The following is a 180,438-nucleotide window of genomic DNA, read 5'->3' as shown; positions in this document are numbered from 1 at the left end:
CAGCGTCATCGCCAGCGGCACGATCATCCAGATCAGAAGCAGGAAAACCGAGGGCGCCATCATCACACGCGCCAGGCTCCTGGTGTTTTGCGTTGCCATTCGCTGTCCTCCCAGTATCGCGCGCAGCGTCAAGACCGCATGCAGTGCATTTTTTTTTGATTATAAAGACGATTAAGAATGCCCGCCGCCCGGCTTTTGCCGAACGGCGGGCTTTGGGAGGATTACTTGATGTAACCGGCGCGGGTCATTTCGCGTGTCGCGGTGGACTGGGCACCCGAAAGCGCATCATCAACCGAAGACTGACCTGCAACAACCGCAGAGAAAAGCTGACCGACAGTGGTGCCGAGCGACTGGAACTCAGGGATCGCCACGAACTGACCGCCCGTATAAGGCACAGGCTTGACGGTCGGCTTGGTGATATCGGCTGCGTTCATGGCCGCAAGCGTCGTCTTGGCGAAAGGTGCCGCCTTCTCGTAATCAGCATTCTTGTAGAGCGAGGTGCGCGTGCCCGGAGGAACGTTGGCCCAGCCTTCCTTGGAAGCGACGAGATCGGAGTAGTCCTTGCTGGTTGCCCAGGCGATGAACTTCTCTGCTGATTCAGCCTTTTGCGAGCTCTTCGGGATGGCAAGGTTCCAAGACCACAGCCAGTTGCCATGGTTCTTCAACTCGCCATGCGTCGGAAACAACGCATAGCCAACCTTGTCCGCAACCGTTGAGTCCTTCGGATTCGACACGAAGGATGCAGCAACGGTAGCGTCGATCCACATGCCGCACTTGCCCTGCTGGAAGAGCGTCAGGTTTTCGTTGAAGCCGTTCGAGGCTGCACCCGACGGGCCGGCATCCTTCATCAGATCGACGTAAAACTGCAGCGAATTCTTCCACTCGGGCTGATCGAATTGTGGCTTCCAGTTTTCATCGAACCAGCGGCCACCGAAAGAGTTGGTGAGCGCGGTGATGAAGGCCATGTTCTCGCCCCAACCGGCCTTGCCACGCAGGCAGATGCCGTTGACGTCAGCCTTGCGGTCGGTGATCTTGCGGGCCGCGTCACCGATGAATTCCCAGGTCGGGTTTTCCGGCATCTTCAGACCGGCTTTTTCGAACAGGTCCTTGCGGTACATGATCATGGCGGATTCGCCATAGAAGGGCGCCGCGTAAAGCTTGCCTTCGACCGTGAGACCGCCACGGATGGAGGGCAGCATGTCGTTGACGTCATACTTGTCGCCAAGCTTTTCGAGCGGCAGAAGCCAGCCCTGCTTTGCCCAGATCGGAACCTCGTAGTTACCGATCGTCATGATGTCATACTGGCCACCATTGGTGGCGATATCCGTCGTTACGCGTTCGCGCAGGACGTTTTCTTCCAGCGTGACCCATTCGATCTGAATGTCCGGGTTCTTGTCGGTGAATTCCTTTGTCAGCCCCTGCATGCGGATCATGTCACCGTTGTTGACGGTGGCAATGGTCAGTGTTTCTGCAGACGCGAGGCCGGAAAAGGCGAGAGCCGAGCATGCGCCCAGCAGAAGTGTCTTCAATGTCATGATCTTCCTCCCAGAAGAAAAATGAGCATTCGCTTTGCTCGAGGGCAATTACTCACTTTGAAGCATAGAATGTCAAGCACCATCCTGCGCTGCAGCGCACAAGTGACGGCTAATATGCTGATTTGAAAATAATATTTCTGCTCAGTGTGTGAGCATATATTCGGCAGATTGCTCGTCCGTGATGATCCCGTTCAACAAACCCCCTCGTAAGGCGGCCAGCATGGCGGGGGATTTTTTCCGGCCCTGAGCAATGCCGATGACCGTGCAAGTCTCGCGTGACGGAACGGGGACAGATGCCACACGGTCATTGATGGGATTGGTTATGATCTTTCCATCGCCGTCAAAGAACCAGCCGCAGATTTCCCCCGCAGCCCCTTCGGCGATCAGACGCTTCATGTCTTCGACAGCCAGAAATCCATCGACGCACAGCGGTGCGTTCTCCCCGAGTTCACCCACTCCCACGAAGGTTACGTTCGCGGCGGCTCCAAGCGACAGAGTAGAGCGCACCATCGCCTGGTCGTGCAGAAGTTCTCGCTCTTCGGCAGATGAGCAGAGAACTGGCAAAGGCATCGGAAAATGCCGTGCCTTGATTGCATCTGCCATGGAGAAAATGACGTTGTAATAGGCCGCCGAACCGTCCGGCCCGATGTTGCCGGTTAGCGAGACGATGCGATGCTGCGGACACTCCATCGGCGGCAGCTGATCAACCGCCGCTTTGAGTGTCCGTCCTGTTCCGATCGCAAGGACGATCGGGTCCGGCTGACGCAGCCAACGTTCGATTTCCGCAGCACCGGCCTCGGCAATCCCAACCGTCGACGACGTTCCTGCCGGATCGCTCGGAACGACTTCGACATGCTTCAGAAAAAAGCGCTCGCGCAGAGCTTCGGCCTTTTCCAGGCAGGCAGCAATTGGATGATCGAGCCTGACCTTGATCAGGCGTTCGGCCACCGCCAGCGAGACCAGCCTTTGCGCCGACTGGCGTGAAATTCCCATGGCGGCGGCGATCTCATCCTGGGTACGGCCAGCCACATAATAGAGCCAGCCGGCACGTGCCGCATCGTCTAACCGCCCACCGCTATCGGATCGTCTGGCCATGTCTTTGCCCTAAGCTCTTCGTCACCAAGTGCTGACATTTTTTGCGGCGAAATGTCAAATTCTGAGACACGGCAGGCGAAATACGATCCGTAGTCCCTAAACTTTTCAGCTTGCTTCCTGCACGAGATGACCAGCGGAAACCTCTCGATATTGACGTGGCGGCGGCACATAACCTGCGGGGCGGATTGGGCTTTTGATTTCGTCGGTCGCCATGTTGCGCCGGATATGCCGTCGCGAGGGGTCCGGCACCGGAACGGCAGACATCAGCTTTTTCGTATAAGGATGCTGGGGATTATCGAAAACGGTCGCGCGCGGGCCAATCTCCACGATCTCACCGAGATACATCACCGCTACACGATGACTGACCCGCTCCACCACGGCCATATCGTGTGAGATGAACAGGAAAGCCAGATTGAGGCTCTGTTGCAGATCAAGCAGAAGGTTGCACACCTGCGCCTTGATCGAGACATCAAGCGCCGAGACCGCCTCGTCGGCGACGATGACCTTGGGGTCGAGCATCAAAGAGCGGGCAATGGCGACGCGCTGACGCTGACCGCCTGAAAATTCATGCGGGAAACGCCCCATCATATCCGCGTGAAGGCCAACTTTCTCCAACAGATCCGCAGCCTTTTCACGCGCCTGCTGCTTGTTGCCGAGGCGATGCTCGAGGAAGGGCTCTATGATTGCGGCACCCACGCTCATGCGCGGGTCAAGGCTTGCGAAAGGGTCCTGGAAAATCATCTGCACACTGCGCCGCATGGCGCGCAACGTGACCTTGTCGAGTTGCATCACCTCATAGCCATCGAGCATCACATTGCCGGACGTCGGCTCGATCAGCCGCGTAATCGAGCGACCGGTGGTGGATTTACCGCAACCCGACTCGCCAACGAGCGAAAGCGTTTCTCCTTCGGAAAGATCGAAGGAGACCTTTTCCACCGCGTAGACGGCACCAGATTTACGACCAAGAAGACCGGAGCGGATATCGAAGCGGGTCGTCAGATCTTTGACCGACAGAATGGGCGTCTTGCTACCCGAAACCGTGTCCTTCACCTCCGCTGCGGGCTGGCTTTCTCCCGTCTTGATATCGACGATCGGGAAGCGGGCGGGAAGCACGCGCTCCTTCATCGAACCAAGCTTGGGCACCGCAGAAAGAAGCGCACGCGTATAGGGGTGCTGGCCACGGTGGAAGATATCATCCGTGGTGCCGGTCTCCACCACATCACCGCGAAACATGACGATGGTGCGGTCCGCGACTTCAGCCACGACACCCATATCATGGGTGATGAAGAGGACGGACATGCCCTCCTCTTCCTGCAGCTGCTTGATGAGGTCGAGTATCTGGCCCTGGATCGTCACATCGAGCGCCGTTGTCGGCTCATCGGCGATCAGGAGCTTCGGTCTGGACGCAAGGGCCATGGCGATCATCACGCGCTGGCGCATACCTCCGGAAAACTGATGCGGATAATCGTTAAAGCGGCTCGTCGCATTGGGAATGCGCACCTTTTCCAGAAGCCGGATGACTTCAGCCTTCGCAGCTGACGAAGACATAGGCTGATGGACGGTGAGCGCTTCGGCGATCTGCTTGCCGATCGGAAAGATCGGATTGAGGCTCGTCATCGGCTCCTGGAAGATCATCGAGATCTCCTTGCCACGAACCTTTTGCATTTCCTCTTCCGGCAAGCTCAAAAGATTGCGCCCGCCGAGCATGACTTCCCCTTCGATGCGGCTCATCCTCTTATCGAGAAGACGCATGATGGAAAGCGACGTGACACTCTTGCCCGAACCACTTTCCCCAACGATTGCCACCGTTTCGCGCGGCGCGATCTGGAAACTCATATTTCGAACCACGGACTTCCATCCGTCAGGAGTGCGAAAGGACGTGGTGAGATTTTGAACCGACAGGACGGGGGTCACAGACCCGCCGGTTGCTTCCATGGACGTTCCGGCCAAAAGCATGCTGATCTCCTTAAAGTTCGACCGCACAATCGCATGTCGGCATCATGGTATTTCTCGTTTCGGGTGCCACGGCTCGGCTTGAAGCATCGCCCAGTGCGCTAACGCTTGCAACCTCGGCACACGCGTGATCAGCCTTGCGCTTGTGGCTTCGGCCACTGTTTCACACCCCCGCCCCAGTCCTCGAACGCCTTGGATAACTTCAAGACAAAGAGATCCTCGTATCGCGGGCCGACGATCTGCAGGCCAATAGGCATGCCGGATTTCGAGAAGCCGCAATTGATCGAGGAGGCCGGTTGCTCGGACATGTTCCAGGGGACAGTAAAGCCAATGTGTTCGAAGGGCAGCTGTGGGTCATTGGTAGGAGAGGCCCAGTCTGCCGGATAGGACACGATCGGATTGGTCGGCGAAATGACGGCATCCACCTTCTGCATCAGCCGCCCGCAGCTTTTGCGCATCTCCATGGTCTGGTTGAAGCCGAAGACTGCGCGCGACCCTGACACCTCGGCACCCTTGCTCGCCCAGTCCAGAATATAGGGCAAAATGGTTGCGCGGCGTTCGTCGCTCAAGGCCACCATATCGCCCCAGAATCTGGCCCGCCAGAAATCGTCCAGACCGTCCAGCATGTTGCGCGTCAGCACTGGCTCGACTGGAACGATGATGGCGCCCGCGGCCTCGAAAAGTCTTGCAGCAGACGTGACGGCATCACGGACCTCGTCATCCAGAGGCAGGCCGCAGCCCGCATCCAGCATCAGGCCGATCTTCAGGCCCCTTACGTCGATCTCCAGATCCAGCCAATCGATGGTGTTGGGTGGCAGCGACGTGCCATCGCGCCAATCCGGACGGCTCAATGTCGACATGGCGTAAGCAGCATCGGTGACGGTGCGCGTCATCGGCCCGGCGCAGCGACCGGTGTAAAAGGGATCGACCGGAATACGGCCTTGGCTCGGCTTAAAACCAAAAAGCCCGGTCCATCCGGCGGGAAGACGCACGGAGCCGCCGATATCCGTGCCGACATGGAGCGTGCCATAGCCCGCAGCCCCTGCCGACGCTGCTCCTGCACTAGAGCCACCAGGGTTTCGCGTCGGGTCCCACGGGTTGCGGCTCAGCTTGTGAAAACTGGACAGGCCCGACGAAAGCATGCCGTAATCAGGGCAGGTCGTCTTGGCATAGAGGATCGCCCCATCTTCACGGCAACGGGCCGCCACCGGTGCATCCTCCATGGCCGGAACAAGCTCGACCGCCCTCGTGCCGAGCGGTACAGGCTGTCCCTTCGTGGCGATGAGTTCCTTGAGCGAGACCGGAAGGCCATCGAGGGGCCCGAGCGTTTCTCCCCTGAGCCAGCGCTGCGTCGAGGCTGCCGCCTGCCTGCGTGCATCTTCGGGATCATAGGCGTAAAGCGCGTTCACGATTGGCTCGAATGCCTCGATGCGTGCCTCTACTGCCTGCCAATATTCTGACGGGGACAGCGCCTTGTCGCGGTAAAGCGCCAGAATTTCGAGCGTGTTGAGGTCTATGAGATCGGTCATGGAATCGTCTCGTCAAAATTTCAGGATCTAAGGGTGATATCGGCTTCAGGCGATCATGTCGTATCGCGCGGATCGAGGAGATCGCGAAGGCCATCACCGAGCAGATTGAGACCGAAGACAGCAAGCGCGATGGCAAGCCCCGGCATGATAGCGAGCCATGGAGCGACGCCGAGATAGGTTTGGGCATCGGCGAGCATCCGTCCCCAGGTGGCGGCAGGCGGAGGCATGCCGAGACCAAGGAAGGAGAGGCCGGCTTCCGTAAGGATGGCAAGGCCAAGCTGGATCGTCACCTGCACGATGATCTGGTTGGAGATATTAGGGACGATGTGAAAGAACGTGATCTTGGCGCGGTTCTGACCGATGCTGGTCGCTGCGGTAATATACTCTCTTGCCCATATCTGCAGTGCTGCACCTAGCGTCAGCCGGGCAAAGACAGGCACCATGAAGGTGGCGATAGCGATGATGGCAGTAAAGCGACCGGTACCGATGAACGCACCGAGCATCATCGCCGACAGAATGGGTGGCACGGCGAAGATGATATCGCAGATACGCATCACCACGGTCTCGGTAAATCCGCGCAGAGCGGCGACCGTAACCCCGATTGCAGTGCCGATGAAGGCACCGATGGCGACGGCAGCGATCGCCGTCGACAGCGAGTTCCAGGCTCCCGCCATCAGCATGGAAAGGACATCGCGACCGAAGTGATCGGTGCCGAGCCCACCATAGACGAAGGGCGACTTCAGCTTTTGAACGATCTGCATTTTTGTGGGAGACAGCGGCGTCCAGACCAGGGACAACAATGCGACCGCAATCAGAAAGCTTGTGACGGCAATGCCGATGACGAATGCCGGGCGGCGCCGGAGCAAGTGAATCATAGCGCACCTGTCCGCAATCTTGGATCGATGAAGAGATAGGCAATATCGACCAGGAAATTCATGGTGATGACGAGTGCGGAGAAGAACAGCACGACAGACTGCATGACGACGATATCCCGCTGGGTCAGCGCTTGATAGGCAAGCCGTCCGAGGCCTGGCAAGTTGAACACATTCTCCACCAGCACCGCGCCGGCAATCAGAAAGGTGAATTGCAAACCAATCATGGTAACGACCGGGATCATCGCATTTGGCACCGCGTGCCGCCACAATGCGACACGCTCGCTCAGGCCCTTTGCCCGGGCGGTGCGAACGAAATCCTCATTCATTACTTCGAGTACAGCGGAGCGGCAGACGCGGGTCAGAACACCCGCTTGCGAAAGGGCAAGCGCTATGGCCGGCAGAAGGAGCGAAAGAAGACCGGCGAAAAGGCTCGGCGTCCAGCCGGGAAAACCGCCAGCAGGCATCCAGCCGAGCGTGGTGGAAAAAAGAATGATGAGCAGCAACCCGACCCAGAAGCCAGGCACGGCGATACCCACATGGGAAAACAGACCCGCCGCGAAATCGAGTGCGCCATTGCGGTTTCGTGCCGCCGCCACACCGAGCGGGATGGCGATGGCAACGGACAGGCAGACAGCGAGAAAAGCAAGCGGTAGGGTAACGGCCAACCGCTCGACAATCAGACCTGCCACCGGCACACCGTAAGTATAGGACTGCCCGAGATCGCCATGCAGAACGGCCGTCAGCCAGTGAACATAACGAAGCGGCAGCGGCTGATCGAGGCCCATTTGTTTCTGCAGTGCGGCGAGCGTATCGGGACTGGCAGAGGTGCCGAGCATGATGGCCGCCGGATCTCCCGGCAGCAGGCCCATGACAAAATAGATGATGAGCGACACCGCAAACAAGGTGACGACGAGGCTTACGAGACGCCGGATGAGGACGGCTAACATCTGGCACCTACTCCTTGTGCACCAAGATCGGTTGATTGCAATCGCTCCGTCTCACCGGATCATGCCCGGCGAGACGGAACGTGCTGTCCCTGCGAAGACTTACTCTTCCCAGCGAACGTCCGTCAGCACGTTCGACGGTATAGGTTCATCCTGCCAAAGTCCCTTGACCTTCTTGTCCCAGACACCAAGCTTGGGCATCACAAAGAGAAAGAGCGCCGGCACGTCCTCAGCGAGGATCTTCTGCGCCTCTCCATAAAGCTTTTCCTGCTCACCGGCGTCGGCGGTCTTCTCGACATTGGCAATGATCTCGTTGAAGGCCGGGTTCTTGTAATTGAAGTAGTAGGGGTTACGGGAATAAATATCGATGTCCATCGGCTCGGCATGGGCGACGATGGTCATGTCGTAATTACTACCCTTGAACACATCCGCGACCCACTTGGCCGGAAACTCGGTCGTCTCGATCGTCATCGTCACGCCGATTTCGGCGAGCATGGCCTGGAGAACCTGCGATGTGCGCTGCGCATAGGCCATCTGAGGGGCCTTGATGGTGAAGCTGAAGCCATTCGGGAACCCGGCTTCGGCGAGCAAGGCCTTGGCCTTCTCGACATCATATGGGTAGACGCCCGTTGTATCGATGTAACCGCGGTCATTAGGGGTGTAGTGACTACCGATGGCGGTGCCGAGACCGGACCACGCGCCTTCGATAACGGTCGGACGGTCGACCGCCATCATCAGCGCCTGGCGCACACGCTTGTCGTCGAAGGGCTTGCGGGCATTGTTCATGCCCGCCACGACCTTGAGTTCGGTATTGCCAACGAAGGTACCGAGGCGTGAGTCGCCATCAAAGGAGGACATCAGCTCCGGCGCGCCAAATTCCGGGAATGCGTCGATATCGCCGGCTTTCAGAGCCGCCGCCTGAGCCTGCGCATCGGAGACGAAGCGGAAGGTGGCTTTCTCCAGCTTTACCCCGACGTTCTTGTCCCAATAGGACGGGTTCTTTTCAAGCTCGACCTTGTCACCCTTTGCCCAGCTCACGAATTTGAATGGGCCGGTGCCGATCGGCGTCGTGCGGTTGTTTTCCGCAGTCTTCGGCGCGACCATGACCGAGGCTGGCCAGCCCAACCAATAAATGAGGCTGCCAGCGGGCTGCTTCAGTTTCAACACCAGCGTTTCAGGGCCCGGCGTCTCGATGGTATCGATGGAAGCAAAGAAGCGTTTCTGCGGATTGACCGAGCTCTCGCCACGGGCACGATCCAGCGAAAACTTAGCAACGGAAGAATCAAAGGCCTCACCGTCATGGAAGGTCACGCCCCTGCGCAGCTTGAACGTATAGGTCTTGCCGTCCGGAGAAATCTGCCAGCTCTCGGCGAGCTGCGGCTTGACTTGCCCCTTGCTGTCAATGGTGACAAGGCCTTCGAAAATGTTCTGCCACGTGACCTGACCGATGGCGACAGGGGCTGCGATCGTCGGGTCCAGGCCGGTCGGCTCGATCGCCATACCAAGCGTCAGCGCCGTCTTGGGTGCGGCCTCAGCTTCGACAGCCGAGAACGGCAGCCAGAGTGCCGTCCCCAAGGCAAGGGTCAGGGCGGTACGGCGAGAAAGCTTCGCCGCCTGCGAAAAATAAGTGCGTGGCATCGTTATCCCCTGTCGGACGGCCCGGGCTTTTTGCCCTTTGAAAGACCATCTGTTGCAAAAAGAGTGGCACGGAGACGGCGCACACACAATCTGCATTTTTGTGTGCTCCGCGTAGCGGAAAACGCTACACGGTCTTGGGGAGGAAAATCAACCGACAGACGGTGATCGAATGGACAAAGTTCGATAGAGGAAAAACGTAAAGCATCGAGAACGAACTTGAAGAATCGCGATGCTCCTTACGGAGACGTTGTTGCCTCACGCATGAAACGTTCGATGAAGTCGGCGAGTTTGGAGGCTGCAAAGGAGAGTTGCCGGTCCGGCGCGACGCAGAGGTCGATCTGTGTGTGGATGCCCTTTTTGGCAGCCAGAGGGACGGCAACCATCTGGCCGCTGCGCAACTCGCGCGCCACCGAAAGAGCGGGCAAAAGCGTCGCCGCAGCGTGACCCTGCACCAGTTCCTTTAGCATTTCCAGCGAGCTGGTGATAAAGACCGGATCGAGTTCGATCCCGGCCTCCGCAAAGAGGGCGTCAAACGCCTGTCGTGCGGCAAAGGTTTTGTCCGGCAAAGCAAGCGGAAGCCCGGCAAGTTCCTTCAACGTCACTTCGGGCTGGCCGGCAAGCGCATGCCCCGCCGGGAAGATCGCATCATAGCTGATGCGCCTGCGTGAGCGCACCTTAACGCCGGAAAGCTTCGGCGCAAAGAGGCTGACGACGAGGTCGGCTTCCGCCGTTCCCAACGCCTCTATGGCTTGGCGCGCGCTGGTGATATTGACCTCAAAACGCAGCTTTGGATATTTCAGGCTGAACTGTGCAAGGACGGGGGCCAGCAGATTGGCGACGGTCGCACCATTGGCATAGATCGTGACGCGGCCGCGTTGCAGCCCTTTCAGGTCATCGATCAGCTGGTTGACATGGTCCAGTTCCCGCAGCGTCTTTCCGGCGCGTGCGGCAAGGAGTTCGCCTGCCGCTGTCAGCTTCACCCCACGGCTGGAGCGCTCGACCAGCGGTGTGCCAAAATAATATTCGAGATTTTCGATCTGACGGCTGACCGCGGTGGGTGCAACATTCAGGTTCTCGGCCGCCGCGCGCATGGAATTGGTGCGGACCAGTTCATCGAAATACATCAATGCGCGCAATTGCATGGAGCGATCATCCCCAGTGTTCGATCAAGGCTGCTGGACAGACTTAACCAGCGTCCTCCGCTGTTGCGGTCATACTCCAGGCGTGAGCCGGTCTCAATCTCGCCGGAAACCTTCGCTCGCCACCATCAGCTGACGGGTATAATCGGCGGAAAACTCTCTGGTCTCCAGCTGATGCACCTCCATCGACTCGACGATCTTGCCGCTTTTCATCACCGCCAGCCTGTCGCACATGTGGCTGATGACGCCGAGATCGTGGCTGACCATGACGAAGGTGAGGTTTCTGTCCTTGCGCGCCTGTTCAAGAAGATTGAGAATTTCCGCCTGGATCGACGCATCGAGCGCAGACGTCGGTTCATCGAGAAGGAGGATTTTCGGCTCCAGGATCAGAGCGCGAGCAATCGCGATGCGCTGGCGCTGGCCACCCGAAAGCTGGTGCGAATAGCGGAACCGGAAGCCGGTGCCGAGCCCCACCTCGTCCAGAGCGCGAGTGATGCGCACTTCTTTATCGTCCATGCCATGAATGGCGAGCGGCTCCAGCAGAATGGCATCCACCGTCTGGCGCGGATGGAGCGAACCATAGGGGTCCTGGAATACCATCTGGACATCGCGGTAGAAGCTCTTGTCGCGCGACTTCTTGTTATAGGTCCGTCCGTCCACAGTGAGGGTACCTTCCTCAAAATGGTTGAGACCGGCAATGGCGCGCAGGAGTGTGGACTTACCGGAACCGGATTCGCCAACGAGCCCAAAGGATTCACCTTTGGCGACCTCGATGCTGACCCGATCGAGCGCTAGATAACCGTCGAAGTCCACGACGATATCCTTGGCAGACAGCGCGACCGTCATAGGCGCCACTCCGCTTGACGTTGAAGGACCGGCAGCGGATGCCGGTGCTCGCCGATCTTCGGCAGACAGTTCAGGAGCCCCTGCGTATAGGGGTGTTGCGCATTCTGCAGATTGGCAGATGGCAGCTCTTCCACCACGCGGCCCGCATACATAACGAGCACACGGTCGCAGAAGGATGAGACGAGCCTGAGATCATGTGAGACGAAAATCAGGCCCATGCCGCGCTCACGGACCAGCTTGTCGAGAATATCGAGCACTTCCAGCTGCACCGTCACGTCGAGCGCCGATGTCGGCTCGTCCGCGATCAGAAGCTCAGGCCCGCAGACGAGCATCATGGCAATCATGACGCGCTGCCCCATGCCGCCGGACACTTCGTGCGGATAGAGGCCAAAGACGCGTTCGGGATCACGGATCTGCACCGCCTCAAGCATATCGAGCGCGCGCTTCTTCGCCTCGGCAAAGCCGATTCTCTCGTGCGTCTTCAGCGTCTCGACGATCTGGCGACCGATAGTCATGACCGGGTTCAGCGAATATTTCGGGTCCTGCAAGATCATCGCAATCTGCTTGCCGCGAATGGCGCGGCGCTGCTTAGCAGGCGCTCTCAAAAGATCGATATCGCCGAAGCGAAGTGCATCGGCTTCAATTTTTGCATGACCAGGGGTCAGCCCCATGATGGCGCGACCGGTCTGTGATTTGCCTGAACCGGATTCGCCGACGATGCCGAGACGTTCCCTGCCGAGCGAAAAGGAAACGCCCCGCACGGCTTCAACCAGGCCTGTTCTGGTCGGAAAGCTGACCCGCAGATTGTCGACCGTCAAAAGAGGTGTCGTCGCAGATGTAGTCACTGGCCAGCCTCCTTCGGATCGAGCGCATCGCGAAGCCCGTCGCCCAACAGGTTAAAGCCAAGGCTGACGATGAGGATGGCGGCGCCTGGCATCGCGGCAACCCACCACTGGTCGAGAATGAACCGACGGCCGGATGCAATCATCGCACCCCATTCGGGAAGCGGGGGCTGAGCGCCGAGGCCGAGGAAGCCGAGACCGGCGGCAGTCAAGATTATACCTGCCATATCCAGCGTCACGCGCACGATGAGCGAAGAGAAACACAGCGGGATGACATGTTTCAGCACGATGCGCCAGGGAGATGCCCCCATCAGCTTCACCGCAGCGATGAAATCGGAATTGCGAAACGTCATGGTCTCGGCACGCGCAATACGGGCGTAAGGCGGCCATGAGGTAATGGCGATCGCCAGCACAGCGTTCTCGATGCCGGGACCGAGAGCCGCGACAAGCGCAAGCGCAAGAACGAGCTTCGGGAAAGCTAGGAAGATATCGGTGATGCGCATCAGCACCGCGTCGATCCATCCACCGGCATAGCCTGCGACGGTGCCGACGATCAGCCCGATCGGTGCGGCGATGATTGCCACCAGCACGACGACGAAGAGTGTTAGACGCGAGCCGTGGATTAAACGAGACAGGATATCGCGCCCCTGATCGTCTGTGCCAAGCCAATATCCATCGGTTCCTGGAGGAAGAAGGCGGGCGTTGCGCAAATCCCCCTGGACTGCGGAATGCGGTGCGAGCACATCTGCGAAGATCGCCACCAGGATCAGCGCCAGAATGATGCCGAGGCCAGCGAGCGCCAGACGGTTTTCCGAAAAGCGCCGCCAGATGACGTAGGCCCGTCCGAGCCGCGCCTGCTTTCGCGAGGTCGGGCGGTCGGAGAGAAGCCATTCGCGGCTATAGGGTTTCACGATGGTCATTGTATCCGTCATCGGCTGCGCGTCCTTGGATCGAGCGTCCGGTAGAGCAGATCGGACAGGAGATTGATGCCGATGAAGACGGCGCCGATCACGATCGTGCCGCCGAGCACGGCATTCATATCCGCATTCTGCAGGGAATTGGTGATGTAAAGGCCGAGCCCCGGCCACGAAAAGATCGTTTCTGTCAGAACCGAGCCTTCGAGTAGACCGGCGTAGGACAACACGATGACCGTCAGCAGGGGTACCGCGGCATTGCGCAGCGCATGGAACCAGATGATGCGTGTTTCTGACAGTCCCTTGGCGCGAGCAGCGACGATATATTCCTGAGCCAGTTCATTGAGCATGAAAGAGCGAGTCATGCGGCTGATATAGGCGAGCGAGAAATAACCGAGCAGTCCAGCGGGGAGAATGATGTGGCGGAACAGATCCCAGAACACGTCCCATTGGCCCTGCCACAGCGCGTCGAACAGATAAAATCCGGTCGTAGGCGTGAAGGTGAACTCGTAGACAATATCGATACGACCCGGATAGGCGACCCAGTTCAACTTGGCGTAAAACAAGAGAAGCGCCAGAAGGCCGAGCCAGAAGATTGGCACGGAATAGCCGATAAGCCCAATGACACGCACGATCTGGTCAATGATGCTGCCGCGCTTGACCGCCGCCAGCACGCCAAGCGGAACGCCGAACATAGCACCGATCAACGTACCGAGCGTGGCAAGCTCAATGGTTGCCGGGAAGACGCGCTTGATGTCGTCCATCACCGGATTGGTTGTCAGCACCGACGTGCCGAAATTGCCCGTCAGAGCTTGCTTCAGGTAGATGAAGAACTGCTGCCAAAGCGGCAGGTTAAGACCGAGCTCTTCTCGAACGCGCTCCACCACATGCGCAGGCGCGCGATCGCCGACGATTGCCAGCGCCGGGTCGATCGGGATGACGCGGCCGATAAAGAAAGTTACCGCCAGCAGCCCCAAAAAGGTGGTAACGACGGTAACGACGAAGCCAAGAACGGCGATGAGGCGCCTGTTGGCACGACGTTTGCCGTGCCTCAGGCTTGCGGGGGTTTCAACGATACTCAATGGACCAATCCTGCCGGATCATTCCTTGGAGATCGTGTAGACATAGTTGGTATCGAAGCTTGGGCCGAGCTTCAGGCCCTTGAGCTTGTTGGAGTAACCGGCCACCTCGGTCTGCTGGAATACGATGACGAAAGGTCCGGTTTCCAGAACCTTCTTCTGCAGATCCTCATAGATCTTGGCGCGCTTGGCGCTGTCTTTTTCCAAAAGCGCCGACTGCGTTTCCTTCGTCAGCTCCGGAACGTCCCAGGCATTGCGCCAGGCAAGCGTCTTGTTCTTGCCTTCGTCGGAGTTGTCGTAGTTGATGGTAAACGTTTCGGCATTCGAGTTCGGGTCGAAATAGTCCGAACCCCACTGACCGATATAGATGTCATGCGTGCGCGCACGATACTTGGTCAGCGTCTGCTTGCCATCGCCCGGAATGATTTCCAGCTTGATGCCGGCCTGTGCCAACGTCTGCTGAACATTCTCGGCAATGCCGGTGACAGGCTGCGTGTTGCGCACGTCCATAGTGACTGTAAAGCCGTCCTTCAGACCAGCCTTGGCCAGCAATTCCTTCGCCTTGGCAACATCCAGCTTGTAGGGGTTCTCATCCAGCGCACCCAACTGCCCCTTCGGCAGGAAGGTCTGGTGGATTTCGCCGATGCCCTTGATGAGCGTCGCGCCAATCGCGTCATAATCGACGAGATATTTGAAAGCTTCCACGACTTCAGGCTTCTTCAGGTTCTCATTCTTCTGATTGAGGCTGAAGTAATAGACTGTGCCTTTGGGTGCGGAAGTGATGGAGAGACCTTCCTTTTTGGAAACGGCCTCCATATCGCCGGGCTCAAGGTTACGCGCCACGTCAATATCGCCGTTTTCAAGCGCCAGTCGCTGACCGGAGCTTTCCTTCATGTGGCGATACACGACGCGCTTAAGCTTCGGCTTTTCACCATAATAATTTGGGTTGGCTTCCATGATGACGGCTTCATTGGCCTTCCAGCCAAGGATCTTGTACGGGCCGGAGCCCGCATAGCCGGTCTTCAGGAATTCATTGCCAAAATCGGTGTCGTATTTGTAATCAGCGGTCGGCGTCATCGCCTTGGCCTTTTCCATGACAAGCTTCTTGTCGACGACCGAGGCAACAGTCGCGGTCAGAACGTTCAGGACGAAGCTTGGCGCATAGGGCTTATCGACTGTCAGCGTGAAAGTATCAGGTGCCGTGGCCTTGGCCTTCTCCGTGACGTTGTCGCCCTTCAGGCCGAACTGCGTGAGCAGGAAGGCAGGGGACTTGTCGAGCTTGATGGCGCGCTCGAAGGAGAACGCCACATCGTCTGCCGTGACCGGATTGCCGGAGGCGAATTTGAGGCCGGGCTTCAGCTTGAAGGTATAGGTCATGCCGTCTTCCGACGTCGTCCAGCTCTCGGCCAGATCGCCGATAACCTTGGAGGTGTCGTTGAGGTCGATGGAAACCAGCTTGGAATAGGTGTTGCCGGTGACTTCCGCGGCCGACAGCTCGAATGCCTCACCCGGATCGAGCGTGATGATGTCATCGATGGCGAAGCCTTCCACCAGCGTATCAGCCGGTGTGGCGGCAAAAGCCTGGGGCGCGGACAGCGCAATAAGCGACAGCGCGGCGCTGGTTGCCAGAATGCGGGCCATTTTGTTGAGCGACTTCGTCATTGTTCTCCCCTTTATAGGTTTCATATCACTCTTGTTCAGGTCGGCTCATGCCAGGCTTGAGCCAGTACGCGTAGCCAGTTTTCCCGGCACATTTTAGCAAGTTCTTCTTCAGAGTAGCCAGCAGCTTTGAGCGCAGCAACCAGATTCTGATTGCCTGCAGCATCGGCGATTTCCGCCGGTACTGTTGCGCCATCGAAGTCGGAGCCAAGCGCGACGCAATCGATGCCCATGCGCTCCACCATGTAATCGATGTGGCGGACCATATCGGAGAGCGGTGTGTCGGCATCGTCGCGCGCGTCGGGGCGAAGCATGGTTACGGCGTAATTCAGGCCAGCAAGCCCGCGGCTTTCCTTTATCGCGTCCATCTGTCTGTCGGTCAGGTTACGCGCCACACCCGTCAGTGCGTGAGCATTGGAATGACTGGCGATCAGCGGCTGATCGCTTGTCTTTGCCACATCCCAGAAGCCCTTCTCAGTGATGTGCGCGAGGTCGATCAAAATGCCGAGTTCGTTGCAGCGCTTGACCAGTTCGAAACCGGCATCGGTCAGGCCCGGTGCGGTATCCGGCGACATCGGATAGGCGAAGGGAACGCCATGGCCGAAGGCATTGTGGCGGCTCCAGACGGGCCCGAGCGAGCGCAGACCAGCAGCGTAGAATACTTCAAGCGCGTCGAGATCTTCATCGATCGCCTCACAGCCTTCCATATGAAGGACTGCGGCAAAGATGTTGTCGTATATCGCCTTGCGGATATCGGCCGTGGAGCGGCAGATTTTCCAGCCTCCCGCACGCTCCAGGCGATATGCGATGGCCATTTTTTCCATGGCAATATCGAGTGAGGGCTGGCGCTGAAGGGGGGCCGCCAAGGGCGTGACATAGTGGCCATTTGCGTCCGGCTCCTGCAAAATCAAATCGCCAGAGGGGATATAAATGGCGCAAAAACCACCGGCCAGTCCACCGGCCTTGGCACGCCGCGCATCGATGTGGCCTTGCGAGGTTCCGCCGATGAATTCCTGGACTGGGTCCTGTCCCTTCTTGTCATTGTGCCACAAGCGCAAAAGCACATCATTATGACCGTCGAAAACCAATTGCATTTCAAGTTATTCCAGGATTGAAGCAGAACTTTATCGTTTTAAAACAAAGTCTTATAGATGGATTGAGTGGTCATGACGCAAGAAGACAAAACGCTGTGCCGCAATTCAGCAGATTGTCGTCGCACGCGATCTAGGACCATATTCCGGGTCTTCGCAAGCTTAAAATTGGTGCAAGATGAAATTATCGCCACAGCCCGAGTGGGATTCTCAAAACTATACAAACTGAGCGCGAACTAGTGCGTATTTTGCTCGCGAAAGATTTCACTTTCACCAAGCAGCCAGCGCCGGAACAGCACCACGGGGCCATGATTGATGCGAGAGAGTGGAGCGACCGCATAATAAGAGCTCGGGCTTTTGATCGGATGATCGAAGGCCTGAACCAGTTGTCCCGATTTCAGCTCGCTTTCGATGAGAAAAAGCGGCATCAAGGCAATGCCGAGGCCCGCAATGCAAGCTTGGGCGACACTGGAGAATTGCTCGAAGCGCATGGCCGGCGCCTGATGCGCAACAATGCCGGCGCTCTTGAACCAGTGGTCCCATGCGCCCGGCCTGGAGGCCATGTGTAGTAAAGGGAGCCCGACGATATCTTCGCCATTTCTGATTGGATGGCTCGTCAAAAATGCCGAGCTACAGACTGGCGCCACCATCTCGTTCATGAGAAAAACACTTTCTGCCGCAGGCCAATCCGGCTGGCCGATGTGAATGGCCATATCGAGACCTTCCTTCTCGAAATCGAACTGCCCGATGCGCGTGGCAAAATTCAGGGTGATTTCCGGGTGGGCCGCAACGAATTTCGGGATGCGCGGCAACAGCCAGCGTGTGCCGAAGGTTGGCAGCATGGCAAGGTTCAGCGCATTGGCATGCGTTTTGGTCATGACCTGCAGCGAGGCGGAGCGAATATCGCCAAGGGCGATACCGATGGCTTTCGCGTAAGTCTCTCCCTCCCGCGTTAGCGAAACGCCCCGCGCCCCACGCTCGAACAGCTTCACCCCAAGCTGCTCTTCAAGTGACATGACCTGCCTGCTGATCGCGCCTTGCGTCAGAGAAAGCTCGTCTGCCGCCAGCGAAAAACTGCCCAGCCGCGCGACGGAATCGAAGGCAGCGAGCGCGCTGGTGGACGGCAGCAATTTACGGCTGAGTGAGGTCATGGTGCATTCCTATCGGTAATAGCTGAATGAGTAAACATGGCTTGCCCAGCAATGATGGATTGCCAATAATCGCGGCAACAAAAGTGGAGATTTCATCGTGAGCGACCGCGCATCATTCAACTGGCAGGATCCGTTTCTGCTTGAGGATCAACTGAACGACGACGAGCGGATGATCCGCGATTCTGCCGCCTCCTTCGCCAAAGCTGAGCTTCTCCCCCGCGTCCAGGAAGCCTATCTCTCCGAAACGTCCGAACCGGAACTGTTCCGCCTGATGGGTCAGGCGGGCCTTCTTGGCGTTACGCTGCCGGAAAAATACGGCGCAGCCGATGCCAGCTATGTCGCCTACGGTCTCGTGGCACGTGAAGTTGAGCGCATTGATAGCGGCTATCGCTCGATGATGAGCGTCCAGTCCTCGCTCGTTATTTACCCGATCTTTGCCTATGGCTCGGAAGAGCAAAAGGATAAGTATCTGCCGGGGCTCGTTTCCGGCGAACTGATCGGTTGCTTTGGCCTGACAGAACCCGATGCCGGTTCCGATCCGGGCGGCATGAAGACGCGCGCTGAAAAGATCGAAGGCGGATACCGCCTTCGCGGCTCCAAAATGTGGATTTCCAATGCGCCGATCGCCGATGTCTTCGTCGTCTGGGCGAAGTCGGAAGCGCACAACAACGAAATTCGCGGCTTCGTTTTGGAGAAGGGCATGAAAGGCCTCTCGGCACCGAAGATCGGCGGGAAGTTGTCGCTGCGCGCTTCGATTACTGGCGAGATCGTCATGGATGGCGTGGAAGTGGGCGAAGACGCGCTGCTGCCAAACGTCTCCGGGCTCAAGGGCCCGTTTGGCTGCCTCAATCGGGCGCGTTACGGCATCTCCTGGGGTGTCATGGGTGCGGCGGAAGATTGCTGGTTCCGTGCGCTGCAATATGGTCTCGATCGCAAACAATTTGGCAAGCCTCTCGCCGGCATGCAGCTCTATCAAAAGAAGCTCGCCGACATGCAGACTGAAATCGCGCTTGGCCTCCAGGCATCGCTGCGTGTTGGTCGTCTGTTCGACGAGCACCGCATGGCGCCGGAAATGATTTCGATCATCAAGCGCAACAATTGCGGCAAGGCACTGGAGATTGCGCGCCAGGCGCGGGATATGCATGGCGGCAACGGCATCCAGATCGAATATCACGTGATGCGCCACGCCCAGAACCTGGAGACGGTCAACACCTACGAGGGCACGCATGATGTTCATGCGCTGATCCTTGGGCGGGCCCAGACCGGGATTCAGGCATTCTTCTAAGCCACATCAAGAAACATCCGGACCCGGCCACTGGCCGGGTCTTTTGCATTGCGAAATAAGTCATACTTTTAGATATTGCTGGTTGAAACATGCGACCGGAGAAATAATATAAGAAGCTCACCGCCGTCTTTGGTTTCACCGAAGACATCCCGTTCCGCTTCATGCTGCAATCGACTTGCTGCTTGAACGAAATGCACCGGTGTCCTGCCGGTCGGTAAAAAAACGCGAAGGTCTTTACATGCATAGCTATCCCGACGTTAAACTCTTCATCAATGGCGAGTGGCGCGACGCGCTCTCCGGCAACACCATTGCCGTCTCCGACCCGGCGACCGATGAAATCATTGGCTCGCTTGCACATGCGGAGAAGGAAGATCTGGATCTTGCACTTTCCGCCGCCGACAAGGGCTTTAAGGTCTGGCGCGAAACATCCGCCTTTGAGCGTTCCAAAATCATGCGCAAGGCCGCCGATCTTCTGCGCGAGCGCATCGATTACATCGCCTGGCTGATGACCCGCGAACAGGGCAAACCGATCGCCCAGTCCAAAGGCGAAATCAATAATGCTGCCGACACCATCGACTGGTTCGCCGAAGAGGCGCGCCGCACATATGGCCAAGTCATTCCGGCTCGCTTCGGCGGCGTCTCCAATCTGGCCATCAAGTTCCCGGTTGGCCCGGTCGCGGCTTTCACGCCCTGGAATTTCCCGATCAACCAAGTGGTGCGCAAGCTTTCGGCTGCAGTCGCAACCGGCTGTTCGATCATCGTAAAGGCACCGGAAGAGACACCAGCATCGCCGGCAGAGCTTATTCGCGCGTTTGCCGATGCGGGCATTCCAGCTGGCGTCGTCAACCTCGTCTATGGCGTCCCGGCCGAGATCTCGGAATATCTCATTCCGCATCCAGTCATCCGTAAAATCTCGTTCACCGGCTCTACTCCCGTCGGCAAGCATCTCGCCGCACTTGCTGGCAAGCACATGAAGCGCGCAACGATGGAGCTCGGCGGTCATGCACCGGTCCTGGTTTTCGGCGATGCCGATCTCGACAAAGCAATCGAAGTTTCCGCTGCCGCCAAGTTCCGCAACGCCGGTCAGGTCTGTGTCGCGCCGACGCGCTTTCTCATTCAGGACAGTGTCGCCGATGAATTCATCGACGGCATTGTGAAATATGCCGAAGGCCTGAAGATCGGCAACGGTCTTGATGCAGACACCGGCATGGGACCTTTGGCCAATGAACGCCGCATTCCTGCGATGGAAGCCCTTATCCAGGACGCCGTTTCCCATGGCGCCACCTTGAAGACTGGTGGCAAGCGCATCGGCAACAAGGGCAACTTCTTCGAGCCCACCGTTCTGACCGACGTGCCGACCAGCGCCAAGATCATGAACGAAGAGCCCTTTGGACCGGTGGCCATCGTCAATCGCTTTTCCACCATGGAAGACGCCATCGAAGAGGCAAACCGCCTGCCCTTCGGCCTGGCATCCTACGCGTTTACCGGTTCGGTGAAGACGGCGCACGCGCTTGGCCAGCGCGTCGAGGCCGGCATGTTGACGATCAACCATAACGGTCTTGCGATCCCGGAGGTGCCCTTCGGCGGCGTCAAGGATTCCGGCTACGGCACGGAAGGCGGTTCGGAAGCGGTCGAGGCCTATCTCGAAACCCGCTTTGTCAGCCAGATGAACTAATCGCTATCGACACAACAGGCCCGGATTGAAACCGGGCCTGTTTCATTTTCCGCCGTGCCATTCCGCCAGTTCGCGCTCGGCTCTTTCCAGCGCACTGTAATTCAAAAGCTTGCGCAGATAGGCGATGGTGATGGCGCGGGTGCGCAGGTTGTATCGTCCTTCCGCGTCGTCCTCGCCCGTCGATTGATGGACGTTCAGCTTCTCATAGAGGCTCTGAAGCCTGTTCTGCACGCTGCGCAGCGAGAGATTTCGGCGTTTTGCGATGGCCTTGTCAGTCAGACCCAGCGCCATGTCGATCAGAATTTCGTACTCCGTGTCGGAGAAGCCATGGGCTTTGCCAAGGCTCTTTTCCTGCAGGCCACGCACTTCGCGGTCAATCACGCATTGTGCTTCAATGAAAATGCTACGCAGCGCCAGTCGTAGGCGATCATCCGAGGCGGATTTCAGCACGTAGCCATAGGCAGCCCCTTCCGGCACGATGCGGGACACGCCGCGCACATAGGCCTCGTCTGAGTAGTTGGACCAGAAGAGAATTCGGGTATCCGGCCTTTCTTTCCAGATGGTGCGGGCGGCTTCGATGCCGTTCCGCTCGTTCATTTGCAGGTCCATGACGATATGAGCGGCACGATTCTCTCGTGCGAGCTTTTCACCCGCGCGACCATTTTCGGCCTCCAGCACGGTGCCGCATTCCGGCAACGCCGCCCTCACCGCTTCATTGAGATAGGCGCGATGCAGAACATCGTCCTCGATGATCAAAACATCCATGTCATGCCTCCTCGGGCTTGTCGGTGATCGCGGCAGGCAGCGTCAGAGTGATGCAGGTGCCTTTGCCCCGCGGGTTGGGGCCGAGATGAAAGCGAGCCGAGATTAGGCGCGCGCGTGTCTTCATGTTGCCGATGCCAAGGCCGCCGCCGGTCGTCTTTTCACCACAACCACAGCCATCGTCTGACACCTTGACCAGCAATGCACCCTGGGCCTCTGACAGCACGACGTCGATCATCGAAGGCTGGGCATGGCGAATGGCATTGTTGACCGCTTCCTGCACGATACGCAAAAGCGACACCGCGACCGAATTATCCAGTTTCTCGACAAGCCCGTTGGTCATATCGGAGACGGACCAATCGATCGGCAGGCCGCTATCGCGCACCGACCGGTCGAGATAGGTTTCAATCGCCTGCACAAGGCCGAAGAGCTGCAGGATGGAGGGCTTGGCCTCTTCGATGATGCCGCGCAGATCCTGCATGCATTGTTGCAGGCTTCGCATCACCGGCTCCAGCATTTCTCCTGACACTTCCGTCGCGTGGCTCATGCGCTCGATCCGTCGCACCAGCCGTGTCAGATCCGCCAAGGTCTGGTCGTGTAGATCCATGCCGATCCGCTGACGCTCGGCTTCCAACGCCTCTGTGAGTTGGAGCGCCCCAAGACGCAAGCCTTCCTCACGGGCGTTGGCCCGTGCCTCTTCGATGGCGGAACGCTTTGCCTGCTCCGCTGCGCGGATCGCATAGAAATAGGGAGCCAGAAGGTCGGCGACAGCGCGGGCATTCGCCACATCGTCCATCGTATAGGCGTTGGACTGATGCGACGAACAGCTGAGCGCGCCGATAATATCGCCATGCACCTTCATTGGCACGTGCAGACGGCTATGCAGATCAAGCTCATGGATCGGGCTGGAAAAAGCGCCCTCGAAATGGAAGCGTGGATCGGCGCAGGCGTCACCGCTCAAGAGATAATCGACATTGCCTGAAAGGACGGCGCGAATGGGGCTACCGGTCAGAAGCGCCGGCGGCTGACGGCTCCAGGCGCTGGCAAGACCGCTTTCGTAGGCGATGTGATATTTGTCATCCAGTTGCTTGATGCAGACATCCATATGGTCATGCGGAATGATGTGGCTGATCTCGGTCGCCACCGCCTGGATGATGGCGTTGAACTCGAGTTGCCCCGCCAAGAGCCGCGAGATGCCCATGTAATGGTGAAACAGCGCGCTTTTTGGTGTATCCAGCATGTGCCGACGCCCTCCCAAGCATCTCCCGTTGCAGGCGACGAGACGTCGGTAGCCTGCGACGGTCCATTCTGCGCCCAGCCGAGCCGTTCGTCTTGCGGGAACCCGCAAGCTTTGTGCGTTGATCCGCACGAAGATTGCCGTGATGCGCCTGTACAAGCCGGCTCTTCTTGGTCATTTTGGTTCTTACTGGGGAAAGGAGCTCCAGTGCAACGGAATTGCGTTTCCGCCGTGGGGAAGGTTTGCGGCGAAACATATTCCAGGCTCCGAAAGAGCAAGCCACAGGGAGGAAAATCAATGGCTTTTAGAAAGATGCTTCTCGCGTCGGCGGCTGTCCTATGCGCCGCGATGCCAATCACCGCTCACGCCGATACCTCGGCGAAGAAAATCGCGCTCTCCAACAATTATGCCGGCAACTCCTGGCGTCAGGCGATGCTGACGAGCTGGGACAAGATCACCAAGCAGGCCGTTGCCGACAAGCAGGTCGCTGCAGCCGACGCCTTCACTACTGCCGAAAACCAGGCAACGGAACAGGCAGCGCAAATCCAGAACCTCATCCTCCAGGGTTATGATGCGATCGTCATCAACGCCGCTTCTCCGACTGCACTAAACGGCGCGATCAAGGAAGCCTGTGATGCCGGCATCATCGTCGTGTCTTTCGATGGCATCGTGACCGAGCCTTGCGCCTGGCGCATCGCCGTGGATTTCAAGGCCATGGGTGAGAGCCAGATCGACTATCTGGCAAAGGCCATGCCGAAGGGCGGCAACCTTCTCGAAATCCGCGGTCTCGCCGGTGTGTCCGTCGATGACGAAATCCATGCAGGCATCGCAGCAGGCGTTGCCAAGAACCCACAATTCAAGATCGTCGGTTCCGTCAATGGTGATTGGGCGCAGGACGTCGCACAGCGCGCCGTCGCGGGTATTTTGCCAAGCCTCCCGGAAATCGCCGCTGTCGTAACGCAGGGCGGTGACGGTTACGGTGCGGCTCAGGCGTTTGCCGCCGCTAAGCGTCCGACCCCGACCATCATCATGGGCAACCGTGAAGATGAGTTGCAGTGGTGGAAGCAGCAGAAGGATGCCAGCGGCTACAAGACCATGTCGGTTTCGATTGCGCCCGGCGTATCGACACTCGCCTTCTGGGTGGCCCAGCAGATTCTCGACGGCAAGGATGTGAAGAAGGACTTGACCGTTCCCTTCCTTCGCATCGATCAGGATAATCTCGAAGAGAACCTGAAAAGCACCCAGAAGGGTGGCGTTGCCAATGTGGATTACTCCCAGGCTGATGCGCAGAAGGTGATTGCCGCCAAGTAAGGCCGGCCTCACCTCCCATCCGCTGCGGTCGACTTGGTCGCCGCAGCGGCCATCTCTTATTTCCATCATTTTCAGATCGTTGGCGTTTTGCTCATGAATGACATCATCGAGACGGAAGAAGTCGTCGCCGCACGCGGCGTCAAGGTCGTCTTCGGCGCTGTAAAGGCGCTTGACGGTGCCGATCTCATCATCCGCGCAGGGGAATGTCTGGGCCTTGTCGGCCATAACGGCGCGGGTAAATCCACCATCGTCAATGTGATCAATGGTGGTCTATCCCCGCATGACGGCACGATTTCCTATGGCGGTGCGCCCGGTCGCCAGGGCATTGCGGCAGCGCGGGCCGGTGGCGTACGTTGCGTTTTCCAAGAATTGTCGCTCTGCCCTAATCTCACAATCGTCGAGAACGTGCGAATCATGCATCCCACGATGAAGGGCCACAATTGGCGCGGTCGTGCTTTGTCAGCCATTCAGAAGACCATCGACGATATCTTTCCGGGCCACGGCATCGATTGCGAAGCGACGATTTCAGAACTCTCCATCGCCGAACGCCAGATGGTCGAAATCGCCATCAATTTTTGCCGCACGCCGGAAGCGCCTCGGCTCGTCATTCTCGATGAACCGACCTCCTCGCTCGACGCGGGTCTTGCCGAACAACTCATGGCTTATGTACGCCGTTTCGTGCGCGAGGGCGGCTCGGTCTTGCTGATCTCCCATATTCTCGGCGAGATCCTCTCGACCGCGACCCGCATCGTGGTCATGAAGGATGGACGCGTCGTGGCAAACCGCGCGGCAAGCGACTTTACCACGCGGACGCTGGTCGAAGCCATGGGCAGCGTCGTGAAGGATCAGGATACGCACAGGAGTGCCCGCGCTCGGTCCAGTGAAAAAGTTCTCTCCATGGCGCCGCGCCGCGGCTCAGAGATCGCATTCGAGGCCTACCGCGGAGAAATCATCGGCCTTGCCGGTCTTGGCGGTCACGGCCAGACGGAAGCACTGCTTGATCTTTATCTGGCGAAAAACAGTAGCTGGCTACCAAGTCGCAAGGCAGACCTGGCCTTCGTGGCGGGAGACAGAAGCCTGAACGGCACCTTCTCGCTCTGGAGCATCCTCAAGAACCTTTCGATCGCATCGCTTCGGGATATCTCATCTGCCGGACTGGTCGATAGATCCAAGGAAAGCGAACTCGGTGCCAATTGGAAGAAACGGATTGAAATCCGCACACCCGACATGGGCAACAAGATCCTCTCCCTGTCCGGCGGCAACCAGCAGAAGGTACTCTTTGCCCGCGCATTGGCGACGACCGCCAGCACCGTGCTGATGGACGATCCGATGCGCGGCGTCGATATCGGCACCAAACAGGAGGTTTACGACATCTTGAGAACCGAAGCGGCACACGGCCGAACCTTTATTTGGTATTCGACGGAAATGGACGAAATTCGCTTGTGCGACCGTGTCTATGTCTTCCGCGATGGCGCCATCCAGGCAGAGCTGGTCGGCGAAGAGATTACCGAACAGAATGTCCTGGCCGCATCCTTCTCAGGCGAGGCGCACGCATGAAGATTTCCGCCAACACACTTCGCCTCGTCATTCCCGCCGCGTCGCTCGCCTTCCTGCTGATAGCCGTCTTCTACATGCAGCCGCGAGCCATGAGCTATACAGGCATGAACCTGTTGTTCAATCTGGCGGTACCGATCGCGCTGGCAACCATTGCGCAGATGCTGATCATGTCCGTCAACGATCTCGACCTGTCGATGGGCACCTTCGTCAGTTTTTGTGCCTGCGTGACCGCAACGTTTCTTCAGGATTCCCCGATCATCGGCGTCGCAATCTTTGCCGCGGCGATTGCCGTCTACGCCGTGCTCGGGGCAATCATTCATCTGCGCGCCCTCCCCTCCATCGTCGTGACACTTGGAATGAGCTTTGTCTGGGGCGGCCTTGCGGTTCTGATCCTGCCCTCCCCCGGCGGACAGGCGCCTGCCTTCGTGCGCGCCTTGATGACCGCCAAGCCTCCCTTCGTCCCGATCGCCATCATCGCCAGCATAGTGATTGCGGTCGTCGCCCATTACATCGTCATGCGATCCTCCTTCGGTGTGCTGATGCGCGGCGTTGGCGGCAATCTGCGCTCCGTCGAGCGGTCCGGCTGGTCGGTGGTCGGCATTCGTGCCGCAACCTTTGCCCTGGCGGGTTTCTTTGCCGTGCTGTCAGGCATTGCGCTCGTCGGGCTGACAACCTCGGCCGATGCCAATATCGCGCTTCGCTACACGCTTCTATCGATTGCAGGCGTCATTCTTGGCGGCGGCGAATTCGTCGGCGGGCGTGTGTCTCCCATCGGCGCGGTGATCGGTGCCTTGACGCTGACACTTGCGGGCTCATTCCTGTCCTTCATGCGTATTTCGCCGGACTGGCAGATCGGTGCGCAGGGCGCGATCCTCATCATCGTGCTCGCCTTGCGTCTTTTGCTCAACCGTCTTGAAAAGCGGGAGAAAATCCAATGAGCCGCCTCGCTGCCTTAGCCAAAAGACCTTGGATCTGGTCCTTCGCCGCAACCGTTGCGGTTTGGATCATCACTGTGATGTTCACTGGCGGCGCAAGCTCGTTCGGGCTGTCACACGCCGCTCTTACCTTCGCCGCTTTTTCGGTCATCGTCGGCATTGGACAGATGTTTGTCATCACGCTCGGTCCCGGCAATATCGATCTTTGCGTCCCGGCCACGATGACGCTATCCGGCACGCTTGCGCTGAAGTTCATGGATGTCTCCGACAGTCTCGTCCTGCCGGGTCTGCTGGTGGCCGTCCTGATCGGAATCGCGATAGGCATCGGTAACTACACATTGATCAAACTCCTGCGCATCCCGCCAATCATCGCGACGCTGTCCATGAGCTTCATCGTCCAATCGATCGCGATCTGGTCCAATCGCGGGCTGCGAATCAAGCCGCCCGAAACGCTGGCGAATTTCGCGATATCAAGCTCGTTCGGCATACCGAATGTCGCGCTCGTTGCGCTTCTCCTTTCGGTCGTCGCATGGGTACTGCTCGACAGGTCGTTCTACGGACGCTGGATATCGGCCATCGGCCAGAGCACTTTCGCTGCCCGCATGACCGGCATTCCCGTCGATGGCGCGCGCTGCATAACCTACATCTTCTGTTCCGTTCTGGCAGCGATCGCCGGATACCTTCTGGCGAGCTTTTCGGGCGGTGCGGCTCTTAATATGGGGTCGGAGTATCTTTTGATGTCGATCGCCGTCGTCGTCATCGGCGGCACGGCAGTTGCTGGAGGTGACTCCAACGTGCCGGGAATCTGGGGCGCATCGCTCTTCATGTTTCTCGTGGTGTCGATGCTGAACACCTATGGCTTCGGTGCCGGTGCGCGACTGATCCTCACTGGCCTCATTATCATCTCCGTGATTTTCCTGGCGAGCGGCCCAAAGGCCACGCGCTGAACGAAACCAACACCTCTCAGGCCGATTGACGCTCATGACCAAAGATCAAAGCTCCGTTTATGACATTCGCGACGAACGCTTCCGTCACCTGATCGTCGGCAACGCCGAACTTGAAGAACTCTATTCCGGCTGCCGCTGGAGCGAAGGCCCAGTCTGGTTTGCGGATCTCAATTGCCTGCTGTTCAGCGACATCCCCAACCAGCGCATTCTTCGCTGGGTGCCGGACGGCGGAATTTCCGTTTTTCGCCAGCCCTCCAATTTCGCCAATGGCAACACTCGCGACCGCCAGGGCCGGCTAATCTCCTGCGAACACGGGGGTCGCCGCGTGACCAGAACCGAAGTCGACGGCTCGATTACAGTGCTGGCCGACAGCTATAACGGCAAGCGATTGAACTCACCCAATGATGTGGTGGTCAAATCCGATGGCAGCATCTGGTTTACCGATCCCACCTACGGAATTCTCTCCGATTACGAGGGCTACAAGTCTGAACCTGAGCAGAAGACCCGGAATGTCTACCGGATTGATCCCACGTCCGGACAGGTCGAGATCGCCGTCGACGACTTCATGCAGCCGAATGGCCTGGCATTCTCCCCTGACGAAACGAAGCTCTATGTCGCCGACAGCTCCTATAGTCACGACGTTTCGCGCCCGCGCCATATCAGAGTGTTTGACGTGATTGATGGCGTAAGGCTGGCAAATGGACGAGAGTTCTGCAATCTTGACAGTGGCCTACCCGACGGCTTCCGCCTCGACACGGCTGGCAACCTCTGGACCAGTGCCGGTGACGGTGTCCATTGTTTTTCGCCTGAAGGCAAGTTGCTGGGCAAGATCAAGGTGCCGCAGACGGTGGCCAACGTGACATTTGGCGGTCCAAAGAAGAACCGGCTCTTCATCACGGCGACCAAATCGCTGTACTCCGTCTATCTCGCAACGACGGGTGCGCAAACGCCGTAACGCCGGAGAGCAGCTTCGGGCTCTGAAAGACGGAATTCGTCGGAAAAATCATCGCTCCCAAACTCGAGGAGCGATCCTGAGACTCATGTCAACGATCGTTATCCGCCAAAAGTAGTAACGTTATTTTTACCATAGACCGATAGATTGATGCCAGACAAGCGCTACCCTTGAATTTCTTCAGGGGTTGTCTTTCTCGCCCGCATGATGCGCCCGGGTCTCGTCTAAAGATGCCGTCTGATACGATAGCGCGGACCATAAAGAATGGTCGATGCGGAGTTTCCAAGTCTCATGCGATGAGAAAATCAACCTGACCGACGCCGGCAGACTCACACGTGTGCGCCTGTTGCTTATGCTGCCAACATGCCAATCAAGCGGCCATTCAGGGCTGTTTTGTAAGTACCCCCACTCCACTTCGATTGACCTGTCCCTCTGGCCTTAGCCGCTGGATGCAGGTTGACGAGCGCGGAGCCCACAACGACCCGCCCCCAAAGCGGTTATCAATAACCCACTCTTTATGCCAATCCTCACCATTTTAGTTTTCATCATCCTCTGTCCAAGCAATGGCTTGGCATTGATGTCTTCTCGACAATTACTACCTCGCGTTCAGGGACGTTTGATATGCGGTTCACCATCAAAGCAAAGCTGGCTCTCACCTTCGGTCTTCTCATTTTTATGTTAGCCGGCACTTCTGGATACGGCATCTATAGCCTCGGCATCGCCAGGGACGCGATGAACGAAGTGGTTGAAGGCACTGTTCCACGTCTCGACAAGGTGCATCAGATTAATGCCTTGTCGCTCGTGACAATCCGGGCGCAAAAAAACATGATCCTGGCGAAGTCGCCTGCCGAAGTGCTTCAGCACAAGAAAGTGGGAGATGAAAGCAAAGCGCATCTCACGGAGCTGTTGAATGAGATGGCTGCCACGGCGAGTCCTGAGACGCGTTCCTATTGGGCGGACTTGCAGTCGATCACCACAGCCTTCGACGCCAGCGACAATCGCGTGCGCGCGCTACTCGACGAAGGAAACACCGCTGCGGCCGAGGCTTACTCCGCCGGAGAAGGACGTAACGCCGCGAATGCCCTTACGAAGAAGCTCGATGAAGGTGTCCAGATGAATAGGACACGACTGCAGGAGTCCAAACAGGTAGCGTCAGACGACTATGATCAGACGCGATTTATGCTGATTTCGTGCTCTGTCGCAGCGATTCTCATCGCCGCCTTCACTGCCTTTTGGATTGCGATGGGTATCAGTTCGGGGTTACGCAAGGTTATGACCGTGGCAGAAGCGATTGCTGTGGGCGACCTTGAGCGGGATGTCCAAATCCGTAGCAACGACGAGATCAAAGACCTTGTCGATCGGGTCAACACAATGACACGTAATCTGCGCGCGACAGCCGATGTTGCTGGCACGATTGCCGCTGGCGATCTTTCAAAGGACGTGAAGCCTCTTTCGGAAAAGGACACGCTTGGCATCGCAATGCTCGAAATGGTGACCAATCTGCGCGAGACAGCGAGCGTCGCGGACAAAATTTCGAACGGCGATCTGACGGTGACACCAAAGCCTCTGTCAGAACGGGACACGCTCGGGATCGCCTTGCAGTCTATGGTTGAACGTCTGCGTGGCGTGGTGGGCGATGCGCTCGCTGCAGCTGACAACGTCTCATCGGGTAGCCAGGAACTGTCCTCGTCTTCCGAGCAGCTGTCGCAGGGCGCGACCGAACAGGCATCCTCTGCCGAAGAAGCCTCCGCCTCGATGGAAGAGATGGCAGCAAACATCAAGCAGAACGCAGATAACGCTGCACAGACCGAGAAGATCGCGCGTCAGTCGTCCAAGGATGCCGAAGCCAGTGGCGAAGCTGTGGGCCGTGCCGTCGTTGCAATGCGCACGATTGCGCAAAAGATATCCATCGTTCAGGAAATCGCCCGTCAGACCGATCTTCTGGCACTCAATGCCGCCGTCGAAGCCGCTCGTGCCGGTGAACACGGCAAGGGCTTTGCCGTCGTCGCCTCCGAAGTCCGAAAGCTTGCAGAACGCAGCCAGGCAGCAGCAGCCGAAATCTCCTCCCTCTCCGGTGAAACCGTTCAGGTCGCAACCGACGCAGGCGAGATGCTGAACCGTCTGGTTCCTGATATCCGCAAGACCGCCGAACTGGTCGCGGAAATCTCTGCTGCCTGCCGTGAGCAGGACATCGGTGCAAGTCAGATCAACGAAGCGATCCAGCAGCTGGACAAGGTAACGCAGCAGAACTCCGGCGCGTCCGAGGAAATGTCTGCCACTTCCGAAGAGCTGGCTGCGCAGGCCGAGGAGCTCCAGGCAAGCATTGCCTTCTTCAAGGTCGAGCGTGCGGATAGCTACTCTCGACAAGTAGCGGTTCGTCAGCCAGCCGCAGCGAAACGTCCTACGGCTAAGCCCGCAGTCCCTGCGCGCCAGTCTTCTGCAAACGGCAGCATCCAAGCTCAACAGGCTCGCGCCAAGGGTTTCGCCATTGACATGTCGATGGGAGGACCGGACGGAGAGGATGAGGAATTCCGGCAGGCCGTCTAATCGAAACCGATCGAGACATCGGCGATCTTTGCGGGAAATACGTGTCTTGATATAGACCGACACTATTGTGCCCGCATCCGACAGTTCCGGATGCGGGCACAATAATTTCCGACCAGAACCAAGTTCGCGAACAGTAGGTCACGACGCGACAGAGCCTCATCTGACACAAAAGCGTGTCGCGATCTTTCAAGCCCGTTCGGCACACTTTAGATCGGTGTTCTGCTGAATGTCGTTTTTTGAAAAACCGCTGCACGCACTTGCTTGAAAAATGCTTTAATCCTGCGCGGTTGGGCGAACGACGATACTGCCGATTTCGACATCCTCAGGCTGGTCGATGGCGAAGGCAATGGCCCGCGCGATAGCATCCGGTGAGATCGCCAACCGTTTCTTCTGTTGGTTGATCATCGCTTTCACGTCCGGATCGGTAATCGATGAATCGGTGAAGCTCGTATCGATGAACCCAGGAGATACTTCTGTAACCCTCAGTCTAGCGCCGGACTCTTGCCTTAGCGCTTCGGTCGCGGTGCGCAGTGCGTTTTTCGTCGCGGCATAAACGCCCATGGTCGGCACGATCTTCAGGCCTGCGGTGGATACCACGTTGATCACATGGCCTGTTCCTTGCTGTGCGAACACCGGAAGCGCAGCAGCAATGCCATAGAGAGCACCTCTGAGATTTACGTCGATCATCGCGTCCCAATCCTCCACGCGCAATGCATCGAAGCGCGAGATCGGGCCAATACCGGCATTGTTGACGAGTACGTCGACCCTGTCGAAACGCTTGCAACCGAGACTGATGAGTGACTGAAGATCAGACCGCCTCGTCACATCTGTGACGCACAGGGCCACTTCACCCCCACCTTTTTCGATCTCCTGAGCAACCTGCACCAGTTCTGTCTCATTGCGCGCCCCAATCACCACGCGGGCGCCGCATAAAGCAAGATGAAGCGCCGTTGCACGTCCTATGCCGCGTCCAGCGCCGGTAATGGCGACGACTTTGCCTTGGATAGTCATAAGGTTCTCCTCTGGTTTCAATACCGCGAGAATAAAGTGGCACTTACGGTCTATCTATGCTTGATAGGCCTGTACTTTGTCGCAATCGGCCAAAATCGAAATGCAAGATCCTTTTTCTGAAGTCCTGTCGGTTTTGGAAACGCAGAGCGTGCGCGGCACCAGTCTAGAGGCAGGTGGCACTTGGTCCTTATCGTTTGATGGAAGGCTGCGCTTAAAATTCATCGCCGTCCTGACCGGGCAATGCTGGCTCATCTTGGCTGATCGTGATCCTGAACCTCTGATTGAAGGAGATGTGATCCTGCTCAGCAACACCTCCTACACGGTGGCAAGCCATCCCAATATTGAACCTTGCGATGGCATGACGCTCTATGCTCCTCCCGGCCACAACACGGTGCGTTTGGGAGATCGTATTGAGACAATGCTGATGGGTGGCGGCAGCGGGTTTGCCAGTGTTAACGCTTCATTCCTCCTCGATGCGCTGCCAACGTTTCTGCGGGTCGATCCGCGTTCAGCGAGCGCTCACTCGATCGCGCGGACCCTCTCCGCTCTCAAAGAGGAATCGGATGCTGACAGAGTTGGGGGAAGCTTGATAGCGGAGAGATTGGCGGAAATCCTCATCGTGGAGGCCATCCGTTCCTACATTTCCACCGACCCCGATGAGAATATCGGTTGGATCGCGGCGCTCGCCGATGCCCGAGTAGCAAAGGCGATGAGGCTCATGCATAATGATGTGGCCCGCCGATGGACAATCGACTCCCTAGCAAAAGAAATCGGCATGTCTCGCTCGTCTCTCACGCTTCGCTTCTCACAGCGCGTCGGCCGCGCTCCGATGGACTATCTGACACGATGGCGGATGATCTTGGCAGAGCGACAACTGGCGAGCGGAAGCAGCATTTCAGATGTCGCACTTTCCGTTGGCTATATGTCGCAAAGCGCTTTCGCCCACGCGTTCAAGCGCGTAACGGGACGCACGCCAAGAGGGCGATAAAGACTGCAGCCCCATAGACTTACGGCGGCGTTACGTGAATGAGGCGATCAGTCTAACGGCGGCTCGTTTATTTGCATGTTAAAGCGTGTCGCGTAAAACCGTACAGAGGTTCTGCAATAACCACGTGCAACAAAACAACAGAAAGAGCGTGAGGGGCCGATCCGGATGATCGAGATGCGCTGGCGGTCTTTCATCGAGGCAGTGACAATGCCGATCAGACCTTTAGCGCGGAAGGCAGGGGGTTTCGTTTTGGCAGGCGAAGTCACTCATGACGGAGGTTAAGTTGAAGACAATCTTGCTGATCGCGGGGGCGCTGCTTTTGTGCCTGACCTTCGTCTGGTTCTTCTTTTTTGTCCCGCTTGGGTGCGGTATGAACCCGACAGGTTGTAAAGAACAGTTTCCCGTCTTCAGCGCAATCGGCCTCCTGCACCTATGGCTGCCGCTCGCGGTCGCGTCCCTTCCCATCATTGTGGGACTTCGCCGCTGAAATTGGGCGTTACAGCCTGATGCGATGACGTCAAGGCGAAGACGGTCGCAACGGGTGTATCATCCCTGAGCGTCGCGCTTGCGCTCGATTGCGTCCCACAGCAAGCTCGCGACATCGGCGCCGCCGAACTTCTTGACTTCGCGAATCCCGGTGGGAGACGTGACGTTGATTTCCGTCATGTAAGTGCCGATGACATCGATGCCAACGAAGAGGAAGCCGCGTTCGCGCAGCGCTGGGCCAATACGCTCGCAGATTTCCTTTTCGCGGGTTGTCAGTTCCGTCGGCTCCGGGCGTCCGCCGGCATGCATGTTGGAGCGTGCGTCGTTTTCCGCGGGCACTCGATTGATCGCCCCCACCGGTTCGCCATCCACCAGCAGAATGCGCTTGTCGCCCTTGCGCACATCCGGCAGATATTGCTGGGCGATATAGGGCTCACGGAACATCTGGCCAAACATTTCCAGAAGCGATGAGAAGTTGCGGTCGTCACGGGTGGAATGAAACACCCCTGCCCCACCGTTTCCATACAGAGGCTTGAGGATGATATCGCCCATTTCCTGACGGAAGCGAGCAATTTCGCCAATGTCCTTGGTGATCAGCGTTGCCGGCATCAGATCCGCAAATTCCGTCACGAAGATCTTTTCAGGCGAATTGCGCACCCAGGCCGGATCGTTCACCACCAGCGTCTTGGGGTGGATGCGCTCCAAGAGATGCGTGGAGGTAATATAGGCCATGTCGAATGGCGGGTCCTGGCGCAGGTGAATGACATCCATGGTCGACAGATCCACCCGCTCTGGCTCGGAGAGCGAATAGTGGTCGCCGTTGATGTCACGCAGCTCCATCTGCTCGACTGTCGCGTAGATCTTTCCATCCCGCATTAAGAGGCGATCAGGCGTATAATGGAACAGACGATATCCACGGGCTTGGGCTTCAAGGCTGATCGCGAAAGTCGAATCCCCAGCAATATTGATGCCGGAAACATGATCCATCTGGATCGCAACATTCTTGATCTTCGCCATAAACCGTTCCTTTTCAAAAGCCAGTCTGATGTAGGACAGAGCTCCTTCAAAGGCAACCAGCGCGTTGAGAGCGATCTGCGAGTTTTATTCACAAGCCTCAGCGGGCAAGGAGAGGCTAACATAGCCTGCTCGCCTCAAGTATCAGTCCATCATCTGTCGGGCGTAATTATGGACCGCGACAAACGCAGCCTCAGCGCCAGACATGACGCGACGTTCCTCATCTCCCGTCAACGAGATATCATCGAGCGCTGCGGTGAATGTGCGCCAGTGGAGCCCTCTGCCTTCGGGGGCACCGGCAAGATGGCGCGCGCCGAACGCCTCGCCAAGACCAAGCTTGGCCGCATCCTTCAACAGGAAAGCGGCACCGAGATTGGATCCCTCGACCACATACAGCCATCCCATCGCTTCCGGCAGATCAAACATATCGTCATCGAGACGAAAACGGTCGCTGCCTTTGCCAGGAACCTCAAGCCCCAGATCCTGCAAGTCCTGCTCGATCAGTCCGATGCGGCGGCGACCCCTCAGGTCCGGCAACAGTTCATCAAGCGCCCGATTGAAGAACAGCGCATCGAGATCCTTGTGAAAGAGATACTGCGCCTTGACGAATTTTCCAAAATTTTCACGGCTCTCGAATGGCTTTGCCGTCATGATGAAGCTGTCCAGCGCGCCATGTGCATCCCGGGTTGCAGCCTTCAAACGCTTCGTACGGCTGGCTTCGATCTCAGTGCCATGCATGGCGGGGCTCGCGCTATTCATTGTCTCAGGTCGTCCTGTCTATCAGCTTGTGCGTTCATCAGTGCGCCATCACATAAAAATCTTTCCTCTCAAGGTCAAATTTAAATGTCGTAGATTCATGGGCAAAAATGCTTTGGATCTCAGCTTGTTGAAGAGATCAGGAACGCCAGCTCGCGCAAAGTCAAGTTGAAGGCTCACCATAGCGAGCCGAACAGGTGTGGAATCGTCCGTCTACAGGCTTACGCTCCACTGGGATGGCCTCTTTCCGACACTGCAACCGGACACCTTCCAAGAAGATGCTTCTTCAGCAAAAGACCACCAGAATACGGGCTTTTACCGCATCATGGTGGTCGAGAGCATCCAAAGGTGCAATATCAGAATTCGGTCCATTCAGCTTTCAGTGCGGCGTTGCCTTGCGGGGCGAACTTCGGCGCCGTGCGGGCCGCAGATGGCTTTGATGCGGCGGACCTTGAATAGGAGTGACCTGCAGCCGGGCGGTAGTCGAAACGAAACTGCCCGAGCAATGCGAAGAGTGCCTTCGCCTCTTCAGCCAGTCCGTGGCTGGCGGCTGTCTGCTCTTCCACCATGGCGGCATTCTGCTGCGTGCTTTGGTCAACGAGATTGATGGCGCGGTTTATATCATTGAGTGCCGTCGACTGCTCGCGGGCGGACTCGATAATGGCGCCGATATCCTCGTTGATGTGCTGAACATCACCCGCAATATGCTGAAGCGCTTCGCCCGCCTTGCTGACCAGGGTCACGCCATTGGCAACCTGTCCTCCGGACGCGGTGATCAGCGTCTTGATTTCTTTTGCCGCAGAGGCCGAACGTTGGGCCAGTTCTCTGACTTCCTGGGCGACGACGGCAAAGCCTTTTCCGGCTTCGCCAGCACGTGCCGCTTCCACACCCGCATTCAGCGCCAGCAAATTGGTCTGGAAGGCGATCTCATCGATCACCCCGATTATGTTGGAGATTTCACTCGAGGACTGATTGATCTTGTCCATCGCCACGATGGCCTCGTTTACGATCTCGCCCGAACGGTCGGCCTGGTTTTTCGCGCGTCCGACCAATTGACCGGATTCTTCGGCTCTATGGCTGGAATCCTTCACCGTCGTTGTAATCTCTTCAAGCGCAGCCGCGGTCTCCTCGACGGAAGCCGCCTGCTGCTCTGTGCGTTTCGCCAGTTCGTCGGCGGATGTACGTATCTGATGGGCTCCCGCAGCGATAGTCTCGGCATTGTTGCGCACGGTTGCCATGGCATCGCGCAGCTTTGCCGAAGCAGCATTGAAGTCGCAGCGCAGCCTATCGAGCGCTGTGATGAAGGGTTTGTCGATGGTCTGGGACAGATCGCCTTCTGCGAGGCTTGTCAGCGAATTGGCCAGTCGTTCAACGTTTTCGACGCGATCGGTCACATCCGTTGCAAATTTGACGACCTTGAGAACCCGGCCCTTAAAATCGAAGACAGGATTGTAGGAGGCCTGGATATGGACAGGACGACCGCCTTTGCCCACTCTCATGAACTCGCCGGCGACAAATTCTCCCGCGTTCAGCTTGCGCCACATATCGGCATATTCCGGGGTCGCGGCAAAAGCAGCGTCGACGAACATACTGTGTTTTCTGCCGATGATTTCCGAAGCTGTGTAGCCCAACGCCTGCAGAAAATTCTGGTTGGCAGCAAGGATCGTACCATCCGTGTCAAACTCGATGACCGCCTGGGCTCTGGATATGGCGTCGATCTTTGCTCCGGTATCGATCGCCTGCATCTTGGTTTGAGTGATATCATTCGCGAATTTGATGATTTTCAATACCTTACCCGCGCTGTTCTTGACCGGGTTGTAGTTGCCGCGAATAAAGATTTCGGCGCCATTCTTAGCGAGCCGGGTGAATTCGCTGCACACGAATTCTCCGCCTTTGAGTTTATTCCAGAACTCGGCGTAATCTGCGGACCGTGCATAATCCTCGTCGAGAAACAATCGGTGGTGCTTTCCGCGAAGTTCTGCCTCGGAGTATCCCATCAAGTCGCAGAAATTCTTGTTGGCCTTGAGAATATTTCCTTCTACGTCAAACTCGATGACCGCAAAGGAGAGATCCAGCGCATCCATGACTTTGGCAGCATAAGAATTGAAGAAGAGTGACATGAGGTGATTTCCCAAAATGCGGTTTGGGTCATCCTCTCATGTCGAAGTTAATAAAGTAGGAAAGACAATAGATTAAGAAGTTAATCTGGTTTCGCCTCTAAGTCGAAATATATGTTTCGTTAGCTTCGATCCCCGGTTGCAGTAACCCCCAAAGAAGGCGCAGATCGACCATCGATTTAAGCGGTTTTTTGTGGTTGTCGCAGACCGTATTTTCACAACCCGATTGATGGTTTCGTGTAAGACGCTTGCAAGTTTGCTCCTACCACCTTTTGTCAGACATCGATTAGCGCAATACCGAGATCTGGCTTCTTCCGTCGGCGCAGCGCCACCGCGCTTTCTCGGATTATGATCTCCATCGTGGGATGAACGATGCCGCTGACGAAATGGCCGCCTTTGGTTGAACCATCTGAGAAGCCGAGAACCGCGTGCATATGAACACTTGCTTGCCCTTCATCATCAATGGCTACATCTCCGATAGCGCTCAAAACTTCCGACTGTGTCTCAACTGGAATGTCGATGTAACTTTTTCGACTGAAATCGAAAAAGCCGAGATTTGCCTGCCGAAATGCGCCGATGGCGGTGAGCGACGCACCTGTGATGTTGTTCTCCTCGCAGAACCGCGTGATCGATGCGAAAGCCTCCTCTCCGTCATCTAGGACCAGAACGAAGTTTCGCTCGCTCCAGGGATCGCTCCTGCCAAGTTCCTTGCTTCGCATCGAACATACCTCGTTGACTTATACCATTCGTCAGCAGAACAAATGATCCGCTTTGGGGTTCCCGTGTGAGGAACGATGTCTCGCTCAAGCTCGTTGTTGGATCATCGATTAGAGGAGGGCCGAATGGCACATATCGAAGACGACACCACCAAGGTTTGGGATCTGGCCGAGAAAATTGGCTTTTGCATGCTGACCACCCAGACAGGTTCAGATCTGCGCGCCCGCCCAATGGCGGCTCAGGCCGAGCGCCTGGAAAACGCATTTTATTTCCTCACCGATGTCGCAAGTCACAAGGATGAAGAGATCGCGCGTTACCCGAACGTGTGCCTTGCCTTTGCCGACTCGAAGGGTCAAAAATACGTTTCAGTATCCGGCACCGCAGAGGTTCAGAACGACCGAGAACGTATTCGAGACCTGTTTTCCACACCGGCCAAAGCCTGGTGGGACAGCGCCGAAGACCCGTCGATCCGAATCTTGAAGGTCTCTCCCTCCGCTGCCGAATACTGGGATAGCCCAGGTACAGTAATCAGCTACATCAAGATGGCCGCGGCGGCGGTCAGCAACACTCGGCCTGATATGGGCGAGAACGCCAAGGTCGAAATGTAACAGATACTGTGGCCAGCTCAACGGCTGGCCATTTTCGTATTCAGGTCTGAATACACTCTCACGCTGGCACGACCTGCATTTGAAGACTGGTTCGCGGTCGTAGCGTCACTCGCATGATCGGTTGCGGCGTCTTGTCTACGGTCCGAAACCGCAGCCTCTGGAGGATGACAGCGAGTATGATGACGGCTTCCGTCATGGCGAAGGCGTTACCAATACAAACTCGTGGACCTGCGCCAAAAGGCATATAAGCATAACGGTGGCGGCTCTTGGCTGCTTCCGGCAAAAACCGGTCGGGATCGAATGTCTCGGGCTCGTTCCAGATCGAGGCGTGATGATGCACGGCGTATATTGGAACGAATATGACAGTTCCCTCGGGTACCAAGAAATCACCCATCGTGAAGTCCTTCAGCGCGGTTCTTGTGATGACGGGAGCTGGCGGATACAACCTCATGGCCTCGGAAAACACCTGTTTTGTGTAGTGAAGGTCTGGAACATGATGTGCCATAACGTCACTGCCCTGCGTGACCTCTTCAATTTCGTCGATGACGCGGGCTTCACATTCCGGGTGTCTAGCCAGCAGATCGAAAGTCCAGGCAAGGCCGAGGGCAGTCGTTTCGTGCCCTGCCGTGATGAAGGTCATAAGATTGTCGATGATTTCGACGTCTGTCATCTCTCGCCCCGTCTCCGGGTCAGCTGCGGAGATCAGCATTGAGACAAGATCCTCTGATCCGGAATTGTTGCGCCTGCGTTTCTCCAGAACTGTCGTCAGGCTCGAACGCAGAAACTCGACAGCCTTCATAGCGCGCCGTCGGCCTGGATAAGGCGTCCATTGAGGAGCGCCGACAACACTTAGGGCAAAGTTCCATCCGCTTGGGCTAAGATAGTCGGTGATGCTACGCTCCACGCGGCCCACATCGATGCCATGTCCCCCGGACATCATCGTCTCTACAATGATGTCGAAGGTAGTTTTCATCATCTCATGCCCGATATCCACCGGCTGATGTGTGTGTTCGAGTAGACGATCGCGCGCGTTGCGTGCGGCACCAAGCATGGCAGGCTGAAGTTCCTTCAATGAGGAAGGTCGGAAAGCGCTCGCGACCGATTGGCGCTGCCATTTCCAGTGTGCGCCATCTGCCGTCAGCAGGCCCGTGCCGAGTGCAGGACCCAAAGCGCGGCGCACTTGATCGCCTTTCCCCAGCGCATCGGCATTCGTTACCAGTGTCTCATGGATCAACGCGGGATCAGATAGATAAATCTTAATGCTTCCAGCCGTTTTCGAAAACACAAAAGGCTCCGAAAAGATCGAGGGAGGCAGTGCATCCAATGGATTGCGGATCAGTGCCAACAAGGCTTTTGCCGTTGGTGTTATGGTCACCGGTGCCATTGGCTTCATGGAAAGGCTCCGTTCGCTCATCGAACTACTCCCGCTGCATGGTTTGCTTAATCCTCCATATAGGAACCAGCCATCGTCTTTCGAACACCAAGCCATAAGGTTAGGCCACCTGGTGCTTGAAGTTGGCTGTCTGTTCTTCCTCGCGAGAGACGTCCTCGATCATGATAATCCTCAGCACAGGAATGGCACGGTTGAGGATTTTCCAGCCATTCTTGATCGCAGAAGAGCCATCAGCATCGGTCGGACTGAGAAATTGCCGTTATTCTTCTTTTTGATCAGGCTTCGCAGATATCCGCCCGCCGAACTGATATGCTCCGATCTTTCCAGTATGCACGCTATGATTGTATAGGTAGCCTGTGGCCCAATCTCTTTCTCCGCTTCCTCATAGGCAGATTTGCTAATGGAAAGCATGGTTTTTACCACATTCGCTGCAGTTTTGAGGTCGATCCAGCTCCTCACTGCACCATTGGGGCCGTAGAGGGCTATCTCCGGGCATGCCTTCAGTACCGTCTGGAGATCATATCGGTCTTCGGCAGGGTTTGCTGTTGTGAAAGTTGGGGATGATGCCTGCCTTTGCTCCCTGCTTGGCGAAACGGCTAGGGTTTGAGCGTTGTGTTTTTCCACAGCGTCATCGTTTTCAAAATAGGATTCGGATTCTGAACTCTGTATAAGCCGCTCATTTTGATAGGCATTGACGCTTATTTTTTCGATTTCTAGCTGGTTTTCCAAAAGCTTAGCGATATCAGAGCGTATTTCGCTCAAATTCTCGAGAATAAGGGAGAGTTGTGGCGCCTTCGTTTTCCGGTCGATGGTTGATGTGATGACACGGTAGCGGCCTTGAAGGATTTCGAGCCGTTCAAAATCCACATTTTCGGACAGAAGTTCGATAAGTTTTACGATGTCTCGCCGGCATAGGCTGACCTTCTCACGAAGGCGCTGTAGTTGCAGACGCTCTTCGGCAAGAGTTTCGGCGATTTGCTCGAATTCGTCGGCACGGGTGATGAGAGGAGATAGCGAGAATCCGAAGGCATCGCTGATGCTGCCGGAGCGGCTCTTTCGAGCGTAGCGTTTTCCGTTTGGACTGTCCTTGCGCAGAATAAGTCCTGCGTCGACTAAAGCGGCAAGATGCCGTCTTAAGGTCTGTTCCGACATTCCATGTGCGCGCAAAGACAGCTGCTCATTGGAAGGAAAGACGATTAGACCGTTTTCTTCGCAGAGCTCGGTTTTTGGATAGAAGCTCAGCAATGCATTGAGGACAGCCAGCGACCGGTCCGAGATACCCAAAACTGTTCGTGCTTCACAGATTCGACGAAACAGCTTCCACTTGTCGATGGACTGCTCCGTATTGATGTTTTCAGACGCAAACTGACGTGCGAGTTGGGCATAAGTCACCCCTCGCCGCCCGAAAGGCGTCGCTATATTAGCGCTATTCATGTCTTTCACCTTCAAAAAGGCAAAAGAAAATCGCTCACCGAAAAGATTTCGATGCCAAGACTCTTGACTATGATTCGCGGAAATGAGATTCTTCGGGTGCTTAAATCAAAGAAAGGCTTCCGCGCGGCAACGTTCGGGGGCTTTTTTCTTTTGGGCCAGATGCTCCTGTTCGTGTTTCGGTTGTTTGGTTTCGTTGAAGCGCAGCGGAATCCTTTAAGATTGCCTCCACGCCTTAGTTAGTGGTTTCACAGGCCGTGCCGCAGAGCCTTCACTAGACCCTGCGATAAGGCTGGTGTCACTGCTTGGAGCGATACTCCTCATACAGAGACTGCAAATGCTCTAGAACGAAGGACGCGAATTCAGGCGCTTCCCTCCGGTCAATCGAAATATCGATCTTTCGGTCCGTTTCGACGATCTTGGCAAGCTTTTGTCCGCTTCTCGATGCCATGACGCCGCTACGCTTGGGTTCGACCTTTGGTTTGAGATGCTCCAACAGAGCTTTGAAACGTTCTTCCGAAGCGAGATTTTCGACGCGACTGTCATCAAGGAACGACCGTGCGGTCTCATTCACGTGCGAGGACGTCAACTGATCGGCAAGATCCATCCAGTTTCTCCGGCCGACACCGGGGGCTGGGCCGATCTTGTCGACAATGTCATCGGGGATCCGTCCAACGACGGACAACATGTTGGAAAGGTCGCTCTTGTAAAGAGACATCGCCGCCATGATCGTATCGCGCGAAAATCGCAGCTGCAGTTTTTGTGCGAAACGCGCTTTTTCGATGTAGCTTAGATCGCGCCGTTCGTTGTTTTCCTGACCCTGCGCGACGACGAGTTGTTCATCTGTCAACTCACGCACGACAGCGCGAACCGGAATGCCGATCTCGGCGACGGCGCGAAGACGGCGGTGTCCGAAAGCAACTTGGTAGCGACCAGGCGTTTCAGGGTGGGGACGAACGAGGATAGGAACCTGTTGCCCCTGCTCTCGGATCGCCTCGACTAACCCCACATCGGCTTCCCGAGAGGCAGGCATGCGATCCGGTATGAAGGAAGGATCGATATCGGCTGGATCGAGCGCTACGATTGCCAGGCCTTCAGCCAGCTTCTTTTCAATTTCTTCGGCACGCTTGCTGCGTTCGGAAACCTCGCTCAGAGACTGCCCGATCATTCCCACCGGAGAATTGACGGTGTCCTTTACGAGGTCAGGTGAACCGAGAATAGGCCGAATGCGCGGACGCGGACGTTCTGCGGCGGGTTCGTTATTATCGGCATTATTGCCGCCGAGATTGGCGAAGATTTGCTTTCTGCTCATGCGGTTCTACCCCACGCTTTTTTTATCAGGCCTTCAATTTCAGCGTTCACGTTGGTCATTGCTTCCAGTGCCCGATCGTAGGTTGATCGGGTGAAAAGGGTACGCTCAACTTCGAACAGGGTTTGATTGGTCAAACCGGCGTCGGAGATGGCCGTACTCTTGAGCATCGGGTGGTTCAGAACGTTTTCACCGAATATGGAACGGAGAAACGCTACCATCTGGTTTTGTGGTCCGTCGCTCGGTTCGAACCGTGTCACGAGATAACGCATCCAATGATAATCGGAGCTCGCGCCGGCACGACCGATTTCGGACAGGAGATCGCCGGTCATGGCAAGGAACTGATTCATGGACATGACGTCCAGCATCTGAGGATGAACCGTCACCAGCACGGATGTTGCAGCAGTAAGCGCCGACAAAGTGAGATAGCCGAGCTGCGGCGGGCAGTCGATCACCACGACGTCATAGAAGTTCTGCACCTGCGCGATTGCTTGACCGATACGGGCGAAAAACAAGGTGTCGCCTGGCGCACGACGCATCAAGGCGCGCGGCGTATCGTGCTCGAACTCCATCAGTTCCAGATTGCCGGGAATGATATGCAGATCCGGAATATAGGTTCCTCTGACGATCTCTGCGACAGGGCGCTGCTCGTCATCATAGCGGATAGCACCGTATAGAGTTTCGTTAGGACCGACATCCAGTTCCGGCTGGTGACCGAACAGAGCAGACAGACTTGCTTGCGGATCGAGGTCGATTGCCAGAACGCGGTAACCGCGCAGCGCCAGGTACTGAGCCAGATGCGCCGATGTCGTGGTCTTGCCGGAGCCGCCTTTGAAATTCATGACGGCGACGACTTGCAGCGCCTCATTGTCACGACGGTGCGGGAGATAGCGTCGCGTGCCGCGCGCGCCCTGATCGAGATGTTTGCGGATTGCATGAATGTCATCGACCGAGTAGCTGCGACGACCGCCGCTCTGTGAAGCGCTGAGGTCAGGCATCTCTGCGGCGATCTGACGAAGATAGGCTTCGCCGATGCCGATGAGCTTGGCGGTTTCGGAGGGAGAAAAGGTGCGCATCGTCTTTTCAGACAGCGGCGCGAAAGTGTGAGCATTATGCGCCTGAAGCTGAGCAGACAAAGCTGCCGAATGCTGTAAGATGAGGCTCGTGAGATCGGGCGCTCTTTCAGCAGTATTTGGGTCGGCACCAGGTGTCATTTCTCTCTTTTCCGCTCGTTTGTTCAGTTGCGGTTTTTTCCGTTGAAATCGAATTTTTCCGCAACTGGGATATAAGCGCCGATTCTCTTTTGGACGCAATAGGCTTTTGTCTCGTCAAACATGAATCTTTTCAGCGGGGTAGGCGGGTCTTTTGAATCAAAAAACCAATGTTTCTTCCCCTGCGGCCGGTGATTGGGAGTGACTTCGCAACGGTCCTCCATCTACGTATGGGTATCAGGTCGCAAAGCGCGGCGCTTATTCCGTGCCAGTCTGCATGTTTGCGTGTGCTCGCCGCTGCCGTTCTGCGGGATACCTTGGGTCGTTAGCCGCGGCTAACTCCAATCTGTAGAAGGAGGGAGCAGTCCTTCACTCAGAATGGATCTGGGTCTTAATTTGATTTCTGAAGTCGTATAGGCTCTTCTGTCTTAGGTAAGCAGAGGAGTCCATTATGATCTATGATGTAGCGGTTGTTGGTTCCGGGTTTTCAGCGATCAGCCTCGTGACTAATCTGTTGCAAGCTTTGCCGGATGGCGCGTCTGTTGCTGTCATTGGCGAGGATTCCAGTTTCGGTCGCGGGACCGCATATCGAACTGAGTTGCATCTCCATCGACTGAATGTGCCTGCGGCGCGCATGAGTGCATTTCCCGACCGGCCAGACGACTTCCTGGCTTGGCTGAAGAGTCGAGGACGGGATGTCGACAATCTTACCTTCGCAAGCCGTAACGATTATGGGCTTTACCTGCGAGATACGCTGGCGGCTCTCTTGCGCGATCATCGCCAGCGCGTGCGCATAGATTTCATCAAGGCAAAGGCGATGTCCTGCGTTGGGCTGAACGGCGACGAGATCACATTCCATCTCAATGACGGCAAAGTGCTTCCCGCATCAAGCGCGGTTCTGTGTCTTGGTGTGGGCACAGCCAGTTTACCGCGGCTAACAAAAGAGGCCGATATGGCGCTCCTGCGACGAGTGGTCAGAAATCCCTGGCGTCTCAACTGGCTTTCCAAGGTTGGAGTCGATGATACGGTTTGCATCCTTGGCTCCGGGCTCACCATGATCGACCAGGTCTTATCCTTGCGCAATAAAGGACACAGAGGGAAAATCCATGTCGTTTCTCGCCGAGGCCTGGTTCCTCATGGCCACAGCATTTCCCCGGTTGCACCGATTGAGCCGGAATTGGATTCGGACGGCGAAATCAGCCAGGTGCTTGCCGGCCTGCGCCGACAGATAAGGGCAGGTGCCAATTGGCGTGGCGTTATGGATGGCTTGCGACCGCATACACAAAAGCTGTGGCAGTCCATGGATGAAGAGAAAAGATCACGCTTTCTAAGGCATGCGCTGGCTTGGTGGAATGTCCATCGCCACCGCGTCGCGCCTCAGGTTCATGAGGTTTTTGCAGGCCTGCTGTCTGAAGGTGTCGTCGAGGTTCACGCGGGGTTCGTTCGAACGATAGCCAGAACCGACGATGGTACTTCGCTGACCTACCGCATGCGAGGACATAGCAAAGAGGTTTTGCTGCCATTCGACTGGCTGGTTAACTGCACCGGAATGGAGCGCGCCGGTATCGCTCATTCTCCACTGCTGCAGAGAATGCTCGAACTGGATATGATTGAAAAAGACCCGCTCGGGCTGGGAATTAAGGTTGATACCGATTCCGTTGTGCTGACGCCTACCAAGCAGGAACGGCGCGGCCTCTTTGCCGTCGGTGCCTTGACAGCGGGGCAGTTTTGGGAAATTACTGCTGTGCCTGACATACGAGTGCAGACCCTCAAGGTGTCTGAGAAGATCGTAGGTATTGTTCAGGATAAGCGGCGAAATAGCGCTGCATACTCATCCAACCCGGCTATACGAAGTGTGGAAAGCAAAGCGTGATTTAGCTTTGGTATCGAGATTTTTCTCGTTAAAAAACAACGGGATGAGTTTATTAAAATTTAGATAAAAAAATGGATCTTTTGACCATCCGGGACGCGATGTCGCCCCGGATGGCAGCCATAGCTTATGTTATGCAGCGCGCTGCAATGCGTCGGAGATTGTCGAGACGATTGTGTCGATCTGTTCTTCCTCGATGATCAAAGGCGGAGATAGTGCGATGATATCTCCCGTGACACGAACGAGGAGGCCTTTCTTGAAGCAGTCGACGAAGACGTCGTAGGCGCGGGTTCCAGGAGCGCCAACGCGCGGGGTAAGCTCGATTGCTCCGACCAGACCGAGGTTGCGGATATCCATGACATGCCGCGTGCCCTTCAATCCATGCAGTGCGTCTTCCCATTTCTGAGCCAGGGATGCCGCGCGAGTGAGAAGACCTTCCTCCTCGTAAATTTCGAGCGTCGCAATGCCCGCAGCGCAAGCGACAGGATGGCCCGAATAGGTATAGCCGTGGAAAAGTTCGATCTGGTTTTCGGGGCCATGCATCAGCGCGTCATAGACATAACGCTTGGCAAAGACCGCACCCATGGGGATCGAGCCGTTGGTAATGCCCTTGGCAGTCGTTACCAGGTCAGGGACGACGCCGAAGTAATCCGTGGCAAATGGCTGCCCGAGACGGCCAAATCCGGTAATAACTTCGTCAAAGATCACCAGTATGCCATGCTTGTCGGCAATGGCGCGCAATCGCTCGAGATATCCCTTCGGGGGAAGGACCACACCCGCCGAACCGGACATAGGTTCGACGATCACTGCGGCAATGGTTTCGGCCCCATGCAGAGCGACAAGACGCTCCAGATCTTCGGCAAGTTCCAGGCCGTGCTGGGGAAGTCCCTTGCTGAAGGCGTTGCGCTCGACATCGAGCGTATGACGCATATGATCTGCCGGAATTTGCGGAAAGACCCGGCGGTTGTTGACAAGACCGCCCACGGAAATACCGCCGAAGCCCACGCCGTGATAGCCCTTTTCGCGACCGATGATCCGTGTCCGAGTACCCTGTCCGATGGCACGCTGATAGGCGATGGCAATTTTCAGCGCTGTATCGACGGATTCCGATCCGGAACCGGTGAAGAAAACGCGATCCAGTTCCGCTGCGGCACCGCCTGGCGCATGGGCTGCGAGTTTTTCTGCGAACTCAAAGGCAATCGGATGACCCATCTGGAAGGTGGGCGCAAAGTCCATCGTTGAGAGCTGACGTTCGACGGCTGTTGAAATCCGCTTGCGTCCGTGTCCTGCATTGACGCACCACAAACCTGCGGTTCCATCGAGAATCCGATTGCCGTCAATATCGGTGTAGTACATGCCTTCAGCGCTTGCCAGCAGACGAGGTGACGCCTTGAACTGGCGGTTCGCCGTGAATGGCATCCAGAAATTGGAAAGGTTTGGCATGTTGGATTTGCTTTGATGGTCCATAAGGGTCCCCTTGACTTGGATGATGCATCCATCCGCGACTTTATGGCTGCAAACAAGTCCTTTTCTGTTTGTCTCTAAACTATTGTTTTCGCAGGCAGGAAGGAACTATGTTTGCGCTATACCGAACATGTGAAACGCGGAGATTTCAATGAGCGTCGATATTGGCAACAGATTGCGTCATCTTCGGTCAATGCACAAGTTGTCGCAGCGGGAATTGGCGCGACGAGCAGGGGTGACGAACTCGACGATTTCTCTCATCGAGTCCAATTCGGCCAACCCGTCGGTGGGCGCCTTGAAACGGATACTGGACGGTATCCCGATCGGTCTGGCGGAGTTCTTCGCCTTCGAGCCAGACAAGCCCCGGAAGGCCTTTTATGCTGCCGAGGAACTAGTTGAGATTGGCAAAGGTCCGATTTCCTATCGGCAGATTGGCGACAACCTGTTTGGAAGGAGCCTGCAGATACTCAAAGAGTGCTACCAGCCTGGCGCCAGTACCGGCCGTGTGCCTCTGGTGCATGATGGGGAGGAGGGTGGCATCGTGCTTTCAGGCCGACTCGAGGTCACTGTGGATGACGAGCGTCGTATTCTTGGGCCGGGTGATGCCTATTATTTCGAGAGTAGACGGCCGCATATTTTCCGGTGCGTCGGGCCTGTGCCATGTGAGGTGATCAGTGCGTGTACGCCACCAAGCTTCTGACACCTTTTCCGTAACAGTTCCATAATGGCATACAGCAATTGCTTGGCCTGGATCTCTGAGTTTCAGGTTATTTTTTTGTCAGACCGTCATGGTAAGACGCTCTGGGCATTTATCCGCGATACATGATTTAGCCGGCTAATTTACCATTGTGTCTGGCGCCTTGCGACACCGTCGCGAGGCGCCAAAACTGCGATCATTTCGACTGTGGAACGATGTTGATCATCTCGTCTTCCGATGGCTGTTCAGCAGGAGCGAGATGAAGAGCTTGGTCTGCTGCGACGCGTCGCGATCGTGAAGCGGCGGGCAAGGTTATCGTCTCGCCAGTTTCGAGCGATTTCTCGACAGCGGCCAGAACACGCATATCCATCAGACCTTCTTCACCGTCGGCTTCAGGGTTTGTGTCGTTGAGGATGCAATTGGAGAAATACTGCGTCTCATTACCGAATTGGTCTACGGGCTCGAAAGTGTGTTCCTGCTCGCCATCCTCGGTGATTTCCCGATAGGCGATTCCAATAGAAGGACCGAACATATAGCAGGGTGAGGCTTCTATGGTAGATTTCGTTCCTACCAGGGTAAAGTTCTCGGCCGAAGCAGTGGCATAGCTCACGGTAAACTGGGCAGTGCGCTCCTGCGGAAAGAGCAATGTGACTGCGACAGTATCATGGAAGTTGAAGCCGCGATCGCGAGTCTTTGTCCCGACCGCGTGAACTGCGATTGGTTCGTCACCAAAAAGGTTGCGCACGGCATTAAGCGGATAGGCGCCCATATCCGGCACCGGCCCACACCAGTAACCATTGTGACCACGGGAATTCTCTTCGGCAACATTCTGCGCGAAGGTCGAGGAAAAGCTGCGCAGCTCACCGAAATCGCCCCGACCGGCCCGTGTGAAGAGCTCGACGTTTCCGGGTTCATGATGAAGACGGTATGCGATCATGAGCTTGGCGCCACTTTTCTTCTGTGCCGCCAGAATTTGCTCTGCCTCTTCTATGCTCGACGCCATCGGCTTTTCCAGCAGGACGTGAATGCCGGCCTCAAGAGCGGCAACGGCGAATGGGGCGTGGAGGAAGTTCGGGGTTGCCACGTAAACCGCGTCGATATCTCCGGATCTCAACAATTCGTCATATTGCTCATAGGACCAGGCCTTTATGCCGTAGAGCCCGGCAAGCTTGTCTGCTTTCACCGGATCGCCGGTGACGAGCGCTACGAGCTCTGAATTATCGGTCTGCTTGATGCCGGGCATGAATGCTTGTTGCGATATCTGGCCTCCGGCGACCACTGCGTAACGGATTTTCTGTTCTGATGTCGGCATTGCACTCTCGGAATTTTATGATGGAGACTCAACACAGCTGAATGCGGCATTGCTTAACAGGGAATGCCGGACAGTGAGCAATGTTCCGACCGATCGTCATTGGTGCTACGCTGGGCTCGCCTTCACGGGACATCGTTGGCCTAACCCGGATGCTCGACTTAAAATCGCGGGGCATGTCGATGGTCGCTCAGCCGGCGTGATGTTTCCGTTGCCGATTGCGGATCCGTTGTCATTTCAAAAGGTCATGAAAGTGGATGCCGTGTTACGACAGGCATTGAACAAGCCCGCTCCTGACTGAGCGAAAACCACATTTAGAATTATTCTAAAACCCCTTGAAGAAAGTTTTCAATCGCAGTAATTAGAACCATTCTAAAAGGATGGTCCCATGTTTCGTAGCCTCTTCTCCTCCTCCAAGCGCCCTTTTTCATCCCTCAACGAGCAGGAAATCCTAGCACTCGCTATTTCTTCCGAGGAGGACGATTCAAGAATCTACCGCTCTTATGCGGACCATCTGCGGGCGCAATATCCGCAATCCGCCAAGATTTTCGACGATATGGCCGAGGTGGAGCATGCGCATCGCAATGTCCTGATCGACATGCACAAGCAACGCTTTGGCGATGTCATTCCGCTGATCCGGCGTGAACATGTCCGTGGTTTTTACGAACGTAAACCGGACTGGCTGGTGAAGACTTTGACGGTTGAGCATGTCCGCGAGCAGGCCGAAGAGATGGAGCAGCAGGCTATCCGTTTCTACGACGAGGCTATCCGTCACGTCACGGACGCGCAGACGCGAAAGCTCCTTGGCGATCTGGCCGAGGCTGAGCGGGGGCATGAGGACATTGCCAGTATGCTCGGAGAAAAGCATCTGCCGGAAGATGCACGTGCGGACGAAGAGGAAACCGCCAAGCGACAGTTCCTGCTGACCTATGTGCAACCGGGTCTTGCGGGCCTGATGGACGGTTCGGTTTCGACGCTTGCGCCAATCTTCGCCGCAGCTTTTGCCACGCAGGATACATGGCAGACGTTTCTGATCGGCCTGTCCGCGTCCGTCGGTGCTGGCATCTCCATGGGCTTTACGGAGGCGGCGCATGATGATGGCAAGCTTTCGGGGCGCGGATCGCCGTTAAAGCGCGGCCTCGCATCCGGCATCATGACCGCTGTCGGCGGTCTCGGGCACGCGCTTCCCTACCTCATTCCGCATTTTTGGACCGCAACCGCGATTGCCGCCATCGTTGTGTTCATTGAATTGTGGGCAATCGCCTTCATCCAGAACAGGTTCATGGAAACCCCGTTCTTGCGCGCCGTGTTTCAGGTGGTGCTTGGTGGCTCTCTGGTCTTGGCGGCCGGCATTATCATCGGTCACGGGTGACGTTCATCCGAGAGGAAGCAGCCGGCGTTTGACCGGCTGCAACTTTACGATCGACGTGTTGGTCTCCGCCTTATCGGCGATCCGGTCGAGGATCGTGTCCAACTCTTCGATAGACCGGACGTGCAGACGCGCAATAAAGCAATCGTCTCCCGTCACCTTGTCACATTCGGAAATCTCAGGGATTTGCTCGATGAGTTGCTGAACAACATGCAGCTTGCCGGGTAAAGGGCGGACACGAATGATGGCTTGAAGCGTGAACCCGATACTCTCCGGGTCGACTTCCACGGTAAAGCCCCGAATAACGCCCCGCTCTTCCAGGCGTCTGATCCGGTCGGACGTGCTCGGCGCAGATAGCCCCACATTCTGCGCGAGATCCTTGACCGACATTCTCCCGTCGCGTGACAGAAGCTCAAGAATGCGCTTATCGACATTGTCGAGCACTGGATTTTCCTTTCAAAGCACGGGTCGCCAAAAACCTTCTTTTGATAGGACATATCCAGGTTTTGCCTCTTAAGAATAGAGGCAATATCCGATCGGGTCCATTAAAATCCTCGCATTGGCAATGAGGGGCTCACAATGACTGAAAAGATGCGCGGCGTTCTTGAGATGGCAAGCGCTATGGTGATTTCGGGAACGATCGGGTTATTCGTGGTCTTGTCCGGTCAGCCCGTTACAAGCGTCGTGTTTTGGCGCTGCGTGTTCGGCGCGGCGGTCCTGCTGCCGATTTGTGCGGGGATGGGATTTCTTCGGCTTGGCCTCATATCACGTCGGCAAGCTGGTCTGGCAGTGCTCGGTGGTGTCGCGATTGTCACGAACTGGCTGCTTTTGTTCGCCGCCTATCCACGCGCATCGATTTCGATCGCGACCGCGGTCTACAACACTCAGCCCTTTATGCTGGTTGCCTTGGGCGCACTCGTTCTCTCTGAGAAGCTGACGCTCAATAAACTGCTGTGGCTCGTCATTTCGTTTCTCGGCACACTTGCGATTATCTATGCGAAGCCCGGTGCGGGATATTCCGGCGAAAACTATGTCGCGGGAATTGTACTTGCCCTTGCAGCGGCGTTCTTCTACGCCGTGGCCGCCATCATCGCCAAGACGCTGAAAGGCGTTCCGCCGCAATTGATCGCGCTCATTCAGGTGGCAACCGGTATTTTTCTCCTCCTGCCATTTTCGGCACATGGGCCTCGCATCGAGGCGCAAGCATGGACAATTTTGCTGACGCTGGGCGTCGTTCATACCGGGCTGATGTATATTCTGCTCTACGGCGCAATCCAGAAATTGCCGACCAACCTGACCGGCTCCCTGTCCTTCATATACCCGGTGGCGGCGATCATCATCGATCGTATCGCCTTTGGGCATCATCTTCAGCCACTACAGATCGCCGGTGTGGTCGCCATTCTTGTGGCCGCTGCTGGTTCGACATTGGGCTGGTCAGCCGTGCCGCATCTCAAAGCAAAACGCGACGCCTCAGAGAGGACATCGCGTTCTATGCGTCGATGATCGTGCTTTCAGGTTTTTGTCGATGCGATCTCTTTAGCGCAGTGCGCCGACCAGAACATCGCGCCCATCTTCGATCGAAACCCAGCGACCCGTGTTGAAGGAGGCCTGGCGCTTCAGATAGGTGTAATTGGTGTCCGTCCAAAGCTTCACCTCATTCGACAGATTGTCGAGAATGAAGTCGCCATTGTTGGTTCGAACGGTCAACACCGCATGACCTTCACCATCCGGCTTGCGAACCACGGTGATCAGAAGGTCGGAAACGGCAAAGCCCTTTTCGATCAGCTTCTTGCGCTTGAGAAGTACGAAATCTTCGCAGTCGCCCGCGGTCTTGGGATATTCCCAGTACTCGTCCTTGCCATAGACTTCCTGGTCGGTCATGGCGACGATGGTGGTGTTCACCTCGGTATTGATATCACGAATGACGGTCCAGCCATATTCAGTGACGCGCGGTGGCGGTGTGAGTTTGCTGCGAATGTCGCACTCCGCTGCGTATCTCTGGCAGAACTCATAATGACCAATGGGCTGGGACGTAATGCCACCCGTTACCATGGCAGGGCTGCCCTTGTTCTCGGCCTGCACCGAGGCAGCAGAAAGTAGTCCGGCCGCAACTGCAAAAAGCAGCGCCCGTGCCTGCGATGCATTCATCATCAAACCCGTCCCTTGAAGTCTTAATAAAGTGTTAAGAGAGATCAGGGGTGAGTGTCAATCGGGAGCAGGGCTTCCATGAATGCAAGATGAATAATATGGTTAAGAGCGTTGCCAAAATGCTCAATGTTCAATGCTCACGGCGCAGTCCCGAAAACCGACATCGATCTTTGGAGAACGGGCGTCGGTCCAAACCCGTGCAGCGGCTGTGGCCTTTGGGGCGCTCGGCGCCCTAGGCTACAAGGCTTTTGACCGCCGCGAGCATCCGCTCGATATCCTGAGGCCGGGACAGCCTGTGGTCGCCGTCGCGGATGAGGCTGAGCACAACATCATCTGCGGGAAGGTGCTCCATCAGCCGCAGCGCATGTTGATACGGCACGTCTTCATCGCGCATACCTTGAAGAATGTGGACTGGGCAACCCGTATCGATCACGCCCTTTAAAACCAGATTTTTGCGACCATCCGTCATCAGATCGCGCGTGAAGATGTTGGGTTCGGGGCTGTATTCCGATGGCTCCTCGAAGTAACCGTTTTCGATAAGCGATGCCTTTTCAGCCTCGGTCAAGTTTGGCTCTATCAGTTCAGCGGTGAAATCCGGTGCGGGAGCGATGAGGACGAGGCCTGCGACCTTCGGTCCATCCTGGCGCTTGCGGAACTCTTCGATCAGACGCAGCGCAATCCATCCGCCCATGGACGAGCCGATGAGAATGACGCTTTCGGGTGTCTTATCATTGAGAACGGCAAGCGATTCCTCCAGCCATCGGGAAATAGTGCCCTTTTTGAAGTCGCCCTTCGAAACACCGTGGCCCGAATAATCGAAGCGGATGCAGGCAAGCTGCTCCTGCTCGGCAAAGCGATCGAGCTCGACGGCTTTTGTACCGGTCATGTCGGAGCGATAGCCACCCAGCCAGACGAGGGCAGGGCGGTGATCCGACGTTGACGCCGACCGGGACACGATCGCAATTTCGCGTGCGGCGTCGCCATGGCCAACGACAATATAGTGTGGGGCTTGGTGTGCGTCGCTCATCTCAATCTCCTGTCGTTTCTTTCTCCCCTGTAGAACAGATTCGTAAAAACCACGAGAGGAGGTGATTTTTTTGCAAAGGCATGCTATTGACTTCGCGGCGGCATTCACGACATTTCCGCCATTTGCACCGACAAGCTGTTTTTGCCGACGCGATCCCGAAACAGATCAGGAGAATACGACCATTCGCAGACCGTTCAAAGCCGATGCCCCCGTCAAGGAAGGCCCGCGCTCAAACAGGGAAATTCGAATTCCCAAAATTCAGCTGATTGATGAAGAAGGCCAGAATCTCGGCGTGATGCCGACGGATCAGGCGTTGAAGATGGCGGAAGAGGCCGGTCTTGATCTTGTCGAGATTTCGCCGAACGCCGAACCGCCTGTATGCAAGATTCTCGATCTCGGTAAGCTGAAATATTCGACCCAGAAGAAAGCGGCCGAAGCGCGTAAGAAGCAAAAGATCGTCGAGGTCAAGGAAATCAAGATGCGTCCGAACATCGACACCCATGACTATGAGGTGAAGATGAAGGCGATCAGCCGTTTCTTTGAAGAAGGCGACAAGGTTAAGGTAACGCTGAAATTCCGTGGCCGCGAAATGGCCCACCAGGAGCTCGGCATGAAGCTGCTTCAGCAGGTCAAGGAAGACACCGTGGCAATTGCCAAGGTGGAAGCTGAGCCGAAGCTCGAAGGCCGCCAGATGATGATGGTGCTTGCACCGAAGTAATGCCTGGGCGCGCTGGTATCGAAGCTGGCGTTTTCCACCCTCGCAGGGGAAGTTCTGCTTCCCCGTTGCGCTTTTTCATAACTGCGGTTATAAGCGCGCGTCCGAACGGTCCGGCAGGGCATGCCGTGGCCGTTCCTGAATAGCTTGAAGCGGGCTTCGTCTGCCTGTTTCGATACAAAATAACGGAGTAGCAAAATGCCCAAGATGAAGACGAAATCCGCTGCTAAGAAGCGGTTCAAGATCACTGGCACCGGCAAGGTTCTCGCAGCCGCCGCCGGTAAGCGCCACGGCATGATCAAGCGTTCCAACAAGTTCATTCGCGACGCGCGCGGAACCATGGTTCTGGCCGAAGCTGACGGCAAAAAGGTCGTCAAGAACTACCTGCCGAACGGTCTCTAAGACTTTTCCGCATTTTTGGACACTTTAAGGAGATCATGACATGGCACGCGTAAAACGTGGCGTAACTTCCCGCGCCAAGCACACCAAGACACTCAAGGCTGCGAAGGGCTTCTACGGCCGTCGCAAGAACACCATCCGCGCAGCAAAGGCGGCGGTTGATCGTTCCAAGCAGTACGCTTACCGCGACCGCAAGGTCAACAAGCGCAACTTCCGCGCTCTGTGGATCCAGCGTATCAATGCTGCTGTTCGCGAATTCGGCCTGACCTACGGCCGCTTCATCGACGGCCTGAACAAGGCTGGCATCGAAGTCGACCGTAAGGTTCTGTCCGACATGGCTATCCATGAGCCGGCCGCTTTCGGCGCGCTCGTCGACGCTGCGAAGAAGGCTCTTGAGTACCTCAAGGATGCCGGTACGGCCAACGAGTTTGAATCCGCTGTAAAGTAATTACGGCGCGGACAAATTGTTGTTCATTCGAAACCCGCGCCGGGCAACCGGGGCGGGTTTTACTTTTGGACTGGCTTCCGTCCATAGGGAGCGCTCTGGGGCGCCGCGATGCGCCAACGGGAACATTATGCTTCAGGCTGCCACTGCCAGCGAGAGAGAACAGGGCTTCCACGTTCACCTGGAGGACGCCGACATTGCTGCGCTCATGCAGGCCCTGTTGATGAGCGAAAGACGCATCCAGAGACTGGAGCTGAGTTCTGGCGCCGTCTGGATCAAGCGCCAAGGCACGGAAGAACCGCGATGGTGGGGCAAGTTACAGGGTTTGGCCGGTCGCCTTCTGCCCTATGCTTTCCTGAGGCCGTCGCCGATCCTGTCACCCGTCGAGATGATGGGGCGCGAGAAGCGCCGGATGATCGAGTTCCGCGACGCAGGCTTTACCGTTCCTGCCATCATCTACTCCTCCGACACGGCAATCGTTCTGGAAGATGTGGGAGAGACGATACAGGGCATCATCGCGCACAAGGCAGTAGCGGGCGATCCCGACCAGCTTCTGGTTCAATCGGCCAAGACGCTCGGACAACTCCATGCTGCCGGCCTGTGTCATGGGCGGCCGCATATTCGTGACTTTTTCCTTAAAGAGGGCCGTATCGGCTTTATGGATTTCGAAGAAGAGCCGCAGGCCGTCATGCCACTTGCCAGCGCCCAGGCACGCGATCTCTGGCTGTTGTTTTTGCCGCTTAGCGCCTTTGCCGAAAAGCGCGAAGAAACGCTTGGTGCAGCCTATCGCGGATGGGCAGCCAATGCGCCGCAGGCCACGATCGATGAATTGCGCCGTCTGGTGCGTGTGCTCAGCCGATTTTTGCCTCTCGCCCGGTTGATCGGGCGCGTCCAGATGGGTAGTGATCTGCGACGCTTTATCGTGGCGACCGACTTTCTAAAGAATGCTGTTGAAACCGATGCCGAGGCTAAGACCTTTGGCAAGGCAGGAAAAGATGACTGAACTGGACACTTTGAAATCGCAACTGATGTCGGACATCGCCTCGGCCGCAGACGAGGCGGCCATCGAGGCTGTGCGCCTGTCGGCGCTTGGCAAGAAAGGTTCGGTTTCCGAGCTGCTGAAGACGCTGGGCACCATGACGCCGGAGGAACGCCAGACGCGTGGTGCCGCCATCAATCAGTTGAAGACGGAAGTGACGGATTTCCTGAGCGCCCGCAAGAGCGAGTTGAAGGACGCAGCGATCGAAGCGCGGTTGAAAGCCGAAACGCTCGACGTGAGCTTGCCAGTCCGTCAGTCTCCGGCCGAGCGCGGTCGCATCCATCCGATCAGCCAGATCGTCGATGAGATTACCGCAATCTTTGCAGATATGGGATTTTCCATTGCCGAAGGTCCGGATATCGAAACCGACTATTATAACTTCACGGCCCTGAATTTCCCGGAAGGCCATCCGGCGCGCGAAATGCACGACACGTTCTTCTTCCAACCGGATGAAAAGGGTGAACGCAAGGTGCTGCGCACGCACACCTCGCCGGTGCAGGTGCGCACCATGGAAGCGCAGAAGCCGCCGATCCGCATCGTCATTCCCGGCAAGACCTACCGCCAGGATTCGGACGCGACCCACTCGCCGATGTTCCATCAGGTCGAAGGCCTGGTGGTCGACAAGAAGGCGCATGTCGGAAACCTGCGTTGGATCCTCGAGGAGTTCTGCAAGACCTTCTTCGAGGTCGACAGTGTCGTCATGCGCTTCCGCCCGTCCTTCTTCCCCTTCACCGAGCCGAGCTTCGAGGTCGATATCCAGTGCGACCGTTCCGGGCCGATCGTCAAGTTCGGCGAAGGCAAGGACTGGATGGAAATCCTTGGCTGCGGCATGGTGCACCCGAATGTGCTGCGCGCCGGCGGTCTCGATCCGGATGAGTATCAGGGCTTTGCCTGGGGCATGGGTCTCGATCGCATCGCCATGCTGAAATACGGCATGCCGGACCTGCGCGATTTCTTCAACGCCGATGTTCGCTGGATGAACCATTACGGCTTCCGCCCGCTCGACATGCCGACGCTGTTCGGCGGTCTGAGCGTCTGATCGGCCAAGTCGAGGAGTAATAGATTATGAAATTCACACTCTCCTGGCTGAAAGAGCATCTCGATACCGATGCCTCTCTGGAGCAGATCTGCGAACGCCTGACGGCCATCGGTCTTGAAGTCGAAGACGTTGACGACAAGGCCGCTTACAAGCCTTTTGTCATCGCCAAGATCCTGTCGGCGGAAAAGCATCCCGAGGCAGATCGCCTGAAGGTGTTGTCGGTGGATGCCGGTGACGGCAAGCCTGTGCAGATCGTCTGCGGCGCGCCGAATGCGCGGGCCGGTCTCGTCGGCGCTCTGGCGCGTCCTGGCACCTATGTTCCGGGAATCGATGTAACGTTGTCTGTCGGAAAGATCCGTGGTGTCGAAAGTCACGGCATGATGTGCTCCGAGAAGGAGCTCAACATGTCCGACAATCACGACGGCATTATCGACCTGCCGGACGATGCGCCGGTCGGCACATCCTTCGCCTCCTATGCGGGGCTGGATGATCCGGTCATCGAGATCAATCTCACGCCGAACCGCCCGGACTGCACCTCGATTTACGGCATCGCCCGCGATCTGGCGGCATCCGGTCTCGGCACGCTGAAGACACGGCCTGCGCCGAGCTTCAAGGTCGAGGGTTCGACGCCGGTCGACGTCAAACTCGAGCTGGATGATGCAGCACTTTGCCCTGGCTTTTCGCTTCGTATCGTGCGCGGCGTGAAGAATGGTCCGAGCCCAAAATGGATGCAGCAGCGTTTGCTTGCCATCGGTCTTCGCCCCATCAATGCGCTGGTGGATATCACCAACTACATGACTTTCGATCAGGGCCGTCCGATGCATGTCTTCGACGCCGCCAAGGTGAAGGGTGATCTGGTCGTGCGTCGCGCAAAGGAAGGCGAAACCATTCTCGCTCTCGACCAGCGCGAATATAAGCTTGGTCCGAACAATGTGGTGATTGCTGACGACAATGGGCTTGAATCCATCGGTGGCATCATGGGCGGCGAGCATTCCGGCTGCGACGAGAACACTGTGGACGTGCTGATCGAGTCGGCGCTCTGGGATCCGATCAATATTGCCAAGACGGGCCGTTCTCTCGGCATCATCACCGATGCGCGCTATCGTTTCGAACGCGGCGTCGATCCGGAATATATGGTGCCGGGCCTCGAGCGCACGACGGAGCTGGTGCTCGAGCTTTGCGGTGGTTCGGCTGGAGAAGCAAAGGTCGTCGGCTACAAGGGCTTCGAGCCGAAGTGGATTGATTTCCCACTCTCCGAGGTAAAGCGCCTGACGGGTCTCGAGGTTTCGGCGGAAGAAAGTCTTGCTATCCTCAAAGGTCTCGGTTTCGGCATCGAAGGCTCCGGCGAGCGTGTTTCCGTGTCGGTGCCATCATGGCGTCCGGACGTCGATGGCAAGGCGGATCTGGTGGAAGAGGTCATGCGTATCCATGGCGTGGATAACATCAAGCCGGAACCGCTTGAGAACCTTGGTGCCGTCAACGGTCGCATTCTAACGACGTTGCAAAACCGCACGCGCACCGCACGCCGCGCGCTTGCCAGCCGCGGTATGCTGGAGGCTGTCACATGGTCCTTCATTCCGGAAGCGCAGGCCAAGCTCTTCGGTGGCGGTTCGCCCGCGTTGAAGCTTGCCAACCCGATCGCGGCCGACATGTCGGACATGCGGCCATCTTTGCTTCCCGGTCTTTTGACTGCTGCACAGCGTAATTCCGACAAGGGATATGGCGATGTCGCCATCTTCGAAGTGTCAGGCACCTATGAAAGCGATACGCCGGAAGGACAGCGTCGCGTTGCTGGCGGTGTTCGCCGCGGTACGGCCTCGCTTGCCGGTGCAGGCCGTATGTGGTCGAACGCTACAAGGGGCGGCGGCAAGGCTGTCGACGTCTATGATGCCAAGGCAGATGCGCTGGCAGTGATCGAGGCGTGCGGTCTGCCGATGGCCAATGTTCAGACAGAGGCTGGTGCCCCTTCCTGGTATCACCCCGGCCGTTCCGGCACGATCAAGATGGGCCCGAAGGTCGTTCTTGGTTACTTCGGCGAGTTCCATCCGAAGACGCTCGGCGCTCTTGATGTCTCCGGTGCCTATTGCGGCTTCGAGATTTATCTCGACGCCATGGCCGAACCGAAGAAGAAGGCGACACGTACCAAGCCAGCCTTGGATCTTTCACCGTTCCAGGTCGTGAAGCGCGATTTCGCCTTCGTGGTCGACAAGTCTGTCGAAGCGGGCGCCATCATCAAGGCAGCTACCAGCGCTGATCGCAAGCTCGTCACCGGAGTCAATGTCTTTGACGTCTTCGAAGGCGCGTCGCTTGGTGATAACAAGAAGTCGATCGCGATCGAAGTTCAGATCCAGCCGGTGGACAAGACATTGACCGACGAAGACTTCGAGGCCTTGACCGCGAAGATCGTCGGAAATGTCGAAAAGACAACGGGCGGCGTGCTTCGCGCATAACTCGCCCTCAATACTGTGGCACTGAAAACCCGCTTCACGGCGGGTTTTTTGTTTCCGGGCACGGTCACTCAAGACTTCAAAGACGCGCAGTGCGTGTATTCTGTTGCAATTTGAAGCGAGACTCTTCGCCCAACGCATGTACAGGTTGATGCGGACGTTGCTTTCAGTACTATGCGTGCCAGGCCAGTGGGCCGTGTGGAGGAGATTTTATGGCAATTGGATTTTTGAAACGGCGTGCAGCTTTGATGCTTGCTGCATCTGCGGCAGCTTTGTTGACGTTTAACACGGCTGTTTATGCTGAAGGCTTTCCTGAGCGCGCGATCACGCTCGTCGTGCCTTTTGCGGCAGGCGGCTCGACCGATGTCGTTGCACGTGTGATTGCGCAGAAAATGGGCGATGCTCTTGGTCAGCAGATCGTCGTGGAAAATGTCGGCGGGGCAGGTGGAAATCTCGGTGCCGACCGCGTCGCACGTGCCGAGCCGGATGGCTATACGATCCTGATGGGCACGGTTGCGACACATGCGCTCAACCCGTTGATCCTCAAGACAAAGCCATATGATCCTGAAAAAGATTTCGCGCCGATTTCTCTTCTGGTTGTCGTGCCTAACGTGCTCGTGGTCAATCCGCAGCTGCCCGTCAACAACGTGGCCGAACTGATCGCGCTTCTGAAAAAGGAACCAGATAAACACGCTTATGCCTCTTCCGGCAACGGCACGCCGCTTCACCTTTCCGGCGAACTGTTCAAGAGCATGGCCGGTGTTGAGATGCAGCACGTGCCTTACAAGGGTTCCGGTCCGGCCTTGAATGACCTTCTCGGTAACCAGATCTCGATCATGTTCGACAATTTACCGTCCTCTTCCGCCCATATCAAATCTGGAACTTTGAAGGCTCTGGGTGTGACGACGGCGGAGCGAGCTTCCTCCTTCCCAGACGTGCCGACAATTGCCGAAACCGTGCCGGGTTACGAAACCTACAGTTGGAACGCGCTTTTCGCACCGGCGGGGACGCCGCCTGATGCAATCGCCAAGCTGAATGAGGCTGCCAAAACGGCACTGTCCGATCCGGATGTGGCAAAGCGCATGGCGGATTTCAGCGCCAAGATCGTGGGTTCGTCACCGGAGGAGCTGAAGACCCACGTTTCAGAAGAGATTGCCAAATGGGGTCCGGTGGTGAAGGAAGCCAACGTCCAGATGGACTAAGGCCAGTGCAGCCTCGCGATGGATCGTCTTCCCCAGTATCTCCGCAGGGGAAGACACCTTCAATCCTTACCTGTTGGTTAAGCCATGAAAAATGTGATCAACTGCTGTTACACCTGATCATCATTTAGGCAATTAAACTCATAATAAATTATTTTATCCTATTACCTTCATCCATGACAAAAGTCGTCGCAGGCGTTCAAGCGCCGTCGAAGAGTCTTCAGATGAATCGAGGCAAAAGTGAATTTTTTCAGGAACTTGAAAATCAGCACCCGCATCGTCGTGGTTGCCGCTATCCCAACAATCGCCCTCCTAGGCGCTGTGGTCCAAGATAATTTCCGAAGGCTAGACGTTGCCTCTCAAGCCAGTTCCGTCTCTGAGATCTCAGCCATGGCACCTCTGATCGGTAGTATGGTCCACGAAATTCAGAAGGAGCGCGGTGCCTCTGCCGGCTTTGTGGGTGCGAAGGGGCAGGGCGAGTTCGGACCTCTTCTCGAAAAACAGCGCCTCGTCACCGATGCCGCGATTGCGAGATTTCGAAAGCTTAATCTGACGACTGAAGAAGCCGCCGGCTCTCCTGCTTTCATGCAGCTCGCCATTACCGCGCAAGCAAAGCTCGACAAGCTTGACGCCATGCGGCAGGACATTACCTCGCTAAAGGCATCTGTTGCCGATATCGGTGCTTATTTCGCCGATACGATCGGCAGCCAGATCAAGCTCATCGAATCGATGAGTTCTCTGACGTCGGACAGCCGCATTTCCAATCGGATCATCGCTTATTCTGCCCTCCTGCAAGGGAAGGAACGGGCGGGCCAGGAACGAACCGTCGGAACCGCGGCCTTTACCACCGGAAGCATCAATCCTGAAAGCTATCAGAAATTCGTTCGCCTCGGTGCCATGCAGGGCGTCTATTTCTCGATCTTCGATTCCTATGCGGGTGCTGCTGAAAAATCAGCGCTGGAGGCTGCACTTGGCAGCGATGCCGCCAAGCTTGTCGATACGCAGCGCTCTGTCCTTCTCCAGGCGCCGTTTGGTGGCCAGTTGAGTGGCATCAGCGGAGAGGCTTGGTACAAAGCGACCACGGACCGCATCAACGTTCTCAAGACGGTCGAAGACAAAGTCGGTGCGGAACTGAGTGACTATGCCACTGGCGTTGCGACGTCTGAACAACGTGGCCTTACTGTATCAATTCTAACATCCTTAGGTGTCCTTGCCGTCGTGGCTGTTCTTGCCGCAATCATTACCCGCTCGATCACGGGCCCTATCGGCAGCGTGGTTGGCACCATGCGTGAACTCGCAGCAGGTCGCGCCGATGCGGCATTGGATGTTGAACCGGACCGCAGCGAGATCGGCGAAATGGTTCGCTCCGTTGCAGTCTTCAAAACCAACGCCCAGGAGCGTCTCAAGCTCGAGGCCGAAGCCGAGGCCAACCGATCGCTCACAGAACGTGAACGGCTGGAGCGCGAAGCGCGGCAGGCCCAGGACGCAGCGGAAGTGCAGCACGTGGTCGATACGCTCGGTGCGGGTCTCGGCGCTCTTGCAAATGGCAAGCTGAACTACCGCATCCAAGACAGCTTCGCCGACCGTCTCGACAAGATCCGCGTGGACTTCAATGGTGCTATAGAGCGGCTTGAGGATACGATCATAAAGGTCAGCGGAAACGCGCAAGGGATCGCGGCGGGTTCCAACCAGATCAGAGCATCTGCCGACGATTTGGCACGACGCACAGAACAGCAGGCAGCGTCGGTCGAAGAAACCGCCGCGGCGCTGGAGCAGATCACGACCACGGTGGCGGATACGACGCGCCGGGCAGAGGAAGCCGGCCGCCTTGTGAGCGAAACGCGTGAAAACGCAGAACGCTCAGGCGTTGTCGTGACAAAGGCCATCGGCGCCATGAACGAGATCGAAGCGTCTTCAAGAGAGATTTCCAATATCATCGGAGTCATCGACGAGATTGCGTTTCAGACCAATCTGCTAGCACTCAATGCTGGCGTCGAAGCCGCACGGGCCGGCGAGGCCGGTAAGGGGTTCGCTGTCGTCGCCCAGGAAGTGCGCGAGCTTGCCCAACGATCGGCCAGTGCTGCAAAGGACATCAAGGTACTGATTGCCAAATCAGGCGATCATGTCAAAAACGGTGTTGGTCTGGTCGGTGAGACGGGTGAGGCTCTCACCCACATCGTCGCGCAGGTGAAGGACATCAGCGTCAACGTGCTGTCAATCGTTGAGGCATCGCGTGAGCAGTCCACCGGTATCAAGGAAATCAATAACGCGGTTTCCCAAATGGACCAGGGCACGCAGCAGAACGCTGCCATGGTGGAAGAGTCGACGGCAGCCAGCCACTCGCTCGCCAGAGAGGCGGATTCGCTGTTTTCCCTCGTGGGCGCGTTCGAAACGGGTTCGCAGCGCAGCGCTCAAACCGCGGCCTCGGCACGTACCGTCGTTCCATCTGCGGCAACTCAGCGTTCTCCAGTCCGTAGCCTCGTCAATCGCGTTGCGTCTTCCTTCAACGGGAACGCGGCGCTGAAGGCAAACAGCTGGGAAGAGTTCTGAAACTGCGCGATCAGCATCGCTGATGAAAGGCTCCGGACGTCGTCCGGGGCTTTTTTCCGTCACCAATAGCGGTGCAAAAATCAGGCTTGAAATTTCGCAATAATCACGATGCGCGTCTTCAAGAAGGTAAGGCTTTGTTTGTGCATCCAACAAGACGACGTAAGGCGCTCTGGGGGATAGCGAATTGAGGCCGGTCCGCATTTATTCGCTGCGGGGAGAATTTTCGATTCCCTTGCGGCCTCGAGACGTTAATGTGGAGCGGAACAGACGTCCGGTATCTGACGACTTTTTTGGAACAGTCGCTTGAGATGCTTATGTCAGATGGTGAGAAGGAAGCCGCAATGGGGATTAAGACTGCGGAAGAGCGCAGCCTGGACTACAGAGACGCGATGGCGCAGCTTGCCGGCGCAGTCAATATCGTCACGACGGATGGGCCTGCGGGCAGGGCGGGTTTTTCCGCCACCGCTGTCTGCAGCGTCTCCGACAATCCCCCGACCCTCCTTGTCTGCATCAATCGCAGCTCGTCCGCTCACAGGATGTTGTTTGAAAATGCCGTGGTCTGCGTCAACACGCTTTCTGCCGATCAGGAACATTTGAGCCGTCTCTTCGGCGGCAAGACCCCGAGCGAACAACGATTTGCAGGCGGTGAGTGGACTTTTCTTCAAACCGGCGCGCCGGTTCTGAAGGGCGCGCTTGCGTCCTTCGATTGTCGCGTCCGCGCCATCCACGATGGCAGCACGCACGACATCATCATTTGCGATGTCGTCGATACTGCCATTGGTGACGGCGAAGAGGCGTTGATCTACTTCAAGCGCGGGTATCGCTCGCTCTGATCCCGCGCAACGCGGCTCACCCTATGCTTTTGCCAAAGCGGGCGAAGCTTTCTTCCAGCACGGTCGTACCCGCACCGGGGCGCTGCGGCAGATTGTAGATTCCGCCCTGAACATCTGCCGGCTCCTCAAAATGGTCCTTGATCCATGGGATATATTCGAGGATCGTCGAGGCGGGATGCCAGTAGCTCAAGTGAACATGCACTTGGCTCATTTCGCCGGCATGCGGCACCACCGGCAGTCGGTAGGCAAGTGCCAGATCAGCCACCTGAATATATTCGGTAATGCCGCCGAGGCGGGTTACGTCGGGCTGAACATAGGCAACCGCACCTGCCGCTATGAAGGAACGGAAGGCATCGACGGTGTAAAGCTGTTCACCGAGTGCGATCGGAATTGCGGTGTTACGAGCAAGTGTGGCATGACTGCCGACATCGTCATACCAGAGCGGTTCTTCAAACCAGTATATGTCAAGATCACGGGCGAGAGCACAGAAGCGCTGGCATGTAGGCAGATCCCATTTGCCGTTTCCATCAATGGCAATTCTCACCGAACCGCCCAGACGCGCGCGAACTGCCGTCAGCCTTTCGATATCCACATTCGGATCGTCGTGGCCAACCTTGATCTTTAGCCGGGTAAATCCATCCTGCTCCACAGCTCGTGTAGATCCTTCCAGAAGAGCGTCCTTGGAGAAAGACAGCCATCCAATGTCGGTATTATAGGCTTCGAGCTTGTCGGTGCGCGCGCCACCGAGATAGCTCCAGAGCGGTACACCTGCCTTCTTCGCCTTCAAATCCCAGAGTGCGACATCGACGGCGGCGAGCGCCAGATGGGTGATCCCGGCGCGACCGACCCATTGAAGAGACGGATAACGTGCAAGTTTGGTCCACAGCCTTGAATGGTCGTTGGCATCCTCGCCGATCAGCAGCGGCGCGTAGCAATCACGAATGCAAGATGTGATCAGTCGATCCGATGCGAGGTGGGCATGCGTGCCTGTGAAGCCGTAGCCTTCCAGTCCGTCCGTTGTCACGATCTTGGCGCCAACGACGCCCCAGTGGGTGATGGAATGGGTCGAGTCCGAAATGGAATCTGAGGTGAGTGGCAGGTGCAGAATGAACGGGTGGACAGATGCTATTTTCATGATGGATAACCCTCCTCCGGTTATCGGGTAGTATGTGTTTTGTCGAAATGCCCTGCCCTCAATCGCTCTCCAGCTTTTCGAGATACGGCAATTCGTCGGGTGATATGACTTCAGCGACAGCCTTGATGCGCATCATCGCGCGGCTTCTGGAAATTTGCAGATGGCGCACCAGCCCGGATTTCGCACCGTCGATATCGCCTGCCAGAAGGCTATCGAAAATCGCCAGGTGTTCGGGCAAGAAAGGTTCGCTATCGAATAGCCCCATTGTCCAGTGATAGAGGAAATGATGTGCGACAAGCAGCGCCTGCGGCAGACTGATCGCGCGCATCAGCGACGTATTTCCACAGTAGCCCAGAAGCTCGACATGGAGTTGCTGTTCCAGCGCGTCCAGCGTTTCGCCATCGATCTTGTCCGCCGACTGGATAGTGTCCGCGACGTTCTTGCGCAGTGAAAGCAACAGCCCGTTGGGGAGATTTGCCGCTGCCTTTTCCAATGCGATCGGTTCGAGAAGCCAGCGCAGCTCATAAAGCTCGCCGATATGTTTTGCGGTCAGTGCCGGGGCATACCATCGCCCACTGTCATCCTTGCGGACGATGCCGCGTTCTTGCAGGCGAGCGACCACATCGCGTGCCACCGTCCGGCTGACGCCATAATGTTTAGCCAGAACCGCCTCGTTGATCCGCCAGTCGGCAAGCGATGTGCGCGACACGATTTCAATTTCGATATTATCGTAGATGAGTTCCCAGCTGGATCGCGCCTGAATGCGCGTCGTATCGGCAAGAATTGGGGAATCACCATCCGTTGCCCCCATTGCGACTGAGACTCGGCTTTTTGCCACGACATCATAGCCGCGGCTCTCCGATTTTCGCACAAGATGCAGTCGCTCAAGTTCTGCAAGCGCCTGGCGTGCGGGAGCGCGGCTAATACCAAAGCGATTGGCGACCATGGTTTCCGTCAAGCGGGAGCCGTGCGATATGACGCCGTTGGCAATATCGGCTGCCATAATCTCGCAGGCCCGCCGGTAAAGGCGGGGCGCAATGCCGGTCGTCACACGTTTCATTTGATTAATGCCATCCCTTAGCTTGTCCTGATCGACAGTCAGGATTTTGCCGTCACAGGGATTGCATGTCTCTTATTTGATGTCTAGTGTATGCATAAGACATTTTTAGAAAGGGAACCGCAATGCTGCAGGATGAGGCGCAGGCTCATGTTCCTTTGACACTGCTCGACCAGTTTTGTCGGGCCGTCTTTGGCGCCTGTGGCGCCGATGTGGCAACTGCGGATGCCGCTACCCGCGCCATGATGCACGGTACGCGATACGGCGTGGACAGCCATGGCGTCCGTCTGCTTGATCATTATGTTACGGCTCTTCAGGGAGGACGCATCAACCGCGCTCCGCAGTTGAAGACGGCGACGAGTTTTGGTGCGGTGGAGACGCTGGATGCGGACGACGCGCACGGTGCGCTAGCCGCATACACTGCGATGAACCGCGCTATCGAGCTGGCGTCGAGGTTCGGGATTGGCGCTGTGGCCATTCGCAATACCTCGCACTTCGGTCCAGCTGGAGCCTATTCGTTAGAGGCGGCGCGGCAAGGGTTTATCGGAATAACGTTCTGCAATTCCGATAGCTTCGTTCGCCTGCACGATGGCGCCCAGCGCTTCCACGGCACCAATCCAATAGCAGTGGGGGTTCCGTCTGGTGGATCTGATCCCTGGCTGCTCGACATGGCAACGAGTTCCATCCCCTATAATCGCGTGCTCCTGTACCGAAGCCTCGGCCAGCCTTTGCCGCATGCGACAGCATCGGACGAAAAGGGTCTCGATACCAGCGATGCCGATGCGGCGGCGATGCTTGCGCCGCTCGGCGGCGAGTTCGGATTCAAAGGAGCAGCGCTTGCCGGCGTCGCGGAAATATTCAGTGCTGTTTTGACCGGCATGAAACTGAGTTTCGATATCGCGTCCATGGGAGGACCGGATTTCTCCACGCCGCGCGGCATGGGAGCTTTCGTTCTGGCGCTGAAGCCCGAGGCATTTCTGGAGCGCGCCAACTTTGATGATGCGATGAGGCGTTACGTCGATACGTTGCGGGGATCGGCTGCCCGCGCTGGTGCGCGTGTGATGGCGCCGGGAGATCGCGAATGGCAGGTGGCAGCACAAAGAGTGCGCGATGGCGTTGCTCTCGATCCTGCGACCCGCAAGTCCTTCGCTGAGTTGTCCAATCGCTTCGGTGTCGAGTGGTCCTTTGCCTAAGGCGCCATGTTCGGACGGCTTCGGGCAAAGCTTTGCCTGTTGACTTTTGTAATGGTTCCACCTTAATGAAGATGATTGGTAAGACCACTTGACCAATATTGATCCTTGGTGGAGGAGACAGCATGTTTGTGGCGCTGGAGCCGCGTCGCCTCTACAGGCAGGTGGCAGATCAGATCAGGACATTGATCGAGACGGGTGAAATTTCCGAGGGCGCCAAGCTTCCGGCAGAGCGCGATCTCGCCGAACGCTTTTCCGTTTCGCGACCCACCGTTCGAGAGGCGCTGATCGTTCTCGAGGTGGAGGGCTATATTCAGATCAGAATGGGCTCCGGGGTCTATGTCAGCCAGCGCCCGAAATCGACTTCAGCTCTCCCCGCGGATGAAGGCGATGGTCCTTTCGAGATCCTTCAGGCACGCAGCATCATCGAAGGCGCTATCGCCGAAGAGGCGGCGAGGCAGGCGACGCCATCGCACGTCGCGCTTCTCGACGACAATCTGCGGCGCATGGAAGACGCCATTGGCGATGCCGTAAAGATGCTGGTCAATGACCGGGCATTTCATCTCGCTATTGCCGACATAATCGGGAATGGAACACTGCATCGCTTCACCGGCCACATTTTCGATCGAAGGATGACGCCCTATTTTGAGCGTCTTGCCAGCCATTTCGAGGGACCGCGCACATGGCGCCTGGCGCTTGAAGAGCATGTCGTGATCCGCGATGCGATTGCAGCCAATGATCCGGACGCTGCCAAGGCTGCAATGCAGCGCCATCTCAGCCAATCGCAAAAGAGATTTTCTCAAAGCTTCGGAGAGGAGGCTTGAGGGAGGGACGATGCCGCTTGGTTTATCCGCGCGGTAGAGAATGAAACATCTGACACTGTTTCGGGAGGAGACAAGAAATGACGTTCAGATTGAAAACCTTGCTGGGTGCCACAGCGATCATCATGGCTTCCGCACTATCTGCGCAGGCGCAGACCGTGCTGAAATGGGCCCACGTCTATGAAACGACGGAGCCATTCCACACTGAATCTGTCTGGGCTGCCAAGGAAATCGAAAAGCGCACCGAAGGTCGATACAAGATCGACGTATTCCCAGCCTCGCAGCTCGGCAAAGAGGCCGACATCAACCAGGGCCTGAAACTCGGCACCGTCGATATCATCATTTCCGGCTCAAGCTTTGCCGCACGCGATTCCAAGCCGATCGGCGTCACCTATTTCCCTTACATTTTTCGCAATCCAGAACACCTGATCGCATACACCAAGAGCGACGTCTTCAAGCGCCTGGCCAAGGGCTATGAGGACAAGACTGGCAACGTTATTGCGGCGGTCAGCTATTACGGAACGCGTCACACGACCTCCAATAAGCCGATTGAAAAGTGCAGCGACCTGAACGGGGTTAAGATGCGCGTTCCCGACGTGCCTGCCTATCTCGCCATGCCACGCGCATGCGGCGCCAACACCACGCCAATTGCTTTCGCCGAGGTCTACCTCGCGCTGCAGAACGGCACCGTCGATGCGCAGGAAAACCCGCTGACGACCATCGAGGCGAAGAAGTTCTTTGAAGTGCAGAAGAACATCGTTCTGACCGGCCACATTGTTGACCACCTCAACACGGTCATCTCCAAGTCGCGCTGGGCAAGTCTCTCTGACGAAGACAAGAAAATCTTCGTCGACGTGATGCAGGAAGCCGCCACCAAGACGACGAAAATCATCGAGGAAAGGGAAGTGGCGCTTGTTGACGACTTCAAGAAGCGTGGCTTGACCGTGACGGAAGTCGACAAGGCCGACTTCGAAAAGAACGTGCTCGACAAGGTGAAGTTCGAAGACTTCGGATACAACAAGGCCGATTGGGAAGCGATCCGCGCCATCCAGTAAATCGCGCATGGCGCGGGGCTTGCTCCGCGCCATCCTTCTCGTTTTCAGCACCGGCAGATGAGCGCATCTTGAACCTGCTGCTTGCGCCGATGCTCCAACCGGATCATTTCAATGACGCAGGAAATTCATACTCAGGTCACGCCCGAGGAACTTGCCCATACGTTCGACGAGGCCCCGCCGGATGCCGACCTTTCCGTTTACGCCTTTGAAGACTGGCTGACGCTCGCCCTTTTCTGGATGATGACGGGTTGCGTGTTCCTCCAGTTCTTCACGCGCTATGTTCTCAACGACAGCTATGCGTGGACGGAAGAAATCGCCGTCAACTGCCTGATCGGCGTCGTCTTCCTCGGCTCGGTCATGTGCGTTCGCATGTCGCGCCACATCCAGGTCGACGTGCTTTATCACTACCTGCCGCCAAATCTGACGCGCATCATGGCGATCCTCGTCGATGTCATCCGCATCGGTTTTTTCGCCTACGGCTCTTGGCTGATGTGGCGTTATCTGGAGATCGTAGCGGACGAGGAAATGGTCACGGTGGCGCTGCCGCGCAACATTGTCTTCTACACCGTCTTCGGCGCATTCGTGCTGATGTTCGTGCGCTCGGTCCAGGTTTTCGTGGCCAATCAGCGTCGCGGCTACTCCGTTCTGGAGCGGCCGGAAGAATTCCAGACGAGCGAGGAGATTTGAGATGCTGCTGCTGATCGGTTCTTTCCTCGTTTTGATGGTCGTCGGCCTTCCTGTCGCCATCTCCATGGCAGTGTCGTCACTGCTCTATATTGTCTCTTACAATGTCGCGCCGGATATCATCGCAGCCCAACGCATGATCGCGGGCGTCGAAAGCTTTCCGCTTCTTGCGGTGCCCTTCTTCATTCTGGCTGGCAACCTGATGAACTCGGCTGGTGTTACGGGCCGCATCTATTCCTTTGCCGTGGCGCTTGTCGGCTGGATGAAGGGTGGTCTCGCTCAGGTCAACATCATTGGCTCGGTGATCTTCTCCGGCATGTCCGGCACAGCCCTGGCAGACGCAGCCGGCATCGGCACAATCGAAATCAAGGCCATGAAGGATCACGGCTACCCGGTAGAAGCTGCGGTCGGGGTCACCGCCGCTTCGGCAACGCTTGGTCCTATCTTTCCGCCGTCCCTGCCTTTTGTCATCTATGGCATGATGGCCAACGTCTCGATCGGCGCGCTGTTCATGGCGGGCATCCTTCCGGGCGTCGTCATGACGCTATTGATGATGATCACGGTTGCTGTCTTCGCCTATGTCAAACAGTGGGGGTCGGACACGCCCTTTAGCCTGCGCACCATCTTCGGCGCGTCTTTCGAAGTCTTCATCGTCATGCTCGTGCCGGTCAGCATCTATGTCATGACGATGTTCGGCCTGTCTCTGAACCTTGCCATTCTGATTGCTCTCGTGGTGCTGATCTTTTGCGACTGGTACTTCGATTTCTCCGCCGTGATGGCGCTGATGACGCCTGTCATTCTGATCGGTGGCATGACGATGGGCTGGTTTACGCCCACGGAAGCGGCAGTTGCAGCGGTTCTCTGGTCGCTCTTCCTCGGTCTCGTTCGTTACCGCACGATGACCCTCAAGACACTGGCGAAGGCAACCTTCGACACGATCGAAACCACGGCATCGGTTCTGTTTATCGTGGCGGCAGCTTCGGTCTTCGCATGGCTTCTGACTGTCAGCCAGGCAGCGCAGGTGCTGTCGTCGGCAATTTTGACGCTAACGGACAGCAAGTGGATTTTCCTCGTGCTGGTCAACCTGCTTATGCTGTTTGTCGGCTGCTTCCTCGATACGATTGCCGCTATCACCATTCTGGTGCCGATCCTGTTGCCGCTGGTCTTGCAGTTTCACATCGATCCGGTGCATTTCGGGATCATCATGACGCTGAACCTTATGATCGGCCTGCTTCATCCGCCGCTTGGCATGGTGCTCTTCGTTCTCTCACGCGTTGCGAAGCTCTCGGTGGAGCGAACGACCATAGCAATCCTGCCGTGGCTGGTTCCGCTTTTTGTGGCGCTGATACTGATCACCTTCATTCCGGCGATCACACTTTGGTTGCCGCAGGAAATGGGGCTGATCCGATAGGTCACACTCTTCGGTCCGCGCGGCACTTGCCGCGCGGACCTCGTCTAACACCACAAAGAAAGTCGACAGGAAATGCTGACACGCGTGGCGCGTCTTTACGGCAAAAGAGACCTCAAGGTCGAAACGCAGGACTATTCGCAGCCAAGGAAAGGCGAAGTCCTTCTTCGCATGGCATCCGGCGGTATCTGTGGATCGGACCTCCATTATTATCAGGATGGCGGTTTTGGGCCGGTACAGGTGTGCGAGCCGATCATTTCCGGACATGAAGCTTCGGGCTATGTCGAGCAACTCGGTGCCGGTGTCAGTCATCTTGCGATCGGCGCGCTGGTCGCGGTCAATCCATCGCAGCCCTGCGGTGCTTGCGATTATTGCCTCAAGGGTATGCCTATTCATTGCCTCGACATGCGTTTCATGGGAAGCGCCATGCGGCTGCCGCACGAACAGGGCATGTTTCGCGACCATCTTGTCGTACCCGCCAAACAGTGCTTCGCCTTTACCGAAGGCGTAACCCCGCATGAGGCAGCTTGCGCCGAACCGCTTGCCGTTTGCCTGCACGCCGTCGCACAGGCCGGTGATCTTTCCGGCAAGAGCGTGCTCGTCACCGGAGCAGGGCCGATCGGGCTCTTGACGGTTGCCGCCGCAAGACATGCCGGCGCGGCCGAGATTATTGTGACGGACCTCACGGACGCGGCGGTCGCCCGCGCACCCGCAATGGGCGCAACAGGAACGATCAACGTCGCCACCAACCCGCAGGCGCTTGCGCCTTATCAGGAGAACAAGGGAAGCTTCGACGTCGTTTTCGATTGTTCGGCGGCGGCACCTGCGCTTCGCTCAGCCTTCAGCGCCATCAAGCCGCGCGGCACGCTGGTACAGGTCGGGGTCACGGGAGACATCGCGATCCCGCTCAACCTCTTGGTAGGCAAGGAGATCGTCTGGCGTGGGTCACAACGTTTCCACGCGGAATTTGCCGAGGCCGTCTCGCTGATCTCCTCTCGCGCCATCGATGTGCGGCCGATCATTTCGCATCATTTTCCGCTTGAACGGGCGGTCGAGGCCTTTGAACAGGCCGGTGACCGCCAGGTGGCCTGCAAGGTGCAGATCACCTTCAGCGACCAGCACTAAATTCAGAGGATAATATCATGAGACATACATGGCGCTGGTTCGGACCAGTGGACAGGGTAACGGTTCAGGATGCCGCACAGGCCGGTGCTGTCGGCATTGTCAGCGCGTTGCACCACATTCCGACCGGCGACGTCTGGCCCGTCGAGGAAATCGAGAAGCGTCATGCCGAAATCAAGGCGGGCGGACTTTACTGGGACGTGGTGGAAAGTGTGTGGATGTCGGAAGACATCAAGACACAGACCGGCGACTGGAAGCAGCATATTACCAACTGGCAGGAAACACTTCGCCGGCTCTCCGCCAGCGGTATTCGCACGGTCTGCTATAACTTCATGCCGGTGCTGGATTGGACCCGGACGGATCTCAGATGGGAGACCCGTCATGGTGCAAAGGCAATGCGCTTTGACCTGACCGATTTTGCGGCCTTCGATGTTCATATTCTCAAGCGCCCGAATGCCGCTGCCGATTATCCCGATTGGCTGGTGGACGAGGCAGCACGCCGCTTCGCTGAGATGGCGGACGCGAAGATTGCCGCGCTTGGCAGAAATATCGGCGCAGGGCTTCCCGGCTCAGCCGACGGCTACACGCTCGATCAACTTCTGGAAAAGCTGCGCAGCTATCACGGGATCGACCGGGCAAGGTTGCAGCAAAACCTCGTCGATTTCCTCTCCGAGGTCGTGCCGGTGGCCGAAGATGTCGGCATCAATCTTTGCGCTCATGGCGACGATCCGCCGTGGCCGCTGCTCGGTCTGCCGCGTATCCTTTCGACGCAAGACGATTACGCGCATATGCTGAAGGCGGTCGATAGCCGTGCCAATGGTGTGACCCTCTGCACCGGCTCATTGGGAGCGCGACAGGATAACGATCTTCCTTTCATCGCCAAGCGCTTTGCCGATCGCATCCACTTTGTTCATCTGCGCAATGTCACGCGTGATACGGACACTGTGCCGTGCTCCTTCTTCGAGGACGAGCATCTCGAAGGTGGCACGGATATGGTTGCCGTCATCGCTGCCCTCCTCGCCGAAGAAAAGCGTCGCCTCGATGCCGGTCTCTCCGACCATCAAATCCCCATGCGACCGGATCACGGACAGGAAATTCTGGATGACGCGACGCGTGGCGCACAGCCCGGTTATCCGGCTATCGGCCGCCTTAAGGGCCTTGCAGAGCTGCGTGGCATCGAGCGTACTCTTTCTCATCCCATTCACGGAATTATTTGATCATGAGCAGATTGTCTTCTTCAACGATATTGCCTGACGGTGTTGCTTTGCCTTCCTATGACAGAGCAGATCTGCAGCCCGGCATCATACACATGGGTCTTGGCGCCTTCCACCGCGCCCACCAGGCCGTCTATACGCAACGCGCTCTGTCAGAGCAGTTCGGCCCCTGGGGCATCGTTGCCGTCAACCTTCGTTCACCCGATCCGGTGGAGGCGCTTGCCGAACAGGATGGTCTCTACTCCGTCATCGTGCGCAATGCCGAGGGCGATACGGCGGAAGTCATTGGTGCGACGGTGGATTGGCTTTGTGCCGCAGAACGCGGCGCGGATGTGCTCGATTATCTCGCCAGCGAAACCATTAAAATTGTTACCCTGACGGTCAGTGAGAAGGCCTACGGTCTTGATCCTGTGTCAGGAGGCCTTGATCTGAAACATCCGTCCGTTGCCGCCGATCTAGCCAATCCGCATGAACCGATCGGTGCGATCGGTTTCCTCGTCGAAGGTCTCGCCAAGCGCCGCGAAAAGGGGATCGCTCCTTACACGGTGCTTTGCTGTGATAACCTGCCCTCCAACGGCCATGTGGTTCGCCGCCTCGTGCTGGAAATGGCAGAGCGACGCGACCCCGAATTGGCGCGTTGGATTGCTGAGAACGGTGCGTTCCCCTGCAGCATGGTCGATCGTATCGTGCCTGCGGCGACGGGCGAGAGCCGTGCGCGTGCGCAAGCTCTTCTCGGTGTTGAAGACAAGCTTTCGATCGAGACCGAGCCATTCATGCAATGGGTCATCGAAGAGAATTTCGTTTCAGGTCGCCCCGCCTGGGAGGCGGGCGGCGCCGTCTTCGCAAAGGCCGTCGAGCCCTATGAGAAGATGAAGCTTCGTCTTCTCAACGGCCCGCACACCATGATTGCTCATCTCGGCATCCTGAATGATCTGGAGTTCGTGCGTGACGTGATGGCCGTTCCTGAATTCGTCGAGAAGGTCAGACGGCACATGCAGGCAGCGGTCAAGACGCTTGATCCAGTGCCGGGCATCGATCTTCCGGCCTATATGGACGAGCTTATCGAGCGTTTCGCCAATCCGACCATTGCGCACAAGAATGTCCAGATTGCCATGGACACCAGCCAGAAGCTGCCACAGCGCGCTCTCGCAGCAACGGTGGAGACGCTGGAGGCGGGCCGTGATGCGGCAGAATTTGCCTATGTGATCGCGCTCTGGATTGCTTCGATCCACAAGCGCGGAACTCTCGACGATCCGCGTCGAGAGGAAATCCTTGCCGCGGCCCGCGCCGTCGATCCGAGCGATCCCTCGGCCTCCTTCTTCGCTATCGACGGACTGTTTCCGCCGGCATTGGTCCAGAACCGGGCCTGGCGCGATCGCGTCAACGCAGAACTGAAGGACCTCAAGGCCTGAGTTCCCAAAGTTTTCCCAACAAAAAACCCGGCGGTCGTCTCGCCGGGTTTTCTTTTGAATATGAGGGGGATGCTTAATCCATCTTATGGATGTCGCGATCCTTTGTTTCCGGCAGAAAGAGCAGGCCGATCACGAGCGTGATGCCGGCAAAGACGATCGGGTACCAGAGACCATAGTAGATATCGCCCTTGGCCGCACTCATCGCAAAAGCCGTTGCCGGGAGAAGACCGCCGAACCAGCCGTTACCGATATGGTAGGGCAGGGACATGCCAGAGTAGCGGATGCGGGTGGGGAAGAGTTCGACCAGCAAAGCTGCAATCGGGCCGTAGACCATCGTCACATAGATGACGAGGACGGTCAGGACCGCGATAATCACCACCCAGTTCACCGCAGCCGGATCGGCAACCATGGTGAATGCGCCGCCGCCTGGAACCGTATAGACGGCCATCTCGGTTGCACCATTGGCTTCAGCCGGTGTCAGCAGCTTGTCGGCAACCAGCTTGTCGACTGGAACGGTTTTGGCAGGTGTGGCGCGCACTGCATCTGCGTTGAGCGCCAGTTCCGGATTTGCAGCGACGAATGCATCGAGCTTTGCTGCAGGAACTTGAGCGGCACCACGGACCAGCGGATAACCCCCGTCATGCAGAGCAATGTTGATCTGCTTCTGGAAAGCGCGATCCTTCGCGGCTGCATCGGCACCCGCGGAGACGGCGTCATAGCTGGTGACGGTAGCGTCAGCGATTTTCACCACTGCTGGCTGTCCGGCTGGACCTTCGACCACATCATAAGGCACTGAGTTGCGGGTGAGGAACGCGGTTGCGATATCGCAGGATGTCGTAAACTTCGCGGTACCCGTGGGGTTGAACTGGAATTTGCAGTCACCGGGTGCTGCGGTCACCGTTGCGCGAACCGAAGCCTGGGCCTGTGCAAGCGCAGGGTTGCCTGCCCAAGTCAGCGCTTTAAACAGCGGGAAATAGGTAAGCATCGCCAGAACGAGGCCTGCCATGATGATCGGTTTGCGACCGACCTTGTCGGAAAGCCAACCGAAGAGAACGAAGAAGCCGGTGCCGAGTAGCAGGGCGCAGGCGACCATGATGTTTGCCGATTGGCCATCAACCTTCAGAATGCTCTGGAGGAAGAAGAGCGCGTAGAACTGACCCGTGTACCACACGACGGCCTGGCCAACGACAGCGCCGAGGAGCGCAATGATGGCGATCTTGGCGTTTTTCCATTGGCCGAAGGCTTCGCTCAGCGGCGCCTTGGAGGTCTTGCCTTCTGCCTTCATCTTCTTGAAAGCGGGAGATTCGTTCATTTTCAGACGAATCCAGACCGAGACACCAAGAAGGATAACGGACAGCATGAAGGGAATGCGCCAGCCCCAGGCAGCAAATGCTTCCTTGCCGACGCTAAACTGAACACCGAGAATGACGACCAGCGACAGGAAAAGTCCGAGCGTCGCCGTGGTCTGAATCCATGACGTATAATAGCCGCGACGGCCGTTGGGTGCATGTTCAGCCACATAGGTTGCCGCCCCGCCATACTCGCCACCGAGTGCCAGACCCTGAAGCATGCGCAGGAGGATAAGGATGATGGGAGCCGCAATGCCGATCTGCGCGGCACCTGGCAGAATGCCGACCACGAAGGTCGAGAAACCCATGATCAGAATGGTCACGAGGAAGGTGTATTTACGTCCGACGATATCGCCAAGACGGCCGAAGACCAGAGCGCCGAATGGCCGAACGAGGAAGCCTGCCGCAAAGGCCAGGAGCGCGAAGATGTTGCGCGTCGTTTCCGGATACTGGCTGAAGAAGTTCGCGCCGATATAGATGGCGAGCGAACCATAGAGATAAAAGTCGTACCACTCGAACACCGTGCCGAGAGAAGAGGCGAAAATGACCTTCTTCTCCTCCGCTGTCATGGGGCGCGCTTTTTCTGCGCCCGTCGCTGCTACATGTGCCATTGTCTGTCCTCCACAGAAATCAAGAAGACGCATCGCACCAGTTCGACTCCCCTCGAACTTCCCTTTTGGGGCGCGATGCACCTGACTGCAAAGTGACAGAATTTTAACGAAAGGAAGAGCGATCCTTTCGACTTATGACTTTAGTCTAAGAAGCGGCTCTTCTTTGACGAGCATAGGTTCTTAGATGACAGACATTGCGAAAAAATGCCGGCCCCTTCGCAGGAGCCGGCGGACTTTGCCGGGGTTCTCTCGCGGGTTCACGCGAAGGCCTGAAGAATTCCTAAGCCCATTCACCTTTGCGCATGACTGGCACGACGGAGCCATCCGGTTTGATGCCGTCGATATCGACCTTGTCGGAGCCGATCATCCAGTCGATATGGATGAGGCTCGAATTGCCGCCCTGAGACTTGATCTGATCCTGGCTGAGCGAGGCGCCATCGATAAAGCACTTGGAGTAGCACTGGCCGAGCGCGATATGGCAGGAGGCGTTTTCGTCGAAGAGTGTGTTGTAGAAGAGGATGCCGCTTGCCGAGATCGGCGAGGAATGCGGCACAAGCGCCACTTCGCCGAGACGGCGCGCGCCCTCGTCGGTATCGAGCACCTTGTTCAGGACGGATTCACCCTTCGAAGCCTTGGCCTCGACAATGCGGCCTGCCTCAAACTTCACCTGTATGTCGTCGATCAGCGTGCCCTGGTGCGACAAGGGCTTGGTGCTGGAGACATAGCCATCGACACGCAGCGCATGCGGAGTGGTGAAGACTTCCTCGGTGGGGATATTCGGATTGCAGGTCACGCCATTCTTTGCCATCGACGCACCGCCGTGCCATTCATGGCCGTCGGCTAGACCGATTGTAACGTCGGTGCCTGGACCTTTGAAGTGCAGCGACGCGAAGCGCTCGCCATTCAACCACTTGGACCGCTTGGCGAGATTGGCATTGTGCTCCGCCCAGGCAGCCACCGGATCGGCGACATCGACACGCGAGGCGGCGAAGATCGCGTCGGCCAGCTTGCGGACTGCCTCTTCCTCGCTCACACCCGGGAAAACCTGTTTTGCCCAGGATGGGTTTGGATAGGAGATGATATTCCAGTTGATATCGAAGTTGGAAATCTTCTCAAGCGCTGGCTTGTAGGCCGTGGAGTTGGCTTTGTTGGCGCGTGCCACTTTTGACGGATCTTGCTCGGACAGCAGCATGGGGTTGTCCCCGGAAATGGCCAGTCGTGCTGCGCCATTCGCGTATGCCTTGGCCATGCCTTCATAAAGCCAGCTGGACGCCTTGTCGAAATTGGCGTCGCTTGCATGGCGGTAACGCGCCAGCGTCGTCTCTTCATCGGAATAGAAGGTCGTCACCAGACCGCTGCCTGCCATGTAGGCGTGCTTGGTCAACTGGCGCACCAGCGGCAAGGCCGCAAGCGGCGCCGTGATCACCAGATCCTGATCCTTCTGAAGCTGAAGTCCGACCTTGACGGCGACTTCGGCCAGTTTCTCGAGTTTGACGGGATCGATAGGGGAAACGCTCATGATCTGCCTTCACATGTCTGCTTGAACGGGTGGACAATAGACCATCCATGGGGAAAGCCAACCACCTTCCGGCTGGCGTGGCTCACTCGGCGATGAGCGGCACAGCTGAGGCCTTTAAAGCTGTCAGCGCATCTTTTGGCGAAAGGCGGATTTGAAGTCCGCGTTGCCCGCCATTCATGTAAACATAGGCGTGGTCCATGGACTGGACCTCGATGGCTGTTGGCACCAGCTTTTTCTGCCCGAAAGGACTGATGCCGCCGACATGGAAGCCCGTCGCTCGCTCGGCATCGGCAGGTTTCATCATATTGGCGGATTTGCCGCCAAAGGCTGCCGCCAGCTTCTTCATGCTGACTTCGCGGTCCGACGGTACGACGACGCACACAGCTCTGCCATCCACTTCGGCCATCAGTGTCTTCAACACCAGATGCGGCGGCTCGCCAATGGATTCGGCTGCCTGAAGACCGATACGCTCGGCATAGGGGTCGTATTCGTAGGATACGGTGGTGAAAGCCACGCCCGCTTTCGTCAGCATCTGGGTTGCACGCGTTGTCTTGGACATGGATTACTGGCCGAAGAGGTTGGCATAGATGTCGGGCTTGAAACCGACGACGATCTTATCTTCTGCTTCCAGCACCGGCCGCTTGATCATCGAAGGCTGTTGCAACATCAGCGCTATGGCCTTTTCACGTGTCAGGTCAGCTTTCTGTTCGTCATCGAGCTTCTTGAAAGTCGTGCCAGCGCGGTTCAGCACCGTCTCCCATCCCGCCGCATCGCACCATGCCTCCAGATGCTCGCGATCGATGCCCTTCACCTTGTAATCGTGAAATGCAGTTTCGATACCGTTCTCGTCCAGCCAACTACGCGCCTTCTTCATCGTGTCGCAGTTCTTGATGCCGTAAATCGCGGTCGCCATGGTGTCCGTCTCCCTTGTGATGTCTGACTTAACAAAAATTGGAGAGTAGGCAAAGCATCGTGTCTTGGCGCGCTGTGCCATCCTTTAGGACCCAAAACGGACGTTCTAACGTCTTGAACTTACGCATCACGCTCTGCGAAAATTGATTCCGATTTTCGGGCCATTGATGTAGCCATGCAAATTTGCTTTGGCTGACATCCAAAGGAGTTCGAGCTCCGTCGCATGGCTCCCTCTCTATATCATGAGTTGTAGATCCGCGTGGTTTTGCCCATATTCTGGGCAGTTCAAAAGGAGAAAGAAATGCGTTCGGTTGCAAAGACATCGCGTAAGTTTTTCAGTGAAACCCTTGCCGTTTTCGGCGCCGCCGTTTCGGTCTCCGCCGCTGTGCGTGCCCACCGCAAGCCTGCCGGTTCCGATCTCGATGCGCTTGGTATCGATCCCAAGGCTTTCGATAAGGTTCAGCTGTAACAGCTGGCTGCGCGCCTCGCTGGTCTGCGCAAAGTGTAATGTCAAAGAGCCGGGCGCTGTTGCAGCGCCCGGCTTTTGCTTGTGACCGTTGTCGCGGGCAATTATCTCCGCTGATAGAGTGGCTCAGCCATAATATTCTGGAGCTTTCTTGAAAGTCGACCAAGCGTCGGGATCATGTCCTGTCACCACGATCGCATCTGCCTTCTCTGCAATGGTTCTGAGCTTTTGCACGGAGCGCACTGTATCCACCGTGGAAGCGAGGAAGCCTGGCAGCGCCTTTTCTTCCCAGTGATCCAGTGTGTAGGCGGCGTCGATGGTGAGCAGTAGCGGCTTGCTGTCCGGCACTCGCACCAGGAAGGACTGGTGGCCCGGCGCGTGACCAGGAGTGAAGATCGTCGTCAGAGTGCCATCGCCGTAGATGTCATAGAGATCGTCGTCCGCTCCGTTGAGGAACTGCCATTTCAAGCCCGGCTTGTCGAAATCCTTGCGGATGTAACCGCCTGCCGCAAACCAGTCCGGCGTAAAGGCGTACTCATATTCCCGGCGCTGGACGATGTGGGTCGCATTCGGGAAACGTCCGATGGCGCCGGTGTGGTCGAGATGCAAGTGGGACTGGACCACGTATTTGACATCCGCGGGGTCAAAGCCAAGCGCCTTGATCTGGTCGACGCAGCCCTGATCTTTATCTAGAACCGGCCAGTAGACATCGCAGACGCCACCCCAATGGCCGCGTGGATCGGTGGCCACTTCGATTGCATTACCGCCGTCGATGACGGTATGCCCGTCCGGGTGGGTAATCAGGAAGAATGGAACGGGGATTTCGTAATCTGCGCCGTCTCCCTGGTTCATCTTGATGTTGTGGACCTTGCATTTCAAGGTTCCGGATTGAAGCATATACAGCCTGATATCAGTCATAAAGGTTTCCTCCCTGAGAATAGATTTCTGAATGGGTTCGGTAGTCAGAATGCTTCCCGATAAAGCGCCAGCGCATCTTCTTCGCGGACCTCGACGGGGTTGTTGACGAGCAGACGCGTCTGCTTCATTGCGTCGGACGCCAGCATCGTGAGGCTGTTGTCGGTCACGCCTACATCGCGCAGGCGCCGAGGCGCCCCGCTCTCATCCATCAGCTTTTCCATGTGCTGAACGAAGGCTGCCGAGCGCGTGGCGGCGTCACCGGTTCCCGGAACCTTCAAGACGTCGGCAAGCTCGGCGTAAAGCGGCGCGGCAGCGGCGGCGTTGAAACGGAGGATCGGGCCGAGCATCAGCGCGTTGGAAAGCCCGTGCGGAATGTGGTAATGGCCTCCGAGCGGGTAGGCGAGGGCATGCACTGCCGCAACCGGCGAGTTGGCAAAGGCCTGGCCTGCCAGCGTGGCGCCCAGTAGCATGGCCTCTCGCGCCTGCCGGTTCGTCCCATCCTTACAGGCGGCCACCAGATTGTCTCCGAGAAGACGCAAGGCTTCGCGTGCCAGGCAGTCGGAGAGCGGGTTCTTCTTGTGCTTGCTGGTATAGGCTTCGATCGCGTGAACCATCGCATCGATCCCGGTGGCAGCGGTGTGGACCTGCGGCAGGCCGACAGTCAACTCAGCGTCGAGGAGCACGAAGTCCGCGTAAAGCTGGGGCGAAACGACGCCCATTTTCGTGGTTTCGCCGGTCGTGATGATCGAGATGTTGGTGACTTCCGAGCCCGTGCCGGCAGTCGTCGGTATCAGCACCAAAGGTGCGCGTGATCCCTTGACGTTGCCTATGCCGTACATCTCGGCAAGCGACTGATCGGAGACGAGGAGCACGGCCACGAGCTTGGCGATGTCGAGCGACGATCCGCCGCCCAGACCGATCACGATATCCGCACCAAAGGCTTTTGCGGATGTGACGCATTCAGCCACTACATGTTCCGGCGGATCGGCGACCACCTTGTCGAATATCTCGACGGAAAAGCCGCTGGAAGACAGCGTGTCGGCGATCGGTTGAATAAGCCCTGCTTTCACGAGGCCGCTGTCGGTAATCAGGAGCGCCTTGCGCTGCGCGAACCGGCCAGCCAGTATTTCACCAAGCTTTGCAGCTCCGCCCCACGCGATTTGCATGGAGGGAACGGTTCGAAACTCGAAGGGATTGATCGTCATAGTGTCCTCCCGATCATGTCTCAGCTGAGAGCCGAGCAGAGATATTTGATTTCAAGATATTCATCGATGCCGAAGTGGGAGCCCTCGCGGCCAAGACCGGATTGCTTGACGCCACCGAATGGGGCAACCTCATTGGAGATCATGCCGGTGTTGTGGCCGACCATGCCATATTCCAGAGCCTCCGCGACGCGCCATGTGCGGCTGAAGTTCTCGGTGTAAAAATAAGCAGCCAAGCCGAACTCTGTGTCGTTGGCCATGGCAATCACCTCATCTTCCGTCTCGAAACGAAAGAGAGGGGCGACGGGCCCAAAAGTTTCCTCGCGCGCCACCTTCATCGTCTGTGTCGCACCGGTAATGACAGTCGGCTCGAAAAAGGTACCGCCAAGTGCGTGTCGTCCACCGCCGGTAAGGATGCTGGCGCCTTTCGCCACAGCGTCGGCGACGTGCTCCTCGACCTTCTTGACGGCGTCCTCATCGATCAATGGACCGATGGTGACGCCCTCCTCGACGCCGGCTCCGACCTTCATCGCCTTCACCTTCGCGGCAAGTTTCTCCGCAAAGGCATCAAAAATTCCAGCCTGAACGTAAATTCGATTGCTGCAGACACATGTCTGTCCGGCATTGCGATACTTCGATGCGACAGCGCCCTCGACTGCGGCGTCGATATTGGCATCGTCAAAGACGATGAAGGGTGCATTGCCGCCGAGTTCAAGCGAAAGCTTCTTTATTGTCGGGGCTGATTGCGCCATCAGCACGCGCCCGACTTCTGTCGACCCGGTGAAGGAAATCTTGCGCACCGTGTCACGCTCGGTGAACACCTTGCCGATCTCCCGTGCCTTGCCGATCACCACCTGCAGCACGCCAGCGGGAATGCCAGCCTCTTCGGCAAGCACGCCGAGAGCGAGCGCTGTAAGCGGTGTTTGCTCGGCAGGTTTGACGATCATCGTGCAGCCTGCGGCAAGTGCCGGCGCGGCCTTGCGAGTGATCATCGCAGCCGGGAAATTCCACGGCGTGATGGCTGCGCAGACACCGATCGGCTGCTTCAAAATGGTGATGCGTTTGTCGGTCGTCGGTGCGGGGATAGTGTCGCCATAGACCCGCTTCGCCTCCTCGGAAAACCACTCCACGAAGGAAGCAGCATAGAGCGCTTCACCCTTGGCTTCGGCGAGCGGCTTACCCTGTTCTGCCGTCATCAACGCAGCGAGATCGTCGGCATGTGCGACCATCAGCTCGAACCAGCGTCTCAAGACAGACGCGCGCTCCTTTGCAGAACGGCTTCGCCAGCCCACTAAGGCTTTCTCCGCTGCTTCGACCGCATGCTCCACCTGAATTGGCGTCAGCGAGGGGACTTCAGTGATAACCTCACCGGTTGCCGGATTTTCAACCTTGATCGTTTCAGAACTATCCGATTGAATCCACTTTCCGTTGATCAGACATGCATCTGTAAGAAGGCGAGGATTCCTCAACTTGAGCACCGTACGATCTCCTATTAAGTTCAGCTAATTGAACCGCGATCCATGTATTGAACTATGCCGACTGCCGCCGACCCTGTCAAGGAGATGATATGCAAAATGACGAGCCCGACTCATCGTCCGCTCAAACCGTGCCGGCGCTACGTCGAGCGGTCGCAATTCTCGATATTCTCGCATCGGGTAAAAATCTGACAGCCGCTGAAATTGCGCGCACTCTCAGCCTTCCGAAGAGCACGGCACATGGGCTGCTGGCGGTGATGGGCGAGTTGGACCTGGTAGGCAAGTCGCCCGATGGCACGTTGAAGATCGGGCCTCACCCGCTTCGATGGGCCAACGCCTTTCTGTCGCAGCTCGATATCGTCACCACATTTCAGGAAGTGCTTGCGCGGGACCGTAAGCTCGACCCTTATACCGTAACGCTCACAGTTCGCGAGGGAGCGGAAGTGGTCTATGTCGGCTGTCGCAATTCGGATCAGCCGCTGGGGCAGACCTTCCGTATCGGCATGAGATTGCCAGCGCCGTTTACGGCAACGGGCAAGATACTTCTATCGGATCTCAAGCCTGCTGAACTCGATCGTCTGCTGACCGATTTTCCCAAGCCGCTGACACCGCGCAGTGTAGGCAGCGTTGAGGAGCTTAAGCGTGAGCTCGAGGTCACACGAAAACGAGGCTTTTCCATTGATGACGGGCAGATCCGCGAAGGAATGATTTGTATCGGGGCCCCACTTCGTGACCATTCCGGCGCGGCCGTTGCCGGGATCGCGATCAGTATTTTACGCAGCGAAGGGAGCGATGATAAAATAGCGGAACTGGGAGCGCAGTTGCAGGCGATCGCACAAGGCATGTCGGAGGGATTGGGGGGAGGCTGATGCCCGTCCATACCTGCACGGGCGGGGAGTGTTCAGGTAACATCTGCAATCCGCTCTCCGCCCCCACCATATCACTTACAACTCGATTGCTCCGTTCTCCTCACCGTCCCAATATTGCACGCGCACGCCGCGCACCCTAATCAGGACCAAGCCAGGGGTATCGACGCCTTCGGTGAACCAACGATCTAGATCTGAAACCCAATGGCGTTCGAAAGCGGACTTATCCTCGATGAGTTCTGCTGCGCCTTCGATCGAGATGAACATGCCGGGCTTGCCAAGCAGGCTTGGCGGCTCAGTGAAGGAAAGAGTCACCTGGGGATTGCGATTGATATGGGAGACCTTGTGCGTGTCCTTCAGCGAGAAGAACCAGGAATCGCCATCATAGTCTACGTCGCCATTGTTGCTCATGGGGCGGTTGGTGATTGCACCGGAGGAGCCGTGTGTCGCCATCATGCAGAAGTCGATCTTCTTCATCGTTGAGGCGATGTCTTCGATTGTTTTACTTGTCATGGAGGGCTTCCTTTTTAAACGTTGAACCGCCGGAAAGTGGTACGTCTCTTGTTACCGGCCAGGGAGCGCAGATCGTACTGACCGAGTGACCGCGCTCAAGGACGGGCTTGGGATCGTGCGGTAGCGGGCTTCGATGAGATTGTAGATGCCAAAGGCCGCGAGCCCCGCGGCTACGCAGATGTAGAGTGCGCTGCCGAACGGCATCTGTCTTAGCCATTGCATCGCGTCGCCCATGCTGCCGGCCTCCTGTGGATCGACCTTCATTCCGGCCGTGATGAAAAGGATGCCGATGATCGCAAACACCAGACCGCGTGCTACGAGCCCGTAGATGCAAATCCAGGTAGCGACCGCATTCTTGTCCGGGATGCGCAGATAGCGCTCGAACTTTCGCGTCAGTCCCTTGGCTGCAGTGACACCGCCGCCGATGACGAATCCAGCGCCGACCGCAATCAGAAGATAGGATCCGAAGGGCTGCGACATGATCCATTGGGCGAGATCTTTCTCACCCGAGCCTTCATCGCCGCCACCGGCAAGGAAGCTGTGGCCGAGCGCGAAGCCGGCAAGACCAAAATATGTGACAGCACTTCCCACTAGCGCCGCTCGAATGACCAGGCCTTTGGCACTGGTGCCATGATCGTCCGTATCGGCAATAGCTTGCGCCAGACGCCAGCAGACGAAGCCGAGAAGGCTGATGCCGATCGCGCCCACCCAGATGCGTCCGAACGGCTGGCTCAACAGCGTCGAGATCGCCGATTTCGTTTCGGCTTTCTCGCCTGCCACGCCGGACAGGAGTGCCAGCCCGCCAACGAGCATGAAGACGATGCCGCGTGCGGCGTAACCGCTCTTGGCGAGTAGATCGAATCGGAAGGTTGAAGGCATGGCGGGTCCGCGGTGCTGGGAACTTTGGGTCCCTAACGCGCCGTGCGATTGAAAGGTTGAGCTGTGGGTGAGAAAAAGTGTCCACGGCATCGTTGCCACTTCGCGTCGATGCACGCTTCGCGACTGGTTTCAACAAGGATCGACGGCTAACCGCTCGAGCGCTGTGCTAGTCGTCCTGCCGCGTAGTCTCGTGCCAGTGCGATGAAGGCTTGGAAGGCTGCTGAGGAATTGCGCCGATTATAATAATAAAGGCAGAGCGGCACGAGCGGTGGGGTCCAGTCTTCGAGGATGCGAACGAGCCGTCCTGCGGTTATGTCTTCGCGGACATCGGCCTCCATAAAATAGCCGATCCCAACACTGTTGATTGCCGCGATCCGGGCCAATGAGGCTTCATCCAGCGTGATTGGTCCTTCGACATCAAGATGCAGCTCTTCTCCGCCCTTCTCAAATCGCCATCGCAGCAGGGCTCCATCTGGGAGGCGTCCGCGAATGCATGGGTAGGCCAGCAGATCCTGCGGCACTCGGGGAACATTTCGTTCTTCGAAAAAGGCGGGGGACGCAACGACCGCCATGCGTTGCATTTTCCCCAGCGGTATGGCGATCGCGTCATTGGGCACAAGGTCCGCGCTGCGCAATCCTAGATCGAAGCCCGCCGCCACGACGTCGACAAGCCGACCCTCGGTGACAAGGTCGATGTGGACTTGGGGAAAGCGCTGAAGATAGCTCAACACCAGCGGCACCATGATCTCGCGCGCCGCGGTGGCGAACGCATTGATACGCAAGGTGCCTGACGGCGTTTCCTGTTGAGCCCGTGCCGTGTTCATCGCATTTTGAATATTTTCCAGCGCGGGCTTGATTTGCGCGACAAAGATGCGCCCCGCATAGGTGAGCGAGACACTGCGCGTGGTGCGATTGAAGAGACGCACGGCGAGCTCCCGCTCAAGCTTGCCCACGGCGCTGCTGATAGCAGTGTTCGACATGCCGAGCTCCAAGGCCGCGGCTCGGAACGAGCCGCACCGGACGATGGCTAAGACTGCCTCGAGTTCAATGAGAGAGTGTCGCGTCATTGTCCCGATTTTCGTTACGCCCGATGCCGATCTATCTCGCTTATCGGGAGAAAAGTCCATGGCTAAATTAGCGTCATCATCAACAAGGAGATGGCCATGTCACTGAACATACCCAAACCAATCGCCGAGTATATCAAGGCAAATGCCCGCCTCGATCTTGAGGGCATGATGAAGCATTTCGCCAAAGATGCCGTCTTCATCGATAACGGCAAACACTATGTCGGGCTTTCCAAAATCCGCCAGCTCCTTGAGGAAGAAGCGATCGCGGTGAAGGCGATCTTCGAGCCCGATACCGCTCGGGAAGAAAATGGCGAATTCATCCTAGAAGGCCCCGCTCACGGTGACTTCCCCGGCAGCCCGCTTCGCTTCACCTATCGTTTCACCATGGCGCAGGATGTCATCAAGACGTTGGAGACCAGGATATGATCATCCAGGCAAACCCCGATGAATTTGCGGGCAAGCGCGTGCTCGTCAGCGGCGGTACGAAGGGTCTCGGCCGCGCCACGGTAAAACGCTTTCTCGCCGGCGGCGCTCGCGTTGTCACAACCGCGCGCACAATCCAGGATCCCATTGAGGGTGTGGACTATGTTCAGGCAGACCTGACGACCGCCAAAGGCAGCGAAACGGTCGCCAAGGCGGCAATCGAGCGGCTTGGCGGTATCGACATTCTTGCTCATGTCATCGGCGGTTCCAATTCACCGGCAGGCGGCTTTGTGGCCTTGACGGACGAGCACTGGCTTGCCGAGCTGAACCTCAACCTGTTGGCAACGGTCCGGCTTGACCGGCTGTTGATTCCGCAGATGCTCGAGCGCAGTCAAGGCATCGTCGTGCATGTCACGTCCATTCAGTCGGTGTTGCCGCTGCCGGAATCCACGACAGGCTATGCCGCCGCGAAAGCTGCGCTGAGGACCTACAGCAAGTCGATCTCGAAGGAGCTTGGTCCCAAAGGCGTGCGGGTTAATTCCGTTTCTCCAGGCTGGATCATGACGCAGGGCGCCGGAGACTTTCTCGATATGCTGCGGAACGCCAATGGCGGTACGATCGAGGATGCGCGCCAGTTCGTTCTCGACGCCTTGGGCGGGATATCGATCGGCCGCGGAGCCGAGCCGGAAGAGGTCGCGGATCTCATCGCCTACCTCGCCTCCGACCGCGCTGGCGCAATCCACGGGGCCGAGTTCGTCATCGATGGCGGTACGATCAAGACAGTCTGAGGCGGATCGCCAACCTGTCTACGACTGGACTGTGGTCATAACGATGGTCGACTGCAAGGCAATGATCATGAGCGCAAAGAGAGCGCAGGATATCCGCTATATCCCACCATGTCTCCCTCAATCGGCCAGATCTGCAAAGACAAAAGCCCGCAATATGCGGGCTTTTGGTATTCATTCAAGCTTGCTCCAGTCTAAAACCGGATGCGAGATCATTCCCACTCGATGGTGCCTGGCGGCTTCGACGTCACGTCGTAGACCACCCGGTTGATGCCCTTGACCTCATTGATGATGCGGGTGGCCGCACGACCGAGGAAGTTCATGTCGTAGGGGTAGAAGTCCGCCGTCATGCCATCCACCGAAGTGACCGCACGCAGTGCGCAGACGAAATCATAGGTGCGATAGTCGCCCATGACGCCGACGGTCTGAACCGGAAGCAGCACTGCAAAGGCCTGCCAGATGGTGTCGTAGAGGCCAGCCTTGCGGATTTCGTCGAGATAGATCGCATCTGCCTTGCGCAGAATATCCAGCTTCTCGCGGGTGACGACGCCGGGGCAACGGATCGCAAGGCCGGGACCGGGGAAGGGGTGACGGCCGATGAAGCTTTCCGGCAGGCCGAGTTCGCGGCCAAGAGCGCGGACTTCGTCCTTGAAGAGTTCACGAAGCGGTTCGACCAGCTTCATGTTCATGCGTTCAGGTAGACCGCCAACATTGTGGTGGCTCTTGATCGTGACGGACGGGCCGCCCGAGAAGGATACGCTTTCGATGACGTCCGGATAGAGCGTACCCTGTGCCAGGAAAGCTGGCGCACCCTTGCCATCCGCTGCAATCTTGGCAGCTTCGGCTTCAAAGGTCTCGATGAAAAGACGGCCGATAGTCTTCCGCTTGACCTCAGGATCGGAAACACCGGCCAGTTCCGTCAGGAACAAGTCGGAGGCATCTACGTGGACGAGCGGAATGTTGTAATGGTCGCGGAACATGCCGACGACCTGCTCGCTTTCGGCAAGGCGCATCAGACCGTGGTCGACATAGACGCAGGTCAGCTGGTCGCCGATCGCTTCATGGATGAGGATCGCCGCAACCGAGGAATCGACGCCGCCTGAGAGCGCACAGAGCACACGGCCATCGCCGACCTGCTCGCGGATCTTGCGGATCATCTCAGCGCGATAGGCCGCCATCGTCCAATCGGATTTCAGGCCGACGATCTTGTGGACGAAGTTGGAAAGCAGCTTCGCGCCGTCGGGCGTGTGGACAACTTCCGGGTGGAACATCGTGGTGTAGTAGCGGCGCTCTTCATTGACTGCGATGGCGAAAGGTGCGTTCTCCGACGTCGCTGCCACTTCGAAACCGGCCGGCAATTGCGTGACGCGGTCGCCATGGCTCATCCAGACCGGATAACGGCCACCAAGTTCCCAGAAGCCATCAAAGAGCGGGCTCGCCTTTTTGATTTCGATATCGGCTCTGCCAAATTCCGCTGCATGGCCGCCTTCTACGGTACCGCCGAGCTGGGTGCAGAGCGTCTGCTGGCCATAGCAAATGCCGAGGATCGGGATACCTGCATCAAACACTGCCTGTGGTGCGCGCGGGCTTCCCTCGGCCGTGACAGATGCCGGGCCACCGGAGAAGATGACGCCCTTCGGCTGCAGTTTCTCAAACGCCTCTGCAGCGCTCTGGAACGGGTGGATTTCGCAATAAACCCCGGCTTCGCGGATGCGGCGCGCAATCAGCTGCGTCACCTGGCTGCCGAAATCGATGATGAGGATGCTGTCGGGATGGGCTATCTGGGTCATGGCGAGCCTTTAAAGAATTGCCGGGCGTAAGGCAACCCGGCGCATGCCCTGAAAAGCCAGAAAATGTGCCGCCTTGCAAGCATCAGAGCGTAATCGCCCCGACCTTTATCGCGTCTTTCAGCCTGTCGACGGCCTCTGCCAGTTTCTCGTCGATAATGTGGAGATAGTCCGTCCAGTCATCGATATGGTGAACATCCGCCTTACCATCGGAAATGCCACGCAAGGCGATCAGCGGAATGCCGAAGCGATGGCAGGCGCGCAGGATTGCGAATGTCTCCATCTCCACCATGTCTGCGTCGATACTGTCATAGGCGCTGCCGGACACCACATTGGCGCCGGTGGAAAGACGCGCGGTCGCAACGCCTGGTATGGAATATGGAAGCGGAACCTCTGCGGGCAAATCCAGAAATGGCGTGCGTCCTTTTTCAAAGCCGAAGGCTGAGGCATCCATATCCCGGTAGGATACACTGACAGCCTGATAGACTTTGGTCGGTTCCAACAGGCGCGAGCCGGCGGACCCTAGCGAAACCACGAGATGGGGCAGGCGCGCCTGAGCGTTCAGATCGCTCAATGTGGCAGTCAAGGAAATGGCAGCTTCAACAGGACCGACGCCCGTCATCAGCGGTCGAAAACGAGCTTTCAGATGCGGACCGTATTCCGCCTCGGCTGCCATGACGAAGAGAAGGCGCTTGCCGTTGATCTCGACCAGCTCATAGCTCATTTTCGCTGAACCCTTCGCGTCCTTTCAGAACCATCATCGTTCCCGTCATCGAAGCGATCAGCTTCGCAGGGCCGTCGGAAATGGCATAGGCGCGACCGTCGGCCACGATGATGTTGCTGCCGGGTTTGGTGATCTCGCCACGAAACAAAAAGCGCTCGCCTCGCCCGGGCGACATGAGGTTGACCTTGAACTCGATTGTCAGCAGAGACGCTTCCGGCTCGACGATCGTATAGGCTGCATAGGTGCAGGCGGTGTCGAGCGCGGCGGCTATGACGCCGGCATGAAGAATGCCATGCTGCTGCGTCAGCTTGGGATGAAAAGGCAGCTCTATTTCGACCAGCCGGTGCTCGATACGCGTCAGCTCCGCCTTGATTGCCTGGACCACACCCTGGCGCGCGAAGCTCTTTTCAATACGCTGGCGAAAATCGCCAGGATCGGTGAATGTCATTCCCCTGCCTTTCATTTTTATTGAAAAATGACATGGCCTCGGTCCAGGCGCAAGACAAGGGTGGTTGATCCGCCGGTTCTGTCCAACCGGCGGATCAATGTCATTTTCGCCTCATGCGAGATGATGCGGCTTTTGGAGACCATAGACCGGTGTTTCCAGTCCGACCTGCCGCGCTTTTAATTGCAGCGAGAGATATTGCGAGTAATGACGGGATTGATGCAGATTGCCGCCATGGAACCAGAGGGCTTGCTGCTGCGTCGGTTTCCACATGTTGCGTTGTTCTCCCTCCCAAGGACCCGGGTCCTTGGTCGTATTGGAGCCTAGTCCCCAGCATTTGCCGACCTTGTCCGCCACCTCGCGCGAGATCAGATCCGCTGCCCAGCCGTTCATCGAACCATAGCCGGTCGCATAGACCACCAGATCGGCGGGTAACTGTGTGCCATCTTTCAGCACAACGGCATCCTCTGTCAGGTGAGACACATCCACCCCGGATTTCAGCCTGATCGAGCCGTCAATCACTAGATCGCAGGCGCCGACGTCGATGTAGTAACCGGAGCCGCGACGCAGATACTTCATGAAGAGACCGGACTCGTCATCGCCGAAGTCCAGCATGAAGCCGGCTTTCTTAAGGGCTGCGTAGAAGTCAGCATCTTTCTCCCGGATACGGTTGTAAATCGGAACCTGGAATTCATGCATGATCCTGTAGGGGAGCGAGGCGAAGATGAGATCGGCTTTTCGCGTGGTCATCCCACTGGCGACGGCGCGTTCCGAATAGAGATCGCCCAGCCCGATTTCCATCAAGGAATCCGACTTGACGATATGGGTCGAGGAACGCTGCAGCATGGTCACATCGGCACCTGCCTCCCACAGCGCAGCGCAAATATCATGGGCCGAATTGTTTGAGCCGACGACGACGACCTTTTTTCCGGAATAGGCGTCCGGGCCCGGATGCTGTGAGGAGTGCTGCTGCTCTCCCTTGAAGATATTCTGGCCTGGGAATTTCGGAATGTTGGGTTTGCCTGACATGCCGGTTGCTAACACCAGTTGCTTGGGCCGCAAGACGACCTCTTTCCCGGCGCGGTCGACAATTACGGTCCACTCTCCGGAAGTCTCGTCATATTGGGCCGATTTACAGGTGGTGGAACCCCAGTAGTTCAGCTCCATGACCTTGGTGTACATCTCCAGCCAGTCGCCCACCTTGTCTTTGGGGGTAAAGACCGGCCAGTTTTCCGGGAAGGGAATGTAGGGCAGATGATCGTACCAGACGGGGTCGTGCAGGCAGAGCGATTTGTAGCGCTTGCGCCAACTGTCGCCCGGCCGCTCGTTCTTTTCGATGATGATTGTCGGAACTCCGAGCTGGCGCAGTCTTGCACCAAGCGCAATGCCACCCTGTCCACCGCCGATGATGACGACATAGGGTTGCTCCGTGTAGCCGAGCTCGACGGCCTCTGCTTCACGTTTTTCCTTCCAGGTTCTGCGGTTGCGGTCGTGCCCATGTTCGGCTCCCATTGGGCGTTTTGCACCTTTAGGCTCCTCATGTCCTTTCAGTTCACTCATGGTGGTGAGGAGCGTCCAGATCAGGCCATCCTTCAGCCGGACGTGACCATAGCCGCGGGCGGTAGCGGTCTCGAATTCGAACCAGCCCTCGGTTACGCCGCCACTTTCAGAGGCCTGCTCGTTCACATCCTGCCTGAAGCCGGACGGCTTGATGGCCGAGAGCTGGTTCGTCAACATGTCGCGGATGGCGTGATGGCCCTCCATGGTGTTGAGGTTCCAGGTGAAGGTTACGAGATCTCGCCAGTAGCAATCTGCCTGGAACAGGTTGACGGCGGCATCTATGTCTTGGGCTGCGAGCGCCTTGCCGAATTTGGCTAGGACCGTGTCGATTTTGGTTTTCGGACTGACATCAAGCATATTCATCTCCTCCATGGTTTTGCTTGGGTCTAATGACGAAGCAGCGGCCCGCTGCTTCGTGGAGTTCATTCGCATTCGCGTATCGGGCTCCTCTCCCTCACGCGGATGCGGGCATTTACCGGGAAAGATCGATCAGGATTTTCAGATGTGTGCCGGCAGGATCGAGCAGAGTATCGAAACCCTCCGACACGGCCTCATCCAGCGCGATGCGCTTCGTGACAATCTTCGTTGCCGGCAATTGGCCCGACGCAATGAGCCGTATGACCCGAGGCCAATAATGCGTCGGATATGCCCATGAGCCCTTGATCTCCAGGTCCTTGAAGGTGACCTGGAACCAGTCGATCGGATTTTCATGCGGGTGCAGCCCGGTCTGGACGACGACGCCTTGTTTGCGCACCGCATCGACGCAGGCCTTGAGGGCGTGTTCGTTGCCAACGCACTCGATTGCAACATCGCATCCGACCTGGCCCTCGGTGGCCGAACGAACGACATCGCCCGGATGGTCACGCTTCGGGTTGATGGTGATCACATCTGGAATAACATTTCGGGCAAGCTCAAGACGGGCATCATTGAGGTCTGACACGAAGAGCTGCGCGGCACCTGCTGCGCGCGCCGCCAGGAGCGTCAACATGCCGATCGGTCCGGCCCCTGTCACCAGGACGCTGTTGCCTGCGGTCACGCCGCCGCGATCGCAGGCATAGACGGCAACTGCCGATGGTTCGACCAGAGCCGCCTCCTCGTCGGTCATCTCGTCCGGAATTTTCTGCACGTTGTATTCATTGACAAGCGCTGCTTCCGCCATGCCGCCGCCTTCCCAGCTCAAACCGACAAGTGCCAGCTGGGTGCTGAGATGGAAAAGGCCTCGATCCGAAAAATAATCGCCTGACCGTGGCATGACGAGCGGTTGAATCGACACCCGGTCGCCGACACTGACCGAGGTCACACCTTGTCCGATGGCTTCAACCATACCGCCGAACTCGTGTCCCAGAATTTGCGGTCCGTGAGCGCCAGTAAATGGGTGGGGCTCGGTGGGAATAAAGATCGGGCCGTAGCTGTACTCGTGCAGGTCGGTGCCGCAAATGCCGACAAAGCGGTTCCGCACGAGAACCTGTCCGGGTCCCGGTTGCCTTGGCTCTGGAACAGTATCGATCCGCAAATCCTTGGCTGCATGAAATCTGAGCGCGCGCATATTTTGTCCTCAGTGGCTTGTGATGCCAGACGAGGTGCAATGAGCGTGCCAGTCGATCTTGTTTGCTCAATGCCTGAAAATGCGGGAGTCGCTTGAAGCAGGACTGTCGCAATCGCAACAGGTGTGGCGCAACAGCTGTGGCACGTCCTCACACTCAGTGCGGTTTCCGTGCGCCAAGGCGGCGTAAGCGGCGGTGGAGCGTGGTGCGATCGACGCCCAGCTTGCGAGCCGCTTCGGATATATTGCCGTTGCATGCTGCGAGGATGGCGTGAAGATCGCCGTCGCGGCCGTCTGTCGCTGTCGTGGCTGTGGTGCCGAGGAGCTCTGGAAGGTCGTCGAGCATAATCGTTCCACCGTCGCACAGCGCGGTAGCATAGGCGATGGTGTTGTCTAGCTCCCGGATATTGCCCGGCCATGTGTGGCGCAGAAGTGCCAGACGCGCCGCGTCGGACAGTATGAGAGGCCGACCGGCTACCGCGTGTCTTTCGAGAATCCTGTCGAGAAGCCAGATAAAATCATCGCGGTCCTTCAATGCGGGCAGGGTGAGCACAGCAGCGTTCAGCCGGTAGTACAGATCCTCCCGGAATGCCCCGCTACGCACCATCTCACCCAGCGGACGATGAGATGCAGAGATTACTCTGAAACTGACCTTTTGCGGTGTGGAGCCACCAACGGGGAGAACTTCTCCTTCCGCCAGGACGCGCAGGAGCCGGCTTTGCGCTGCAAACGGCATGTCGCCAATTTCATCGAGGAAAAGCGTACCTTCATGCGCCTCCTCGACCAGCCCTTTGCGTCCTTTCGGCAAGGCGCCAGTAAAGGCTCCCGGCAAATGCCCAAACAATTCGCTTTCGATCAGCTGCTCCGGAATGGCCGCGCAGTTGACGGGAACGAAGCGACCGGGAACGCCGCTAGTCTCGTGAATGATGCGAGCGAGATGCTCCTTGCCGGTCCCTGTCTGGCCCTGCAGCAAGATCGGCAATCTGGCGGGTGCCAGTTTTTCGATTTTGCGCCGAAGATTGAGGACGGATGGATTATCGCCGCCGATCCCGTCGATTGCTCGCTGGTGTTTCAAACGTCCTTTCAAGCCAGACAAGCGACGCTGTTGTGGTTCGATTGCGTGGCCGTAAAGGACTGAGCCGTTTTTTGAAACAATCCGCCGATCCTGCGGGAGACTGGAGCGTGTGAGGGAGGAAAGCTCGTCAAAATCGGCCTCGAAGAATTCTTCCAGGCGCTGTCCGAGGAGCTCTTCGGGGGCGTGCCAATCCAACCCACGCGACGCCGCGAGAATGCGCGCGGCACCATGGGTCATTCCCGTGATCCGGCCAGCCCCATCGACGGAAAGCGCAGCTTCGGGATCGACATCCAGAAATTCCGGTGCAGCCGCAAACCGTAGCACAAGATCATGACGGCTGCTGGCCATCAGATTTGCCAGTTCGATCCGGCGCACGGTTGAGGACACCAGATGCCGTGCCATGTTCTGGCTGGCCTTCAGGATGGGCGAGCTTAATAGTGATATATCCAGAACAGCAGCCAACGATCCCTGCGTGTCGTAGATCGGCGCTGCGGTGCAGGAAAGCGGGGTATGGGTGACATCGAAATGGTCTGTCTGGTGAATGGTCAGCGCTTCACCGGTCGCTATACAGGCACCCACCGCACAAGTGCCCGCGCGGGGTTCTGACCATTCCGAACCGAGATAGAGCCCCGCCTTTCGAAGATTGTTGTTAAATGAAGGATCACCCAGAAAATCCACCGTAACGCCCTGCCGGTCGGACAGCAGAAGCACATAGTTCTGCTCGGCTACTTGGCGATAAAGATTCTCCAGTGCAGAACGGGCAATGTGGATCAAATCTTCAGCCCGCTGGCGATGCTCACGCAGGCGACTTTCGGATACGATGACAGCCTCGCGGGCCTTGGTCGGATCCATTTGGTAGGTGTCGAGGCAGCGCCGCCAGGACGCTACCACCACGGCATCTCGCCCGGTATTGCGACCGACGCCGACATGTTCAATTTCCTGGATATGATCCGAAATGTTCATGGTCCACCGGCCGTGGATCGCCGCCTCCCGCAATTTTGCAGCGATCATATCCGGTTTTGCGCGGCGTTATCTACTTATGATTTCCAGAGCCGCGCGAAGTCTGAAGCGCTTTTGCGACTAATTCAGATAAAGAAGGCTCGCATTTAGCAGAGTCGCAAAGCTTACCCACGCTGCATAAGGCACGAAAAGCCACATGGACAGGCGGTCACGGCTGAACGTCATGAAGATGAATGCGATGATGCAGATTAGCATCGGCACGATGACGATTAGACCAGCTGCGAGGCTCTCCATGCCGAAGAACATTGGCGACCAGAGGAAGTTGAGCAGCATCTGGCTGCCCCAGAGCTGCATCCGACCACCCATGCGACTTTGCAACCAGGTACGGGCTCCGGCGATGGCGATCATGACATAAAGTGTGGTCCAGACCGGGCCGAAAATCCAGTTTGGCGGATTGAATGGCGGCTTGGTGAGCGACTGGTACCATTCACCGGGCACATTGTTGATTCCGATCAACGCGCCACAGGTTACCACGACAGCAATAAAGATGAGATAGATCAGCGCGTTCTTCATGCCCGAAAGAATGACGGCACGATGCTTTGGTTCCTCCATCTTTTTCACAAAAGACAGCATTGGCACGCAAATCGAAATCGATATTTGCGAAATCGCGATGCGTGAGCGCAAAGAGGTAAGGCGTTCAATGGAAGAAGAGCGCTTTAGCGCAAAATCCGAACGATGTGCTGGTCCCAGGCGACGTCGGAAACCTTCCCTGCAAAGTGACCGTCATAGGAGGATGCAATAGTGCCGTTCGTCGATGCGGCAACTCCTGCTGCCTCTCGCACGGTCGTTTCGCTCAGCACCGCGCCACTCCTTTCATCCAGCGTGACGAAGGCGTTGCCATTGGGGGACGTCAACCCTACAACGCCCGCCTTCCGGTTGACGGCAATCGCTCCGACGTAATTTGCCAATCTGCTGGTCGTTTCATCGGGTAGCGCGATAAAACGAACATCGTCCCCTTTGGAGAAATAGCCGGCAAGCGGGGGAAGGTCGTTACGCGGGCCTTCATATTGACAGGCAAACCAGATACGCCCGTCATTTCCCAGGTCGACATGGCGGGTAGAAAGCTGTCTCAGCCGTTCCGGCACACTGTGCTTCTGGATAAGGTCTCCTGTGGTGGCATCCAGAAGGACGAGCGATGGCTCCATCCGGTCTATGTTGAGCTTGGTCCGGCCGAAATCCGGATGGGTTTCGATGCCCCCATTGGCGATCACGATCATCGTGCCATCGGGGCTCACGGTCATGTCGTGGGTGCCGATGCCGTGCGCGTCATATTCGCCGAGGCGGCGAAATCCGTTGCGCGCATCGTAGAGACCGATCACGCCGCGATTTCCGTCGAAATCGTTCTCGCTGGCGTAGAGGATCGTGCCATCCGGAGAAAATTGTCCGTGCCCGTAAAAGTGTCGGCCTTCCGGCGTGCTAATGACGGCGGGCGCTTTGTGGCCTTGAGGGTCGAAGGCGACGAAGAATGTGCCGGGCCTGCGAGCGAAAGCGACGGTCACTCCGGTTGCTGGACTGGAGGCCATGCCGTGTGCCCTTGCGGGCAAGGCCACCCTGTCGATGATCTCGCCCGCCTCGCTCAATGTCGCAACACCGTAGGCACCATCGCGACTACGAAAAGCGGATGCAAAGACAGCGTCGGTTCGCTGCAGGGCAAAAAGGGACCGTGGCGCAAGTGAGGCCAGAAACGGAGCGCCCGCAGCCTTGATGAAGCTGCGCCGGTCGATCAGAAGCCGCCGATCTGTCGCCACGTCAGTCTCCGTCCGAGAAGGAGAAGCCGGAGCTTAAGCCAATGGCGCCGCCATATTGATCGTTGATGCGGTAGATCAGGTCCTTACCGTTCAACAGCAGGTAATCGACCTTGGCGCGTTCCTTCTCGTCGGCAAGGGCTTTTTCGATATCAGGACCGATGGTACCGGTGACGCGCACCATGGATTTAGCGATGAAATCTATAGAGCCGATGATCGAACGCTGATCGGGCGGCAGGAGGTCGCCCATATGCGCTGTGTGGAGCAGATCTTGAATGGCGGCGATATTGTCGCCAATGCTCTTCCAGGTAAGATCGGAGCGCCAATAGATGGCTGTGCGCGGAAATTTGGCATTGTCCGGCCCCTTGTAGAAGGTCTCTACTCGCTGATCGCGGACCGCTTCGGAGGCGTGGACGAGAATGCCGAGCAGCGCTACCAATGCCTCTCGTTCATCGCGAAAGACGGGATTGTCCGCCGCGGGCTCTTTCCAGTTTTTCGCCGTTCCATTCGGTTCGGTCCAGCTCGTCACCAACTCGTCTCCGATTTTGGCGAGATTGCCGGCGATTGCCGCTCCGTAGCGGCAGCGGAAATCTTTCTTCTGCGACGTCAGCGTCTCGGCACCCGTGCCATAAAGAACGAACTCCAGAGCACCGAGGCCCTGCGCGGCAACACTTTTACCTTTCAGACCCTCCGCCGTCGTTACGCTTTCGTCCTTTTCTGCAAGGTAGCGCTGGACCTGCTTCAAGCCCAACCCCTTCTTGTCAGGATAATAGAGAATGCGCTCGAACCGGTTCTGCTCGATGACCGGCCCGACGCGAACGATTTCGATATGGGACCATGCATCGACCGTGGCGGCAAAGCCCTCTTTGGCATCTTGCATTTTCCGGTCTGAAGGCTCGGTACAAAGCGCCTGCATGCGGCTTTCCAGCATGCGGGCCTTGTCGCGAAAATTCTCGTAGCCGGGGCGAATGAAACCATCCACGGCCTTCTCCATCGTCGCGCGCACCTTGACTGGGTCAAGCGGTGGCGGAGGCATCAGTTCGACGTCCTGAGCCTTGGCCACGTTTAACCCGAGAAAGATTGTCAGCGGCAGGATGGCGAGAAGTTTGCGCATCGAAATGTCCATCAAAGAGACTCCAGAAATGTCAGCAATGCCTGCCTGTCGGATTTTTGCAAGGCGGCAAAAGCGTCACGCGCTTTTTGCGCTTCGCCTCCGTGCCAGAGAACGGCTTCGGTCAGGCTGCGCGCCCGCCCGTCATGCATGTAGAATTCGTTGCCATTGACGGCGCCTGTCAGGCCGATACCCCAGAGCGGCGGCGTGCGCCATTCCTTGCCAGTCGCACCCCCCACCTGCTGCCCGTCCGCCAGAACATCGCCCATGTCGTGCAGCAGAAAATCCGAATAGGGCCATATCAGCTGAAAGGAATGAAGCGGATCGCCCGCATTTCGTGTCGTGACGAATTTCGGCGTATGACAGGTGGTACAGCCGCTTTCATAAAACATTCGTTTGCCGCGCAAGACACTAGGAGCATCGACATTGCGTCTAGCGGGAACGCCTAAGTTTTCGGTGTAGAAGGTCACGAGATCGAGAACCGGCGAGGGTGCTTCGGTGTTGCCTAGCCGTGTTTGCACGCCCGTCGGCATGGCTAGACAGTCCGTCTGTCTCTCTGTGCAGTCCCCATAAGCATTAGGGGCATCAGGTGTCGATATGCCGAGATCATGAGAGAACGCCATGGCGGCCTGATCCCGCACGGTGGCATTCTGTGCTTTCCAGCCGAAACGACCGAGAGAGATTTTACCTGTCCGATGGTCGCGTACCCAGGCGGCTTTGCCGGAAATACCATCGCCGTTTTTATCATCGGGATCGGCATTGGCCAGAATGTCTTCCGCGGCAATAGCCTCGATCAGGCCAAGCCCGAGCGTCGGCTGCGCGATCCGTGGTGAAACGGTGGTTGCCGTTTCAAGTGGTCCTTCGGTCAGCCCGTTTATGCTGTAGCTAGGCCTGCGCAATGACACGACCTCGCCGTCACTCAGTGTGACGTGATTGTCCTCATAGGAAACCGCCAGCTTGCCTTCGGCCTTAAGGCCCGGTACGGCGAGATTTTGCAATTGAGCCCCATAGGTCACATCCGGGAAGTTCAAGGCCTGATGATCTTGGACCAGGTTCTCTTCCGCAGGTGTGCGTGCCGATCGGGCAAGACGCGCAATCATCGAGACGGCATCCTCCCCATTGCGCGGCGGGCGGCCGCGCCCGTCATTGATATGGCAAGTCTGACAGGAGCGGGCATTGTAAAGCGGGCCCAAGCCATCGGAGGCTTGGGTCGAAGAGGGTGCGGAAACCCACAGCTTCTGGAACAGCGCATGACCGAGCTTGAAGGTCTGGCCCTGGTCCAAGGTGATGTTGGCGGATGGCTGGGAGAAAGAGGCTGTGTCTGAAGCGGCTGTCGTTGTTGTGGCACCGGCAGACATGGCCTCGAAGGCCTCGGCTTTGGAGAAATCGCTGGCGGGTCTGGTAACGGCAAGAACGCGGGCGAGATCGCTTCCGGAGATATCGGAGCGTTTCAGGTCGGCAGCCAATGATGGGATGCCGCATAAAGCGATTGCCAAGGCTGGCGATGAAAACCGGATCAGATCAGTGTGCTTCATGTCCTCGGCTCACGGTGATCCGGCTTTGACAGTTGATAAAGCGTTGAATGAGGCCGTCTGCAGGAGCGGCCGCATTCGATATGGTGTAGCACGATCTTACTTGAAGACGGCGTTGGGATTGTCGAGGCTTTCGGAACCTTCCAGCTCGATCTTGCCAAGATCGAGAGCAGCAATGACGCGCTCGACGGTCTTGGTCTGGTCCAGCAAACCATCGATGGCTGCCTGAACCACGGCGTTGCCCTCCTTATTGCCTTCGGCGATCATCTGGTCATAGGCCTCCACCGTTTGAGCACGCTTCTCCATGGCGTGCATGGCATCGAGCGTCTTGTTCAGCTTCGCCTTCATCTCGTCATCCAGCGCCTTGTCGCCGGCGGCAACGAGTTCGGATAGCGAAGGGCCGGTCATCTTGGTGCCGTCGGCCCGGGTGTATTCGCCCGTATAGGCCGAGGCGATACCGATCGCGTCATTGAGGTGCGAGTTGTAGGTGTTGTCGGAGAAGCAATCGTGCTCCTCTTCCGGATCGTGCAGCAAAAGGCCAAGCTTCATGCGCTCGCCGGCGAGCTCGCCATAGGACAGGGAGCCCATGCCGGTCAGGATGGCAGTGAGACCCTTCTTGGGGTCGGCTTCGACATTCTTCGTCGCCTCACCGTCGGGTGCCCAGTTTGCGGCCATTTCCTTCAGGTCGGCAACCAGAAGCGTCGAGGCAGCCTTAAGATATTCGGCGCGGCGGTCGCAATTTCCGCCCGTGCAGTTCTTTGTATCATAATCTGTGTAAGGCCGATTGCCCGCACCTCGGCCTGTGCCATTGAGATCCTGGCCCCAGAGCAGAAATTCGATGGCATGATAGCCGGTGGTGACGTTGGCTTCCACCTCGCCAGCTTCCGCAAGGCTGCGGATCAGTTCGGGTGTGATTTTCGATGCGTCAACCGTTTCGCCACCGATGGTCAGCTTTTTATTGGCAATGATGTTGGCGGTGTAGAGCTCGTTCTCATCACTTTCCGTACCGTATGAGCTGTCGACATAGTCGATAAGGCCTTCATCCAGCGGCCATGCATTGACCTTGCCTTCCCACTCATCGACGATCGGATTGCCGAAGCGGTAGACTTCCGACTGCTGGTAGGGAACGCGCGCCTTGATCCAGGCCTCACGCGCTGCCTTTAGCGTTGCTTCGCTCGGCGTGGCGATCAACGCGTCGATCGCTTTGTCCAGCACTTGAGCTGTCGTCAGCGAATCCTGATATTTCGCCTGCGCCAGTTCGGCATAATGCTTGACCACGGCGGCGGGATCGGTGGCGGCTCTCGCGGGAGCCGCGGTGAAGGCTGACGATGCAGCAAAAAGCGCCATGCTGGCGCTCAGAATTGTTTTGCGGAACATGCTCTCTCCTGTCCAGCACTGCGGTAACGAGGCTGTGAAGGCGAGTTCTGAACCAATCATAAACTTGTGTCAAATATTCTAGTTTAGAAGCTTTCCAACTAGCAAGTTGCCACCATCATGTTGCGTGCCAGCAGGTTATGCCCGACGGGTCATGGCGCAGAAGAAGAAACCGTCAGTATCAGTCGTCGCAGGCGTCAGTGTAACTGTCTCGCCATCTGCCGAGTGAGGCTTGGCAGCGGTCTGTCCGAAGGTTTCCGTCCATCTGTCCAGTGCGGATTTAATGGAGAATTCCGGGTTTTCAGTACAGAATCGACGGACCTGACGCTCGTTTTCTTCCGGAAGCACGGAGCAGGTGACATAGAGCAGTTCACCGCCGGGGCGGACGAAGGTCTTTGCCTGATCCAATGCATCTGCCTGCTGGCCAACGCGCTCTTCAAGATTGCGCTGTGTGAGACGCCATTTGGTATCGGGGCGTCTGCGCCATGTTCCGGTGCCCGTGCAGGGAGCATCAACGAGAACGCGGTCGAACTTTTCTCGGAATGCATTCAGTCCGGCGGGTCTATCATGCACCTGAACGTTTCGGGTGCCAGCGCGTTTCAAGCGCTCGATGATCGGCGCCAACCGCTTGCGATCAGCGTCGAAAGCGTGAACCTGCCCCTTGTTGTTCATGCTGGCCGCTATCGCCAGCGTCTTACCACCGCCGCCAGCGCAATAATCAAGGATCTGCTCGCCCTCGCGGGCCGCTGCCAGATCGGCGACGATTTGCGATCCTTCGTCTTGCACCTCGAACCAGCCCTTCTGGAATGAAAGCTCGGCTGTTACGTTGGGCAGACGCGATGGACCTTCTCCTGCCGGAATACGCACGCCTTGGCGAGCAATCCTCGTCGCGATGGCGCCTGACTCTTCCAAAGCCCTCAGGACCTTGTCGCGGCCTGCCTTCAGCGTATTCGCACGAAGATCGAGTGTTGGGCGCTCATTCAGCGCCTGGGCCTGTCGAAGCCAGTCGTTCGGGAATGCGGCTTCAAATGAAGGCTGGACCCACTCGGGAATATCGCCCTGGATGTGCAAAGGCGCGTCGGAGAGTGAACGTGAGGTGAGAGCACTTACGCACGTTTCCGAAAGAGACGGGGGCGCGAATTTGTCGCCGTCGAATTCCTGCGCCAGTTGCTCCGGCGTTTTTCCCCACTGGCGCAGCATGACGGCATAACCGAGCGCCGTGGCGCTGTCGTCATCCATCGACCATGCGTGGGAGAGTTTCATGCGAAGAGCATCGTAGACAATGTTGCCGATGGCGGCCCTGTCGCCGGAACCAGCGAAACGATGCGCCAGTCCCCAGTCTTTCAGTGCGTCGGCAACCGGGCGTCTGCGCGCCTCAATATCCGCCAACACTTCGATTGCTCCGGCCAAACGCCCGCCCAAACGCATTGTCTACCTCTTTTCATGGATTGCCAGGTTGGTAGACGCGAATGGCGGCGAGGGCAAGGCTTAGGCAGGAATTCCCGAAAAACCTCTTCGGAAAGTCAGAGCTTGGTCCACGTTAAAACCGTAACGCGGTCTTGCGAAACACAAACCTTAATTGGAGGCCATGACTTCGTAGCAAACCTTGGCGGTGCCGGAGCTTACCATGCCGAGGTTTTTGGCTGCCGCCTTGGACAGGTCGAGAACGCGACCCTTGATGAAGGGGCCTCGGTCATTGATGCGAACCACGACAGCCTTGCCATTGCGTGCATTGGTGACCTTGACCTTGGTGCCGAACCGCAAGGAGCGATGGGCTGCCGTCAGATTGGAAGGATTCATCCTCTCGCCGGAAGCAGTCTTGGAGGTCAGAGCATACCAAGATGCGCCGCCGCAACCATTGCCGGCATTGGCTTGAAGAGGAGCGATAAAACAGCAGGCGGCAATAGTTGCTGCCGCGATAGTCATGCGTCGGATAGTCGTCAAACTGTGCTTCCCTGATACTCGGCCCCGCGCCGAATGAATTGCGAGGAGTGTAGGGCCGCGCAAAAATGGCAAAAACTTGCCTTCTTCCAATCACGAAGTGTTACAGGCTGTAACATTTGTGATCATCGCGCTGTTTGACGATTTTAGATAGCCGTCTATGATTCCGGAAAAATTTCTTTAGAATCAACTCGCAAGCAGAACGCCTTTGCGACAACGGGGATTTACTGCACAGTTCACAAAAGACGTGTGAAATAATTTTCTAAAAGCTGAAAAATTCTCTTAAATTTGCAGATTAATAAAAGGTTAAATATGAATTCGGCGATGATAAACTTCCCCGAAAGGGCTTCAGGATGAATTTTTCACCTTATTAAAGATGAACGTTTATTCATCTTTCCAGCTGTCGCTTTCCCATAATTGGCGAAGCGCCAGACGGTAATCGGGGTAGTGAAACACGTAACCCATGTCGCGAAGTTTCCTGTTCGATACCCGCTTGTTCTCACCGTAGAAAGAGCGCGCCATGGCGCTCAGTTCAGCAGTTTCGAAGGCTTGCTCGGGCGGCGGGGCAATCCCCATCATCTTGGCGGCAAAGGTTACGACATCCTGCGGCGGAGCCGGTTCGTCGTCCGTCACGTTAAAGATGCCACCCACATTTTGCGAAATGAGGAATGCCGTCGCTGCGCCGATATCCTCGACACGGATGCGATTGAAGACCTGTCCAGGCTTGATCAGACGTCGGGCAGTGCCTTTCTCCAGATTGATAAAGCCGTTGCGACCTGGGCCGTAGATGCCAGACAGGCGAAGAATGCTGAGAGGCGCGTCTGCACCATCGCTTGCCATTTGCCACGCCTGCTCTGCCTGCACGCGCTCCAGCGACCGTGCCGACACCGGTTTGCACGGAGTTTCCTCATCGACCCAGGCGCCATCGTGGTTGCCGTAAACCCCAACGGTTGAAAGATAGGCCACCCATTGGAGTTGCGGCATGAGGGATTTCAGGTCACCGGAACATATCCGCAGGAGCGGATCACCCGTCTTGCCAGGAGCAATGGATTGGACAAGGTGGGTAACTGTCGCGAGTTCCCTGCGCAAAGTCTCGCTCAGTGTGTCGCCGTCGAAAATGAATGGCGAGATGCCAAGGGACAGAAGCTTCTGGGCGTGTTCTGCGCTACGGGTGGTGCCGCAAATACGGCCAATGGTATCCTGAAGACTTTTCGCGATGGCTTTGCCGGAATATCCGGCTCCGAAAATCATCAGCTGCGACATCTATGCTCCTGCCATGCGCCATTCATCCCGCACGTCCGAATCGTCTTCGGTTGCGCGCGCCGCAGCGTAAGCGTGGAAACTTTGCGTGTCCATCAACTGCGAGAGCGCCCATACCGCCATGCCTCGTACCTCGGGCGACGCATCTGCGCTCAGCCTCTGGCATTGCTCGATGAAGCGTGGATCTTTTGAATTTCCAGCGGCGATCAGAACGTTGCGGATGAAGCGGTTGCGGCCGATACGCTTGACCGGCGATCCGCTGAAAAAGGTCCGAAACGCGGCGTCGTCCAATTCCAGGAGAAAGCCAATCGACGGTTCTTTCAGATCGTTCCGGGCCTGCAGCTTCATTTCGGAGGCACTGGCGGCAAATTTGTTCCAGGGACAGGCGGCCAGACAGTCGTCGCAGCCGTAGATGCGATTTCCGATCATCGGCCTGAATTTGTGAGCGATCGGCCCCTTATGTTCGATGGTCAGATAGGAGATACAGCGCCGCGCATCCAGTTTGTAGGGCGCCGGAAAGGCGTTTGTCGGGCAGGAGTCGAGACAGGCACGGCAGGAGCCGCAGTGATCCTTTTCAGGATCATCCAGACAGAGCCGTGCCGTGGTGAACATGCTGCCGAGAAACAACCAGGAGCCGAATGCGCGGCTGACGAGATTGGTGTGCTTACCCTGCCAGCCAAGCCCGGCCGCAGCCGCCAACGGCTTTTCCATCACCGGTGCGGTATCGACGAACACCTTAACATCCTCGCCAGCGCGGGCCGCAAAGCGCGTGGCGATCTCCTTTAACCGGCCTTTGATCACATCGTGATAATCGCGATTGCGGGCGTAGACGGAAATTGCGGCCTTGTCCGGCTTTTCGAGGATGCCGCGCGGGTCTTCATTCGGTCCATAATTCAAACCGAACATAACAACGGAGCGGACATCGCCCCAAAGCGTCCTGGGAGAAGCACGGCGCTCTTCCGTCTCGGCCATCCAGCCCATCGTGCCGTGGAAACCGCTCTCCAGGAATTCGCGCAGCCGATCAGGGGCGAGCGGAATGGCATCTGGCGAGGTTATCCGACAGAGGTCGAAGCCGAGCGCCGTCGCTTCCGCGCGAACGAAATCCGTCAGCTTGCGGGCGCGCAGTTCCTGCTTCTGCAAGACCGTGTCGATTGCTTCTCTCCTGCGAAAGATGCCGGCGCAACGCCGGCGTCCACGTCATATATAATGTGTGGTGGCAGGATTAGAAATCGAGATCGGCATAATGGGAAGAGGGTGCAAGACGCGGTACCCGCTCTGCCAGCAGAGGACGGAAGGATGGGCGCGACTTGACCCGCTGGTACCATTCCTTGGCTATCGGTGCTTCGAGCCAGTTGATCTCGCCGAGATAGTCGAGAATGGAAACCGATGCGGCGGCGGCGAGATCGCCGTAGCTCAGCCGATCACCGGCGATCCATGTGCGCGAACCGGCAAGCCACTCAAGATATTTCATATGCTGGCGAATGTTCGAGCGCGCAGTACGCAGCAGTTTCGAGTCTGGCGGCCCGCCGCCTTGGGCCGCTGTCATCTGCAGTTTATAAACGCGCTCCCGCACGAGAGGCTTCGTCACGTCGTTTTCCATCTTCTGAAGAAACCATTCCGTTAGCCGTCGAATTTCGGCGCGCTGAAAAGGCTCTTCCGCAAGCAGTCGTCTATCGCGCTTGAGCACTCCGTGGGCTTCATCCAGGAACTCCGCCAGCACGTAAGGGCCACAGAGCGAGCGCATATTGTCGTCTAGGTAAACTGGTAAAGTGCCAGCCGGGTTGAGCGCCAGAAACTCCCTCCTCTTCTCCCAAGGTTGTTCCTCGACAAGATCGATCTGAAAGCCATATTCTGCGAGGATCAGCCGGACGAAGCGTGATGCCGTCGACATGGAAGAGTGATAAAGAGTTGGCATTTGCGCTCAGGGTTTGTGTTTCTTGTGGTTGCTTGTTTGTGGCCGAAAAAAGCTCAAAGTGCGGCCCCTGCTTGAAATAATAGTCGCAGCCATTTTAACGGAACTTTAATGCTGCATTGCAGGGATAACTTTCGAGCGTTTTTGAGCGACTGCAATAAAAAAGCGCCCTGGATTCGCCTCCGGGCGCTTGGTCATTTTTGTCGTATGGCCTTGGGGCCATCAAATATCACTGGGCCGAGATGGAGCTCGTTGCGCATGGGTCAACCCCATAGGCCGGCGAGCAACCGGTCTTGCCTGCGGCCACCGTGCCCGGCGCCATGAATGAACCTGCCAGAACAACCAATGCCGCACACGCAAAAAAGAGTGCGATAGACCTGCCCATTTCTCATTGCCTTTCAAAATTAAAATACGAGCGGTCGTGCCGCCGTTTGGTTGTTCGATGGAGGATGTGTCGTGAGTGTGGCGTGTACCAATAACTCAGCTTGCTGAACACCGGGTTAATGTGAAGAGTTTTTCACCGTTGCCCTTGTGCCACGCTTGCGGCGTTCCCCACGCGTTGTCGCGACATTCCCCCAATCAATAAACGCGACTGCGGTTGTCACGCCGCCGCGCCATTGGGATCATAACGGTCAGGGTAATCTTTGGTTGCAGTACGCCGAAAAAAGACCTCAGGCAGCCTTTCCGGCATTGCTGAATTGGCCGTGAGGGCGGTAGCTGACCAGATAGGTAGAGAGCACCGAGGTGATGCGAACAGGCGTGATGCCCATTCCTTCCAGAGTGAGCCCGGCTTTTTCCGCCTCAGCGGACACGACATTGTCGTTCTTCAACAGAGCAATCTGATCGGAGGTGAAGGGAGGCTTGATGAGCGGAATGAGGGAGGCCACCGAGCCCATCATGGATGCAATGCCAAAGGGCAGGTTGATCATCGGGCGTTCGCGGTAGGTTGCTTGCAGCACTGCCTCAAGACATTGACGGAAGGTCAATACGTCCTGGCCGCCAAGCTCGTAAGTAGCGCCGGACTTCAATTGACCATCGACGCTGCGGGCCACGGCTTCGGCCACATCCTCGACATAGACCGGCTGGAACCTGGTCTTGCCGCCACCGATCAGGGGCAGGAAGGGCAGAGTGCGCGCCATACCGGCGAACTTGTTGAAAAAGTCGTCTTCGGGACCGAAGACGATGGATGGGCGCAGAACGATGGCATTCGGAAGAACAGAGCGGATTGCGGCTTCCGCGCGGCCTTTGGTGCGGGCGTAGCCAATAGAGGACTCCGCGTCGGCGCCGATCGCCGAGATATGAGTGAGCGTCGCACCTGCGGCCTTTGCCGCTTCTGCAACGGCGCGCGCACCGAATTCCTGAACGGCATCAAATGTATTGCGACCGCTTTCGAACAACAGACCAACGCAATTGACGACGTGATCGGCATCTTCGACGGCGCGAACGATGGAGTCCTTGTAGCGCAGGTTCGCCTGGGCAAAGGAAATCTGACCGACATTACCAAGCGGCTGCAAAAACCCTGCAAGATCCGGGCGGCGAACGGCAACGCGGATCCGATAACCGCGCTTTGCCAGCGTGCGAACCACATGCCGCCCGACAAAGCCCGAGCCGCCAAAAACGGTGACGAGTGGAGGAAGGTTGGCCAAGGGCATGGGACGGCTCCTGCGAAGCGTTAATGGATATATTCTGGTGTCTTAGCCGAAAGCCGGGCGTACGGGAAGAGAGAACAGCGTCGAGCAGAAAGGGACCTGCGTGCGATCGTGGAATACGTCAAATTCCCTCGACGACGACCATTTCCGCATCCGCCACTTCCTGGCGAATCTTGGCTGCGGCTTGGTATTCCTCGGAGTTGTAGCAATCGACCGCGTGCTGCATGGACGGAAATTCTATCACCACATTGCGGGCGCGAGCCTGTCCTTCAAGTTCCGTGAATGCGCCGCCACGAGCAATGAACTTTGCACCGTAACGTTCGAAGGCGGGCTTGGCTGTCGAAACATAATCCTTATAGCGTTCGGCGTCGCGAACATCCACACGGGCGATCCAGTAGGCTTTGGTCATGACTCAATCCTTCAAACGCTGCTGGTTGGCTTTATCGATTGGCCGGAAAGCTGGCTCGCAGCATTTCGTCCAGAATGGCCCGTGCGGCAGCCTTCGGATCGGCCGCCTTGACGATAGGACGTCCAACGACCAAGTGGCTCGATCCGCCCTGGATGGCGTCGAACGGCGTGACGACACGCTTCTGGTCTCCGGCGTCTGCACCGCTTGGGCGAATGCCTGGCGTTACGACCGCCATGTCAGGCCCAAGGATGTCGCGAACGGCTGACGATTCCTCGGCGGAGCAGACGATGCCGCCCATCCCGGCTTCTCTTGCCTGTTTGGCACGTGTGAGAACGAGCGACCGGGCGTCACCCTGATAACCTGCCTCCGTCAGATCGGCATCGTCCATGGATGTCAGAACCGTAACGCCGAGAAGCGTGAGATCCGAGCCCTTGGCGGCAGCGACAGCCGCGCGCATGGCCTTCGGATAGGCGTGCAGGGTCAACATGGACATGCCCATCTTGGCAATGTTTTCGACGCCGGAGGCGACCGTGTTGTCGATATCCAGGAGCTTCATGTCGAGGAAGATTTTCTTGCCGCTTTGGGCAAGTTCGCGGGCAAAATCCAGTCCACCGGCAAAGACCAGCTGATAGCCAATCTTGTAGAAAATGACGTCGTCGCCGATGGCGGTGACGATCGATTCAGCCTCCTTGACGGTTGGAACATCCAGGCCAACGATCAGGCGCTCGTTCGTGGTCATCATCTTTACCCCTGCCAGTTTTCGATGGGCGTCCAGTCGCATGTCACTTTCCGGTCCGCAAGATCGAATCTGAAAAGATTGCCGCCGCCGGGCGGCTGGTCGCCGTTGCGTCGGATGACGTCATGGCTAAGGTGACTTTTCAGCAGTGTTCCGACCGCGCCATGGCCGATAAAGGCGATGGGCTGGCTGGGGTCGTGATCGGCCAGCACCGTCTCGACAGCTTTTACGATGCGGGCCTGCGCGTCAGCCGCGGTTTCCCAGCCTTTGTAGCTAGCATGCGGGTGGGCGAAGAACCAATCGGCGGCCTTCTCGAAGAGGTCGGGCGGAAGAAAACCGGTCGCGCTGCGATCGTTTTCGTGCATCGCCTCAACGTGTTCAACGTCAAGACCGCTGGTGCGGCCAAGATATTGTGCAGTCTCGATCGCTTTGGTTTCGGTGCTGCTGACAATTCGGCGCAAGTCTCGGACCCAAGGCTGCGAGAAAGCTCTTCGGGCTCGCTCTGCTCCTATGTCCGATAGTCCCCATTGCGGAACGGGAACTTTCGGATCGATGCGGACCTGCGGATGGGTGATATAAAGTGCGTACATCCCACCGACGTTAGACTAGGTGCGAGTGTAGGTCCACAATTGCGCTGGCGGAATGTTACGCACGACGAAGTCAAAATGGCGGATATGGTAGAGGTGTGGCTGTGCGACGATCGGCGAAACCGGGCCGTAGGAGATTTGCACGACGGGGCGACCGGGTGGAATGCGGTTCAGCAGCTCGTCCAGAAGCTTGATTCTGGCGGCCATGGGAAAGTTCAACATGGGAACGGCGGAAATCACGCAGTCGAACATCTGGTCCTTCTGGTCGCCTAGTGTCTTGTCCAGGTCAAAGGCGTCGCCATTGATGAAATTCACGCCGGGATAGCTGCGCAAAAGCTGCTGATAAAAATCCGTTGAATATTCGATCGCCGTAACCTGATCGGGCCTGAGACCACGACCGAGGATGGCTTTGGTGATGACGCCGGTTCCGGGTCCAAGTTCAAGAACGGGTAGACCTGAGTGAGGGTTGACGACACTTGCCATCCTCCGTGCGGTGATGCCGGAGGTCGGGACGATCGCGCCGACTTTTTTCGGCTGATTGACCATCCCCTTGAAGAACCGGATTTCTTCCTCGAATTTCCGGCCAAAGCGTTCTTTCAGGCTCAGTCCCATGTCTTGTCCCCTTATTTGTCGTCAAACACCATTTGTTGAAACTATGGCGACATCTTGTCTCGCATGGCGCAGATCAAAACGGAAATGTCGCTTATGGAAAAATACTTCGTGTCGATAGAGCCAAAAAAAGCCGGAGGAAAGTTCCGCCGGCTTCATTCAAGGATTGTCGTCTTAGACGCGCATCGGCATCAAAACATAGAGCGCGTCATCTCCCGCAGTGTCTCGCACCAGCGTGGGAGAGCCAGCGTCGGCCAGCAGGAAAATCGCATCTTCGCCCGATAATTGCGCTGTGATATCAAGGAGATACTTGGCGTTGAAGCCAATTTCCATCGGGTCGTTTTCGTAGCCCACTGCCACTTCTTCCGTAGCACTGCCGGAGTCCGGGTTGTTGACGGTCAACGTCAACTGCCCGTCATTCAAGGCGAGCTTGACCGCACGTCCACGTTCCGACGAAATGGTCGAGACGCGGTCGACAGCCTTGGCAAAACTGCTGCAATCGACGCGCATTTCCTTGTCGTTTCCGGTCGGAATCACGCGCTGGTAGTCCGGGAAGGTACCGTCGATGAGCTTCGAGGTCATGACGATATCGCCGATGGTCAGGCGGATCTTGGCGTCGGACACTTCGACTGCGACTTCAAGCTCAGGATTGTCGACGAGCTTTTGCAACTCGCCCACGGTCTTGCGCGGAATGATGATGCCCGGCATGCCTTCAGAACCCGAAGGTGCATCCACGTCTGCACGCGCCAGGCGGTGGCCGTCCGTCGCGACTGCGCGCAGCTTCAGATCGCCGCCGCTTTCGATCGTGTGAAAGAAGATGCCGTTGAGATAGTAGCGTGTTTCTTCGGTCGAAATGGCAAACTGCGTGCGATCGATCAGCATCTTGAGATCGGTCGCCTTCAGCTTGAAGCTATGTGTGAACGTACCGGCGGTCAGGTCTGGGAAATCCGCCTCCGGCAGGCACTGAAGCGAGAACTTCGAGCGTCCTGACGCCACCGTCATCGACGAGCCATCGGGGTTGGTAGCCAAAAGCACCTCCGAACCGTCCGGAAGTTTGCGGACGATCTCATAAAGCAGATGCGCCGGGACCGTTGTGGCACCCGCCTGCTCCACCATGGCGGGCGTTGCCTCCGTGACTTCGAGGTCAAGGTCGGTCGCCTTCATGTCCAGATTGGCGCCGGATGCGCGCAGCAGAACGTTTGACAGGATCGGGATGGTGTTGCGCCGTTCAACCACACGATGCACGTGGTTCAGCGACTTCAAAAGGTTTGACCGCTCGAGAGTAATACGCATGGACGCTACCGCTTTCAACCGTTGCGATCCGGCGGCGCCGGATCGGCAAGATAGTCTTTCCCGGTCTGATGCCGGACAATGGGACAGGCAAAATGGCAGAGTTATCGTGCAAAATGCAAGAGGCGAGGATGCGCGCGCAGTTCCAATTCAGCGCTATCGCTCGTGATCCACAGATAAGAGTGACATCTTGAGCTTGTTCCGCCGCCGCCTATTGCCCATAAGTGCTTCAAGAGAATACCGGAATGGATTGGAACTGGCCGTGGCAGACGAAACGATAGATGACCAGACGGACATGCCTTCGGGCAAGAGCTTCCGTATCGCCGGCGTTTCGGTTCCGGCGCGGCCTTTGGAGAATGCCCTCTATCTCGTTGCCACGCCTATTGGCAATTTGGGTGACATTACTCTGCGTGCGCTGGAAACCCTGAGTGCGGCCGACGTTCTCGCCTGCGAAGACACGCGCGTCACCCGCATTCTTCTGGAACGGTATGGAATCCGCAATCGGCCCTATGCCTATCATGAGCATAATGCGCAAGAGGCGGGGCCGAAGCTGATCGCGGCTCTGGAGGCCGGAAAGTCGGTGGCGCTGGTGTCGGATGCTGGAACGCCGCTCGTTTCAGATCCCGGATATCGGCTTGGACAGTTGGCGCTCGAAGCCGGTTATCGCGTCGTGCCGATCCCTGGCGCGTCTGCGCCGCTTGCTGCTCTCGTCGGATCGGGCATGCCGAGCGATTCCTTCTTGTTCGCTGGCTTCCTGCCGGTCAAGGATCGCGGCAAGCGCGACCGCTTGGCCGAGCTTTCAAAAATTCCGGCAACCTTGATCTTCTTCGAATCTCCGCACCGCATCGGCGCATCCGTTCGTGTCGCGGCGGAGGTGCTTGGTCGCGAGCGTCGCGCAGTCGTTTGTCGCGAACTGACCAAGACATTCGAGGAGTTTCGTCGCGGGACTTTGGGCGAGCTTGCGGAATATTATGACGAAGACCGCACCGTGAAGGGTGAGATCGTGCTCCTCGTTGAGCCGCCATCCTATGACGAGATACCCGATATTGAGGATGTCGAAAAACTGTTGAAGGATCTGGTGTCCACCATGCCGGCGGCCAGGGCTGCAGCCGAGGCGTCGAAGCTGACCGGCTTGCCGCGCAAGGAACTCTATCAGCGGCTCCTGGACATGAAGGACAGCAATGGCGGCTGATGCGCGGCATGTGAAGCGACGCCGGGCCGAAAAGCGCGGTCATGCCGCCGAGTATTGGGCAGCACTCTATCTCATGCTGAAAGGCTATCGCATTCTGGCGCTTCGCTATCGCACCCCGCTCGGCGAGATCGATCTGATCGCCCGGCGAAAGGATGTGATCGCCTTCATCGAGGTGAAGGCCCGCAAGCTGGAAAAGGGTGCGGTGGATGCTGTCGGTGCGAGCTCGCAGAGGCGGATTCGGGCCGCCGCGGATCTTTGGCTGAGCCGACGCCGCGATTCCCATCGTCTTTCTCTTCGCTTCGATATTGTTGCTGTTCTTCCACGGCGGCTACCGGTTCATTTCATCGATGCCTTTTAGAGGATACGTCCATGTCGAGTGAACGCGAAAAGATGGCGGCTGGTGATTGGTACAGCTGTCTCGACAGTGCATTAGGGAACTTGCGCATGAAAGCCCGCGTCGCCGTTCATCAGCACAACACCCTGCCACCCGACGAGCGCGGGGCAATAGCGCCCATGCTGCTTGCGCTTTTGCAGTCCGCTGGCGGAAGTGCCTTCATCGAAGCGCCATTTCATTGCAGCTACGGTTTCAATATCAGCCTCGGGGAGAGGGTCTATCTCAACGCAGGCTGTACAATCCTAGATTCCGCTTCCGTCGACATCGGCACCGGCTCGATGCTCGGTCCCGGCGTCCACATCTACTGCGCGGATCACCACCGCGATGTCACTCTGCGCGGGCAGGGTATCGAGAGAGCAAGGCCGGTCACGATCGGCAAGGATGTCTGGATCGGCGGCGGCGCCATCATTCTGCCCGGTATAACCATTGGCGAGGGTGCGATTGTCGGGGCGGGCGCGGTCGTGACGAAGAGCGTGGCAGCCGGTGACATCGTTGTCGGCAACCCCGCTCGCCCGACAGGTCGGCAATGATCTACCACAGGTGGCTGCTGGTTGCTGAAGCACAATCATCATCGGCTTTTCGTAACAAATCTGAAATGAAACTGTAAAATTCGCGTCATGGAAGGCCCCTATTCGCATCCTCACCCAGCAAGGGCGGTAGAGGATCGAAAAGATGATCAAGAAAATTTCAATGGCCGTTATGGCCTTCAGCGTTTCCGCAACGTCTTCCATGGCGGCAACCAACATCACCTTCTGGCATGGCATGGGCGGCCGTAATGGCGAAGTCATCAATGAGGTCGCGCAGAAGTTCAATGCCGCACAGAGCGCCTGCTCGTTGACGCCCGTTTCCAAAGGATCTTACGAAGAAGCGCTGGCCAGCGGCATCGCTGCCTTCCGCTCCGGCGAACAGCCGAACATTCTTCAGGTTTTCGATGCCGGTGCTGCAACCATCATCAACGCCAAGGGCGCTGTAGTCCCGGCGGAAGACATCATCACCAAGGCAGGCTACACGTTTGATCGCGAAGCCTTCATCCCTGGCGTTCGTTATTTCTACGCAGCAACCGACGGAAAGTTCGTCGGCATGCCGTTCAACTCTTCTGCTCCGATCATGTACATCAACACCGACGCCCTGAAGAAGGCCGGTGTCGAAGCGCCAAAGACCTGGGAAGAGTTCGAAGCGATTGCGCCAAAGCTCAAGGAGGCCGGCTTCATCCCGCTCGTCCAGTCGCAGCTGACCTGGGAGTTCACCGAAAACTTCTTCTCGCGCAACAACATCCAGTTCGCCACCAACAACAATGGCTATGACAGCGTCGTCGATACCAAGCTCAAGGTCACCGACCCAAACCTGATCATGATGTTCGAAAAGCTGAAGTCCTGGAAGGATCAGGGTTACTTCGCTTATTACGGTGCCGGCTGGAACGACAACCAGAAGCCGTTCGAAGAAAACAAGGTCGCTCTCTGGATCGGTTCGTCCGGTTCCTTTGGCGGTCTGCAGAAGACAGCGCAGATGCCTTTCTCGGCAACGTTCCTGCCCTACTGGGGCGCAATCAAGGGCGCTGGCACCAACTCCTTCATCGGCGGCGCAGCCCTGTTTGCCATGTCCGGCAAGCCTGAAGCTGAAAATAAGTGCGTGGCCGACTTCTTCCAGTTCCTGACTTCGCCTGAAATTCAGAAGTTCTACCATGAAGCAACCGGCTACGTAGCCATCACCAAGGCAGCTTATGAGCTGGCAAAGAAGGAAGGCTATTACGAGAAGCAGCCTGTTGCCGAAGTCGGCATCAAGCAGCTGTCGCTTCCAGGCGGCGAGTGGTCCAAGGGTTATCGCCTCGGCTTTTACCCGCAGATCCGCGCCATCATGGAACGTGAATATGGCCGTATCTTCTCCGGCGAAGTTTCCGTGAAGGACGCCTTCAACATCATTGAGAAGGAAGGCAACGACCTTCTGGCCCGTTTCGCCAAAACTGCTGGCTGATCACTCAAGCCATGCGCTGGATGGGCCTTTCCTCATCGCGAGGAGAGGCCCGTTCCAGTGTTTTAAAAAGCGTCAAAACCTCAGTTATTCGGGGACCTGACCCGAGCACCGATCGGCACACTCGTTATCGCGGGTGGGATGGAGGTGACGGAAACCCGAGACTACAGCGCTTTTTGCCAAATTCGCGGGCCGACCTGTTTGTTGAAGTCCGGCCATAAACAAAGAAGGTTTGCGAACGTGACCTACGCTCCCATCCAACCGAGCGCTACACAGGCGCTCCCCGGTCCTGTTGCAAAAGCAAAAAGGCCGGTCGTAGCGACCGAGACGGCCAAGCGCGTCCAGTTTTCCTCGTCGCTACTGCCTTACCTCTTTTTGGCGCCGCAACTCCTGGTCATTTTCGTTTTCTTCTATTGGCCGTCCGTGCAAGCGGTGCAGTCCTCTTTTTATATCGAGGACCCGTTCGGTTTCGGATCGACATTCGTCGGGCTTTCGAACTACTCCGACGCGCTGTTCAGCGCGGAGTATCTGAACATCGCCAAATTCACCGGCATCTTTACCATCCTCGTCACTGTGTTTTCACTCGCCATTGGACTGTTGCTCGCGGTCAAGGCGGATACGGTGATCCGCGGGGCGTCGGCCTACAAGACGTTGCTGATTTCTGTATATGCCATCGCGCCTCCGGTCGCGGGCCTGATCGGCATGATGTTCTTCGATCAGCATATCGGCCCCTTCGTCAAAATTGCAGCCTTCTTCGGCTGGCACATGCAGGTGGGCGTCAACTATTTCGACACGGCCTTCGCTATGGTGTTCGTCTCCGTGTGGAAGCAGATCCCGTATAACTTCATCTTCTTTCTGTCTGGTCTCCAGAGTGTTCCAGTCTCCGTGCGCGAAGCGGCCTATCTCGATTGCCGCTCCGGCTTTCGCCGCTTCTGGACCGTGATCATGCCTCTTCTTGCGCCCACGGCCTTCTTCCTGCTGATCATCAACGTCACCTATGCCCTGTTCGACACCTTCGGCGTGATCGACGTGATGGTGAAGGACAAGGCGGCCAATAACCCGATCACCCTTGTCTATAAGGTGTTTCTCGATGGTTTCCGCGGCAACGATATCGGCGGATCATCTGCGCAGTCCGTTATCCTGATGGTCGTCGTTTTCGTTCTGACCGTCCTGCAATTCCGCTTCCTCGAAAAACGCATTCATTACGGTTGAGGTGTTGACCCATGTATAAGACCAAGCCTCTCGACCATCTGGTGCTGATCCTCGGCTCGCTGTTTCTGGTTCTGCCGGTCATCGTTGCCTTCATGACATCCACCCATACCGCAGCCGAAATCCACATGAACGGATTGGCGCTAACGCCTGGCGATAATTTCGTCGGTACTTATGAAAAGGTGCTGACACAGAAAGGCGGCTTCACCGGCCAGGTGACCGGGTTCAACATGGTGATGAACTCGTTGATCCTCGGTATAGGCTTTGCAGTCGGCAAGATCGTTCTGTCGATGATGGCGGCCTATGCTATCGTCTACTTCCGCTTCCGCTTTGCAACGCTCGCCTTCTGGATCATCTTCACCACGCTGCTCTTGCCGCTCGAGGTCCGCATTATGCCGTCCTACGAGGTGATGAGCAAACTGGGGCTGCTCAATTCCTACACTGGCCTGATCGTGCCTCTTCTGGCCTCTGCCACCGGTACTTTCTACTTCCGCCAGTTCTTCAAGTCGGTGCCCGACGAGTTGCTGGAGGCTGCCCGCATCGATGGTGCCGGGCCGATCAAGTTCTTCATCGACGTGTTGATCCCTCTGTCGCGCACGATGGTGGCGGCCATCTTCATCATCATGTTCGTTTATGGCTGGAACCAGTATCTCTGGCCCATGCTGATGACCAATGATGAGAGGTTCTTCACGCTGATGCGTGGCATCAAGTCGATCCTGCAAGTCTGGGTCGGTTCGCAAATTCCCGATTACAACGAGGCTTTCGCGCTCGCAGTTCTCGCCATGCTGCCTCCGGTGATGATCGTCGTCATCTTCCAGAGCTGGTTCATCAAGGGCCTCACCGAAAGCGACAAATAAAGGATACCGACAATGGCCGAGATCGACATCCGTCAGGTCTGCAAGGATTATTCAAACGGCACGCGCGCCGTCCACGATGTGGATATCGCAATCAAGGATGGGGAGTTCATTGTGCTGGTCGGCCCGTCCGGCTGTGGCAAATCCACACTTCTGCGCATGGTAGCGGGCTTGGAAGAAATCTCCGAGGGGACGGTTAGCATCGGAAGCCGGGTCGTCAACAATGTGGAGCCTGCCGATCGTGACATCGCCATGGTGTTCCAGAACTACGCGCTCTACCCGCATATGTCGGTGCGCGAAAATCTCGAATACGGTCTGAAGAACCGGAAGACGCCGAAGGCGGAGATCGATGCTCGCGTGGCGGAAGCAGCGCGGATGCTGCAACTGGAGCCTTATCTGGAGCGCAAACCGCGGGCTCTCTCCGGCGGGCAGCGTCAACGTGTTGCCATGGGTCGTGCCATTGTGCGCAAGCCTGCGGCCTTTCTCTTCGATGAACCGCTCTCGAACCTCGATGCCAAGCTGCGCGTCTCGATGCGCGGGGAAATCAAGCGCTTGCAACGTCGCCTCGGCACAACTTCCATTTATGTCACGCATGACCAGTTGGAAGCGATGACGCTGGCGGATCGTCTCGTGGTTCTGAATGCGGGACGCATCGAACAGATCGGCGCGCCGCTCGATGTCTACCACACGCCTGCCTCCACCTTTGTCGCAAGCTTCATTGGCTCGCCAGCCATGAACCTCCTGTCTGGCGAACTGCATGGTGATCGTCTGGCGATCGGTCCTGCTGTCTTGTCATTGAATGGTGTTGCGCCGACCTCCGGCCCGGTCACGGTCGGTATACGGGCGGAAGATTTGCGCATTGCAAATGGTGATGAGCCAGCCTTGCCGTTCCGTCTCGATTATGTCGAGGAACTCGGCTCGCAGCGGCTGGTGCATGGCGTCGTTGGAGATCAGCCGCTGACGGTGTCGCTTTCCGCCGAACTGGAGCTTCCGGAAATCTTCGCGCTCACCATCAACCCCGGAAGGCTGCATTTCTTCGACAAGGAGACCGGCAAGCGGATCGATGTCAGGCTCAATGAGCAGAGTGCGCAGCCGCAAGTCGAACGGGCAAGCGTCTGATCAACAGTAAGGAAGCCGGAGTGCGCGATGCGCCCCGGCTTCATTTTTGTCCATTGACTCCATTATAAGATCGAATATTCTCTTATCATGGAAAATCAAAGTGACCCGCTTGAACCGGTAATCGCCGCAAGGCTCAGGCTTCTGCGAGAGCAAAGTGGACTGACGCTCGATGGACTTGCGACGGCGTCCGGCGTGAGCCGCGCCATGATATCCCGCATCGAAAGAGGCGAGGCGAGCCCTACGGCATCATTGCTTGCGCGCATCTGCGCCGCACTCGGCCTGTCTCTGTCGCAGTTTTTCGCCGAAGGCGAGGCGCCGCCATCACCGCTGGTAAAAAGAAGCGATCAGCCGACGTGGAAAGATCCGGAAACCGGTTATGTCCGCCGCGCCATCTCGCCGCCCCGTACTGGCTCGGATGTCGATATCGTCGAAGTTTCGTTGCCCGCATCCGCGCGCGTCAGCTTCCCACCCCACCCGGCCAGCAAGGGCATGACCCAATACGTCTGGCTGTTCGAGGGCGCACTCCACATGACGCTTGGAGAGCAGACCTACCGGCTAGAGCCGGGTGACTGCCTCTTCATGCCCGTTGGGGAGGGCCACATTTTTCACAATCGGTCCGGTAGTCCCACTCGCTATGCCGTCGTGCTGGACCAGAGAAAGCGCATATGATGGAAGAGAATATTATAAACATCCGGCTTTTAGACCGCCAGGAGACACTCGATGCACTGCCGGATCTTTGCGAAGTCCTGTCGGACTGCGTCAATGGCGGAGCCTCTATCGGCTTCATGCTGCCATTCGGGCCGGACGACGCGTGCAGCTTCTGGCAGGATGTTGCAGAAGCGGTGGGCCGTGGCACGACACTCCATGCGGTGGCAGAACGCGGTGGGAAAGTGGTTGGCACGGTTCAGGTGGGTCTTGCCACCAAGCCCAACCAGCCTCACCGGGGTGACGTGATGAAGCTGCTGATCCATCGAACAGCCCGTGGTCTTGGTCTGTCACGCCAATTGATGGCGCATGTGGAAGCGGAGGCGGCAGGCCTTGGTCGGACGCTTCTCGTGCTGGATACGGCAACAGGCAGCGAGGCCGAAGCCATCTATCCGCGCTTCGGCTGGCAACGCGTCGGCGGCATCCCCGATTTCGCACTCTTCCCCGATGGGCGTTACTGCGACACGACCTTCTTCTACAAACGCATAGGTCCGGCCGAATGACCGGACCTGTCGTAGAAGGCCTGCTCTGTTGGAATCAGGCTGCGTAACGGGTTGCAGCACTGTCCTTCGTCAGGCGGAACTGCTGCAGCAATTGCAGCAACTGGTCGGTCTCGGTATTGAGTTGCTGCGTTGCGGCGCTCGTTTCTTCCACCATGGCCGCATTCTGCTGGGTCAGGACATCTACCTCTCCAACGGAGCCGTTGATTTGCTGGAGCACCACCGCCTGGTCCTGTGTGGACTGAGTGATCTGATGCATCTGATCGGCGACTTCCGAAATCCGGACGCCGATTTTTGCCAGGGCTTCACCCGTCTGATTGACAAGGTTGGAGCCCGCCGAGACTTCCTGCGTCGAAACGGCCACGAGCTGGCGAATTTCTTTCGCAGCAGAGGCCGAGCGTTGCGCCAGTTCACGCACCTCATGTGCCACGACGGCAAAGCCCTTGCCGGCCTCTCCAGCGCGCGCGGCCTCCACGCCTGCATTCAACGCCAGCAGATTGGTCTGGAAGGAGATGGAATCGATGACCTCGATGATGTTGCCGATCGTCTGCGACGCTGCCTCGATCCGCTCCATCGCGGCCACCGCACTTTGGACGATTGTCAGGGAATCATCCGTATGGCGGCGGGTGTCGTCTACGATGCCGTTTGCCTGGCGGGCGCGTTCCACCGCGTTACGCATATTGGAGTTGAGCTCATCCACTGCCGCAGCGGTTTCTTCCAGCGAGGCGGCCTGCCGTTCGGTACGTCTAGAAAGGTCGAGCGTTGAGGCCGACATCTGCTGTACGTTGATCTGGATGGTTCCGACATTGTCCTGGATGCCGCCAATGGTCTGGCGCAGCCTTTGCATGGACTGGTTGAAGTCGAGACGCAATTGCTCTAGATGGCCGGAAAAGGGCGTGTCGATCATGGTGGAGATGTCGCCAGCCGAAAGCCGCTTCAGTCCCTCTGCGAGTGCAGACACCGCGACCTGGATCTGACGGTCGAGCTCTTTACGCTCGGCATCGTTCATCTGCCGCTCCGCCTCTGCAGCAGCTCGTTGTTCTTCTGTCTGGGCTTCAAGCCGCATACGTTGCGTCGCATTTTCCTTAAAGACTTCCAGGGCACGGGCCATCTCGCCGATTTCGTCATGGCGATTATTGCCGTTTACAGCGACATTCACGTCGCCGGTGGCAAGACGTTTCATGGCGTTGACAATGGTTAGGATCGGCCCCTTGAAAGTCAGCACCAGACCGATGCCGGCGAAGATGGCAACCAGAATGCCAGTCACCATGGCCGAAATCGAAATGCCGTTTGCCTTGTTGCGCTCTGTGTCAGCGGCCAGACGCTGGGCTTCGGCAAATCCAGTCAGTTGTTGCCAGATATGGCCAATCTCACTGCTTGCCTTGGCAAAAGCAGCTTTGCGCTTGTCGACCATGGTCAACAGCTCGCCGGCATTTTTGTCGAGCTGCCCTGAGAGCGCGTCGATCCGTGTCGCGCTTTTGCGTGCGCTTTCCGACATGGTCGTATCAGAAATCATGGTCCCCGCGGACACGCTGAGGCGAAACGCCATATCGCGGACCCGTTCCAATCCATCCTTTGTGGGCGCTGCGGTAAAGCCTGCCATATCAAGCTGCATGTTCTTCGCGTCTTCGCCGATCTGGCGCGCTGCATCCAGAAATTTGGCGGCAGCTTCCATCTTGCCATCCAACTGGCCGAACATTTCGGTTGCCTGACGAGACTTGACGGTTGCAAAGCCCTGGAGACGGATCGTTGAGGGGCGCATCATGTTGATGGCCTGATCGATCGTTCCAAGCGTTGCGTCATTCACGACACCGATATCCACTTGCTGGCGGATCTGTTTCACATTGTCGGCGATCTGATCGATGACGAGCTTCTGATCTGCGACCGCGATTGTGGACAGGGCCTTTGCCGTCGCTTCCAGCTGGTCGATTGCGTCGCGTATGACGGCAATCTTTTCCTCCGGTACGGTCCGCTTGTTGAACTCGGTGACCATCGCGGCAATGAAAGTCGCGCCGCGAACGAGCTTGTCCGCCTCTCGCAACATGTTTTTCGCTTTGGTTTCGTCCGTTTCCAGCGTGCTGCGCATATTGGTCGCATTGGCCAGAAGCCCGGAAAGCTCCTTCGTTACGGCTGCCATATCGGCGTTCATTTGCGATCGGAGCGCCTCTTCCTTCTGGTGAAAGGTCCAGAGTTCGTCCACCTGGACACCGACAAGGGAGGTTCTGCTAATTGCATCGAGGATGGCCGGATCGTTGCCATCACCGGTCATTTTGAGAAAGGCAATCTGTTCATCAACTTGGCGGTGAAGCCCTTTCCGCGTTTCTTCCGTTGTGTTGTGAAGAAAAGAGGTCATGCTTTCATAAACGTTCTTGAAACCCGTCAAGGATTGCAGGGTCGTATTCGAGATATCCATGCGCCCTTGAAGCAGCTTGGATGTGTAAAGACCTGAAAGACCGACTGCGAGAATACTTAGAATAAACGGCGCGATGAAGACGATAACTTTAGTCTGGATTTTGAATCGCGCCAGAACTCTATCGATGAACATGTGTTTATGAAACCTTTTCTCGAATTATGTATTTGTTTCACTTCGGTTTTCCTCAGTTGCGACTTTTGCAAGCAAGTTCTGAAAAAAGGTTAAATAAAACGAGATATTTCTCACCACTCATGCATGAGTCGTGAGCTGCTGCTCGTCAAAATGATGCCCGATACGAGGTCGAACTGTTGCCGGGTAGTGATTGGGAAAAAAGGGCACTTCTGCTTGAGGCACTCTTTTTTAGGTAGAGGTGCGGTCAACCGGAACCGGGATTGACGCTATCGTCTTCTTCCGGCAAAGACCCCGCGCCCGGTGTCTTGCTTTTATCCGTCAGGTGCTTTTTGGCGTGTGGACCCGCGGTCGGGAGATCATTGTTCTTCCCGCTCGGTGTGTCTTTTTCTTCAATTGTCTCGCGTGCTTTTTTGTCTTCCATTTTAGAGGCTCCTCATCTTTGGGCAGCGCCATGTGTCCTCGATCGAACGCGTGGGGAATATGAGAGTTCCTTCCGCCACATCCCGATGAAGTCCGATAATCTGCCGCGGCTCGTCTATCGCTTTGGCGCTCGCGCCAGCTCAGTCGCTATCGCCTGCCGCGATCTTCGCCTCCGCCAGGCCGCGACTATTCGATACGGAAAAGACGATAAGGCCTCAGAGCAGGGCACTCGGAATATTACCTCTAATGAAAACGCCTGCCAAAACAGCCTCTTAGCCGCTATTCGTTTACGTGTCTGGCGGGGTATCCGAAACCGAAATAGTGCAGGAAGGGGCCATGCGTATAAGCCGCTAAAACAAGGAGAACGACGGCATGAGTCATCTGACGCCGCGCCTGCGGGCAGAAAGCGTCAGTCCTCGATCTTGCGGGCTTCTGAAATCAACATGATCGGCACGCCGTCGCGAATTGGGTATGCAAGCTTGGCGCTTTCGGAGATCAGTTCGTGGTGCTCGCGGTCATAGGCCAGTCTGCCTTTGGTGAGAGGGCAGACCAGCAGATCAAGGAGTTTCGGATCGACCTTGCTCAGCTTCTCATCCATGCGCAGGGCTCATTGCAAAACGGTCCCGCCGTCCATGCCGCCTTGAGCGAGAACGATTTCCATAATTGCGATCAGCGCATCTGCGCGCGATTTAAGATCGGGCGCTTCGAGCAGCGCTTGTTTTTCCGCCGGTCCAAATGGAGACATCATCGAAAGGGAGTTGACCAGCACCTGATTTCCGGCGCGTTCGACACTGTCCCAATCCGCTTCCAATTGGTTCGATTCCAGAAAATTGCGGAAGACACGTAAGAGATTGGCGCGATCGATGTCTCCCTCGCCATCCTCACCGGACAGGTCTGCAATGAAGGGAGCCTGCTTGAAAACACGGTAGGGCAAACCCTTATCCACCTCATCAATAAGCCTGAAGCGGCAGACGCCGGTAAGCGAAACGATATAGCGCCCGTCGCCGGTTTCGGAGAAGGAGGTGATGCGCCCGATACAGCCGATGGGGCTCAATGCGCTGCCGTCTGCTCCCGGGTCCTGCGACTGAAGGGCTGGTTGAACCATTCCGATCAGCCTATGGCTCGCAATGGCAGCGTCGAACATCGCCAGATAGCGCGGCTCGAAAATGTTCAGCGGCAGATGTCCTTCCGGCAATAACAGAACACCGGACAGGGGAAAAACAGGAATAGTATCAGGTAGGTCGCTGGCTTTCAGATATCTCGCATTTCCGACATGCATCGGAGGCTTCCTTGTGTCTTATCGTTCCCGCTCCCCTGTAGATGAGGAGCGGTTGGTTAAAGCGCAAGACGTAGTTAGGAAAAGAGTATCGAGGACAGTTTCCTGCGGCCGGAAATGCTCGCCGGGTCCTTGAACCCCCATATCTCGAAAAATTCGACAAGCTGCTTGCGTGCCGCATCGTCCTCAAATGTACGATCCTTGCGCATAATGGTCAGCAGTTCCTCGACGGCCTCTTCACGCTTACCCTGGGCATTCAAAATCTTGGCAAGCTTCAATCGCGATGCATGGTCATCTGGGTTCAGCTGGAGTGCCTGTTGCAAAGCGTTGGGATCACCAAGTTTGCGAGCTTCGTCGAACTGCGCCAGCTTTTTCGAAGCAGCCTGCACCGCAGCATCTTTGGCGAGTTCTTCCGGTAACGAGGACAAAAGTTCGCCCGCGCGCTCGTACTGACCGACGGCGATCATGCATTCGGCAATGCCTGCGACAGCGGCGGCGTTCTCGGGGTCGGCCTGCATCACGGCGCCGAACAACTGCGCCGCATTCTGGTAATCCTGGGCTTCCAGCAATTCCCTCGCCTCTGTGAGCGCTGCTTCGATCTCGGCCTTCTGATCATCACCCGCAGGGCCTGCGAGCTTCTCGATGAATTGCAGGATCTGGCTTTCAGGCACCGCACCCATGAAGCCATCGACGGGTCTTCCATCGACGAAGGCGACAATGGCTGGAATCGACTGAATGCCCAATTGACCCGGAATGGTCGGATGGTCGTCTATGTTGAGCTTCACCAGCTTGACGCGCCCACCGGCCTCATTGACCACTTTTTCAAGCACGGGGGTCAATTGCTTGCACGGTCCGCACCACGGCGCCCAGAAATCCACCAGGACTGGCTGCCGTCGCGATTCGTCCATCACATCCTTGGAGAAATTCGCCGTCGTCGTATCTTTGACATGGGAGCCTTGAGAGCCGGATGAGCCACCGCCGAAATTTGCCGAAGCGGTCATATGTCCTCCAAGAGAGGCTCCGTAAGGGTTATCCGTTCCGCTCATATCTCGTCTCCAATATCATCTCGTTCCGGTGCGATCATACCGCACAGATCGTGGTTTATTCCGTGACTTTCAAGATCAGCGGCGTGTGCCTGGTCGCCTCCAGAAAGCGCACAAGATCGTCGCGGCCAACGGTCGTCGTTGCATCGTTGCTGAGTGGGTGACCGTTGATAAGGTCATGCTTCATCAATTCGCTGTCGAGCACGAAGGTCACCTGCTGCCCGGTGTCGTTGATGGCGCCGAACACGGTAACCGAACCTGGAATGACGCCGAGATACTCCAGCATCTTTTCCGGCTTGCCGAAGGAGACCTTGCTTGCGGCCCCGATAGTCTTGTGAACAGTTTTGAGGTCTACCGCCGCGTTCTCTTCGACGGTGAGCACGAAATACTGATCCTTCTTGTCTTTGACGAAGAGGTTCTTGGTATGGCCGCCTGGAATAAGATCGCGCAGCGATTCCGATTCAGCGACGGTGAAGACCGGCGCATGCTGCGTGGTGCTATGTTTAATGCCAAGGCCATCGAGAAAGCTGAAAAGATCCTGCGCCGTCTTTGGAGAATTCTCTGCAACCATCACTCAGTGCCTCTGCTCGTTTTCCTGCTCTTGACGAAAATGCATAGGCCCGCCGGTGCTCTTTTGCAATCCACTGCGCTACAAAGCACCGAAAAGACGAGCTTTTACCGATGCTTGCAGCATTTCAAAAAAAATCGTGCCGGTTTTTGTCATTTCCCTGTTGCATTTGAAAATTTGTTGAGCGATATAGCGCCCGTCGCCGCAAGACGGCGCCCGCGGTTCAGCGATCTACCCCGAACCGTCGGATATTTGAGCGGGTGTAGCTCAGGGGTAGAGCACAACCTTGCCAAGGTTGGGGTCGAGGGTTCAAATCCCTTCGCCCGCTCCAAATTTCTCAAGTCACTACAGGTCACACCGACACACGCTCTGCTCGTTGAGCAATATGTCTTGGCCTGACGTGGGCATTCAAACCCAGTCAATATATCGAACGACAACTGCATTTATCGCTTGCATTTGAAACTCGGTTGAGCGATATAGCGCTCGTTGTCGCAAGACGGCGCCCACGGTTCAGCGATCTACCCCGAACCGTCGGATATTCGAGCGGGTGTAGCTCAGGGGTAGAGCACAACCTTGCCAAGGTTGGGGTCGAGGGTTCAAATCCCTTCGCCCGCTCCAAATTATCCAGAAATCAGTTGTCGCTTTCTTGCATAGCAGGTTACGCTCTCGTTACCCCTGCTTATGTGGCATCCCGGCCGTTTAGCTGATAAGGGAGCCGTCTTTGGATGACCACTGGAAAGCATGAAGATGAAAAGACTGATTGGCTCCGCCTTATTGGTATCGTTGCTCGCCGCACCATTTGCTGCAAGCGCCACACCAGTGCTTGTGCTTGATGCCGATAGCCATGAGGTCCTGGCTCAGGAAGACGCAGGCGTTCCCTGGTACCCGGCATCCACCACGAAATTGATGACTGCCTTTTTGACCTTTGAGGCATTGCGTGAGGGGCGCATCACGCTGTCGACGCCCGTCACTATGACGAAGAAATCGGTCAGCGAGGCATTTTTGGAGTCTGGCCTGTCCCAAAGCCAGGCCATGACGCTCGAAGACGCGCTTTATGCCATGATCGTCGCCTCCGCCAATGACGTTGCCATGGCCGTCGCGGAGACAGTCGGTCACGGCGAGGCGCCCTTTGTGGAAAAGATGAATGAAGCGGCCAGGCGTCTGGGCATGACGGGAACACATTTTTCCAACCCTAACGGGTTGTTCGACAAAAACAATTACACGACAGCGCGTGATCTCGCGATCCTGGGTCTGGCGATCGAGCAGCAGTTTCCGCAGTTTCAGAACTTCTTTCAGGTTTCGGCCGTATCGATCAACGGTAAGGAAATTCCTTCCAACAATCTTCTTCTCACCCGTTATCGCGGCACGACCGGTTTGAAGACCGGGTTCTTGTGTGCCTCTGGGCGCAACTTCGTCGGCGTGGCCCAGCGCGACAACCGCCGCCTGATGGTCGTGGTGCTGGGGGCTACGACGGAACGTGAACGCAACGAGCGTTCGGCAAAGTATCTGACTGAAGGATTTGAAGGGCGCCTGTCGCCGAGCTTGGGTCGCGTCGAAGCCATTGCCAACCGTCCTGACGTCAAGCCGGAAGATATGCGACTGCGCCTTTGTACCAAGCAGAGCGAGCAGTATGAGGCGACGCGCGAGGCAATGTACCCGATGGGGCTACCGGGCCAGCCAAGTTATCTCAATGATGAAATACCCGGCATCGTTCACCGTGTAACGACGTGGCAAAATGAGGCTGCTGCCGCTGATATGCCTGTACCGTCACCGCGACCGATCGAAAACCCGGTACCGCGCAATTGAGGCGTGAGCGGTAAACGGCAGCTAAGCTTTTTTACCCGAGCGCTGTCCTCATATGCCCTGTCTGCCGGTCTATGATTGGCTCAACGTCGATATCTGTCAGATGACGAGAGTAGATGTAGACCTGAATGAGGTTGCGTCCCATATCGGTAAGCATCTGGGACGGACGGGCGGTTTCCACGCCCTCAGTGACGCAATCGAGAGAGAGATCACGCGAAAGCAACTGACAGATCGCACGATCTTCTGACTGGCTTCCCTGTCGGTCAGGTTGCGGATGAAGCTGGCGTCGACTTTATTTTTGTCCAGCGGCGACCGCTGGAGCTGGCTTAGGCTGGAGTAACCTGTTCCGACCGGTTATGAGGCATACGCCCGCCGGTCGATGAGCGCTTTCATTTTGCGGCCCTTGGATACATTCCACTGGTGCGAAATTCGCTCGGGTTGGTGCCATAAAGCCTGCGGAAAACCTTCGAAAAATAGTTCGGGTCATCAAAGCCGCAGAGAACCGAGACTTCCTTGATCGGAATGTTCGCCGCCGTGGTCAGCAACTTCGCAGCCCGCCTCAAGCGCCGCTGCAGCACGAATTCTGCCGGCGGAACGCCCTCATTGGCAGTGAATATCCGTGAGAAATGGGCACGGCTGAGCCCTGCCACGGCAGCCAGATCGCTGACGGACAAGCGCTCGTTAAGGTGTCCGTCGATATAGCTCAGCACCTGCTGCATGGTGCGGTACTCGCCGCCAAACGAGGCATGTGACCCGAAGACATCATCATAGAGTGTCATCGCGGCCTCATAGGCGACTGCGGAGGCAGCCCCAGGTGTTTCGGCGCCATTGACTAAACGGGAGCAGCATTCTGACAAGTGATTGATCGTCTGCGGCTGAAGTTTGAGGATCGGCCCAGTGACTGCGAGGATATTGCGATGAATTCGCAGAGCCTCTTCCCCGTTCATGGAAATCCAGAAGAACTCCCACTCCTTATCCTGATCGAGCCAGTAACGATGATTGTGAGGAACGAGGACAAGCAGGGTTTCGCCTGGCTTGACGACGTAATGGCGGTTTTCATAACGCAGATTTCCAGCGCCGCTGATACAGTGTTGCAGGACCGTAAACGGCGTCTGTCCGCGCTTTCTTCCATCCCAGTCATAATTGCCATTTCGACGAACCTCATAACCACTGCTCGTCGGCATCGTGTGCAGCGTCTGACGACCGCGCGGCAAGGACACCGTGCGCATGCACGGGCCTTGATCGATCAAATCTCGCAGCACAAAATTACCCATGAAAGCATAATCCTTCTCTGGTCTAGCCAATCTTTATACGCATAATCGCCCGCAGAGGAGACGGCCAGCAGGATTTTTTCGGGATAGTTCGGTCAAGAATCTCGATTTTCCAGCGTGATGGAAGATATGGGGAGTTTTTGTAATCCAGCTGTTCTTTGGCCAGTTTTGCCATTCAAATTCAGGGAAGAGGTGGCGTTATGAGTTTCAAAATTGCTATAATCGGTGCTGGAAGCGTCGGCTTCACAAAAAAACTATTTACCGATGTGCTGTGCGTTCCGGAATTTCACGACATCGAGGTAGCACTTACCGATGTCAGTCAACATAATCTGGATATGATAAAGGCAATTCTGGACAAGATTGTCGAAGCCAATCGCCTGAACGTCAAGGTGACTGCGCATACGGATCGCAAACGCGCACTGGAAGGCGCGAAATACATCATCAGCTGCGTTCGCGTCGGCGGTCTGGAAGCCTATGCCGACGACATCCGCATTCCGCTGAAATACGGCATTGACCAGTGCGTTGGCGATACGATCTGCGCAGGCGGCATTCTGTATGGTCAGCGCAACATTCCAGTCATCCTGGATTTCTGCCGCGATATTCGCGAGGTCGCCGCGCCGGGTGCGAAGTTCCTCAACTACGCCAATCCAATGGCCATGAACACTTGGGCTGCCATCGAATACGGGAAGGTCGATACCGTCGGCCTCTGCCACGGCGTTCAGCATGGCGCCGAACAGATTGCCGAAGTTCTGGGTGCGAAGTCACCTTCCGAACTGGATTACGTCTGCTCCGGCATCAACCACCAGACTTGGTTCGTCGATCTGCGGCTCAACGGACGCAAGATTGGCAAGGAAGAACTGATTGCCGCCTTCGAAGCCCATCCGGTCTTCTCGCAGCAGGAAAAGCTCCGCATCGATGTGCTGAAGCGTTTCGGCGTCTATTCCACCGAAAGCAATGGCCACCTGTCGGAATACCTGCCTTGGTATCGCAAGCGGCCGGAAGAAATTTCCCGCTGGATCGATATGTCGGACTGGATTCACGGCGAAACCGGCGGCTACCTCCGCTATTCGACCGAAACGCGCAACTGGTTCGAAACCGAGTTCCCGCAGTTTCTCGCCGCCGCCGACAAGCCAATCGATCCGGCCAAACGCTCCAACGAACATGCCAGCCATATTCTGGAGGCGCTGGAAACCGGACGCGTTTATCGCGGTCACTTCAACGTCAAGAACAATGGTGTCATCAGCAATCTACCGTCCGATGCGATCATTGAATCGCCAGGCTTCGTCGATCGCTTTGGCATCAACATGGTTTCCGGCATCACCCTGCCGGAAGCCTGTGCGGCAACCTGTATGGCGTCCATCAACGTGCAACGCATGTCGGTCCATGCCGCAGTAACGGGCGATATAGACCTGTTGAAGCTTGCCGTCCTGCATGATCCGCTGGTCGGAGCTGTCTCCACGCCGGAAGAGGTATGGCAGATGGTCGACGAGATGGTGGTGGCGCAGGCGCAGTGGCTGCCGCAATATGCCGATGCTGTTCCGGCGGCGCGCGAGCGGTTGAAAAATGCAACCGTGAAGACCCGCGAATGGGAAGGGTCTGCGCGTCGCGCCGTGCGCTCAATCGAAGAATTACGTGCCATCAAGCAGGCGAGCTGATCGCGAGGAAAAGGCTCGGCGGCCCTGAACGGGGCCGTCTGTGAAGCCGGGCGGGAGGTCCGGTTTCGATTAAATATGGCGGCGCGCCGCTGTTAAAAATGGGGAGTGAGGATGACTAACCGATATCTTGCAAAGACGGCTGCCCTTCTCGTTGGCGTATCCGCCCTGGCATATGGCGCGATGGCCTCGGAACTGACGGTCGTACCGCAGCCGCCAAATTTCCCGGCGCAGACCAAGGTGCAATATGTGGATGGCTTGGCCATCCTCGAATATAAGGCACTGCCGGAATATCATGAGCCTGACTGGGTGACGAAGCAGTTCGTCGACCAGAAGAAGCTGCCGCCGGTCAAGGATCGTCTTCCGAAAGAGCCGATGGTCTACAAGACCGGAAACATGCCCGATGGTGTTGGCGTCTACGGCGACACCTTGCGCCACGTCATTGGCGGTCGCCCGGAAGGCTGGAACTATTGGGCAGGTCAGAACCAGGGCTGGGGCGGCATCGATATCGGTCTCTTCGAGTGCCTGACGCGCACCGGCCCGCTCTTCCAGGTCAAGGCCGACGACCTTCAGCCGCTTCCAAATCTCGCCAAGAGCTGGGAATGGTCCAATGACGGTCACACGCTGACGATGAAGCTCATCGAGGGTGCCAAGTGGTCCGACGGCCAGGACTTCACATCCGACGACGTGATGTTCTACTGGGACGACAACGTCCTTGATCCAAACGTTTCGCCGCTGAACGGCGCCACGCAGGAAACCTTCGGCGCTGGAACGACGCTGAAAGCCATCGACAAATACACGATCGAATGGACATTCAAGGACGCGTTCCCGAAGCAGTTCATCTACAACATGGCTTATGGCACCTTCTGCCCGGGTCCCGCCCATATGCTGAAGCCGCAGCATCCGAAATATTCCAAGAACACCTACGATCAGTACAAGAACGCGTTCCCGCCGAGCTACATGAACTTCCCGGTCATGGGCGCGTGGGTACCGGTCGAATATCGCCCTGACGACATCATCGTCATGCGTCGCAACCCCTACTACTGGAAGGTGGACGAGAAGGGCAATCAGCTCCCCTACCTGGATGAAACGCACTACAAGCTCTCGACCTGGGCTGACCGCGACGTCCAGGCCGTTGCGGGCTCCGGCGACATATCAAACTTGGAACAGCCGGAAAATTTCGTCGAATCGCTGAAGCGGTCTGCGCAGAAGGATGCGCCAGCACGACTTGTTTTCGGACCGCGTCTGATTGGTTACAATATCGAGATGAACTTCTCCGCCAATGGCTGGGGTGATCCGGATGCCCGCCAGCAGGCCATTCGCGAGCTGAACCGAAACGAGCACTTCCGTCGAGCCATCACCATGGCGACCAACCGCAAGGAGCTTGGGGATTCGCTCGTGAAAGGCCCCTTCGTCGCAACCTATCCAGGCGGTATTCTGTCCGGCTCGAACTTCTACGATCGTCAGTCGACCTTCTTCTATCCTTTCGATCTCGAAGGCGCAAAGAACGAGCTTGCTGCAGCTGGCCTGAAAGACACCGACGGCAATGGCATCGTCAACTTTCCCGCAGGCACCGCTGGCGGCAAGGATGTCGAGATCTCGATGCTGGTCAGCAATGACTACACGACCGACAAGAGCCTCGCCGAAGGCGTTATTGCCCAGATGCAGAAGCTCGGAATTCGGGTGGTTCTGAACGCTCAGGCCGCTAAGGATCGCGATGCGGCAAACTTCTCGGGCAGGTTCGACTGGTCGCTTCACCGCACTCAAGCCGAAGTGGCGTCCGTGGTGCAGAATACGCCACAGTTGGCTCCCACCGGTCCGCGGACCAGCTTTTTTCACCGCGCCAATAACAAGAATGAGATCGACCTGATGCCGTTTGAAAAGGAGCTTGTCGATACCATCAACAAGTTCACGCTCTCAAGCGACCCGAAGGAACAGGCCGAGCTGATCAAGCAATATCAGAAGATCGCCACGACCAATGTCAACACCGTCGGCCTTGTGCAGTATCCCGGTGCTTTGATCATCAACAAGCGTTTCAAGAACGTGCCGAACGGTACGCCGATCTACATGTTCAACTGGGCCGAAGACTCGATCATCCGCGAACGCCTCTATGTGCCTGCGGCCGATCAGGGTGACTACCAGCTCTTCAAAGACATGCTGCCTGGCAAGCCTGGCGGCGATGGTCCGCAGAAGTAAGCGATCCTCCCGGATCCGCGTCCCGCAGCATCAGGCGGGGCGTGGAACCCAAATGGTGGCGGTTTAGCGGCTTATAGCCCTGGACCGCCACCGTCCCCTCGAGGAGAAGTTCGAATGTTGAGGTTTCTGGTTACCCGCCTCCTGTCGGCAATTCCGTTGCTTCTGATCCTGAGCATCGTGACATTTGCGATCATCCAGGCGCCGCCCGGCAACTATGCAGATTATATCCGTTTGCAACTCATGAATCTCGGAGGCGCGTCCTTCGAGCAGGCGGATGCTCAGGCGAAGGCCTACGCCGTTGCGCATGGTCTCGATAAGCCGCTTGTCATCCAGTATTTCAACTGGATCTGGAACATGGTGGCCAAGGGCGATTTCGGTTACAGCATGTATTATAATCGGCCCGTCGGCGAAATCGTCGCCGAGCGCCTGCCACGAACGCTGATTCTGGCGCTCGTCTGCCACATCTTCGCGTCCATACTCGGCATCACCTTCGGCATCCTAGCCGCCACTAGGCAATACAGTTGGGTCGATACGATCCTTTCCGGCATCGCCTTTCTCGGCATGACCATTCCGCGCTTCCTGATGGCCCTGATCATGGTCTATCTCCTGGTCTTCCATTTCAATATCAGCGAAATCGGTAACTTCTTCTCGCCGCGATACGGCGGAGCGCCCTGGTCTTGGGACAAGTTCGTCGACCTGGTAAAACATGTCTGGCCGGTGGTCGCCATCGCGACGTTCGGCGGGCTCGCCTACAATATGCGCGTGATGCGCGGCAATCTGCTCGATACGTTGAACGCCCAATACATCGAAACGGCCCGCGCCAAAGGCTTGCGCGAGAGCGCGGTCGTCATGCGCCATGCGGTGCCAAACGCCTTGCATCCGCTCATCATGTATCAAGGTGTGGTTCTGCCCTACATGCTGACCGGCGAAATCGAGGTCGCAATCATCTTCGCGCTGCCAACCGTTGGACCGGCCATCGTTGGCTCCATGCATGTGGGCGACGTCTATGTGACAGCAACCTTCATGCTGGTGCTGGCCGCGACGCTGATCATCGGTAACATCATCGCCGACATGCTGCTGGCAGCCCTTGATCCACGTGTCAGACTGGGAGGAGCGTGACCATGTTGGTTCCAGCCGAAACCACAATCGAGCCGACCTTAAAGAGCATATCTTCCGGTAACGAAAGCTACCAGGCCCTGGTATGGCGTCGCTTCCGTCGCTCCTTCACCGGCATGCTCGGCCTGGTGCTGGTTTGCACTCTTCTGATCATGGCGGTCTTCGCAGGCTTCTTCGCCCCCGTCGATCCGATGGCATCGGAAGATTCCTTCATGCCGCCGGAATCGATCTCCATTCACGACAAGGACGGCAACCTGGCGATGCCCCGCGTCTATCCGATGGTCGATTCGGAAAAGCTCGATCCCATTACGTTCCAGCCCATCAGCGGCCCGGATTTCGACAATCCTCGCATGCTCGGCTTCTTCGTCACCGGTTTCGAATACAAGCTCTTTGGCTTCATTCCTTCCACGATCCATTTCTTCGGATCTACCGATGGCAAGCCGGTCCATTTTCTTGGCACGGACAAGCTGGGCCGCGACATTCTCTCCCGCGCAATCTACGGCTCGCGCATTTCGCTGATGATTGCGTTGACCGTGGTCACAATCGTTACCGCGATCGGAACGACTGTCGGCATGGTCTCCGGCTATCTTGGCGGTGCATTCGACACGTGGACACAGCGCTTCGTCGAACTCGTGCTCGCCTTTCCACAGTTGCCGCTTTATCTGGCGCTGACATCACTGATTCCGGTTACTGCGCCGACAAACGTCTTCCTGGGCTTTGTAATCATCGTCATGTCGGCGCTTGGTTGGGCGCAGATGTCGCGCGAAGTGCGGGGCAAGACGCTGGCGCTAGCCCGTATCGAATATGTGAAGGCGGCAATCGCCATTGGGGCGACGGACCGGCGCATCATCTTCCAGCACATTTTCCCGAATGTGATGAGCCATGTGATCGTAGCCGTGACGCTGAACATCCCGACCATCGTTCTTCTTGAATCCTTTCTCGGCTTCCTCGGATTTGCGGTGAAGCCGCCGCTGATCTCCTGGGGCCTGATGCTGCAGGATACGGCCAATTATTCGGTCATCGGCTCCTATCCCTGGATTCTCGCGCCCGTCGGCTTCGTGCTGGTCACCGTGTTCGCCTTCAACGCGCTGGGCGATGGTCTGCGCGATGCGATCGATCCCTATTGAGCCCGAGAAAGAGATCACGATGACACAAAACCTCATTCCTGAACTTCGTCTCGACGCAACGCTTCACACGGACGAACCGCTTCTCGATGTTCGTCATGCCGGCGTGAACTTCAAGACAGAGCATGGCGAAGTCTCGGCCGTCCAGGATATTTCCTTCCAGCTATACCGCGGGGAGACGATTGCCATCGTTGGCGAATCCGGGTCGGGAAAATCGGTCACTGCACGTCTGGTCATGGGGCTCTTGTCCAAGCGTGCCACGGTCAATCCCAATACGCGGGTGAAGTTTTGCGGCGAAGAGATTTTAAAATATTCGCGTGAGAAACGCCGTTTACTGCGTGGTAGCCGGATATCGATGATCTTCCAGGAGCCGATGAGTTCGCTCAATCCGCTCTATTCGATCGGCACGCAGATTGCCGAAGCGATCCGCGCACATCGCAGGGTCGGCAAATCTGAAGCACGTAAACAGGCTATCGCGCTTCTCGCTGAAGTGCGTATTCCCGATCCCGAATTGAAGATCGACCAATATCCGCACCAACTGTCCGGCGGCCAGCGGCAGCGTGTGATGATTGCCATGGCGCTTGCCAACAATCCCGACCTCTTGATAGCCGATGAGCCGACAACTGCGCTCGATGTCACGGTTCAGGCGCAGATCCTCAATCTTCTGCGCGACTTGCAGCGCAAGCACGGTATGGCCGTGATTTTGATTACCCATGACCTGACTGTGGTGCGCCGCTTCTCGGATTATGTCTATGTCATGCAGAAGGGCCTGCTGCAGGAACACAACACAACGGCCGCACTCTTCGAGGCGCCGCAGCATCCCTACACGCGACATCTCTTGGGCTCTGAGCCTCGCGGCCGTGCGAAGCCGCTGTCGGATAACCAACCCATCCTGCTGGAAGGCAAGAATGTCCGTGTGTCCTTCGGCCTTCGCAGTGGCGGTCTTTTCCGTCCGGTGTTTCACGATCTCGTTGCGGTCGCCGGCTTGTCGCTAGATCTGAGGCGACATGAAACGCTTGGGCTCGTTGGCGAGTCCGGCTCCGGCAAGACAACCTTCGGGCAGGCGCTTGTGCGGCTGATCAGCAATGAGGGCGGGGAAATCTTCTTCGACAAGCAGGCGATCCATGACAAGGACCGAGACGGGATGCGCCCGCTGCGTTCACGCATGCAGGTGGTGTTTCAGGACCCGTTCTCCTCGCTCAATCCGCGCATGACGGTTGGCCAGATCATCGGGGAGGGGCTGGTCGTCAACAACATCGGCACGACCAGCGCCGAGCGGCTGGATCGGGTGCGCACGGCACTGAGAGACGCAGGTCTGCCCGACAATGTTATCAACCGCTTCCCGCATGAGTTTTCCGGTGGTCAGCGGCAGCGCATCGCCATTGCCCGCGCGATCGCGCTTGAGCCCGAGTTTCTGCTGCTGGACGAGCCGACATCGGCGCTCGACCTCTCTGTGCAGGCACAGATCATTGACCTGTTGCGCAAGCTGCAGGACGAAAAGGGATTGAGCTATCTCTTCATCTCGCATGACCTGAAGGTCGTGCGCGCTCTTTGCCACCGCGTCATCGTGATGCAGCGCGGGCAGATCGTGGAGCAGGGCTCCGTCGAAGAGGTGCTGTCCAATCCCAAGACCGAATACACGCAGCGGCTGGTCCGGGCCGCGTTTGAAATCGCATAATTTCCAGACTGGAGAGAGAAATGGCAAGAAATCCCAAGATCGCTTTTATCGGGGCAGGGTCCACGGTGTTCATGAAGAACATAATTGGCGACGTGTTGCAGCGCCCAGCCCTGTCCGGTGCCCGCATTGCGCTGATGGACATCAACCAGCAGCGGCTGGATGAAAGCGCCATCGTCGTCAACAAGCTGATCTCGACGCTCGGCGTCAGCGCCACGGCGGAAACCTTCACCGATCAGCGGGCAGCGCTGACCGATGCGGATTTCGTCGTCGTCGCCTTCCAGATCGGCGGCTATGAGCCCTGCACGGTCACCGACTTCGAGATACCGCGCAAATATGGCCTGCGCCAGACGATTGCCGATACGCTCGGCGTGGGCGGCATCATGCGCGGTCTTCGCACCGTGCCGCATCTGTGGAAGATCTGCGAGGACATGCTGGCCGTCTGCCCCAATGCCATCATGCTGCAATATGTGAACCCGATGGCGATCAACACCTGGGCGATTGCGGAAAAGTATCCGACGATCCGCCAGGTCGGTCTCTGCCACTCCGTTCAGGGAACGGCGATGGAATTGGCGCATGATCTCGATATTCCCTATGAGGAAATCCGCTATCGTTCCGCCGGCATCAACCACATGGCGTTCTTCCTTGAGTTTGAACATCGCCTGCCGGATGGCAGCTACAAGAACCTTTATCCTGATCTGGTGCGTGGCTATCGCGAGGGCCGTGCGCCAAAACCCGGCTGGAACCCTCGCTGCCCGAACAAGGTGCGCTACGAGATGCTGACACGTCTCGGTTACTTCGTCACCGAAAGCTCCGAGCATTTTGCAGAATATACGCCCTACTTCATCAAGGAGGGCCGCGAAGACCTGATCGAGAAATTCGGCATTCCGCTGGATGAATATCCGAAGCGCTGCATCGAGCAGATCGAACGCTGGAAGGGAGAGGCGGATGCCTATCGCTCGGCGGACAAGATCGAGGTCAAACAGTCGAAGGAATATGCCTCCTCGATCATCAACTCCGTCTGGACCGGCGAGCCATCGGTGATCTATGGCAACCAGCGCAACAATGGCTGCATCACCTCGCTGCCATATAACTGCGCGGCGGAAGTGCCCTGCCTGGTCGATCATAACGGCGTGCAGCCAACCTTCATTGGCGAGTTGCCGCCGCAATTGACGGCGCTGATGCGCACCAACATCAACGTCCAGGAACTGACGGTGCGGGCGATGATGAGCGAGAACCGTGAGCACATTTACCACGCCGCCATGATGGACCCACACACGGCGGCCGAACTTGACCTCGATCAGATATGGTCGCTGGTCGACGATCTTCTCGTCGCACACCGCGACTGGCTGCCGGAGTGGACGCAGGCGCGTTGATGAAACAAGGCGCGGCGGCGCCAGGATGCCGCCGCCAATGCTTCAATATCTTAGATGAAGAAGCTGCACCTCTTCAGGTTGCGCGGCACATTATTGCCATTTTGACGCCTATGTTCTCACACGAGCCACTGCTTCCTGTGCGCATTTAGCTGGAGGCTCGGCGCTGTAGGGGATTTTGAGGAGAGCATATGCTTCGGATCGTGTCACTCACGCTTGCCTTGTCTATTGCGGGTATCGCGCAGGCGCAGGAACGCAACATCACCATCACTGGAGGCCAGGTCAGTGTGCCGGTCGGCCTGACGGTTCAGGTCAAGTCCGTCTTTATCGGTCCCGATGCCACCAAAATCCGCCTTCTGGCAAGCTTCGATAATCCCGGCACTAACTTCGTTAATATGAATGATAGTGAAAACGCCTATCTCGCCTGGGGGGAGGGCGAGCAGGAACGTCTGCACATGCGCCAAATCCCCGACAATCGGTGGATGCGGATTGCCAATGGTAAGACGATGGAGGGGGATATCATCTTCCCTGGCACCATCCCCGTCAATGTCGAGAAGGTGTCTCTCGTTTTCAATCCCGGCAATAGCGGCGATGATCGCAGCGGCCCAGGTGTCACCATCCCATTGGACCTCAAGCAATGAGAGCGCTTGCGCTGGTCGGGCTTCTTCTCGCCTCACCCGTGAACGCCGCAGATTATCAGGTGACCACGAATGCCGCGCCCTTTGGCGAGCAACCGTCGAGCTTTCGTGAAATCGACTTTCCGGCCTCGCATTTCATCGAGAAAAGCCAGGAGAGCTCGGGTTCGTTTTCCAGCGAGGCCTCGTCCTTCGATTTGAAGCCGATGGATGAAGAGACGCGTCTGAAAACCGAGAACAGCCTTACGGCACTTGGCGCGCGACAAGAAGGCAAGCATATCATCGTCAACCTGCCGGCGGACGTTCTTTTCGATTTTGACAAGTCGGATATCAGGCCAGATGCGAGACGCGTGCTCTCACAATTGTCCGAGACACTGGTCGCAATGGAGCCGAAGAAAGTCCTGATCGTCGGCCATACGGATTCCAAAGGCAGCGATGATTATAATGACAAACTGTCAAAACGCAGGGCTGCTTCGGTCAAGAGCTGGCTGTCGAAAAATGGCGTCACATCGTCCATGGTGACGGAAGGGAAGGGGGAGCGCTTTCCCGTCGCGCCAAACCAGACTGCGCAAGGCGCGGATAATCCTGAAGGCCGGCAGAAGAACCGCCGCGTCGAGTTCGTGATCGGAGAAGATTGATATGGCACTCACCGTCTGCCCGGAATGCGAGGGCAAAGTATCCGACAAGGCCTTTGCTTGTCCTTCCTGTGGCTATGCGATGGCGCAGGGGCAAGGCACGAGCCCATGGCCGCGTGTACTTGGCGGCGTTGCAGGGACTTACATATCCACCCAAGCATTGATCACCATCATCGTCGGTAGCGTCATGTTCCTCACCTTTGCTGCCATCATGATCGCTGCGATCCTCCGCAGCTAGCGACGCGCCGTCTTGAGGCAAATCAGGCATTCGGCTTTAGAGGGTATGACACGCGCCCTATTTATCTCCGCGTCTGATTGGCGAGCTGTAGATAGAGCGAAATTGAGATTGTCCCGTCTGCCGACCGTCGTGCAGACTGCACGCGCTTGCGCATTTTAGGTCTGGAAGTACGGCTTCGCAAAAATATGAAGTAAAAGGTCTTGTTTTGTGCGGGCAGAGGTGATTATAGGCGCATACATTCGCGGCATTTGCCGCCCTCAAAAGGATTTTTGATGATGATGAAGCGTCTTTTTGCGACCGTTGGATTTTGCGCATTGGCCAGTCTTGCAGCCACCTCCTCGATAGCTGCTCCCACGACCTATCCCCTGACGATCGAAAATTGCGGCGCGACCGTCACCTTCAACAAGGCGCCTGAACGCGCCGTTGCGCTTGGACAGAACAGCGCGGAAATCATGCTGCTTCTGGGTCTCCAGGACAAGATGGTCGGCACAGCTTTCTGGCCGAACAAGGTCCTGCCGCAGGTTGCCGAAGCAAATGCCAAGGTAAAAGTTCTGACCGTTGAATTTCCGACTTTCGAATCCATTCTGGCGCAGAACCCGGACTTCGTTACCGCCGCTTTGCCGACGCTCGTCGGTCCCACCAGCAAAGTGGCAAAGCGCGAGGATTTCGATAAGCTCGGTATCTCGACCTATCTCTCCCCCAGCATGTGCGCACTGGATGATGTTTCCAAGGACAAGTCCGGTTACGGCAATCGCGCGAAGCTGTGGAACATGGACACTCTTTACAAGGAAATCGACGACCTCTCGCAGATTTTCGACGTGGCAGACAAAGGCCAGGCCGTTATTGCAGATCTGAAGAAGCGCGAAGCGGCGCTGCGCGCCGATGCGCCGAAAGACGGCAAGAAGCTGTCTTACGTCTTCTGGTTCTCCAGCCCGTCGCCCTCGGCCGACGCTTATCTCGGAGGTAAGAACAGCCCTTCAGGATACATTGCCGATTTGCTCGGCGGCACGAACGCCATCACGACCGAAACCGAATCTCCTGCTATTGGCTGGGAAACGATCATCGCGGCCAATCCTGATGTCATCGTGGTGACGCAGGTTGATCGCAATCGCTGGGAACTCGACAAGGCAGAGGCCAAGATCAAGTTCCTAAACACCGATCCGGCTACCAGCCAGATGAATGCCGTCAAGAACAAGGCGCTCGTCATCATGCCGGCGCAGGCCATGAACCCGAGCGTCCAGACGATCTACGGTGCCGAGCAGATCGCTCAGCAATTGAAGACTCTCGGCCTCAAGTGAGTTCGTTGGCGGCACACGATCAGCGGGGAAAAGCGATGCGGCGTTTCATAGCCTCCGCAGCGCTCTATCTCGCCTGCTTCGTGACGATTGCCTTCGTGGTCGGTATCAGTGTCGGGATTGGCGATCTACCGATCCCGCTTTCAACCACCTATGCCGCCATCACCAACAAGCTCGGTTGGACCTCAGTGGAAATTAGCCGCATTCAAGAGGCGGTAATCTGGGAATACAGGCTGAGCCGCGCGCTGGTCGCGGTCTTTTGTGGCGCGGGTCTCGCCATATGCGGAGCGATCATGCAAGCGATGCTGCGCAACCCACTGGCTGAACCCTATGTGCTTGGCATTTCCGCCGGTGCCTCGACAGGGGCGGTGGCAGTGGTCATCCTGGGGCTCGGTGCGGGAGCGGTTTCACTTTCCGCTGGCGCTTTCGCCGGCGCTTTCGCCGCTTTCTTTCTTGTGGCTCTTTTGTCGAATGGCGCACGCGGCGGTGCTGATAGAACGATTCTGGCCGGTGTTGCTGCCGCGCAGCTCTTCAATGCCGCGACATCCTATGTGGTGACCACATCCGGCAACGCGCAGCAGGCGCGCGATGTCATGTTCTGGCTTCTCGGCAGCTTTGGCGGCGTGCGGTGGCCGGATGTCGGCCTCGTTTCCATCGTTGTCGGTCTCGGCCTCGTCTGCTGTCTGTTTTATGCCCGCGTGCTGGATGCCTTTGCCTTCGGTGATGAGGCGGCAGCTTCGCTCGGTGTCAGCGTTGGACGCACGCGTCTCATCCTGTTCGCGCTGACCGCTGTGATCACCGCCACCATCGTCAGCATGGTTGGAACCATCGGCTTCGTCGGCCTTGTGGTTCCGCATGCCGCACGTTTCGTTGTGGGTCCTCTGCATGCGCGGTTGCTACCAGCCTGTGCCATTACGGGCGCAATTTTTATGGTTCTGGCCGATATTGCTTCACGCACGCTGGTGCCACAGCAGGTTCTGCCCATCGGCGTTGTGACAGCGCTTGTGGGTGTGCCGTTCTTTTCCGTCATTCTCTACAGGCTGCAACGCGCGTCATGAGTATCACTGCGGATAATCTGGTCTGGAAGGTTGGAACGAAGACGATCGTCAACGGCGTTTCCCTGACAGTGGAGCCGGGCAAGGTCCTCGGTCTTCTCGGACCGAACGGTTCTGGCAAGACGTCCCTCCTGCGCTTGCTCAGCGGTTTGAAGCAACCGCACTCCGGTCGTGTGCTGCTGGATGGCAAGGACATCAAGACCCTTCGGCGCAAAAGTCTGGCGCAGCGTATTGCCTTCATCGAACAGCACGCCACTACGAATGTGAATCTGAGAGTCATCGACGTCGTGAAGCTCGGGCGCTTTCCGCACAGATCGATGTTTTCTGCCTGGACGCATGAGGACGACGCTGCGGTCGATCATGCGCTCGAACGCACAGAAATGGCCGCCAAGCGTAACGATGCCTGGCAGAACCTTTCCGGCGGTGAGAAGCAGCGCGCCCATCTCGCCCGCGCCTTGGCGCAGGCGCCCAAAGAACTCATTCTCGACGAGCCGACCAACCATCTGGATGTCCACCACCAGATCAGTCTTCTCCGACTTGTGTCAGAACTGTCGGTCACCAGCATTATTGCGCTGCATGATCTCAACCACGCCGCCATGTATTGCGACCAGTTGCTTGTCTTACAATCCGGTCAGGTGGTTGCATCCGGAGAACCCGAACAGGTACTGACGCAAGAGTTTTTGAAAGAGGTCTTTTCAGTCGAGGCGTTTGTCGAGATCTCACGTCACTGCGAAAGGCCTCACATTCATTTCGTCCGCTAGGACTCCATTCTGCAACATGTGCCAGCGGGCAGATTTCTGAGGCTCTTGGCACAGAGGACTGTTTTTGAAAACAATGAGCGAAAATCAGACGCTTGGCATTGGACTTCGGGTTCTCTCGGGTTTCCTCTTCGCAGCCATGTCGATCTGCATCAAGGCCACATCCGGGCTCATCCCTGTCGGTGAGATCGTTTTCTTTCGGTCGGCCTTCGCGCTCATTCCGCTCGTCATCTTTCTGTGGTGGCGCAACGAATTTCCGCGAGGTCTCGCCACGAGACGTCCAGCAGGTCATCTGTTGCGCTCCAGCCTCGGTGCGGCTGCGATGTTTGCATCCTTCGCTTCCATTGCCCGGCTGCCCCTGGCTGAGGCGACGCTTCTCACCTACCTCTCGCCGACATTTACCAGCATTGCCGGTGTCGTGCTTCTCTCCGAGCGGCTGACAAAATGGCGTGTCGGGGGCGTGGTTTTCGGGCTCGCCGGCGTCGTGACATTGGTATGGCCTGAGATCGGTCATGGCGTCATGGATGACGCGCGTTTGTGGGGTTACATCCTCGGCCTTTTAATGGGCGTGCTGACGTCTTTCGCCCTGATTATGGTTCGGAGTCTCAGCAAAACGGAAAATCCCGGCGCGATCGCCTTCTATTTCGTGATTGCATCGATGATCGGCGGTCTTTTCACCTTGCCATTCGGCTGGGTCATGCCCGACCACGCACAATTGGTGCTTCTTGTCCTTTCGGGCCTCTTCGGTGGCTTCGCTCACATCGCCATGACATTGGCTTTCCGGCACGCTGAGGCATCGTTGCTTGCGCCCTTCGAATATCTCGCAATCCTCTGGCCGGTGCTTGCCGACCTGCTGATCTTCAACTCACCGCTCTCCAGCACCTTTGTGACGGCGCTTCCTCTGATCCTTATCGGTGCAGCATTGGCGGCAATGGAAGGCAGAAGACGGCGCTCGGTCTAGCTGTTTGAGACAGTGTTACAGGTCAGTCGCGAAAATGCCTTCGGTTCTTTCCCGAACTGCTTTATTCCCCTTATGTTCTATTAGATTTAACTCATTCAACTAGAGTATGTACGCTGGCGTACGGCAACAAAGCGTGGATCAGGACATTTCCCTTACATCAACGGAGGGGAATATGGACAAGGTAGACGCCAGCGCCACAACCGACGTGGCCATGAGAGAACAACAGCTTGCGGATCTTAGGATGGGCATCGCCAATCTAACCCCCGCGCTATCGGCCTTTGCACGCCGCTTCGTCCGTGCCGAAGAAGAAGTGGACGATCTCGTTCAGGAGACGATCTTGAGAGCCCTTCGCGCCGTCCACCGCTTCACGCCGGGAACGGCGTTGAAGTCATGGCTCTTTACCATCCTGCGAAATACCTTCTGTACGCGCTACAAGGTCGCCCAGCGAGAGCAGGTCGGCTTACCGGCTGGCATCGAAGCCACCATCTCGACCCCTCCCGGTCAAGAGTGGCGGCTACAACATCAACAGGTCATGCGCGCCATTGGCGATCTGGATGTCGATCAGAAAAAGGCTTTGCTTCTGATTGCCGACGGTACGAGCTACGCGGATGCCGCTGACCTGTGCGGTTGCCGCATAGGCACGATAAAGAGCCGTGTCAGTCGCGCCCGAGAAGTATTGCGACGCGATCTGGCGTTTTAGAACCACCGCGGATGCCGCTACCCGCCATAGGGCGTACGTCCTACTCCGCACCACCAGGCCCCGTGCATCAAGACTGACTACTGCTGTGGCGAAACGCGACAGGAGTGTGATCATCCACGCAAGTTGCGCTTCGCCGTCGGCTTCATCAATGGCTCTCGACTCATTCTGGAGAGGCATGAGGCGCGGGGTTTAGGGGGGTCAAACCATGCGGTATTATGCCACCAATGGCGGGCTGACCTTTGTACGATATATGACAGTGCATTGCTCAAAGTTTTCAAGTGTTTAGTTTCCCTCAAACGTCCGCTGGACGATCGAAGGGAATGAAGACTTCAAATGGATACTGATCAGCACGCCGTGCGCAATAAACTATTGAGATCGCTCAGTCCGGCCGATTTCGAGATTCTGCGGCCAGCCATGCGGGTCGTTAAGTTCGACGTTCACGAGGTGATAGAGCGACCCGACGTCACGATAGAACGGGTCATCTTTTTCGAGACAGGTCTAGCCTCCATTATCGGACATCTGTCCAATGGTAAAAGCATCGAGGTCGGGTTGACCGGCAGGGAGGGAATGACCGGCTCAGCCGTCATCCTGGGCAACGCCCGGACCGCGCATCGCACCCTGGTTCAAGTTAGCGGCTACGGAATCGCTCTGCCTTCGGCCGCCGTGGTCGATGCCATGCGTTCGAGCGATACGATCCGTGACATTTTCCTGACGTACATTCACACATTGCTTGTTCAGACTGCATCCACCGTCATCGCCAACGGTTTATCCAGACTGGATAAGAGACTCGCGCGTTGGTTGCTGATGCTTCACGACCGGATCGACGGAGCAACGGTCGCCATGACACATGAATTCCTCGCCGTTGTTCTTGGCGTCCGGCGTCCTGGCGTGACAGTTGCGCTTCACATTCTTGAAGGAAAAGGACTGATACGAGCTTCCAGAGGCCAGATTACGATTATCAATCGGCAGGGTTTGGAAATCGAAGCCGGTGGGTCATATGGTCGAGCAGAGACTGAATACAATCGTCTCATGGCAGAGATACTAGAGAAGCAAGTATCTTAATACCACATTTCTTTCCAAAAGCCCTCTGTACTTGTTTCAATTTGATACAGTCTGTCGATATCACACCAATGTGACCGTTTCTCGCGCCATATATTAGACATTATGCACGTAAGAATATTTCAAATTATAATCCTCTAATATACACTCTAAAATGGCATCTTAGATGCTGATATGGAGTGAGTATCGTGTGTGAGGAGAGAAGAATCATGACAAGACTAAGCAATGTTTTGTTTGTGAGCGCCTGTCTGGCGCTTCCTATGAATGCGCATGCCCTGGATGTCAGTGTGGGAGGAGTAAGCGCCAGCGTCGGCGGTAATGGCAGCGGAGGCTTGAGTGCCGGCGCGTCCATTGGCGGAAGTGGCGGCGTCAATGCTGGAGCAAGCGTTGGAGGCCGATCGGGAGGTGGCCTTGGCGCGGACGTGAATGCCTCGGTTGGTGGCAGCAAAGGCATCAATGCCAACACCAGCGCGACATTGGGAGGAGGTAGTCTGACCAATGTCGACGTCGACGCGTCGGTCGGCGGTAGTCGTGGCCTCAACGTGAATGCCAATGTCAATGTCGGCGGCACGAAAGGCGTTGGTGTGGACGTTGGCGTTGGGACCGGACCAGGTGCCACCAATCCTGGTTCCAACCCTTCATTTCCGAGCAAGGGCGTCATAAGAGCCTATAACGAGATGTCGCGCACCGAGCAGCTACGGCTGGCAAAACGTTGCGTCGACATTATGAATGGTGGCTATGAGGCAGATCTGGTGAAACTCTGCCGCATGATCCGCACCGCTTCCCGTTAATTGAGAGGGTTCGGAGCCGCTTCATAGGAGCGGCTCCCGCCTTCATCCGGTTGAACGCGTTTCGTCGGCGGATGGACGCAAAACTGCTGACGCGCGAAATCTTGCAAAGATCCTGTCTCGCTCCTGTTCCGCCAGCCCGTAAATATCCCCGGCATAGTCTTCGAGTGCGTGGCGGTTACGGATGATGATCTTTGCTCTTTCGGAACGGATAAAGCCCCTTCCTTCGAGGAAATGCAGGGCATCCGTAACGCTCGGTCTTCTCACGGCGAGCATCAGCGACAGAAACTCATGTGTGAGGTGAAGCTGATTGCCGTCGACGCGGTCGTGGCAAACCAGGACCCAGCGGGCCAGCCGCTGGCTCACCGTCTGCGTTGTGTTGGACAGTAGCGTACACTCGATTTGGGTCTTCAACGCATGCGATGCGCATGTCATGAGCTGTTCCAGAATCCGATGCTTGTTGCGCATAGCCTGGACGGCGCCAATATCCAGGACCAGCGCCTGTCCTGAAACCTGCATGATCACGTCGGTGAAGCTGGTTTCCGCATCGACAAGTGCTCCAGAGGGAACGAACCCCTCCCGTCCCACAATTCCGGACTCCGTCACCTTGCCGGATCGCGAGGAGACGAGGACCGACGCAATGCCGCTGCATATAAAGAAGACTTTGTCGATCCGTTGTCCGGCTTTTATGAACGTGTCACCGGCCATCAAATCGGCGATGGTGGAGCGTTTCAGCAATTCGGCCCGAACGTCGTCCGGCAGAAATGCGACCAGCTGGTTCTGTTGTCCAAGCTTTTCCGGATCATCCATCTTTCTGCATCCTCTCTTTGCGCGTTCATTGAGATCAGCGCAGATGTGTCAGCATCGGTGGAACGTTCGAGCGGAGCAAAAGTTCTAAATGCGGCATGAGCCACACATATCAAACCTAGAACCCAACAGGCGGGCGTCTATTGACGTCAGCAGCAAGGGTTGGTCTGTTTGACCATGTGACGAAATCCGGAGCGGAGAAATTTGCACCCCTCCGCCGTGCATGTGTTGGTGAACATGATCGTATGGGTTACGCTTGGCCGCCTCTGTGAGAAGGCTGCTCCTGCCTGCTTCCGCCTGGCTTGACGTGAGCGGAATGATCTTTCTGACCGTGGCGCGCGCGTCGTGCGGTTTCGTCTTGAAGCTTCTGCAATGCAAGGTGTCGACTGGGGTAAACCTTTGTCAGCATGCCATTGCGCAAAACGGCCCAGCCGCGTTCGTGGGGCATCAATACGGTGTCGTTGTTCATTGTGTTTTCCTCCCGCTCGCCGCCTGTAAATGTTTTTCGATGGGGCTTGCGGCCCGCCTAACAATGTTCGATCAACTGGGTTCCAACAATTGTGTCTGCCCGAGGCGGCGAGGGCGCGATATATCTGAAACGGAACAAATATTTCATCGTTCTATATAATGGAATTTCTCTTTGATTTCATTGCCTGTTGAGATAGGGTCTGCTCATCGTCATCAGCGAGAGATCGGGCGGTGACAGGACTGCGGCCTACTCCTGCGGTGGAGCAGGCCCGAGGAGGAATCTAGCGTGGAGCAAATAAGATGATCAGGTTCGGTGTGCTGGGCGCAGGCCGTATTGGTAAAGTGCATGCGGCAACGATTGCCGCCAATCCCAAGGCGAAACTTTCCTATGTTGCGGATGCCTTTCCTGCGGCGGCTGAGCAACTGGCGCAGCAGACGGGCGCTAGGGTTGCTTCTGTTGAGGATATTATCGCCGCCTCGGATGTCGATGCCGTGTTGATCGCAACCCCCACTCCCAGCCATGCCGATCTCATCGAAGCTGCGGCCAAGGCCGGCAAGCACATTCTCTGCGAAAAGCCGGTGTCGCTCTCGGTCGACCGCATCAACCAGTGCCTGGATGTGGTAGAGAAGAACAAGTCGACACTGATGATCGGCTTCAACCGCCGCTTCGACCCGAACTTTGCGACTGTCGAAAAGCGCCTGCGCAATGGCGATGTCGGCGAGATCGAGATCGTGACGATCATTAGCCGCGATCCCAATCCGCCACCGGCAAGCTATGTGAAATCGTCAGGCGGTCTTTTCCGCGACATGATGATTCATGATTTCGATATGGCTCGCTACCTGATGGGAGAAGAGTTCGTGGTCGTCAATGCGCTCGGCTCCGCTCTGGTGGACAAGGCGATTGGCGAAGAGGGTGACGTTGATACCGCAGCCGTGCAGATGCAGACGGCATCGGGGCGGATCGCTGTCATCACCAATTCCCGCCGCGCCACATACGGCTATGACCAGCGCATCGAAGTGCATGGCTCGACCGGCATGCTTTCGGCGCGCAACATCCAGAACTCCAGCGTCGAATTGTGGAATGCCAACGGCATTGCCGGGGATCCGGTGCAGAACTTCTTCATCGAGCGCTACGCCCAAGCCTATGCCAACGAGATCAACACGTTCATCGACGCCGTAGATGCTGGTAACACCTCGCCGCGCCCGAGCGGCTTCGATGGTCTCCAAGCCCAAAAGCTGGCCGATGCCGCCACAGAAAGCTGGCAGACCGGCAGACCAGTTCAGATCGGCTGATCGGTTTTTTCAACGTAAAGCTCACACTTCCGTTGGGAGTGTGAGCGCGCCTGTTGATAGCGGCCAAGGCTCAGTTTGTTGCCGTTCTTCTTGCTCGCAGGACCGCACCAAAAGCTGCGGACCGTAAGATCGGAGCCACCTTGCGTCACGGTCTTCTGCTGCAGCGGCCACGTTCCATCACGCACCATACATTCAACTAGATACGTGGACTTTGAGAAGGGTCATGCACGTTGATCATATCGTGGCGAAGGACCTTGCGTGACGTCAGCAGGGAGAAAGTCATGGCTCTTTGTCTTCTGCCCTACATACAACATCGTCAGAATTTTTATTCTAAAAAATATTATGATGGAATTATCGCTTGATTTTCGTCGGGGCTGCGCTAGGCTCGACCCCGTTCACCCAAGCGTAAGAGGAGTTGCGTTTGGGTTGTGAGGGCGCCATCGCCTGAACATTTCACGCTCCACGACGTGGAGATGTTTTTCATCGGGAGGAAGACATGAAATTCGGATTCAAAGCTCTCTTGGCGGGGGCTGCGCTTCTTGGTGCGGCTGCCGGATTCGCATCGGGTGCTGTTGCGGCGGATGTGAAGCTCGTTGCGGTGACACACGGTCAGGCAAATGATCCTTTCTGGTCCGTCGTCAAGAATGGTGTGACCGCTGCAGCCAAAGACATGAACATCACGGTCGATTACCGCGCGCCTGAAACCTTCGACATGGTGGCCATGAGCCAGTTGATCGACGCGGCGGTCAACCAGAAGCCGGCCGGCCTCATCGTCTCCATTCCAGACGCCTCTGCTCTCGCTCCGGCAATCAAGAAAGCCGTCGCCGCTGGCATTCCGGTAATTTCCATCAATTCGGGCTCGGATGTGTCCAAGGAGCTCGGTGCGCTTCTCCATGTCGGTCAGGATGAGTATTCGGCCGGTAAGGCCGCAGGCGAGAAGCTGAAGCAACTCGGCGGAAAAAAGGGTATCTGCGTCAACCAGGAAGTTGGCAACGTCTCGCTTGACCTTCGTTGCAAGGGCTTTGCGGATGGCTTTGGTGGCTCCAGCACCGTTGTTCCCGTCAGCAACGACCCCACCGAAATTCGCGCCAAGGTGAAGGCATCTCTGAGTTCTGACAGTGCGATCGACACGATCATGGCGCTTGGAGCAGGCACTGCGGGTGAGCCGTCGGTCGCCGCCGTCAACGATGTCGGTAAAACCGGCAAGATCCACGTCGCGACCTTCGACCTTTCGGCGGACTTCCTCAAGGCCGTCTCTGAAGGCAAGGCCGATTTCGCGATCGACCAGCAGCAATTCCTGCAGGGCTATCTGCCGGTCGTCTTCCTCGCCAACTACGCTAAGTACGGCCTGATCCCCGGTGGCAACGTTCCCTCCGGTCCAAACCTCATTACCAAGGACAAGGCAGCGCAGGTCGTCGAACTGTCTGCAAAGGGCATCCGCTAAGCGGAAATCTCTGACCTCTTTTCATATCCTCCCCGAGAGATCGGGGAGGCCGAAAGCGGGCAAGTCATGAGATGGACGGGGAGGAACAATGGCCAGTCTCGAACAGAACAATCCGGCAGGCGCGAAGCCTCCGGTCCCTGCTGCGGCGTCAGCAGATGAACGTTTGCGCAAGGTAGGCGTCATCACTCAAATCATGCGGCGCCCTGAGCTCGGTGCCGTTGCCGGTCTGATCCTGGTCATGGTCTTCTTCTTCATGACCGCCGACCGGTCGATGTTCACGCTTGCCGGAGCAATGACAATCCTTGCACCGGCGTCGCAGCTTGGCATTCTCGCGATTGCCGCAGCACTCTTGATGATTGGCGGCGAGTTCGATCTCTCCATCGGCTCCATGGTCGCCTTCGCCGGTCTTATCTTCGGCGTTCTTGTGACGAATTATGACCAGCCGCTCTCCATCGCCATTCTGCTGACATTCCTCTTTTCTGGCATTGTTGGCGCCATAAACGGCCAGATCGTCATCCGCACGCGGTTGCCATCCTTCATCGTCACGCTCGCCTTCCTCTTCATTCTGCGCGGGCTCACGCTCGTCGGCCTCAAATGGGCAACCGGCGGTTCGACGCAGCTGCGTGGGATCAGCTCTGCGGTGGAGGGGAGCCCGCTTCTCAAGATCTTTTCGGGTCAGGCTTTCGAAGGACTGTTTCTCTGGCTAGGCCAGAAAGGCATCATCGAGACATTCGACAACGGCCTTCCAAAGGTCACGGGTGTGCCCGTATCGGTGATTTGGTTCGTTGCGATTGCTATAGTCGCGACTTGGGTATTGCTGCGGACCAGAACCGGAAACTGGATTTTTGCCGCTGGTGGTGATCCGAATGCTGCCCGCAATTCGGGTGTTCCGGTCAATCGCGTCAAGACCAGCCTCTTCGCTCTGACGGCCTGTGCAGCCGCACTTGTTGCCATTATCACTGTTCTGGATGCAGGCTCCACGGATGCGCGACGCGGCTTTCAGAAGGAGTTCGAAGCGATCATCGCTGCGGTCATCGGCGGCTGTTTGTTGACCGGCGGTTATGGCTCAGCCATCGGCGCCTTCTTCGGCGCGGTCATCTTCGGCATGGTTTCCATCGGTCTCACCTATACCCAGTTCGATTCGGATTGGTTTCAGGTGTTCCTTGGCTCGATGCTGCTGCTGGCCGTCCTCTTCAACAATTTCATTCGTCGGCGTGTGACAGGGGAGCGTTGAACCATGATAGAGTCCCTACAAACCCCGATCATCGACGTTCGCAACATCGTCAAGCATTACGGTTCCATAATTGCACTCAACGGCGTCTCGATGACCGTATCGGCTGGCGAAGTCCTTTGTCTTCTGGGCGACAATGGTGCCGGTAAATCCACCCTGATCAAGATGCTTTCCGGTGCGGTTCGCCCGACCAGCGGCGAATTCCTGGTCGAAGGCCGACCAGTGGATTTCACGGCACCACGCGATGCGCTTGATGCCGGCATTGCCACCGTCTTCCAGGATCTTGCCATGATCCCGCTGATGTCGGTCACGCGCAACTTCTTCATGGGGCGAGAACCGGTGCGCGGCGTCTGGCCGTTCCGTTACATCGATATGAAGCATTGCAACGAGGTCACGCGCGATGAGATGCGCAAGATCGGTATCGACATCCGTGATCCGAACCAGGCGGTCGGAACGCTTTCTGGCGGCGAGCGGCAATGCGTGGCGATTGCCCGCGCGGTTTATTTCGGCGCAAAGGTGCTGATCCTCGACGAGCCGACGTCGGCGCTTGGTGTCGCGCAGACCTCGATGGTGCTGAAATACATCAATCAGGTCCAGCAAAAGGGCTTGGCCGTCATCTTCATCACGCACAATGTCAGACATGCTTATGCGGTGGGGAGCCGGTTCACCGTTCTCAACCGCGGACAGACGCTCGGCACATTCGGAAAGTCGGAGATTTCGATGGAGGAAGTCCAAAATTTGATGGCTGGCGGGAAGGAATTGCAGACACTTTCCGCCGATCTCAACGGCACGATCTGAGGCGTTCGGCGACTCATCCAGCGTAGGCTTCAGCTGCAAGATAGACGATGGCCCGACAACCTTATCTGTCTTGCAGCCGCATATACGACGCGCTGATCTGTGAGTTCGCACGAACACGGTCTCTGTCGCTGCTAACGCTTGCCGATGCCAGCACAGATCCAGCCCAAGTTCTAAAAGAAACGCCCGCTTCGAGAAGGAGCGGGCGTTTGCTATTGGGGAGGAGGTTCGGTTTTCAGGCGCCGATTTCGCTCGTTTCGATCCAGCGCTTGTCTTTGAAGGACTGCGCCATGGCATGCACACTTCGCTCGATGCCGACGCCCTGCTCGAAGGTGATGATATTCGCCTCCTGGCCATCCGTCGCTGCTATCAGCTCCCGGCATTCTATGACTTTCAGGTCGTTGAAGCCCAGACCGTGACCGGGTGCTGGAATGAAGCGGTCATAGGGGCGGTGGTGCGGCGCAGTCAGGATCGTGCGGAAACCCTGCTCTTCAGCCCGGCCATCGATGGTGTAGAGTTGGAACTCGTTCATCCGTTCCTGATCGTAAAGAATCGAACCCTTCGAGCCGTAAATCTGAACCGCGATCCGTCCCTTGCGCCCCCAGGCGGCGCGATTGGTCATCAAGACACCGGAAATTCCGCTTTCGAGCGTGAAGAGCACGCTCGCCAGATCGTGGTTTTCCACCTCGCGCGCGGTTCCGTCTTTCAACGGCCTAGTTGGGTACGGCTTCTTCATGTCGGCAATGACCCTGCTCACATGACCGAAGAGGTTGAAGATCAAGGACAATGGATGAACGCCGAAATCGTCGAGCGCACCGTAGCCTGAAGAGGCTTCGCTCTTCCAGTAGAAGAGTGCCTGAGGATCGGCCATGAAGTCTTCGTCCATCTCGAGGCGGATGTGGTTGACCTCGCCGATAGTGTCTTCTGCAAGCAGCTTGCGAATGTGGCGGATGACGGGATTTTGAATGTAGTTGTAGCCCAGCACTGCCACGCGGCCGGAACGGCGAGCAGCATCACGCATGTTTAGAGCGTCTTTGAAAGCCGGTGCCATCGGCTTTTCGCACCAGACATGCTTACCCGCTTCGAGTGCTGCGATCGCCATTTCCGGATGAAAAGCGTTGGGCGTCGTCACCGAAATGACGTCGATTTCCGGATCATCGAGGAGATCATGCCAATTGCCGGTGGACTTGGCAAATCCGAACTCTTCTGCCTTTCTTGCGGCAAGTTCGTTGTTCACCTCAGCCAGCGTGACCAGGCGCGGACGAGGCACATCGCCGAAGACACTGGTCACGTTATTCCATGCGAGTGCATGGCACTTGCCCATGTAGCCAGTGCCAATCAGTCCAATGCCTAGGCTCTTCATGATTCCCTCCCAAGAATCGACGGATGAGGATATGCAAGGATCAAGGATTGTCGCGTTTGAAAATCCAGTCGTGATCCGGGTGGTTCTGGAAACGCCATTTGCGCATCGGGCCAGCCATGACGTTGAGATAGTACATCTCATAGCCATAGGGAGAGCCGCAGGGGTGATGCCCCTTCGGTACCAGCACCACATCGCCGCTTGAGACGGCCATGGTCTCGTCCAGCGAGCCATCTTCGGTGAAGACGCGCTGGAAGCCGAAGCCCTGCTCCGGATTGAGGCGGTGGTAGTAGGTCTCCTCCAGATAGGTCATTTCCGGATAGTTGTCCTCGTCGTGCCGGTGCGGCGGATAGGACGACCAGTGACCGGATGGGGTGAAGACTTCTGTCACCAGCAGGCTATCGGCAACGTCGCGATCTTCCATGGCAATCGGGAAGATGTAACGCATGTTGCCGCCCTTGCCGCGCTCAGCCAGAGTAATTCCCGCCGGTCCAATGACTTGCGCTTCACGACCGGGCTTTGCCGGTGCGGTGCACACACCAAGCGTGCAGTCGGTGGTTGCCGTAACGGTCCAGGAAGAGCCCGCCGGGATATAGACGCAATGCGGCGGCTTGCGCTCGAAGACATTCATGCGGTCGCCGAGTTCGCCGAAATGTTTGTCTTCCGACGAGATTTCCGCCTTGCCCTCGACGAGGACGAGAATCACCTCCGTCTCGCCAGTTTGTTCGGTTGCAGTTTCGCCAGGCTTCAGATGGTAGAGCCCGAAGCCGACATAGCCCCAATTGGCGCTTTCCGGCGTGATCTCATGAACTTTGCCGGATGTGCCGGTGGGTTTGCGCAGCAGATCTGCCATGTCTTGACCTTTCTTTTCAGCCTTTGTCCAGGCCGGCTTCGCGGGCGAAGGCGCGCAACGATTTCAGGCCGAGGCTCTGATACTCGAAAGGATTGCGGACATCCGGATCCTGCTCCGCCTCGATTACCAGCCAGCCGCTATAGCCATGCTCTGCGGCAATCTTGAGAACGGGAAGGAAATCGACGCCGCCCTCGCTATCGCCAGGAACGGTGAAGACGCCACGGCGCACGCCTTCGAGGAAGGAGAGGCTTTCGTCGCGAACCTGCTTGGCAATGACCGGACGCACGTTCTTGGCGTGGATATGGCCGACGCGACCCATATGCTTCTTCGCCAGTCGCTCCGGGTTGCCGCCACCAAAAAGGCAATGGCCGGTATCGAGCAGCAGCTTGGCATGCGGGCCAGTGTTCTCCATCAGCCGGTCGATCTCGTCTTCGCTCTCGACGATCGTGCCCATGTGATGGTGATAGACGAGCGCGACGCCCTGATCGGCCGCATGTTTCGCCAGCGCTTCGACGCCTTCGCCAAAGCGCTTCCATTCACTGTCGGCGAGCTTCGGGCGGTCGTTAACCGGCTTTGCATCCTCGCCGTGGATGGCGTTGGAGGTTTCGCACACGATGATGACCTTGGAGCCCATCGCCTTCAGGAGATCGAGGGCGGGCTGCATGGCGGCCATCTCATCTTCGATGGAGTTGGTCAGAAGGTTGAGCGAATGCCAGCCGGAGACGTAGCGCAGCTTGCGGGGCTCCAGCACCGCCTTGAGGGCTTCCGGTTCCTGCGGGAACTTGTGGCCTTTCTCGATGCCGTCGAAGCCGATCTTGGAGGTTTCGTCCAGGCACTGCTCGAGGCCGATATGGGCGCCGAGCGTGCGGTCGTCGTCATTGCTCCAGGCGATGGGGTTTGTACCGTAAAGAATCATGATCAGCGTCTTTCTTTCAGTGCGGATTCATAGGCTGCACGGGCCTGTTTGACTTCATGGCGTTCAGAGACTTCCGGCACGGCGACATCCCACCAGTATCCCCCGGCATCCGGTGTCGGATAGGGATCGGTATCAATGACGATCACGGTCGGAACATCCGCGCTGCGGGCTGCATCGAGTGCTGTTTCGAGCTCGGCGATTGTCGAGACCTTGTGCGCATCCGCGCCCATGCTGGCTGCATGCGCGGTGAAATCGATGGCGATCGGGTTCTTCTGGTTGGTGTGGGCGTAGAGATTGTTGAACTCCGCCCCGCCGGTGCCCATCTGCAGCCGGTTGATGCAGCCATAGCCGCGATTGTCGGTGATGACGACAGTGATCTTCACGCCCATGGCAACGGCAGTGGCAAGCTCCGAATTCATCATCATGTAGGAGCCATCGCCCACCATGACGATCACGTCGCGCTCGGGCTCTGCCATCTTGATGCCGAGGCCACCGGCAATCTCGTAGCCCATGCAGGAGAAGCCATATTCCATGTGGTAGGAAAGCGGCAGCTTCGCCTTCCACAACTGGTGCAGCTCTCCAGGCATGGTGCCTGCGGCACACATGACGACGGTATTGTCGCGCGAAGCGCGCTGTACCGCGCCGATCACCTGCATGTCCGTGGGCAGGCTGTTGGCCTCCTTCGGTGCCGCGGTCACGGCGTCGGCCTTGGCGAACCAGTCCTGTTTCAGGCTGGCATCCGGTTCGGCATAACGATGGCTTCCCAAGGCTTCGGTCAGTTTTTCAAGGCCGACTTTCGCATCGGCCGTCAGGCTGATGGCATCGTGCTTGGCGCTGTCATAAGGCTGCACGTTGAGCGCCAGAAGTTTGCGCGCCGGGTTCTTGAACAGCGCCCAGGAGCCGGTGGTGAAATCCTGAAAACGGGTTCCGACACCGAAGACGAGATCGGCCTTTTCTGCAATCGCATTGGCGCTCGATGCACCCGTCACACCAGCGGGACCGAAATTCATCTCGTGATCCCAGGCCAGCGCGGATTTGCCTGCCTGAGTCTCGATGACGGGTATGGAGTGGCGCTCGGCGAAGCTCTTCAGCGTTTCGGTCGCGCCGGAAAAATGCACGCCGCCGCCTGCGACGATGATCGGGTGCTTCGCGGCTTTGAGGGCTGCGATCGCCTCTTCGAGCTCCGCTTTGTCGGGCTCGGGGCGGCGCTGGCGCCAGACCTTTTTGTCGAAGAAGGTTTCCGGGTAATCATAGGCTTCCGCCTGCACATCCTGGCAGAAAGAGAGTGTTACAGGACCGCAATCGGCGGGGTCAGTCATGGTGCGGAAGGCGCGGGGCAGGGCCGTCAGGAGCTGTTCGGGGCGCATGATCCGGTCGAAATAGCGGCTCACCGGCTTGAAGCAGTCATTGGCCGAGATCGTGCCGTCGTTGAAGTCTTCGATCTGCTGAAGCACCGGATCCGGCCCACGGTTGGCGAAGACATCGCCGGGGATCAGCAGGACGGGCAGGCGGTTGACATGCGCAAGGGCGGCAGCCGTTACCATGTTCAGTGCGCCGGGACCGATGGAGGACGTCACCGCCATCGTCCGGCGGCGGCCAAGTTGCTTGGTGTAGGCAATCGCCGCATGCGCCATGGATTGCTCGTTCTGGCCGCGATAGGTCGGCAGTTCCTCGCGGATGCCGTAAAGCGCCTCGCCCATGCCGGCCACGTTACCGTGGCCGAAGATCGCCCAGACGCCGGCGATGTAAGGCTCGCCATCCTCATTTATCTGGGCTGCCAAATAACGCACCAGCGCCTGTGCTGCCGTCAGTCGTACCGTCTTCACGCTGCCTCTCCCTTTACATGCGCGGCGCGCGCCTTGTCCCAAATCTGGCAAAGCGCATCATAACGGGCTGCCATATCGACAACCGCCTCCTCGTCGCTCACCTTGCCCGCAAGCCAGTTGCGTGCGGCCTCGACAAAAATCGTGCGACCCACGGCAAATCCCTTCACCAGATCGAAACCTGCCGCCAGCCTGAAACTCTCCTCCAACTCGCTCTGCGGTGCCTCCAAGCCGAGAACCACGATACCACGAACGTAAGGGTCATGACGCTTGACCGCATCGGTCGCCTGACGCCAGGCTTCCACGCTCTTCAAAGGCTCAAGCTTCCACCAGTCTGGATAGACGCCAATCTCGTAGAAGCGGTCTATAATGCGGGCCGTCGTGTTATCATCGATCGGCGCCACCTTAGAGGGGATCACCTCCAGCAGAAATTCCAGCCGGTTGCGGCGCGCAGCGGTGAAGAGACGCGAGACTGTCTCTTCCTGTTCGGCGCGCATCGCGGCGTCATCGTCCGGATGATAGAAGCAGAGCACCTTGACCACATGTTCGGCCGGCCATTCGTTCAGTCCGCCGCAATCCGGCCCAAGATCCGGCTCGAGCGTGAGCGGGCGCGAGCCCGGCCATTCGGCGGGACGACCGATCCACAGGCCCGAACCTGCCGCCTGATAAAGCGCGTCGCGGCCAAGCCGTCCGTCGCAGAGAATGCCGTAACCAGCCTCCCCACCGGCAACCTGATGGGCGGCCTTCAGACACAGTTCCTTGAAAGAGCCGATCTTTTTGTCGTCGACGCCGACGTCCCTTGCGATGGCCTCCAGCTGCATGCGGTGGTCGAAGGCAAAGACGCGCATGGTGCTCCAGTCGCCTTTGCGATTGGTGGCCCAATGCACCTGTTCCAGCGCGTCGTCCTTGCGCAGCGCCTTGTTGCGAATGCCCGTGCGGAAGAAATATTGCAGCTCTTCCCAGCTTGGATAGGCCGGCGTGCAGCCATGACGCGACACGGCGAAAGCGCCGCAGGCATTGGCGTATTTGAGTGTCGTTGGCCAGTCTTCGCCGCGCAGCCATCCGCGGAAGAGGCCTGCCATGAAGCCATCGCCGGCGCCCAGCACGTTGAAGACTTCGATGGGGAAGCCTTCGCCGCTTTCGCCATCGTCGAGACTGCCTGGAATGTCGCCTGGAAAGACCACTGCGCCCATCGGTCCGCGCTTGCAGACGAGCGTGGCGTTGGAAACAGCCCGCACAGCGCGCAGCGCTTCCAGAGTATCGGTGGAGCCACCGGCGATGTGAAACTCTTCCTCGGTGCCGACGATGAGGTCGAAGAGGTTGAGGGTGGATTGCAGCTTCTGCGTGACCTTGGCCGATTCTACAAAACGGCTTTCACCGTCACCATGGCCAGCCACACCCCAGAGGTTCGGGCGGTAGTCGATATCGAGCGCCGTCTTAGCGCCGCTTTCTCTCGCCAGGCGTAACGCCTTCAAAACAGCTGCTTCGGTGCGGGGATGGGAAAGATGCGTGCCGGTGGCGCAAACACAGCCCGCTTCGCCAATAAAGGCCGGATCGATGTCGTCTTCGCTTAGCGCCATGTCAGCGCAATTCTCGCGATAAAAGATCAAGGGAAATTGCTGTTGATCGCGGATGCCAAGAATGACGAGCGCCGTCAGACGCTCCTTGTCCGTCTGTACGCCGCGAATATCGACGCCCTCGCGCACAAGCTGTTCGCGAATGAAACGCCCCATATGTTCGTCACCGACGCGGGTGATGACGGCACTCTTCAGACCAAGTCGTGCAGCGCCTGCCGCGATATTGGTGGGCGAGCCACCGATATACTTGTTGAAGGACGACATGTCCTCCAGACGTCCGCCAATCTGCGCGCCGTAAAGATCGACCGACGAGCGGCCAATCGTGATGAGATCGAGTGTCTTCACGATCTGTCTCCTCCGCGCCGTGATGCGCTACAAAGGACGGAACTGGACGCCCGTCGCTCTTCTCCCTAATTCATATTTGGATCATAAATTCTATTTTTTCTATTTTCAACACGAATATTCAATTTTGTCTGTGTGTTCCCACACCCACTGCAAGCGCAATCGCAATGCAGAGGGTCGCCGACAGAGAACGGAATGCACCGAAATCGACCTCTGACACAGTCAGCACTGTGGCATCGAATTGGCGCAGCGGATTGACTGCGGTATCGGTGATCGCCACCACTGGTATCTTGCGGGCACGACTTGAGGAAACAATATCGATCGTCTCTGCGGAATAGGGCGCAAAGGTGATGGCGAGGACGACATCGCCCTGACGGATTGCGCTTGCGCTCTGCAACTGGCCGACGGAGGCATGCAGCATGGAGGGCACCTGCATTTTCTCAAACGCGTAGGCAAGATAGCTTGCGACAGGAAAGGAGCGACGCAAACCGACGATATGGATCATTTGTGCGCCAGCCAGCACCTGGATCGCGGTCTCGAAAGCAGCCTGATCGACGGTTTTCAGCAGGTTTTCCAGCGATGCACGCCCGGCCTCGACGAATTCCGCCAGAAGCCGACCGCCGCTGTCTTCTCCCTTGTCGCGCAGGTTCGTGAGCCGCGTGTCGTAATCCGGCCAGCGACCGGAATAGCTTTCCTTGAACAGCCGCTGCATCTCCGAAAAACCGGAGAAACCGAGAATCTGGCAAAAACGCATGAAGGCAGAGGGCTGGACACCGGCGGCATCGGCCATCTCGGCTACAGTGGAAACGGCGATGCGGTCGGTATTGGCTGCCACATAGTCCGCGCACTGCCGCAATCTCTTCGGCAGTTTCGGCGCCACCTCAACGAGTCTTTCCTCAAACTCCTTCACCGTTGCCGGTGCGGCAAGATCCTGCATCTCGTTTCACTCCCCCAAAAATGAAATCGTCTCTCCTGGATTGGAATATCTATTCCAGAAAAGGCGTGACAGGGAAGCGGAATTTCTCAATCCTCAAATAGGCTCACTCGAATTCCAGGATCACCTCATCGACGGCAAGGCTGTCGCCAGCCTTCACCGCCACCTTCACGACCCGCCCCTTGCGCTCTGCCCGCAGGATGTTTTCCATCTTCATGGCTTCCACCGTCGCAAGCGCCTGTCCGGCTTCAATCGCGTCACCCTCCGCGACCGAAATCGATGTAATGACGCCGGGCATGGGGCAAAGCAGCATCTTCGATGTGTCTGGCGGCAGCTTCTGGGGCATGAGACGCGCAAGCGCGGCGACGCGGGGGCTGCGCACGCGGGCGATGACATCCACGCCATGCCAACGTAATCGGATGGAGGATGGCGACAGATCGACCTTTACCGCCAAAACCGCATCGCCGAGCCGGAAAGTCCCAAGGCTACGGCCCGGCAGCCAGTCCGTTTCGACAGCCAGCCTCTTGCCGCCCTCGACTTGAGTCACGGTATGATCGCCCTCGAGATCAACGGAAATCCGGTGCTCGGTTTTACCGAGTTGAACCACCCAGTCTTGGCCTACGACGCGCCGATGATTGCCGATGGTGCCGGAGATCTGCGCTGCGCGGCTCTGTACTTGGTGGTGAATGAGCGCAGCAATGGCTGCGAGGTTCTCATAGGCTTCCGTTTCGAGCTCCACTCCGGAAAAACCATCTGGAAACTCCTCTGCGATGAAGCCTGTCGTCAGATTGCCCGAACGGAAACGAGGATGCTGCATGACCGCGGAGAGAAAGGGAAGATTGTGCCCGATGCCCTCTACCTCAAACCGATCCAGCGCCTCCCCCATGGCATCGATGGCAGAGAGCCGCGTCTCGCCCCAGCTACAGAGCTTGGCGATCATAGGATCGTAATACATCGAGATTTCGCCACCCTCGAAAACGCCGGTATCATTGCGAAGGATCGTACCATCCTCCTTTCGGCCCTCTTCCGGTGGGCGGTAGCGGGTTAACCGACCGATAGAGGGCAGAAAGTTGCGATAAGGATCTTCCGCATAAAGTCGGCTTTCGATGGCCCAACCATTGAGCTTGATGTCCGCTTGAGAGAGAGACAGCTTTTCGCCCGCTGCGACCCGGATCATCTGCTCTACCAGATCGATGCCGGTTACGAGTTCGGTCACAGGGTGCTCCACCTGAAGCCGGGTGTTCATTTCCAGGAAGTAGAAGTTGCGGTCGCCGTCGACGATGAATTCCACCGTACCGGCAGAGAAATAACCGACCGCTTTGGCAAGTGCGACAGCCTGCTCGCCCATCGCTTTGCGCGTTGCCTCGTCGAGAAAAGGAGAGGGAGCCTCTTCGATCACCTTCTGATTTCGGCGTTGAATGGAGCATTCCCGCTCACCGAGATAAAGCACAGTGCCGTGCTGGTCGCCGAGAACCTGAATTTCGATGTGACGCGGTTGTGTGACGAATTTTTCGATGAAAATCCGATCGTCGCCGAAGAATGCTTTTGCTTCGTTGCGTGATGACTGGAAGCCCTCGCGGGCCTCGCTGTCATTCCAGGCGATCCGCATACCCTTGCCGCCGCCGCCGGCCGATGCCTTGATCATCACGGGATAGCCGATCTCGGATGCAATGCGGACGGCCTCATCCGCAGTCTCGATCAATCCCATATGCCCGGGAACGGTCGAGACCCCCGCCTCGGCTGCGAGCTTCTTGGAGGTGATCTTGTCGCCCATCGCTTCGATGGCTTTGACCGGCGGGCCAATGAAGGCAACGCCTTCCTTTTCCAGAGCCGCTGCGAAAGCCGGATTCTCAGAGAGGAAGCCATAGCCCGGATGCACCGCGTCAGCACCCGTTTTGCGAATGGCCTCGAGGATCTTGTCGATGACGATATAGGACTTGTTGGACGGGGCCGGGCCGATATGCACGGCCTCGTCAGCCTCGCGTACATGCAGCGCATTGGCATCCGCATCGGAATAAACTGCGACTGTTACGATGCCCAACTTCTTAGCGGTGCGAATGACGCGGCAGGCGATTTCGCCGCGATTGGCAATGAGGATTTTCTTGAACATAGGCTTCATCCTCACAACGGAATCGTATTGTGTTTCTTCCAATGCGTCGTCACCTGCTTGTTGCGCAGGGACGCAAAAGCGCGGGCGATGCGGCGCCGCGATGAATGCGGCATGATCACTTCATCGATGAAGCCGCGTTCGGCAGCGACGAAGGGGTTGGCGAAGCGCTTTTCATATTCGCGCGTCCGTTCCGCGATCTTGTCGGGGTCGGACAGTTCGGAACGGTAAAGAATCTCAGCCGCACCCTTGGCGCCCATGACGGCAATCTCCGCCGTTGGCCAAGCGTAATTGACGTCGGCGCCGATATGTTTCGACGCCATCACATCGTAAGCGCCGCCATAGGCCTTGCGGGTGATTAGCGTCACCATCGGCACGGTCGCTTCCGAATAAGCAAAGAGCAGCTTGGCCCCATGCTTGATGACGCCGCCATATTCCTGCGCGACGCCGGGCAGGAAACCTGGCACATCCACCAAGGTCAGGATCGGAATATTGAAGGCGTCGCAGAAGCGCACGAACTTCGCCGCCTTGCGGGAGCTGTCGATATCAAGGCATCCGGCCAGCACCATGGGCTGATTGGCGACGACGCCGACCGTCTCTCCTTCAAGGCGGATAAAGCCGGTGATGATGTTTTTGGCAAAGGCCTCCTGCAACTCGAAGAAATCGCCCTCATCCGCAATCGCGTGGATCAGCTCCTTCATGTCATAGGGCTTGTTGGAACTGTCAGGGATCAGTGTGTCGAGCCTAGCCTCAAGCCGGGCAGGATCGTCATGGAACGGTCGGGTTGGCGGCTTCTCCCGGTTGTTCGTAGGGAGGAAATCGAAGAGCGCCCGCACCGCTTCAAGTGCCTCGATATCGTTCTCATAGGCGCCATCGGCAACGGAGGATTTTTTGGTGTGGGTGGTGGCGCCACCCAGCTCTTCGGCGGTGACGATCTCGTTGGTGACGGTCTTCACAACGTCCGGACCGGTCACGAACATGTAGGAGGTATCGCGCACCATGAAGATGAAGTCGGTCATGGCGGGCGAATAGACCGCACCGCCGGCGCAAGGGCCCATGATGACGGAGATCTGTGGAACGACGCCAGAGACTTCGGCATTGCGGCGGAAGACCTCCGCGTAACCTGCAAGCGAGGACACGCCTTCCTGAATACGTGCGCCACCGGAATCGTTGAGGCCGATGACGGGTGCGCCGACCCGCACCGCCATGTCCATGATCTTGCAAATCTTTTGCGCATGGGTTTCCGATAGCGAGCCGCCGAGCACGGTGAAGTCTTGAGAGAAGACATAGACCTGCCGTCCGTTGATCGTTCCCCAGCCAGTCACAACGCCATCGCCAGCCACCTTCTGTTCCGCCATGCCGAAGTCAACCGCCCGGTGGGTGACATACATGTCGTATTCTTCGAAGGAGCCTTCATCGAGCAGGACGTCGAGGCGCTCGCGGGCAGTCAACTTGCCTTTGGCGTGCTGCGTATCGACGCGTTTTTGCCCGCCGCCAAGACGAGCTTCGGCGCGGCGGCTTTCCAGTTCTTTAAGGACTGAACGCATGAGACCTCCCTGTCGCATTCGCCGAACAGTCTTAAAGCCTTATTCGATAAATGGAAATGCCGCCTTGGTCGCAGATGAAACGTCCAGTCGGCTAGCCCCGATAGGCGACAAGAACCGCTCCGCAGGCGATCAGGATCACACCGAGCCAGTTCGGAAGAGAAAGCCGTTCGCCGAGAAAGAGGACCGCAAACACTGCGACAAAGACGACGCTGAGCTTGTCGATCGGCGCAACACGCGCCGCATCGCCAATCTTCAGCGCACGGAAATAGCAGATCCAGGATGCGCCGGTTGCAAGCCCCGAGAGAATAAGGAAAAGCCACGTGCGTGGCGTGACCGTCGCCGGGCTCTGCCAGTTTCCGGTGATGTAGAGCATCAGCGCCGCCGCCAGGAGAATGACGATGGTTCGGATGAAGGTGGCGAAATCGGAATTGACGTTTTCGATGCCGATCTTCGTAAAGATGGCAGTCAACGCGGCAAAGCCCGCTGAAAGAAGCGCCCAGAATTGCCAGGACAGAAACAGATTTTTCATGATCGAGCGCCGGTGAGGATTGGATGGACCCATCATGACCGACCTTTGGCCATAAAAGAAGAGGCCCGCCTCGATGGAGCGAAGCGGGCCTCTGCATGACGTGCGTCAATGATGTGGCTTACTCTGCCGGAACGACCGTTGCCGGAACGTCTGGAAGCATTTTCGGCTCGTCGCCTCTCAACGCCGCGGCCAGTTGCTCCTGATCCAGCTCGCCTTCCCAGCGTGCCACAACGATGGTTGCGACGGCATTGCCGACGAAGTTGGTGAGTGCGCGGCACTCCGACATGAAACGGTCGATGCCGAGGATCAGCGCCATGCCGGCGACCGGCACGGACGGTACGACCGAGAGCGTGGCAGCCAGCGTAATGAAGCCCGCACCGGTGATGCCTGCAGCGCCCTTGGAGCTCAACATAGCAACGAGCAATAGCAGAACCTGCTCACCGAAGGACAGGTGGATACCGGTTGCCTGTGCGATGAAGAGGGCAGCGAGCGTCATGTAGATGTTCGTGCCATCGAGGTTGAAGGAATAGCCGGTTGGAATGACGAGACCGACGACGGAGCGCTTGCAGCCTGCTCGTTCCATCTTGCTCATCAGGCCCGGAAGAGCGGCTTCCGAAGAAGAGGTGCCGAGAACCAGCAGCAGTTCTTCCTTGATGTAGCGGATCAGTGCCAGGATGGAGAAGCCGTTATAACGGCAGACGGCACCCAGAATGACGAGAACGAAGACGAGCGACGTGAAATAGAAGGTGCCGATCAGCATCGCGAGATTGGTAACCGATGAAATGCCATATTTACCGATGGTAAACGCCATGGCGCCAAACGCGCCGATCGGGGCGGCCTTCATCAGGATCGCGACCAGCTTGAAGATCGGATACATCAGGGCGTGCATGAAATCGACGACTGGCTTACCACGCTCTCCGACGACGCCAAGCGAAATGCCGAACAGGACGGAGAAGAACAGAACCTGAAGAATATCGCCCTCTGCGAAAGCGCCGACGATCGTCGTCGGGATGATGTTCATCAGGAAGCCGGTAATGGACTGCTCATGCGCCTTGGCGGCATAGGTGGCAACGGCCTTGCCGTCCAGCGTGGACGGATCGATATTCATGCCAGCACCCGGCTGAACGACGTTGGCAACGATCATGCCGACGATGAGCGCCAGCGTGGAAAAGGTCAGGAAGTAGATCATCGCCTTGCCAGCAACGCGACCGACCTTCTTCATGTCGTTCATGCCGGCGATGCCGGTTGCGACTGTGAGGAAGATCACGGGTGCGATGATCATCTTGACCAGACGGATGAAGCCATCACCGAGCGGCTTCAGCTGTTCGCCAATAGCCGGGTAAAAGTGACCGAGTGCGATACCTGCGGCGATAGCGACGATGACCTGGAAATAAAGGTGCCGGTAAAACGGCAGTTTGGCGTGGCTTTCAGCCACAGCTGTGCTGTCAATCATTGTAGTTCCTCCTCAGCTTAACCCTGCCCTGACGGCCTCCCGGGTTTGCCTTTACGTTTCGCCCGGCCCTCTGCCGTTCGAAACTACATGAGCAAATAGCGTGCCAGTTTGCTTGAGTGCGGATAAGGTATTGTTATAAATCATCTTTATTTTCCGAGGATGCCGGAACTCTTTTTGAGTGTGCATTTTCCCGCTCGCCATCTCTTGTCTTTTGTGTGGAATTCCGCACAGTGAAGTCATGGTATTTCGAGCGATCAATGTCAGTATTCGTCAATAGCACCCGCTTCCGCTGGATGGCCTTCGCACTGATGTGGCTCATCATCGCCTTTGGCGCGTTTGTCGCGGCCGATAAGCTCGGTCGTGTCCAGGCCACCAAGCGGTTGATTGCCGATGCCACCACCGACGCTGAATTGAAAACGGCGTTGCTGAACGTGGCCCTGGAGCGCCCGCGCGTTTTGCCGCTCGTGCTTTCCCGCGACCGAGATATCACCGAGGCGCTCGAAAATGGCGGCGCTGCCATCCAGCGGCTGGATGAAAAGCTGGAAGGACTGATCGAGGGCACGCAGGCCTCGGTCATCTATGTGACGGATGCGAGCGGCGTCACAATAGCATCCAGCAACTGGCGCACCTCGGAGAGCTTCGTCGGCTCCAATTATGCCTTCCGTGACTATTTCCGACGGGCGATGGATGCCGGCATGGCGGAGCATTACGCGCTCGGCAATGTCAGCCGCCGGCCGGGGCTCTATATATCAAGGCGGGTCGATGGCGCAGATGGAAAGCCGCTCGGCGTCGTCATCGCCAAGGTTGAATTCAACCGACTTGAGAGCGACTGGAACATTGGCGGGCGTCCCGTCTATATCGTCGATTCCAACGGCGTGGTGCTGATGACCAGCATTCCCGAATGGCGGTTCAAGACTGTGGCCTCGATCGATGAAGACAAACGGCGGATGATTTCCGCCAGTCTTCAGTTCGGCGAGGAGGCGCTTTCTCCGATGCCGGTGCGACTTCGCTCGCAACTCGGTCCGGATGTGGCGCTGGTGGAGGTGAACTCTCCGCCCACGCTGAAGGGCGAGTATCTTCGTCTCGAACTTCCCGTTCCGACGACCAGATGGTCATTGCACTATCTTCAGCCCGTCACGCCGACAACGAATGCCGCAATCCGCGAAAGCCGGACCGTGGCTCTTGCCGCACTCATGCCCCTTTTTGCCCTCTCGGCAATCTGGCTTCGGCGCCGGTTAAAGGCGGAGCAGGCGCAGGCCGCTGCAGAACGGGACCGTGCAGAACTGGAACGCCGTGTTCAAGAGCGGACCGTCGATCTGACCATGGCGCGCGACAAACTTCAGGCAGAAATTCTGCGCCATGAACAGACGGGCAAGGAACTGCAAAGCGTTCAGCATGATCTGGTCAAGGCTAACCGGCTCTCGATCCTTGGACAGGTGGCCGCGGGCGTCGCGCATGAGATCAATCAGCCTGTGGCGACCATTCGCGCCTATGCCGACAATGCGCGGGTGCTTTTGAAACGGAAGCGTAGTGAGGAGGCAGATGAGAACCTGGAAAACATCGCGAGCCTGACAGAGCGTATCGGCGTCATCACCAGCGATCTCAAAATCCTCGCGCGCAAGGGAAGGACCGCGGCGGAACCTGTCAGCATTCGTCTGGTTGTCGAAGGCGCTGTGATCTTGCTGCGAAGCCGCTTCTCCGGCCGCATGGATATTCTCGATCTTGATCTGCCCGATGAAGGCGTCAAGGTTATGGGAAGCCGCATTCGGCTGGAGCAGATCGTCATCAATCTCTTGCAGAACGCGCTCGAAGCCGTCGAGGAGAAAAATGATGGACGCGTTGATGTGAGGGTCGAGGAGGAAAAGGATGATGTGGTGCTGAAGGTTCGCGACAACGGGCCAGGCATCGCGGCGCCTATTCTTGAACAGCTCTTCTCGCCCTTCAACACCTCGAAGGAAGGCGGCCTCGGCCTTGGTCTCGTTATCTCCAGCGACATCGCGTCGGATTATGGCGGACGGATCGAGGTCGATACCGGCAAAAGTGGCACGTGTTTTTCAGTTTATTTGAAGCGGACATGACATGACGGTGATGGGAACAGTCTATCTGGTGGATGATGACTCGCAGCTTCGCAAGGCGATGCGGCAGACGCTGGAACTCGAAGGCATGACGGTCATGCCCTTCCCCAAAGCAGAACTCGCACTTGACGCTCTGGACGAAAACTTCGACGGCGTGATCGTGACAGACGTGCGCATGCCCGGCATGGATGGCTTGCAGTTTTTCGAACATGTCCGGAAGATCGATGCGGATTTGCCCGTTATCCTGATTACCGGCCACGGCGATGTGCCGATGGCGGTCAGCGCGCTTCAGAATGGCGCTTATGATTTTATCTCCAAGCCCTTTCCCGCCGAGCGCATGGTGGAAAGCGTGCGCCGCGCACTGGAAAAGCGCAAGCTGGTGATGGAGAACCGAGCGCTGAAGCGGGCGGCTGAGCACTCGATCGATGACATGCCGCTCATTGGCCAGACCCCGGCCATGGAGCGGCTTCGCAACACGTTGCGCCACATCGCCGATACGGATGTGGATGTTTTGGTGGCGGGCGAAACCGGAAGCGGCAAGGAAGTGGTTGCTACGGCGCTTCACCGCTGGAGCAAGAAGCGGTCACAGGGAAACTTCGTCGCGCTGAACTGCGGCGCCTTGCCGGAGACTGTGATCGAAAGCGAGTTGTTCGGCCATGAGGTAGGTGCATTCACCGGCGCGCAGAAGAAACGTATCGGTCGCATCGAATATTCCAGCGGCGGCACGCTGTTCCTCGACGAGATCGAAAGCATGCCGCCTGCTCTCCAAGTGAAGATGCTGCGCGTGCTGGAAATGCGCGAGGTTTCCCCGGTCGGCTCGAACGAGGAACGTTCCGTCGACATCCGAGTCGTGGCCGCAGCCAAGGTGGATCTGGGTGATGCCGAGCAGCGCAAGGATTTTCGCGAGGATCTCTATTACCGTTTGAATGTGGTGACGCTGTCTATCCCGCCACTGCGCGAACGCCGAGCGGACATACCGCTCCTCTTCTCCCATTTCGTCGGCAAGGCCTCCAGCCGCTTCGGCATTCCTGTGCCGCAGATCAGCGCCTCCGTTTCTCGCCATCTGAACGAACATCAATGGCCCGGCAATGTGCGTGAACTCGGCCATTTTGCCGAGCGTGTGGTCCTTGGTCTCGAGGGCGGTCAGGCAGCTGCCTCTACGCCTTTGCCGCGAGATGATGTAACGGCGACGCTCGGCGAACGGATGGATCGCCAGGAAGCGGATATTATTCGGGAGACTCTGGAGAAGCATCAAGGCGATGTGGCCGAGACCATTGCGGCGCTCGGAATTGCGCGCAAGACCTTTTACGACAAGCTACAGCGCCATAACATAAACCGCTCGGATTACGTCCCCAGGTGAGGGCACTCCGAGCGGCTTAACTGTTCGAAATCAAGACTGTAGCGGTTATCCCGCTACGCAGAAGTGGCTGTTGCCATCGTTGCCGATATAGGTCCCGCTGTTCGGGTTGAAGCTGCGGTAACGCTGTGAGCAATAGTTATACCAGGACTGCGACCACGGCTCGATTGTGCGATAAACCTGACGCTGTCTGTAAACAGGCTGAGGCTCGTAAACCGGTTGGGCACGGTAGACCGGGCGCGGTGCGGGACGATACTCGCGATAATCCGGATCGTCGTAGCTGTAGCTCGGCTGATAGGTCTGGTAACGACGAACCGGAGGCGGCTCGACATAGACCGGCTCTTCCTCATAACGCGGCTGCGACATGGCAGAGCCGACGGCTACACCTGCGGCAAGACCAAGAACGCCACCGATGATGGCGGCATCGCGATTTCTGTGACGCCAGTCGCCGGCAGATGCCGTATTCAAGGGTGCCAGAACGGTTGCAGAGACCGCAAGCGCCAGAAGAGATTTAGCTGCAATCGAAGCCATGTTCATTTTCCACCAAAACGGCGGTTACCCGCCAGTTGTTATCTGATGGTTAAGAAAATAGCGTCAGCAGGCTGAACGGGCGCTGAATGAATTGTGGCAGGACCGAGACGTTTGAATCATAGCTCCAGACCGCAAAATCTGCTTCTGCAGGCACTATCCGCAAATTCCAATAGGCAGAGCGCGACTGTGCCCAAAAGGATCGACAGCGCTTCAGCCTGCCGCCATCTGGGCAGGCGAAAACGCCTCCATCAATCCAAGATAGCGCTTTTCGACAGGGGCCGCATAGGCTCCGCGCTTTGCCGTGGTTAGCTTGAGAGAGATCAGCGTCTCGGCGTGTTTAATCGCCGCCGACACGCCATCGATGACAGGAACGCCAAACTCGTGCGAAAGCTCCGCCGCCAGTTCCGCCATGCCGGCGCAACCTAAAACGATGGCTTCCGCCTTGTCCTCATTGAGGGCAGATGAGATCTGGGCACGTAGCCGCGGCAGGGCATCCGAAGTCGGGTCTTCCAATGAAAGAACCGGAATGTCAGCCGCACGCACCTTTGCCCGCGCCGCCATGCCATAGCGATGCACGAGATGTTCGAGCGGCAGGCGGGAGCGCTCCATGGTGGTGACGACCGTGAAACGTTGGGCGATAAAGGCCGCGGTTGCGACGGCTGCCTCACAGATGCCGATGATGGGAATGGTCGCAAGCGCGCGTGCCGCATCGAGCCCCGTATCGTCGAAGCAGGCAATCACCGCTGCCTGCGCGCCATTCTTCTCGGCCTTGGCAATCTCCAGCAGAAGGCCGGGAATGGCAAAGACCTCGTCGTAATAGCCCTCGATCGAGACCGGCCCCATCGAAGAGGTCACGGCTATGACCTCTGTCGAGGCAGAGGCTACGGCTTTTGCCGCCGCCTCGATCGTTCGGGTCATCGACTGGGTAGTGTTGGGATTGACGACGAGAATGCGCATGATCTGAGGTTCAGCCTTTCAGACGACGACGGTTCATGGCGACGATGATGCCGAGCGTGGCGCCAATGACGATAAGAGAGAAGAAGGTGGTGACGGCGCCGAGCGCATAGAGGACCGGCGTGGTCACGTTGGTAGTCATGCCATAAATCTCGAGCGGCAGGGTGTTGTAGGTGCCAGAGGTCATCAGGGTTCTGGCAAACTCATCATAGGACAGTGTGAAGCCGAACAGGCCAACGCCGATCAGACTTGGCGCGATCATCGGCAGGACGACATTGCTGAAGGTCTGCCACGAGCTTGCGCCCAAGTCGCGTGCTGCCTCCTCATAGGATGGCGAGAAGCGGTTGAAGACTGCGAACATGATGAGGACGCCGAAAGGAAGGGTCCAGGTCAGATGCGCCCCGAAGGCGGAGGTGTTCCATGCGGGCTCTAAGCCGAGCTGTTGGAAGAGCACGCCGATGCCGAGCGAGATGATGATGGAGGGCACTACGAGGCTTGCGACGGCAAGATAGAAAAGCGGCGTAGCGCCGATGAATTTGCGGCGGAAGGCAAGACCGGCCAGAAGCGAGACCAGAACCGTCACGATCATCACCATCACGCCCAGCATGAAGGAACGGCGGAAAGAGCCGCCGAAGTCGCCCACCGCCTGCTGCTCGAAGAGATTGGCGAACCAGTGCAGCGACACACCATTCAGCGGGAAGGTCAGGCCGCCATTCGGTCCCTGGAAGGCGAGGATCAGGATCGCCGAAAGCGGGCCATAAAGAAACAGCACGAAGAGGGAAAAGAAGATGGCTAGGATGTAGAATTCGCGACCGCGTGTTTCCGAATGCATGGATCAGAGCTCCTTACGGATATCGACGACCCGCAGGATGCCTGCGACCATCAGGAGAACGAGGGTGAGAAGCACGACCGCGTTTGCGGCGGCCGCCGGATATTGCAACAGAGACATCTGGTTCTTCATCATAAGGGCGACCGAGGCGCTCTGCCCGCCGGACATGACCTGCACGGTGGAGAAATCCGCCATAACCAGCGTCACGACAAAAATGGTGCCAATCGCCATGCCAGGCTTTGCCAGGGGAATGATGACGTTCCACAGCACTTGCCAGCTGGACGCGCCCGCATCACGCGCGGCTTCCACCAGCGACTTGTCGATGCGCATCAATGTGTTGAAGATCGGCGTCACCATGAAGAGCGTGTAGAGATGCACCATGGCCAGCACCACGGCAAAATCGGAATAGAGCAGCCATTCGATGGGTGCGGGAACAATGCCCATATTGACCAGCGCGCTGTTCACCAACCCGTTGCGCCCCAGTACCGGAATCCACGAAATCATGCGGATGATGTTGGAGGTCAGGAAGGGGACGGTGCAGATGAGGAAAAGCACCATCTGCATGGTGGTGGTGCGGATATGGAAGGCGAGAAAATAGGCGACCCAGAAGCCGAGAAACAGCGTGATGGCCCAGACGATGAACGCGTATTTCAGTGTGTTGAGGTATGTCTGCCAGGTCACCCATGAACCGAGCGTTTCGGTATAGTTGAAGGTGACAAAATCCGGATACATCTGGGCGAAGTCGTAATCCCAGAAGCTGACGACCGCGATCATCAGGATCGGCAGAAGCAGGAAGAAGCCCAGGATCAGCGCCAAAGGTGCGGCCTGGATATAGGAGATCAGCCCTGGCGGCAGGGCAAAGGGCTTGCCCGCTTTCTCTTTCTTTTCGCCAACGCCTATAAATCTGACCGTCGCCATTCCTGGAGCCCTTTGTTGTTGTCGTGACCGGCGGCAGCTAGCCGCCGGTCTCCTTACGTCATCAAGCAGCGATGAACTCGTTCCAGCGGCGGACCATGTAACGGTCCTCGTCCATGACGGAGTTCCAGCATGCGACCTTGCCCATGCGTTCCTCGAAGGAGCCGCCATCGCGCACAGCGCCGGCCTTTTCCATGACCTTGCCGTCTGGAGCGATGATGTCGCCCTGGGCAGGCTTGCCTTCCACCCAGTAACCCCACTCGTCGGCGGTCATGAATTCCTTCGCCGTTTCCATGGCGGCGGAGTAGTAGCCCTGACGGTTGAGGTATGCGCCGACCCAGCCGGATGTGTACCAGTTGATATATTCATAGGCCGCATCGAGCTTGGCGCCGGTGAGGTGCTTGGCAAGGCCAAGACCGCCACCCCAGGAACGATAGCCTTCCTTCAGCGGCTGGTATTTGCAGGCGATGCCCTTGGAGCGAACCGCGGCAACGGCCGGCGACCACATCGACTGGATGACGACTTCGCCGGATGCCATGAGGTTGACGCTCTCGTCGAAGCTCTTCCAGAAGGCGCGGAACTGGCCGTCCTTCTTGGCCTTAATGAGGAAGTCGATCGTCTTGTCGATTTCCGCCTTCGTCATATTGCCCTTGTCGGCATATTTGATGTTGCCCATGGCTTCCATGATCATTGCCGCATCCATGATGCCGATCGACGGAATGTTCAGGATGGACGTCTTGCCCTTGAACTTCGGGTCCATGATATCGGCCCAGGTGGTGATCTCACGGCCCACGAGATCCGGGCGAATGCCGAGCGTGTCGGCATTGTAGATCGTCGGAACCATTGTGAAGTATTCGGTTTCGCTCTTGGCAAACTTCTTGTCGCCGGGCTTTTCGACATAACCCACCGTGTGGGGCGCCGTACCTTGGGCAATGACGCTGTCGGGTGTCAGCTTGCCGGTTTTGAACAGCGGTACGATCTTGTCGTAATATTTCAGCTTCTTGATTTCCATCGGCTGGATCACGCCCGCCGGATAGACCTTTTTCAGGATCCAGTACTCGATATCGGCGATATCGTATGAGTTCGGCTGGGTGACGGCGCGCTGTGCGGCTGCGTCCGAATCCGTTGCCGTCATTTCAAGCGTGATGCCGAGGTCCGCCTTGCACTTTTCGGCAATCGCATTGATGTTGGAAACGCCTGTGCCGAACTGGCGAAGCGTGATCGGGTTTTGCGCCCAGATCGTGGGGAAGCCGGTGATCAGTCCGGAACCGACGGCAGCACCTGTGGCGGCAGCGCCCGCCTTCAGAAGACCGCGTCGGGTCAGACCTTTTTTCGTCTTGTTTGCATCGGTCATGCTAGTTCTCCTCTGGCTGTTTTTGTGGTCGTTATTCTACCCGTCCGAGCACGATGGCATCGGCCGCATTCCAGGAAAGAGGTATGGCATCGCCAACCTTGATCGGATTTTCGAAGAAGACCGCATCGGTCAAAATCACGTTGAATTCGTCGATGCCCGCACCCGTGACGACAAGCTTCACGCTGGCGCCGCGATATTCCACGTTGGACACGATGCCGGTAAAACCGAGGCCTTCTTCGCCTTGGCCGATGCGCACGCGGTCGGTGCGCACGGCAATATCGACGCTGTCATCCGGCGGGACCTTGCCACTGGCCTTGAAGGTGCCGCCGCCGGCCACCTCCAGCGTTACGACTTCTCCATCGACGGACTTCAGACGGCCGGAAATGACATTATGGTCGCCCATGAAGCGGGCGACGAAGGCCGTCGCAGGGCGCTCGAACACCTCGCGCGGCGCTGCGGCCTGCTCGATGCGTCCGTCATTCATGACGACGATGATATCGGCCAGCGCCATGGCCTCTTCCTGGCTATGGGTCACGTGGACGAAGGTGATGCCGAGCGAAGTCTGGAGCTTCTTCAACTCGGCGCGCATGCGGATTTTGAGGAAAGGATCGAGCGCCGAGAGTGGTTCGTCGAGAAGCAGGGCTTCCGGATCGGTGATTAATGCGCGGGCAAGCGCCACGCGCTGCTGCTGGCCACCGGACAGCTGGGCGGGGCGGCGGGTCGCATAGGGCTCCAGCTGCATGAGCTTCAGCATCTCCAGCGCTTTGGCCCGACGAGTCTCCTTGTCGACACCCTTCATCTTCAAGCTGAAGGCGACGTTGTCGATGAGATCGAGATGCGGGAAAAGCGCGTAGGACTGGAACATCATCGCTGTGCCACGTTGTGCCGGCGGCAGATCCGTAACGACCGTATTTCCGAGGCGAACATCGCCGCTGGAGATGGTCTCATGCCCTGCGATCATTCGCAGTGTCGAGGTCTTGCCGCAGCCCGACGGTCCCAGCAGGCAGCAATAGCTGCCGGCGGGAATCTTCAGGCTGATGGCGTGAACGGCGGTGGTGCTTCCATAGACCTTGGTGACGGAGGCGATGTCTATCTCGGCAGCTTTGCTCATGCATGTTCCCCTGCTTGTTGATAAGGAACTTGCATATGCCGTGCCAGTTTTGGTTCGCCGTTGTTAAGCGTTTGAAACTGGACGGGTTTTATTTTAAGTGCCGCTGCTTTGTTCAGGGCATTTTATGTGCATGCACAAAAAAGAAGCTATTGTTGTCAATGAAGCCCAATATTGTATGCAATCTGCTTGGCCGCGATATGGAGTTAGAGTTTTCCAGTCTGCACAGTTTCGCTATAGTCAGAGAGGAAAATCGGGAAACGCCAATGACGCTCTCGGAACTGCAGACTGACATGGAAAACGCGCCGGAGGATCGCGCGCAGGCTATTCGCGATACGTTGAGAGACGCGATTGCGGATAGACGTCTCACCCCGGGCACAAAATTGTCTGAAGCGGAAGTGGGGACACTCTTCAATGTCAGCCGCACTGTCGTGCGTGCGTCCTTGCAGATGCTGGCCTTCGAAGGTCTGGTCAAGACGGAGCGAAACCGAGGTGCTTTCGTTTCCAATCCATCGCCGGATGAAGCCCGCCAAGTCTTCGCCTCGCGCCGTCTGATCGAACAGGGCGTCGTGGCGGCTGTCGTGGAGCGGATCACGCCCGACGCCATCGCAAGTCTGCGTGCTCATCTCGGGCAGGAAACGCGCCATCAACATGAGCGTGGGCCTTCTGCCCGCCGTGCGGAAATCAAGGCGTCCGGCGATTTTCATCTGCTGCTGGCGTCGCTTGCGGGCAATGCCATATTGGAAAAATTCATGGGCGAACTTGTTGCCCGCTCGTCCCTCGTCATCGCGCTTTATGGCCGATCAGGCATTTCGAGTTGCGGTCACGGCGATCATTCAGCCATTCTCGATGCGCTGGAGGCCCGCGATGTCGAGAAGGCCAATCATCTGATGATGCTTCATCTCGATCACATCGAAGCCGATCTCGACCTGCGCATCAAGGATGGTCTGGCGCTGAAAGAAGCGCTTGCGCTGTAACAGACAAAGGCCATGCGCTAAAGTCGCGCACGGCACTGATATGCTGTTCAACTATGCCGCGTAGCGGCTGATACCAAGGTCGGCGGTTTCGATCTCCGGTCTGTTGCCGGACACCAGATCGGCCAGAACTCGGGCCGAGCCACAGGCCATAGTCCATCCAAGCGTGCCGTGGCCGGTATTCAGATAGAGGTTGGCATAGCGCGTCGCGCCGATCACCGGAGTTCCATCCGGTGTCATCGGACGCAATCCGGACCAGAACTTGGCTTGGGACTGATTGCCAGCACCACCGAACAAATCTTCCACCGAATGCGTCAATGTCGCCTGTCGCTTGGCGGGTAGATCCTTGCTGAAGCCAGCGATTTCCGCCATGCCGCCTACGCGGATGCGATCTCCCAGACGCGTGATCGCCACCTTATGCGCCTCATCCATCACGGTGGAGATCGGCGCTTTGGCCTCATCGACGATCGGCACCGTTATCGAATAGCCCTTTACCGGATAGACGGGCAGGTCGATGCCGAGATGCTTTAGGAAATGCGGCGTGTAGCTGCCAAGCGCTCCGACAAACACATCTGCTTCGATCAGGCCCTTACTGGTCTCCACAGCCTTGATGCGGTTGCCCTCGATCACTGGCCGCATGATGCCGGTATCGTAGATGAACTTGACGCCTGCCTGCTCGGCAAGCCTTGCGAGTTCCGAGGTGAACATGAAGCAGTCGCCGGTCTCGTCACCCGGCAGTCGCAGGCCGCCTACAATCTTGTCGCGGGAGGCAGAAAGGCCGGGCTCTGCCGCAACGCAGGCTGCACGGTCGAGGATTTCGTATGGCACACCACCGGCTTTCAAGACCTCGACATCCTTGCCGATGCCATCGAACTGCTTCTGGGTGCGGAAAACTTCCAGTGTACCCTGCATGCGCTGATCATACTGGATGCCGGTTTCGTCGCGAAGCGCCATCAGGCAGTCGCGGCTATACTCGGCAATGCGGACCATGCGGCTCTTGTTGACGTTGTAGCGCGCCGCCGTGCAGTTGCTCAGCATCTGGATCATCCAGCGCCATGCGGCAGGATCGGCAGTTGGACGAATGATCAAAGGCGCGTGCTGCATGAAGAGCCATTTCAGCGCCTTCATCGGAATGCCGGGTGCCGCCCAGGGGGAGGAATAGCCAGGCGATACTTCCCCCGCATTGGCAAAGCTGGTTTCCAGCGCTGCCGCGGGCTGCCGGTCGATGACGGTGACGGTGTGTCCGGCCTTGGCAAGATACCAGGCCGAGGTGACGCCAATGACGCCGGCTCCGAGAATGGTGATGTTCATGCTGGCCTCACTTGTCTCTGATGATGGTGGAAGAAGCGGCAGTCTGCTTTTCCGGATGAATATAGTGGCGGCGATAGCGCTGGCCGAGCCGCGTCAGGATTTCGTAAGCGATGGTGCCCGCATCCTCGGCAATCGCCTCGAGCGACTGATTTGGGCCGATGATTTCCACGAGGCTTCCATGCGTCAGCGTGCCTTCGGGAAGGGCGGAAATATCGAGCGTAATGCTGTCCATCGAGACGCGCCCGGCAATAGGGAGCCGAACGTCATTGAAGTAAGCGGCTCCACGGCTGCTCAGCGAGCGCGGCAGACCATCCGCATAGCCTGCCGCAATCGTCGCCAGCCGGGTTTCTCGCGTGGTGCGCAGCGACGCGCCGTAACCGACAAAGCTTTCAGCAGGGACAGTGCGCGTCTGCACCACGGCAACGCTGAGGCTGACCACCGGCTTCATCGGGTTGGGATGAGCGGACGACGGCGCTCCGCCATAGAGCGCGATGCCGGGGCGCATCAGCGCATTGTGATAATCCGTGCCGAGGAAGATGCCGCCGGAATTGGCAAAGCAGATCGGCACGCCGGGGAAACGCTCGGTCGCCTTGCGCATGGCCGCAAGCTGCACCGCATTCGCCTCATGGTCCGGCTCGTCGGCGCAGGCCAGATGGCTCATGATGCAGGTGAGATCGATGCCCTTCAAAAGGTCAGGGGTCGCCAGCAGGGTATCCACCTCGTAAGGCGCAAGCCCGAGCCGCGACATGCCGGTATCGATCTGCAGTGCTGCGGGCAAGGTCTTTCCGAGTGCCGCGGCCTGTGCGCTCCATTGTGCGATCTGTTCCAGGCAGTTCAGAACCGGAATGATATTGAGCGCTGCGCAGGATACATCATTGCCGAGCTGAAGGCCGTTGAGAACCAGGATTTTTGCGTCGCTGCCAATGTGCAGGCGAAGGGATAGAGCCTCATCGATATGGGCGACGAAGAAATGACGGCATCCGGCATCGTAAAGCGCCGGTGCGACGATATCGGCACCAAGACCGTAGGCATCAGCCTTCACCACCGCGCTCGTTATCGAATGCGGGGCCTTGGCGGCAAGCGCGCGATAATTGTCGCGAAGCGCTGAAAGATCGATGGTCAGATAGCCGCTTGCGCCACCCTTAGCTTTCTGCGGCTGGAGGGTCATGTCCATTGTCGTTCCCCTTGTCTTATCGCAACAGGGTATTGCAATGATTGTTGAATTTAAGCAGTCTGAGTCGAAGAAAATTCGATAAAAATCTCGATCTCACAATTTTATGCGATTAATCGGAATGAAATCATGTCTGCACTCGACGCCACCGACCGTCACATCATCCGGCTATTGCGGTTGAACGCCCGCATCAGCAATGCCAAGCTCGCAGCAGAGGTGGGGCTCTCACCCTCCGCCTGCCTGCGCCGCGTCGATATTCTGGAGCGGGAAGGCGTCATTCGTGGCTATACGGCAATCACCGGAAGCGCTGCCGGGGGGGAGGCGATCTCGGTCATCGTCCAGATCACGCTCGACCGGCAGACGGAAGATTTTCTCAATCGCTTCGAAAATGCCGTGCGCCGTTACCCGGAAGTGCGAGAGTGCTACCTGATGACGGGCGGCTCGGATTATTTTCTCCGGGTCGAAGTGGAGACGGCAGGCGATTTCGAGCGCGTCCACAAGGATATACTTTCGAAACTGCCGGGTGTATCGCGTATCCACTCAAGCTTTGCGATCCGCAATGCGCTGGCTGCTCCCAAACCGAGAGCGTCCGATCGCAAGTCCTAGGAATCGGTGCCGGTCAGGCCGGCCACCAGCGGTAAAAATGGTGAACGGGGCCGTGGCCGCTGCCGACATGAAGATCACGGCCTGCGGCGAGTGCGCCTTGAAGGTAGTCTTTCGCAAGGCCAACGGCATCGACAAGTGACAGGCCAAGTGCGAGATGAGCGGTGAT

Annotated in this window: 163 protein-coding genes, 2 tRNA genes and 1 pseudogene (1 of these 166 running past the window's edge); 72 read left to right on the top strand and 94 right to left on the bottom strand. The window is 57.3% G+C overall.

Annotated features, from left to right (window positions below; genetic code table 11):
- From ACQZ5M_RS11620 to ACQZ5M_RS11545, 16 genes and pseudogenes are all read right to left on the bottom strand, one after another.
- Positions 1-99: pseudogene (locus ACQZ5M_RS11620) on the bottom strand (sugar ABC transporter permease); the annotation flags it as partial.
- A 122-nt stretch (positions 100-221) separates the two neighbouring features.
- Positions 222-1,535 (bottom strand): ABC transporter substrate-binding protein, encoded by a 1,314-nt coding sequence (locus ACQZ5M_RS11615; protein WP_296035701.1) that lies wholly within the window; start codon positions 1,533-1,535, stop codon positions 222-224.
- Positions 1,536-1,676: 141 nt separating this feature from the next.
- Entirely contained in the window at positions 1,677-2,630 is a 954-nt protein-coding gene (locus tag ACQZ5M_RS11610) for a sugar-binding transcriptional regulator (RefSeq protein WP_113179178.1), read from the bottom strand.
- A gap of 105 nt (positions 2,631-2,735) precedes the next feature.
- Complete coding sequence (locus ACQZ5M_RS11605) at positions 2,736-4,586, bottom strand: ABC transporter ATP-binding protein (RefSeq protein ID WP_449079817.1); 1,851 nt, start codon at positions 4,584-4,586, stop codon at positions 2,736-2,738.
- Positions 4,587-4,714: 128 nt separating this feature from the next.
- Positions 4,715-6,112 (bottom strand): amidase, encoded by a 1,398-nt coding sequence (locus ACQZ5M_RS11600; RefSeq protein WP_449079816.1) that lies wholly within the window; start codon positions 6,110-6,112, stop codon positions 4,715-4,717.
- A gap of 53 nt (positions 6,113-6,165) precedes the next feature.
- Positions 6,166-6,987 (bottom strand): ABC transporter permease, encoded by an 822-nt coding sequence (locus ACQZ5M_RS11595; RefSeq protein WP_449079815.1) that lies wholly within the window; start codon positions 6,985-6,987, stop codon positions 6,166-6,168.
- Entirely contained in the window at positions 6,984-7,934 is a 951-nt protein-coding gene (locus tag ACQZ5M_RS11590; protein ID WP_449079814.1) for an ABC transporter permease, read from the bottom strand. Before ACQZ5M_RS11590 ends, ACQZ5M_RS11595 begins: the two co-directional genes overlap by 4 nt.
- A gap of 99 nt (positions 7,935-8,033) precedes the next feature.
- Positions 8,034-9,569 carry an ABC transporter substrate-binding protein gene (locus ACQZ5M_RS11585; protein WP_449079813.1) on the bottom strand — a complete coding sequence of 512 codons (1,536 nt, stop codon included), beginning with the start codon at positions 9,567-9,569 and terminating at the stop codon, positions 8,034-8,036.
- 236 nt (positions 9,570-9,805) lie between these two features.
- Entirely contained in the window at positions 9,806-10,711 is a 906-nt protein-coding gene (locus ACQZ5M_RS11580) for a LysR family transcriptional regulator (RefSeq protein WP_449079812.1), read from the bottom strand.
- 93 nt (positions 10,712-10,804) lie between these two features.
- Positions 10,805-11,554 carry an ABC transporter ATP-binding protein gene (locus ACQZ5M_RS11575; RefSeq protein WP_296084073.1) on the bottom strand — a complete coding sequence of 250 codons (750 nt, stop codon included), beginning with the start codon at positions 11,552-11,554 and terminating at the stop codon, positions 10,805-10,807.
- Positions 11,551-12,399 carry an ABC transporter ATP-binding protein gene (locus ACQZ5M_RS11570; RefSeq protein ID WP_449079811.1) on the bottom strand — a complete coding sequence of 283 codons (849 nt, stop codon included), beginning with the start codon at positions 12,397-12,399 and terminating at the stop codon, positions 11,551-11,553. The genes ACQZ5M_RS11575 and ACQZ5M_RS11570 overlap by 4 nt, the downstream gene beginning before the upstream one ends.
- A complete protein-coding gene (locus ACQZ5M_RS11565) occupies positions 12,396-13,328 on the bottom strand; it encodes an ABC transporter permease (protein ID WP_449079810.1) in 933 nt (310 codons plus the stop codon). The genes ACQZ5M_RS11570 and ACQZ5M_RS11565 overlap by 4 nt, the downstream gene beginning before the upstream one ends.
- On the bottom strand, positions 13,325-14,392 hold the full coding sequence (locus ACQZ5M_RS11560) for an ABC transporter permease (protein ID WP_449079809.1): 1,068 nt from the start codon (positions 14,390-14,392) through the stop codon (positions 13,325-13,327). The genes ACQZ5M_RS11565 and ACQZ5M_RS11560 overlap by 4 nt, the downstream gene beginning before the upstream one ends.
- 18 nt (positions 14,393-14,410) lie before the next feature.
- Positions 14,411-16,051: an ABC transporter substrate-binding protein gene (locus ACQZ5M_RS11555; protein ID WP_296035670.1), complete on the bottom strand. Its 1,641-nt coding sequence runs from the start codon at positions 16,049-16,051 to the stop codon at positions 14,411-14,413.
- A gap of 35 nt (positions 16,052-16,086) precedes the next feature.
- Positions 16,087-17,142, bottom strand: a complete 1,056-nt coding sequence (locus ACQZ5M_RS11550; RefSeq protein ID WP_449079808.1) for a dipeptidase — start codon at positions 17,140-17,142, stop codon at positions 16,087-16,089.
- Between the two features lie 233 nt (positions 17,143-17,375).
- On the bottom strand, positions 17,376-18,290 hold the full coding sequence (locus tag ACQZ5M_RS11545; RefSeq protein WP_449079807.1) for a LysR family transcriptional regulator: 915 nt from the start codon (positions 18,288-18,290) through the stop codon (positions 17,376-17,378).
- Between the two features lie 97 nt (positions 18,291-18,387).
- Here ACQZ5M_RS11545 and ACQZ5M_RS11540 point away from each other — a divergent pair, with 97 nt between their 5' ends.
- Positions 18,388-19,575: an acyl-CoA dehydrogenase gene (locus ACQZ5M_RS11540; protein ID WP_296106970.1), complete on the top strand. Its 1,188-nt coding sequence runs from the start codon at positions 18,388-18,390 to the stop codon at positions 19,573-19,575.
- Between the two features lie 238 nt (positions 19,576-19,813).
- Positions 19,814-21,250 carry an NAD-dependent succinate-semialdehyde dehydrogenase gene (locus ACQZ5M_RS11535; protein WP_449079806.1) on the top strand — a complete coding sequence of 479 codons (1,437 nt, stop codon included), beginning with the start codon at positions 19,814-19,816 and terminating at the stop codon, positions 21,248-21,250.
- A gap of 42 nt (positions 21,251-21,292) precedes the next feature.
- On the opposite strand, the gene ACQZ5M_RS11530 is transcribed toward ACQZ5M_RS11535, so the two are convergent.
- Entirely contained in the window at positions 21,293-22,015 is a 723-nt protein-coding gene (locus ACQZ5M_RS11530; protein ID WP_296015490.1) for a response regulator transcription factor, read from the bottom strand.
- 1 nt (position 22,016) lies between these two features.
- Positions 22,017-23,252: a GAF domain-containing sensor histidine kinase gene (locus tag ACQZ5M_RS11525; protein WP_296084093.1), complete on the bottom strand. Its 1,236-nt coding sequence runs from the start codon at positions 23,250-23,252 to the stop codon at positions 22,017-22,019.
- Positions 23,253-23,546: 294 nt separating this feature from the next.
- Between ACQZ5M_RS11525 and ACQZ5M_RS11520 the strand changes: the two genes are divergently transcribed.
- The 6 genes from ACQZ5M_RS11520 (at position 23,547) to ACQZ5M_RS11495 (ending at position 31,498) form a co-directional block, all read left to right on the top strand.
- Complete coding sequence (locus tag ACQZ5M_RS11520; RefSeq protein ID WP_296015486.1) at positions 23,547-24,560, top strand: ABC transporter substrate-binding protein; 1,014 nt, start codon at positions 23,547-23,549, stop codon at positions 24,558-24,560.
- A gap of 93 nt (positions 24,561-24,653) precedes the next feature.
- Positions 24,654-26,117 carry an ATP-binding cassette domain-containing protein gene (locus tag ACQZ5M_RS11515; RefSeq protein ID WP_296015484.1) on the top strand — a complete coding sequence of 488 codons (1,464 nt, stop codon included), beginning with the start codon at positions 24,654-24,656 and terminating at the stop codon, positions 26,115-26,117.
- A complete protein-coding gene (locus ACQZ5M_RS11510) occupies positions 26,114-27,055 on the top strand; it encodes an ABC transporter permease (RefSeq protein ID WP_296035448.1) in 942 nt (313 codons plus the stop codon). The genes ACQZ5M_RS11515 and ACQZ5M_RS11510 overlap by 4 nt, the downstream gene beginning before the upstream one ends.
- Complete coding sequence (locus ACQZ5M_RS11505) at positions 27,052-27,999, top strand: ABC transporter permease (RefSeq protein WP_296035450.1); 948 nt, start codon at positions 27,052-27,054, stop codon at positions 27,997-27,999. Before ACQZ5M_RS11510 ends, ACQZ5M_RS11505 begins: the two co-directional genes overlap by 4 nt.
- 34 nt (positions 28,000-28,033) lie before the next feature.
- Positions 28,034-28,954 (top strand): SMP-30/gluconolactonase/LRE family protein, encoded by a 921-nt coding sequence (locus ACQZ5M_RS11500; protein WP_449079805.1) that lies wholly within the window; start codon positions 28,034-28,036, stop codon positions 28,952-28,954.
- 618 nt (positions 28,955-29,572) lie between these two features.
- Positions 29,573-31,498, top strand: a complete 1,926-nt coding sequence (locus ACQZ5M_RS11495) for a methyl-accepting chemotaxis protein (protein ID WP_449079804.1) — start codon at positions 29,573-29,575, stop codon at positions 31,496-31,498.
- A 273-nt stretch (positions 31,499-31,771) separates the two neighbouring features.
- Here ACQZ5M_RS11495 and ACQZ5M_RS11490 read toward each other — a convergent pair whose 3' ends face one another.
- A complete protein-coding gene (locus tag ACQZ5M_RS11490) occupies positions 31,772-32,509 on the bottom strand; it encodes an SDR family oxidoreductase (RefSeq protein WP_449079803.1) in 738 nt (245 codons plus the stop codon).
- A 100-nt stretch (positions 32,510-32,609) separates the two neighbouring features.
- Between ACQZ5M_RS11490 and ACQZ5M_RS11485 the strand changes: the two genes are divergently transcribed.
- Together ACQZ5M_RS11485 and ACQZ5M_RS11480 are read left to right on the top strand one after the other, a co-directional pair.
- Entirely contained in the window at positions 32,610-33,497 is an 888-nt protein-coding gene (locus tag ACQZ5M_RS11485) for a cupin domain-containing protein (RefSeq protein ID WP_449079802.1), read from the top strand.
- A gap of 268 nt (positions 33,498-33,765) precedes the next feature.
- Positions 33,766-33,984, top strand: coding sequence for a hypothetical protein (locus ACQZ5M_RS11480; protein ID WP_449079801.1), 219 nt, complete (start codon positions 33,766-33,768; stop codon positions 33,982-33,984).
- A gap of 59 nt (positions 33,985-34,043) precedes the next feature.
- On the opposite strand, the gene gshB is transcribed toward ACQZ5M_RS11480, so the two are convergent.
- The 4 genes from gshB to ACQZ5M_RS11460 form a co-directional block, all read right to left on the bottom strand.
- Entirely contained in the window at positions 34,044-35,000 is a 957-nt protein-coding gene (gene gshB, locus ACQZ5M_RS11475; RefSeq protein ID WP_449079800.1) for a glutathione synthase, read from the bottom strand.
- A gap of 141 nt (positions 35,001-35,141) precedes the next feature.
- On the bottom strand, positions 35,142-35,756 hold the full coding sequence (locus ACQZ5M_RS11470; protein ID WP_449079799.1) for a biliverdin-producing heme oxygenase: 615 nt from the start codon (positions 35,754-35,756) through the stop codon (positions 35,142-35,144).
- Positions 35,757-36,109: 353 nt separating this feature from the next.
- Positions 36,110-37,873 carry a methyl-accepting chemotaxis protein gene (locus ACQZ5M_RS11465; RefSeq protein ID WP_449079798.1) on the bottom strand — a complete coding sequence of 588 codons (1,764 nt, stop codon included), beginning with the start codon at positions 37,871-37,873 and terminating at the stop codon, positions 36,110-36,112.
- A gap of 272 nt (positions 37,874-38,145) precedes the next feature.
- Positions 38,146-38,589, bottom strand: coding sequence for a PPC domain-containing DNA-binding protein (locus tag ACQZ5M_RS11460; protein WP_449079797.1), 444 nt, complete (start codon positions 38,587-38,589; stop codon positions 38,146-38,148).
- 123 nt (positions 38,590-38,712) lie between these two features.
- On the opposite strand from ACQZ5M_RS11460, the gene ACQZ5M_RS11455 reads away from it, so the two are divergent.
- Positions 38,713-39,195 (top strand): pyridoxamine 5'-phosphate oxidase family protein, encoded by a 483-nt coding sequence (locus ACQZ5M_RS11455; RefSeq protein ID WP_449079796.1) that lies wholly within the window; start codon positions 38,713-38,715, stop codon positions 39,193-39,195.
- 58 nt (positions 39,196-39,253) lie between these two features.
- Here the strand turns inward: ACQZ5M_RS11455 and ACQZ5M_RS11450 are convergent, their stop codons facing one another.
- From ACQZ5M_RS11450 to repA, 4 genes are all read right to left on the bottom strand, one after another.
- Positions 39,254-40,609 carry a cytochrome P450 gene (locus ACQZ5M_RS11450; protein ID WP_449079795.1) on the bottom strand — a complete coding sequence of 452 codons (1,356 nt, stop codon included), beginning with the start codon at positions 40,607-40,609 and terminating at the stop codon, positions 39,254-39,256.
- A gap of 150 nt (positions 40,610-40,759) precedes the next feature.
- Positions 40,760-42,022 carry a plasmid replication protein RepC gene (repC, locus tag ACQZ5M_RS11445; protein WP_449079794.1) on the bottom strand — a complete coding sequence of 421 codons (1,263 nt, stop codon included), beginning with the start codon at positions 42,020-42,022 and terminating at the stop codon, positions 40,760-40,762.
- A gap of 295 nt (positions 42,023-42,317) precedes the next feature.
- Positions 42,318-43,331, bottom strand: coding sequence for a plasmid partitioning protein RepB (gene repB, locus ACQZ5M_RS11440; RefSeq protein ID WP_449079793.1), 1,014 nt, complete (start codon positions 43,329-43,331; stop codon positions 42,318-42,320).
- Complete coding sequence (repA, locus tag ACQZ5M_RS11435; RefSeq protein ID WP_449079792.1) at positions 43,328-44,542, bottom strand: plasmid partitioning protein RepA; 1,215 nt, start codon at positions 44,540-44,542, stop codon at positions 43,328-43,330. The genes repB and repA overlap by 4 nt, the downstream gene beginning before the upstream one ends.
- Positions 44,543-44,990: 448 nt before the next feature.
- Between repA and ACQZ5M_RS11430 the strand changes: the two genes are divergently transcribed.
- A complete protein-coding gene (locus ACQZ5M_RS11430; RefSeq protein WP_449079791.1) occupies positions 44,991-46,412 on the top strand; it encodes an FAD/NAD(P)-binding protein in 1,422 nt (473 codons plus the stop codon).
- A 129-nt stretch (positions 46,413-46,541) separates the two neighbouring features.
- Here ACQZ5M_RS11430 and aptA read toward each other — a convergent pair whose 3' ends face one another.
- Positions 46,542-47,876: an omega-aminotransferase AptA gene (gene aptA, locus ACQZ5M_RS11425; RefSeq protein ID WP_449079790.1), complete on the bottom strand. Its 1,335-nt coding sequence runs from the start codon at positions 47,874-47,876 to the stop codon at positions 46,542-46,544.
- 148 nt (positions 47,877-48,024) lie between these two features.
- On the opposite strand from aptA, the gene ACQZ5M_RS11420 reads away from it, so the two are divergent.
- Positions 48,025-48,573, top strand: coding sequence for a cupin domain-containing protein (locus ACQZ5M_RS11420; RefSeq protein ID WP_296015455.1), 549 nt, complete (start codon positions 48,025-48,027; stop codon positions 48,571-48,573).
- A 193-nt stretch (positions 48,574-48,766) separates the two neighbouring features.
- Here ACQZ5M_RS11420 and ACQZ5M_RS11415 read toward each other — a convergent pair whose 3' ends face one another.
- Complete coding sequence (locus ACQZ5M_RS11415) at positions 48,767-49,882, bottom strand: Gfo/Idh/MocA family protein (RefSeq protein WP_296035475.1); 1,116 nt, start codon at positions 49,880-49,882, stop codon at positions 48,767-48,769.
- A gap of 385 nt (positions 49,883-50,267) precedes the next feature.
- Here ACQZ5M_RS11415 and mbfA point away from each other — a divergent pair, with 385 nt between their 5' ends.
- Complete coding sequence (gene mbfA, locus ACQZ5M_RS11410; RefSeq protein ID WP_449079789.1) at positions 50,268-51,251, top strand: iron exporter MbfA; 984 nt, start codon at positions 50,268-50,270, stop codon at positions 51,249-51,251.
- Positions 51,252-51,254: 3 nt separating this feature from the next.
- On the opposite strand, the gene ACQZ5M_RS11405 is transcribed toward mbfA, so the two are convergent.
- Entirely contained in the window at positions 51,255-51,692 is a 438-nt protein-coding gene (locus ACQZ5M_RS11405; RefSeq protein WP_296035481.1) for an Lrp/AsnC family transcriptional regulator, read from the bottom strand.
- Positions 51,693-51,827: 135 nt separating this feature from the next.
- Between ACQZ5M_RS11405 and ACQZ5M_RS11400 the strand changes: the two genes are divergently transcribed.
- Positions 51,828-52,751: a DMT family transporter gene (locus ACQZ5M_RS11400; protein ID WP_296035483.1), complete on the top strand. Its 924-nt coding sequence runs from the start codon at positions 51,828-51,830 to the stop codon at positions 52,749-52,751.
- Positions 52,752-52,784: 33 nt separating this feature from the next.
- Here the strand turns inward: ACQZ5M_RS11400 and ACQZ5M_RS11395 are convergent, their stop codons facing one another.
- Positions 52,785-53,399 carry a transglutaminase-like cysteine peptidase gene (locus tag ACQZ5M_RS11395; RefSeq protein ID WP_296099830.1) on the bottom strand — a complete coding sequence of 205 codons (615 nt, stop codon included), beginning with the start codon at positions 53,397-53,399 and terminating at the stop codon, positions 52,785-52,787.
- A gap of 229 nt (positions 53,400-53,628) precedes the next feature.
- On the bottom strand, positions 53,629-54,423 hold the full coding sequence (locus tag ACQZ5M_RS11390; protein ID WP_449079788.1) for an alpha/beta hydrolase: 795 nt from the start codon (positions 54,421-54,423) through the stop codon (positions 53,629-53,631).
- A 181-nt stretch (positions 54,424-54,604) separates the two neighbouring features.
- Here ACQZ5M_RS11390 and infC point away from each other — a divergent pair, with 181 nt between their 5' ends.
- The 9 genes from infC (at position 54,605) to ACQZ5M_RS11345 (ending at position 65,089) form a co-directional block, all read left to right on the top strand.
- Entirely contained in the window at positions 54,605-55,141 is a 537-nt protein-coding gene (gene infC, locus ACQZ5M_RS11385) for a translation initiation factor IF-3 (RefSeq protein WP_062424525.1), read from the top strand.
- A 195-nt stretch (positions 55,142-55,336) separates the two neighbouring features.
- Positions 55,337-55,540, top strand: coding sequence for a 50S ribosomal protein L35 (gene rpmI / locus ACQZ5M_RS11380; protein ID WP_027674722.1), 204 nt, complete (start codon positions 55,337-55,339; stop codon positions 55,538-55,540).
- A gap of 40 nt (positions 55,541-55,580) precedes the next feature.
- Positions 55,581-55,985, top strand: a complete 405-nt coding sequence (gene rplT, locus ACQZ5M_RS11375) for a 50S ribosomal protein L20 (RefSeq protein WP_027674723.1) — start codon at positions 55,581-55,583, stop codon at positions 55,983-55,985.
- 127 nt (positions 55,986-56,112) lie between these two features.
- Positions 56,113-56,985 carry a serine/threonine protein phosphatase gene (locus ACQZ5M_RS11370; protein WP_449079787.1) on the top strand — a complete coding sequence of 291 codons (873 nt, stop codon included), beginning with the start codon at positions 56,113-56,115 and terminating at the stop codon, positions 56,983-56,985.
- Positions 56,978-58,060, top strand: a complete 1,083-nt coding sequence (pheS, locus tag ACQZ5M_RS11365; RefSeq protein ID WP_296083337.1) for a phenylalanine--tRNA ligase subunit alpha — start codon at positions 56,978-56,980, stop codon at positions 58,058-58,060. The genes ACQZ5M_RS11370 and pheS overlap by 8 nt, the downstream gene beginning before the upstream one ends.
- A 26-nt stretch (positions 58,061-58,086) precedes the next feature.
- The gene (gene pheT, locus ACQZ5M_RS11360) at positions 58,087-60,510 is read left to right on the top strand and encodes a phenylalanine--tRNA ligase subunit beta (RefSeq protein ID WP_449079786.1); all 2,424 of its coding nucleotides are present in this window, start codon (positions 58,087-58,089) and stop codon (positions 60,508-60,510) included.
- A 209-nt stretch (positions 60,511-60,719) separates the two neighbouring features.
- Entirely contained in the window at positions 60,720-61,709 is a 990-nt protein-coding gene (locus ACQZ5M_RS11355) for a Bug family tripartite tricarboxylate transporter substrate binding protein (protein ID WP_449079785.1), read from the top strand.
- A 387-nt stretch (positions 61,710-62,096) separates the two neighbouring features.
- Complete coding sequence (locus tag ACQZ5M_RS11350) at positions 62,097-64,256, top strand: methyl-accepting chemotaxis protein (RefSeq protein WP_449079784.1); 2,160 nt, start codon at positions 62,097-62,099, stop codon at positions 64,254-64,256.
- A gap of 308 nt (positions 64,257-64,564) precedes the next feature.
- A complete protein-coding gene (locus tag ACQZ5M_RS11345) occupies positions 64,565-65,089 on the top strand; it encodes a flavin reductase (RefSeq protein ID WP_449079783.1) in 525 nt (174 codons plus the stop codon).
- Between the two features lie 16 nt (positions 65,090-65,105).
- On the opposite strand, the gene ACQZ5M_RS11340 is transcribed toward ACQZ5M_RS11345, so the two are convergent.
- Both ACQZ5M_RS11340 and ACQZ5M_RS11335 read right to left on the bottom strand, forming a co-directional pair.
- On the bottom strand, positions 65,106-66,224 hold the full coding sequence (locus tag ACQZ5M_RS11340) for a mandelate racemase/muconate lactonizing enzyme family protein (protein ID WP_449079782.1): 1,119 nt from the start codon (positions 66,222-66,224) through the stop codon (positions 65,106-65,108).
- 58 nt (positions 66,225-66,282) lie between these two features.
- Positions 66,283-67,284, bottom strand: coding sequence for a GntR family transcriptional regulator (locus tag ACQZ5M_RS11335; RefSeq protein WP_449079781.1), 1,002 nt, complete (start codon positions 67,282-67,284; stop codon positions 66,283-66,285).
- Between the two features lie 122 nt (positions 67,285-67,406).
- Here ACQZ5M_RS11335 and ACQZ5M_RS11330 point away from each other — a divergent pair, with 122 nt between their 5' ends.
- The 8 genes from ACQZ5M_RS11330 (at position 67,407) to ACQZ5M_RS11295 (ending at position 76,187) form a co-directional block, all read left to right on the top strand.
- Positions 67,407-68,474 (top strand): Ldh family oxidoreductase, encoded by a 1,068-nt coding sequence (locus tag ACQZ5M_RS11330; protein WP_449079780.1) that lies wholly within the window; start codon positions 67,407-67,409, stop codon positions 68,472-68,474.
- Positions 68,475-68,596: 122 nt separating this feature from the next.
- On the top strand, positions 68,597-69,295 hold the full coding sequence (locus ACQZ5M_RS11325; protein ID WP_449079779.1) for a FadR/GntR family transcriptional regulator: 699 nt from the start codon (positions 68,597-68,599) through the stop codon (positions 69,293-69,295).
- Positions 69,296-69,372: 77 nt separating this feature from the next.
- Complete coding sequence (locus ACQZ5M_RS11320) at positions 69,373-70,347, top strand: sialic acid TRAP transporter substrate-binding protein SiaP (protein ID WP_296015357.1); 975 nt, start codon at positions 69,373-69,375, stop codon at positions 70,345-70,347.
- A 111-nt stretch (positions 70,348-70,458) separates the two neighbouring features.
- Entirely contained in the window at positions 70,459-71,034 is a 576-nt protein-coding gene (locus ACQZ5M_RS11315; protein ID WP_449079778.1) for a TRAP transporter small permease, read from the top strand.
- 1 nt (position 71,035) lies between these two features.
- The gene (locus ACQZ5M_RS11310; RefSeq protein WP_296099802.1) at positions 71,036-72,442 is read left to right on the top strand and encodes a TRAP transporter large permease; all 1,407 of its coding nucleotides are present in this window, start codon (positions 71,036-71,038) and stop codon (positions 72,440-72,442) included.
- Between the two features lie 72 nt (positions 72,443-72,514).
- Entirely contained in the window at positions 72,515-73,564 is a 1,050-nt protein-coding gene (locus ACQZ5M_RS11305; RefSeq protein WP_449079777.1) for an L-idonate 5-dehydrogenase, read from the top strand.
- A gap of 17 nt (positions 73,565-73,581) precedes the next feature.
- Positions 73,582-74,778, top strand: coding sequence for a mannonate dehydratase (uxuA, locus tag ACQZ5M_RS11300; RefSeq protein ID WP_296021622.1), 1,197 nt, complete (start codon positions 73,582-73,584; stop codon positions 74,776-74,778).
- Positions 74,778-76,187, top strand: a complete 1,410-nt coding sequence (locus ACQZ5M_RS11295; RefSeq protein ID WP_449079827.1) for a mannitol dehydrogenase family protein — start codon at positions 74,778-74,780, stop codon at positions 76,185-76,187. Before uxuA ends, ACQZ5M_RS11295 begins: the two co-directional genes overlap by 1 nt.
- A 73-nt stretch (positions 76,188-76,260) precedes the next feature.
- Here the strand turns inward: ACQZ5M_RS11295 and ACQZ5M_RS11290 are convergent, their stop codons facing one another.
- From ACQZ5M_RS11290 to ACQZ5M_RS11275, 4 genes are all read right to left on the bottom strand, one after another.
- The gene (locus ACQZ5M_RS11290) at positions 76,261-78,147 is read right to left on the bottom strand and encodes an MFS transporter (protein WP_296021617.1); all 1,887 of its coding nucleotides are present in this window, start codon (positions 78,145-78,147) and stop codon (positions 76,261-76,263) included.
- A gap of 280 nt (positions 78,148-78,427) precedes the next feature.
- The gene (locus tag ACQZ5M_RS11285; RefSeq protein WP_296021614.1) at positions 78,428-79,666 is read right to left on the bottom strand and encodes an aminopeptidase; all 1,239 of its coding nucleotides are present in this window, start codon (positions 79,664-79,666) and stop codon (positions 78,428-78,430) included.
- An 82-nt stretch (positions 79,667-79,748) separates the two neighbouring features.
- A complete protein-coding gene (gene ybaK, locus ACQZ5M_RS11280; protein WP_296021612.1) occupies positions 79,749-80,225 on the bottom strand; it encodes a Cys-tRNA(Pro) deacylase in 477 nt (158 codons plus the stop codon).
- A 3-nt stretch (positions 80,226-80,228) separates the two neighbouring features.
- Positions 80,229-80,579: an ArsC family reductase gene (locus ACQZ5M_RS11275; RefSeq protein WP_296106839.1), complete on the bottom strand. Its 351-nt coding sequence runs from the start codon at positions 80,577-80,579 to the stop codon at positions 80,229-80,231.
- Positions 80,580-80,879: 300 nt separating this feature from the next.
- Between ACQZ5M_RS11275 and ACQZ5M_RS11270 the strand changes: the two genes are divergently transcribed.
- Complete coding sequence (locus tag ACQZ5M_RS11270) at positions 80,880-81,047, top strand: hypothetical protein (protein WP_165457025.1); 168 nt, start codon at positions 80,880-80,882, stop codon at positions 81,045-81,047.
- A gap of 123 nt (positions 81,048-81,170) precedes the next feature.
- Here the strand turns inward: ACQZ5M_RS11270 and attM are convergent, their stop codons facing one another.
- The 3 genes from attM to ACQZ5M_RS11255 are packed head-to-tail and all read right to left on the bottom strand — an operon-like array spanning position 81,171 to position 84,642.
- Positions 81,171-81,962 carry an AttM family quorum-quenching N-acyl homoserine lactonase gene (gene attM / locus ACQZ5M_RS11265; protein ID WP_296086350.1) on the bottom strand — a complete coding sequence of 264 codons (792 nt, stop codon included), beginning with the start codon at positions 81,960-81,962 and terminating at the stop codon, positions 81,171-81,173.
- Positions 81,963-82,006: 44 nt separating this feature from the next.
- Positions 82,007-83,167, bottom strand: coding sequence for an iron-containing alcohol dehydrogenase (locus ACQZ5M_RS11260; protein WP_449079776.1), 1,161 nt, complete (start codon positions 83,165-83,167; stop codon positions 82,007-82,009).
- Positions 83,168-83,187: 20 nt separating this feature from the next.
- Entirely contained in the window at positions 83,188-84,642 is a 1,455-nt protein-coding gene (locus ACQZ5M_RS11255) for an NAD-dependent succinate-semialdehyde dehydrogenase (RefSeq protein WP_449079775.1), read from the bottom strand.
- 89 nt (positions 84,643-84,731) lie between these two features.
- Between ACQZ5M_RS11255 and ACQZ5M_RS11250 the strand changes: the two genes are divergently transcribed.
- On the top strand, positions 84,732-85,508 hold the full coding sequence (locus ACQZ5M_RS11250) for an IclR family transcriptional regulator (RefSeq protein WP_449079774.1): 777 nt from the start codon (positions 84,732-84,734) through the stop codon (positions 85,506-85,508).
- 75 nt (positions 85,509-85,583) lie between these two features.
- Here the strand turns inward: ACQZ5M_RS11250 and ACQZ5M_RS11245 are convergent, their stop codons facing one another.
- The 3 genes from ACQZ5M_RS11245 to ACQZ5M_RS11235 all read right to left on the bottom strand — a co-directional run bounded on the left by ACQZ5M_RS11245 (position 85,584) and on the right by ACQZ5M_RS11235 (position 87,964).
- Positions 85,584-86,018, bottom strand: coding sequence for a pyridoxamine 5'-phosphate oxidase family protein (locus ACQZ5M_RS11245; protein WP_449079773.1), 435 nt, complete (start codon positions 86,016-86,018; stop codon positions 85,584-85,586).
- Between the two features lie 51 nt (positions 86,019-86,069).
- Positions 86,070-86,897: a DUF1206 domain-containing protein gene (locus tag ACQZ5M_RS11240; protein WP_449079772.1), complete on the bottom strand. Its 828-nt coding sequence runs from the start codon at positions 86,895-86,897 to the stop codon at positions 86,070-86,072.
- A gap of 146 nt (positions 86,898-87,043) precedes the next feature.
- A complete protein-coding gene (locus ACQZ5M_RS11235) occupies positions 87,044-87,964 on the bottom strand; it encodes a LysR family transcriptional regulator (RefSeq protein WP_449079826.1) in 921 nt (306 codons plus the stop codon).
- 96 nt (positions 87,965-88,060) lie between these two features.
- On the opposite strand from ACQZ5M_RS11235, the gene ACQZ5M_RS11230 reads away from it, so the two are divergent.
- Both ACQZ5M_RS11230 and ACQZ5M_RS11225 read left to right on the top strand, forming a co-directional pair.
- Positions 88,061-88,390 carry a nuclear transport factor 2 family protein gene (locus ACQZ5M_RS11230; RefSeq protein ID WP_449079771.1) on the top strand — a complete coding sequence of 110 codons (330 nt, stop codon included), beginning with the start codon at positions 88,061-88,063 and terminating at the stop codon, positions 88,388-88,390.
- Positions 88,387-89,175, top strand: a complete 789-nt coding sequence (locus ACQZ5M_RS11225) for an SDR family oxidoreductase (protein WP_449079770.1) — start codon at positions 88,387-88,389, stop codon at positions 89,173-89,175. The genes ACQZ5M_RS11230 and ACQZ5M_RS11225 overlap by 4 nt, the downstream gene beginning before the upstream one ends.
- Positions 89,176-89,384: 209 nt before the next feature.
- On the opposite strand, the gene guaA is transcribed toward ACQZ5M_RS11225, so the two are convergent.
- The 22 genes from guaA to dnaN form a co-directional block, all read right to left on the bottom strand.
- Complete coding sequence (gene guaA / locus ACQZ5M_RS11220) at positions 89,385-90,962, bottom strand: glutamine-hydrolyzing GMP synthase (protein WP_296021585.1); 1,578 nt, start codon at positions 90,960-90,962, stop codon at positions 89,385-89,387.
- A gap of 82 nt (positions 90,963-91,044) precedes the next feature.
- Entirely contained in the window at positions 91,045-91,683 is a 639-nt protein-coding gene (locus ACQZ5M_RS11215; protein ID WP_449079769.1) for a 5'-methylthioadenosine/S-adenosylhomocysteine nucleosidase, read from the bottom strand.
- On the bottom strand, positions 91,673-92,131 hold the full coding sequence (locus tag ACQZ5M_RS11210; protein WP_296021581.1) for a PaaI family thioesterase: 459 nt from the start codon (positions 92,129-92,131) through the stop codon (positions 91,673-91,675). The genes ACQZ5M_RS11215 and ACQZ5M_RS11210 overlap by 11 nt, the downstream gene beginning before the upstream one ends.
- A 111-nt stretch (positions 92,132-92,242) precedes the next feature.
- Positions 92,243-94,045, bottom strand: coding sequence for an NAD(P)/FAD-dependent oxidoreductase (locus tag ACQZ5M_RS11205; RefSeq protein ID WP_449079768.1), 1,803 nt, complete (start codon positions 94,043-94,045; stop codon positions 92,243-92,245).
- Between the two features lie 115 nt (positions 94,046-94,160).
- Positions 94,161-95,234, bottom strand: a complete 1,074-nt coding sequence (locus ACQZ5M_RS11200; RefSeq protein ID WP_449079767.1) for a 2,3-butanediol dehydrogenase — start codon at positions 95,232-95,234, stop codon at positions 94,161-94,163.
- Positions 95,235-95,388: 154 nt separating this feature from the next.
- On the bottom strand, positions 95,389-97,269 hold the full coding sequence (locus tag ACQZ5M_RS11195; protein ID WP_449079766.1) for a sigma-54-dependent Fis family transcriptional regulator: 1,881 nt from the start codon (positions 97,267-97,269) through the stop codon (positions 95,389-95,391).
- Between the two features lie 117 nt (positions 97,270-97,386).
- Positions 97,387-97,839, bottom strand: a complete 453-nt coding sequence (locus ACQZ5M_RS11190) for a TspO/MBR family protein (RefSeq protein ID WP_296021629.1) — start codon at positions 97,837-97,839, stop codon at positions 97,387-97,389.
- Positions 97,840-97,982: 143 nt separating this feature from the next.
- Complete coding sequence (locus ACQZ5M_RS11185) at positions 97,983-99,074, bottom strand: DUF1513 domain-containing protein (RefSeq protein WP_296035558.1); 1,092 nt, start codon at positions 99,072-99,074, stop codon at positions 97,983-97,985.
- A 1-nt stretch (position 99,075) separates the two neighbouring features.
- The gene (locus ACQZ5M_RS11180) at positions 99,076-100,197 is read right to left on the bottom strand and encodes an imelysin family protein (protein WP_449079765.1); all 1,122 of its coding nucleotides are present in this window, start codon (positions 100,195-100,197) and stop codon (positions 99,076-99,078) included.
- Positions 100,197-101,717, bottom strand: coding sequence for a di-heme oxidoreductase family protein (locus ACQZ5M_RS11175; RefSeq protein WP_449079764.1), 1,521 nt, complete (start codon positions 101,715-101,717; stop codon positions 100,197-100,199). Before ACQZ5M_RS11175 ends, ACQZ5M_RS11180 begins: the two co-directional genes overlap by 1 nt.
- A gap of 96 nt (positions 101,718-101,813) precedes the next feature.
- Positions 101,814-103,091, bottom strand: coding sequence for an imelysin family protein (locus ACQZ5M_RS11170; protein ID WP_449079763.1), 1,278 nt, complete (start codon positions 103,089-103,091; stop codon positions 101,814-101,816).
- Between the two features lie 135 nt (positions 103,092-103,226).
- Positions 103,227-104,516 carry an RsmB/NOP family class I SAM-dependent RNA methyltransferase gene (locus tag ACQZ5M_RS11165; RefSeq protein WP_449079762.1) on the bottom strand — a complete coding sequence of 430 codons (1,290 nt, stop codon included), beginning with the start codon at positions 104,514-104,516 and terminating at the stop codon, positions 103,227-103,229.
- 147 nt (positions 104,517-104,663) lie between these two features.
- A complete protein-coding gene (locus ACQZ5M_RS11160; RefSeq protein WP_296021545.1) occupies positions 104,664-105,032 on the bottom strand; it encodes a septal ring lytic transglycosylase RlpA family protein in 369 nt (122 codons plus the stop codon).
- A 381-nt stretch (positions 105,033-105,413) separates the two neighbouring features.
- A complete protein-coding gene (locus tag ACQZ5M_RS11155; RefSeq protein ID WP_449079761.1) occupies positions 105,414-106,292 on the bottom strand; it encodes an SDR family oxidoreductase in 879 nt (292 codons plus the stop codon).
- Entirely contained in the window at positions 106,293-107,429 is a 1,137-nt protein-coding gene (gene queG / locus ACQZ5M_RS11150; protein WP_449079760.1) for a tRNA epoxyqueuosine(34) reductase QueG, read from the bottom strand.
- An 82-nt stretch (positions 107,430-107,511) separates the two neighbouring features.
- A complete protein-coding gene (locus ACQZ5M_RS11145; protein WP_296106881.1) occupies positions 107,512-108,204 on the bottom strand; it encodes a glutathione S-transferase family protein in 693 nt (230 codons plus the stop codon).
- Positions 108,205-108,872: 668 nt separating this feature from the next.
- Positions 108,873-109,853, bottom strand: a complete 981-nt coding sequence (locus ACQZ5M_RS11140) for a complex I NDUFA9 subunit family protein (RefSeq protein WP_449079759.1) — start codon at positions 109,851-109,853, stop codon at positions 108,873-108,875.
- Between the two features lie 118 nt (positions 109,854-109,971).
- Entirely contained in the window at positions 109,972-110,259 is a 288-nt protein-coding gene (locus ACQZ5M_RS11135; protein ID WP_296035580.1) for a DUF1330 domain-containing protein, read from the bottom strand.
- A gap of 31 nt (positions 110,260-110,290) precedes the next feature.
- Positions 110,291-110,998, bottom strand: coding sequence for an orotidine-5'-phosphate decarboxylase (gene pyrF / locus ACQZ5M_RS11130; protein ID WP_296106911.1), 708 nt, complete (start codon positions 110,996-110,998; stop codon positions 110,291-110,293).
- 5 nt (positions 110,999-111,003) lie between these two features.
- A complete protein-coding gene (locus ACQZ5M_RS11125) occupies positions 111,004-111,585 on the bottom strand; it encodes a histidine phosphatase family protein (RefSeq protein WP_449079758.1) in 582 nt (193 codons plus the stop codon).
- A 15-nt stretch (positions 111,586-111,600) separates the two neighbouring features.
- Complete coding sequence (gene pmtA, locus ACQZ5M_RS11120; RefSeq protein WP_449079757.1) at positions 111,601-112,194, bottom strand: phospholipid N-methyltransferase PmtA; 594 nt, start codon at positions 112,192-112,194, stop codon at positions 111,601-111,603.
- Between the two features lie 171 nt (positions 112,195-112,365).
- The gene (gene dnaN / locus ACQZ5M_RS11115) at positions 112,366-113,484 is read right to left on the bottom strand and encodes a DNA polymerase III subunit beta (protein ID WP_296021528.1); all 1,119 of its coding nucleotides are present in this window, start codon (positions 113,482-113,484) and stop codon (positions 112,366-112,368) included.
- 292 nt (positions 113,485-113,776) lie between these two features.
- Between dnaN and rsmI the strand changes: the two genes are divergently transcribed.
- The 9 genes from rsmI (at position 113,777) to ACQZ5M_RS11070 (ending at position 121,425) form a co-directional block, all read left to right on the top strand.
- Entirely contained in the window at positions 113,777-114,673 is an 897-nt protein-coding gene (gene rsmI, locus ACQZ5M_RS11110; RefSeq protein WP_296021561.1) for a 16S rRNA (cytidine(1402)-2'-O)-methyltransferase, read from the top strand.
- Positions 114,663-115,031, top strand: a complete 369-nt coding sequence (locus ACQZ5M_RS11105) for a YraN family protein (RefSeq protein WP_296021526.1) — start codon at positions 114,663-114,665, stop codon at positions 115,029-115,031. Before rsmI ends, ACQZ5M_RS11105 begins: the two co-directional genes overlap by 11 nt.
- Positions 115,032-115,042: 11 nt before the next feature.
- Positions 115,043-115,597 carry a sugar O-acetyltransferase gene (locus tag ACQZ5M_RS11100; protein ID WP_449079756.1) on the top strand — a complete coding sequence of 185 codons (555 nt, stop codon included), beginning with the start codon at positions 115,043-115,045 and terminating at the stop codon, positions 115,595-115,597.
- 142 nt (positions 115,598-115,739) lie between these two features.
- Entirely contained in the window at positions 115,740-117,038 is a 1,299-nt protein-coding gene (locus tag ACQZ5M_RS11095; RefSeq protein WP_296021522.1) for an extracellular solute-binding protein, read from the top strand.
- Between the two features lie 237 nt (positions 117,039-117,275).
- Positions 117,276-118,247 (top strand): ABC transporter permease subunit, encoded by a 972-nt coding sequence (locus ACQZ5M_RS11090; RefSeq protein ID WP_449079755.1) that lies wholly within the window; start codon positions 117,276-117,278, stop codon positions 118,245-118,247.
- Between the two features lie 11 nt (positions 118,248-118,258).
- Positions 118,259-119,101 (top strand): sn-glycerol-3-phosphate ABC transporter permease UgpE, encoded by an 843-nt coding sequence (gene ugpE, locus ACQZ5M_RS11085; protein ID WP_296021520.1) that lies wholly within the window; start codon positions 118,259-118,261, stop codon positions 119,099-119,101.
- Positions 119,102-119,113: 12 nt separating this feature from the next.
- Positions 119,114-120,217, top strand: coding sequence for a sn-glycerol-3-phosphate import ATP-binding protein UgpC (locus ACQZ5M_RS11080; protein WP_449079754.1), 1,104 nt, complete (start codon positions 119,114-119,116; stop codon positions 120,215-120,217).
- 87 nt (positions 120,218-120,304) lie between these two features.
- Positions 120,305-120,886, top strand: a complete 582-nt coding sequence (locus ACQZ5M_RS11075; protein WP_449079753.1) for a helix-turn-helix domain-containing protein — start codon at positions 120,305-120,307, stop codon at positions 120,884-120,886.
- Positions 120,887-120,897: 11 nt separating this feature from the next.
- Entirely contained in the window at positions 120,898-121,425 is a 528-nt protein-coding gene (locus ACQZ5M_RS11070; RefSeq protein WP_449079825.1) for an N-acetyltransferase family protein, read from the top strand.
- Between the two features lie 34 nt (positions 121,426-121,459).
- Here ACQZ5M_RS11070 and ACQZ5M_RS11065 read toward each other — a convergent pair whose 3' ends face one another.
- From ACQZ5M_RS11065 to ACQZ5M_RS11040, 6 genes are all read right to left on the bottom strand, one after another.
- The gene (locus ACQZ5M_RS11065) at positions 121,460-123,967 is read right to left on the bottom strand and encodes a methyl-accepting chemotaxis protein (RefSeq protein ID WP_449079752.1); all 2,508 of its coding nucleotides are present in this window, start codon (positions 123,965-123,967) and stop codon (positions 121,460-121,462) included.
- Between the two features lie 244 nt (positions 123,968-124,211).
- Positions 124,212-124,388 carry a hypothetical protein gene (locus ACQZ5M_RS11060; protein WP_296099741.1) on the bottom strand — a complete coding sequence of 59 codons (177 nt, stop codon included), beginning with the start codon at positions 124,386-124,388 and terminating at the stop codon, positions 124,212-124,214.
- A gap of 408 nt (positions 124,389-124,796) precedes the next feature.
- Complete coding sequence (locus ACQZ5M_RS11055) at positions 124,797-124,985, bottom strand: Trm112 family protein (RefSeq protein WP_296021511.1); 189 nt, start codon at positions 124,983-124,985, stop codon at positions 124,797-124,799.
- A gap of 9 nt (positions 124,986-124,994) precedes the next feature.
- Entirely contained in the window at positions 124,995-125,666 is a 672-nt protein-coding gene (locus ACQZ5M_RS11050; RefSeq protein WP_296099738.1) for an LON peptidase substrate-binding domain-containing protein, read from the bottom strand.
- Between the two features lie 74 nt (positions 125,667-125,740).
- A complete protein-coding gene (trxA, locus tag ACQZ5M_RS11045) occupies positions 125,741-126,709 on the bottom strand; it encodes a thioredoxin (protein WP_296021507.1) in 969 nt (322 codons plus the stop codon).
- 55 nt (positions 126,710-126,764) lie between these two features.
- The gene (locus tag ACQZ5M_RS11040) at positions 126,765-127,277 is read right to left on the bottom strand and encodes a prolyl-tRNA synthetase associated domain-containing protein (RefSeq protein ID WP_296099734.1); all 513 of its coding nucleotides are present in this window, start codon (positions 127,275-127,277) and stop codon (positions 126,765-126,767) included.
- 253 nt (positions 127,278-127,530) lie between these two features.
- Here ACQZ5M_RS11040 and ACQZ5M_RS11035 point away from each other — a divergent pair.
- The 3 genes from ACQZ5M_RS11035 to ACQZ5M_RS11025 all read left to right on the top strand — a co-directional run bounded on the left by ACQZ5M_RS11035 (position 127,531) and on the right by ACQZ5M_RS11025 (position 129,080).
- Positions 127,531-127,605 (top strand) — tRNA-Gly (locus ACQZ5M_RS11035).
- Between the two features lie 212 nt (positions 127,606-127,817).
- Positions 127,818-127,892, top strand: a tRNA-Gly gene (locus ACQZ5M_RS11030).
- A gap of 129 nt (positions 127,893-128,021) precedes the next feature.
- Positions 128,022-129,080 carry a D-alanyl-D-alanine carboxypeptidase family protein gene (locus ACQZ5M_RS11025; RefSeq protein ID WP_449079751.1) on the top strand — a complete coding sequence of 353 codons (1,059 nt, stop codon included), beginning with the start codon at positions 128,022-128,024 and terminating at the stop codon, positions 129,078-129,080.
- Between the two features lie 31 nt (positions 129,081-129,111).
- On the opposite strand, the gene ACQZ5M_RS11020 is transcribed toward ACQZ5M_RS11025, so the two are convergent.
- Both ACQZ5M_RS11020 and ACQZ5M_RS11015 read right to left on the bottom strand, forming a co-directional pair.
- Positions 129,112-129,300 (bottom strand): hypothetical protein, encoded by a 189-nt coding sequence (locus ACQZ5M_RS11020; RefSeq protein ID WP_449079750.1) that lies wholly within the window; start codon positions 129,298-129,300, stop codon positions 129,112-129,114.
- Positions 129,301-129,466: 166 nt separating this feature from the next.
- Positions 129,467-130,351, bottom strand: a complete 885-nt coding sequence (locus ACQZ5M_RS11015; RefSeq protein ID WP_449079749.1) for an AraC family transcriptional regulator — start codon at positions 130,349-130,351, stop codon at positions 129,467-129,469.
- A gap of 197 nt (positions 130,352-130,548) precedes the next feature.
- On the opposite strand from ACQZ5M_RS11015, the gene melA (ACQZ5M_RS11010) reads away from it, so the two are divergent.
- The 16 genes from melA (ACQZ5M_RS11010) to ACQZ5M_RS10935 all read left to right on the top strand — a co-directional run bounded on the left by melA (ACQZ5M_RS11010) (position 130,549) and on the right by ACQZ5M_RS10935 (position 147,611).
- A complete protein-coding gene (gene melA, locus ACQZ5M_RS11010; RefSeq protein WP_449079748.1) occupies positions 130,549-132,003 on the top strand; it encodes an alpha-galactosidase in 1,455 nt (484 codons plus the stop codon).
- A 111-nt stretch (positions 132,004-132,114) separates the two neighbouring features.
- A complete protein-coding gene (locus ACQZ5M_RS11005) occupies positions 132,115-134,196 on the top strand; it encodes an ABC transporter substrate-binding protein (protein WP_449079747.1) in 2,082 nt (693 codons plus the stop codon).
- 114 nt (positions 134,197-134,310) lie between these two features.
- Entirely contained in the window at positions 134,311-135,315 is a 1,005-nt protein-coding gene (locus ACQZ5M_RS11000; protein WP_296021493.1) for an ABC transporter permease, read from the top strand.
- A gap of 2 nt (positions 135,316-135,317) precedes the next feature.
- Positions 135,318-136,439, top strand: a complete 1,122-nt coding sequence (locus ACQZ5M_RS10995; RefSeq protein ID WP_296103596.1) for an ABC transporter permease — start codon at positions 135,318-135,320, stop codon at positions 136,437-136,439.
- Between the two features lie 19 nt (positions 136,440-136,458).
- A complete protein-coding gene (locus ACQZ5M_RS10990; RefSeq protein ID WP_449079746.1) occupies positions 136,459-138,114 on the top strand; it encodes an ABC transporter ATP-binding protein in 1,656 nt (551 codons plus the stop codon).
- 20 nt (positions 138,115-138,134) lie between these two features.
- Positions 138,135-139,487, top strand: coding sequence for an alpha-galactosidase (gene melA / locus ACQZ5M_RS10985; RefSeq protein ID WP_449079745.1), 1,353 nt, complete (start codon positions 138,135-138,137; stop codon positions 139,485-139,487).
- A 188-nt stretch (positions 139,488-139,675) separates the two neighbouring features.
- The gene (locus ACQZ5M_RS10980) at positions 139,676-140,125 is read left to right on the top strand and encodes a hypothetical protein (RefSeq protein WP_296021486.1); all 450 of its coding nucleotides are present in this window, start codon (positions 139,676-139,678) and stop codon (positions 140,123-140,125) included.
- Positions 140,122-140,757 carry an OmpA family protein gene (locus ACQZ5M_RS10975; protein WP_449079744.1) on the top strand — a complete coding sequence of 212 codons (636 nt, stop codon included), beginning with the start codon at positions 140,122-140,124 and terminating at the stop codon, positions 140,755-140,757. The genes ACQZ5M_RS10980 and ACQZ5M_RS10975 overlap by 4 nt, the downstream gene beginning before the upstream one ends.
- Before the next feature lies 1 nt (position 140,758).
- Positions 140,759-140,992 (top strand): hypothetical protein, encoded by a 234-nt coding sequence (locus ACQZ5M_RS10970; protein ID WP_449079743.1) that lies wholly within the window; start codon positions 140,759-140,761, stop codon positions 140,990-140,992.
- Positions 140,993-141,270: 278 nt separating this feature from the next.
- Positions 141,271-142,290, top strand: coding sequence for an ABC transporter substrate-binding protein (locus ACQZ5M_RS10965; RefSeq protein WP_449079824.1), 1,020 nt, complete (start codon positions 141,271-141,273; stop codon positions 142,288-142,290).
- Between the two features lie 35 nt (positions 142,291-142,325).
- Positions 142,326-143,345, top strand: coding sequence for a FecCD family ABC transporter permease (locus ACQZ5M_RS10960; protein ID WP_296020989.1), 1,020 nt, complete (start codon positions 142,326-142,328; stop codon positions 143,343-143,345).
- Positions 143,342-144,103 (top strand): ABC transporter ATP-binding protein, encoded by a 762-nt coding sequence (locus tag ACQZ5M_RS10955; RefSeq protein ID WP_449079742.1) that lies wholly within the window; start codon positions 143,342-143,344, stop codon positions 144,101-144,103. Before ACQZ5M_RS10960 ends, ACQZ5M_RS10955 begins: the two co-directional genes overlap by 4 nt.
- Positions 144,104-144,176: 73 nt before the next feature.
- Positions 144,177-145,061 (top strand): DMT family transporter, encoded by an 885-nt coding sequence (locus ACQZ5M_RS10950; protein ID WP_296020995.1) that lies wholly within the window; start codon positions 144,177-144,179, stop codon positions 145,059-145,061.
- Between the two features lie 172 nt (positions 145,062-145,233).
- Positions 145,234-145,761, top strand: a complete 528-nt coding sequence (locus ACQZ5M_RS10945) for a sigma-70 family RNA polymerase sigma factor (RefSeq protein WP_449079741.1) — start codon at positions 145,234-145,236, stop codon at positions 145,759-145,761.
- Positions 145,762-146,094: 333 nt separating this feature from the next.
- Positions 146,095-146,823: a Crp/Fnr family transcriptional regulator gene (locus ACQZ5M_RS10940; RefSeq protein WP_449079740.1), complete on the top strand. Its 729-nt coding sequence runs from the start codon at positions 146,095-146,097 to the stop codon at positions 146,821-146,823.
- Between the two features lie 206 nt (positions 146,824-147,029).
- Positions 147,030-147,611 (top strand): hypothetical protein, encoded by a 582-nt coding sequence (locus tag ACQZ5M_RS10935; RefSeq protein WP_296017006.1) that lies wholly within the window; start codon positions 147,030-147,032, stop codon positions 147,609-147,611.
- A gap of 42 nt (positions 147,612-147,653) precedes the next feature.
- On the opposite strand, the gene ACQZ5M_RS10930 is transcribed toward ACQZ5M_RS10935, so the two are convergent.
- Positions 147,654-148,418, bottom strand: a complete 765-nt coding sequence (locus ACQZ5M_RS10930) for a Crp/Fnr family transcriptional regulator (protein ID WP_449079739.1) — start codon at positions 148,416-148,418, stop codon at positions 147,654-147,656.
- A 765-nt stretch (positions 148,419-149,183) separates the two neighbouring features.
- Here ACQZ5M_RS10930 and iolG point away from each other — a divergent pair.
- The 4 genes from iolG to ACQZ5M_RS10910 all read left to right on the top strand — a co-directional run bounded on the left by iolG (position 149,184) and on the right by ACQZ5M_RS10910 (position 153,649).
- The gene (gene iolG / locus ACQZ5M_RS10925; protein ID WP_449079738.1) at positions 149,184-150,176 is read left to right on the top strand and encodes an inositol 2-dehydrogenase; all 993 of its coding nucleotides are present in this window, start codon (positions 149,184-149,186) and stop codon (positions 150,174-150,176) included.
- A gap of 496 nt (positions 150,177-150,672) precedes the next feature.
- Positions 150,673-151,620, top strand: coding sequence for a sugar ABC transporter substrate-binding protein (locus ACQZ5M_RS10920; RefSeq protein WP_296039862.1), 948 nt, complete (start codon positions 150,673-150,675; stop codon positions 151,618-151,620).
- Positions 151,621-151,708: 88 nt separating this feature from the next.
- Positions 151,709-152,854, top strand: coding sequence for an ABC transporter permease (locus tag ACQZ5M_RS10915; protein WP_449079737.1), 1,146 nt, complete (start codon positions 151,709-151,711; stop codon positions 152,852-152,854).
- Positions 152,855-152,857: 3 nt separating this feature from the next.
- Complete coding sequence (locus tag ACQZ5M_RS10910) at positions 152,858-153,649, top strand: ATP-binding cassette domain-containing protein (protein ID WP_296017016.1); 792 nt, start codon at positions 152,858-152,860, stop codon at positions 153,647-153,649.
- A 232-nt stretch (positions 153,650-153,881) separates the two neighbouring features.
- Here ACQZ5M_RS10910 and ACQZ5M_RS10905 read toward each other — a convergent pair whose 3' ends face one another.
- From ACQZ5M_RS10905 to ACQZ5M_RS10860, 10 genes are all read right to left on the bottom strand, one after another.
- The gene (locus ACQZ5M_RS10905) at positions 153,882-155,009 is read right to left on the bottom strand and encodes a Gfo/Idh/MocA family protein (protein WP_296039858.1); all 1,128 of its coding nucleotides are present in this window, start codon (positions 155,007-155,009) and stop codon (positions 153,882-153,884) included.
- Positions 155,010-155,049: 40 nt separating this feature from the next.
- Positions 155,050-155,859 carry a 5-deoxy-glucuronate isomerase gene (gene iolB / locus ACQZ5M_RS10900; RefSeq protein ID WP_449079736.1) on the bottom strand — a complete coding sequence of 270 codons (810 nt, stop codon included), beginning with the start codon at positions 155,857-155,859 and terminating at the stop codon, positions 155,050-155,052.
- A gap of 16 nt (positions 155,860-155,875) precedes the next feature.
- Entirely contained in the window at positions 155,876-156,775 is a 900-nt protein-coding gene (gene iolE, locus ACQZ5M_RS10895; RefSeq protein ID WP_449079735.1) for a myo-inosose-2 dehydratase, read from the bottom strand.
- A gap of 2 nt (positions 156,776-156,777) precedes the next feature.
- Positions 156,778-158,601 carry a 3D-(3,5/4)-trihydroxycyclohexane-1,2-dione acylhydrolase (decyclizing) gene (iolD, locus tag ACQZ5M_RS10890; RefSeq protein ID WP_449079734.1) on the bottom strand — a complete coding sequence of 608 codons (1,824 nt, stop codon included), beginning with the start codon at positions 158,599-158,601 and terminating at the stop codon, positions 156,778-156,780.
- On the bottom strand, positions 158,598-160,523 hold the full coding sequence (locus ACQZ5M_RS10885; RefSeq protein WP_449079823.1) for a bifunctional 5-dehydro-2-deoxygluconokinase/5-dehydro-2-deoxyphosphogluconate aldolase: 1,926 nt from the start codon (positions 160,521-160,523) through the stop codon (positions 158,598-158,600). Before ACQZ5M_RS10885 ends, iolD begins: the two co-directional genes overlap by 4 nt.
- Positions 160,524-160,638: 115 nt before the next feature.
- Positions 160,639-161,454: a MurR/RpiR family transcriptional regulator gene (locus ACQZ5M_RS10880; protein WP_449079733.1), complete on the bottom strand. Its 816-nt coding sequence runs from the start codon at positions 161,452-161,454 to the stop codon at positions 160,639-160,641.
- Between the two features lie 103 nt (positions 161,455-161,557).
- Positions 161,558-163,561, bottom strand: a complete 2,004-nt coding sequence (locus ACQZ5M_RS10875; RefSeq protein WP_449079732.1) for an acetyl-CoA carboxylase biotin carboxylase subunit — start codon at positions 163,559-163,561, stop codon at positions 161,558-161,560.
- Between the two features lie 11 nt (positions 163,562-163,572).
- Positions 163,573-165,105, bottom strand: a complete 1,533-nt coding sequence (locus tag ACQZ5M_RS10870) for an acyl-CoA carboxylase subunit beta (protein WP_449079731.1) — start codon at positions 165,103-165,105, stop codon at positions 163,573-163,575.
- Between the two features lie 91 nt (positions 165,106-165,196).
- A complete protein-coding gene (locus ACQZ5M_RS10865) occupies positions 165,197-165,634 on the bottom strand; it encodes an EamA family transporter (RefSeq protein WP_449079730.1) in 438 nt (145 codons plus the stop codon).
- A gap of 118 nt (positions 165,635-165,752) precedes the next feature.
- Positions 165,753-167,087: a dicarboxylate/amino acid:cation symporter gene (locus tag ACQZ5M_RS10860; protein WP_449079729.1), complete on the bottom strand. Its 1,335-nt coding sequence runs from the start codon at positions 167,085-167,087 to the stop codon at positions 165,753-165,755.
- A 257-nt stretch (positions 167,088-167,344) separates the two neighbouring features.
- On the opposite strand from ACQZ5M_RS10860, the gene ACQZ5M_RS10855 reads away from it, so the two are divergent.
- Entirely contained in the window at positions 167,345-169,165 is a 1,821-nt protein-coding gene (locus tag ACQZ5M_RS10855) for a sensor histidine kinase (RefSeq protein ID WP_296099678.1), read from the top strand.
- 1 nt (position 169,166) lies between these two features.
- A complete protein-coding gene (locus tag ACQZ5M_RS10850) occupies positions 169,167-170,522 on the top strand; it encodes a sigma-54-dependent transcriptional regulator (protein ID WP_449079728.1) in 1,356 nt (451 codons plus the stop codon).
- Between the two features lie 45 nt (positions 170,523-170,567).
- Here the strand turns inward: ACQZ5M_RS10850 and ACQZ5M_RS10845 are convergent, their stop codons facing one another.
- The 6 genes from ACQZ5M_RS10845 to ACQZ5M_RS10820 all read right to left on the bottom strand — a co-directional run bounded on the left by ACQZ5M_RS10845 (position 170,568) and on the right by ACQZ5M_RS10820 (position 176,213).
- Positions 170,568-171,050, bottom strand: a complete 483-nt coding sequence (locus tag ACQZ5M_RS10845) for a BA14K family protein (protein ID WP_296017041.1) — start codon at positions 171,048-171,050, stop codon at positions 170,568-170,570.
- Between the two features lie 210 nt (positions 171,051-171,260).
- Positions 171,261-172,007 carry an aspartate/glutamate racemase family protein gene (locus ACQZ5M_RS10840; RefSeq protein WP_296099676.1) on the bottom strand — a complete coding sequence of 249 codons (747 nt, stop codon included), beginning with the start codon at positions 172,005-172,007 and terminating at the stop codon, positions 171,261-171,263.
- A gap of 10 nt (positions 172,008-172,017) precedes the next feature.
- A complete protein-coding gene (locus ACQZ5M_RS10835) occupies positions 172,018-172,836 on the bottom strand; it encodes an ABC transporter permease (protein ID WP_296099675.1) in 819 nt (272 codons plus the stop codon).
- A 3-nt stretch (positions 172,837-172,839) separates the two neighbouring features.
- Positions 172,840-173,751 carry an ABC transporter permease gene (locus ACQZ5M_RS10830; protein WP_449079727.1) on the bottom strand — a complete coding sequence of 304 codons (912 nt, stop codon included), beginning with the start codon at positions 173,749-173,751 and terminating at the stop codon, positions 172,840-172,842.
- Positions 173,752-173,812: 61 nt separating this feature from the next.
- Positions 173,813-175,102 (bottom strand): ABC transporter substrate-binding protein, encoded by a 1,290-nt coding sequence (locus tag ACQZ5M_RS10825; protein WP_296099667.1) that lies wholly within the window; start codon positions 175,100-175,102, stop codon positions 173,813-173,815.
- Between the two features lie 31 nt (positions 175,103-175,133).
- Complete coding sequence (locus ACQZ5M_RS10820) at positions 175,134-176,213, bottom strand: ABC transporter ATP-binding protein (protein WP_296099665.1); 1,080 nt, start codon at positions 176,211-176,213, stop codon at positions 175,134-175,136.
- Between the two features lie 263 nt (positions 176,214-176,476).
- On the opposite strand from ACQZ5M_RS10820, the gene ACQZ5M_RS10815 reads away from it, so the two are divergent.
- The gene (locus ACQZ5M_RS10815) at positions 176,477-177,187 is read left to right on the top strand and encodes a GntR family transcriptional regulator (RefSeq protein WP_296099663.1); all 711 of its coding nucleotides are present in this window, start codon (positions 176,477-176,479) and stop codon (positions 177,185-177,187) included.
- A gap of 51 nt (positions 177,188-177,238) precedes the next feature.
- Here ACQZ5M_RS10815 and ACQZ5M_RS10810 read toward each other — a convergent pair whose 3' ends face one another.
- Both ACQZ5M_RS10810 and alr read right to left on the bottom strand, forming a co-directional pair.
- Positions 177,239-178,495: a D-amino acid dehydrogenase gene (locus ACQZ5M_RS10810; RefSeq protein WP_449079726.1), complete on the bottom strand. Its 1,257-nt coding sequence runs from the start codon at positions 178,493-178,495 to the stop codon at positions 177,239-177,241.
- Between the two features lie 7 nt (positions 178,496-178,502).
- Positions 178,503-179,669: an alanine racemase gene (alr, locus tag ACQZ5M_RS10805; protein ID WP_449079724.1), complete on the bottom strand. Its 1,167-nt coding sequence runs from the start codon at positions 179,667-179,669 to the stop codon at positions 178,503-178,505.
- Positions 179,670-179,795: 126 nt separating this feature from the next.
- Between alr and ACQZ5M_RS10800 the strand changes: the two genes are divergently transcribed.
- Positions 179,796-180,272 carry an Lrp/AsnC family transcriptional regulator gene (locus ACQZ5M_RS10800; protein ID WP_296017081.1) on the top strand — a complete coding sequence of 159 codons (477 nt, stop codon included), beginning with the start codon at positions 179,796-179,798 and terminating at the stop codon, positions 180,270-180,272.
- Between the two features lie 13 nt (positions 180,273-180,285).
- On the opposite strand, the gene thiD is transcribed toward ACQZ5M_RS10800, so the two are convergent.
- Positions 180,286-180,438, bottom strand: partial view of a bifunctional hydroxymethylpyrimidine kinase/phosphomethylpyrimidine kinase gene (gene thiD, locus ACQZ5M_RS10795; RefSeq protein WP_449079723.1) — the end only. The gene runs 648 nt beyond the window's last position; the window shows 153 of its 801 coding nt (coding positions 649-801); the start codon falls outside the window, past its right edge — the gene reads right to left on this strand; the stop codon is at positions 180,286-180,288.

The organism is Rhizobium sp. 22-785-1, from assembly GCF_053521965.1.
The sequence above is the reverse complement of the archived record's forward strand: the minus strand, read 5'-3'. Positions and strand labels throughout refer to the sequence as shown.

Excerpts from the sequence above, each read along its gene's own strand:
- ACQZ5M_RS11615 (WP_296035701.1), bottom strand. The coding sequence starts at position 1,535 with ATGACATTGAAGACACTTCTGCTGGGCGCATGCTCGGCTCTCGCCTTT.
- ACQZ5M_RS11610 (WP_113179178.1), bottom strand. The coding sequence starts at position 2,630 with ATGGCCAGACGATCCGATAGCGGTGGGCGGTTAGACGATGCGGCACGT.
- ACQZ5M_RS11605 (WP_449079817.1), bottom strand. The coding sequence starts at position 4,586 with ATGCTTTTGGCCGGAACGTCCATGGAAGCAACCGGCGGGTCTGTGACC.
- ACQZ5M_RS11600 (WP_449079816.1), bottom strand. The coding sequence starts at position 6,112 with ATGACCGATCTCATAGACCTCAACACGCTCGAAATTCTGGCGCTTTAC.
- ACQZ5M_RS11595 (WP_449079815.1), bottom strand. The coding sequence starts at position 6,987 with ATGATTCACTTGCTCCGGCGCCGCCCGGCATTCGTCATCGGCATTGCC.
- ACQZ5M_RS11590 (WP_449079814.1), bottom strand. The coding sequence starts at position 7,934 with ATGTTAGCCGTCCTCATCCGGCGTCTCGTAAGCCTCGTCGTCACCTTG.
- ACQZ5M_RS11585 (WP_449079813.1), bottom strand. The coding sequence starts at position 9,569 with ATGCCACGCACTTATTTTTCGCAGGCGGCGAAGCTTTCTCGCCGTACC.
- ACQZ5M_RS11580 (WP_449079812.1), bottom strand. The coding sequence starts at position 10,711 with ATGCAATTGCGCGCATTGATGTATTTCGATGAACTGGTCCGCACCAAT.
- ACQZ5M_RS11575 (WP_296084073.1), bottom strand. The coding sequence starts at position 11,554 with ATGACGGTCGCGCTGTCTGCCAAGGATATCGTCGTGGACTTCGACGGT.
- ACQZ5M_RS11565 (WP_449079810.1), bottom strand. The coding sequence starts at position 13,328 with ATGACGGATACAATGACCATCGTGAAACCCTATAGCCGCGAATGGCTT.
- ACQZ5M_RS11555 (WP_296035670.1), bottom strand. The coding sequence starts at position 16,051 with ATGACGAAGTCGCTCAACAAAATGGCCCGCATTCTGGCAACCAGCGCC.
- ACQZ5M_RS11550 (WP_449079808.1), bottom strand. The coding sequence starts at position 17,142 with ATGCAATTGGTTTTCGACGGTCATAATGATGTGCTTTTGCGCTTGTGG.
- ACQZ5M_RS11545 (WP_449079807.1), bottom strand. The coding sequence starts at position 18,290 with ATGACCTCACTCAGCCGTAAATTGCTGCCGTCCACCAGCGCGCTCGCT.
- ACQZ5M_RS11535 (WP_449079806.1), top strand. The coding sequence starts at position 19,814 with ATGCATAGCTATCCCGACGTTAAACTCTTCATCAATGGCGAGTGGCGC.
- ACQZ5M_RS11530 (WP_296015490.1), bottom strand. The coding sequence starts at position 22,015 with ATGGATGTTTTGATCATCGAGGACGATGTTCTGCATCGCGCCTATCTC.
- ACQZ5M_RS11525 (WP_296084093.1), bottom strand. The coding sequence starts at position 23,252 with ATGCTGGATACACCAAAAAGCGCGCTGTTTCACCATTACATGGGCATC.
- ACQZ5M_RS11520 (WP_296015486.1), top strand. The coding sequence starts at position 23,547 with ATGGCTTTTAGAAAGATGCTTCTCGCGTCGGCGGCTGTCCTATGCGCC.
- ACQZ5M_RS11515 (WP_296015484.1), top strand. The coding sequence starts at position 24,654 with ATGAATGACATCATCGAGACGGAAGAAGTCGTCGCCGCACGCGGCGTC.
- ACQZ5M_RS11510 (WP_296035448.1), top strand. The coding sequence starts at position 26,114 with ATGAAGATTTCCGCCAACACACTTCGCCTCGTCATTCCCGCCGCGTCG.
- ACQZ5M_RS11505 (WP_296035450.1), top strand. The coding sequence starts at position 27,052 with ATGAGCCGCCTCGCTGCCTTAGCCAAAAGACCTTGGATCTGGTCCTTC.
- ACQZ5M_RS11500 (WP_449079805.1), top strand. The coding sequence starts at position 28,034 with ATGACCAAAGATCAAAGCTCCGTTTATGACATTCGCGACGAACGCTTC.
- ACQZ5M_RS11495 (WP_449079804.1), top strand. The coding sequence starts at position 29,573 with ATGCGGTTCACCATCAAAGCAAAGCTGGCTCTCACCTTCGGTCTTCTC.
- ACQZ5M_RS11490 (WP_449079803.1), bottom strand. The coding sequence starts at position 32,509 with ATGACTATCCAAGGCAAAGTCGTCGCCATTACCGGCGCTGGACGCGGC.
- ACQZ5M_RS11485 (WP_449079802.1), top strand. The coding sequence starts at position 32,610 with ATGCAAGATCCTTTTTCTGAAGTCCTGTCGGTTTTGGAAACGCAGAGC.
- ACQZ5M_RS11480 (WP_449079801.1), top strand. The coding sequence starts at position 33,766 with ATGACGGAGGTTAAGTTGAAGACAATCTTGCTGATCGCGGGGGCGCTG.
- gshB (WP_449079800.1), bottom strand. The coding sequence starts at position 35,000 with ATGGCGAAGATCAAGAATGTTGCGATCCAGATGGATCATGTTTCCGGC.
- ACQZ5M_RS11470 (WP_449079799.1), bottom strand. The coding sequence starts at position 35,756 with ATGAATAGCGCGAGCCCCGCCATGCATGGCACTGAGATCGAAGCCAGC.
- ACQZ5M_RS11465 (WP_449079798.1), bottom strand. The coding sequence starts at position 37,873 with ATGTCACTCTTCTTCAATTCTTATGCTGCCAAAGTCATGGATGCGCTG.
- ACQZ5M_RS11460 (WP_449079797.1), bottom strand. The coding sequence starts at position 38,589 with ATGCGAAGCAAGGAACTTGGCAGGAGCGATCCCTGGAGCGAGCGAAAC.
- ACQZ5M_RS11455 (WP_449079796.1), top strand. The coding sequence starts at position 38,713 with ATGGCACATATCGAAGACGACACCACCAAGGTTTGGGATCTGGCCGAG.
- ACQZ5M_RS11450 (WP_449079795.1), bottom strand. The coding sequence starts at position 40,609 with ATGAGCGAACGGAGCCTTTCCATGAAGCCAATGGCACCGGTGACCATA.
- repC (WP_449079794.1), bottom strand. The coding sequence starts at position 42,022 with ATGAATAGCGCTAATATAGCGACGCCTTTCGGGCGGCGAGGGGTGACT.
- repB (WP_449079793.1), bottom strand. The coding sequence starts at position 43,331 with ATGAGCAGAAAGCAAATCTTCGCCAATCTCGGCGGCAATAATGCCGAT.
- repA (WP_449079792.1), bottom strand. The coding sequence starts at position 44,542 with ATGACACCTGGTGCCGACCCAAATACTGCTGAAAGAGCGCCCGATCTC.
- ACQZ5M_RS11430 (WP_449079791.1), top strand. The coding sequence starts at position 44,991 with ATGATCTATGATGTAGCGGTTGTTGGTTCCGGGTTTTCAGCGATCAGC.
- aptA (WP_449079790.1), bottom strand. The coding sequence starts at position 47,876 with ATGGACCATCAAAGCAAATCCAACATGCCAAACCTTTCCAATTTCTGG.
- ACQZ5M_RS11420 (WP_296015455.1), top strand. The coding sequence starts at position 48,025 with ATGAGCGTCGATATTGGCAACAGATTGCGTCATCTTCGGTCAATGCAC.
- ACQZ5M_RS11415 (WP_296035475.1), bottom strand. The coding sequence starts at position 49,882 with ATGCCGACATCAGAACAGAAAATCCGTTACGCAGTGGTCGCCGGAGGC.
- mbfA (WP_449079789.1), top strand. The coding sequence starts at position 50,268 with ATGTTTCGTAGCCTCTTCTCCTCCTCCAAGCGCCCTTTTTCATCCCTC.
- ACQZ5M_RS11400 (WP_296035483.1), top strand. The coding sequence starts at position 51,828 with ATGACTGAAAAGATGCGCGGCGTTCTTGAGATGGCAAGCGCTATGGTG.
- ACQZ5M_RS11395 (WP_296099830.1), bottom strand. The coding sequence starts at position 53,399 with ATGATGAATGCATCGCAGGCACGGGCGCTGCTTTTTGCAGTTGCGGCC.
- ACQZ5M_RS11390 (WP_449079788.1), bottom strand. The coding sequence starts at position 54,423 with ATGAGCGACGCACACCAAGCCCCACACTATATTGTCGTTGGCCATGGC.
- rpmI (WP_027674722.1), top strand. The coding sequence starts at position 55,337 with ATGCCCAAGATGAAGACGAAATCCGCTGCTAAGAAGCGGTTCAAGATC.
- rplT (WP_027674723.1), top strand. The coding sequence starts at position 55,581 with ATGGCACGCGTAAAACGTGGCGTAACTTCCCGCGCCAAGCACACCAAG.
- ACQZ5M_RS11370 (WP_449079787.1), top strand. The coding sequence starts at position 56,113 with ATGCTTCAGGCTGCCACTGCCAGCGAGAGAGAACAGGGCTTCCACGTT.
- pheS (WP_296083337.1), top strand. The coding sequence starts at position 56,978 with ATGACTGAACTGGACACTTTGAAATCGCAACTGATGTCGGACATCGCC.
- pheT (WP_449079786.1), top strand. The coding sequence starts at position 58,087 with ATGAAATTCACACTCTCCTGGCTGAAAGAGCATCTCGATACCGATGCC.
- ACQZ5M_RS11355 (WP_449079785.1), top strand. The coding sequence starts at position 60,720 with ATGGCAATTGGATTTTTGAAACGGCGTGCAGCTTTGATGCTTGCTGCA.
- ACQZ5M_RS11350 (WP_449079784.1), top strand. The coding sequence starts at position 62,097 with ATGGCACCTCTGATCGGTAGTATGGTCCACGAAATTCAGAAGGAGCGC.
- ACQZ5M_RS11345 (WP_449079783.1), top strand. The coding sequence starts at position 64,565 with ATGCTTATGTCAGATGGTGAGAAGGAAGCCGCAATGGGGATTAAGACT.
- ACQZ5M_RS11340 (WP_449079782.1), bottom strand. The coding sequence starts at position 66,224 with ATGAAAATAGCATCTGTCCACCCGTTCATTCTGCACCTGCCACTCACC.
- ACQZ5M_RS11335 (WP_449079781.1), bottom strand. The coding sequence starts at position 67,284 with ATGAAACGTGTGACGACCGGCATTGCGCCCCGCCTTTACCGGCGGGCC.
- ACQZ5M_RS11330 (WP_449079780.1), top strand. The coding sequence starts at position 67,407 with ATGCTGCAGGATGAGGCGCAGGCTCATGTTCCTTTGACACTGCTCGAC.
- ACQZ5M_RS11325 (WP_449079779.1), top strand. The coding sequence starts at position 68,597 with ATGTTTGTGGCGCTGGAGCCGCGTCGCCTCTACAGGCAGGTGGCAGAT.
- ACQZ5M_RS11320 (WP_296015357.1), top strand. The coding sequence starts at position 69,373 with ATGACGTTCAGATTGAAAACCTTGCTGGGTGCCACAGCGATCATCATG.
- ACQZ5M_RS11315 (WP_449079778.1), top strand. The coding sequence starts at position 70,459 with ATGACGCAGGAAATTCATACTCAGGTCACGCCCGAGGAACTTGCCCAT.
- ACQZ5M_RS11310 (WP_296099802.1), top strand. The coding sequence starts at position 71,036 with ATGCTGCTGCTGATCGGTTCTTTCCTCGTTTTGATGGTCGTCGGCCTT.
- ACQZ5M_RS11305 (WP_449079777.1), top strand. The coding sequence starts at position 72,515 with ATGCTGACACGCGTGGCGCGTCTTTACGGCAAAAGAGACCTCAAGGTC.
- uxuA (WP_296021622.1), top strand. The coding sequence starts at position 73,582 with ATGAGACATACATGGCGCTGGTTCGGACCAGTGGACAGGGTAACGGTT.
- ACQZ5M_RS11290 (WP_296021617.1), bottom strand. The coding sequence starts at position 78,147 with ATGGCACATGTAGCAGCGACGGGCGCAGAAAAAGCGCGCCCCATGACA.
- ACQZ5M_RS11285 (WP_296021614.1), bottom strand. The coding sequence starts at position 79,666 with ATGAGCGTTTCCCCTATCGATCCCGTCAAACTCGAGAAACTGGCCGAA.
- ybaK (WP_296021612.1), bottom strand. The coding sequence starts at position 80,225 with ATGTCCAAGACAACGCGTGCAACCCAGATGCTGACGAAAGCGGGCGTG.
- ACQZ5M_RS11275 (WP_296106839.1), bottom strand. The coding sequence starts at position 80,579 with ATGGCGACCGCGATTTACGGCATCAAGAACTGCGACACGATGAAGAAG.
- ACQZ5M_RS11270 (WP_165457025.1), top strand. The coding sequence starts at position 80,880 with ATGCGTTCGGTTGCAAAGACATCGCGTAAGTTTTTCAGTGAAACCCTT.
- attM (WP_296086350.1), bottom strand. The coding sequence starts at position 81,962 with ATGACTGATATCAGGCTGTATATGCTTCAATCCGGAACCTTGAAATGC.
- ACQZ5M_RS11260 (WP_449079776.1), bottom strand. The coding sequence starts at position 83,167 with ATGACGATCAATCCCTTCGAGTTTCGAACCGTTCCCTCCATGCAAATC.
- ACQZ5M_RS11250 (WP_449079774.1), top strand. The coding sequence starts at position 84,732 with ATGCAAAATGACGAGCCCGACTCATCGTCCGCTCAAACCGTGCCGGCG.
- ACQZ5M_RS11245 (WP_449079773.1), bottom strand. The coding sequence starts at position 86,018 with ATGACAAGTAAAACAATCGAAGACATCGCCTCAACGATGAAGAAGATC.
- ACQZ5M_RS11240 (WP_449079772.1), bottom strand. The coding sequence starts at position 86,897 with ATGCCTTCAACCTTCCGATTCGATCTACTCGCCAAGAGCGGTTACGCC.
- ACQZ5M_RS11235 (WP_449079826.1), bottom strand. The coding sequence starts at position 87,964 with ATGACGCGACACTCTCTCATTGAACTCGAGGCAGTCTTAGCCATCGTC.
- ACQZ5M_RS11230 (WP_449079771.1), top strand. The coding sequence starts at position 88,061 with ATGTCACTGAACATACCCAAACCAATCGCCGAGTATATCAAGGCAAAT.
- ACQZ5M_RS11225 (WP_449079770.1), top strand. The coding sequence starts at position 88,387 with ATGATCATCCAGGCAAACCCCGATGAATTTGCGGGCAAGCGCGTGCTC.
- guaA (WP_296021585.1), bottom strand. The coding sequence starts at position 90,962 with ATGACCCAGATAGCCCATCCCGACAGCATCCTCATCATCGATTTCGGC.
- ACQZ5M_RS11215 (WP_449079769.1), bottom strand. The coding sequence starts at position 91,683 with ATGAGCTATGAGCTGGTCGAGATCAACGGCAAGCGCCTTCTCTTCGTC.
- ACQZ5M_RS11210 (WP_296021581.1), bottom strand. The coding sequence starts at position 92,131 with ATGACATTCACCGATCCTGGCGATTTTCGCCAGCGTATTGAAAAGAGC.
- ACQZ5M_RS11205 (WP_449079768.1), bottom strand. The coding sequence starts at position 94,045 with ATGCTTGATGTCAGTCCGAAAACCAAAATCGACACGGTCCTAGCCAAA.
- ACQZ5M_RS11200 (WP_449079767.1), bottom strand. The coding sequence starts at position 95,234 with ATGCGCGCGCTCAGATTTCATGCAGCCAAGGATTTGCGGATCGATACT.
- ACQZ5M_RS11195 (WP_449079766.1), bottom strand. The coding sequence starts at position 97,269 with ATGAACATTTCGGATCATATCCAGGAAATTGAACATGTCGGCGTCGGT.
- ACQZ5M_RS11190 (WP_296021629.1), bottom strand. The coding sequence starts at position 97,839 with ATGAAGAACGCGCTGATCTATCTCATCTTTATTGCTGTCGTGGTAACC.
- ACQZ5M_RS11180 (WP_449079765.1), bottom strand. The coding sequence starts at position 100,197 with ATGGACATTTCGATGCGCAAACTTCTCGCCATCCTGCCGCTGACAATC.
- ACQZ5M_RS11175 (WP_449079764.1), bottom strand. The coding sequence starts at position 101,717 with ATGAAGCACACTGATCTGATCCGGTTTTCATCGCCAGCCTTGGCAATC.
- ACQZ5M_RS11170 (WP_449079763.1), bottom strand. The coding sequence starts at position 103,091 with ATGTTCCGCAAAACAATTCTGAGCGCCAGCATGGCGCTTTTTGCTGCA.
- ACQZ5M_RS11165 (WP_449079762.1), bottom strand. The coding sequence starts at position 104,516 with ATGCGTTTGGGCGGGCGTTTGGCCGGAGCAATCGAAGTGTTGGCGGAT.
- ACQZ5M_RS11155 (WP_449079761.1), bottom strand. The coding sequence starts at position 106,292 with ATGTCGCAGCTGATGATTTTCGGAGCCGGATATTCCGGCAAAGCCATC.
- ACQZ5M_RS11145 (WP_296106881.1), bottom strand. The coding sequence starts at position 108,204 with ATGCCAACTCTTTATCACTCTTCCATGTCGACGGCATCACGCTTCGTC.
- ACQZ5M_RS11140 (WP_449079759.1), bottom strand. The coding sequence starts at position 109,853 with ATGCCCTTGGCCAACCTTCCTCCACTCGTCACCGTTTTTGGCGGCTCG.
- ACQZ5M_RS11135 (WP_296035580.1), bottom strand. The coding sequence starts at position 110,259 with ATGACCAAAGCCTACTGGATCGCCCGTGTGGATGTTCGCGACGCCGAA.
- pyrF (WP_296106911.1), bottom strand. The coding sequence starts at position 110,998 with ATGACCACGAACGAGCGCCTGATCGTTGGCCTGGATGTTCCAACCGTC.
- ACQZ5M_RS11125 (WP_449079758.1), bottom strand. The coding sequence starts at position 111,585 with ATGTACGCACTTTATATCACCCATCCGCAGGTCCGCATCGATCCGAAA.
- pmtA (WP_449079757.1), bottom strand. The coding sequence starts at position 112,194 with ATGGGACTGAGCCTGAAAGAACGCTTTGGCCGGAAATTCGAGGAAGAA.
- dnaN (WP_296021528.1), bottom strand. The coding sequence starts at position 113,484 with ATGCGTATTACTCTCGAGCGGTCAAACCTTTTGAAGTCGCTGAACCAC.
- rsmI (WP_296021561.1), top strand. The coding sequence starts at position 113,777 with ATGCCTTCGGGCAAGAGCTTCCGTATCGCCGGCGTTTCGGTTCCGGCG.
- ACQZ5M_RS11105 (WP_296021526.1), top strand. The coding sequence starts at position 114,663 with ATGGCGGCTGATGCGCGGCATGTGAAGCGACGCCGGGCCGAAAAGCGC.
- ACQZ5M_RS11100 (WP_449079756.1), top strand. The coding sequence starts at position 115,043 with ATGTCGAGTGAACGCGAAAAGATGGCGGCTGGTGATTGGTACAGCTGT.
- ACQZ5M_RS11095 (WP_296021522.1), top strand. The coding sequence starts at position 115,740 with ATGATCAAGAAAATTTCAATGGCCGTTATGGCCTTCAGCGTTTCCGCA.
- ugpE (WP_296021520.1), top strand. The coding sequence starts at position 118,259 with ATGTATAAGACCAAGCCTCTCGACCATCTGGTGCTGATCCTCGGCTCG.
- ACQZ5M_RS11080 (WP_449079754.1), top strand. The coding sequence starts at position 119,114 with ATGGCCGAGATCGACATCCGTCAGGTCTGCAAGGATTATTCAAACGGC.
- ACQZ5M_RS11075 (WP_449079753.1), top strand. The coding sequence starts at position 120,305 with ATGGAAAATCAAAGTGACCCGCTTGAACCGGTAATCGCCGCAAGGCTC.
- ACQZ5M_RS11065 (WP_449079752.1), bottom strand. The coding sequence starts at position 123,967 with ATGTTCATCGATAGAGTTCTGGCGCGATTCAAAATCCAGACTAAAGTT.
- ACQZ5M_RS11060 (WP_296099741.1), bottom strand. The coding sequence starts at position 124,388 with ATGGAAGACAAAAAAGCACGCGAGACAATTGAAGAAAAAGACACACCG.
- ACQZ5M_RS11055 (WP_296021511.1), bottom strand. The coding sequence starts at position 124,985 with ATGGATGAGAAGCTGAGCAAGGTCGATCCGAAACTCCTTGATCTGCTG.
- ACQZ5M_RS11050 (WP_296099738.1), bottom strand. The coding sequence starts at position 125,666 with ATGCATGTCGGAAATGCGAGATATCTGAAAGCCAGCGACCTACCTGAT.
- trxA (WP_296021507.1), bottom strand. The coding sequence starts at position 126,709 with ATGAGCGGAACGGATAACCCTTACGGAGCCTCTCTTGGAGGACATATG.
- ACQZ5M_RS11040 (WP_296099734.1), bottom strand. The coding sequence starts at position 127,277 with ATGGTTGCAGAGAATTCTCCAAAGACGGCGCAGGATCTTTTCAGCTTT.
- ACQZ5M_RS11025 (WP_449079751.1), top strand. The coding sequence starts at position 128,022 with ATGAAAAGACTGATTGGCTCCGCCTTATTGGTATCGTTGCTCGCCGCA.
- ACQZ5M_RS11015 (WP_449079749.1), bottom strand. The coding sequence starts at position 130,351 with ATGGGTAATTTTGTGCTGCGAGATTTGATCGATCAAGGCCCGTGCATG.
- melA (WP_449079748.1), top strand. The coding sequence starts at position 130,549 with ATGAGTTTCAAAATTGCTATAATCGGTGCTGGAAGCGTCGGCTTCACA.
- ACQZ5M_RS11005 (WP_449079747.1), top strand. The coding sequence starts at position 132,115 with ATGACTAACCGATATCTTGCAAAGACGGCTGCCCTTCTCGTTGGCGTA.
- ACQZ5M_RS11000 (WP_296021493.1), top strand. The coding sequence starts at position 134,311 with ATGTTGAGGTTTCTGGTTACCCGCCTCCTGTCGGCAATTCCGTTGCTT.
- ACQZ5M_RS10995 (WP_296103596.1), top strand. The coding sequence starts at position 135,318 with ATGTTGGTTCCAGCCGAAACCACAATCGAGCCGACCTTAAAGAGCATA.
- ACQZ5M_RS10990 (WP_449079746.1), top strand. The coding sequence starts at position 136,459 with ATGACACAAAACCTCATTCCTGAACTTCGTCTCGACGCAACGCTTCAC.
- melA (WP_449079745.1), top strand. The coding sequence starts at position 138,135 with ATGGCAAGAAATCCCAAGATCGCTTTTATCGGGGCAGGGTCCACGGTG.
- ACQZ5M_RS10980 (WP_296021486.1), top strand. The coding sequence starts at position 139,676 with ATGCTTCGGATCGTGTCACTCACGCTTGCCTTGTCTATTGCGGGTATC.
- ACQZ5M_RS10975 (WP_449079744.1), top strand. The coding sequence starts at position 140,122 with ATGAGAGCGCTTGCGCTGGTCGGGCTTCTTCTCGCCTCACCCGTGAAC.
- ACQZ5M_RS10970 (WP_449079743.1), top strand. The coding sequence starts at position 140,759 with ATGGCACTCACCGTCTGCCCGGAATGCGAGGGCAAAGTATCCGACAAG.
- ACQZ5M_RS10965 (WP_449079824.1), top strand. The coding sequence starts at position 141,271 with ATGAAGCGTCTTTTTGCGACCGTTGGATTTTGCGCATTGGCCAGTCTT.
- ACQZ5M_RS10960 (WP_296020989.1), top strand. The coding sequence starts at position 142,326 with ATGCGGCGTTTCATAGCCTCCGCAGCGCTCTATCTCGCCTGCTTCGTG.
- ACQZ5M_RS10955 (WP_449079742.1), top strand. The coding sequence starts at position 143,342 with ATGAGTATCACTGCGGATAATCTGGTCTGGAAGGTTGGAACGAAGACG.
- ACQZ5M_RS10950 (WP_296020995.1), top strand. The coding sequence starts at position 144,177 with ATGAGCGAAAATCAGACGCTTGGCATTGGACTTCGGGTTCTCTCGGGT.
- ACQZ5M_RS10945 (WP_449079741.1), top strand. The coding sequence starts at position 145,234 with ATGGACAAGGTAGACGCCAGCGCCACAACCGACGTGGCCATGAGAGAA.
- ACQZ5M_RS10940 (WP_449079740.1), top strand. The coding sequence starts at position 146,095 with ATGGATACTGATCAGCACGCCGTGCGCAATAAACTATTGAGATCGCTC.
- ACQZ5M_RS10935 (WP_296017006.1), top strand. The coding sequence starts at position 147,030 with ATGACAAGACTAAGCAATGTTTTGTTTGTGAGCGCCTGTCTGGCGCTT.
- ACQZ5M_RS10930 (WP_449079739.1), bottom strand. The coding sequence starts at position 148,418 with ATGGATGATCCGGAAAAGCTTGGACAACAGAACCAGCTGGTCGCATTT.
- iolG (WP_449079738.1), top strand. The coding sequence starts at position 149,184 with ATGATCAGGTTCGGTGTGCTGGGCGCAGGCCGTATTGGTAAAGTGCAT.
- ACQZ5M_RS10920 (WP_296039862.1), top strand. The coding sequence starts at position 150,673 with ATGAAATTCGGATTCAAAGCTCTCTTGGCGGGGGCTGCGCTTCTTGGT.
- ACQZ5M_RS10915 (WP_449079737.1), top strand. The coding sequence starts at position 151,709 with ATGGCCAGTCTCGAACAGAACAATCCGGCAGGCGCGAAGCCTCCGGTC.
- ACQZ5M_RS10910 (WP_296017016.1), top strand. The coding sequence starts at position 152,858 with ATGATAGAGTCCCTACAAACCCCGATCATCGACGTTCGCAACATCGTC.
- ACQZ5M_RS10905 (WP_296039858.1), bottom strand. The coding sequence starts at position 155,009 with ATGAAGAGCCTAGGCATTGGACTGATTGGCACTGGCTACATGGGCAAG.
- iolB (WP_449079736.1), bottom strand. The coding sequence starts at position 155,859 with ATGGCAGATCTGCTGCGCAAACCCACCGGCACATCCGGCAAAGTTCAT.
- iolE (WP_449079735.1), bottom strand. The coding sequence starts at position 156,775 with ATGATTCTTTACGGTACAAACCCCATCGCCTGGAGCAATGACGACGAC.
- ACQZ5M_RS10880 (WP_449079733.1), bottom strand. The coding sequence starts at position 161,454 with ATGCAGGATCTTGCCGCACCGGCAACGGTGAAGGAGTTTGAGGAAAGA.
- ACQZ5M_RS10875 (WP_449079732.1), bottom strand. The coding sequence starts at position 163,561 with ATGTTCAAGAAAATCCTCATTGCCAATCGCGGCGAAATCGCCTGCCGC.
- ACQZ5M_RS10870 (WP_449079731.1), bottom strand. The coding sequence starts at position 165,105 with ATGCGTTCAGTCCTTAAAGAACTGGAAAGCCGCCGCGCCGAAGCTCGT.
- ACQZ5M_RS10865 (WP_449079730.1), bottom strand. The coding sequence starts at position 165,634 with ATGAAAAATCTGTTTCTGTCCTGGCAATTCTGGGCGCTTCTTTCAGCG.
- ACQZ5M_RS10860 (WP_449079729.1), bottom strand. The coding sequence starts at position 167,087 with ATGATTGACAGCACAGCTGTGGCTGAAAGCCACGCCAAACTGCCGTTT.
- ACQZ5M_RS10855 (WP_296099678.1), top strand. The coding sequence starts at position 167,345 with ATGTCAGTATTCGTCAATAGCACCCGCTTCCGCTGGATGGCCTTCGCA.
- ACQZ5M_RS10850 (WP_449079728.1), top strand. The coding sequence starts at position 169,167 with ATGACGGTGATGGGAACAGTCTATCTGGTGGATGATGACTCGCAGCTT.
- ACQZ5M_RS10845 (WP_296017041.1), bottom strand. The coding sequence starts at position 171,050 with ATGGCTTCGATTGCAGCTAAATCTCTTCTGGCGCTTGCGGTCTCTGCA.
- ACQZ5M_RS10840 (WP_296099676.1), bottom strand. The coding sequence starts at position 172,007 with ATGCGCATTCTCGTCGTCAATCCCAACACTACCCAGTCGATGACCCGA.
- ACQZ5M_RS10835 (WP_296099675.1), bottom strand. The coding sequence starts at position 172,836 with ATGCATTCGGAAACACGCGGTCGCGAATTCTACATCCTAGCCATCTTC.
- ACQZ5M_RS10830 (WP_449079727.1), bottom strand. The coding sequence starts at position 173,751 with ATGGCGACGGTCAGATTTATAGGCGTTGGCGAAAAGAAAGAGAAAGCG.
- ACQZ5M_RS10825 (WP_296099667.1), bottom strand. The coding sequence starts at position 175,102 with ATGACCGATGCAAACAAGACGAAAAAAGGTCTGACCCGACGCGGTCTT.
- ACQZ5M_RS10820 (WP_296099665.1), bottom strand. The coding sequence starts at position 176,213 with ATGAGCAAAGCTGCCGAGATAGACATCGCCTCCGTCACCAAGGTCTAT.
- ACQZ5M_RS10815 (WP_296099663.1), top strand. The coding sequence starts at position 176,477 with ATGACGCTCTCGGAACTGCAGACTGACATGGAAAACGCGCCGGAGGAT.
- ACQZ5M_RS10810 (WP_449079726.1), bottom strand. The coding sequence starts at position 178,495 with ATGAACATCACCATTCTCGGAGCCGGCGTCATTGGCGTCACCTCGGCC.
- alr (WP_449079724.1), bottom strand. The coding sequence starts at position 179,669 with ATGGACATGACCCTCCAGCCGCAGAAAGCTAAGGGTGGCGCAAGCGGC.
- ACQZ5M_RS10800 (WP_296017081.1), top strand. The coding sequence starts at position 179,796 with ATGTCTGCACTCGACGCCACCGACCGTCACATCATCCGGCTATTGCGG.